At 41.0% G+C, this 198,479-nt stretch carries 178 protein-coding genes, 8 tRNA genes, 1 rRNA gene and 2 pseudogenes (1 of these 189 cut by a window edge); 53 read left to right on the forward strand and 136 right to left on the reverse strand.

Annotated features, from left to right (window positions below):
• From FTU16_RS00720 to FTU16_RS00765, 10 genes are all read right to left on the reverse strand, one after another.
• Nucleotides 1–528: the 5' portion of a LysR substrate-binding domain-containing protein gene (locus FTU16_RS00720; RefSeq protein WP_078191428.1), read on the reverse strand. It extends 366 nt beyond the left edge of the window; the window shows 528 of its 894 coding nt (coding positions 1–528); it begins with the start codon at nucleotides 526–528; the stop codon falls past the left edge of the window.
• A complete protein-coding gene (locus FTU16_RS00725; RefSeq protein ID WP_180162485.1) occupies nucleotides 528–1,733 on the reverse strand; it encodes an MFS transporter in 1,206 nt (401 codons plus the stop codon). Before FTU16_RS00725 ends, FTU16_RS00720 begins: the two co-directional genes overlap by 1 nt.
• Nucleotides 1,730–2,326, reverse strand: a complete 597-nt coding sequence (locus FTU16_RS00730) for a TetR/AcrR family transcriptional regulator (RefSeq protein ID WP_111885574.1) — start codon at nucleotides 2,324–2,326, stop codon at nucleotides 1,730–1,732. The genes FTU16_RS00725 and FTU16_RS00730 overlap by 4 nt, the downstream gene beginning before the upstream one ends.
• Nucleotides 2,327–2,523: 197 nt before the next feature.
• A complete protein-coding gene (locus FTU16_RS00735; RefSeq protein ID WP_078191431.1) occupies nucleotides 2,524–3,045 on the reverse strand; it encodes an acyl-CoA thioesterase in 522 nt (173 codons plus the stop codon).
• 282 nt (nucleotides 3,046–3,327) lie between these two features.
• The gene (locus FTU16_RS00740; protein WP_171262670.1) at nucleotides 3,328–3,504 is read right to left on the reverse strand and encodes a hypothetical protein; all 177 of its coding nucleotides are present in this window, start codon (nucleotides 3,502–3,504) and stop codon (nucleotides 3,328–3,330) included.
• Nucleotides 3,505–3,891: 387 nt separating this feature from the next.
• Nucleotides 3,892–4,884, reverse strand: coding sequence for a patatin-like phospholipase family protein (locus tag FTU16_RS00745; protein ID WP_180025825.1), 993 nt, complete (start codon nucleotides 4,882–4,884; stop codon nucleotides 3,892–3,894).
• Between the two features lie 243 nt (nucleotides 4,885–5,127).
• A complete protein-coding gene (locus tag FTU16_RS00750; RefSeq protein WP_180162486.1) occupies nucleotides 5,128–6,603 on the reverse strand; it encodes a sodium:alanine symporter family protein in 1,476 nt (491 codons plus the stop codon).
• 59 nt (nucleotides 6,604–6,662) lie between these two features.
• Nucleotides 6,663–7,904, reverse strand: coding sequence for a sodium/glutamate symporter (gene gltS / locus FTU16_RS00755; protein WP_180162487.1), 1,242 nt, complete (start codon nucleotides 7,902–7,904; stop codon nucleotides 6,663–6,665).
• A gap of 632 nt (nucleotides 7,905–8,536) precedes the next feature.
• Nucleotides 8,537–9,820 (reverse strand): DcaP family trimeric outer membrane transporter, encoded by a 1,284-nt coding sequence (locus FTU16_RS00760; RefSeq protein WP_180162488.1) that lies wholly within the window; start codon nucleotides 9,818–9,820, stop codon nucleotides 8,537–8,539.
• A 636-nt stretch (nucleotides 9,821–10,456) separates the two neighbouring features.
• Nucleotides 10,457–11,659 carry a multidrug effflux MFS transporter gene (locus tag FTU16_RS00765; RefSeq protein ID WP_180162489.1) on the reverse strand — a complete coding sequence of 401 codons (1,203 nt, stop codon included), beginning with the start codon at nucleotides 11,657–11,659 and terminating at the stop codon, nucleotides 10,457–10,459.
• Between the two features lie 135 nt (nucleotides 11,660–11,794).
• On the opposite strand from FTU16_RS00765, the gene yccS reads away from it, so the two are divergent.
• From yccS to FTU16_RS00785, 4 genes are all read left to right on the forward strand, one after another.
• The gene (gene yccS / locus FTU16_RS00770; protein WP_180162490.1) at nucleotides 11,795–13,963 is read left to right on the forward strand and encodes a YccS family putative transporter; all 2,169 of its coding nucleotides are present in this window, start codon (nucleotides 11,795–11,797) and stop codon (nucleotides 13,961–13,963) included.
• Nucleotides 13,964–14,048: 85 nt separating this feature from the next.
• Nucleotides 14,049–14,609: a YcxB family protein gene (locus tag FTU16_RS00775; protein ID WP_078191438.1), complete on the forward strand. Its 561-nt coding sequence runs from the start codon at nucleotides 14,049–14,051 to the stop codon at nucleotides 14,607–14,609.
• A gap of 188 nt (nucleotides 14,610–14,797) precedes the next feature.
• Nucleotides 14,798–17,500: a sulfite reductase flavoprotein subunit alpha gene (locus FTU16_RS00780; protein WP_180162491.1), complete on the forward strand. Its 2,703-nt coding sequence runs from the start codon at nucleotides 14,798–14,800 to the stop codon at nucleotides 17,498–17,500.
• Nucleotides 17,501–17,604: 104 nt separating this feature from the next.
• Entirely contained in the window at nucleotides 17,605–18,375 is a 771-nt protein-coding gene (locus FTU16_RS00785) for a YdcF family protein (protein WP_180162492.1), read from the forward strand.
• Nucleotides 18,376–18,430: 55 nt separating this feature from the next.
• Here FTU16_RS00785 and FTU16_RS00790 read toward each other — a convergent pair whose 3' ends face one another.
• The 11 genes from FTU16_RS00790 to FTU16_RS00840 all read right to left on the reverse strand — a co-directional run bounded on the left by FTU16_RS00790 (nucleotide 18,431) and on the right by FTU16_RS00840 (nucleotide 21,255).
• Nucleotides 18,431–18,892 (reverse strand): DUF2750 domain-containing protein, encoded by a 462-nt coding sequence (locus tag FTU16_RS00790; protein ID WP_078191441.1) that lies wholly within the window; start codon nucleotides 18,890–18,892, stop codon nucleotides 18,431–18,433.
• Nucleotides 18,893–18,989: 97 nt separating this feature from the next.
• A tRNA-Val gene (locus FTU16_RS00795) sits at nucleotides 18,990–19,065 on the reverse strand.
• Nucleotides 19,066–19,163: 98 nt separating this feature from the next.
• A tRNA-Asp gene (locus FTU16_RS00800) sits at nucleotides 19,164–19,240 on the reverse strand.
• A gap of 43 nt (nucleotides 19,241–19,283) precedes the next feature.
• Nucleotides 19,284–19,359 (reverse strand) — tRNA-Val (locus tag FTU16_RS00805).
• A gap of 31 nt (nucleotides 19,360–19,390) precedes the next feature.
• Nucleotides 19,391–19,467 (reverse strand) — tRNA-Asp (locus FTU16_RS00810).
• A 13-nt stretch (nucleotides 19,468–19,480) separates the two neighbouring features.
• Nucleotides 19,481–19,556: transfer RNA gene (locus tag FTU16_RS00815), tRNA-Val, on the reverse strand.
• A gap of 21 nt (nucleotides 19,557–19,577) precedes the next feature.
• Nucleotides 19,578–19,654, reverse strand: a tRNA-Asp gene (locus tag FTU16_RS00820).
• Between the two features lie 47 nt (nucleotides 19,655–19,701).
• Nucleotides 19,702–19,778 (reverse strand) — tRNA-Asp (locus tag FTU16_RS00825).
• 29 nt (nucleotides 19,779–19,807) lie between these two features.
• Nucleotides 19,808–19,883 (reverse strand) — tRNA-Val (locus FTU16_RS00830).
• Nucleotides 19,884–20,333: 450 nt separating this feature from the next.
• Nucleotides 20,334–20,828, reverse strand: a complete 495-nt coding sequence (elsL, locus tag FTU16_RS00835; protein ID WP_078192250.1) for a cell wall-recycling L,D-carboxypeptidase ElsL — start codon at nucleotides 20,826–20,828, stop codon at nucleotides 20,334–20,336.
• The gene (locus FTU16_RS00840) at nucleotides 20,821–21,255 is read right to left on the reverse strand and encodes a YbaN family protein (protein WP_180039707.1); all 435 of its coding nucleotides are present in this window, start codon (nucleotides 21,253–21,255) and stop codon (nucleotides 20,821–20,823) included. Before FTU16_RS00840 ends, elsL begins: the two co-directional genes overlap by 8 nt.
• An 88-nt stretch (nucleotides 21,256–21,343) precedes the next feature.
• On the opposite strand from FTU16_RS00840, the gene FTU16_RS00845 reads away from it, so the two are divergent.
• The 3 genes from FTU16_RS00845 to dapE all read left to right on the forward strand — a co-directional run bounded on the left by FTU16_RS00845 (nucleotide 21,344) and on the right by dapE (nucleotide 23,775).
• The gene (locus tag FTU16_RS00845; RefSeq protein ID WP_180162493.1) at nucleotides 21,344–22,207 is read left to right on the forward strand and encodes a DUF1853 family protein; all 864 of its coding nucleotides are present in this window, start codon (nucleotides 21,344–21,346) and stop codon (nucleotides 22,205–22,207) included.
• Between the two features lie 163 nt (nucleotides 22,208–22,370).
• Nucleotides 22,371–22,520: an entericidin A/B family lipoprotein gene (locus FTU16_RS00850; protein WP_180004989.1), complete on the forward strand. Its 150-nt coding sequence runs from the start codon at nucleotides 22,371–22,373 to the stop codon at nucleotides 22,518–22,520.
• A 121-nt stretch (nucleotides 22,521–22,641) separates the two neighbouring features.
• On the forward strand, nucleotides 22,642–23,775 hold the full coding sequence (gene dapE / locus FTU16_RS00855; protein WP_180162494.1) for a succinyl-diaminopimelate desuccinylase: 1,134 nt from the start codon (nucleotides 22,642–22,644) through the stop codon (nucleotides 23,773–23,775).
• 66 nt (nucleotides 23,776–23,841) lie between these two features.
• Here the strand turns inward: dapE and FTU16_RS00860 are convergent, their stop codons facing one another.
• The 6 genes from FTU16_RS00860 to pilG form a co-directional block, all read right to left on the reverse strand.
• The gene (locus tag FTU16_RS00860) at nucleotides 23,842–24,309 is read right to left on the reverse strand and encodes a hypothetical protein (RefSeq protein WP_180004987.1); all 468 of its coding nucleotides are present in this window, start codon (nucleotides 24,307–24,309) and stop codon (nucleotides 23,842–23,844) included.
• 3 nt (nucleotides 24,310–24,312) lie between these two features.
• Nucleotides 24,313–28,827, reverse strand: a complete 4,515-nt coding sequence (locus FTU16_RS00865; protein WP_180162495.1) for an Hpt domain-containing protein — start codon at nucleotides 28,825–28,827, stop codon at nucleotides 24,313–24,315.
• 162 nt (nucleotides 28,828–28,989) lie between these two features.
• A complete protein-coding gene (locus FTU16_RS00870) occupies nucleotides 28,990–31,065 on the reverse strand; it encodes a methyl-accepting chemotaxis protein (protein WP_078192256.1) in 2,076 nt (691 codons plus the stop codon).
• 44 nt (nucleotides 31,066–31,109) lie between these two features.
• A complete protein-coding gene (locus FTU16_RS00875) occupies nucleotides 31,110–31,646 on the reverse strand; it encodes a chemotaxis protein CheW (RefSeq protein WP_078191058.1) in 537 nt (178 codons plus the stop codon).
• A 6-nt stretch (nucleotides 31,647–31,652) separates the two neighbouring features.
• Nucleotides 31,653–32,021 carry a response regulator gene (locus FTU16_RS00880; protein ID WP_078191059.1) on the reverse strand — a complete coding sequence of 123 codons (369 nt, stop codon included), beginning with the start codon at nucleotides 32,019–32,021 and terminating at the stop codon, nucleotides 31,653–31,655.
• Between the two features lie 29 nt (nucleotides 32,022–32,050).
• A complete protein-coding gene (gene pilG / locus FTU16_RS00885) occupies nucleotides 32,051–32,434 on the reverse strand; it encodes a twitching motility response regulator PilG (RefSeq protein WP_078191060.1) in 384 nt (127 codons plus the stop codon).
• A gap of 346 nt (nucleotides 32,435–32,780) precedes the next feature.
• On the opposite strand from pilG, the gene FTU16_RS00890 reads away from it, so the two are divergent.
• The 4 genes from FTU16_RS00890 to FTU16_RS00905 all read left to right on the forward strand — a co-directional run bounded on the left by FTU16_RS00890 (nucleotide 32,781) and on the right by FTU16_RS00905 (nucleotide 39,461).
• Complete coding sequence (locus FTU16_RS00890) at nucleotides 32,781–33,371, forward strand: hypothetical protein (protein ID WP_373683877.1); 591 nt, start codon at nucleotides 32,781–32,783, stop codon at nucleotides 33,369–33,371.
• 46 nt (nucleotides 33,372–33,417) lie between these two features.
• Nucleotides 33,418–34,521: an efflux RND transporter periplasmic adaptor subunit gene (locus FTU16_RS00895; RefSeq protein ID WP_180159924.1), complete on the forward strand. Its 1,104-nt coding sequence runs from the start codon at nucleotides 33,418–33,420 to the stop codon at nucleotides 34,519–34,521.
• Between the two features lie 23 nt (nucleotides 34,522–34,544).
• Nucleotides 34,545–37,649, forward strand: a complete 3,105-nt coding sequence (locus tag FTU16_RS00900; protein ID WP_180162497.1) for an efflux RND transporter permease subunit — start codon at nucleotides 34,545–34,547, stop codon at nucleotides 37,647–37,649.
• Between the two features lie 96 nt (nucleotides 37,650–37,745).
• Nucleotides 37,746–39,461, forward strand: coding sequence for a proline--tRNA ligase (locus FTU16_RS00905; RefSeq protein WP_180162498.1), 1,716 nt, complete (start codon nucleotides 37,746–37,748; stop codon nucleotides 39,459–39,461).
• A gap of 64 nt (nucleotides 39,462–39,525) precedes the next feature.
• Here the strand turns inward: FTU16_RS00905 and FTU16_RS00910 are convergent, their stop codons facing one another.
• From FTU16_RS00910 to FTU16_RS00935, 6 genes are all read right to left on the reverse strand, one after another.
• A complete protein-coding gene (locus FTU16_RS00910; protein ID WP_180009837.1) occupies nucleotides 39,526–40,833 on the reverse strand; it encodes a hypothetical protein in 1,308 nt (435 codons plus the stop codon).
• Nucleotides 40,834–40,883: 50 nt separating this feature from the next.
• Entirely contained in the window at nucleotides 40,884–43,064 is a 2,181-nt protein-coding gene (locus FTU16_RS00915; RefSeq protein WP_180162499.1) for a DUF6160 family protein, read from the reverse strand.
• Between the two features lie 30 nt (nucleotides 43,065–43,094).
• Nucleotides 43,095–43,784 (reverse strand): hypothetical protein, encoded by a 690-nt coding sequence (locus FTU16_RS00920; RefSeq protein WP_180162500.1) that lies wholly within the window; start codon nucleotides 43,782–43,784, stop codon nucleotides 43,095–43,097.
• Nucleotides 43,785–43,794: 10 nt separating this feature from the next.
• Entirely contained in the window at nucleotides 43,795–45,855 is a 2,061-nt protein-coding gene (locus FTU16_RS00925; protein ID WP_180162501.1) for a hypothetical protein, read from the reverse strand.
• Nucleotides 45,856–46,100: 245 nt separating this feature from the next.
• Nucleotides 46,101–46,670 carry a dCTP deaminase gene (gene dcd / locus FTU16_RS00930; protein WP_005008040.1) on the reverse strand — a complete coding sequence of 190 codons (570 nt, stop codon included), beginning with the start codon at nucleotides 46,668–46,670 and terminating at the stop codon, nucleotides 46,101–46,103.
• 112 nt (nucleotides 46,671–46,782) lie between these two features.
• Nucleotides 46,783–47,376 carry a LysE family translocator gene (locus FTU16_RS00935; protein WP_180023160.1) on the reverse strand — a complete coding sequence of 198 codons (594 nt, stop codon included), beginning with the start codon at nucleotides 47,374–47,376 and terminating at the stop codon, nucleotides 46,783–46,785.
• A gap of 436 nt (nucleotides 47,377–47,812) precedes the next feature.
• On the opposite strand from FTU16_RS00935, the gene FTU16_RS00940 reads away from it, so the two are divergent.
• Genes FTU16_RS00940 through FTU16_RS00950 form a run of 3 tightly spaced genes read left to right on the forward strand, consistent with a single transcriptional unit; the run spans nucleotide 47,813 to nucleotide 51,301 of the window.
• Nucleotides 47,813–48,820: a TAXI family TRAP transporter solute-binding subunit gene (locus FTU16_RS00940; RefSeq protein ID WP_067764588.1), complete on the forward strand. Its 1,008-nt coding sequence runs from the start codon at nucleotides 47,813–47,815 to the stop codon at nucleotides 48,818–48,820.
• Nucleotides 48,798–49,292 carry a DUF1850 domain-containing protein gene (locus FTU16_RS00945; protein WP_227591861.1) on the forward strand — a complete coding sequence of 165 codons (495 nt, stop codon included), beginning with the start codon at nucleotides 48,798–48,800 and terminating at the stop codon, nucleotides 49,290–49,292. Before FTU16_RS00940 ends, FTU16_RS00945 begins: the two co-directional genes overlap by 23 nt.
• Nucleotides 49,289–51,301 (forward strand): TRAP transporter permease, encoded by a 2,013-nt coding sequence (locus FTU16_RS00950; protein ID WP_067764590.1) that lies wholly within the window; start codon nucleotides 49,289–49,291, stop codon nucleotides 51,299–51,301. Before FTU16_RS00945 ends, FTU16_RS00950 begins: the two co-directional genes overlap by 4 nt.
• Before the next feature lie 501 nt (nucleotides 51,302–51,802).
• On the opposite strand, the gene apbC is transcribed toward FTU16_RS00950, so the two are convergent.
• The gene (gene apbC, locus FTU16_RS00955; protein ID WP_180162502.1) at nucleotides 51,803–53,074 is read right to left on the reverse strand and encodes an iron-sulfur cluster carrier protein ApbC; all 1,272 of its coding nucleotides are present in this window, start codon (nucleotides 53,072–53,074) and stop codon (nucleotides 51,803–51,805) included.
• 346 nt (nucleotides 53,075–53,420) lie between these two features.
• On the opposite strand from apbC, the gene FTU16_RS00960 reads away from it, so the two are divergent.
• Nucleotides 53,421–53,744, forward strand: coding sequence for a hypothetical protein (locus FTU16_RS00960; protein WP_180007519.1), 324 nt, complete (start codon nucleotides 53,421–53,423; stop codon nucleotides 53,742–53,744).
• A 49-nt stretch (nucleotides 53,745–53,793) separates the two neighbouring features.
• On the opposite strand, the gene FTU16_RS00965 is transcribed toward FTU16_RS00960, so the two are convergent.
• The gene (locus FTU16_RS00965) at nucleotides 53,794–54,192 is read right to left on the reverse strand and encodes a hypothetical protein (RefSeq protein ID WP_180162503.1); all 399 of its coding nucleotides are present in this window, start codon (nucleotides 54,190–54,192) and stop codon (nucleotides 53,794–53,796) included.
• 240 nt (nucleotides 54,193–54,432) lie between these two features.
• Nucleotides 54,433–55,227 carry a hypothetical protein gene (locus tag FTU16_RS00970; RefSeq protein WP_180021465.1) on the reverse strand — a complete coding sequence of 265 codons (795 nt, stop codon included), beginning with the start codon at nucleotides 55,225–55,227 and terminating at the stop codon, nucleotides 54,433–54,435.
• Between the two features lie 171 nt (nucleotides 55,228–55,398).
• Between FTU16_RS00970 and metG the strand changes: the two genes are divergently transcribed.
• Complete coding sequence (gene metG / locus FTU16_RS00975; RefSeq protein ID WP_180162504.1) at nucleotides 55,399–57,459, forward strand: methionine--tRNA ligase; 2,061 nt, start codon at nucleotides 55,399–55,401, stop codon at nucleotides 57,457–57,459.
• A 78-nt stretch (nucleotides 57,460–57,537) separates the two neighbouring features.
• Here the strand turns inward: metG and FTU16_RS00980 are convergent, their stop codons facing one another.
• The 3 genes from FTU16_RS00980 to FTU16_RS00990 all read right to left on the reverse strand — a co-directional run bounded on the left by FTU16_RS00980 (nucleotide 57,538) and on the right by FTU16_RS00990 (nucleotide 59,586).
• On the reverse strand, nucleotides 57,538–58,035 hold the full coding sequence (locus FTU16_RS00980) for a hypothetical protein (RefSeq protein WP_180162505.1): 498 nt from the start codon (nucleotides 58,033–58,035) through the stop codon (nucleotides 57,538–57,540).
• Nucleotides 58,036–58,184: 149 nt separating this feature from the next.
• Nucleotides 58,185–58,745, reverse strand: coding sequence for a hypothetical protein (locus tag FTU16_RS00985; RefSeq protein WP_180162506.1), 561 nt, complete (start codon nucleotides 58,743–58,745; stop codon nucleotides 58,185–58,187).
• Between the two features lie 217 nt (nucleotides 58,746–58,962).
• Nucleotides 58,963–59,586, reverse strand: coding sequence for a LysE family translocator (locus tag FTU16_RS00990; RefSeq protein ID WP_078191198.1), 624 nt, complete (start codon nucleotides 59,584–59,586; stop codon nucleotides 58,963–58,965).
• A gap of 171 nt (nucleotides 59,587–59,757) precedes the next feature.
• Here FTU16_RS00990 and FTU16_RS00995 point away from each other — a divergent pair, with 171 nt between their 5' ends.
• Nucleotides 59,758–60,216 (forward strand): DIP1984 family protein, encoded by a 459-nt coding sequence (locus tag FTU16_RS00995; RefSeq protein WP_111884907.1) that lies wholly within the window; start codon nucleotides 59,758–59,760, stop codon nucleotides 60,214–60,216.
• A 236-nt stretch (nucleotides 60,217–60,452) separates the two neighbouring features.
• Here FTU16_RS00995 and FTU16_RS01000 read toward each other — a convergent pair whose 3' ends face one another.
• The gene (locus FTU16_RS01000) at nucleotides 60,453–60,656 is read right to left on the reverse strand and encodes an NF038215 family lipoprotein (RefSeq protein WP_180162507.1); all 204 of its coding nucleotides are present in this window, start codon (nucleotides 60,654–60,656) and stop codon (nucleotides 60,453–60,455) included.
• Between the two features lie 306 nt (nucleotides 60,657–60,962).
• Here FTU16_RS01000 and FTU16_RS01005 point away from each other — a divergent pair, with 306 nt between their 5' ends.
• The 5 genes and pseudogenes from FTU16_RS01005 (at nucleotide 60,963) to FTU16_RS01025 (ending at nucleotide 66,602) form a co-directional block, all read left to right on the forward strand.
• A complete protein-coding gene (locus FTU16_RS01005; RefSeq protein WP_180059305.1) occupies nucleotides 60,963–61,511 on the forward strand; it encodes a TetR/AcrR family transcriptional regulator in 549 nt (182 codons plus the stop codon).
• A 6-nt stretch (nucleotides 61,512–61,517) separates the two neighbouring features.
• Nucleotides 61,518–63,167 (forward strand): annotated as a pseudogene (locus FTU16_RS01010) (MFS transporter).
• A gap of 62 nt (nucleotides 63,168–63,229) precedes the next feature.
• Entirely contained in the window at nucleotides 63,230–64,348 is a 1,119-nt protein-coding gene (locus FTU16_RS01015; protein WP_180162508.1) for an HlyD family secretion protein, read from the forward strand.
• Nucleotides 64,349–64,478: 130 nt separating this feature from the next.
• Nucleotides 64,479–65,369 carry a 1-aminocyclopropane-1-carboxylate deaminase/D-cysteine desulfhydrase gene (locus FTU16_RS01020; protein ID WP_180162509.1) on the forward strand — a complete coding sequence of 297 codons (891 nt, stop codon included), beginning with the start codon at nucleotides 64,479–64,481 and terminating at the stop codon, nucleotides 65,367–65,369.
• 33 nt (nucleotides 65,370–65,402) lie between these two features.
• Nucleotides 65,403–66,602 (forward strand): NAD(P)/FAD-dependent oxidoreductase, encoded by a 1,200-nt coding sequence (locus FTU16_RS01025; protein WP_180064943.1) that lies wholly within the window; start codon nucleotides 65,403–65,405, stop codon nucleotides 66,600–66,602.
• 378 nt (nucleotides 66,603–66,980) lie between these two features.
• Here FTU16_RS01025 and FTU16_RS01030 read toward each other — a convergent pair whose 3' ends face one another.
• The 3 genes from FTU16_RS01030 to FTU16_RS01040 form a co-directional block, all read right to left on the reverse strand.
• Nucleotides 66,981–67,163: a hypothetical protein gene (locus FTU16_RS01030; protein WP_180156306.1), complete on the reverse strand. Its 183-nt coding sequence runs from the start codon at nucleotides 67,161–67,163 to the stop codon at nucleotides 66,981–66,983.
• Between the two features lie 69 nt (nucleotides 67,164–67,232).
• Nucleotides 67,233–69,011, reverse strand: a complete 1,779-nt coding sequence (locus tag FTU16_RS01035) for a mechanosensitive ion channel (RefSeq protein ID WP_180162510.1) — start codon at nucleotides 69,009–69,011, stop codon at nucleotides 67,233–67,235.
• A 284-nt stretch (nucleotides 69,012–69,295) separates the two neighbouring features.
• The gene (locus tag FTU16_RS01040; RefSeq protein ID WP_111884899.1) at nucleotides 69,296–69,574 is read right to left on the reverse strand and encodes a hypothetical protein; all 279 of its coding nucleotides are present in this window, start codon (nucleotides 69,572–69,574) and stop codon (nucleotides 69,296–69,298) included.
• A gap of 348 nt (nucleotides 69,575–69,922) precedes the next feature.
• Between FTU16_RS01040 and FTU16_RS01045 the strand changes: the two genes are divergently transcribed.
• From FTU16_RS01045 to FTU16_RS01065, 5 genes are all read left to right on the forward strand, one after another.
• Nucleotides 69,923–70,345 carry a hypothetical protein gene (locus tag FTU16_RS01045; protein ID WP_078191199.1) on the forward strand — a complete coding sequence of 141 codons (423 nt, stop codon included), beginning with the start codon at nucleotides 69,923–69,925 and terminating at the stop codon, nucleotides 70,343–70,345.
• 337 nt (nucleotides 70,346–70,682) lie between these two features.
• Nucleotides 70,683–71,630: a transporter substrate-binding domain-containing protein gene (locus FTU16_RS01050; RefSeq protein ID WP_180004747.1), complete on the forward strand. Its 948-nt coding sequence runs from the start codon at nucleotides 70,683–70,685 to the stop codon at nucleotides 71,628–71,630.
• Nucleotides 71,631–71,700: 70 nt separating this feature from the next.
• A complete protein-coding gene (locus FTU16_RS01055) occupies nucleotides 71,701–72,444 on the forward strand; it encodes an amino acid ABC transporter permease (protein WP_078191087.1) in 744 nt (247 codons plus the stop codon).
• Nucleotides 72,444–73,127, forward strand: a complete 684-nt coding sequence (locus FTU16_RS01060; protein ID WP_168378570.1) for an ABC transporter permease subunit — start codon at nucleotides 72,444–72,446, stop codon at nucleotides 73,125–73,127. The genes FTU16_RS01055 and FTU16_RS01060 overlap by 1 nt, the downstream gene beginning before the upstream one ends.
• Entirely contained in the window at nucleotides 73,124–73,867 is a 744-nt protein-coding gene (locus FTU16_RS01065) for an amino acid ABC transporter ATP-binding protein (RefSeq protein WP_078191089.1), read from the forward strand. The genes FTU16_RS01060 and FTU16_RS01065 overlap by 4 nt, the downstream gene beginning before the upstream one ends.
• A gap of 68 nt (nucleotides 73,868–73,935) precedes the next feature.
• Here FTU16_RS01065 and FTU16_RS01070 read toward each other — a convergent pair whose 3' ends face one another.
• The gene (locus FTU16_RS01070) at nucleotides 73,936–74,697 is read right to left on the reverse strand and encodes a ferredoxin--NADP reductase (protein WP_180064027.1); all 762 of its coding nucleotides are present in this window, start codon (nucleotides 74,695–74,697) and stop codon (nucleotides 73,936–73,938) included.
• 85 nt (nucleotides 74,698–74,782) lie between these two features.
• Between FTU16_RS01070 and gigC the strand changes: the two genes are divergently transcribed.
• Entirely contained in the window at nucleotides 74,783–75,667 is an 885-nt protein-coding gene (gene gigC, locus FTU16_RS01075; protein ID WP_078191091.1) for a LysR family transcriptional regulator GigC, read from the forward strand.
• 28 nt (nucleotides 75,668–75,695) lie between these two features.
• Here gigC and FTU16_RS01080 read toward each other — a convergent pair whose 3' ends face one another.
• The 16 genes from FTU16_RS01080 to ndhC all read right to left on the reverse strand — a co-directional run bounded on the left by FTU16_RS01080 (nucleotide 75,696) and on the right by ndhC (nucleotide 92,801).
• Complete coding sequence (locus tag FTU16_RS01080; RefSeq protein WP_180162511.1) at nucleotides 75,696–76,448, reverse strand: cold shock domain-containing protein; 753 nt, start codon at nucleotides 76,446–76,448, stop codon at nucleotides 75,696–75,698.
• A 106-nt stretch (nucleotides 76,449–76,554) separates the two neighbouring features.
• Nucleotides 76,555–76,848, reverse strand: coding sequence for a cold shock domain-containing protein (locus FTU16_RS01085; RefSeq protein WP_078192288.1), 294 nt, complete (start codon nucleotides 76,846–76,848; stop codon nucleotides 76,555–76,557).
• A gap of 85 nt (nucleotides 76,849–76,933) precedes the next feature.
• The gene (gene upp / locus FTU16_RS01090; protein WP_180039663.1) at nucleotides 76,934–77,569 is read right to left on the reverse strand and encodes a uracil phosphoribosyltransferase; all 636 of its coding nucleotides are present in this window, start codon (nucleotides 77,567–77,569) and stop codon (nucleotides 76,934–76,936) included.
• Nucleotides 77,570–77,695: 126 nt separating this feature from the next.
• Complete coding sequence (gene nuoN / locus FTU16_RS01095) at nucleotides 77,696–79,240, reverse strand: NADH-quinone oxidoreductase subunit NuoN (protein ID WP_078191095.1); 1,545 nt, start codon at nucleotides 79,238–79,240, stop codon at nucleotides 77,696–77,698.
• Nucleotides 79,241–79,243: 3 nt separating this feature from the next.
• Nucleotides 79,244–80,857, reverse strand: coding sequence for an NADH-quinone oxidoreductase subunit M (nuoM, locus tag FTU16_RS01100; RefSeq protein WP_078191096.1), 1,614 nt, complete (start codon nucleotides 80,855–80,857; stop codon nucleotides 79,244–79,246).
• Nucleotide 80,858: 1 nt separating this feature from the next.
• Complete coding sequence (gene nuoL / locus FTU16_RS01105; RefSeq protein WP_180162512.1) at nucleotides 80,859–82,748, reverse strand: NADH-quinone oxidoreductase subunit L; 1,890 nt, start codon at nucleotides 82,746–82,748, stop codon at nucleotides 80,859–80,861.
• Nucleotides 82,745–83,053 (reverse strand): NADH-quinone oxidoreductase subunit NuoK, encoded by a 309-nt coding sequence (nuoK, locus tag FTU16_RS01110; RefSeq protein WP_067665227.1) that lies wholly within the window; start codon nucleotides 83,051–83,053, stop codon nucleotides 82,745–82,747. The genes nuoL and nuoK overlap by 4 nt, the downstream gene beginning before the upstream one ends.
• Complete coding sequence (nuoJ, locus tag FTU16_RS01115; RefSeq protein WP_171262661.1) at nucleotides 83,053–83,571, reverse strand: NADH-quinone oxidoreductase subunit J; 519 nt, start codon at nucleotides 83,569–83,571, stop codon at nucleotides 83,053–83,055. Before nuoJ ends, nuoK begins: the two co-directional genes overlap by 1 nt.
• Nucleotides 83,571–84,113 carry an NADH-quinone oxidoreductase subunit NuoI gene (nuoI, locus tag FTU16_RS01120; protein WP_078191099.1) on the reverse strand — a complete coding sequence of 181 codons (543 nt, stop codon included), beginning with the start codon at nucleotides 84,111–84,113 and terminating at the stop codon, nucleotides 83,571–83,573. The genes nuoJ and nuoI overlap by 1 nt, the downstream gene beginning before the upstream one ends.
• A gap of 18 nt (nucleotides 84,114–84,131) precedes the next feature.
• Complete coding sequence (nuoH, locus tag FTU16_RS01125) at nucleotides 84,132–85,148, reverse strand: NADH-quinone oxidoreductase subunit NuoH (protein ID WP_078191100.1); 1,017 nt, start codon at nucleotides 85,146–85,148, stop codon at nucleotides 84,132–84,134.
• 3 nt (nucleotides 85,149–85,151) lie between these two features.
• On the reverse strand, nucleotides 85,152–87,830 hold the full coding sequence (gene nuoG, locus FTU16_RS01130; RefSeq protein ID WP_180162513.1) for an NADH-quinone oxidoreductase subunit NuoG: 2,679 nt from the start codon (nucleotides 87,828–87,830) through the stop codon (nucleotides 85,152–85,154).
• A gap of 11 nt (nucleotides 87,831–87,841) precedes the next feature.
• Nucleotides 87,842–89,173 carry an NADH-quinone oxidoreductase subunit NuoF gene (gene nuoF / locus FTU16_RS01135; protein ID WP_111884890.1) on the reverse strand — a complete coding sequence of 444 codons (1,332 nt, stop codon included), beginning with the start codon at nucleotides 89,171–89,173 and terminating at the stop codon, nucleotides 87,842–87,844.
• Nucleotides 89,170–89,679 (reverse strand): NADH-quinone oxidoreductase subunit NuoE, encoded by a 510-nt coding sequence (gene nuoE, locus FTU16_RS01140; protein ID WP_078191103.1) that lies wholly within the window; start codon nucleotides 89,677–89,679, stop codon nucleotides 89,170–89,172. The genes nuoF and nuoE overlap by 4 nt, the downstream gene beginning before the upstream one ends.
• A 14-nt stretch (nucleotides 89,680–89,693) precedes the next feature.
• On the reverse strand, nucleotides 89,694–91,481 hold the full coding sequence (gene nuoC / locus FTU16_RS01145) for an NADH-quinone oxidoreductase subunit C/D (RefSeq protein WP_078191104.1): 1,788 nt from the start codon (nucleotides 91,479–91,481) through the stop codon (nucleotides 89,694–89,696).
• 87 nt (nucleotides 91,482–91,568) lie between these two features.
• A complete protein-coding gene (locus FTU16_RS01150) occupies nucleotides 91,569–92,246 on the reverse strand; it encodes an NADH-quinone oxidoreductase subunit B family protein (RefSeq protein ID WP_078191105.1) in 678 nt (225 codons plus the stop codon).
• A gap of 6 nt (nucleotides 92,247–92,252) precedes the next feature.
• Complete coding sequence (gene ndhC, locus FTU16_RS01155) at nucleotides 92,253–92,801, reverse strand: NADH-quinone oxidoreductase subunit A (protein ID WP_078191106.1); 549 nt, start codon at nucleotides 92,799–92,801, stop codon at nucleotides 92,253–92,255.
• Between the two features lie 567 nt (nucleotides 92,802–93,368).
• Here ndhC and FTU16_RS01160 point away from each other — a divergent pair.
• Complete coding sequence (locus FTU16_RS01160) at nucleotides 93,369–93,725, forward strand: hypothetical protein (protein ID WP_078191107.1); 357 nt, start codon at nucleotides 93,369–93,371, stop codon at nucleotides 93,723–93,725.
• 93 nt (nucleotides 93,726–93,818) lie between these two features.
• On the opposite strand, the gene bfmS is transcribed toward FTU16_RS01160, so the two are convergent.
• Nucleotides 93,819–95,480: a sensor histidine kinase BfmS gene (gene bfmS / locus FTU16_RS01165; protein ID WP_180162514.1), complete on the reverse strand. Its 1,662-nt coding sequence runs from the start codon at nucleotides 95,478–95,480 to the stop codon at nucleotides 93,819–93,821.
• A gap of 44 nt (nucleotides 95,481–95,524) precedes the next feature.
• Entirely contained in the window at nucleotides 95,525–96,241 is a 717-nt protein-coding gene (gene bfmR, locus FTU16_RS01170; RefSeq protein ID WP_067764711.1) for a response regulator transcription factor BfmR, read from the reverse strand.
• A 588-nt stretch (nucleotides 96,242–96,829) separates the two neighbouring features.
• On the opposite strand from bfmR, the gene FTU16_RS01175 reads away from it, so the two are divergent.
• The 4 genes from FTU16_RS01175 to FTU16_RS01190 all read left to right on the forward strand — a co-directional run bounded on the left by FTU16_RS01175 (nucleotide 96,830) and on the right by FTU16_RS01190 (nucleotide 102,800).
• Nucleotides 96,830–99,661 carry a ribonucleoside-diphosphate reductase subunit alpha gene (locus FTU16_RS01175; protein WP_180162515.1) on the forward strand — a complete coding sequence of 944 codons (2,832 nt, stop codon included), beginning with the start codon at nucleotides 96,830–96,832 and terminating at the stop codon, nucleotides 99,659–99,661.
• A 413-nt stretch (nucleotides 99,662–100,074) separates the two neighbouring features.
• Nucleotides 100,075–101,358: a ribonucleotide-diphosphate reductase subunit beta gene (locus tag FTU16_RS01180; RefSeq protein ID WP_180162516.1), complete on the forward strand. Its 1,284-nt coding sequence runs from the start codon at nucleotides 100,075–100,077 to the stop codon at nucleotides 101,356–101,358.
• Between the two features lie 169 nt (nucleotides 101,359–101,527).
• A complete protein-coding gene (locus FTU16_RS01185; protein WP_180004739.1) occupies nucleotides 101,528–102,136 on the forward strand; it encodes a DUF805 domain-containing protein in 609 nt (202 codons plus the stop codon).
• Between the two features lie 64 nt (nucleotides 102,137–102,200).
• Nucleotides 102,201–102,800, forward strand: coding sequence for a DUF805 domain-containing protein (locus tag FTU16_RS01190; RefSeq protein WP_168378560.1), 600 nt, complete (start codon nucleotides 102,201–102,203; stop codon nucleotides 102,798–102,800).
• A 40-nt stretch (nucleotides 102,801–102,840) separates the two neighbouring features.
• Here the strand turns inward: FTU16_RS01190 and FTU16_RS16470 are convergent, their stop codons facing one another.
• Both FTU16_RS16470 and FTU16_RS01200 read right to left on the reverse strand, forming a co-directional pair.
• The gene (locus FTU16_RS16470) at nucleotides 102,841–103,254 is read right to left on the reverse strand and encodes a TM2 domain-containing protein (RefSeq protein ID WP_257220987.1); all 414 of its coding nucleotides are present in this window, start codon (nucleotides 103,252–103,254) and stop codon (nucleotides 102,841–102,843) included.
• Nucleotides 103,255–103,347: 93 nt separating this feature from the next.
• Nucleotides 103,348–104,518, reverse strand: a pseudogene (locus tag FTU16_RS01200) (low temperature requirement protein A).
• A gap of 296 nt (nucleotides 104,519–104,814) precedes the next feature.
• Between FTU16_RS01200 and FTU16_RS01205 the strand changes: the two are divergent.
• Nucleotides 104,815–105,267 (forward strand): hypothetical protein, encoded by a 453-nt coding sequence (locus FTU16_RS01205; RefSeq protein WP_180162517.1) that lies wholly within the window; start codon nucleotides 104,815–104,817, stop codon nucleotides 105,265–105,267.
• Between the two features lie 28 nt (nucleotides 105,268–105,295).
• Here the strand turns inward: FTU16_RS01205 and FTU16_RS01210 are convergent, their stop codons facing one another.
• Nucleotides 105,296–105,967 (reverse strand): HAD-IA family hydrolase, encoded by a 672-nt coding sequence (locus FTU16_RS01210; RefSeq protein ID WP_180162557.1) that lies wholly within the window; start codon nucleotides 105,965–105,967, stop codon nucleotides 105,296–105,298.
• Nucleotides 105,968–106,065: 98 nt separating this feature from the next.
• Here FTU16_RS01210 and FTU16_RS01215 point away from each other — a divergent pair, with 98 nt between their 5' ends.
• Entirely contained in the window at nucleotides 106,066–106,833 is a 768-nt protein-coding gene (locus FTU16_RS01215) for a hydroxymethylpyrimidine/phosphomethylpyrimidine kinase (RefSeq protein WP_180162518.1), read from the forward strand.
• Between the two features lie 79 nt (nucleotides 106,834–106,912).
• On the opposite strand, the gene FTU16_RS01220 is transcribed toward FTU16_RS01215, so the two are convergent.
• The 23 genes from FTU16_RS01220 to acnD form a co-directional block, all read right to left on the reverse strand.
• On the reverse strand, nucleotides 106,913–107,965 hold the full coding sequence (locus FTU16_RS01220) for a DUF1176 domain-containing protein (RefSeq protein WP_180162519.1): 1,053 nt from the start codon (nucleotides 107,963–107,965) through the stop codon (nucleotides 106,913–106,915).
• 89 nt (nucleotides 107,966–108,054) lie between these two features.
• Complete coding sequence (locus tag FTU16_RS01225) at nucleotides 108,055–108,219, reverse strand: hypothetical protein (protein ID WP_180162520.1); 165 nt, start codon at nucleotides 108,217–108,219, stop codon at nucleotides 108,055–108,057.
• A gap of 253 nt (nucleotides 108,220–108,472) precedes the next feature.
• Complete coding sequence (locus FTU16_RS01230) at nucleotides 108,473–108,919, reverse strand: nuclear transport factor 2 family protein (RefSeq protein WP_218946117.1); 447 nt, start codon at nucleotides 108,917–108,919, stop codon at nucleotides 108,473–108,475.
• Nucleotides 108,920–108,944: 25 nt separating this feature from the next.
• Complete coding sequence (locus tag FTU16_RS01235) at nucleotides 108,945–109,628, reverse strand: DUF2939 domain-containing protein (protein WP_180162521.1); 684 nt, start codon at nucleotides 109,626–109,628, stop codon at nucleotides 108,945–108,947.
• A gap of 188 nt (nucleotides 109,629–109,816) precedes the next feature.
• Entirely contained in the window at nucleotides 109,817–110,152 is a 336-nt protein-coding gene (locus FTU16_RS01240; RefSeq protein WP_168378556.1) for a YegP family protein, read from the reverse strand.
• A gap of 273 nt (nucleotides 110,153–110,425) precedes the next feature.
• Nucleotides 110,426–110,788, reverse strand: a complete 363-nt coding sequence (locus FTU16_RS01245; RefSeq protein WP_180021354.1) for a 5-carboxymethyl-2-hydroxymuconate Delta-isomerase — start codon at nucleotides 110,786–110,788, stop codon at nucleotides 110,426–110,428.
• A 162-nt stretch (nucleotides 110,789–110,950) separates the two neighbouring features.
• A complete protein-coding gene (locus FTU16_RS01250; RefSeq protein WP_180144994.1) occupies nucleotides 110,951–111,292 on the reverse strand; it encodes a zinc ribbon domain-containing protein YjdM in 342 nt (113 codons plus the stop codon).
• A 156-nt stretch (nucleotides 111,293–111,448) separates the two neighbouring features.
• Nucleotides 111,449–111,817 (reverse strand): DUF488 domain-containing protein, encoded by a 369-nt coding sequence (locus FTU16_RS01255; protein ID WP_180162522.1) that lies wholly within the window; start codon nucleotides 111,815–111,817, stop codon nucleotides 111,449–111,451.
• A gap of 44 nt (nucleotides 111,818–111,861) precedes the next feature.
• A complete protein-coding gene (locus tag FTU16_RS01260; protein ID WP_180021473.1) occupies nucleotides 111,862–112,308 on the reverse strand; it encodes an SRPBCC family protein in 447 nt (148 codons plus the stop codon).
• Between the two features lie 330 nt (nucleotides 112,309–112,638).
• The gene (locus FTU16_RS01265) at nucleotides 112,639–113,025 is read right to left on the reverse strand and encodes a ribonuclease E inhibitor RraB (RefSeq protein WP_078191123.1); all 387 of its coding nucleotides are present in this window, start codon (nucleotides 113,023–113,025) and stop codon (nucleotides 112,639–112,641) included.
• A 133-nt stretch (nucleotides 113,026–113,158) separates the two neighbouring features.
• Nucleotides 113,159–114,094, reverse strand: coding sequence for a hypothetical protein (locus tag FTU16_RS01270; protein WP_180162523.1), 936 nt, complete (start codon nucleotides 114,092–114,094; stop codon nucleotides 113,159–113,161).
• Between the two features lie 497 nt (nucleotides 114,095–114,591).
• The gene (locus FTU16_RS01275) at nucleotides 114,592–115,257 is read right to left on the reverse strand and encodes a pseudouridine synthase (RefSeq protein WP_180162524.1); all 666 of its coding nucleotides are present in this window, start codon (nucleotides 115,255–115,257) and stop codon (nucleotides 114,592–114,594) included.
• Nucleotides 115,258–115,342: 85 nt separating this feature from the next.
• The gene (locus FTU16_RS01280; protein WP_180064954.1) at nucleotides 115,343–115,801 is read right to left on the reverse strand and encodes a GIY-YIG nuclease family protein; all 459 of its coding nucleotides are present in this window, start codon (nucleotides 115,799–115,801) and stop codon (nucleotides 115,343–115,345) included.
• A 605-nt stretch (nucleotides 115,802–116,406) separates the two neighbouring features.
• Nucleotides 116,407–117,111, reverse strand: a complete 705-nt coding sequence (locus FTU16_RS01285; protein WP_180113814.1) for a DUF1003 domain-containing protein — start codon at nucleotides 117,109–117,111, stop codon at nucleotides 116,407–116,409.
• 107 nt (nucleotides 117,112–117,218) lie between these two features.
• A complete protein-coding gene (locus FTU16_RS01290) occupies nucleotides 117,219–117,461 on the reverse strand; it encodes a DUF6868 family protein (RefSeq protein WP_078191128.1) in 243 nt (80 codons plus the stop codon).
• A gap of 744 nt (nucleotides 117,462–118,205) precedes the next feature.
• Nucleotides 118,206–118,463 (reverse strand): hypothetical protein, encoded by a 258-nt coding sequence (locus FTU16_RS01295; protein ID WP_180027257.1) that lies wholly within the window; start codon nucleotides 118,461–118,463, stop codon nucleotides 118,206–118,208.
• A gap of 105 nt (nucleotides 118,464–118,568) precedes the next feature.
• On the reverse strand, nucleotides 118,569–118,778 hold the full coding sequence (locus tag FTU16_RS01300; RefSeq protein ID WP_078191130.1) for a hypothetical protein: 210 nt from the start codon (nucleotides 118,776–118,778) through the stop codon (nucleotides 118,569–118,571).
• Nucleotides 118,779–118,996: 218 nt separating this feature from the next.
• Nucleotides 118,997–119,137 carry a DUF2569 family protein gene (locus FTU16_RS16660; RefSeq protein WP_180162558.1) on the reverse strand — a complete coding sequence of 47 codons (141 nt, stop codon included), beginning with the start codon at nucleotides 119,135–119,137 and terminating at the stop codon, nucleotides 118,997–118,999.
• Between the two features lie 128 nt (nucleotides 119,138–119,265).
• Complete coding sequence (locus FTU16_RS01310) at nucleotides 119,266–119,841, reverse strand: DUF4126 domain-containing protein (RefSeq protein ID WP_111884815.1); 576 nt, start codon at nucleotides 119,839–119,841, stop codon at nucleotides 119,266–119,268.
• Nucleotides 119,842–119,968: 127 nt separating this feature from the next.
• Nucleotides 119,969–120,205, reverse strand: a complete 237-nt coding sequence (locus FTU16_RS01315; RefSeq protein ID WP_143221616.1) for a hypothetical protein — start codon at nucleotides 120,203–120,205, stop codon at nucleotides 119,969–119,971.
• Between the two features lie 170 nt (nucleotides 120,206–120,375).
• Nucleotides 120,376–120,831, reverse strand: coding sequence for a hypothetical protein (locus tag FTU16_RS01320; RefSeq protein ID WP_180162525.1), 456 nt, complete (start codon nucleotides 120,829–120,831; stop codon nucleotides 120,376–120,378).
• Between the two features lie 503 nt (nucleotides 120,832–121,334).
• Complete coding sequence (locus FTU16_RS01325) at nucleotides 121,335–121,871, reverse strand: hypothetical protein (RefSeq protein ID WP_218948978.1); 537 nt, start codon at nucleotides 121,869–121,871, stop codon at nucleotides 121,335–121,337.
• Between the two features lie 175 nt (nucleotides 121,872–122,046).
• A complete protein-coding gene (gene acnD / locus FTU16_RS01330) occupies nucleotides 122,047–124,665 on the reverse strand; it encodes a Fe/S-dependent 2-methylisocitrate dehydratase AcnD (protein WP_180162526.1) in 2,619 nt (872 codons plus the stop codon).
• A gap of 592 nt (nucleotides 124,666–125,257) precedes the next feature.
• On the opposite strand from acnD, the gene FTU16_RS01335 reads away from it, so the two are divergent.
• The 3 genes from FTU16_RS01335 (at nucleotide 125,258) to FTU16_RS01345 (ending at nucleotide 129,553) form a co-directional block, all read left to right on the forward strand.
• Nucleotides 125,258–127,357: a multicopper oxidase family protein gene (locus FTU16_RS01335; RefSeq protein ID WP_180162527.1), complete on the forward strand. Its 2,100-nt coding sequence runs from the start codon at nucleotides 125,258–125,260 to the stop codon at nucleotides 127,355–127,357.
• A gap of 117 nt (nucleotides 127,358–127,474) precedes the next feature.
• Nucleotides 127,475–128,200 (forward strand): folate-binding protein YgfZ, encoded by a 726-nt coding sequence (locus FTU16_RS01340; RefSeq protein ID WP_257227074.1) that lies wholly within the window; start codon nucleotides 127,475–127,477, stop codon nucleotides 128,198–128,200.
• 99 nt (nucleotides 128,201–128,299) lie between these two features.
• On the forward strand, nucleotides 128,300–129,553 hold the full coding sequence (locus FTU16_RS01345; protein WP_180135992.1) for a YgcG family protein: 1,254 nt from the start codon (nucleotides 128,300–128,302) through the stop codon (nucleotides 129,551–129,553).
• An 86-nt stretch (nucleotides 129,554–129,639) separates the two neighbouring features.
• On the opposite strand, the gene FTU16_RS01350 is transcribed toward FTU16_RS01345, so the two are convergent.
• Entirely contained in the window at nucleotides 129,640–130,815 is a 1,176-nt protein-coding gene (locus FTU16_RS01350) for a sorbosone dehydrogenase family protein (RefSeq protein ID WP_180162528.1), read from the reverse strand.
• Between the two features lie 207 nt (nucleotides 130,816–131,022).
• Nucleotides 131,023–131,268 carry a hypothetical protein gene (locus tag FTU16_RS01355; RefSeq protein ID WP_078191141.1) on the reverse strand — a complete coding sequence of 82 codons (246 nt, stop codon included), beginning with the start codon at nucleotides 131,266–131,268 and terminating at the stop codon, nucleotides 131,023–131,025.
• A 249-nt stretch (nucleotides 131,269–131,517) separates the two neighbouring features.
• Between FTU16_RS01355 and FTU16_RS01360 the strand changes: the two genes are divergently transcribed.
• Nucleotides 131,518–132,339, forward strand: a complete 822-nt coding sequence (locus FTU16_RS01360) for a tetratricopeptide repeat protein (RefSeq protein ID WP_180162529.1) — start codon at nucleotides 131,518–131,520, stop codon at nucleotides 132,337–132,339.
• A gap of 72 nt (nucleotides 132,340–132,411) precedes the next feature.
• Here the strand turns inward: FTU16_RS01360 and FTU16_RS01365 are convergent, their stop codons facing one another.
• From FTU16_RS01365 to FTU16_RS01380, 4 genes are all read right to left on the reverse strand, one after another.
• Nucleotides 132,412–133,341 carry an AEC family transporter gene (locus tag FTU16_RS01365; protein WP_180027265.1) on the reverse strand — a complete coding sequence of 310 codons (930 nt, stop codon included), beginning with the start codon at nucleotides 133,339–133,341 and terminating at the stop codon, nucleotides 132,412–132,414.
• Nucleotides 133,342–133,418: 77 nt separating this feature from the next.
• On the reverse strand, nucleotides 133,419–134,534 hold the full coding sequence (locus tag FTU16_RS01370) for an NADH:flavin oxidoreductase/NADH oxidase (RefSeq protein ID WP_180117059.1): 1,116 nt from the start codon (nucleotides 134,532–134,534) through the stop codon (nucleotides 133,419–133,421).
• A 12-nt stretch (nucleotides 134,535–134,546) separates the two neighbouring features.
• Nucleotides 134,547–136,652 carry a TonB-dependent receptor gene (locus FTU16_RS01375; RefSeq protein ID WP_180162530.1) on the reverse strand — a complete coding sequence of 702 codons (2,106 nt, stop codon included), beginning with the start codon at nucleotides 136,650–136,652 and terminating at the stop codon, nucleotides 134,547–134,549.
• An 18-nt stretch (nucleotides 136,653–136,670) separates the two neighbouring features.
• Nucleotides 136,671–137,933 carry a carbohydrate porin gene (locus tag FTU16_RS01380; RefSeq protein ID WP_180162531.1) on the reverse strand — a complete coding sequence of 421 codons (1,263 nt, stop codon included), beginning with the start codon at nucleotides 137,931–137,933 and terminating at the stop codon, nucleotides 136,671–136,673.
• A 389-nt stretch (nucleotides 137,934–138,322) separates the two neighbouring features.
• Here FTU16_RS01380 and mutM point away from each other — a divergent pair, with 389 nt between their 5' ends.
• From mutM to FTU16_RS01395, 3 genes are all read left to right on the forward strand, one after another.
• Nucleotides 138,323–139,177, forward strand: coding sequence for a bifunctional DNA-formamidopyrimidine glycosylase/DNA-(apurinic or apyrimidinic site) lyase (mutM, locus tag FTU16_RS01385; RefSeq protein ID WP_180042192.1), 855 nt, complete (start codon nucleotides 138,323–138,325; stop codon nucleotides 139,175–139,177).
• Nucleotides 139,174–139,452, forward strand: coding sequence for a peptidylprolyl isomerase (locus tag FTU16_RS01390; protein WP_078192338.1), 279 nt, complete (start codon nucleotides 139,174–139,176; stop codon nucleotides 139,450–139,452). The genes mutM and FTU16_RS01390 overlap by 4 nt, the downstream gene beginning before the upstream one ends.
• 197 nt (nucleotides 139,453–139,649) lie before the next feature.
• Nucleotides 139,650–140,024, forward strand: coding sequence for a hypothetical protein (locus tag FTU16_RS01395; protein WP_005007840.1), 375 nt, complete (start codon nucleotides 139,650–139,652; stop codon nucleotides 140,022–140,024).
• Nucleotides 140,025–140,062: 38 nt separating this feature from the next.
• Here the strand turns inward: FTU16_RS01395 and mscL are convergent, their stop codons facing one another.
• A complete protein-coding gene (gene mscL, locus FTU16_RS01400; protein ID WP_078192339.1) occupies nucleotides 140,063–140,494 on the reverse strand; it encodes a large conductance mechanosensitive channel protein MscL in 432 nt (143 codons plus the stop codon).
• Between the two features lie 290 nt (nucleotides 140,495–140,784).
• The gene (gene typA, locus FTU16_RS01405; protein WP_111884800.1) at nucleotides 140,785–142,620 is read right to left on the reverse strand and encodes a translational GTPase TypA; all 1,836 of its coding nucleotides are present in this window, start codon (nucleotides 142,618–142,620) and stop codon (nucleotides 140,785–140,787) included.
• A gap of 173 nt (nucleotides 142,621–142,793) precedes the next feature.
• Between typA and FTU16_RS01410 the strand changes: the two genes are divergently transcribed.
• The 3 genes from FTU16_RS01410 to FTU16_RS01420 all read left to right on the forward strand — a co-directional run bounded on the left by FTU16_RS01410 (nucleotide 142,794) and on the right by FTU16_RS01420 (nucleotide 146,728).
• Nucleotides 142,794–144,164 (forward strand): uracil-xanthine permease family protein, encoded by a 1,371-nt coding sequence (locus tag FTU16_RS01410; protein ID WP_078191151.1) that lies wholly within the window; start codon nucleotides 142,794–142,796, stop codon nucleotides 144,162–144,164.
• Nucleotides 144,165–144,230: 66 nt separating this feature from the next.
• Nucleotides 144,231–145,265, forward strand: coding sequence for a methyltransferase (locus FTU16_RS01415; RefSeq protein ID WP_180162532.1), 1,035 nt, complete (start codon nucleotides 144,231–144,233; stop codon nucleotides 145,263–145,265).
• Nucleotides 145,265–146,728 carry an amino acid permease gene (locus FTU16_RS01420; RefSeq protein WP_180162533.1) on the forward strand — a complete coding sequence of 488 codons (1,464 nt, stop codon included), beginning with the start codon at nucleotides 145,265–145,267 and terminating at the stop codon, nucleotides 146,726–146,728. The genes FTU16_RS01415 and FTU16_RS01420 overlap by 1 nt, the downstream gene beginning before the upstream one ends.
• Before the next feature lie 241 nt (nucleotides 146,729–146,969).
• Here FTU16_RS01420 and ligA read toward each other — a convergent pair whose 3' ends face one another.
• From ligA to FTU16_RS01445, 5 genes are all read right to left on the reverse strand, one after another.
• Nucleotides 146,970–149,003, reverse strand: coding sequence for an NAD-dependent DNA ligase LigA (gene ligA, locus FTU16_RS01425; RefSeq protein ID WP_180159903.1), 2,034 nt, complete (start codon nucleotides 149,001–149,003; stop codon nucleotides 146,970–146,972).
• Nucleotides 149,004–149,101: 98 nt separating this feature from the next.
• On the reverse strand, nucleotides 149,102–150,154 hold the full coding sequence (locus tag FTU16_RS01430) for a cell division protein ZipA C-terminal FtsZ-binding domain-containing protein (RefSeq protein WP_180040879.1): 1,053 nt from the start codon (nucleotides 150,152–150,154) through the stop codon (nucleotides 149,102–149,104).
• Nucleotide 150,155: 1 nt separating this feature from the next.
• Complete coding sequence (gene smc, locus FTU16_RS01435) at nucleotides 150,156–153,605, reverse strand: chromosome segregation protein SMC (protein ID WP_180162534.1); 3,450 nt, start codon at nucleotides 153,603–153,605, stop codon at nucleotides 150,156–150,158.
• 10 nt (nucleotides 153,606–153,615) lie between these two features.
• Entirely contained in the window at nucleotides 153,616–154,311 is a 696-nt protein-coding gene (locus FTU16_RS01440) for a GntR family transcriptional regulator (protein WP_180021411.1), read from the reverse strand.
• Between the two features lie 147 nt (nucleotides 154,312–154,458).
• Nucleotides 154,459–155,271: a sulfite exporter TauE/SafE family protein gene (locus FTU16_RS01445; protein ID WP_180089173.1), complete on the reverse strand. Its 813-nt coding sequence runs from the start codon at nucleotides 155,269–155,271 to the stop codon at nucleotides 154,459–154,461.
• A gap of 29 nt (nucleotides 155,272–155,300) precedes the next feature.
• Here FTU16_RS01445 and FTU16_RS01450 point away from each other — a divergent pair, with 29 nt between their 5' ends.
• From FTU16_RS01450 to FTU16_RS01460, 3 genes are all read left to right on the forward strand, one after another.
• The gene (locus FTU16_RS01450) at nucleotides 155,301–156,056 is read left to right on the forward strand and encodes a biotin--[acetyl-CoA-carboxylase] ligase (RefSeq protein WP_180089172.1); all 756 of its coding nucleotides are present in this window, start codon (nucleotides 155,301–155,303) and stop codon (nucleotides 156,054–156,056) included.
• A gap of 22 nt (nucleotides 156,057–156,078) precedes the next feature.
• Nucleotides 156,079–156,807: a type III pantothenate kinase gene (locus tag FTU16_RS01455; RefSeq protein WP_168378523.1), complete on the forward strand. Its 729-nt coding sequence runs from the start codon at nucleotides 156,079–156,081 to the stop codon at nucleotides 156,805–156,807.
• Between the two features lie 225 nt (nucleotides 156,808–157,032).
• A complete protein-coding gene (locus FTU16_RS01460; protein WP_168378522.1) occupies nucleotides 157,033–157,710 on the forward strand; it encodes a hypothetical protein in 678 nt (225 codons plus the stop codon).
• 143 nt (nucleotides 157,711–157,853) lie between these two features.
• Here FTU16_RS01460 and FTU16_RS01465 read toward each other — a convergent pair whose 3' ends face one another.
• Together FTU16_RS01465 and ffh are read right to left on the reverse strand one after the other, a co-directional pair.
• Nucleotides 157,854–158,447, reverse strand: coding sequence for an alpha/beta hydrolase (locus FTU16_RS01465; RefSeq protein WP_168378521.1), 594 nt, complete (start codon nucleotides 158,445–158,447; stop codon nucleotides 157,854–157,856).
• Between the two features lie 283 nt (nucleotides 158,448–158,730).
• The gene (gene ffh, locus FTU16_RS01470) at nucleotides 158,731–160,134 is read right to left on the reverse strand and encodes a signal recognition particle protein (RefSeq protein WP_078191163.1); all 1,404 of its coding nucleotides are present in this window, start codon (nucleotides 160,132–160,134) and stop codon (nucleotides 158,731–158,733) included.
• Between the two features lie 138 nt (nucleotides 160,135–160,272).
• Between ffh and FTU16_RS01475 the strand changes: the two genes are divergently transcribed.
• Nucleotides 160,273–161,082 (forward strand): inner membrane protein YpjD, encoded by an 810-nt coding sequence (locus tag FTU16_RS01475; RefSeq protein WP_180059810.1) that lies wholly within the window; start codon nucleotides 160,273–160,275, stop codon nucleotides 161,080–161,082.
• A gap of 152 nt (nucleotides 161,083–161,234) precedes the next feature.
• On the opposite strand, the gene FTU16_RS01480 is transcribed toward FTU16_RS01475, so the two are convergent.
• Nucleotides 161,235–161,444: a cold-shock protein gene (locus FTU16_RS01480; protein ID WP_067761877.1), complete on the reverse strand. Its 210-nt coding sequence runs from the start codon at nucleotides 161,442–161,444 to the stop codon at nucleotides 161,235–161,237.
• A 449-nt stretch (nucleotides 161,445–161,893) separates the two neighbouring features.
• On the opposite strand from FTU16_RS01480, the gene FTU16_RS01485 reads away from it, so the two are divergent.
• Nucleotides 161,894–162,826: a tRNA-dihydrouridine synthase gene (locus FTU16_RS01485; protein ID WP_180162535.1), complete on the forward strand. Its 933-nt coding sequence runs from the start codon at nucleotides 161,894–161,896 to the stop codon at nucleotides 162,824–162,826.
• A 92-nt stretch (nucleotides 162,827–162,918) separates the two neighbouring features.
• Here FTU16_RS01485 and FTU16_RS01490 read toward each other — a convergent pair whose 3' ends face one another.
• From FTU16_RS01490 to rpe, 9 genes are all read right to left on the reverse strand, one after another.
• Nucleotides 162,919–163,287 carry an SseB family protein gene (locus tag FTU16_RS01490; RefSeq protein ID WP_180162536.1) on the reverse strand — a complete coding sequence of 123 codons (369 nt, stop codon included), beginning with the start codon at nucleotides 163,285–163,287 and terminating at the stop codon, nucleotides 162,919–162,921.
• Nucleotides 163,288–163,349: 62 nt separating this feature from the next.
• Entirely contained in the window at nucleotides 163,350–164,003 is a 654-nt protein-coding gene (locus FTU16_RS01495) for a nuclease-related domain-containing protein (RefSeq protein WP_180162537.1), read from the reverse strand.
• 382 nt (nucleotides 164,004–164,385) lie between these two features.
• Entirely contained in the window at nucleotides 164,386–164,868 is a 483-nt protein-coding gene (locus FTU16_RS01500; RefSeq protein ID WP_180162538.1) for a methylated-DNA--[protein]-cysteine S-methyltransferase, read from the reverse strand.
• 37 nt (nucleotides 164,869–164,905) lie between these two features.
• Entirely contained in the window at nucleotides 164,906–165,223 is a 318-nt protein-coding gene (sugE, locus tag FTU16_RS01505) for a quaternary ammonium compound efflux SMR transporter SugE (RefSeq protein ID WP_078191206.1), read from the reverse strand.
• Nucleotides 165,224–165,278: 55 nt separating this feature from the next.
• Nucleotides 165,279–165,596: a multidrug efflux SMR transporter gene (locus tag FTU16_RS01510; protein ID WP_180162539.1), complete on the reverse strand. Its 318-nt coding sequence runs from the start codon at nucleotides 165,594–165,596 to the stop codon at nucleotides 165,279–165,281.
• Nucleotides 165,597–165,896: 300 nt separating this feature from the next.
• A complete protein-coding gene (locus FTU16_RS01515) occupies nucleotides 165,897–166,823 on the reverse strand; it encodes a copper resistance protein B (protein ID WP_180162540.1) in 927 nt (308 codons plus the stop codon).
• Nucleotides 166,810–168,807 (reverse strand): multicopper oxidase domain-containing protein, encoded by a 1,998-nt coding sequence (locus FTU16_RS01520; protein ID WP_180162541.1) that lies wholly within the window; start codon nucleotides 168,805–168,807, stop codon nucleotides 166,810–166,812. Before FTU16_RS01520 ends, FTU16_RS01515 begins: the two co-directional genes overlap by 14 nt.
• 46 nt (nucleotides 168,808–168,853) lie before the next feature.
• The gene (locus tag FTU16_RS01525; RefSeq protein ID WP_180162542.1) at nucleotides 168,854–169,369 is read right to left on the reverse strand and encodes a hypothetical protein; all 516 of its coding nucleotides are present in this window, start codon (nucleotides 169,367–169,369) and stop codon (nucleotides 168,854–168,856) included.
• 612 nt (nucleotides 169,370–169,981) lie between these two features.
• Entirely contained in the window at nucleotides 169,982–170,668 is a 687-nt protein-coding gene (rpe, locus tag FTU16_RS01530) for a ribulose-phosphate 3-epimerase (protein WP_078192356.1), read from the reverse strand.
• Between the two features lie 606 nt (nucleotides 170,669–171,274).
• Between rpe and FTU16_RS01535 the strand changes: the two genes are divergently transcribed.
• The gene (locus tag FTU16_RS01535; protein WP_180008546.1) at nucleotides 171,275–171,571 is read left to right on the forward strand and encodes a DUF2218 domain-containing protein; all 297 of its coding nucleotides are present in this window, start codon (nucleotides 171,275–171,277) and stop codon (nucleotides 171,569–171,571) included.
• Between the two features lie 31 nt (nucleotides 171,572–171,602).
• Here FTU16_RS01535 and FTU16_RS01540 read toward each other — a convergent pair whose 3' ends face one another.
• From FTU16_RS01540 to FTU16_RS01580, 9 genes are all read right to left on the reverse strand, one after another.
• The gene (locus FTU16_RS01540; protein ID WP_180008548.1) at nucleotides 171,603–172,664 is read right to left on the reverse strand and encodes a M48 family metallopeptidase; all 1,062 of its coding nucleotides are present in this window, start codon (nucleotides 172,662–172,664) and stop codon (nucleotides 171,603–171,605) included.
• 14 nt (nucleotides 172,665–172,678) lie between these two features.
• Nucleotides 172,679–173,785 (reverse strand): YjgN family protein, encoded by a 1,107-nt coding sequence (locus FTU16_RS01545; RefSeq protein WP_180021429.1) that lies wholly within the window; start codon nucleotides 173,783–173,785, stop codon nucleotides 172,679–172,681.
• 130 nt (nucleotides 173,786–173,915) lie between these two features.
• Complete coding sequence (gene fghA / locus FTU16_RS01550; protein ID WP_180162543.1) at nucleotides 173,916–174,761, reverse strand: S-formylglutathione hydrolase; 846 nt, start codon at nucleotides 174,759–174,761, stop codon at nucleotides 173,916–173,918.
• A gap of 28 nt (nucleotides 174,762–174,789) precedes the next feature.
• Nucleotides 174,790–176,181, reverse strand: a complete 1,392-nt coding sequence (locus tag FTU16_RS01555; RefSeq protein ID WP_180162544.1) for a C13 family peptidase — start codon at nucleotides 176,179–176,181, stop codon at nucleotides 174,790–174,792.
• Between the two features lie 125 nt (nucleotides 176,182–176,306).
• On the reverse strand, nucleotides 176,307–177,125 hold the full coding sequence (locus FTU16_RS01560) for a class I SAM-dependent methyltransferase (RefSeq protein WP_218948034.1): 819 nt from the start codon (nucleotides 177,123–177,125) through the stop codon (nucleotides 176,307–176,309).
• Nucleotides 177,119–177,943 (reverse strand): undecaprenyl-diphosphate phosphatase, encoded by an 825-nt coding sequence (locus FTU16_RS01565; protein ID WP_078191179.1) that lies wholly within the window; start codon nucleotides 177,941–177,943, stop codon nucleotides 177,119–177,121. Before FTU16_RS01565 ends, FTU16_RS01560 begins: the two co-directional genes overlap by 7 nt.
• A 12-nt stretch (nucleotides 177,944–177,955) precedes the next feature.
• Nucleotides 177,956–178,621 carry a tRNA (adenosine(37)-N6)-threonylcarbamoyltransferase complex dimerization subunit type 1 TsaB gene (tsaB, locus tag FTU16_RS01570; protein WP_180023100.1) on the reverse strand — a complete coding sequence of 222 codons (666 nt, stop codon included), beginning with the start codon at nucleotides 178,619–178,621 and terminating at the stop codon, nucleotides 177,956–177,958.
• A gap of 163 nt (nucleotides 178,622–178,784) precedes the next feature.
• Nucleotides 178,785–179,315: a gamma carbonic anhydrase family protein gene (locus FTU16_RS01575; RefSeq protein WP_078192364.1), complete on the reverse strand. Its 531-nt coding sequence runs from the start codon at nucleotides 179,313–179,315 to the stop codon at nucleotides 178,785–178,787.
• Nucleotides 179,316–179,351: 36 nt separating this feature from the next.
• Entirely contained in the window at nucleotides 179,352–179,960 is a 609-nt protein-coding gene (locus FTU16_RS01580; protein ID WP_078191182.1) for a CoA pyrophosphatase, read from the reverse strand.
• Between the two features lie 126 nt (nucleotides 179,961–180,086).
• Here FTU16_RS01580 and FTU16_RS01585 point away from each other — a divergent pair, with 126 nt between their 5' ends.
• Nucleotides 180,087–180,635: an NUDIX hydrolase gene (locus FTU16_RS01585; protein WP_180109467.1), complete on the forward strand. Its 549-nt coding sequence runs from the start codon at nucleotides 180,087–180,089 to the stop codon at nucleotides 180,633–180,635.
• 68 nt (nucleotides 180,636–180,703) lie between these two features.
• Here FTU16_RS01585 and FTU16_RS01590 read toward each other — a convergent pair whose 3' ends face one another.
• The 6 genes from FTU16_RS01590 to FTU16_RS01615 all read right to left on the reverse strand — a co-directional run bounded on the left by FTU16_RS01590 (nucleotide 180,704) and on the right by FTU16_RS01615 (nucleotide 189,055).
• The gene (locus FTU16_RS01590; protein ID WP_180162545.1) at nucleotides 180,704–182,719 is read right to left on the reverse strand and encodes a hypothetical protein; all 2,016 of its coding nucleotides are present in this window, start codon (nucleotides 182,717–182,719) and stop codon (nucleotides 180,704–180,706) included.
• A gap of 22 nt (nucleotides 182,720–182,741) precedes the next feature.
• Nucleotides 182,742–184,094, reverse strand: coding sequence for a putative pilus assembly protein FilE (gene filE, locus FTU16_RS01595; RefSeq protein ID WP_180162546.1), 1,353 nt, complete (start codon nucleotides 184,092–184,094; stop codon nucleotides 182,742–182,744).
• Nucleotides 184,095–184,108: 14 nt separating this feature from the next.
• Nucleotides 184,109–185,773: an OmpP1/FadL family transporter gene (locus tag FTU16_RS01600; protein ID WP_168378502.1), complete on the reverse strand. Its 1,665-nt coding sequence runs from the start codon at nucleotides 185,771–185,773 to the stop codon at nucleotides 184,109–184,111.
• A 12-nt stretch (nucleotides 185,774–185,785) separates the two neighbouring features.
• Nucleotides 185,786–186,985 carry a hypothetical protein gene (locus FTU16_RS01605; protein ID WP_180162547.1) on the reverse strand — a complete coding sequence of 400 codons (1,200 nt, stop codon included), beginning with the start codon at nucleotides 186,983–186,985 and terminating at the stop codon, nucleotides 185,786–185,788.
• 60 nt (nucleotides 186,986–187,045) lie between these two features.
• Entirely contained in the window at nucleotides 187,046–187,879 is an 834-nt protein-coding gene (locus FTU16_RS01610; protein ID WP_180059832.1) for a C39 family peptidase, read from the reverse strand.
• Between the two features lie 198 nt (nucleotides 187,880–188,077).
• Nucleotides 188,078–189,055 carry a DUF6160 family protein gene (locus tag FTU16_RS01615; protein WP_180059834.1) on the reverse strand — a complete coding sequence of 326 codons (978 nt, stop codon included), beginning with the start codon at nucleotides 189,053–189,055 and terminating at the stop codon, nucleotides 188,078–188,080.
• A 256-nt stretch (nucleotides 189,056–189,311) separates the two neighbouring features.
• On the opposite strand from FTU16_RS01615, the gene FTU16_RS01620 reads away from it, so the two are divergent.
• Nucleotides 189,312–190,652 (forward strand): anthranilate synthase component I family protein, encoded by a 1,341-nt coding sequence (locus FTU16_RS01620; RefSeq protein ID WP_180162548.1) that lies wholly within the window; start codon nucleotides 189,312–189,314, stop codon nucleotides 190,650–190,652.
• Nucleotides 190,653–190,772: 120 nt separating this feature from the next.
• On the opposite strand, the gene hisC is transcribed toward FTU16_RS01620, so the two are convergent.
• The 8 genes from hisC to rrf all read right to left on the reverse strand — a co-directional run bounded on the left by hisC (nucleotide 190,773) and on the right by rrf (nucleotide 198,266).
• Complete coding sequence (gene hisC, locus FTU16_RS01625) at nucleotides 190,773–191,870, reverse strand: histidinol-phosphate transaminase (protein ID WP_180162549.1); 1,098 nt, start codon at nucleotides 191,868–191,870, stop codon at nucleotides 190,773–190,775.
• A gap of 181 nt (nucleotides 191,871–192,051) precedes the next feature.
• Complete coding sequence (hisD, locus tag FTU16_RS01630) at nucleotides 192,052–193,353, reverse strand: histidinol dehydrogenase (RefSeq protein WP_180162550.1); 1,302 nt, start codon at nucleotides 193,351–193,353, stop codon at nucleotides 192,052–192,054.
• 200 nt (nucleotides 193,354–193,553) lie between these two features.
• A complete protein-coding gene (gene hisG, locus FTU16_RS01635) occupies nucleotides 193,554–194,255 on the reverse strand; it encodes an ATP phosphoribosyltransferase (RefSeq protein WP_180049009.1) in 702 nt (233 codons plus the stop codon).
• Nucleotides 194,255–195,511 carry a UDP-N-acetylglucosamine 1-carboxyvinyltransferase gene (gene murA, locus FTU16_RS01640; RefSeq protein ID WP_078191193.1) on the reverse strand — a complete coding sequence of 419 codons (1,257 nt, stop codon included), beginning with the start codon at nucleotides 195,509–195,511 and terminating at the stop codon, nucleotides 194,255–194,257. The genes hisG and murA overlap by 1 nt, the downstream gene beginning before the upstream one ends.
• A 6-nt stretch (nucleotides 195,512–195,517) precedes the next feature.
• On the reverse strand, nucleotides 195,518–195,769 hold the full coding sequence (gene ibaG, locus FTU16_RS01645) for a BolA family iron metabolism protein IbaG (RefSeq protein ID WP_078191194.1): 252 nt from the start codon (nucleotides 195,767–195,769) through the stop codon (nucleotides 195,518–195,520).
• Nucleotides 195,770–195,904: 135 nt separating this feature from the next.
• Nucleotides 195,905–196,237 (reverse strand): ribosome hibernation-promoting factor, HPF/YfiA family, encoded by a 333-nt coding sequence (hpf, locus tag FTU16_RS01650; protein ID WP_078191195.1) that lies wholly within the window; start codon nucleotides 196,235–196,237, stop codon nucleotides 195,905–195,907.
• A 168-nt stretch (nucleotides 196,238–196,405) separates the two neighbouring features.
• Complete coding sequence (locus FTU16_RS01655) at nucleotides 196,406–197,860, reverse strand: RNA polymerase factor sigma-54 (protein ID WP_180113850.1); 1,455 nt, start codon at nucleotides 197,858–197,860, stop codon at nucleotides 196,406–196,408.
• Between the two features lie 291 nt (nucleotides 197,861–198,151).
• Nucleotides 198,152–198,266 (reverse strand): 5S ribosomal RNA (gene rrf, locus FTU16_RS01660).
• Nucleotides 198,267–198,479: the final 213 nt, after the last annotated feature.

Consider the following 198,479-nt stretch of genomic DNA (forward strand, 5'->3'; position numbering starts at 1 on the left):
TGCCACAGGCGAATTTTTCGGTACAATCAGCGCCAAAGGCTCAGTAAAAATCTGAACAGATTCTATATCAGGGCTTTCTTCGACATAACGGGTAAAGGCAATATCAATTTCCCCTTTACGCACTGCACTGATCTGATCGACATCCATTAAACTATGAAAATGAATTTTTAACTCAGGAAACTGAGCACGGATATTCGGCATGATATAAGGAAAGACCTTCATTTCAGCCACAGGAACAAAGCCGATATTCAGTTGTTCTTTACTGAGCTGCGCAATTTGACGCGCATCTATCATGGCTTTTTCAGCATGTTCTAAACTCAAACGCGCTTCTTTTAAAAAGGCCTGACCTTCTGCAGTCAACTCAACTTTTCGGTTGGTTCGCATCAATAATTGCACCCCAACTTCCTGTTCTAAGTCTTTAATTTGCTGACTTAAAGAAGGTTGCACAGTACACATTCGCTGCGCAGCCTTGGTAAAATTTAGCTCTTCGGCAACCGCAACAAAATATCGTAGATGTCGTAATTCCATTATTCAGCTCCTAAAGCACTGCGTTTAAATTGGTTTGCCACGAATAAACGATACATCCACAAAGTGAACAGCACCATCACCGCACAAAATAAATAGGTTGCCTGAAATCCAAAGTATGCAATCAGCACACCCATAATGACCGAACCGACAGCAAGGCCAATATCAAACAAGGCAAAAAAGGTGGATATCGCATGTCCCATTCGGGCTTTTTCTACCGTTTGAATCGCGACCGTTTGCAGGCATGGGAAAACTGAACCGTAGCCGATGCCCATAAAAACTGCCGATATCCAAAGCACCCATTGATTCGTGAGAAAACTCACAACCACCAAACCAATGGCAAAGCAAATAAATGATGGATAGATGACTGCACTCGGGCCTTTACGATCATAGACTTTGCCAACCCAAGGACGGACGAGCAACATCGACACAGCAAAGACAATAAAAAAGATACTGGTATAAGCGAGTAAATGCTTCAACTCTGCATAAGCGGTGATAAAACTCATCACACTCGAATATGCAAATGCAGTCAGCAATGCCACAAAACTGATGGCAAGTACCCGTGTTTCTATCACATCACGCCATTGGATGGCTGCGGATTGGCTCGCTTGATCACTTGACTTATGCTGTACGTGTTCTTGTATTTGAACCAACCACGTAAAAATATAGCCCACTGCAACCAATAAGGCTAATACTGCAAATAAGGTACTAAAACTGCTGGATTGAATCATACTCAGCGCTAAAAATGGCCCGATCACCACTCCTAAGTTGGTCGACATGACAAAGTAACCCATGCCTTCGCCTTTTCGATGATCTGGGATGTAATCATTTACGATGGGAACATTGACCGTGGTTAATATACTGAACCAAAAACCATGTAAAAAACGAATGACCAACAACGACCACATGCTGTCAATCCACAAATAACTCAGCGCAAAAACGACAAAAATAAAGCCTGAAATACGTACAGAATTGGCTTTACCAAAACGCTCAATGATCATGCCGGAAAAGGGACGAATCGCAATGGATGACACCAAAAACAGCGTTAAAGCCATACCCGCTTGCTGAATCGAACCACCCAATTCTTTCATAATATAAATGGGCAATATTGTCAGCAGTGCAAAGTAATAGCTAAATAAAAACAAGTTATTACACAGACAAAAAACGAAAGACTTGTTCCATAGCGATGCCTGATGTTGAGTAATCATGAGGTCATTGTCTCGCTGCTACGCGTGGCTTGGGACTGCATAAAAATCGGGTTTAGCGCCAACTGCACCAGTCGCTTGATATAGTCTTCATCTGGCTGGGTATTAAAGAAAATGATCTGATAATGAATCGGGCCGTACAACATGTCCAACATGAGTTCGAAAGGATAATCTGCGCGAATTTCTCCTCGTTGAATGGCCAATTGAATCAGCTCACGTGTGGCTTCTCGTCGAGGTAATAAATACTGTTTAAAAAACTCACCCGCTGCTTCACGATGCTCCGCCAATACAACCAGCAATGCTCGACCTACGTGCTGATTTAAAGCCCGTGATAGTTTGAGCAATTGTTGATTTAGATTGAACTCTAAACTTTGTGATAAATCGAGTTCAAACACCGACGCGGTGTGCGCTTTAAAAGCATCGAAAACCAGATCGGACTTATGCTTCCACCAACGGTAAATCGTCGATTTTCCCACGCCTGCACGAGCCGCAATGTCTTCAATGGTCATGCTTCGATAATCACTTTCCGCCAAAGCATCTGTGACCGCTTGTAAGATACATTGCTTACGCCGAGAAGTTTTTTCAGTTTCACTCATAATTCAAAAAACGAAACGCTACGTATCGTTTTATATTAAACGGTATTGGACTGAATGACTATCTTTAACTAAGCTTTGAAGAAAAAAACTTTAGTCGCACACTCGGAATTCAAATCCCTACTGCACTCTCCAGACGAATTTCAGCATAAAAAAAGATCGCTTAAGCGATCTTTTCAAATATTCAGCCACCAAAGCGATTAGCTTTGTGTCGACTTTTTATAAATACTGCAAGAAGGATGATGATTTTCCTGTAAACGCGCCACTTTACGATGTTCCGCAGCTTCGAAGCGACAACGTTTCCAGTCATTATCTAGATTTAATGCCGGAATTTGTTTTGGTTTACCTTGATCATCAACAGCGACCATTGTGAAATAGCAACTATTGGTATGACGCACTGTACGTTTTTGAATGTTCTGCGCTTCAACACGAATACCAATTTCCATAGAAGTACGACCTACATGGTTCACACTTGCAAGGAAAGTCACTAACTCACCCACGTGAATTGGTTCTTTAAAATTTACTTTATCGACTGATAGTGTCACCACGTAGCTACCAGAATAGCGACTTGCACAAGCATACGCGACTTGGTCTAACAATTTTAGAATCGTTCCACCATGCACATTACCCGAAAAATTCGCCATGTCAGGAGTCATTAAAACTGACATCGATAATTCTGACTGGTCGTCTAGTGCATTCGCAATTTGATCTAATGGGGACATCTTGTTTCTCTAGACTCGTGATATAACAATGATTAATGTGATTATTATATAGATTTTAATCAAAATTAAATGTTCAAATCGGCAAAAAAACCATCATTATTATTTATAGTGATCATACCATCATTCAGTAAAATATATATTGATAACGATATACACCCGATAAACAAGTAGTTATCGCGCTATCTATCAATTTTTTTTAATCCAAGCTATGCTGTGTTTTATATTTAAAACATATTCATTAAAACGCGTTGTTCATCGATTCAACATAGCACGGCATTAAACTTAATCTTCTAAGACTTTTAACATCTCGAAAGATACGTTGTCATAGCTGGTTTTTTGTCCACCATCATTGGTACTTTCTAGCGTGTAAGAGTTATCTACATGTACATGAGTGACAATAAATACGCTCTCTTCCATCATCGCAAGCTTTACTTTTTGTCCTACATCAAGCGTTTTCATCTACAGCCACCTTTAAAATATTTATTGGTTTTAAGTATTAATAACCTGATGATATTCTAAACACTTCAACAGTATTGGTAAACGTAAACACATGAATAAAAACGCTAATATAGGTATATACTCTTAAAATCTACGTAAAACCAATTAATATGATTTTCTTAATTAATTTCAAATAATTAACTGTATATTTTCTTATTATTACGATTTTTTATATTTGGCAAATCTTTTGATTAAGACCTAAAACCAATCAACATCCAATATATTAATGATTACTAGATACTATTGAGCATGGGAAGAGCTGAGAGCAAAAATTAAAATGCTTAGCTGAAATAAAAATGCACCCTGCTAGGTGAACAGGATGCATGTCAATTTACGGATCGTACCAACCTAGTCTTTGGCTGCTAAATAAGGAATATGATGTCCCTTGCTATATTGATGTTCAGCATAAACCCGAGAAATCTCTCCAAGTTTTTCTAAGGTTGCCTCTTCACCTGCAAGCATCGTCGCTTCACGCCCTTTCACATCAAATATATGTGCTTTTTCACGTAAATCAGGTTGAATCACAATGTCTGCTCGCTTGAGTTCTTCTTGAGCTAAACGATTTTGCATAATATTGATATTTTGGTTAAACAAGCCCCAAACATTAGACGTTTCGGTATGAATAGGTCGTGCCAAAATATCTACTGCAATAATAATATCTGCCCCTAAATCGCGTGCAACATCCACAGGAACAGGGCTGACCAATCCGCCATCAACATATTCTGTGTCTTCAATAATCGTGGGAATGAACATACTTGGAATCGACACCGAAGCACGAACAGCCTGCCCCGTATTGCCATAGTTGAACACGACTTTTTTGCCATCCTTTAACTCGGTTGCCACCACATACATTGGGGTTTTTAGCAACTCTAAAGGCACGTCATCAACTTGCTCATTGATATAATCTTCAACTTTTTTACCGTCAAAAAAGCCTTTTTTGTCCAAGCGTATTTCTCGAACATCATTGGCTTTCATATTTAAGGCGATATCTCTTAACTCATTGGCACTTTTACCTGATGCATAGATTGAACCCACAATGCTACCCGCACTGGTTCCAACAATGAAATCTGGGTGTATTCCCTGCTGTTCAAGTATCTGAATGGCGCCAATGTGTGCATAACCACGTGCCCCACCACTCCCTAAAACCAAAGCAACAATCGGACGCTTTTCCTGCTTTTTCACTTTTTTAAAGTCAATGCGGTTATTCGCCACCTGTGCAGGTGCTGCTGTATAAGTCCGAATTTGTGCGGTTGTTTCAGCGCTGACCGTTTTTGAGCCCACACTTTGACAACCTACAAGGCTGATTGCGAATGCAGTCATCAAAACAGTTATGCTTTTCATTGAGAGATATTCCAAATGCAACTCGAGATTTGAAGAGAAAAAGTAGTCTAATCAGTCCGCATTCACGTCACTGTTATTATTCGTTAATGCCTCTGACCGATGCACATTATATTGAAATACAGACTAGGAAGTCATTGGCTGTCAAAGTTTCAATGTCTTGCAGAATTTCCATATCAGGATTTTAGACTTTATCTAGAAAAAAAAGCCCCAATAACGGAGCTTTTTTTAAGTTAATTTTTGGCTTTACCAAATATCGGAATTAACGCGATCCTTATACTTTGGATGTTCATCCATTTTAAACACTGGCTCTTTTACACCACGTTTTAACTGTGAGGTGTAGTCTTTCATCAACATCAATAAGAATGGAGTCAGCAATAAAATCGCAAAAAGGTTAATACTCGCCATCACGCCCATGAAGAGGTCTGCTAAGTTCCAAATCAGGGGCACACTCATGATTGAACCACAGTACACCATCATGAGGACGAATACGCGGAATATAAACATCACTTTAGGATTGTTATTGATAAACTGTACATTACCTTCAGCATAAGCATAGTTACCGATTACTGAAGAATAAGCGAATAAGAACAAGATAATGGCAAGGAAGTCATCTCCCCAAGCACCAATCTGACTCTCAAGCGCCATTTGCGTCAAAGCAACGCCTTCAAAGCCTGCATTTTCATACAAACCGGACGCCAAAATAATGATGGCCGTACAGGTACACACCACAAATGTATCGACAAATACACCGAGCATCTGAACCAGGCCTTGATTGACTGGGTGTTTAACATCTGATGCTGCTGCGGCATTGGGTGCAGAACCCATACCCGCTTCATTCGAGAATAAACCACGTTTAATTCCCTGCATCATTGCCATAGAAACCATGGCACCGAAAAAACCACCTGCCGCAGCATCAAATTCAAAGGCTTTACTGAAAATTAACTGAAAAATATCTGGGAGCATCGCAAAGTTAGCAAATGCAACATAGAAAGCAACTGCGAGATAAAGCAACGCCATAAAGGGTACAAATCTTTCTGCAACTTTGGCGATTCGTTTAATCCCGCCAAAAATAATCAGCGCAGTAATGAACACCAAGAACAAGCCCACCCAAGAGATTTCGAAACCGAAACCACCTAAGTCTAAAATGATATTGGCTTTATCCCAGCCCCACGCATGTGAGGTCGCACCTGTAATCGCATTGGCTTGCACCGCATTAAAGACAAAACCGTAAGTTGAAATCAGCGCGATGGCAAAAACCACACCCAACCACTTTTGCTTCAAGCCTTGCGTGATGTAGTACGCTGGACCACCACGAAATTGCTGATTTTGCGTATCACGCACTTTGAAGAGCTGTGCAAGTGAAGATTCCACAAATGCTGAACTCATGCCTAAAAAAGCGGTAAACCACATCCAAAACACTGCACCTGGCCCACCAATTGCAATCGCAATTGCAACACCTGCGACATTACCTACGCCGACACGACTGGCCAGTCCCGTCACAAAGGCTTGGAATGGTGTAATCCCATGTTCATCATCGCCTTCTTTACGGCTAGATTTCATCACTTTAATACTATGAAAAAATAGACGAATCTGAACTGCGCCAGTGATTAAGGTATAGAAAATACCAACCGCCACTAAGAATACGACTAAGAAATCCCAAAGCGGATCATTAAAAACTTTGACCCAGCCCATGAGAGTTGCATTTAATTGTTCATCCATAATCAATACCTAAAATGCGAATACAAAAACAAAGGCTCTAAATTAGAGCCTTTGTAGAATTAAGCGAAAAATTTGAGAATTAATTGAATAACCGTCGCATTAATTAAGTCAACAAAGAATGCACCACATAGCGGCACAATTAAGAATGCCTTATGTGAAGGGCCATACATATTTGTAATCGCTTGCATATTTGCCACTGCGGTAGGTGTTGCCCCCATACCAAAACCACAATGACCCGCCGCTAAAACCGCAGCATCATAGTTTTTACCCATGACACGGAAAGTCACAAAAGCAGCATACAAAGCCATCGTCAGCGTTTGTGCACCCAAAATGACTACAAGTGGGCCAGCGAGATCGGATAATTGCCATAACTTTAATGACAACAATGCCATCGCCAAATACAAAGATAGAGATGCATTACCAAATACATCGATAGCGCGGTCGAAAATTTGTACACGGAAAATACCTTCCAGTACATTTCGTAAAATTACGCCGCCAGCCAGTGCCCAAACAAATGTCGGTAATTCAAATACAGTACCTTTACTAAAACCTGTCATGAAGTCCGCAAATGCTAAACACCCTGCAAATAAACCTAATGTGGTAATTGCATTATCTGCTGTAATAAGACGAACTCGATGCGGATATTCAAACGGTACATATTCTGTTGAATTAATATCTGCTAAAGGCGTGTTATCACTTTTTTCAATTTGTTCATGACTACGGGGCGTTGCAAGTTGATAGCGGTTGATTAATAGCTTCGCCAGTGGACCACCGATAATACCGCCAATAATCAAACCAAATGTCGCACTTGCCATACCTAAAGCTAATGCACCTTGTATACCGTGTTCAACTTCAAGAATTTCACCCCATGCACCAGCTGTACCATGACCACCTGTCAACGTAATTGAACCTGCAATCAAACCAATCAGTGGATCAATATCCAATAAAGTGGCAAGACTGATGCCAACGACATCCTGCACAACAATGAAAGAAGCAACGGCTACCAGAAAAATAACAAGACCAATTCCACCTTCTTTCAATTTGGCAAAGTTTGCACTCAAACCAATAGAAGCAAAGAAAATCAGCATGAAACTCGTTTGTAATTCACTACTCGTTGTAATGCTATAGCCCCAAAGACTGTGCACTACTAAAGAAATAATCGCTGCAACTAAACCACCGGCAACAGGCTCTGGAATGTTATATCGGCCTAAAAAACCAATACGATTAACAAGAAACCGTCCCAACAAAAGCACAATTACCGCTGCGATTAAGGTATAAAACGCATTAAAACTAAATTCCATATAATTTGTCCAAAATTATTTGAATATTTTTAAAGCTCTTCTATCAGCATTAGCTGCCTTTATGGTCTGAAATACAACTACATTTTGTAATTTCAAATCAATAATGCAATTCAATGACTCAAGCTAAAGAGTTTGAAAAATATTCATCATCTGATTCAAATAAGTAAGTCTGAGCTTTAAAAATCAACTCAAAATGACTAACAAATCGCTAAAAGTTTTAAACTGAGAAACAGCCTCAAATGAAGCAAATTTAATGACAGAACATTGTGTATGTCTGTACTGTTTCGCACTATTTCTGAAAAGTCGCACATTATGCAGCCTGAAAAATAAAATTTCAGTACTTTTTATTACAAAAAGTTAATTTTTCTATAATTTAAAGTTATATCTAATTGTTTTTATTTAAATGCATTCGCATTTTTTATCTATATAAAATATTAAAGATTTGAACATGATGCTCATGTAGGACGTGGTTCAACGACTGCTTTAACCAGTACAACATCATGACACAGGCGATTTAGTGAATCCATCTACTTAGTGCTGTGGGTTCATTTGCGTTGAAACATCCACCTTTTAAACAAAAAAAGCCTGAACTGAGTCAGGCTTTTTTGATCGATTCTTTTCGATGATTTAGCTTAGAAGCTATATTTAGCCATTAAGCCAACGCGGTTATCGTTATAAGATTCACCCGCAAAGTTTTTACGTTTACCGTTCACATATTCCAAGCCAAGTTCAACTGGTTTTACAGGTGCGTAAATAAAGTTAATCCAAGCTTGCTGTGCTTCTTCGTTTGCATTTAAGTTAGATGCATCTTTCGCATACGCGCTGCCATCATCCGCAAATAATGCACCATAAGCTAAAGTTGAACGCAACTTTTCATTAAACTTATAGGTTGCACCGATTTGTACTGCGGTAAATTTATTCTGCTCAATATCCCCATTAGCATCAACAACATATGCGGTATTTGAGCCATATAAATAGTTGCTGTTGCCTTCTGTATACGAAACATCACCATTCAATTTCAATTGATCAGTCACTGCATAAGATGCACCCGCTGCTACACCCCAAGCTGTTTCAGTATCATCCGCAGCTTTAGATTTGTAGTTTTCAACCAATGCACGAGCTGAAGCTGTACCTTTACCTGCTGCAAAACCTTGAGTCACTTTGGCAGTTAAGTTTGGAAGGCGATATGTCGGATCTGCAGCAACAGTCCCTTTACTATCCCCTTCTTCCGCAGAAACAAATAATTGAGTATCTGGAGCTAATTTGTAGTTATAACGAACTTGAGGAATACGTGTAGTACCACCACCCAAGTTTGTATTGAAATCAATCATTTCTGGTGCATGGCTAGATAAGAAGTTAGATGTCGTTTGACCAAATAACCAGTTGTTAAAGGTTAAATAACCGTGACGTAAGCGAAGTCCATCATTTGAACCACTTGCATCTGCAAAGTCGACTTCAATTTTACCGCCCACTTTATTATCACCACCGACAGGTGCTGTAAAATCTAAACCAAAACGTGTGGTTTTTGCAGTTGCGCGAAGTTTATCTCGTGCTTCTTCTTTAGACGTATGTACGTTGTTGAAGTCGTTATCCGCACCTTCAATAATATAGTTTGCATCACCACGAACAAAACCGTAAAGGCTTACATCTGCACCTGTTTTAGATTTTAAGCTTGCAGCTGGAGTAGCTGGTGGCGGTGGTGGTGCAACAGGACGCGCTTTAACTTGCTGAATCTCTGTTTGTTGCTGTTGTTGAACTTGCTGCTGCGCTTTAATTAAACTTTTCAGTTCTGCAACTTCTGCACGTAATTGTTCAATTTCAGAAGTATTGCTGCCTGCATGAGTCATTGAGACCGTTGCCAAACTCATGGCAACAACAAGGGTTTTCATTGGGTGGAATACAGTTTGAGTTTTCATCCTAAGCTCTCTATTGTCCTGTCATTGTTGTATGCCCTAACTCTGGGCGCTTTGTTATTCGCCTATTTGAGCGGACAAATTTCAAGCTGCCTATCTGTGCTTTAGTCGCATTAAAGCCCCAACTTGCAGCTCCCAAGAACGAAATACTTGAAAGCAAAAAGCAAAAACGCTGAATCCATCACTGAAAATAGACTGAAATATTTAGTTAAAATTCAGACTTAGCCGATACAGATGGCAAAAAAGCTCATTACTCATACCTTAAAGGTAAATATCCATACCCTATAGGTATGTCATAAAAATGATAAAATCCGACATATTACCGATAGAGACATTCACAATGTATTGATTCAGCATAAAGTACTGTGTTTGATGCAAATAATACTTATTTATCAGTTGCTCTATTTCATTCGAGTGGGACAACAGCGATCCACTGTTTCACTTTTTATTTTCAAGTGGATGATTGTTTAGATATAAGTTTCGAGAAAATAGAAACTGACCTCACAATGGGAAAATAGCACAATCATTCATAGTTATGGATGATGAACATTTATAATGAATGACGCGTATGCTTAATACACGTACATTGATGACTGACGTTTAAACAAAAGCAGCTAAACGTCTTCACCCTCATTCAGTTCACCCCATGGCTGAAGCTTTTAAACTACGCATGGTGAACATTGCAATAACCACAAACAGCAACATAATCAGGGCCATATTAATCAGCGCAGACCATACTAAAAAGTTCAAAAACACTCCAGCCATTAGACCACAGGCAAATTGCATACTTCCCATAATGGCACTGGCTGTGCCAGCTCGTGAGCCTTGTTCAGACATCGCCAATGCCATGGCATTTGGCCCAGTGAAGCCGATTGAAGCAACACATAAGAACATGCCCAACATTACAACAACGATAGATGAAAGATAAAATAGCCCCGCCGCCAATAAGATCAGCACACCACACAATTGAAGTGCATTACCCAATTGCAAACGATGGCGAACATCCAGTCGATTTGCAAGTTTCTTGTTGAGGGTCGAAAACACCATAATCCCTAAAGCATTCGCACCAAATACATAAGCAAATTGCTGTTGGCTCAGACCATAACCATCCATTAAAATGGCAGATGAGCCACTGATATAACAAAATAAAATTGCGCCAGAAAAACAGCCTGTGAGCATCGGTTTACGGAAAGTTTCGTCCTGTAAAATCGCACCATATAAACCTAAGACTTGTTTCAAACTTAATTTTAAGCGTCGCTCAACAGGCAGGGTTTCTTGAAAGAAAAAATGTACGCAGAAAAGACAAAAAATACCGACAAGTACCAATACCGCAAATATGTATTGCCATTCAAACACCTGCAATACCCATGCGCCTAAAGTAGGTGCAATGATCGGTGCAATTGTTGTCACGATCATCATACTGGCAAAGGCTTGAGCAGAAGCTTGCATACTTAAGCGATCACGAATTGCTGCACGGGCAATCACCACACCAACACAGCCACCCAAGGCTTGCAAAACGCGAGCCGCGATCAAGCTCCATTCACTTTTGGCAAAGACACACAGAAAACTGGCACAAATATATAAAACCAAACCGAAATATAGCGGTGTTTTACGCCCAATGCGGTCGCTGACCGGCCCGTAAATTAACTGTCCAATCGCCAAACCCAAGAAATACGCTGGAAGACTATTGGCCACTTGTTGCGTTGTCACACCAAAATCGTCGGCCATTTGAGGTAAAGCCGGCAAATACATGTCGATTGAAAGTGGACCTAAAGCAGTCAGCAACGCCAACAAGACGATCCAGCGTTGAGAAAATTCCTTTTGTGATTCGACGCTTTTCATAAGAATAATTCATTTATCGCAAGCAAGTTTTGCAGACAAGTTTACACTGCACATAGTATTATTTCTTGGCTTCAATGTGAAAATTCACACGATACACATTGCTTACTGTCCCATCGCTTTAGCAAAGGAAAAATTTTGAACGCCTGGCTCGCACGACTGAAACAAGCAACCTATAACACGACCTTTATGTATAACTTGCGCATGGTCATTGCCTTCGCAGGAACAGCCTTTGTCCCATATTTTTTAGATCAGCAATTGATGACCATTCCCCTCACCTTGGGGGTGGTTGCCGCGGGTCTAAGTGATATCGATGACCGCTTTTCAGTCCGCGTGCTCAATCAAATTTATACCTATATCGGATTCTTTATTACTGCGGTATCCATTTATCTGTTATTCCCGCATCCGATTTTATTTGCATTAGGCCTAATTGTGTCTTGTATCGGTTGGATTCTTTTGGGTTCATTGGGTCGTCGCTACGCCACCATTTCTTATGGCTGTTTGGTGATCTCCGTGTATTCCATGCTTGGGGTCGAACTTTTTGAAAATTGGTATACACAAGCAGGTTTATTGGTCATCGGTGCGATGTGGTACGGACTGCTTTCGACTTTGAGCTTTCTACTATTTCCAGTGCGTCAAGTTCAGGACAAATTGGCGCAAAGCTATTCGTCCCTTGGTGACTTCTTATTTGCAAAATCTAACTTGTTCGATGTCGATATGACGCCGGAAAGTTATCAGCAAAGTTTGATTGAGCTATCGCTAGAAAATGGCAAATTAATTGGCATTTTCAACGATATGAAAACAGCCTTATTAACGCGTTTAAAAGGCGACCGTGGACAAAAAGATACGCGTCGTAGCCTGCAATATTATTTTGTCGCGCAAGACATTCATGAACGTGCCGATTCCGCGCATATTGATTATCAAAAATTGACCCGTATTTTTGAACATAGTGATATTTTATTTCGCTTTCAACGTGTGCTTTCAATTCAAGGAAAAGCCTGTAAAGATTTGAGTATCAGTATCTTACAGCGAAAGCCATATCATCATAATCAACGTTTTAAACATGCGTTCCATAATCTAAAACTGTCACTCGAAAAGCTGCGTGAGGAGCAAAAATACGATGAAGTTTGGATCAATTCTTTATTTGCTTTGTACCAGAACCTAAAAGGCATAGATGCGCAATTACGTAACGTCGAAACCGAGCGTTATATTGACCAACAAGCCCTGATTGAAAATCGTTTAAAAGATGATGATTTAAAAGGTTGGGACGACATCGTCATTCGATTCAAACAACATTTGAGCCCTGAATCGGTACTGTTCCGTCATGCTGTGCGTTTATCGACCGTGTTATTTATTGGTTATATTTTTGTTCAAGTCACCAATATCAGTTATGGCTATTGGATTTTATTGACTGCCCTGTTTGTCAGCCAGCCGAACTTTAACGCCACCAAGCGCCGCCTCTATTTACGTATCATTGGCACCTTGGTCGGGATTATTTTAGGTTATGCAATTTTATATTTTGTCCCTTCTGTCGAAGGTCAGTTATTACTGCTCATTTTAAGTGGCGTGCTGTTTTTTGAATTACGTAGTAAGCAATATGCACAAGCCACTGCATTTATTACCATTTTGGCGCTGATCAACTTTAACTTAGATGGTATGGGTTTTGCCGCAGCAATGCCGCGTATGATTGACACGCTCATTGGTTGTGCCTTGGCATGGTTTGGTGTGAGTTTCATTTTCCCAGATTGGAAGTTCCGTCGCCTGCCTCGAACCATCAGCCGTTCGATTCAAGCGCAGTGTGATTATTTGGCCGAGGTGGTCGAACAATACAAATCTGGCCGTAATAACGGGTTGAATTATCGTGTAGTACGACGTGCAGCTCATAATACCGATGCAGAAGTAGCATCACTGATTTCCACTTTAGCCACCGAACCCGATACCGATCCGACTCAAAAAGCTTTGGCCTTTGAGTTTTTGTGCCTCAATCACACCTTTATTAGTTATATCGCGGCCTTAGGTGCGCATCGTGAAAAAATTCAAGACCAACAGGTCTTAAATTTACTGGATAAAGCCACGGATGACATTCAAGGTGCATTGCTGCGTGACGAAGTTCCAGACTTATCTGCGCAAAATATGTTGCAAGAAATCCGTCAGCGATTGTCACAAAATAGTGAGGAAGATCAAAAATCCTTGATCGTGCTACAGCAGCTTTCTTTGATGTTTAACGTGTTGAACCAATTTAGCCAATTGAAACAAAATCTAAGTCATGAGCATGATCAGGCATCGACTGAACTGGCTTCGCTATAATTTGGATGATTTTGGAACAATATACTCACTGAATTGGTATAAATAATGCTAAACTTTTTACAGTTTTAAATCTGTTACTTTCACTATGACCGCAAAAAATTTATATGCCTACACGCTAGAGCCAGTGGCTTATGAAATTTCTGAAGAAGAACAACGTTATGCTCAACTTGTTCTGTCTCGCAGTAACTTCAAAATTGGCAAAAAAGCATGGCTAATTATGGGTGCAATTCTTGCACTGGCACTCTTGGGCCTCATCTTTATTAAGAACTATTCAACAGTATTTTGCTGGGTAGCTATTGTCTGTGTTGTGATTTACTTCCTTGTGCGTAAATTCGGTATCGAGTGGTATGCGAAACGCAAACTGAACGAAGTCCCTGTACAAGAAATTAAAGGCATTCGTATGGGTGTTCAGCCGCATGGGATCTCTATGCAGCAACGTATGGGCGCAAACATGGGTACGATGACTGTCGGTTGGAAAGACATTCATGAATGGTATGACACCAAAGACTTCATCCTTTTAAACTTTAAAGTGAAGGGTCAAGACGGTGCATACATCTTGCCTAAACGTATGGATAGTAAGAAGTTTCCATTTTCAACCATTCGTAAGCACTTAAATGAAACTGTAGGCCCTGCTAAAGCTATTTAAGCCAAACAGACATTTGTGTATAAAAAACCTCCGTTTTTTGGAGGTTTTTTTATCTGTTTAATTTTCAAATGATCATTGATAATTACAATAATGAGAATGAATATTACTTACTTTTTCCACATTCTCTACTACATCATCGTTTATAATTCGTCGCAATTCAGCAACCTTTTATCAATATTAAATCCATCATGTTTAAGAAAACCCTTTTCCAGATTCACTGGTTCTTGGGGATTAGTGCCGGCTTAATACTCTCGCTCATGGGGGTTACAGGTGCCATTTATTCCTATGAACAGCAAATACTTAAAGCAATCAATCAGGACAGCTATGTGGTTCAGGCTCAACAGCAGCCCAAACTAACCCCTGCTGAGCTTTATCAGCACTTTAGTCAGTCTGATCCTGACATGAAAATTAACAGCATCTCTATTGCCTCAGATGCTACCGCCTCAAGTACCGTGAATATTGTCAAAGAAGGTGCTCGTCGTGGCTATAACATGATGGTTAACCCCTATACAGCCGAAGTTTTACCTGAAATCAAAGGTCAAAAATTCTTCCAGTTTGTACAGCAACTACACCGTAATTTAACCGTTGGCCCTGTTGGTAAACAAATTACCGGCGCATGTACACTGATGCTGATTTATTTTGTATTGAGTGGTTTATATCTGCGCTGGCCAAAAAGACATTCTGTAAAACAATGGCTTGCAGTTAAACCAAAGCTCAAAGGACGTAATTTCCTATGGGATTTACATGCAGTCGTCGGCACATGGGTGATTATTTTCTATCTCATTTTGGCATGTACAGGTTTGTATTGGTCTTATGATTGGTGGCGTAATGGCATGTTTAAAGTCATGGGCATTGAACGTCCACAGCCCCAGTTACAAGAAGGTCCAAAACCGAATGGACAACCTGCTGAACAGGCGGGTGCAAAGCAAGGTGGTGAAAAACAAGCCACTGAGGCAGAACAAACTCATGGTGAACACCAAGCACGTTCTGAAAGAAACCCTGCAACGTCGAGTCCCTCTGAACACGGCGCTCAAGAAAATAAACATGGTGCTGAAGGTCGCGGAGAAAAACGTGGTCTAAAACCAGAACAAGTGAATATTGCCCTTACGCAAAGTTGGAATCGCTTTAATCAAAATATTGGTCGTGAATACTCAAGTGTCACTTTTAATATTCCGAAAAAAGCCAATGGTGAATTAGAAATTAACTTTGTGGATGCCGTCCCTCAACATGAGCGTGCTCGCAACAAAGCGACTTATAACTACCAAACGTCTGCTCTCACCGATATCGAGTTATACGAAGATAAAAAGTTAAATGAAAAAATCATGACCAGCATGTTACCTGTGCATCGTGGTAGTTTCTTCGGACCGATTTATCAGTTCTTTGCGGTTATTGCATCCCTCATGATGCCGCTGTTCTTTGTCACAGGATGGATGCTCTATCTCAAACGTCGTAAACAGAAAAAACTGACACAGCAAGCCCGTCAAAGCTTAGCACCAGTTACCATCGACCCAAATGCACAGCCTTGGTTAATTTGCTATGCATCACAAACAGGTCAGTCTGAACAATTGGCATGGCGTACAGCAACAAGCTTACAAGAGGCTCATCAGCCTGTAACAGTGAAACCTGTTCAGCAACTTTCAGCAGATGACTTAACTCAAGCCTCTCAGGTTTTATTTGTTGCAAGTACTTATGGCACTGGCGAAGCACCTGACCTCGCTTCAAGCTTTGAACGTAAACTGATGACACAACGCCTCAATTTGAGTCATGTTCAGTTTGCCGTATTAGCTTTAGGTTCTGAAGAATATCCGGATACTTTCTGTAGCTTTGGTCATGCGATTCATCGTTGGATGCAAAATAATGCTGCAAAGCCCCTGTTTGACACGATTGAAGTCAATAATGGCGATACCCAAGCCATTCAAGCATGGAATAGCGCTTTAGCCAAAGCGACTAAACTTGAACTTCAGCACATGCAAATTGAAAAAACTTTTGATGCATGGACATTGAGCAAACGTGATCTACTCAACCCGAATAGTTTAGGTGCACCTGCATTTAATATTGAGTTAAAACCGCAACATGAAGCCAACTGGCAAGCGGGTGATATTGCAGAGATTCAGCCGGGTAATAGTGCTGAACGTATTGCAAACTTCATGCAAAAGTATCAGATTCAAAGTCAGCAAGTGGTTGATTCTACTCAGCAACGCATTGAAGATGCATTATGGGATCGTAACCTAAATACGGATGTTGAACCATTTGCCAACCTTGATCACTTGCTCGAACAGCTTCCACCGCTTCCAACTCGTGAATACTCCATTGCCAGTATTCCAAGTCAGCAAGTATTACGCTTAGTGGTGCGTCAGCAATCCAATGCCGATGGTGAACTTGGCTTAGGCTCAGGTTGGTTAACACAACATGCAGCGATCAATAGCACACTACAACTGCGGATTCGTACCAACGAATCATTCCATCTAATCGCAGATAATCGTCCTGTGATTTGTATTGGTAACGGTACAGGTATTGCTGGTTTACTCAGTCTTTTACATGCACGCGTTCGTCAAGACTATACGCAAAACTGGCTGATTTTTGGTGAGCGTCAACGCGCACATGATTTCTTCTATCAAGACATCATTGAAGCATGGCAAAACACAGGCTTAGTTCAACGCATAGACCTCACCTTCTCTCGTGATCAAGCGGAGAAACGCTATGTGCATCATGAGCTACGTGACCATGCGACCTTACTAAAATCATGGTTAGAACAAGGTGCCGTGATCTACGTTTGCGGTAGTATCAACGGTATGGCAACGGACGTTGACCACGCACTGATTGATATATTAGGTGAAGACGTTGTTGCTGAACTGCGTCAAGCTGGGCGTTACCGTCGTGATGTTTACTAATAAGATGTTTACTCATAAATAGTCCCAACTCAAAACCAGACCTCGTGTCTGGTTTTTTTCACGCTATACTTAGGCCAAATACGAATACTGCTTTAATTTTTTGCATGAAAAGAATACTACTGCTTTGTGTAGGCTTGCTGCTCTGCGTAGATGCCATTTGGTTACTTACATTAGATAAAATTCATTTAGGCATCCTTTTACCCTTAGTCATTGGGTGTATTTTTATTTTATCCGGACTATTTACAACCCAAATCCACAATATTTTAGATCAATACCCTAAACTCAAAAGGCTCTGGCGTGCTACATGGTGGTTGTTTTGGCTTTGGCTATTGAGCCTTTTGCTGTTTTTTGCGTATTTACACTTCAATAGCCAGCAATCCAAGTCTTTCACTTCTGTCCAAGCCATCATCGTTTTAGGCAGTGGTATTGAAAATGGTCAACCTTCTCCGACCTTAAAGGCGCGTCTCGATGCTGCAGCACCGTATGCCTTGAAACAGCCCAATACTATTATGATCATGACGGGTGGTTTAGGCTTTAATGAAAAAATGACCGAATCTTCTGTCATGAAGCGCTATTTACTTCAACACTATGACATTTCAGCCGCACGCATATATGAAGAAAGCAGAAGTACCAGCACAGAACTCAATCTGATCAACAGTAAAATGATTTTAAAACGACATCAGATTTCTCTTGATGCACCCATTGCGATTGCCAGTAGTGACTTTCATCTACCACGTGCAAAAGCAATTGCACAGAAGTTAGGCTATACACGGGTGTATACCATTGCAGCACCTACACCGCTGTACATCCGCTACAATTCTTGGCTACGAGAATATTTTGCCTTTTTGAGCGGTTTTGTACTCAACGAATATTAAAAAAAGCCCTTGTTCGATTAGTGAACAAGGGCTTTTTTATGCTGTAAATAAACCATTAATTTAAACGAATGCTACGTGGCAAAGGAATTTTAAGGTTTTCAAAGATTTCTGGGCGCTGCTGATAGACTTGATATAAATAATTTTTAATATCTAACAGCATCTTTTCAGGTGCAACCAAAATATTTTGCCCTTCCGGGGTCAAATCTAAAGACACCGTAGTACTCTCGCTACGTAAAAACGGAATGACTTTTTCGATAAAGTCTTTTAATGAAATTTCCTGAATTTCATAATTGGACCAATTGTCTTTAATTAATAAACGTGCCAAACCTCGGTTTTGCCAAATGGCAAAGGAACGTTGACCAGTAGGTGTCGCACAAAGTGCCCAACCATCTTGATATAACGCAATCACGCCACCTTGAGCGACCATATTTTCAATAAATTGTTTATAGGTTTCTTGAGGATTGTAATTTGTAGTTTGAGTTTTAGACGCTGCCTTGCGCTGATATGGATTTCTCATAGATCACATACAATATTAAAATTATTATAGAGCGGATTCTATGTAAATCAGAAAATTTAGGCAAGCTTTTGGAGAAAGAAGTTTCTATAGAAGAATATGGTGGGCGCTGACGGGATCGAACCGCCGACATTCTGCTTGTAAGGCAGACGCTCTACCAACTGAGCTAAGCGCCCTGAGCGAAGAGCAACAAAGCGAAGCTTTGTCTGAGCGCAAGAGAAAAATCGAAGATTTTTCTAAAGGCATTCTCTTGAACAGAGATTTTTAAGATAAATGGCGCAGCGGACGGGACTCGAACCCGCGACCCCCGGCGTGACAGGCCGGTATTCTAACCAACTGAACTACCGCTGCATCACGTAGTTTCTTTCGAAACACAACCTATATCTTAAAGATATGGTGGGCGCTGACGGGATCGAACCGCCGACATTCTGCTTGTAAGGCAGACGCTCTACCAACTGAGCTAAGCGCCCTTAAAGGGTACAACAATTATATTCTTTGAAATGGCGCAGCGGACGGGACTCGAACCCGCGACCCCCGGCGTGACAGGCCGGTATTCTAACCAACTGAACTACCGCTGCATCGCAAAAAATATGGTGGGCGCTGACGGGATCGAACCGCCGACATTCTGCTTGTAAGGCAGACGCTCTACCAACTGAGCTAAGCGCCCTCAAAAGGTCTATCATGTAAATGGCGCAGCGGACGGGACTCGAACCCGCGACCCCCGGCGTGACAGGCCGGTATTCTAACCAACTGAACTACCGCTGCACTTACACAATGTCGCTATTGTGGTTCAAACGAATTAAGATTTAAAGTGGCGCAGCGGACGGGACTCGAACCCGCGACCCCCGGCGTGACAGGCCGGTATTCTAACCAACTGAACTACCGCTGCACTCTAAATATCTTAACGCTGAAAAGGCTTGGTGGGCGCTGACGGGATCGAACCGCCGACATTCTGCTTGTAAGGCAGACGCTCTACCAACTGAGCTAAGCGCCCTTTTCAAAACATGTTCATCGTTTGATGAGGTGCATTATAGAGAATCCTCACGGTCTGTCAAACGCTTTTCTAACTCTTTTCCACTTTTTCTGTTTGAGTGATTAAAAAATAAGTTATATTGCGGAAAAATCAGTATTTTTGAACATTTTTTAGCTATAAACCTGTAAATTTATTACTAAAAATAGGACTTATATTCTGCATCATTCACATAAAAAACAGTTTTTCAGATGGACTCATAACTAATCATTCAGCGAACCGACGATTAATTCACCACACTCACGGCATTCTAAAACAACCTAGTGTACAAAATACATTCAAACACGATTTTCTGTTAGTTTGCGAGCATTACTTCTGACAAAAAAACGCCTTTCAAACTCACTTTAATTTTTCAAATCTTTGTTTTGATGCCATGAACTTCGGTTTTCATGGCTTATGCTTATAACGACGTGTTCAATGTTCAGTGATGTAAACCAGCGCATTTAATGGAATCAATTGATAAAGTTCTACAACATCGCTGTTTCGCATGCGAATACAACCATGTGACATCGGTATGCCCATAGGCTCGCGATCTGGTGTGCCATGGATATAAATATAGCGTTGATAAGTATCACAGCCCTCACCTGCATTAAAGCCCGGTTCCAAACCACTGAGCCATAATATTCGAGATAATATCCAATCCCGATCAGGATGTGATGCGGCAAGTTGCTCATCGTAAACCTCTCCGGTCCACTGACGTGCTTTAAAAACTGCATTTTGAGGTTGTTGTCCACCAAACTTTTCAGCGACTTGATGCCAGCCTCGTGGGGTCTTACCACTATTTTCCTGCTCACCAATGCCATTTTTACCCGATGAAATCAGGTAAAACTTATTCAGCTTCGGCAAAGTTAAAGTTTGATCTTTCAAGTTAATCAGGATATCGGCTTGATCTTGGGTATATTCAGACATGCTCTTGCTCTTTCTGCTTATCTTTATCTTCTTGTTTAGTCTGCGGCGATTGTTCAATAGTCCGCATCTGATTTGGCTCAGGTCGTGTCCATAACCAAATACCAACGATCAACATGGTTAAGTCCGTGAAAATCTTGACGGCAATCGGTGCAGAAGTAAAAAGCATAATCAGACCACTCACAAACATCATGATCGATGCAAACCATTTTGCTTTGCGGGGGACGGTGCCATTTTCGCGCCAAGCGCGTAGGGTTGGGCCGTATTTAGGATGATTCAATAACCAAGCATCCATTTGTGGCCAGCCTTTTGAAGCTGCCCATGCTGCTAATATTAAGAAGACTGTCGTGGGCATTCCCGGCAATAAAGCCCCTATAAAGCCTAAAATGACAAAGACAACCACTAAGCTTCGCCAAAACAACGTCTTCATACCGCTACCCTGAACTTTCAATTCAGGTAGTATAAGATGTTTTTAACAATTATCCGTTGTTATTCTGCATTATTCGAAAGGTTTCAATATGGCTGCAACCCCGACAACGTCGTCTTATTTTGAGCCATGGTTGCAATTTAAACAGCCCTTAGTTCGCCAATTGGCTTTCTGTATTGCCAGCCCAAATATTCTGCAGCAAATTCCCTATGAACTCGAAATCCGCTATCCCTTTCATTTTCATCCAAGCGAGCTTTGGCAAAAACATTTTGAAGCCTACCTACCCCGTTTAAAACAACTCGAACAACACCCAAGTACATTAGTAGAATTTTTACAAAAATTAAAAAGTACTCGTCTTGGTTTACGTTTCGAAATGTTTATGTGGTTTTGGCTTCTCGATCACCCATACCATCCATACCAGTTACTCGGACATAGCATTCAAAAAATTGACGGCCCTCGTACAGTAGGTGAACTCGATTTTGTTTTAAAAAATACCGAAAGTGGTGAAGTTGAACATTGGGAAGTTGCTTTAAAATATTATCTAGCCGAGCGTGATTTTCAATTACCCTATTGGTATGGCTTAAATCGTAGTGATACTTTGGCTCGAAAGCTCAATCATTTCACCCAAAAACAATTCCAATTTGATGAAGCACTTGGGCAGCAGATTCAACAACGCTATTGCGTTTTAAAGGGTCAATTATATTTACCTATTCAGCGTACCAGCACATTGCCCCACTGGGTCAATCCTGCACGTAGAATAGGTCAATGGGGACATGTCATTCCATCTACGAGTCAAGGCTATTATCGCCTACAACGACATGAATGGATTTGCGTGAAGCAGCAACCGACAAGTAAAACCGCACATTGGTGGACAGATGGTTTATATAAAAAAGACAGTGAGGAAAGCTATTATATGTATAGACAACCACGCTTGGTTTTACCGCAAATCACTTAAAATAACGGAAGACGAAATTTGTAGTTTAGTAGAAATTACATTAATTTACTTAATCACCATAAAAACCACCTACTGTTTAATACGGCCATTTTTTAATCTAAATCTCACATCAGAATAATTTATTCCTCTAAAAATTATTCTTTCATAATGGAGAATACAGTCAATGAAAAAAATTCTAGCTGCATCACTTATGGTCGCTTTTATACTGACAGGTTGTAATACAGTAAAGGGTATGGGTCAAGACGTATCTAAAGCTGGAGATGCGGTAACCAATACTGCAGAGAAAACTTCAGAAGAAATTCGCCGCAATTAATTTATTTCCCAAGATTTTATAAAAGAGCCCTATTTTTTTAATAGGGTTTTTTACGTCTAAATTTCCCTTCGCTTGTTGATTCGCCTATTATATTGCGACATTTTTGACTTCTGTATTTAGCATGACCTCAACAGCAACTCTTGATCTCAGCCTAGAACTACTTCGCCAACCGTCGGTGACACCGATTGACCATACCTGCCAGAACATTATGGCGGATCGTTTAGCCAAAATTGGCTTTAACATTGAAAATATGCGTTTTGATGATGTAGATAATCTTTGGGCACGTAAAGGGACTGAAGCACCAGTATTTTGCTTTGCAGGTCATACGGATGTAGTACCTACGGGTAACTTGGATGCATGGGGTTCTGACCCATTTCTTCCTGAAATTCGCGACGGTAAACTGTATGGTCGTGGCAGCGCAGATATGAAAACCGCGTTGGCAGCTATGGTTGTTGCTTCAGAACGTTTTGTTGCAAAGCATCCAAATCATAAAGGTTCGATTGCATTTCTTATTACCTCTGACGAAGAGGGTCCTTCGATCAACGGGACTGTCAAAGTTGTTGAAACTTTAGAAGCGCGTAATGAAAAAATGACTTGGTGTTTGGTGGGTGAACCATCTAGCACCAACACACTTGGCGATATTGTTAAAAATGGTCGTCGTGGTTCGCTAAATGCGAATTTAACGGTTAAGGGTAAACAAGGGCACGTTGCTTACCCACATCTAGCGGTCAATCCAATCCATACAGCATCAAAGGCACTGGCTGAACTTTGCGATACCGTGTGGGATAATGGCAACGAATACTTCCCCGCAACATCTTTTCAAATTTCCAATATCAATGCCGGTACAGGCGCAACCAACGTTGTTCCGGGCACGATGAATTTACTCTTTAACTTCCGCTATTCAACAGAAGTGACGGCGGACGAACTCAAAGCACGCACCTTGGAAATTCTAGATCGTCATGGCGTTGAATATGACATCTCTTGGACCTTATCTGGTCTTCCATTCCTCACCCCTGTCGGTGAGTTAGTGAATGCCGCACGTGATGCCATTCGTGATGTTACAGGGACAGAAACTGAACTTTCGACCAGTGGTGGTACTTCTGATGGTCGATTCATTGCGCCTACAGGTGCACAGGTGCTTGAATTGGGTGTTTTGAATGCCACGATTCACCAAATCAATGAACACGTCAATGTGGAAGAGTTGGAGTCACTTTCTGAAATTTACGAAAAGATTTTAGAAAACCTGTTGGCTTAAGTATTCTCTGCAATATAAAAAAGGAACTCCATTGAGTTCCTTTTTTATATCTCGTTTTTGCAAATATTAAGCCGCTTGAAGCCCAATGCTGTTTTGAATATTGGCTAAATTTGGAATATGAAATACCTGATCGGCCATGCGTACATATTGGAAAATATTGGCGTCTTTCACGGCTTTTTCTTCATCAACCACTTCAGAAATACGCAAACGAATGGTTTTCGGCATCTCATTACACATCAGTGCAAAACGCTGTCCAACATCATCCCCTTCAATGACCAAAGCCACACCCTGATTTTTTGCAGGATCATTGACTGAGAAAACAGGCAATTTCAATTCATGCCATTCAACAAAAGGAACATTGGTTGCACTATCGAGCGCTGAAAGAACAATATTTTGTGGTAACAACATTGGCTCTTTACCATGACAATCAATGATATAAGCATCGATAAAACCGGTAGAAACCGTAATGAGATGTTGCAGTTCCTGCTGATCAATTTTATCGCTGACAACCTGAGAAACAGTATTTTGGCTCATAGATTACCCCTGCTTTTCTGCAATTAAAGCTTCAATATTGGCAAGCAATTCAGCTTCTTGGAATGGTTTACCCATATAGTGAGTCACACCTAAGCTAAATGCACGCTCACGATGTTTTTCACCAGTACGCGATGTAATCATAATGATTGGCAAGTCACGGTGAATGTCATGGTGACGGACTAAGTTTGTCACTTCGAAACCATCCATACGTGGCATTTCAATATCGAGTAGCATCAAGTCTGGACGGACATTTTCAAGCTGCTCAATTGCATCTACACCATCTTTCGCGGTCACGATGTCATAACCTTGACGTTCAAGTAAGCGTGAAGTCACCTTACGTACTGTCACCGAGTCATCGACAATCATCACTAAACGACGCGCATTGGCTTGACGGCCCAAATCACGCTGTTCAGCTGAATGTTTAACACGCTGCGTAGTTTGAATTTGACGTGCAATATTTTGCCCATCCAAAATCAAACATACATGACCATCACCCAAAATCGTGGCACCTGCAATCGCGCCGACACTGGTAAATTGTTGACCAATAGGTTTCACCACGATTTGAGAACGTGAACCCACCAGCTGATCGACCAATAAAGCAATGGTTTGACCACTGTTGCCTTTAATTAACAGTACAGGCAATGAATGACCGACATTATTTAAACGTGGAATTGGCTGATTACCCACAAACTCTGATAAATACCGTAGTTTGTAATTGGTGTTGTCAATTTTAAACACGTCATCCTTACTATTGAAGTAAGTTTCGAGTGCCGTAGGTGCAATACGGACAATACGCTCAATTTGCGCTAATGAAATCGCATATTGCTGATCGCCAGCTTTCACCATCAAGGCATCGCTGACCGCTACCGTCGTTGGTACACGAATGGTAAAGGTTGTCCCTTTACCTAACTCAGACTCTACGGAAACATGACCACCCAAGGCTTTAATTTCACTTTGCACCACATCCAGACCAACGCCACGACCCGAAATTTGCGTTACCGCTTGTGCCGTTGAGAAACCTGGATGGAAGATCAATTGCAAGATTTCTTGTTTATCGAGGAACTGATCCGCTTTGATTAAACCAAGTTTTAAGGCTTTGTCTTTAATTTTGGTTTCATCAATCCCTTTACCATCATCACTGAAAGACACCAGTACATCAGTACCCTGACGACTAATGTTCAAGACGATGCTACCTACTTCTGGCTTTTTTAAAGCCAAACGGTCAGCAGTATCTTCTAAACCATGGTCGACCGCATTACGCAGCATATGTTCAAATGGTGTCACCAAACGCTCTAAGATCGTACGGTCCAATTCACCTTCTGTATTTTGAACAATCAATTCTGCAGGACGGTTCAAGGTCGAAGAGGTTTGACGCACAATACGTTGTAAACGTGGTAACAAACGATCAAATGGCACCAAACGGGTACGCATCAGACTTTCTTGAATTTCTGACTGAATACGTGATTGTTGTAATAACAGACCTTCCGCATCACGGATTTTTTCTGCCAAAGTACTCTTGAAGTCAACCAAATCCGACGCAGATTCGGCTAGAGATTTTGACAATTGGTTAATCGATGAATATTGGTCCATCTCCAATGGGTCGAAATCCGCATAGCGTGAATTTTCAGAACCATGTTTGGCAATAATTTGTGACTCAAGCTCACCATCCATTCGACGTAACTGGTCAGCAAGTCGCTTAATTGCTAACTCCATTTCATTCAAGGTATTGCCTAGCTGACCTAAGTCCATCTCAATACGTGAACGGTTAATCGAGTTTTCGCCTGATAAGTCAATCATCTTCTCGACGAGATCAGCCGAGATACGAATCATCTCATTACTGTTATCAGAAGAATTAGCTTCAGACCATTCACCCAACATAGATGGAGGTTCAACACCATCACCTTGAATAAATTCAAAGCCTTTACTGACAATACCTTGTTCTAATTCTGCAACACGGTTTGGCAATTGAACCGTAACATCCACATACTGAATGGATTCTAGGCTCAATTTGATGCTATCAAAATTACTATAGTCGTGGTTGAAGATCGCTTCTTTTAACCATGCCAACGTCGTTTTGAGTAAGCCGTCATATGCATTTGAGTTGAAATGATGAACCGCGAAATGCTCAAACGTCGTCTCAAGTTGATACGCAATTGCGGCAACAGGTTCATTTTCAACCATACGCGCACCACCCTTAATACTGTGGGCAGCACGTTGTAATTGAAGCAATACGTTACGGTCACTACGTTGTTCAGTCCATTGATTTAATAATTGAACGGCTTGTTCAAGAATTTCCTCAGACTCTTCAAGGAAGGTTTCTTCCATGACAGAACGTAGATCGTCATCTGGATGCTCAACATGTTCAGCCACCGCATGTTCAAGATGTTCAACAGCAGACTCAGTGTGAGCAGTCGTTTGAGCTTCAACCACTGCTTCTGCAGTGTCTTCAGCAACATCCATCGGCTCTGACACCGATACATCTGGTTCTACTGCTGTTTGTTCAGTTTCAGCAGAAATAGGGGCCGAAGCCAATGCAACAGCTTCTGAACGCTCTCCTGCCACAATTGACTGAATATTCTTGAGAATATCGATCACATTATTCGCTGGGTAGTCGATCCCTTGGTCACGAATGGTTTGAATACGATCTGAAATATCATCCTGCACTAAACGAATAATTTGAATTAACGCAGGCGTAATCGAAATTTGCTGACGAATAATGCGCTCATAAATCGATTCTAATTCATGCGAAATTAAACCCACATGAGATGCGGCAATCATATTTGCACCACCTTTTAGGGTATGCAAATAACGCATTAAATTATTCAAAGCTGAAGTATTGGTCTGATCACGTGTCCAAGTACTAAGGTCTTGGTCAATCCCCACCAATAACTCTTCTGCCTCTTCAATAAAGATCCCTAAAAGATCTTCATCAAAGTCATTATTCGCATCCACCGCTTGCATCTGTTGATGATCAAGTTGAATACGCTGACTTAATTGTGCAAAGTCTACTGCTGTTGTATTTGCAACAGCGGCTTTATCTTCTACTGTGGCAACAGGTTCAGCAACTACATGGGCTTCTGGTGTTGTCGTCGCTGCAACTGCTTCAATGTCTTGTTGAACAAATGCAGTCAGCTCATTTAAGAAACGCTGAACCTCTTCACTTAACACCACACGCTGACCCGCAGCTAAAGTGTCAAATAAGTGAATAAACTCTTGATGTGCTTGCGCAAATAACTCATAGCCATAATCAGCATGGAGTAATTCAGGCTTTTCAACTAAAGACTGATACGCTGCACGCAGTTGAGTTGTAAAATCATGAATACCAACAGACGCACGATTATCTGTATGTTCGATCAACTCTAAAGCTTGTTGACTGAGCTGTTGAATATAGTCTGGGAATTCAGCAAGGGCACGTTTATCAAACTCAAATTCAGCATCCAATAACTGATCAATATTTAATTCGATTAGTTTAGAAACCAAACCTTGTGGATTATCTTCAGGCGCCAATTGATCTTGGCTAGCAAAACCATAATCATCCCAAGCGGCTTTGAAGGTTTCATAAATAGATGCAAGATTTGCCTTATCTCCTGAACGCAGCACGTGTAAATAATCACGAACAAATTCAGCATATTGAATCAATAAAGCAGTTTCTTTCGAGCTCGATACGATTTCATCTTGCAATAAGGTTTTAAATAAATTTTCAACTTTTGAACTGGCTTCAAAAATCTCTTCGATTTGCGCCATCGACGAACTACCACGTAAGGTGTGTAGCGCGCGAATTAAACCATTATAGTCTTGTGATTTACTGTCATCAGATTGGAGGAACTGATCAATCGTTTGTAGATGTTCTTCAGCTTCTTCAATAAAAATGCTCACGGTCTCTTCGACCAGAGATGCATCTGCATCCACTTGTTCAGGAGCAAGTTCTGATTCAACAACCGCAACGATCGTACTTTCAAGCACTTCTACAGGTGCTGTAGCTTCAACATCAGTCAGTTCTAAACCAGTGACAGCATCCTCAGATTTTAATTGATCTGCCAGTTTTAATAATTCTTCGAGTGCAGGCTCAAGGCTGATATTTTGTTGTAATTGTTGCCCCATTAAAACCAATGGACGTAAGTCAACATCCAATTCGGCAACATTTTTAAACCGTGGATAGAGCTTATATTGATAAACATTTAAAACTGTTTGTGCAAACTTTTGAACGGTCGGCGTTAACTGTACTGAACCTGCAATGACACGGTTCAGCGTATCTTCAACTGCCCATGCAGTTTCACCCGCCGATTTTGCCCCGACCATACGACCTGAACCTTTCAGGGTATGGAAATGACGACGAATCGTCGTTAAAGTGTCTTTATCTTGTGGATTTTCCAACCAAGTTGTAAATAAACCCGCCAGTTCTTCAAAGATTTCTTCTATTTCTTCAACAAAAATCTCTAAAATTTCTGCATCTTGATCAAGATAACTATCTTCAGGAAGCGTAGTTGTTTCAACTAAATTTTTTAATATTTCTTTCATAGCTAAGGCTTCTTATGTTTTGCCACCAAGAAGGTTGCTCAAACTTAATTGTAACCATCACCTAAGACTTAACTGTGACGTTAAGTTCACCTTATCGATGTGTTATCTGTAATCGGTGCAGTACCCTAGCCGCAGCTAAGGTACTCCAGGTTTGCGCCTGACTTACTCTGGGAGTTTAAAGTCAGATACAGATTCACGTAATGATTCAGCCATGTTCGCCAATTCAGATACCGAACGTGCAGTATCAAATGTTGCACTGGTGGTTTGCGAGGTAATTTCTTGTACAACGTTCATCGTTGTCGCAATATGACCTGCTGAAGCAGACTGAAGTTTTGCAGCATCCGAAATGTTTGCAATCAGTTTCGCCAAGTTACCCGATACAGACTGAATTTCATCCAGTGCTACGCCGGCATCCTTAGACAAGTTCGCACCACGTACAACTTCCGAAGTCGTTTGTTCCATTGAAATTACGGCTTCGTTAGTATCCGTTTGAATGGTTTTTACCAAGCCTTCAATCTGTTTGGTTGCAGACGCTGAACGTTCCGCAAGACGCTGTACCTCATCCGCTACCACGGCGAAACCACGACCTGCTTCACCCGCCATCGACGCCTGAATTGCTGCGTTTAATGCCAAGATGTTCGTTTGGTCGGCAATATCGTTAATCAGTGCGACAATGTTACCAATCTCTTGAGAAGACTCACCCAAACGTTTAATACGTTTTGAAGTTTCTTGAATCTGCTCACGAATCGTGTCCATACCTTCAATTGAACGGTTTACAACATCTGCACCGTTTGCAGCAATTTGTACTGAACGTTCTGCTACGACAGCTGATTCTTCAGCGTTCGAAGATACTTGGTCAATCGACATTGCCATTTCGTTAATCGCGGCAGATGCACCAGCAATCTCTTGCGCCTGATGTTCAGATGCTTCTGCAAGCTGGTTGGTAATACCCTGCGTATTCGCCGTATATTGCGCAACTTCTTGAGAAGTTTCTGTAATACGCGATACAAGGTCACGTAATTGGTCGATTGCGAAGTTAATCGAGTCGGCAATCGCACCAGTAAAGTCTTCAGATACCGTCGCATACGAACGTAAGTCACCGTCTGCAAGATCGGCAATTTCATCGAGTAAACGTAAAATCGCGTTCTGGTTACGGTCATATTCTTCTTGAAGACGGGTTACACGGAATTTATCCGATTGACCACGTAAAGAAAGAAGTTTGAACACACAGATCAAGAAGGCTGTTAAAGCAAGAATCAACAGTACCGCAGGTAAAATGGTTTTCAAGCCTGTGCTAGAAGACAATTGATTTAAGTTGTCCAACAATTTGTCTGACTCAGCAAAAATTTGTGAAGATGCTTTACGTACGTTCACAATTTGCGTTGAGTTTTTCAAAATTGTCGCAGCCGCTGATTTTAATACATCGTCATATTCAGCTTTAATGCCTTCAAGTGACTCACGTAATTCAGGGCTTTCAATACGTTGTACACCAAGCTCTGTACTACCATCCAATTGGGCATTTAAGTACAAACCGAAGGTTTCAGTATCGGCACTGAAGTCATCTGCAGACTCACGTGAGCTATCAGAACCTGAAAGCACCGAACTGATCGAACGTAAAATACGTTCTGCAATGAATACCTGGTTTTTCGCAATCACCACCTGGTTCGAAGGCATGTCTTGACGTGCCATTTGGTCGACCATCAAGTTATATTCCGCCTGAATCCCCGGAATGGTTTCACCAATCGCGATGTTCGTGTCATATAACTTATTAATGATTTTTTGTTGCGAAGTAATCAAGTCAATACTTTTTGAAACCTCAGCCCACTGCGTATCTACAGATTTCAGCGCATCTGTATTTGCATGAATGTCTTTTACAGTTTCTAAGTTTTCTTTGAACGAATCTTGAGAGGCAATTAATTTTTTCATTGCATCTTCAGTACCTGAAGCAGTTGCCTCAGTTGCTTGACGCGAAATTGTTTGCGAAAGAAGACGGAGTTCACCCAAACTTTGCGTTAATTGGTTACCGCGAGGAACGCTATAGAATAGGTATAATAAAATAATCGTTGCCAGTACTAATGAACCAATCGCACCATAAATAAATGGTTTGGATTTTTCACTATCACCAAAAACTCGAGATAATTGATCTGTCTGTGATTGCAGTTTTGCCAGAAAAGCATTACCGCCTTTACGACCACTGGTGCTTTCACCCGTATTTTTCTTTTTAAGTTTAAAGCCCATTCAGCTTCTCCCCGATTACGCCTTCTTTCGTTCGTGCGCGACAATTAATTTATAAATTTTATAGATGCGTTCATGTATTTTGGATTTTGCAGTAAACGACTGAAGAGAAATACATTCCACTGCTGGTTATGCTGGTGGAAATACCCCTGACAATATTCCTGTAAATTTCGATCCAACTCATTATGTTTAGAAAAATAACTTTTCTTATTAAAGTGTTGAATACCCAAAACTTGATCGACTACCAAACCGACATAATGGTCATTATGACTAATACATAAAACTTTTTGAGTGGGTGAAAAACTACTTCGATGACCGGTTATATATTGTGCTAGGTCAGACAAAGAAAGTAAGCGTCCCCGAATATTGGCTAATCCCATCACCCAAGGTTGGGTGTTGGGAACTGGCGTATATTTTGGTGGGTAGATCACTTCAGCTACTTCACCTAAAGGAGCAACGTAATATTGCCCCATCATCTCAAAAGCAATGCCTGACCATCGGTTTACTTCATTTTCAGTGGAAACGTAGTTTTTGTTTCCTCGTTTTGCGATTCGAAGTAATTCGATAAATCCATTTGCTGCCATAGAGCTTTATCCTGCATTGAGGTGTTGCTTAATCACATCAATTAATTGTTTTTCGTCTACAGGTTTAGTTAGATAATCAGAAGCACCTTGGCGTTTACCCCAAACACGGTCAGTTGCCTGATCTTTGGTACTTACAATGACAATCGGAATATGTTTGGTGGTCGCACCACGTGCAATTTGACGTGTTGCTTGGAATCCATTCACACCCGGCATTACCACATCCATCAAGACCAAATCAGGTAACTCAGCTTGAGCCATCGTCACCCCATCTGCCCCATTTGAAGCTTCAATCACTTCAAATCCGTGTTTACCTAAAATTTCTTTAAAACGGAATGTTTCTGTTGGTGAATCATCAACGATTAGGATACGTGCCATGCTTTTTCCCCAAAAAATAAAAAATCTAATTAAGCTGTAACGTGATTACGGATTGCATTCAGCAATTCATCTTTACTGAATGGCTTAGTCAAGTATTCATCAGAACCTACAACGCGACCCTTCGCCTGATCAAATAAACCATCTTTACTTGAAAGCATAATCACAGGAATATTTTGATAATTTTGAGAGTTTTTAATCAGGGCACAAGTTTGATAGCCATCTAGACGTGGCATCATTATATCGACAAATACGATATCTGGATTCGCATCTGCAATTTTTGAAAGTGCTTCAAAACCATCTACAGCAGTGACTACTTCACATCCTTCACGCTGAAGCAGCGTTTCGGCCGTACGACGAATGGTTTTTGAATCATCAATTACCATGACTTTTAGATTTTGGAATTTATCGTCCATTTATTGACCCTACCCATTGAGGATGTACAAACAATTAAGTTAGCAGCATTATTATTTACAAGTTGTGAACATTTTTAACATATCTTTACTTGCGTTTTCAATGAACATTTTCTGCGCAAACACACAAGATTTCTTGTTTTTATTAACTGCTTCACACTTTCCGATGACCAACGATTTTTTTTTAACTTGGAATAGTATTTAATTGTCTTAATTAAGCATATTATAGCAAGATTATTACTTTAAAATAAGTAATTTAGTCAACTTTAAACTGGGGAGTACAAGGTTGAGTCCGCTTACAAAAAAAATTCACTTGATTGGCCTTAAACATTTCTCAAAAAAAGTCATCCTGACGACTTGTTTACTGGCTTATACCCCGCTTTTATTTGCTGCACCAAACAATATGCAGCAACCACAAAAGGCGACTTGGTATCGCTACTATGACAATAAAGGTGTAGCAAACATCAGTACCAATGTGACACCAAATCACATCCGCTATGGTTATGAAGCACTTGATCAAAATATGCAAGTGATTAAACGTAACCGCCCCTACAATGCTGAAGCCGATGTTAGACAAGCTCCTCAGCGTGCTGCCCAAGCACGTCAGCAAGCATCAGATATCAAACTTAAAAAAGCCTATACCAATAGCCGAACTGCGGCAATTAAAAAGCGTGATGCACTGACTGGTATACGTAAACAGATCGTGTTTGAACAAGAACAATTAAAACAATTACAAAATGATCGTGTATTATTTGTTCGCCAAGAACGTGAACATTTTCGAAAAGGTGAAACCGTTCCGGCAAAATTAAAAACAATGTTGGATAATAATCAAAAAAATATGGTAGCGAAAAAAGAATACATTCAATCGTTACAAACTCGCTATCGAAATACAGAAGCTGAATACGACAAAATTATTACGCGTTTAAAAGCGATGGAATAAACTTGTTATTCAATTGCTTTTGTAGACCGCTGATATAAGGACCATTATGCACTCTGCACAGCAATCATCCCCATTTTTAAAGCTTAGCCTGCTTTGCATAAGCCTGGCTTTGGCTGCATGTCAAAAAGAAGATCCGCAGCAAAGTGTAAAACCAGAAAATAAGATTGAATTGATTCAACAAGATCTGGTGACGATCGAACAAGGCAACGCCATTTCAAAAACGGCCTTTACTGGTACCATTCGGGCGGTCAATCAGAGCAGTATTCAAGCCCAAGTCACTGCGACTGCAACCAATGTGAATGCAGAGGTCGGACAACGTGTCAGCAAAGGCCAAGTGTTGGTGCGTTTAAATAATCAAGACAATGCCGCACGTCTTGCTCAATCACAAGCAAACCTTGCATCCACACAAGCTCAAGCCAATCAAGCTAAACTGATGATGGACCGTAAACAGCGTTTGCTGAATCAAGGCTTTATTTCCAAAGTAGAGTTTGAACAAAGTCGTGTCGATTACCAAGCTCAAATGGAAAATGTTCGCGCTCAACAAGCCAATGTCGATATTGCACGTAAAGCCAATCAAGACGGCACCATTTATAGCCCTATCCAAGGCGTGATTACCAAACGTGATGTTGAACCGGGACAAACGGTTGCTGCGGGACAAACCCTTTTTGAAATCGTCAATCCAGACCAATTAGAAATTCAAGCCAAATTACCAAGTGATCAGCAAGCTGCACTGAAAATTGGACAAAAGATTGAATATAGCATCCAAGGTAATAGCAATTTACTCACAGCACAAATCAGCCGGATTTCACCAATTGCCGATCAGGCTAGTCGTCAAATTGAATTTTTTGCAGCCCCAAATGAAACTATTACTTCATTAAGTATTGGTGCTTTTGTCGAAGGCCACATCTTAGGCACGGATAATATTTCAGGCCAAAAAATTCCACTCGACACCATTCAAAGTCTAAAAGATAAACCTTACGTCTGGGTCATTCGTCAAAATAAAATTGCCAAAGTACCTGTACAAATTTTGAATCAGAGTTATAGCAATAACACCGCGATTGTTCAGGGCTTACAAAATAGTGATCTGATCAGCCGAATTAAATTTAATGATTCAGATATCAAACAAGATGTAAGTATCAGCCAAAATTAAAAGAATAAGGCAGGACAGTTGTTATGTGGTTAACCCGAATTAGTGTGAAATATCCTGTTTTCACTATCATGATGATGTTCTGTCTGATGGTACTAGGACTCGCATCTTGGCAACGTATGGGTGTTGAAGAGTTTCCTGATATCGACTTCCCTTTTGTTGTTGTCTACACCAACTATCCGGGTGCTTCTCCTGAGTCTGTCGAATCTGAGATCACCAAGAAACTTGAAGATCAGATCAATACCATTTCAGGCCTTAAGCAAGTCATTTCACAGTCCAGTGAAGGTTTATCCACGGTCATTGTCGAATTTAATCTAGACGTCTCATCCTCTGTAGCTGCACAGGATATTCGAGATAAAATTGCACCGGTAACCGCACAATTTCGTGATGAAATTGATGACCCCATTGTAGAACGCTACGACCCTACTGCCAGTGCGATTATGTCGATTGTTTTTGAATCAAAGGACATGTCTTTACGTGATTTGAGTTCCTATCTCAATCAACGGATTGTGCCACAGCTCAGAACAGTTCCCGGTGTAGGTACGGTCAATTTATTGGGCGATGCGCAGCGACAAATTCGAATACAAGTAAATCCGCAAAAATTACAAAGTTTCGGGATTGGGATCGATCAAGTTATAAACACCCTAAAATCTGAAAATATTGAAGTTCCGGGAGGAACCTTAAAACAAAAGAACTCAGAATTGGTGGTCGAAATTAAATCTCGGGTTATTCACCCAAATTCTTTTGGAGATTTAGTGGTTGCCAATAAAAATGGCGCGCCGATTTATCTCAAACAAATTGCCGAGATAGAAGATAGCCAAGCCGAAATGGAGTCGAGTGCCTATCTGAATGGTAAAACAGCCGTTGCTGTCGACATTCTGCGAAGTTCGGACTCTAATGTGATTGAGGTGGTTGATAATACCCGTAAAACTTTAAGTAAAATTCAACAGCAATTACCACAAGGCACGACGGCAGAAATTGTGGTTGATTCATCTAAAGGTATTCGTGGCAGCATTAAAGATGTGGCACGTACCATTATTGAAGGTGCTGTACTTGCGGTATTCATTGTATTGTTATTTCTCGGTTCATTTCGTTCGACAGCTATTACAGGTTTAACCCTACCGATTTCGCTACTGGGCACCCTCACCTTTGTTTGGATTTTTGGTTTTACCATCAACATGATGACCCTACTGGCTCTCTCGCTGAGTATCGGTCTACTCATTGATGATGCCATTGTGGTTCGTGAAAATATTGTCCGCCATGCCGATATGGGCAAAGACCATGTCACCGCCGCACTCGACGGCACGAAAGAAATTGGTTTAGCTGTATTGGCCACGACCTTGACCATTGTCGCGGTATTTTTACCTGTGGCATTTATGGGCGGTATTATTGGGCGTTTCTTCTATCAATTCGGTGTAACCGTTAGTACCGCTGTACTGATTTCGATGTTTGTGAGTTTCACCCTTGACCCGATGTTGTCTGCTCACTGGGCAGAACGCCACGATCCAAATAAAAAGCCCGGCAAAATCAAACGCTTTTTTAACTGGATTTCGGGCAAGCTCGATAACTTAAGCCATCATTATGAAAAATTACTCAAGCTTGCTTTAAAGTTCCGTCTCATCACCCTTTTAATCGCCGTCGCATCATTATTTGGTGCATTGGGTTTATCCAAACTGATCGGAACCGAATTTGTACCGGTACCAGACAAAGGTGAAATTCGGATCAAATTTGAAACACCCGTTGATGCAACCCTTGAATATTCACAGGCGAAGCTTAAGCAAGTCGATCGTATCATTCGCCAGCATCCAGAAGTCAAAGCCACTTATGGTGCCATTAATAGTGCCACTGATCGCGGTAAAAACCATGCCAGCATTCGTGTCACCGTTTCACCACGTACAGAGCGTAGTCAAACCTTAACGGATCTCAACAATGAATTCCGTACCCGTTTAAAACATGTGGCAGGAATTACTATTACCTCGATTGCCTCAGCTGATGAAACAGTTTCGGCAGGTCAAAAGCCGGTCATGATCTCGATTAAAGGCCCAGACTTAGATGAGTTACAACGCATTTCTGACCGTTTCTTGGTTGAAGTTTCCAAAGTCGAAGGCATTGTCGACTTAGAAAGCTCACTCAAAGAACCTAAACCGACCTTAGGTGTACATATCAATCGTGTTTTAGCCAGTGATTTAGGTTTATCCGTCAATCAAATCGCCAATGTATTACGCCCTCTACTTGCGGGGGATAATGTAACAACGTGGAAGGATGATAAAGGCGAAACCTATGATGTAAATTTACGACTCACTGAAGATCAGCGTCGACTGCCAACAGACATTCAAAGCATGTACATCACATCACAAAAAACCGATGCCACAGGCTTACCTATCTTGGTTCCATTGGCAAGTGTGGCTAGCTTTGAAGAAACACTCGGTGCTTCACAAATTAACCGTCGTGATCTGGCACGTGAAGTGATGGTTGAAGCCAACACAGCAGGTCGCCCTGCGGGTGATATTGGTGCCGAAATCAATGAGATCGAGAAAAACTTTGACTTGCCACCGGGTTATAGTTTTGTCACGCAAGGTGCCAATAAAGATATGGCTGAATCTGCAGGTTATGCAATGACAGCGATTACGCTCTCCATTGTGTTTATTTACATTGTTTTGGGTTCACAATTTAATAGCTTCATTCACCCTGCAGCCATTATGGCTTCATTACCCCTATCATTGATTGGGGTGTTCTTGGCCCTGTTCTTATTTAATTCAACCATGAACCTCTTTTCCATTATCGGGATTATTATGCTCATGGGCTTGGTGACAAAGAACGCAATTCTACTCATCGACTTTATTAAAAAAGCCATGGATCATGGGGTAGATCGTTATGAAGCGATTATTGAAGCAGGAAAAACCCGTTTACGCCCCATTTTAATGACCACCAGTGCAATGGTAATGGGTATGGTTCCGCTTGCACTTGGTCTGGGTGAAGGCGGTGAACAAAGCGCGCCAATGGCACACGCTGTAATTGGCGGGGTGATTACCTCTACCCTACTGACACTCGTGGTAGTCCCAGTGATTTTTACTTATTTGGATGATTTCCGAAACTTCCTTGCACGTCAGGCCAAAAAAATCATGTCATAATGACAAAATCTAAAATGAGGTGACTTTGGAAAATGTTCACCTCATTTTTTATTGTATACTCTCTACTTTAACGCTTAATTTTTTAGGACAGTTTCCATGCGCGCGAGTCGCTTTTTATTTGCAACGTTAAGAGAAACCCCAAACGATGCTGAAGTTATTTCACATCAGCTTATGCTTCGTGCCGGGATGATTCGTAAATTGGCTTCAGGTTTATACACTTGGCTGCCGATGGGCGTTCGCGTATTAAATAAAGTTGAAGCGATTATCCGCGAAGAGATGGATCGTGCTGGTTCACTTCAAGTCCTGATGCCTGTCACTCAACCTGCATCTTTATGGGAAGAATCAGGTCGTTTCGTACAATATGGTCCAGAACTTTTACGTTTTAAAGACCGTCATAACAATGACTTTGTACTTGGCCCTACACATGAAGAAGTAATTACAGATCTTGCTCGCAATGAGTTGAAAAGCTATAAGCAATTACCTGCAAACTTCTACCAAGTACAAACCAAATTCCGTGACGAAATTCGCCCTCGTTTCGGTGTGATGCGTTCACGTGAATTCATCATGAAAGATGCTTATTCTTTCCATGTAGACCAAGCCTCGTTACAAGAAACCTATGACAACATGTATGCAGCTTACTGCAAAATTTTCACTCGTTTAGGTTTAAATTTCCGTCCAGTTCAAGCGGATACAGGTTCAATTGGTGGTTCGGGTTCACATGAATTCCACGTACTTGCTTCTAGCGGTGAAGATGACATCGCATTCTCTACAGAGTCAGATTATGCTGCTAACGTAGAAATGGCTGAAGCCGTACTAGTTGGTGAACGTGCTGCTCCGACTAAAGCACTTGAAATTATTGATACACCAAATCAAAAAACCATTGCTGATGTTTCTGAATTTCTTAAATCAGACCCTGCTCAATCTGTAAAAGCATTGTTGGTTCAAGGTGTTGCTGAAGAAGGTAAAGCTGCGCCAGTGGTTGCTTTATTCCTACGTGGCGACCATGAACTAAATGAAATTAAAGCTGAAAAACACCCGTTAATTGCTGCTCCATTGGCCTTTGCAACTGAAGCACAATTGGCTGACTTAGGTTTAACTGCTGGTTTCTGTGGCCCTCAAGGCTTAACCGAAAAAGGCATTACAGTTATTGTTGACCGTGCAGCGTCTGTACTTTCAGACTTTGTTGCTGGTGCAAACCAAGTTGATAAACATGCTGTAGGTGTAAACTGGGAACGTGATGCACAATACACCGAAGTTTATGACCTTCGTAATGTTGTTGAAGGTGACCCTTCTCCAGACGGTCAAGGTACAATCTTGATTAAACGTGGTATCGAAGTTGGTCATATCTTCCAGTTGGGTCAAAAATACTCTGAAGCGCTTGGCTGTAAAGTTTTAGGTGAAGATGGCAAACCTCTCGTTGTGACTATGGGTTGCTACGGTATTGGTGTAACCCGTGTTGTTGCTTCTGCAATTGAACAAAACTTCGATGACAAAGGGATTATTTGGCCGTCTGCAATTGCTCCTTTCGAAGTTGCTATTGTGCCAATGAATGCGCATAAATCACCGCGCACGTTAGAAGCAGCTGAAGCACTGTATGCAGAATTAACTGCTGCTGGTTATGATGTTCTTCTAGATGATCGTAATGAACGTCCAGGTGTTAAATTCTCTGATATCGAGTTAACAGGTATTCCACACCGTATCGTTATTGGTGAGAAAGGTTTGGATGCTGGTACATTTGAGTACAAAGGTCGCCGTGATGAAGAATCAAGCAACCTCAGTAAAGAAGACCTTTTAGCGAAAATTGCAAAATAATTTGCGCTAAATATAAAAAAATCCCGCTAAGTGCGGGATTTTTTTATATTAAATACTTTAAGCCTTAACAGAATTTCAGCCCGCCGAAGCAGTTAGAACGAAACTCCTGTCCAGAAAGTTTTAAATTGTTTAATGGGAAATCAATTAATGACGGGTTTTTAATTTCTTTAACATCTAAAGCCGAACCTGCAACACAACCAAAGATTAAATCTCCACAATTACGAACATTGGTACTTAAGTCATGGTTAATTCCAGCGATCGTTTGTTTCAACACTTCATCCGTAATCGCCACTTTATCTGAAGGTGTAATACTCCCCAAATCGACCTCATCTTCCATCGCCAACCACCAACCTCTTTCTGCTGCAACTGCAGCACCAGGCCAGAGTATTTTTTGAGCTTGTAAGGATAACGAAGCAGGGTTATTTAGATAAAGTGCATGGATCAAACCTAAACTTTGATTTACCGTAATATCGGTTTGTAGTCCAGTAAGATAGCCTGTTACGTCTTTATTCAAATTAATATTTAACCCAAGTAGAGAGATCTGAGCTTCTAATGGACCACTAAAATCTAGACGATCAACTGTACCTGTGCCTTTTAATACCGCAATATTATCCTTAATTCTATTCCCGCTCACGACAGTGGCTGGAATTGTAAAAGGTGCTGTGGTTGATTTTAAATTAAAAGAATAATTATCTGATTTGTAGTGAAGCGGTAGATCAACTTCAGCACCAAATAATGTCCCCTTAACTGCCCCTTCAATGTATTGCTGCGTAGAAGCATAGTCCATCACACGCTCGGCAGTTGTTGCAACACCCGCAGACGCTTTGGTTTTCATATACCCACTAAAGGTGTTGATACCATTGGGTGTATTACTATTTTCTGTACCTAATGTCATTAACCCAGAAATTTTTTCAGCGCTCAGACGAAAGCCCATCACTTCACGAGTTGCAGCTGATTTGGGATCTTTAATTGCAATTTCGATAAAAGGATTGGTCAACAAAGCAGAAGTTGCCGCACGTTCATCAGACGTATAATTGCTATTTACAGGCAATCCACTCAATGAAATATGATCGATATCAATATCACAAGCACCTGAGCCATTTGCACCACCACAACCCAATTGCAGCTTTTTAATATTGGCATTGAGCTCCATTTCAGCTTCTAAACCAAGCTTATAAAAGCCGACATTGGATTGGTCTACGGCTTGTCCACTCTCATCCACAGAATTATACCCCTGCGTATATTCCATGGAGAGTAATGCTTGACCATCAACTTTTGATAAGCTTTCATCATCTAAAGCCATCATTGCATGAGATAAGCTACTCATCGCAAATGTCGAGAAGATCAAACCTCTGATTAACTTCTTTTTCATAACAAATTCCCTGTTCGTTATTTTATTTATTTGTTATTGATTTAATATTATTAGCGTGGAGTAATCCCCATGGTGCTTCGCATTGTTCCACCGGTTAGGGCTATATCCGCCATCTTTTGCATATTGCCATTTGTTAACATCGATACTTCTGCACGAAACGCTTTAGACATATTATTGGTTGGATTGAATTTCACCTGATTATCAAACTCTACCGAATCTTGTTTCATTTTAATTCGAGCATCAAAACCTAGATCGCCCTGCATTTTATTAATATTGATACTTGAAGCTGAAACGACACCGCTGGCATTTACATCTTCATTCATCAAACTTAAATAGCTTCCCATAACTTTTTGATCTTTCTTTTCAGCATCTGTTAATGCTTTAAATTCAAAGCTTCCACGAAAAGATAAATAATTATTTTCTGCACTGTCATTTAGGCCCGGTACTATAAATAGCTCACCTTTACCATCAAGTTTAAACGCAATATTCGTCAACACATCATCACGTTTAGAGAAATTATCTAAAGGTACTGTAGTCCCACATTTGGCAGAAGCTGTAGTCGCACAGTTATAGGTTGAACCCGGAAGTTGACCAATCGCTAACTCGGCATTAGCTGCAATCAATAAATTATCTGCACGTACATAGATGCCATCATTTTCATAACCAATCACACCATCAGATTGAATAAGGGCATTGATGTTTCGTAAGCCTGCATAATAATTGACTTCTTGACCATTAATACCTTTTTTACCATCAATCAAAATAATGGAAGTTGTACTTGGTGTTCCTGTTTTTTTATCAACACCATAACCATCTGTGCTCATTACAAGGTTATAGCCAATACCTGATTTTTCAGCCGCATTTTTATAACTGTATTTTTTCTCTGATAATGCAACATTGGCATTCATATTATAAATCGGGATACCAATCCCCCAACTATTGTCATTACTTGCAATTGCAGCAATTGAGTTATCAGAAATAAATCGTGCGGTACGCGCGATGGACTGAAAATCCATACCACGAATCGCCACTAGTGCAAAATTTCCGCCCGCCGTTTGATTTGACAAGTTTTGGGTTAAAACATTATTGGTTAAACCTAATGTCGCTTTTAATTTCTCATTTACCAGAAAATCAAGGCTTTTTGCTTGAATGGTATTGATATAAATATCGCCAAAATCAATATAGGCATTTTTATCAGCGACTAAAGACGTTAAGTTAGAAAACTCAATGGCATAACTACCTATGCCCGTATGGCCAATTTCTAAGGTTGTCGGTGCTTGACCTGCAACAAGGCTAGGATCATCCTTTGAAGTGAAATCTGCGCGCACACCTAAATGTAAACCACCTGAGCCAACGGACTCATATCCTGAAGCTTTCGTTGCTAGACCAAAATCTTTAATTCCGTCTTGATTAGCATTTAAGGCAACTCGTGCATTGGTGACAGCACCCGATGCTCCCATACGAATTAAATTCCGCTGCGCACCACCATCAGTACCATAGCGTAGATCAATATTCACTCCAGGGTTTGTTGCATCACTACGTGAACTATGAACATCTGATGTATCTTTTACTCGTCCAAGGTTAATCGTATGGTCTTTGCTTCCCGTTGATTTTGTGGTGAGGACAATACCTTCATCTGCTGCGATATACATATAACCTGAACCCGCAAAGTTAAAGTTAAAATCCTTTAACGTTACGCTATGTCCATTCATCCCATGACTAATACTGGCATTTTGCAATTGAAATTCCATATAAGCCGCATCATTACGGTTAAATAGACCATTGCTGGTTTCAAGTAATACTTTTAAAGGTGAAGTTGTTGCAATCGTAAGCGAACCTAAGTTTTGCGCAGGCGTTTGGCACGTCGTACCTTGACAGAGCAGCATAATATTTTGTGCAACAGCCGTAAATGGGCTGACACTGGCTGCAATACGCATACCTACACCTGCATCCGTCGTCCCCACATCAAAATCTAATTTTGATCTAATGGTACTTTGTCCAACGCCATCTATTTGTACATTGTGCAAACCCATTTTCATCTTATTTTGGTCGGTTGGGTCAACCCAATTTAATTGATCGACTTTGACTCTAGAAACTTCATGGGTAATCGAAATACCATCTTGGCCAGTAACTGCACCCAAGCTTTCGTCGGTCATTGCTTCAAAAGCATAGGTGTGTTGAGCAAGTAAAATACTGGTTGCGAGTGCCGTCAAAGTTGTTATTTTTTTCATCACTATATCCTTATATTCAGTCACAGCTGATTAACAGCGACCTGCACCATTTCCAGAGCAGTTAAAACTGAAGATGTTTAACTTTCCACTCATGTGCATGTTGCCATGCACATTAACACCCATAAATCCTTGTTCTGAACCACGATCAAAATCAGGCACAGCTAAAGTTGAAGTTGTTCCATCAGCTTTCTTTTCGGTATAGGTCGTATAAGTACTGGTATTCTCATAACCTTCCTTACCTGTCGTACCTGTTTCCACCGCCAACGTAGAAAAGCCTAAATTCCTGATTTTTAATGGCTTGTCATCATAAAATGTTAACTGCATAGCCGTTTGCGGATTACCTTCACGATTGATAATCGTCACACCATCTAGTGAAAATTGATCGATCTGTAACGTTCCTTGAAACTGTTTAAACACCAACCATTTCTTATTACCATTTGCATCCACATGATTATTGGGTGCAAGTGCTAAGCGACAAAACTCATTGGATGAACATTGATATCCATAAAAAGCTTGAGTCGTTTTACCATTCGCATCCATGATAGAAATGTTGTTTTTCGACATATCATTGGCGTATTGATGGTTTAATGAAAGCGTCCAACTCAAATCTGCTCCCCCTTGACCGGTTGCAGCAGTAAGTTCGCTATTATCCATCGACACTAAACCTGCATGAGTTTGTGTCAGTGCAGCACAAACAACAGCGCATAAAATTTTATACATGTAATTTCTCCTACAGCCCTGTTGTTCTTATTTTTAAGTGCTGAATCAAGACGCCATCTATGGCAACAGATCCTAAGTTCGTGCTTTGTCCATTGACACCTTTAAAAACCACACCTGTCGCCGTATCCGTACTTTTTGCATTCAACAGATTACCAGGCAAGCGCTCTACTGTACCGATCGCAATGCTACTGTGTGTTGCATTACGTCCTTGATATAGTGCTGTCGCATCTGAAGAGTTTGCTTTTAACTCCGTGCCACAACTATAGACGTTACAGGTTGATCCTTTAAAGTCTGAGGCATTTAAACCCGATGTACCTGTGGTATTACCAGCGATATCCGTATAGTAAGTATAAATTTTACTGTAAATAGAAGGTACATTTGGAATACGTGTCACTTCCAAAATAATATTTCGACCTTCTGAACCCACAATAAAGGGCTGATACATATTTCCTAAAACTAAATTGATATTTGGGCTATATAAATATAGACCTTCAGTTTCATGAAAGATTGGAGCTGCAGATCGATCCATCGCTGGTGTCGCTGCTGTTCCATCATCCAATTCAGGGCGTGCAGCTGTACTGATACGCATGCCGCGAGCATCCAAATCTCCATCATTGATACTCAGTGACTCAGCACGATCATTGGTATTAATACGAATTAAACTGGCTAAACCTAAGGTTTGGTTGTAATTTGTATTTGTAGATTTTAGGGTTTGAAAAATTCGAACTTGTGATCCATTAAAACTCAGGCCATTCGCAACAATTTGAGTACGTAAACGATAGTCTTTATCTAAGCCGCTAGTCGGCGCACCGGTAATCGGATCAACAACATTGCTTGAATTCAACGACCGTGAAAATACATCCATCCACAAACCAAGCTTGATGTTGTTAGATGCATCATCTGCCGCAATTTTCTTTAATGGTGCCTCAATCGCTAAGTAACCAACATTCCCCTTATTATCTTTCGCAAATTGTTCAACATCTTGATTACCCGCATGGAAAAGCCATGGGTTTTCTGCTGTACCCCAATTAAATCCTTGGTCTGTATAGCGCGTTGCTAATGAACTTTTTCCATTTTTATCTTTGCTATTGGACAGGGCTAAGCCATATATAAATACATCTGCTTTCGATCTGAGGCTCGATACGGTCGCAGTCGAGGCAATTTGTTTTGCTGTAATTTCAGCATTTTTCTTCACCGTTGCTAATGCTGAATCACTCGCCTTTTGAGCTTCAAGCTTGGCATAGTCCGTTGCCAACTGATTGAGGGTTTCTGCAGCTTTGGCATTTAACTGAGCATCTTTTGTTGGATCAATAAGATTTGAACGTGTAATTTTTCCTGAGACATAATTTTTATAAAACGTAGACCCAGTAGGTAAATTACCCGTACTATTGTTACCGTATAGTAACTCAATCATTTCATAGGTATTTTTTAAAGCAGCAGCTTGAGACTTTTCTTTTAACCACGGTGTAATTGATTCTTTCGTTGTACCATCATCTTCTAATTTCAAACCAGACGATGAACCATCATAATAATCTGCATAACGCTGATCGTAATATGCCTTCATCGTTGGTGATTCAAGATAAGACTGTACTAATCGGCCACGATATTCTGTTGAATATGTTGCTATGGTTTCATTGGTAATACGTGTAGCATTATTGGTCTCATAGGTGCTTTTAGAACTTAAGAAAGTGGAGTCATAAACACCGTTATAGCCCGTAACTCGGCCTTGCTGATAGGCATCAACATATGCAGCTTTATAGATTTTATCGTAAGCACGCTGGCCTAATTGTTCATAGTTTTCACCTGTAGGAATAATCCGAATAAAACCTGTATCGCTTTTCCCTGGATCAACCATACCAGACGCATAACTAGAAGCCGTAGAACGGTCATTTGGCCCTTGAAAGACCATTTTGAAATTTTCTAAAGTGAGTGCAACACCTTCACCTGTTGTGGCTGAAAGTGCTTCATCTGATAAATCTTGAAGCGCATAAACAGATGGTGCAGCAAACATGCTGACTGCGGCTGCTAAGCAACTCTGGCGGAATAACTTAGCCTGGGTGAATTGAGTCATCTCGACCTTCCTTTTATCAGATGCTCTGCATCTCTCTTATATTTATTCCTGAGAACTGGCTTTGATGTTATTGTCCATTTATTCCTTAAATGGAGACTTGTGATAGACCAGTCACTTAACTTTTTATTATGCTGAATAATTACTCAATTGCAAAAACTTCCCCACCGAATGGTCTATTTTCCGATGAATGACCCAACAAAAAAGCGGGCTAATTCGCCCGCTTTTTTTAAACTAAATCCGAAGGATTAAGCTTTCGGTAAAGTCACACCGGTTTGACCTTGGTATTTACCACCACGGTCTTTATAAGAGGTTTCACACACTTCGTCTGATTCAAAGAACAACATTTGTGCGACACCTTCACCCGCGTAAATACGTGCAGGCAAGTTGGTTGTATTCGAAAATTCTAAAGTCACGTGACCTTCCCACTCTGGTTCAAGAGGCGTCACATTGACAATAATACCGCAGCGAGCATAGGTTGATTTACCCAAACAAACGGTTAACACATTACGTGGAATACGGAAATATTCGACTGTACGTGCTAGTGCAAACGAGTTTGGCGGAATGATACAAACGTCTGATTCGATATCAATAAAGCTTTTATCGTCAAAGTTTTTAGGGTCAACAATTGCTGAATGAACATTGGTAAAGACTTTAAATTCACGAGCACAGCGCACGTCATAACCATAGCTCGACACGCCATACGAAATAAGCTTTTCGCCATTTTCATCATAACGGACTTGGTTTTCTGCATACGGTTCAATCATGCCGTGTTTTTCGCTCATTTCGCGAATCCAACGATCAGACTTAATAGCCATTTATCTCTATCCAAAAACTTAAATCAATTATTGCGTGGTACTTTAACTGAAATCCAACTTAATGAAAATAAGCTTTGCCGAACTAAGCGGATTTAGTCATTTTCAAATCAATTTAAAGTTTTAAAATCGCAGAATAACTCAGTGGTATCGAAAAACTAACCAAGACCAATGACGCTGTTCGTTGTAAATTGGCTTGATTGAGCCAACTAATTTTATTCGATGCCAAAACTGAACCAAGAAAGGTCCAAAAGAATGCTATTGGAACGATCAACAACAAAAAAATTAGCATGTGAGCTACATAATACTGCGCATTTTGCCAAGCCAATGCAGGAAAAATCGCAGATGCGAATAATAATGCTTTGGGGTTTAATAACGTCGCAACAAAAAGTTCGCGTGCACGAATGCCCTTTTGATTAAAATTTTCAGCAACAGTTGCTGTACGCCATAATCGCATAGCCAAAAATAGAATATAGCCAGCACTAAACAATTTCAAAATGGTCGGCAATAAAGGTAGATATACGGAAATTTTACCGATGAGAAAACCCCATAGGCTAATCGAAATAAGATAACCAAAGGCTTCCGCTGGAATGAGTCGGAATGATTTACGTAGCCCAACTTGAATACCCGAAGATGCGAGTAGCGTATTGGTTGGTCCCGGCGTTAACAAAATACTGATAACTAGACCAATAAAAAACCATGAAATCATACTTTGACCTCAAACTTAATCCGCGAAGATTAATTCAGTTGTTTCGTATTAGCAAAATAAAAAATAGAAATGCTTATAAAAAACTCCTTATTTAATTATAAATTCAGTAACTTAAATAGAAAAACAAAACCTTAGCTGAACAGTCATTCAGAGCACCTTACAATTCAAAGAAATATCTTGAACTTATATTTATAAAAGAAATTTCACATGATTCCATGTATACCCTACAGTTTTTACACGTAACAAAATATTATTAAAATAAACGATATAGCTCCATGCCATTCTTACGCATAACCATTATTTATTGGAGACTAAAAAATAAAAAAAAAATACTTTTCAAAAATAATTGATTAAGTTATGTTCAATTGAGTAGTGGAAATTAAAATTAAAACTCATCAAATCAATATTCAAAATTTATGTGTAAAAGGACGTTTCTATGAACCAATGGACAAAACTCACGTTACTCTCGGTTACTTTGGCGTGTATTACTGCTTGCTCAAATGATCAATCTACTTCAAAAAATACCACGGAAGGAAAAAGCGCAGAAACTGCTACATCTGACAAACTTCAAACCAAGTTCGTAACCATTGCAACTGGCGGAGCATCAGGACCTTACAATGTGATTGGGACGAGTCTTGCAGAAATTTATAACAAAACTTTTGGTGTAAATTCTAAGACTCAGACTACAGGTGCATCAGTCGAAAACTTAAACCTTCTCAAACAGAATAAAGTTGAAATGGCATTTGTTATGAGTGACAGCTTAACAGAAGCACTGAACGGAGCAGGAAGTTTCGCAAATGGTAAAGTTGAGAATGTCAGCCAAGTCGCAGCGCTTTATCCCAACTACGTACAAATCGTAACCTCTAAAAAATCAGGGATCAAAAATATCGAAGATTTGAAAGGTAAACGTATCGCTGTAGGTGCACAAAATTCAGGTGTAGAAGTAAATGCACGTACACTGTTGAATGGTTTTGGAATCACCTATAAAGATATTAAAGTTGATTATTTAGGCTATGCTGAAGCCGCTGATGCTTTAAAAGGTGGCAAGCTTGATGCAGCATTCCTGACTAGTGGCATTCCAAATTCATCACTCATGGAACTTCAACAAAGCTTTGATCTACAGTTAGTTTCAATCAATGCAGATAAAGTCAAAGAAATAGCTAAAGATCAAAGTTATTTCTTACCGATGATTATTCCAAAAGGCACATATGGCAATACTGCGGACATTCAAACTGCCGCAATTAAAAATGCATTAGTTGTTCGCACAGATATATCGGATGATGATGTCTACAAACTAACAAAAACTTTCTTTGACAGTTTGCCTCAATTGGCAACTTCACACCAAGCAGCAACAGAAATCACGCTTGAAGGTGCTCAACAAGGCCTTGTAGCGCCTCTACATCCAGGCGCGAAACGCTACTATGATGAAGTGGCTAAAAAATAATAAGCTTCAAAAAAATGCAGTTTATACTGCATTTTTTATATTGTTCTTCTTAATCTATGCTAGCTATCCAACACTGTATACGCAGGTTAGAGTTGAAACTGATATATGCAAAATTTCAACTGATCAATTTGATTTACAGTGGAAGCATTCAGTAGAAAAGACGGCTTGGTCTGAACAATATCAGCGTCAAAAGAATAAGTTTTTACTGCGCCACACCGATTTGATTTCATTTGGTGCAGGTACACCCTCAAATTATCCCATTGAGTTTCAAAAAAATGGTGTGATTAGAATGCGGGTCAATCAAAATATAGATGAAATCAACTGGGTGATTTCTAGAAATATGCAAGGCACGATCCTCGCTGACCAAAAAATTTGGTCTATTTTTCAAAGTTACCCAGACTATAGTTTGGTCAACATCTCGGTTCAATATCAACCCAAATGGAAGTCTTGGTGGATTGGAGAATGCCTATGAATTCCAAAGAAGATAAAGTTGTATTAGAACAACTCGATGAGAAACAACAACAAGCCATATTAGAAAAATTTGATCGGGAATCTGTTACTCGAATCAATATGAGCAAATCTGTTACCTACTTTGTTGCATTTGTAGCGATCTTTTATTCATTATTTCATTTATTTATTACGTTTAATCCTTTACCTGAGTTAATACAGCGTGCAGCCCATGTCGCTATTGGCCTAGCACTCATTTTCTTACTCTATCCAGCTCGTCAAGCAAGCTCCCGGCAGCATATTTCACTTCTCGATTGGTTCTTGGCTTTGCTTTCCATCTTCAGTTTTTTATATTTATGGAAAGAATATCAATCTATTATGACCACTCGAGGTGGTATTCCAAATACCTTAGATATCGCGTTTGCAATTATGAGTGTGGTATTAGTCATAGAAGCAACTCGCCGGGTCATGGGGTGGATGCTGCCCATTTTAAGTTTAATTTTCCTGACCTATACATTTATCAGTCACTTTGATTGGTTGCCAGATCGATTAATTACTCGCCCTTATACCATCAGCGACATTTTCGGACATATGTATTTAAAAACCGAAGGCTTATATTCTTCGGCAATTGGTGCATCCGTCACTTTTATTTTCTTATTTATCCTTTTTGGTGCTTTTCTTGCAAAATCAGGTATGGGGAAATTGTTCAATGATCTTGCCATGGCATTGGCGGGTCATAAACAAGGTGGTCCTGCCAAAGTTGCTGTAATTTCAAGTGGATTTATGGGCAGTATTAATGGAACTGCTGTTGCCAATGTTGTTGGCACAGGCTCATTTACCATTCCATTGATGAAAAAAATTGGTTATCACAAGAATTTTGCTGGTGCCGTTGAAGCCAGTGCATCCGTCGGTGGACAAATTTTGCCGCCAGTCATGGGTGCGAGTGCCTTCATTATGGCCGAAACAACTGGCGTGAGTTATGGCACGATTGCACTAGCCGCATTATTACCTGCCTTATTGTATTACCTTGGCGTCATGGCTCAAGTTCATTTCCGTGCGGGTAAAGATGATCTGAAAGGCGTACCTAAAGCTGATTTACCTAAAGTAAAAGAAGTTCTAAAAGAGCGTGGACATTTACTTATTCCAATTTTGGCACTGGTCTTTTTCTTATTTCAAAATATTCCTGTGAGCTATGCTGCTGTCTACACCATCGTCCTGACCATCTTTGTAGCAGCTTTAAGAAAATCAACACGAATGGGTGTAAAAGATATTTTAGATGCGCTCGTTGATGGAGCCAAACAATCATTATCTGTGATGGCTGCTTGTGCTGTCGTTGGTATTATTATCGGCGTAGTAAGTCTGACAAGTTTTGGTTCAGTAATGACTTCTTCAATTATGAGTTTAGGTGCAGGTAGTCTCTTTCTCACTTTATTTTTAACCATGATTGCATCGATGATTTTAGGCATGGGGCTTCCATCTATTCCGGCCTATATCATTACTGCCACCATGGCAGCACCAGCACTCGCAAACTTTGATATCCCTGTATTAGTCGCGCATATGTTTGTGTTCTATTTTGGTTTATTTGCAAACATCACCCCACCAGTTGCCCTTGCCGCCTTTGCGGGCGCAGGAATTGCAGGCGGTGATCCAATGCGCACTGGGTTTCAGGCCTTAAAACTATCTCTTGCTGGTTTTATTGTTCCATTTTTATTCGTTTATAACCCTGCCATGCTGATGATTGATACCACCAATGTTGCAGTCAATGCTCGAGAATTTGCCTTTCCTGCATGGACAACTATAGTGAGTATTACTGTCACTTCAGTGATAGGAATTCTCGCTTTAGGCTCCGCAGTTGAAGGTTATTTCAAGACTTATCTCAACTGGTTCTGGCGTATTTTTTTAGGTGTGGGTGCGCTGTGTATGATTATTCCAGAAACCATTACAGATATTGTAGGCATTATCATGGTCATCATCGCAATTACGGTGAATATTATCACTGCTAAACGTAAAGCAAACCCGTCTCTTTCCTCCTAAAAAACCAATTAAAAAGCCCGGTAATTACCGGGCTTTTTAATTTCTTAGACTAAGGCGTACCCTCATTTGATGGGTGGGTTTTAATGACTTCAAATAATATTTAAAATTATTTGTTCCTCTATATTTTTTCAATGCTAAGCCCCTTGTAACAGAGGACATTTGGCAAAAAATCTAAGACACAATGCGTTTGTACAGTTACTGCCGTTCAAAGAATTGATCCTAGCCAAAATAATAGAAATATCGTGAAAGCTATTTTGTAAAAACTAAGTACAAACGCGACATCCTTTGATATGCCTCAAGAATTTTATCCTTGGCAGACGGCTTATAATCGCAGGAAAAATAAGAAATTGTGCAAATCGTTTTTTAGATGTGTAATTCATAGACATCGTTGAATGTCTAAAGTTCAGTACTCATAATTTTCAAACACTCCCAATACCACGTTATAAAAAATCTGGCACGAGGCCAGATTTTAATACGATCAACTTAAATTTCAGTTCACCCTTAGAAAATACGGTTTTTATCTTTTTCAGCCTGAGGTAATGCATCTGCAACTTTTTGTGCAATCGCCATGTAGCTTTCAGCAGCATCATCACCTGCTATCACAGATGGTTTCCCTGCATCGGCATTTTCACGAATTTGTACATTCAGCGGTAAACGACCTAAGAGCGGAATGTCGTATTGGGCTGAAAGTTGGTCGCCACCACCTGTACCAAAGATTTGCTCTTCATGCCCACAGTTCGAACAGATGTGAGTCGACATATTTTCAACCACGCCCATCACGGGAATATGTACACGATTAAACAACTCAATGCCTTTGGTCGCATCCATTAATGCAACGTTTTGTGGTGTCGTCACAATCACAGCACCTGTCACCGGTATACGCTGTGCAAGCGTCAACTGAATATCACCTGTGCCTGGTGGCATATCAATGACCAATACATCCAGATCAGGCCATAAAGTTTGGTTAAAGAGCTGCATTAACGCCCCTGTCGCTTTCGGCCCACGCCAAGCCACTGGCTTATTGTTATCCCCAGTTAAGTGACCAATTGAAAGCACAGCCATACCATATGCTTCAATAGGAACAAATTGCTCAGCTTCAATCATCGGCGTGCGGCCTGCATTGCCGAGCATCGTTGGAATACTTGGACCATAGATGTCTGCATCTAATACCCCAACCTTTAAACCCAGCTGTTGTAATGCGAGCGCCAAGTTCACAGTGGTGGTCGATTTACCCACACCGCCTTTACCAGATGACACCAAAATGACATTTTTAATGCGTGGATGTTTCGGTACATCACGTTGTTGTGGAGCGGCTTTTTGAATCGGTGGGTTATTCGGATCAACTTCAGCAGGTACTTCAGGTGTTTTCGCAGACGCATCCACAACTGGAGGTAACTGACTTTTTGCTGTTGAACTATCAGCTTTTTCTTGGCTAGAACAGCTTTCGCCTTCTGCATGATGATGACCACAACCACCTTCAGATTTATGCCCTGTTTTTTGTTGAATCACATGCATATTCAGTTCGTTAATGCCGCATTTTTCCAACGCATCAGCCAAATCATCATGGATTTTTTGTAAGTCATCGGCTTCTGAAGGAAAGGTATTAATCGTGATCTGTAAGATCTGACCTTGCACATTCACCTGAGTAATACGGTCTTTTAAGGCATTATTCGAATTGGGAAGTACATAGTTTTGTAAAACCTGTTGGATTTCCTCCTCTTTCACCTCTTGGGAGGGTGAAAACACAGATTTTAGAGAAGAAAGCCACGACATTATGTTGTCTCCAAACAGGAACATCAAAAGATAATAGCGATAGTTTACCTGTTCATCTGCCACAGAGTAAGAGGGAGATGAATGACTTATCCCTATAAGCTTATAAAGTTGAGTAATTTAGTCAGCTTTCAAACAAGTTTTCAAACGTGCGACACTTAAAATGCCCTTGTAGTTGATCTATGCGGTTAAACCAATGCAATTAAATTTTAAATTGATTACATTTCAACCATACATTTACAGCGTAATTTCAGTCTATATTTCAATCGTTTCAACAAAATAATCATAGCGATGGATGTGCCATTCAACGGCACATTTTGTGCTTTTAATTTTAAAAATGGGGAAGACTATGTATAAGAAGTCTGTGTATAAAACGACTTTATGTGCCTTGATGCTCCTGACTTCAGCAGCCTATGCAGAAATTGCGACTGAAGCCATTCAAACACCTGACCGACAAACTGTGGCGATTGGTGATAGCCTCGATCTCATGCGCTCGCGTATGCAAGCTTCTCCGATGAAAATGCTGTCTTATCCGCTGCAAGAGAAAAATCAACCTGCAAAACTAGCAGTAGATTACACCTATGAAATTGCTAATATGCGCTACGTGATTACCGTAGTCGATGATCAAGTCAAAAATATTAAGACTGAAAATTTAGATGGATTAAAACAATGAATCCTAAAAAAGCCGCTCAAGATAGAGCGGCTTTTTTCATCAGACCCAATTAAGCTTGATCATCTTTTTTAAACTTATGCAGTGTGTCAGTGGCTTTCTTTTTTAACTCATCAAATTTCTCTGTAGCCTGCACTTTTAGTTCATCAAATTTTTCCACAGCCTCATGTTTAAGTTCGGCTGCTTTGACTTTGGCTTCATCAAACTTATGACTCGCTTCTGCTTTTAACTGCTCTAGACGGTCTTTGGTTTCTGCATGCTGTTCTGCATGTTCATGTTTGGCCTCATTTAAGGCTTTTTCACCCTCAAGCTTGAGTTCTTCAACTTTATGCTTTGCACCATCGAGTGCTTTTTCGCCTTCTAGTTGCGCCTCTTTGGCCTTGAGTTGTATGTCATCACCGAGTTCTGATGCTTTATTTTTTAAATCATTTAATGTGTTTTCTGTTGTCATCTCGCTCACCCTGTTCGCAGTTATTGTCTAACAATAGTTATAACGCGATTTGAAGCAGATACCTGAAATAGATGCATTTAGAAACAAATCAACCACAGGAAAACGCCATGTGATTGCCTATTTTCACAATGGTTTAATGAAAATTTGTATGGTTATTTTTTCTAAGCTTTTAATTTTAAAGGATGATGTTATGAAAAGAGACCAACGCCATTCCGATGCATTGATCTCTTGAAATTAAACTTATTTGCTGACCGTACTCATAAAGCTCACTGCGGAAAACAGCCAAATAAACAGGATGAAACTCCGTCCCTGATTAAAATGCGCGACATCGGTACCATGCAAAATATTATGGCGGGTCATCGCTACGGTAGAGCTGCTATCCATTTGATAGGCCGCCAATTCGGCAAAATACGGATTCAACTCATTGGCAATTTTAGATTTGTGCCAAAGGCTTTTAATTTCACTGCCTTTAAGTCCCGGTACAATTTTATAGACATCGACAAATTTAGTGCCGTTTTGATTTAAGAAACCGGTTTGAATCAAGACGTCCGTCAAAATACCTTCAAGCTGTGCATATAACACAGGGATACAGCCTGCATGAATATTTAATTTATACAGTTTAAACGCATCTAAAAGTACCTGACGGCGCGCTGCTTTATGTTCACCAATATTCAAAGCATCAAAGGCTTTCAACATTTCAGTTTGGAAAAACTCGCTATTGATGACATTCAGAAAATCAAAGTCTGCATCATTTTCATGTTGATGAAGCAGTTGCCAAAAATACAATAAATTTAAAGCATCATTCGCTACTTTCATTTCTACCGGCTGATCTAATTCATCGGCCAAAATATCGAAGTAAGGCTCATCTTGTGCCAAATGACGCAGGGTTTGAATCAGTAAGGCATGTTCATCTGCTGAAATCTGTTCTAAATATTGCTGCGCATCTTTGATAATGTGATGCCCCAATTTATGACGCTGTTCATTTTGAGGAATACGAGTGATTGGCTGATCGTCTTCATAGTCATCTTCATACATGGGCTTGTTACTCTTAGGCATCACAGTTATGCCCTATTATCACTGTAATTGTGTCAGCAATATAGATTTTTTTACTTTTGCAAAGATTTCACCTATTCCCTTGTGCAAGTACTGGCTATCTCATGTAAAATTACAGCCCATTGCATAAATACGAATGAGAGAGTCATATCCGTGCGTAATATTTTAGTTACTAACGCCCTTCCATACGCGAATGGCCCAATTCATATGGGTCATTTACTCGGTTATATCCAAGCTGATATTTGGGTTCGTGCCATGCGTGCAATGGGTCATAACGTGACTTATGTATGTGCGGATGATGCTCACGGCACAGCGATTATGCTACGTGCGGAAGCCAATGGTATTTCGCCTGAACAGCAAATTGCCAATGTGCAAAAAGAACATGAACGTGACTTTGCTGGCTTTAGAGTTGACTTTGACCATTACGACTCAACTAATAGCCCTGAAAACCAAGCACGCGCTTCAGAGATTTACATTAAGAACCGTGAAGCGGACAACATTGCTGTACGCCCTGTGACGCAATTGTTTGACCCTGAAAAAGCAATGTTCTTGTCGGATCGTTTCATTAAAGGTACATGCCCGAAATGTAAAGCGGAAGACCAATACGGCGACTCATGTGAAGTGTGTGGTACAACATACAACGCAACTGAATTGTTGAATCCAAAATCGACTTTAAGCGGTGCGACACCTGTAGAGAAATCTTCAGATCACTACTTCTTTAAGCTACCGAATTTTGGTGATTACCTACAAAAATGGACACGTGACGAAGGTCGTCTGCCTGTGTCGATTGCCAACAAACTCGATGAATGGTTTGAAGCAGGTCTGTCTGATTGGGACATCTCACGTGATGCGCCTTACTTCGGTTTTGAAATTCCAGATGCGCCAAACAAATACTTCTACGTTTGGGTTGATGCGCCAATTGGCTATATGTCGAGCTTTGAAAACTACATCAAGACTAAACGTCCTGACCTAAGCTTTGAAGACTACTGGAAAAAAGATTCTAAAAATGAGGTGTATCACTTCATTGGTAAAGACATCGTTTACTTCCACGCGTTGTTCTGGCCTGCAATGCTTGAAGGTGCAAACTACCGCACCCCAACAAGCTTATTCGTCAACGGTTTCTTGACTGTAAACGGTCAAAAGATGTCTAAATCTCGCGGTACGTTCATTAAAGCGGAAACGTATCTTGAGCATTTGAACCCTGAATACTTACGTTACTACTTCGCATCTAAACTTTCTGACAAAGTTGAAGATTCTGACTTGAACCTTGATGATTTCGTTCAAAAAGTGAATTCAGACCTTGTTGGTAAAGTGGTAAACATCGCTAGCCGTTGTGCGAAATTCATCAATACTAAGTTTGATAACAAACTTTCTGCAACGTGTGCTGAGCCTGAATTGGTACAAAGCTTTATTGATGCAGGTGCTTCAATCGCAGCGCAATACGAAGCACGTGAATTCTCTGCAGCCATCCGTGAAATCATGGCGCTTGCAGATAAAGCCAACCAATACATCGACGAGAAAAAGCCTTGGGCACTTGCGAAAATTGAAGGCGAGGAACAGCAAGTTCATGATGTATGTTCTGTTGGTATTAACTTGTTCCGTCAATTGGCGGTTTACCTTGCACCAGTACTTCCTACATTGGCAGCAGAAGTTCAGAGCTTCTTAAAATTAGAATCTTTCGACTTTGCTTCTGGTAAAACGATTTTGGTGGATCATGAAATTGCTCAATTCCAACCATTGATGCAACGTGTAGATCCAAAAGCTGTTGCTGCAATGGTCGATGCATCTAAAGATTCTTTAGCGGCACCTGCGGAAGCACCAAAAGCGGAAAAGAAAAAAGAGAAAAAAGCTGTCGAGAAGAAGCCTGAGCCTAAAGTAGGTGAAGCTGAAATTATTGGCATTGAAGACTTTATGAAAGTTGACTTACGTGTAGCGGAAGTTTTAGAAGCTGCTCACGTTGAAGGTTCTGACAAACTGCTTCAATTGACTTTAAATGTCGGCGAAGCTGAGCCACGTAACGTGTTTAGCGGTATTCGTGAGTTCTACCAACCTGAAGACTTAAAAGGCAAATTAGTGGTGATGGTGGCTAACCTTGCACCACGTAAGATGCGTTTTGGTATTTCTAACGGTATGGTTTTAGCTGCGGGTAATGGCGAAGGTGTTTGGGTTATTTCACCTGAAACTGGTGCTAAAGCTGGTGATAAAGTTTCTTAATTTTTTAGATTAAGATAAGAAAAGCCTCTACGTTGTAGGGGCTTTTTCTTATTAAACTTAAATATAATCTATATTATTTTAGCGTATTATTTTTCCATTTTCTTTAAGTACTTGACCGTCATAAATATAGGTAATTTTATACTTTGCACCTGCAATTTGTTGAGCTTCATTGTCAGGTACACCCATAAAATCAGGCATTTTCACTACAATTTTACTGGCCGAAGCATTGACTTTAATTAAATCAGAACATGATCCAAAGGCAGGTGAAACTGTCAATTTCTTAGTTGAAGAAATTTTTACGAAATACAATGTAACAGGGCAACCGCTTCCACCAATCTCCTCAACAAGTAGGATATCATCACTATTTAACTGGTATATCCCTCTAACATCTAAACTAGTATTTCCTTCTACCATAGGGTTAACCAGTTTGTTATTAAAATACAACGCACCACGTGGATAATCATCTGATTCTTTTATTTGAAACTTACCATAACGTGTTTTATGAAAATGCTCATGTGCGTATGCTTGACATACAAATCCACTTAGTAAACTTAAGAATAAAGCTTTATAAATCATTATTAGTACTCTTGAACTTCTACGATACAATATTATTTTACTGACATTTCTTGAATATTAATGCTAAATATTAAAAAAAGGATCATGTCATTACTATTCTCTTTTAAACTTAGAATTAAAATATAATGAGGTTAGCCCCTATTATCCCCCTATGTCACTAAAGTTACCTTTGGTTTCTCACTACACGGATTCATAATTTTAATTTCTTTATAGTAACTCTCATCATCTTCGATTAATTCATAATTAAAATGAAAAGAACCATCTTCCTCAAATCTATAATATGTTGCAAGCCTAGTAAAATCTTCTAAACCTTTTGTTTTATGACTTATAACAAAATACGTTTTTAAACTCGGTATTCGGTAAAATTTAATCTCGTACTGGCCTTTTTTAACTTTTTCATGGGTAATGAAACATTTGTTTTTATTATCTACCATTAAAGCTTCAAAAAAATCTTGCTTATGATTTGATTCATTATAGACCATAAGTAAGTGTGGAATATTTGTCGCACCAATTTTAAACCCAATCAGATCAGGACTAAATTGATAAGCAATTGCAGTTTTACTCCATTCGCTTATCAATTTCTCAGTTTTATTCTGATAGGTTTTAATATAGTCACATTGATAAGTTTTATCATTACAATTTGTTTGAATAATTTTAACATCTCCGGCCTGTGCCAATACTGTTGGCTTTGAATAGACAATACAGCTCAAAAATATAATTCCCATAAATATTATTGATTTTATTATCATTTTAAACTTTACCTATATTTTAATAAGATTTATTTTTTGTTTTAACAAATGAAATTTACATAAAGACCTATTTAATTTGCTCAAATAAAAACCATCTTAAACAGTGAGCAACTTTTAAGAATTCTACATGAGTCCTAAACTATATAGGATTTTTAAAAAACATACTTGCTTATTATAATCACTTCATCCCAAAAATCAGCTTTAACCCAAGCACTGTCATCACTGCCCCTGCTGCCCGATCAAAACCCGCTTTAAACTTCAAATAGACTTTACGTGGTTTTTCTGCTGACAAAGCCACAGCGACCAATGAACACCACCCTGCATCGATAAAGAAACACAAAACTGGCAGTACAAAGTAAAAATACGTCGGAATCTCTTTCGGTAGAAGTGCCGTAAAAATACTGGCTAACACAATTGCAATTTTAGGATTCGACAACTGGGTAATTAAACCAGTGGTAAATGCACGACGGAGTGACATTTGCGAGCTGCTCGCATCGCCTGCTTCAATCGGTTCTTTGGCATGTTTAATAATTTTAAATGCCATCCACAGCAAATATAAACCACCACAAATTTTTAAAGCCAAATAAGCAGAAGGTACAGCCAATAAAAATGCCTGCAAACCCAATACCGCTAATAGGCCAAATATTGCAGCGCCCAAACCTGTACCAAGAGCGGTAAATAAACCGTGTTTACGTGAAATCGCAATGGAATTCTTCGCCACATAAATTGACGTTGGCCCCGGGCTCATTGCACCAAGTAATAGTGCTGCCGCAATCGAGCCTAATATCCAAAATGATTCCACTGTCACACCGTTTTCACTTAAATTCGTGGCAATTTTACAGATAGAATCTCTGAATTTCTCCCTATAATTTGCAGTGTTTATTTTAATTGACCAAATTTTTCACTATAAATAACTTGAATACCGCATTAATCCATCGCATGATCGCTAAAAGTACAAATTAATATCAAGACAATGAAATTAGCTGAAGCCCTACTTTTACGCAGTGACTTACAAACAAAATTGGCCTCGCTGCAACAAAGAATCAATAACAACGTGCTCATTCAAGAAGGTGATGCACCTAGCGAAGAACCAAATGCTTTAATTCAAGAAGCATTTGCTGTAAATACAGAACTTTATGGTTTAATTGAAAAGATTCACGCCACCAATGCACAAGCTAAAACCGGTTCAGGACGCTGCATGCTTTCAGTGCTCAATGAACGTGATTTATTGACCCAACAGCATCGAATCTTGCAACAAGCAATTGACAGCTCACGCCGTGAAAATGGTCGTTATAGCTCGAGTGAAATCCGTTGGATTAAAACCATTGCAGTGGCAGATTTACAGAAACAGGCTGATAGCATTAGTCAGCAACTTAGACAAAATAATTTAGAAATTCAGGCATCCAATTGGCAAATTGACCTGATAGATTGACCTGATTTAGTCATTTGAACCACGGTTCATTCCAGTTCGGGCATACTGGGCGAGTACAGAGCCTTTTTAAATGTTTGTAAGGCTTTAATCCAACAAACTAAACTGCAGAAGTAAGACGTCTACTTCAAAATGTTCACACATCTGATGTAGCACACTGCATCTGTGACTCTTTACATGTCACGTCTCACTACCGTGTACTGACAGTATGTCCACCCTATTTTTGATGCATCTATCTGCTAATCGTCATCTGCGGCGGCTTCATTGAGTGCAACATCTTCACGGGGCAATTTATAGTCATGGTCATTTACAGGGACACCGCCAATGATCATGGTGCGATGTTCATTTTGAGGACGATGCAATTCGTCTGTCGTATCACAACCCACCATCCAAAAACTGCACAGGCACAGCATAGGCAGCACAGCCTGACTTACTTTGCTCATTGGATGCCCTCCATTTTTATAATTATCTTGTTTATAAATTCAGCATAGCATTTTTATGCAGATATTCACCTTATTTATCTGCCGATTTAGGGTCAATTGTCAGGAATTATGTCTCAAAGATCTTACCAATGCGGATGAAAATTCATGTAGATATGAATATTTTTCCTTTAAAAATAAATCATTTATTTATTTTATTAAAACTACATAGCAGACAAGTTACAAAACTGCTATCGAATACGATTTTACTTCGGACACTTTTGTCCGTTTAATAGCAAGATAAATTTAAAATGATGATGCCAAAGAATAATGTCCACACGTCAACAACTCGCTGCACAAAATCGTGAAATCCTTTTAGAAGCTGCGATTGAGGTATTCCGTATTCACGGGATCAATGCGCCTTTACAACTCATCATGGATCAGGCTCAAGTTGGACGTGCGACGTTTTATCGTAATTTTAATGACCGTCGTGAGTTGGTACTCGCCTTAATGCAAGCTGCCTTGAACCGACTTGAACAGCGTGCGCTTAATTATGCACAGTTCGATGATGGATTTATTCGCCTCATTCAAGACCATATTTATAATATTCCCTATCTCACGGCTTTAATGGAATATTGGCGTGTGATCGATCGGGATGATCCAGCCATGGTTGAAATATACCAACGACGTGATGCCATATTGCAACCGATGATTGATCAGGCCATTCAAAATGGTCGCTGCCGAGCAGACTTTAAACCGGCGGACTATGCCATGGTCACCTCCATTTTACGTGCAGCTTTGCAAGGCCATACCGAAGCAGATCAGGAAAAACTCGCCAAACGTGCCGTGGAATTTTTACTACATGGTATTTGCGGGTAACACGTCATGTCCAAATCACCGCGTTTATTAGAAACTGCTCCGGATTGGACACCCGAAGAAAAACCGACTTTGCCCGGATCTCCCGCTGCCATTGCACATCCCACCTATAAGCGTTTCTTATACTTCTTTATCGGTTTATTTGTTGCGATCTCGGGGAGTTTAAGTAATGGATTTATCACGGCAAATCTTCCCCTTCTACAAGGTGAATATGGCTTAACGCCTTCAGAAGCGGCTTGGATTCCTGCGGCATTTGTTATGGCAAATGTCAGCTCTAACCTGATCTTATTTAAAGCCCGTCAACAATATGGACTTAGGCTATTTTCAGAAATTGGTTTGGTTTTATTTATCGCGGTGATGGTGCTGCATTTATTCGTCCATACCTATGAAATGGCAATTTTTGCACGGGTGATTAGCGGCTTACTTGCAGCTCCCCTCAGTTCGCTTGGGATGTATTACATCATGCAAGCCTTTAAACGTGCTCATTTTGGTCGTGGGCTATATCTGGCTTTAGGCTTTCAGCAGTTGGGGATTCCGTTGGCATGGATCATGTCTCCCTATCTGGTCGATGTCAACGATTGGTCTATTTTTTACACCTTTGAATTAGGTTTAGCCTTATGTTGTTTGGCGATGGTGGTCTCTCTTAAATTGCCACGAAGTCTACGTATCGAAGTGTTTGAAAAGCAGGATTTATTCACCTTTACATTATTGACACCCGGCTTTGCTTTGCTATGTATCGTGCTAACTCAAGGCCCGATTCTTTGGTGGTTTGAGGCTGAATGGTTGGCCTATTTACTCATCGCCGCTTTGATTCTTTTAGTTGTCGGTCTGACCTATGAACATTTTCGGGTCAATCCCCTGATTGTCACACGCTGGCTCGGAACATCGTCGACCGTAAGTTTTATTATCGGTGCCTTTGCCATTCGCTTTCTCATGTCAGAACAAAGCTATGCAGCCGTGAATTTTTTGAAAACCATGGGCATGGGACCCGACCAATTTGTTTCCTTTTATACCGTCGTGCTGATCGGGATTGTCTTAGGAACAGTGTTTAGTGCCCTGACCTTTTCCAAAGAAAAAATTGTGCTTCATCTACTCGGTGCAGCAGGTCTCGTGCTCTTTGCCTGTGCCCTGGATTACCACCTGACCAGTGATGTACGACCGCATGATTTTTATTGGAGTCAGTTTTTGGTGGGCTTTGCCAGTGGCATGTTTATTGGCCCACTTTTGCTTACAGGCATTGTCAGTGCTTTGTAAAAAGGCCCATCGCACATGGTGACGTTTATCGTGCTGTTTTCTGCAACGCAAACCTTTGGGGGATTGGTCGGATCCTCGTTCTTTTCGACCTACCAGCAAATGCGTACCCAAACCTATCAGGCACAGATTTATAATGATTTATCGCAAACCTCACCTATAGTGGAACAGCGCCTACAACTATTGGCTCAAATTGCGCATCAATATTCTTTAGACCCTAATTTAGATCAACAACAAGCCATACGTAGCCTTAATCAAACCATCACTCGAGAAGCCCAAGTTCGAGCCTATAACGATGTGATTTTTTTAAATGGCATATTCGCCGTTTTATTGTTGCTTTGGGGTTTATTGCTGATGGGCAAAAATAAATATCAATTACGCCAACAGCAACGCACGGATAGTAGTTAAAATTTTCCCGACTTAAACAACATAAGCAACCGCCAAATGACCTAATTGATATTGAGAACAACATGACCGAAGACCATAAACCCACTGAGCAAGCAGCACCACAGCAACCACAAACAGCAACCGCTATGCCTGCGCCATCGAGCAAGCTTATTTCTACGCCGCAGCGTACCCTGGTTTTCATGTTGATCATCCTCTTGTTGGGAATTGCACTGATCTTATGGGTGTGGCGGATTGGTCCATTTCATAACAGTATCGAGTCGACTGAAAATAGCTATGTCAAAGGCAAAACCACGGTGCTTTCATCACAAATTAATGGTTATGTGAAAGATGTTTTGGTGACGGATTTTGATCATGTGAAAAAAGGTCAAGTGCTTATGCATATCGATGCAACGACCTATGATCAAAAAGTCACACAGGCTGAATCTGGGGTGGAACAAGCACAGAACTCACTTGCCAATCAAAGCCAGGCCATTGAACAACGCAGAGCAGATATTACGGCAGCCGAAGCGAAAGTGGACCAATCACGTGCGGCTTATGAATTAGCTCTTGCACAAATGACGCGCTACCAACAACTCGGCAATACTGGCGCTGCATCGAAATCAGAACAAGATAAAGCCACTGCAGACGCTAAAAATAGTTTGGCCCAACTTCATCAAGCAGAAGCCAATTTGCTGGTTGCCAAAGAATCATTCAAAACTGCACAAGTTGCAGCGACAGGGCTTAAAGCGCAAGTGAATAGTGCCAAAGCACAATTTGATCAGGCAGTGACCACTAAAGACTACAGCACGATTGTGGCACCTATGGATGGTCAGCTTGGCGAAGTCAGCCCGCGTATTGGTCAATATGTTGCGGCAGGCTCTCAACTGATGTATTTAATTCCACAGCAGCGCTGGGTGACTGCTAACTTTAAAGAAACGCAAATTGCAGATATGCATATTGGTCAAAAAGCGTGGTTCAGCGTCGATGGCATGAAACATCAAAAATTTTACGGCAAAGTTGAGCAAATCTCCCCTGCGGCTGGTTCTGAATTTAGTGTATTGAAACCTGACAATGCCACAGGAAATTTCACTAAAGTCGTGCAACGCATTGCCGTGAAAATTGCAATTGATCCCAATCAACAAGGTTTGGAAAACTTAAGACCCGGCATGTCTGTCGTCACCTCCGTTGATGTTGCTAGTTAGCAGATATCAGCAGTGAAGTGCTATAAGCAGAGTTGAACTGACCAAGATGCAAAGGATTTTATCTTCTGCACCTCCCGTTTTACAATGCCTACCTATTTGAACTCTAACCACCAAGATAACGATTACCAACATGTTTGAATCTATCGCCCACGCCATTCCTGAGCAGACTATTCAATATCAAGGGGTTGATTTGTGTATTAAGCGTTTGGACTTGGTACACCCACAAATATCAGGCAATAAATTTTATAAACTTAAATACAATTTTATTGAGGCACAGAAATTAGGGTTTAAACAGGTGCTTAGCTTTGGCGGTGCTTATTCAAATCACATTGCAGCCACTGCATTTGCTGCACAATTATTTGGATTCGGCAGTCTAGGCATCATCCGTGGAGAAGAATTACAACATCAAGCCCGAAATCCTACTTTAGCCACCGCCGAACAGTTTGGTATGCAGCTCAGTTTTGTCACACGCCAAAAGTATCGTGAACAGAAACAAGCTGACGCTTTAGCGCAATTACGACAGGAATTTCCCGAACATTATGTCATTCCTGAAGGTGGAAGCAATGCATTGGCTATCCGTGGCTGTAGAGAAATCTTAAGCCATGAAAATCAAAAAAATTTTGATCTCATCTGCTGTGCAGTCGGTACAGGTGGAACCATAACGGGCTTGATTGAAGCCAGTGCTGAACATCAACATGTTCTTGGCTTTTCAGCGCTCAAAGGCAATTTTCTTTGCGACGATGTTGCTCAGCTGACGCAGAAAACCAATTGGAGCATCAGTGATGAATTTTGCTGTGGCGGCTATGCCAAAACAACGCCGGAACTTTTACAGTTTATGCATGACTTTGAACAACGCTTTGCGATTCCATTAGAACAGGTTTATACGGCTAAAATGTTGCGAGGTATTTTCAGCATGATTGAGCGGGGTCAGATTAAAAACCATCAGCGTGTTTTAGTGATCCATACTGGTGGCCTACAAGGTCGCTTGAAAGGTTCAACCGAAGCGCTAAAAAGCGTATAATCCTGCGTCCTTTCTTCCACGCGGAAACTTACCATGTCGCAAAATCAATATGATGTCCTTGTTTTAGGTGCTGGTGCATCAGGCTTAATGACGGCATATAAAGCGGCACAGCGTGGACGCAAAGTTTTAGTAGTTGAAAAAGCCAATAAAGTTGGCAAAAAAATCCTAATGTCTGGCGGCGGTAAATGCAATTTCACCAATTTATATGTCGAACCAGAAAATTATATTTCACATAATCCGCACTTTGTTATTTCAGCATTAACTCGCTATACCAACTGGGACTTCATTGGTATGGTCTGCGAATATGGCATTGAGTACGAAGAGCGCAAACATGGGCAGTTATTTACCCAAAATGGTGCAAAAGAAATTCTCGCCATGCTATTGGCAGAATGTGACAAAACAGGCTTGGTGGATATTAAAACCAACTGTGAAGTAAAAGCAGTCAATGCCTTGCCAGAACAAGGCTTTCAAGTGGCAACCAATCTAGGCTATTTTGAAGCAGAATCGGTGGTTATTGCCAGTGGCGGTCTTTCTATTCCTACTTTAGGTGGTTCAGGAATTGGCTATGAGATTGCCAAACAATTTGGTCATTCTGTCTACCCCACTCGCGCTGGCTTAGTACCCTTCACTTTCTCCGATAGTTTTAAAGAAGTCACCACACGCTTGAGCGGCAATGCTGTTGAAGCCACGTTATCGAATGAGTTAAACAGTTTTACTGAGGCTCTACTCTTTACTCACCGTGGTTTAAGTGGCCCAAGCTCATTGCAGCTTTCAAACTACTGGGATGTCGGCCAACGCTTTAATATCAATTTCCTTCCAGCTTTAGATGTTTTAGATTTCCTCAAATCTAAGAAATCTAGTCAACCCAAAGTGTTACTGCGTACACTGTTCAATGAACACTTACCGAAAAGTGTAGTTATAGAATTACAAAATCTGATTTGGCCTGAACAAGCTGAATTAGCCATTGGCAATATTAGTGATGAAAAACTAGAACTTATTGCAAGCCGTTTAGAAAGCTTTGAAGTGAAGCCATCAGGCACTGAAGGTTACCGTACTGCTGAAGTTACACTCGGTGGTGTGGATACCACTGAAGTCTCATCAAAAACCATGGAAAGTAAAAAACAGAAAGGCTTGTACTTTATTGGCGAAGTGCTCGATGTAACGGGTCATTTAGGTGGATACAATTTCCAATGGGCATGGGCTTCTGCACATGCAGCTTCTGAATACGTCTGATCTCGACATAGAATGAATTAATCATAATCTGCAGATGATCTCTGCATAAAAAAGGCTGATTCATTCAGCCCTTTTTTTATGCCCGATCTGACTTATTCAAGATAGTCGGTTTTAAATAATGATACTGACGACGACGAAGTTCGTTGAATTGTCAGATCCATTTTTTCAACGGCAACTGAAATATGTTGTGGTTGCACGCTTGCGGTTTGTTTGAGTGTCGATACTAAAGTATTGAGCATTGAAATTACCCCCATTTTGCCATTCCTTTGCACGGATCATAAGTGTCATTCATGACAGCAATATGAATCCTAAGTTTTTATATTTTAAGTAATATTCCATATATCACTATTACTTAAAATACCAATTTTCGAGTAAATTTCAATCATTATTTTTGGACTGATTGGTATAATTTTTTTCACTGTTTGGCGGTGATTGTTCTGCCTGCTCCAAATTAGTGCGTTTTGGTTTTGCAAAAATAAAGCGTCGTGCGCTTGCCAAAAAACCCACCGTGATCCCTGCAATAATCACTGGGGCTAAAAATTTATTCGGTGCTTTTGCCATACAATATTCCTTATAAAGCATTAAAATCGACCACTTAAGCGTGGCCGATTTTTTTAAAGACAGAATAGTTTAATTTGGATCATCTGGTTTTGGCGGGGTTAAAGGTTCCGAAGGTGCATCGACCTGTTTTTCAGCCTCGCCTGTCGATCCAAATGGATTATTTTGTGGTTGATCACTTGGGTTTACATCCAACTGATCTGGCGTCGCAGTTTCTTTTTCACTGACGCCGGGAGCAGCCTGTTGAATGTTTGGATAGCCATCATCGGTTTTCACTTCAGAAGTCATCACAGATGTTGATGGCGTTGGACTCGCTACAGACGATGTAGGCGTATTAAAGGTGGTTTTTGCCTTCGCCTGTTCCTGTACTGGATTCGGTTCGTTGGCTTCACGTTTCGCTTTATCGATAAGATCTGATAACAATCGTTCCGCCGGATTGCGACCACCTAAACCAAAGGCCAAAGCGAAAGCAACTGCAACCGCACCGAGAGTTAAACCAAAGGCCAAATTCACGATCGAGTCGGCAATACCCATGGCACGCAAACCCATGGCAACAACCAAGCCCATAATCAGCACACGAACCAAATTACCTAACCAACGTGAACTGTTATATTCCCCTCGTTGCACCACATTTGCCACAATATTGGCAAGCCAGAAACCCACCACCAAGATTACAGCACCAAGTAAAATACTTGCACCGAACTGGATAAACATAGCAATAAGGGCACTGATTTGCTCAAAGCCTAAACGGTTAGCAGCTTCAGATACCGCAAACAACATGGTGAAAAATACAATGAGGCAACCGACCACATCCGACACTTTGGTTTTGCCCAAAAAGCGTTGAATGTCTAATTTTTCTGGCACAGTATCAACACCTGTACCCGAGATCACATCCACCACTAGACGCGCTACAAAGCGTGACACCACATAGGCCAAGATTAAGATTAAACCTGCGGCAATGATGTTCGGTATCGCATACATGATCTCATGTAACATGGCTGTTGCAGGCTGAGAAATCGCCTCGATACCAAGTGCTTCGAAAGCCACAATTAAAGCCGTGATAATAACTATAGCAAAGACAAAATTACCCAAAACTTGAGCAAGTTTTGCATTTTTGAACATGCCCACTTTTTCGACTTGCTGCTGCAAACTCAAACTGTTTACCAAGCCTTCCACAATGCCTCGCACAATCTTCGCCAAGATGTACCCCACAAAGACGATGACACCGGCAATAAAGATATTGGGAAGATAAGAAACAACTTCAGTGACCATATTTTGGATTGGGAACAAGAGACCATTCAAACCCAAGATCGATAAAACAATCGGTAGGAAAAGTAACAAGATTAGCCAATAAACTATTTCACTGATATTTTGACTGATTGGGCTGACGCCAACCTCAGAACTAAGTTTTTCATCGAGTTGGGTTTTATCAAGCAGTTTCTTTGAACCGACTTTGACCAAACTCGCCACGATCCAACCAATAAAACCTACAGCTACCGCAGCCAAGAGCTGTGGAATAAATAACAAGAACTGCTGAATCATATTACTGAATGGGCCACTGACACTGGTCAAATTCAGCACATTGAGCGCACCAATGACGGCAATGATCAAAATAATCCAGAACACTACTCTGGAGACTATATTTTCAACATTGGAACGGTGCCCAGTTGCATTTGAAAGTTTTTGATTTGTACCTAATTGTTGCAGAACTTTTTTGACGCCAGCAGCAATCAATAAAGCAATGACCCAACCAATCAGGAGAATTGCTACTGCACTTAAAATGGGGTGAAACTGTTCCCAATAATACATGGCATCAAAACGGCCACGCGGACCACCCAGATAATCATTCATACGTTCGCCCTCATTGTTATACATGATCTGTTGTTATGTGCATTTTTACGTATGCCGCGATATCACACAGCATTGGTGCTTTAAACTTGAGCTTTCTTTTCCACCTTAGTTTTTGCGTATTTTTTAATCAACCAAAGTATGCATAACTCCAACAAAAGCTCACAATTGAATGTAAAAAAGCCTTGGCATAACCAAGGCTTTATTTGTGTCATTCTGATGAGATGCTTAAGGTTCAGATCTTGCAATCATGTAAATCTGACTCATGTATTTATCATCAATTATTATCAACGATCTGTCGCAGTTGCAGTATTTGAATCATTAGCAACAGCTTCATCCCCCGCTGTACCGCTAGTCGTATCATTGGCAGTTGCAGTTTGTGCATTCGGTGCAGGATGATCAGGTGGTGCATCCGAAGCAGACGGTTTCATATCTGCAAACATATAAAACAATAACGCGATTAAGAAGATACCCACTAAGATCAGTATGTACACAGGGATACGTTTTTTTTGTGTTGTTTCTTCCGTACTGGTGGTATGGGGTGGTTTATTAAAATCGTGTGTCATATTCCCCTCGCTATTTTGTTGTTCGTCGTTCACTTTTTATACTAGCAATACAATATCCATTGTTGTGTGAAGAACAATTACAATCCGTGAAAACATGTAACTTAAAAGATCAGTTCAATTTACATCCGTTTTTCTGTTTAGATAGTTCCCTTAATTTTAGATTTAAAATCAATCGCTAAGGTAAAAATATCGGAGCATGAAATGAATGTACCATTTCAATCGTATTCATTTTCAGAGTATCAAGTGTTGCAAAAATAAATGCTTTTTTGAGCTAGATGGAATTCTCTGCTTTTGATGAATGAAATGAGCTATAATCATGCACCTTATTTTTCACCTGTTATCAAATCTATGGCGTACCATCAACAAGGTGTAACGCTTGATCTTGACACTGACGTCACTCATCAATGTTCCCTTCATTACACTCGTGATCAGCATCTTATTGGCATTATTGAATTTAGTAAGCCAAGTTATGTGTTGAAATGGGGTGATTTGGAATATTTCCGCCGACGTACTGAAGAGTTTTCAGTGATGCCATTCCCTGAATGCATCAATGCGATGGTGATTGATATTCGAAATATTGCGGCTTTTTTAGATAATGAAGTGCCTATTATTCCTTGGCGCTTGCTCGAAGAAGAATGCCCGATTCGCTTAGTTGTTCCCCAAGATCGACTGGAGCATTATGCTGGCTTTTTTGAACCGACTTGGTTGACTTCCGACGTAGACACAGCGATTCAAGAAATTCGTGAATTTATGGATATGTTTGTGCATTAACACGGAGATTAAACTAAAGTTTAATCCCGAAAACCTCCATTTGGAGGTTTTTTTATGCCCTTTTATTTTCATTATCTATTTCACAATAAATATAATTCATTTAATATTCAATCACTTATAACAAATTTACTTATAAAAAATCTTCATAACTTATCCCATTTCTTAGTAACAATTCGGCAATAAATTTTGCTTGAGCCTTGTTCGATTTATCACCTAAGATGTAGAAAATGATCTCTTTTTTATTGTTGAAACATTCTTAAAAACAAAGCAATAAAACTAAATACGTAACAAGATCATAAAAAGTGGATATTAAATCAGGGTAAAAGGAGTTTTAACGATGACGTCAAAAAAACATTTAGCAACTTTGTTCTGTGCAAGTGCGCTCACTTTAGGGCTTAGCGCATGTAGTGACAATAAAGCACCTACAACGGATAAAGCTGCAGGAAGTGAAGCTGCTGTTTCTGACTCAGGGACTTTAGATAAGATCAAAAAATCGGGCACGATTGTTTTAGGCTATCGCGATTCATCGATTCCATTTTCATATATCGCAGATAATCCAAACCAACCTGTGGGTTATGCGCATGATCTTCAATTAAAAGTAGTTGAAGCAGTAAAAAAACAATTAAATCTTCCCGATTTAAAAATCCGTTATAACTTAGTGACCAGCCAAAACCGAATTCCATTAGTTTCTAATGGCACCGTCGACTTAGAGTGTGGTTCAACCACCAACAATAAAGAACGCCAACAACAAGTTGATTTCTCAACAGGTTTCTTTGAAGTGGGTTCACGCTTACTTACTGCAAAAGACTCTGGGATTAAAGACTTCGCTGACCTTAAAGGTAAAAAATTAGTCACCACGGCAGGAACTACATCTGAGCGTTATATTCGTCAACATGAAAAAGAGTTAGGTATTGGTGAAGTCATTTCTGCCAAAGACCACGCTGAGTCTTTCCTCATGCTACAAAATGGTCGTGCAGCGGCATTTATGATGGATGATATTTTGCTGGCGGGTGAAAAATCGAAAGCCAAAGATCCAAACAAATGGGAAATCGTGGGTACAGCACCGATTCAAGAAATTTATGGTTGTATGCTACGTAAAGGCGATACTGGCTTTAAACAAGTGGTTGATGATGCAATCAAAGCGACCTATAGCTCTGGTGAAATCAATGACATGTATAAAAAATGGTTCCAAACGCCAATTCCACCAAAAAATATCAATTTGAATTTCCCGATGTCTGATCAATTAAAAGCATTGATTAGCAATCCACATGACCGTGACGAATAACTTTCCCTAAACATTCTAAAGATGCTTAAGCCAAACGGATTTTGGCTTAAGCTCATTATAGGGAGTTCCTATGAATTATAGCTGGAATTGGGGTGTGCTGTTCCAATCTACTGGTGTAGGTGATTCGACCTACCTGAATTGGATTTTAATTGGAATCGGCTGGTTGTTTGTCATCGCTTTGGTGGCATGGAGCATTGCGATGGTGCTCGGCAGCATCTTGGGTATTATGCGTACCCTACCGAGTCCTGTAGCACGAGGTATTGGTACTGCCTACGTGACTATTTTCCGAAATGTACCCTTATTGATTCAACTGTTTATTTGGTTCTATGTTGTACCTAACTTCCTTCCTGCTGCGATTAAAAGCTGGTGGATGAATGACCTTGGGGCAAATACGACCGCCCTAATTTCTGCAAGTGTCGGCTTGGGTCTATTTACAGCTGCACGGGTCTGTGAGCAAGTCAGGACAGGTATTGAAGCGCTTCCTTTGGGGCAAACCAATGCAGGTTATGCCATGGGATTTAGCACGGCTCAACTTTACCGCTATGTGATCTTACCGCAGTCATTCCGCACGATTTTGCCACCCCTCAGCTCTGAGTTGACCAACTGTGTCAAAAACACCTCAGTTGCGTCTTTGGTCGGTGTTGCAGAAATCATTTCACAGATGAAAACCATCAGTGAATACACGCAAAACACCATCGAAATTTATACCTACGTCACCATTATTTTCATCGTGATCAACATCTGTTTAATTGGTTTCATGAATTTTCTGGAAAAACGCCTACGCGTTCCTGGCTTAATTGCAGGAGATAAATAATGGAATGGCTCAGTTCTTTTATTCAAGACCTCCAAGCGTCTGGCCCTGCACTATGGCATGGTTTCAGCATCACGCTAAAAGTGGTGATCACGGCAACCATTGGTGGTGTCTTTATTGGGACTTTATTGGCGTTGATGCGCCTGTCCTCGATTAAAGTATTTAATATTTTTGCTAAAGGCTATGTGAACCTTTTTCGTTCTATTCCTTTGCTCTTGGTGCTGATGTGGTTCTACTTTGCCGTACCCTTTATCTACACAGGGATCACCGGTAACTATCTGACGATTGATACTGCCCTCGTTTCGAGTATCGTGGCCTTCATGCTATTTGAAGCGGCTTACTTTTCAGAGATTGTCCGTGCCGGGATTCAATCAATTCCTAAAGGTCAAACTTCTGCAGCTTATGCTCTCGGTATGAGTTATAGCCAAGCAATGCGCTTAATTATTTTGCCGCAATCTTTTCGCAAAATGACGCCACTTCTCTTACAACAAACCATCATTCTGTTCCAAGATTCAACCATGGTTTATGCCATCGGACTGTTAGACTTTTTCCGCACCAACTATGTTCGAGGCGACCTTATGTCATTGTTAACTCAATACATTCTGTTTGCTGGTTTGGTGTATTTCACTATTAGTATGATCGCTACCTATGCAGTTAAAAAATTACAACGGAGGTTAAGTGTATGACCGATCAAAAAACGATGATTGACCTCCAAAATGTCAGTAAATGGTATAAAGATTTTCAAGTGCTTACCGATTGCACGACTCAAATTAAACAAGGTGAAGTGGTTGTGGTGTGTGGGCCTTCTGGCTCAGGTAAATCAACGCTCATTAAAACCGTTAATGGACTTGAGCCTTTTCAGGCCGGTACGATTTTAGTCGACGGTATTTCCATTAATGACCCAAAAACCGATTTAAATAAATTGCGTAGTCGTGTCGGCATGGTATTCCAGCACTTTGAATTGTTTCCACATTTATCCATTACCGAAAACCTGACTATTGCGCAGGTTAAAGTCTTGGGTCGATCAGAAGCCGAAGCCAAGAAAAAAGGTTTGGCTTATTTAGACCGTGTGGGTTTAAGTGCGCATGCCGCTAAATTCCCTGCACAATTATCAGGTGGACAGCAACAACGTGTTGCCATTGCACGTGCGCTCAGTATGGACCCGATTGCCATGTTGTTTGATGAGCCGACTTCGGCACTTGATCCAGAGATGATTAACGAAGTGCTTGATGTCATGGTGGGTCTTGCAAAAGAAGGTATGACCATGATGTGTGTAACCCATGAGATGGGCTTCGCGCGTCAGGTTGCGGACCGTGTGATCTTTATGGATCAAGGAAAAATTGTGGAAGACTGCAGCAAAGATGATTTCTTTAATGCCCCTCGTGGTGAACGAGCGCAGCAGTTCTTAAATAAAATTCTGCATTAACATCAAAACGTATTTAGTTTTCAAAAATAAAAAAAGCTCATCCATCGATGAGCTTTTTTCATGGCACCTTACCAATAATTTTCTACCGCAATATTGCCTTCACCACGACGGTTCATAGTCAAACCACGCGCCTTTAATGCTGCCTTGGTGTCATCAACCATTTGTGGATTACCACACAGCATGACATGCGTCGTTTCCACATTAAACGCTAAGCCTGCCGCCTGTTCTAACTCGCCATTTTCAATTAAAACTGGTAAACGATCATGCAGCAGTGCATTTGGATCACGTGTCACAATAGGTATAAATTTAAAACCCGTATGCCCTTCGCCAAAGGTCTCAGCGATTTCTTGAATCCGCTCTACATAAGCCAGTTCTGATACGGTGCGCACACTGTAGACTAAATTAATTTTTTCGTATTTAGACCACGTTTCAAAGTCTTGTAGCATCGATAAAAATGGTGCTAGACCCGTTCCTGTTCCCAACAGCCATAAGTCCTTTGGCAATGGCAACTGATAACGCGCCAAGGTAAGGAAACCATATGGAACTTTTTCTAAATACAGCTCATCGCCCACTTGTAGATGCTGCAAATTTGAAGTAAACGCACCATCAGGAACGACGATAGAGAAAAACTCTAAAGTTTCATCAAAGGGGGACGACACCACAGAATAGGCACGAACCACCAATTCATCGCCCACTTTCAAACCAATTCGTGCGAACTGACCAGCGGTAAATTTAAAATGCGCAGGACGTGTCATGGTAAAACTGAACAAAGTATTGGTCCAACGGTGTACAGATAAAACCTTTTCTAAGCTAAATTTTTCAATTGACATGATTTGAACGTGGCGTGACAGACTGTGCTCATGTTAGCATGACAGCATAATTTATTAATATTTTTTAAATGTTAAGGCCTGATTCATGCGCATGACTTTACGCCAGTTGGCTGTTTTTGTAGCAGTCGCTCAAGAAGGTACCGTTACCAAAGCCAGTGATGCTGTCAAACTTACTCAAAGTGCAGCAAGTATGGCATTGGCAGACCTCGAAGATGGTCTCGGTGCTCCACTGTTTGACCGACTTGGTAAACGCTTGCAATTGAATGACTTGGGTCGTTTTTTATTGCCACAAGCTTTGGAAATTTTAGGGCGCTGTGAAGCTTTTGAACAAGCAGCGAAAGGCGAACTACAAAGTATTGATCTGCGTTTGGGTGCGACCCTAACCATCAGTGACTACTTGATGCCAGACCTCATGGCAGATTTCTTACAAATTCAGCCTCAAGCACATTTACAACTTCAAGTCGGCAATACCCGCCAAATGATTGAAGCGGTAAACCAATTTCAGTTGGATTTGGCCTTAATTGAAGGTTCATGTCATCTGCCACAGCTGCAATGTATTCACTGGCGTGACGATGAACTTGCTGTGTGCTGTTCACCTGAGCACCCTTTAGCGAAGTTGGATCGTGCACTCACTGCAGCTGACTTTGATAACGTAGAATGGATCTTACGTGAAGAAGGTTCAGGCACACGTGAAGTATTTGATAACGCAATTTTAAAAGACCTGCCAGATGCCAATATTCGTTTAACCTTGGGTCATAACGAAGCCATTCTAAAAATCGTGGCAGGTGGTCTTGGTATGTCATGTATTTCTAAACTTGCGATTGAGCCTTTACGTGAAAAAGGTCAATTGGTGGTTTTAGATACGCCGTTTTGGCAACTTGCCCGTCCATTATTTATGTTGGTACATCGTCAGAAATACCAAGGACCGGGTCTCAAAGCCTTTATGCAATTTTGTGAAAAATCTGTTTAAACTAAAAAGCGCCTAATGGCGCTTTTTTTTATTTATTAAATTGTCGTTCGCAAGGTATTCCGTCGTTGTTTCCGTCCATTTTCGTACCTGGACAATGTTGTAGAAAATAGACCGCTTCTTCATAAGATTTCATCTGACTACAATGCGTACGCCCATCACAACTAAACTGTACTTTCTCTACTGCCCTTGGCGTATCACTTGAAGAAGGTGCCTGCGCAGTGTCTTGAACAACAGACTGAGCCTGCGTTGAAGCTGTGCCGTATAGGTTTTTTTCACCTTGCTCAGACAGCACCCGATCGGGTAAATCCCCCTGTGCTTTTCGTTGTTCTTTTACAATATTTTCATTTTCTTGCATGAGCTGTTGTAAATGTAGCTGCTTCTGTTCTTGATACTGCTGATATTTCCCATAGATTGCCACAGCTAATACCACAATTACAATGAGTCCAATCATGCTGATGATTTTACTGCCCCAAACTGTGCCTTTACCTACATCGTGAGGTATAACTTGCTCATTCACTCGATCTGTCATTGATTCAAATGACGGATTTATCTGTTCATGAGTGGACTGCTCTTTTTTCAAATCTAAACGGATGATATTTACCGCTTTAAATTTACCTTGATCTGCTTCAATCCTGTATTTGAGATTTTCTCCAACACGTGGCTCGATGTGTCGGCTAGGAAAATCACGAATATGAAAAAATAAATCCTTTGCTTGATCTTGTTGTATAAATCCAAAGCCGCGCTCAACGTTATAGCTTTTGATTTTCCCCTCTTTAAACATAAAAATTGTCTCTCACATTTTCTTTTAATGCTCTTATGATAATAAAAAAGAGGTCCTATAGACCTCTTTTTTATTTCAAAGATTTCATGGAAATCTCAAAATCACATTATTTACGCAAATTCGAAAGCAAAGCTGAAGTAATTGACTGGTTATTTGCCACTACTTTAGATTTTTTAGCTTTTGCAGATTTGTCTTCTTCACGCTCAATGTTTATGGCTTTATAACGATCACCATTTTTCACCACATTAAATTTCACACGATCATTACGTTTTGGCTCGACACCATCTGCGGGAAAGTCAGAGATATGGAAAAATACATCACCTTCTTCACATGAAAGAAAGCCAAAGCCCTTTTCAGGATTGTACTGCTTCACCTTACCTTTATATTGTTCGGACTTCATAAAGTACCCTATTCCATTTATGCCAATGTCTTTAGTATATAAAAAAGAGGCTATAAAAGCCCCTTTTCTGTTCATGTTGCAAAAATTAATCTTTTTGAACTGAACCGAAAATTTTATCGCCTGCATCGCCAAGACCAGGAACGATATAACCGTTTTCATTTAAACCTTGGTCTACAGATGCTGTATAAATGATCACATCTGGGTGAGCTTCATTTACACGTTTAATGCCTTCTGGAGCGGCAACAAGCACCATGACACGAATATCTTTACAACCACTGGCTTTTAGAACGTCAATAGCAGCAACGAGCGATGAACCTGTTGCAAGCATTGGGTCAATAATCATCGCTAAACGGTTTTGTACGTCTGGTACTAATTTTTTGTAGTAAGTACGCGCTTCTAAAGTTTCTTCATCACGCTCTAAACCCAATACAGATACTTTCGCACTTGGAATCAGGTTTAAGAAACCATCCAACATACCAATACCTGCACGTAAAATCGGTACGACTGTTATTTTTTTACCGGCAATACGATCTACAATTACTTTACCATTCCAACCATCAATTTCATGATCGACCATTGGTAAATCTTTCGTTGCTTCATAAGTCAGAAGCATAGTCACTTCTTGAGCAAGCTCACGGAAGTTTTTAGTACTAATATCTGCACGACGAAGTAAGCCGAGTTTATGTCGGATTAAAGGATGACGGATTTCATGGATAGCCACGGGAGAACACCTAAAAGGTTAAGATAAAATTTCAACCATTATAAAGCTATTTAACAAATGATAAAAATAAAAAAGCCCCCTTTACAGGAGGCTTTTTTGTAATAAGCAAATTAATTGCTTAATTCATTAGTTAAATCCACTTTGAATTAAGCTAAAAATGAACTGTTGTAATTCAGGTGAGATCGCAAAGTATGCCACTTGAGATACTGCAATGATTGGATCTGGATATACACCGATCAACAACACAAGTGCAGCTGCGCCAAGCACCATAATACCACCCACTTTTTGACCCCAATGATCAACAGCGTCGATACGTGGGTTTTCTGGTGGAGTCATGTACATCACAATCATCACACGTAGGTAGTAGTACAAACCGATACCTGAACCAAGGATCACCATCGCAGCTAAGAACCATGAACCACCAGCAACCGCTGTTTTGATCACAAGGAACTTACCAATAAAGCCAGCTGTTAATGGGATACCTGCAAGAGATAACATCATGACAGTCAGTGTTGCAGTCAACACTGGACGACGCCAGAACAAACCACGGTACTCCGCAAGGCTACCTGCTTCGTCTTTGTTGTTGTAAGGGCTAGACATCAGTGTCACAACACCGAACGCACCAATCGTTGTTAATACATAAGTAATCACATAGACGTTGACGCTGCTGAATGTTGCAAAGCCTTGTACTTGAACAAAGTCAGTATTACGTGCACTGACAATCGCAACAAGTAAGTAACCAAAGTGAGCGATTGAAGAGTATGCAAGGATACGTTTCAAGTTCACTTGACGTACTGCTAGTAAGTTACCCGCAAGGATAGACAATACTGCAATGATGGTCACGATCGTGATGAAGCTGTCAGAAAGGATTAAGCCAGAAGCCAAGAAGTAACGAACGAATAGACCGATCATTGCCACTTTAGCCACAGTCGCTAAGAATGTCGCGATTGGCGCTGGCGCACCTGCATACACGTCTGGTGTCCATTTGTGGAATGGCGCAAGAGACAATTTAAATGCAACAGCAAAAACAATCAGTGCAAGACCAAGGACTACACCCGGTTGGCTGAATGTTGTGAACATTTTGCCTGGTTCAGCAACGAATGCCATTGTACCTGTGTACGCATATACATAAGCCATACCCATCAACAACATCGCAGAAGCAGTTGCTGAAAGCACCAAGTATTTCACACCCGCTTCAAGCGACTGTGAACGTTGGTGTGTATAAGCCAATAGGCCGTATACAGGAATCGACATTAACTCAAGACTGATAAAGAAAGACGCATAGTGCGAACTTGCAACCATTAACAATGCACCTGTTACAGAGCACAGCATCAAGATATAAAGTTCTTCACGGTTATCTTTATAGGTTTCGATATACGCATGTGACAATGTGCAGCAAGCAAGTGCTGCAATCAAAATCACGAATTGGTACAACATCGTAAATGGATCTACGATGAACAAATTCATTACGTTTGCAGGTGCATACTGCCCTGCAACGAAAACAAAAATAATATAAAAGGCTGCAAGGTTCAGACCGATAACGGAAGTCGTTGCAACTAAATTGTGGTTACGCTTGATTGCAATTAGCAACATCACGACGATCGCAGTTAAAGCCACGATCATCACAGGAGCTAATGGCATAAGCTCAGAAAATGACATTGTGAAGTCCATGGCTTATTGCATCTCCACATTTTCAGGTTGTACAGCAATCTGCTGCACAACATCAACGACTTCTTGAACTGGGATATAGCTATTTGCAATCCACGCCATGCTTGAATTTGAAATATCAAGGAAGGTTTGTGGGAATAGACCAAGCCATACTAGACCAAGAGCACAGATTAAAAGAATCACAACTTCACGCGCATTTAAGTCTTTCAACGGATTTGCGTAATGCTGTTTTTGTTCTTCGTTTGGTGTACCAAACAACGCTTTGTGGATCAGGATTAAACCGTAAAGACCGGCAAATACTAAGCTTACTGCAGCAAGGATTGTGTACACAGGGAACTTGTCATAAGAACCCATCAAGATCAGGAATTCACCGATGAAGTTACCTAGACCCGGAATACCTACAAGTGCCGCAACAAAGAACATTAAGAAGAATGAAAGGTATTGGAACTGACCACGGATACCGCCCATTAAACGCATGTCACGTGTATGCAGACGTTCGTAAACCTGACCACACATAATGAACAATGCAGCAGAAGATAGACCGTGAGCCAGCATCATAATCATCAAGCCTTGGAATGTCAGGATGTTACCTGCATACAAAGCAAGAAGTACGAAGCCCATGTGCGAAATAGATGTGTACGCAAGCAGACGTTTCATGTCTGTTTGTTGGAATGCACACCATGCACCGTAGAAAATACCGATTAGACCAAGAATGATCGCGATGTCAGCAAACTGAGCAGATGCTACCGGGAAGAATGGAATAACGAAACGTAAAAGACCATAAGCCGCAGTTTTAATCAAGATACCTGCAAGGTCGACAGAACCCGCTGTAGGTGCTTGCGCATGTGCATCTGGTAACCAGCCGTGTAATGGGAAAACTGGAAGTTTTACCGCAAAACCAATAAACATACAGATCATGAATGCATACGCAAGTGCTGGAGCTTTCGCCTCAACAGTGTGTGCAACACTCATCAAGAAGTCATAGTTAAAGCTGATTTGACCGTGAAGTTGGAAGCCAACAACCACTAGACCCAAGATACCGATCAACATGATCAGACCTGCCACCTGAGTATAGATAAAGAATTTAGTTGCAGCGTAAACGCGTGACTTACCTTCTGCCCCTTTATGACCCCAAAGTGCGATCAAGAAGTAGATTGGTACCAGCATCATCTCCCAGAAGAAGAAGAATAGGAACATGTCAATCGCTAAGAATACACCGATCACACCACCTAAAGACCACAGTAGGTTTAAGTGGAAGAAACCAACGTTCTTTTGAATCTCACCCCATGAACAGCCAACTGCAAGTACACCCAGTAATGCAGTTAAACCTACCATAAGCAGTGAAAGACCATCCACCGCAAGGTGAATGTTAATCCCTAAAGTGGTAATCCACGGTAGGTTAAATTGAGCAGCCCACTGTGGAGCTTGTGTACCCAACTCGTAGTTATAAGTACCGCTTTGCCATAAAACGACGGTTAACACCAACGTTAATAGCATACCAATTAAGGCAATATAGCGTGGTAAGTGCTTGTCGAGTTTATCGACAAGCCAGCATACAAAACCTGCAATGAACGGAATAAGGATCAGAGCGGGTAGAATTAAATTGTTTGGAGTTTCCATTTTATTTCCCCACGACCTGAATCACGACCAGGATCAATAGTAATGCAAACGTACCGAATGCCATACTAGATGCGTATTCACGCAATGAACCTGTTTGACGTGAACTTGTAAAGCTATTACCGCCTTTAACAAGTGCAGGCAATACAAGCCATAAGCCGTCAATTGGATCACGACCAAAGATTTTAGCCAGTAGCAAATAAGGCTTAACGAAAACAATGTTGTACAAAGCATCGAAACCAAGTGCATTACGACAGATATTTGCAAGACCCGCGCCCAGTGAAGTTTTCGCGAACGATTTCACTGCACCATAAGCAAAGGCAAATAACACCACACCCACTGCAAGACCTGCAAGTGCAATACCAACAGCTGTGTATTCAGCGCTATGCATACCATGTTCTAGCGCTTTTGGAATATTAAATGCTGGGATTTGTGCAGCATTTAAAATATTCGTTACTGGTGCTTTTAATACATAAGCTAAACCAGTTGAAAGCACTGCAAGAATCGCCAATGGACCCCAGTAAGTAACACCTTTGATTTCATGGTAAGGCGTGTTTTCTTTACCAAAGAATACAACCCAAATAAGACGGAATGTATAAATTGAAGTTAAGAACGCACCTGCTACACCAGTCCAGTACAAGCAGTCATAAACTGCAATCGCTTGACCTTTCACCCATACCGCACCAAGAATCGCATCTTTCGAGAAGAAGCCGATAGTGATGAATGGAATCGCTGCCAATGCACCGCCACCAATCGCGAAACAAGCAAACAAGAATTTGTTTTTGTGGAATAGACCACCCATCTTGAAGATGTTTTGTTCGTGATGGTAAGCCAAAATCACAGCACCAGAAGACAAGAATAATAATGCCTTGAAGAATGCGTGAGTCAGCATGTGGAATAGACCAGCTTGGTAAGCTTCAGCACCTACAGCCATAAACATATAACCCAACTGACTCATAGTTGAGTAAGCAAGAATACGTTTGATGTCTGTTTGTACCAATGCAGCAAAGCCTGCAACCAACAATGTCACTGCACCCGTGATTGAGATGAACATCATCACTTCTGGCGCTTGTTCAAATACGCTGAACATACGGCTACATAGGTAAACACCTGCTGTTACCATTGTTGCTGCGTGGATCAATGCAGATACTGGTGTAGGACCAGCCATCGCATCTGCCAACCATGTTTGTAATGGGATCTGAGCAGATTTACCTGCAGCACCCAAGAACAACATCAATGCAGTCCAAATCGTAATCGAAGAACTCTGAGCCAAAACTGTTGGCGCAGCAGCTACAACTTCTGCAATGTTTAAAGTGCCGAATTGTTGGTAGATCAAGAACAATGCGATCAGTAAGAATACGTCACCCACACGTGTCACAGTGAATGCTTTAATTGCAGCAAAACCGTTTGCAGGTGTTTGGTAGTAGTAACCAATCAATAGGTATGAACATAGACCTACACCTTCCCAACCGAGGAATAACAACGCTAAGTTGTCACCCAACACTAAAAGCAGCATGCTTGCCACGAATAGGTTGAAGTATGAGAAGAAACGTGCAAAGTCTTCTTCGCCACGCATGTACCACGTTGCAAAGATGTGAATTAAGAAACCCACACCTGTGATCATGCCCATCATCAATAATGATAAGCCATCTAAATGAAGCGTGAAGCCCGGTGCTAAGTTACCTGCACTGAACCAAGTCCAAAGATGCTGAGTTGTTGCAACTGAACCATTATTAACAAAGTCGATACCGGCAATTAATGCAAATAAAGCTGAAAGACCAACTGAACCTGCACCAATAATTGCAGCAACTGATTCAGGAAGATTTTTACGACCTGCCGCCAACAGGATAAAACCAATTAGCGGGAAAAGTACTGTTAAATATAAATAACTCATCCGCGCATCTCACTAGCAGCATCCACATCCAGATGATGGAAGCGATGATAGAACTGAAGGACGATCGCAAGACCGATACAAGCCTCTGCTGCAGCAAGCGTTAAGATCAAGATAAACATCACTTGACCATCTGGCTGTGCCCATGCGCTTCCTGCCAAAACGAACGCTAAAGCAGCAGCGTTCATCATGATTTCAAGGCTCATTAAAATAAATAGTAGGTTGCGTCGAACCATCACACCGTAAAAACCCAGTGCAAAAAGAATGGTTGCAACGATCAAACCATGTTCTAAAGGGATGTTGCCCATTATTCTTTGTCCTCTTCTGCACCTGGCTCACGTTTGCCAAGATGGAATGCAGCGACAAGTGCGCCAAGCAATAACATCGCAGCAACTTCAACCAGCAATAAGTACTGAGTAAAGAGTGAAGTACCCACTTCTTTCGGACCGACAACTTGAGCACCCATGACAGTGCCAGCAGTTGTGTAGTCTGACTTCAACATCCAAACAAGGATTAGACCCATCAGGAAGCTCATCAACGCAGGATATGCCCACGCTGAAGAAGTCAGCCATTTGCTTTCTTGTTCAACAGTATTTTGACCAAGATTCAGCATCATCACGACGAATACGAATAGCACCATGATTGCGCCAGCGTAAACGATAATTTCGAGGGCACCGGCAAACGGCGCACCCACGATCATGAAGATACCTGCAACTGCAAGTAAAGAGATAATCAAGCTTAATAAAGCGTGTACTGGGTTCGTGTTAGTTACAACACGAACGGTAGAGACGATGGCCACAAGCGCCATCAAATAAAATGGCCACATCATGGTAATAGACTCCGTACATCAACTGGTGTGCTTTCGCGTTGAGCCTGACCTTTATCTTTACCAGCAACAGCCATACCTGTTACGCGGTAGAAGTTATAGTCTGGGTATTTACCAGGACCTGAGATAAGAAGGTTTTCTTTCTCATAAACTAAGTCCTGACGAACATACTCACCTAACTCAAAGTCAGGTGTCATTTGAATCGCAGTTGTAGGACATGCTTCTTCACACATACCGCAGAAAATACAACGTGAGAAGTTGATACGGAAAAATTCCGGATACCAACGACCATCTTCTTTTTCAGCTTTTTGTAGTGAAATACAGCCGACTGGACATGCAACCGCACAAAGGTTACATGCTACACAGCGCTCTTCGCCATCAGGGTCACGCGTTAACACGATACGACCACGGAAACGTGGTGGTACGATGTCTTCCGCTTTAACCTCTGGATATAAAATGGTGTCACGTTTACGTGTCGCGTGTGAGAAAACCATCCACAACGAACGTACAATTGACCCAAATCCAGCTAGAAATTTAAACATTTTATTCTCCCTGCTGTCTTAGGCCTGATTCATCAGAATCACAGCACCAGTTACCAGAAGGTTAACCAACGCCAATGGCAAGCAAATTTTCCAACCAAAGTTCATGACTTGGTCATAACGTGGACGCATTAAAGAACCACGAGCCAAGACAAACATCATTACAAAGAATGCTGTTTTAATAATGAACCAGAACGCAGCTGGAATGAATGGAATATCTAGGTTGAAAGGCGCTAACCAACCACCGAAGAATAAAGTCACGATTAATGCAGAGATCAGTACGACGTTGACGTATTCCGCAACGAAGAACATACCCCATTTCATACCGCCGTATTCGACATGGTAACCTTCCGCCAATTCTTGTTCTGCTTCTGGTTGGTCAAATGGATGACGGTGAGTTACCGCAACACCCGCAACCACAAAGATCAAGAAACCTAAGAACTGAGGAATAACAAACCAAACATCACGTTGAGCTTCAACAATTTCACGCATGTTGAATGAGCCTGCAATCGCAACCACACCCATCAGTGAAATACCCAAGAACACTTCATAAGAAATGGTTTGAGCAGCAGAACGTAAACCACCTAGTAATGCGTATTTGTTATTTGAAGACCAACCACCGAACAATACTGCGTATACCGCAATACCAGCCATTGCCATAAAGAACAATAGACCGATGCTCATGTCTGAAACACCTAGATAAGGTGAAACAGGAATAACCATGAACGATAGCACCGCAGTTGCCATCGCAACTGCTGGAGCCATACGGAAAGTCAATTTGTCAGCAAATTTTGGTGTCCAGTCTTCTTTGAACATGATTTTCAGCATGTCGGCAACAATCTGGAACATACCGCCCGGACCTACACGGTTCGGACCGTAACGGTCTTGCCACAAGCCGAGTAAACGACGTTCAATAAAAGACATCAACGCAGCGATCAATACCACAACCAGTAAGATCACAATTGCTTGAAGAACTGAATAGGCGATTGGCCAGTTTTCAGCCCACAGCGGCGTTTGACGGATTAATTCTTGTTCCATGAATTACACTCCTACCGCGACTGAAACAGGTTCTGCAAGCGATACTGTAGGTGCTAGACCCACTGGGTAACCGATATAACCTGTAGGTAAGTATTCAATCACTTGAACTGGAAGGACGATTTCAGCATCCCCTGCTTTCACAGCGATACGTTGACCATCTTGAACATTTAAGCGTGCTGCATCTTGTTCACCCACAGCAAACATTGCTTCAGGAATACGTGATTCCATCGCAGGTGTTTTCACTGTAAATTCACCAGAAGCGAAGATGTGATGCATCGGTACAAGACGGAAGCTTTCACCATTAACCGCAACTGGTGCAGGTGCAACGAATGTACGTGCTGGACGTTTCGCTAAACGATCGAATAAACGAACGCCTGCATCGCCACCTTTTAAGTGACCACCCACGTTGTCTTGGAATTTGTTCCAAGCTTGTGGAGAGTTCCAACCTGCAGACCAAGCAAATGGTACAAGTGAAGCTGGAGTTTGGTTACCTACATAACCTTCCATAGAGAACGTCAACGCAGAGTCTTTATCGACTGGTTGTTTTGGTTCATGAATAGAAAGTGGTGCGCGCATCGCAGTACGACCTGAGTAACGACGTGGTTCACGTGCCACTTTCAGACCATGTACACGGAAGCCAGCATCTGGTGCGACATCTTGAATTGCTTCAAGTGCAGGAACGTTTTTCGCTACTGACTCGATCACATCATCAAGAACTGTCCAAGAAATCGCTTTGCCTTTCACGCCAGTTTCAATGGCATGTAACCAGCGCCAAGATTCTTTGATCGCAAGTTCTGGTTTGTAGTAGCTTGGGTCATACACTTGGTAGAAACGTTGTGCACGGCCTTCTTGAGAGACCACAGTACCATCACCTTCAGCAAATGAAGCAGCAGAAAGTACGATGTTGGCTTTTTTCACAGTTTCAGTTTCAGAATGATCAAGTACGATCACTTCTTTACCAGAAAGTGCAGCATTCACCTGCGCGGCTGGTAAGCGACGATAAAGGTCATTTTCCACCACGATCACGGTATCGTAATCTTGTGCGAATGCTTGTTCTAAGCTTTGACCACCAAAGATCGCTAAGCCCATTGAGTTCACTTCAGGAACAGTCAATGTTAAGCCCGCATTACCAAGGTTCTGTGCAACTTGTGCAGCAGCCTCCATGATTGATGCGTCTTGCAAGCTTGTACCAGAGATGATTAATGGTTTTTTCGCAGCTTTTAAAGTGTCGGCAATCGTTTGTGCAAATGCTTTTGCATCGTCATCCAAACCTAAGATCACTTCACCTTTGACAGCAGCAGCGACCGCAAAACCTAAACGTGCAATGTCGTTAGGTGATGCAACAACTTCACCGGTAGCAACATCAGCTAAACGTGTTTGAGTGGCAGCAAGGATGTAAATCGGAGATTTGGCATCTTGAGCAATACGTTGTACAGGTTCAGCCAACCACTCTTGCGTACGGCGCTCTGCAGCCATTTCTTTAGCTTTATTTTTCGCAGCTTGGCGAACGGATAGAGCCATACGTGGTGCAGTTTGAGTTAAGTCTTCACCCAAAATCAACACAGCATCGTAGCATTCGATTTCACGCATACCAGGGTTATAAACACCTTCGGTTTGCATAATAGAAGCTGCAAGTTCAACAAGTTTTTGCTCTTTTTGAGACATACCCGTTGAGAAGTTGTCTTGACCTACAAGTTCGCGAAGCGCGAAGTTTGATTCAAGTGACGCACGTGGTGAACCGATACCCAATACTTTTTTGCCTTGGATATTTTCAATTACGGTATCCAATGCTTGGTCTACAGAAACTGTAGTCACATTTGCACCAGAGCGGAATTGTGGTTGACGTGGACGATCTTCACGGTTCACATAACCTGTACCGAAACGACCTTTATCGCAAAGGAAGTATTGGTTCACGTCACCGTTAAAGCGGTTTTCTACACGACGTAGTTCGCCATAACGTTCACCCGGAGAGATGTTACAACCTGAAGAACAGCCTTGGCATACGCTTGGCGCATACTGCATGTCCCATTTACGGTTATAGCGTTCAGAGTGAGTTTTATCTGTGAATACACCTGTTGGGCACACTTCAGTCAAGTTACCAGAGAATTCAGATTCTAAAGTACCTGATTCTGGACGACCAAAGTAAACACGCGAAGCGTTTGCATACACACCAAAGTCCGTACCACCTGCATAATCTTTGTAGTAACGCACACAACGGTAGCACGCGATACAACGGTTCATTTCATGAGAAATGAAAGAGCCTAGCTCTTGGTTGTAATGCGTACGTTTTGTGAAGCGGTAACGACGACGGTCATGCTGAGTCATTACAGTCATATCTTGTAAATGACAGTGACCACCCTCTTCACAGACTGGACAGTCGTGTGGGTGGTTGGTCATCAAGAATTCAACAACAGAAGCACGGAAATTCTTTGCTTCGTTATCTTCAATCGAGATGTAGGTATTGTCAGATGCAGGCGTCATACATGACATAACTAAACGACCGCGAGTATCTTCAGGATTCGCGTATTGAGTCACAGCACATTGACGGCAAGAACCGACAGAACCTAAGGATGGATGCCAACAAAAGTATGGGATGTCGATGCCAAGGCTAAGACATGCTTGTAGCAAGTTCTCTGAGCCGTTGACTTCATACGATTTTCCATCGACATGAATTGTAGCCATAGTCGAATTCCTTAAGCTTGTTCTACGTTGCTAGTTTGAGCTGCCGCATTTACGACTTTAGCTTCAAACTCGCCACGGAAATGTTTGAGTGCGCCCATTAACGGTTCCATCGCACCTGGAGCATGCGCACAGAAAGTTTTACCAATCCAAAGCTTACGAGTAAGTTCTTGTAAGTGATCGATATCTTCTTTCTTACCTGTGCCATCTTCCAAGGCTTTAAGCGCTTTAACCGCCCAAGGTAAACCATCACGGCATGGTGTACACCAACCACATGATTCACGCGCAAAGAATTCTTCTAGGTTACGGGTTGCTGAAACCATACATTGAGTTTCATCGACCACCATGAGCAAACACGTACCTAAACGTGAACCTGCTTTCATGATGCTTTCCGCATCCATAGGAAGGTCAATATGCTCAGCTGCCAAGAAGTCAGTTGATGCACCACCTGGTAACCATGCTTTTAGCTTTAAGCCATCACGCATACCACCAGCATGGTCTTCAATAACTTCACGTGCAGTCGTACCAAATGGAAGCTCCCATAGACCTGGGAATTTCACTTTACCTGATGCACCGTAGATTTTTGTGCCTGGATCTTTCGACTTACCTTCAGATAAACCGATATACCATTCAGGGCCACGAAGCATAATTGCGGGTAAGTTGTTGTAAGTCTCTACGTTGTTAACAATCGTAGGACGACCCCAAGCACCTGCCACTTGTGGGAATGGCGGTTTAGTACGAGGGTTCGCACGGCGACCTTCAAGCGAGTTAATCAATGCAGTTTCTTCACCACAGATATAACGACCCGCACCGGTATGCACGTGTAACTCGAAGTTCCAACCTGTACCTAAGATGTTTTCACCCAAGTAACCTTTGGCACGAATTTGGTCCAATGCTTCATTTAAGTATTGAGCCGCTTCGATGTATTCACCACGGATGAAGATATAACCCTGTGTTGCTTCTAATGTATAAGCAGCAATCAACATACCTTCAATCAACTGATGAGGAAGTTTTTCCATCAACAGACGGTCTTTAAAGGTACCTGGTTCCATTTCATCGGCATTACAGATGAGGTAACGAGGACCTGAGTTATCATTTGGTGCCATAAGCGACCATTTGATCCCTGCTGGGAAGCCCGCACCACCACGACCTTTTACAGTCGCAGCTTTGATTACTTCAAGAACTTCTTTCGGTTGCATGCCAACAGCTTTCTTAAAGCCAGCATAACCTTCAAGTGCTTCGTAATCATCTGCACTGCGAACGTGTTCCTGTTTGCTCAAACGCCAAGTTAATGGGTGAGTTTCTGGGTTACCGTCGCCATAAATTGGTTTTGGTTCAGTATTCATACATACTTCTCCAATAACTGTTTAATTGAAGTCACTTCAACTAGACCGTGAGTGTCTTCGTCAATCATTAACGTCGGACCTTTGTCACAGTTACCTAGGCAGCAAATTGGCAATAAAGTAAAGCGACCATCTGCAGTCGTTTGACCAAATGAAATGCCTAATTCACGCTGGAATGCTTCAGCAAGTGTTTCCGCGCCCATCAAGAAGCAAGCAATCGAGTCACATAATAAAATTACGTGGCGACCAACTGGTTGACGGTAAATACGGTTATAGAAAGTTGCTACACCTTCTAAGTCTGCAAGGCTCATGCTAAGCAATTGAGCAATAGCATTCATCTGTGCATCATCTACCCAGCCATTACGGCGTTGTACACACTTCAGCGCATCAAGACATGCTGCGCGTGGGTACGGATAGTGACCAATGTGATGTTCGATATCGTGGATTTCTTCCGCAGTTAAAATCCCTTCAACGTTCACACGTGGTTTTTTGTCAGTCAAAATCATCATAATGCGATTACCCCTTAGCGATCCACGTCAGCCATTACGACGTCAATTGTCGCTAAATAAATGATTAAGTCAGACATTAAGCTGCCGTTAATCACAGAAGGCATTTGCTGTAAGTGCGTGAAGGTTGGTGTACGGATTCGTGTACGGTAACTCATCGTTGACTTATCTGAAGTCAAGTAGTAGTTCGACGCACCTTTTACCACTTCCGCCATTACAGAGCTTTCGCCTGCTGGCATTACAGGACCCCATGACACGCTCAAGAAGTGCGTAATCAATGTTTCGATGTCTTGTAAAGTTTTATCTTTTGGTGGTGGAACAGCCAATGGATGGTCTGCTTTGTATGCACCAGAAGGCATGTTGTCTAAACATTGTTTGATGATTTTCAGTGATTCTTCAATTTCACGGAAGTGAACAAGAACACGTGCATAAGCATCGCCTTCGTACTCTAAAGGCACATCGAAGTCGTAGTTTTCGTAGCCGCTATAAGGACGGTATTTACGAACATCGAAATCAATACCTGTAGCACGTAGACCAGTACCCGTTACACCCCAAGCCAATGCTGATTTTGCATCATACTGAGCAACATTACGGGTACGACCGATAAACACTGAGTTTTTCAGTGCCGCAGTGTAGTACTCGTTCATACGCTTCGGCATCCAATCTAGGATTTCGCGAATGAGGTGCTGCCAGTTGTTTGGCAAGTCGTGCGCTGTACCACCGATACGGAACCATGCTGGGTGCATACGGTAACCCGTGATCGCTTCGATCGCGTCATAGATTTTTTGACGGTCAGCGAACATATAGAATACAGGGGTCATACCGCCGGCATCCTGAATCGCAGTACCAATGAACAATAAGTGGTTATTGATACGGAACAATTCAGACATCATGACACGGATACATTGTGCACGGTCAGGAACGGTAATCCCTGCCATTTGCTCTACGCCAAGAACGTAAGGCATGTTTTGCGCACAACCACCTAAGTAGTCAACACGGTCTGTATACGGAATGAATGAGTGCCATGTTTGACGCTCAGCCATTTTTTCCACACCACGGTGGTGATAGCCGATGTCAGGTACACAGTCTTTCACTTCTTCACCGTCCAACTGCAAGATCACACGGAAGGCACCGTGCGCAGATGGATGGTTAGGACCCAAGTTTAGGAACATGAAGTCTTCATCATCGTTCCCACGCTTCATACCCCAATCTTCAGGTACGAAACGAAGATGTTCTTGTTCGTAATCCTGTTTCGCTTGGTTTTGGCGATAAGGCGTGTATTCGGTCGCACGTGCAGAATATTCTTTACGTAACGGGTGACCTTCCCAATAGGTTGGCAACAAAATACGACGGAGCATTGGATGCCCTTCGAAGTTGATACCAAACATGTCGTAAGCTTCACGTTCGTACCAGTTGGCATTCGGCCAAATGTTGGTTGCCGTTGGAATGTTTACATCATTCTCAGCTAATGCAACTTTGATACGAATATCACTGTTACGCTCTAACGATAACAAGTGATAGAACACAGTGAAGTCAGATGCAGGCAGACCATCGCGGTGTGTACGTAAACGCTCATCAACCGCAGACAAGTCAAACAGCATCACGTATGGACGTGACACCGTACGCAAGAACATTAAAACTTCTTGTACACGTGCGCGCTCAACCCAGACTGTTGGAAAGTCTTCAAAAGTCGTTTGCACGTAGAAGTTCTCACCAAATTTGGTTTTGAGCTCTTCTACAATTGCAAATGCAGGGCGGGAATCAACTGGAGTTGATTCTGGCATAGCAATGTCAGTTTCAGCCATTGGCTTGGCTTCCTATTTAATACAAATTCAGTCAATCAAAACGACAATTACACCCAGTCCGGGTGTATCAATATTTCGTCGCAGTGATTATTTAATTTCATCCATTGAGCGTAAGTTTTTCACTGCAATACGCTGTGCGTTCTTACGGTCACGTTCTGGCATCATCTTTGGCTTATACACTGGCTTAAGATCATCACCAATCACGGCCGATAAAGGACGGCGCTCAAGTTGAATCTGGTCTTGCAATAACATCAATGCCTGAATTAAAGCTTCAGGACGTGGTGGGCAACCCGGGATATACACATCGACAGGGATGATTTTATCCACACCTTGTACAACTGAATAAATGTCGTACATACCACCAGAGTTTGCACATGCGCCCATTGAGATTACCCATTTAGGCTCAAGCATTTGCTCGTACAAACGTTGAATTACAGGCGCCATTTTCATGAAGCATGTACCTGCAACAATCATCAAGTCAGCCTGACGTGGTGAAGCACGAATAACCTCGGCACCGAAACGTGACAAGTCATGCACGCCTGTTAAAGTCGTTGCATACTCTACGTAGCAGCAAGATGTACCAAAGTTAAACGGCCAAACTGAGTTTTTACGACCCCAGTTTACTGCTGTATGTGCAACATCCTCTAAACGAGTCATGAACACATTTTTATTCACTTCTTCTTCAAGCGGATCGGTAACGATTTGACGCTCTTGAAGTGGATATTGATCAGCATCCGGATTCGCACGGGTTAATGTATATTTCATCCCGTCTTACTCCTTGTCAGATGATGCAGTCGGTGACTTAGATTTCACACGACCAGATGATTGCGCTGGAATTTGACCTGTAGGGTCCATAACCAACTCTTCAATAGAGTTAAAGCGTGTGATTTCTGCGATGTCCATATTTGGTGAACCAATTTTCAACGCTTTACCTGCAGCTTTACGCTTATCAGAAGGCGCCCAATCTAATGCACCTACTTTTACCGCGTAAATTAAAGCAATCAATAAATCGACCACAAAAATAACCACGGTAGTAAAACCAAACCAGCCTGCTTCACGAACAGAAGTAGACCATGCATATAGATAAAGTGCTTCGATATCAAACACGACGAAGAAAATTGCAACTAAATAGAATTTCGCAGACAAGCGAATACGTGCACCACCAGCACCTACTACACCTGACTCAAACTGCTCTTGCTTAGCACGACCCCATGATTTACCCCCAAGGAGTAAAGGGACGGTCAGCATAAAGACGCAAAGGAATGTAACGCCGATCACGAAGGCAATAATTGCCCAATCGTATGGAGTAATGGCACTCATGCGGGGATAACTCCTGGCAGGCCTATTTATTAACAAAGAATGTATGTATTGGCCTTCAAATACACCAAACACAAAATTAATCCCGCCAATTGTACCTGATTGAGGAGGCTTCTTGCTAGCTTATCGGTATTCGTCTTTAGGATGATTTTTTAATCATTTCAGCATTTAAATTGGGTTTACTCCCTTAAAATTAGGATTAATCGCTTAATTAGATTAGATTGCATTTTTTTATTAATTATTACATTTATGTGATTTTATCAGAAAATTATGACTGTTCAGTTTCATCAACAAACCCTTCATTTCTCAGCATACACGTTCAAATTGGCGTATTTTTATCAACTGTGTCATTTATTAAATAAATACTCCCCCACCTCAACTTTGTTGTTTCTTTATTCACTTCTTTTGCTTTTGATCTTTTCTTCAAATGAAAAGCCAGCTGTATTGGTTCTATGTAAAAAGACATTTTTTTAGCTTCTTGTGGCTTTTTTGCAATTCTTTGACACGACCTATAAAGAGTGTGATATTTGTAGTTAAAACACAAAAAGCAATCACAACGGAGAGACAATAATGACTTTAGAATTTACGCATAAACCTGATTATTTTCTATCTGCGCAATTGGTGATTCACCATATTAAAAACTACTTAGATAAGCACCCTGATGCTCAAAATGCCATTTTTGATTTACGTGATATCTATGAGTTATTACGTCAAGATTTAGCTTCTGCAACCACCAACCTTAACGGGATTATGAATATTGCAGATGAATATAAACTTGAAACCCTAAACGGCGACCAAAAACTCATTAGCAATTATTCTATCGATGCAAAAAACAACTCTTTACTCATCGATTTCAATACAGATGCCCTTTCTGCTCTGAAAAATGGCAAACCCATTATTGAACCTGATGCAACGATTACCGAATAAGTAAAAACCTGATATAAAAAAGCCATTCATATTGAATGGCTTTTTTATATGTATCATTCGCTAAATGCAGCTGAGCTAGATTTCTTAGCTCGCTTAGCTGTCATTGGCACTAAGCTCTTTACCATCTAGCTTCGGTTTATTTTTCTTAAAACGTGTCGCAGGCCATGTCATGGTAAAACGCGCCCCACCTAAAGTTGGACTTTCATCAATACCAACTGTTCCACCAAACCAGTAAGCAATACGGCTGACAATCGATAAACCTAAACCATAGCCCCCTGAAACACGGGTACGACTATCATCTAAGCGTGCAAAGGCATCAAAAATACGCTTACGATCTTCTTCTGGAATGCCGGGGCCATCATCTTCAACACAGATATAGGCCATGCCTTCATCATTCACACCACCACTGATCAGCACTTTATCATCACAATAACGCACTGCATTGCCCACTAAGTTTTGTACAACGCGATGCAAGTAACGACGCTCAGTTTCCACAATCACCCCAATTGGTGGTGCTTGCAATTCCAAGGTTTTCCCAGTCTTTAAGGCTTCGGTTTCAATCAAGACCTGATCTAAAACTTCAAACAAGCTGACATCTTCAAACTCTAAAGATGGCATGCCCTGTTCGAGCTTGGCATAAGTCATGATCTCATCAATCAAGGTATTAAGCGCTTCGATATCTTTGTCGATTTGTTCAACTTGCTGCTGACGGTAGTCGTAGTCGTCTTCATCCGCCATCATTTCTACACCAAAGCGAATCCGCGCCACAGGTGTTCGCAGTTCATGCGATACCGCGCGCATCAACTCACGCTGTGCTTCAATTAAACGTTCAATATGATCTGACATTGAGTTATAGCTCGATGCCAAGGTACCAAATTCATCGGTACTTTCGACAGGCAGACGTACAGATAAGTCCCCGCCCTTCATTTTATTTAACGCATAATTTACAGCACGCAGCTTACGTTGCATCGGCACCAATAGACCATAAACACCCAAGCTCAAGACAAACAAGCTCAGTAGCGTAATACCGGCTGCCAACTGAAAAGGCATCCAATTGAATAGCGGTACCGGCCCCATAACCAAGACTTCTGAAGTTGAGCTTGGAATTGGCGATACGATCGAAATGGTCGTGCCGCGTTCCGTCGCACTGTCACGATACAAAATAATACTGTGATCTAAACGTAGCCGGCCGATTTGCTCAGAATCTAAAGGCAAACTCTGAACATTTTGAATTGAAATTGGATATGAAAAATGATGCTGAATTTTTTCAAGATATTGTTTTTCTTGACCTGGGTAATAAACCAAATAATCCAGTATAAAGACAGGCAACGCCTTCATTTGGCGTTCTGAAATATTATCAGCTTTTATATACAGTAGATGTGCAGGATCATCTTTTAAACCAATAATAATATAAGCTGCTGTGGTTTGTGCGTCCCAACGCACTACAGCTTTACGCTCTTCTATACGTTTTGTTTCCGCTCGGGTTAAATCAACCTGATTAGCTTTTACATAATAAATAGGCAACTCAAGTAGATCAGATGCATCTGACACCCAATCTGACTTTTGTTGTTCATTTGGCTGACGTGCAATACCTTCACTTATAATGAAAGCCAAACCGTCAGTAAGCGATTCACGATATTCTTGCGCGCGCTGGTAGTTTATGATTTGCACCAGCAAATAGCCAAATGTAGCGACTAAAAAGACTAAAATCAGTAGCCCCGCATAAACGCGCAAAAATATACTGTGTTTAAACACGTAAAAGTGTCCTACTTTGCCAAACTAAGGGACGGTATTTTACATTAAATGCCGTTGGTTTCTTTTACGAATAAATAACCTTTACTACGTACGGTCTTAATGCGTTTCGGGTTTTCTGGATCATCACCAATTTTTGGACGAATTCGCGAGATACGCACGTCAATTGAACGGTCTTGACCATCGTATTCAATACCACGCAGACGCTCAAAAATATCTTCACGAGAAAGAATGCGACCCGCATTAGATGCCAACAACCATAAAAGGTCATATTCTGCACTGGTAAAGTCAACCAACTCATTATTGAGTGTGACAGAACGACCACCATTATCAATTACAAGATCATCAAATTCGATGCGCTGTGCAACTTCATCTTCTGGTGCTTTGTCTGTACGACGTAATAATGCACGAATACGCGCAAGTAAAACGCGAGGTTGAACAGGTTTTGCAACATAATCATCTGCACCCATTTCTAGACCCAACACTTGGTCCATGTCTTCGGTACGTGCAGTCAACATTAAAATTGGTTGATGGTAGTGTGGACGAACTTCACGACAAATGGTTAAACCATCGGCACCCGGAAGCATCACGTCGAGTAATACCATATCTGGTTGTTCAGCGATAATACGGCGAATCGCACGATTACCGTCTGGTTCTACCCCAACTTCAAGTCCGTTACGGATTAAGTATTCTTGAGTTAAACGAGCAAGACGCTCATCGTCTTCAACAATTAAAATTTTAGGTAACTTTTCTTCTTGGCTCATTGATTGCCCCTTATTTGATTGGGCGTATCCTATTTGAAATCCGATAGATACGCTTAAACATAGTTTGCAATATACACACGTTTACATTGTAAACAAGATGGCATTCACCAAACTGATACATCAATATCGTATTTTGTAATAAATTTTAACCTGCTACATTTTTGCAGCCGTATTTACCAATCATTTCCATGCCCTATTGCTCACAATACCAACAATTATAAATTTGGATACATTTTCATCGAATAAAAACTGACTGATTAATTCACAACTTTTTAGGCTTTCTGAAGTTATCCACAATGTTATCTATAAGCACTCTTTTTCGACTTTGCTATGCTATGCCCTTGTCGGATAAGGCATATATAACAAAGATAAAAAATAGGGATTTTTTGAGATGGATTTCTGGCAGAAAAGTTCAAAGCATTTAGTAAAATGTCAATATTGATATACCCTGAATTTTCCCGTATCTTGTGTTCAATAAATTTTTAAACCACTAGGTCTTGTGTTTAAACCTCAAACACTGTGGCATAAAAATTGCCCAGTTCAAACGGTCCTAACATAAAAATAGATGACAAATGGAGCTATGCTAGCATGAGCGTAACGAATTCAACCCCTGGTCAAATTCAGGTGATTAAACGCACCGGTGACGTTGCACCTTTTGATGCAGAAAAAATCTCTGTGGCGATTGGTAAAGCGTTCTTGGCCGTTGAAGGCCAGCAAAGCGCTGACTCCAGCCGTATTCATGACCGTATCTCTCAATTAACTGAGATGGTATTGAATACCTTTAACCGTCGCTTACCTTCTGGCGGTACCATTCATATTGAAGAAATTCAGGATCAGGTTGAACTTGCGCTTATGCGTACAGGTGAGCAAAAAGTTGCTCGCTCTTACGTGATTTACCGCGAACAACGTGCCGAAGCTCGTAAACAAACTGGTGCTCACCACCACCCTACTTTACAAGTGACAGGTTCAAACGGTCAGCTTAAACCGCTTGATCTTGGCGCACTTGAGGCAAATATTGTTAAAGCAGCTGAAGGTTTAGAAGGCATCGATGTTCGAGCGATTATCGATGAGACTGTAAAAAACCTTTATAACGGCGTAAAAGAGTCAGACATCTCAACGACCATGATGATGGCTACTCGTACACGTATCGAACAAGAACCAAACTATACATATGTGACTGCGCGTTTATTGCGTAATGACCTTGTTGCTACAGGTTTAGAGTTCTTAGGTTTAGATACTGACACGAATGAAGGCGACGCTTTAGAAACTTTCTTGAAGAAAGGTATCGAGCTTGATCTTCTTTCTCCAGAACTACTTAACTTTGACCTTGCAAAATTGGCTGCTGCGATTCAACCAGAACGCTCAAACCAATTTACTTATTTAGGTCTACAAACCTTATTTGACCGTTACTTCATCCACTCAGATGGCGTACGTTTCGAATTACCACAATTATTCTTCATGCGTGTTTCAATGGGTCTTTCATTGAACGAAGAAAATCGTGAAGAACGTGCAATCGAATTCTATAACTTATTGTCTAGCTTCGATTACATGGCATCTACGCCTACTCTATTTAACTCTGGTACTTTACGTCCACAGTTATCTAGCTGTTACTTAACAACGATTTCAGATGACCTTTACAACATTTATGGCGCAATGCGTGATAACGCAATGTTGTCTAAATGGGCGGGTGGTTTAGGTAATGACTGGACGCCAGTTCGTGCGCTTAACTCGTACATCAAAGGTACAAATGGTAAGTCACAAGGTGTTGTACCGTTCCTTAAAGTTGCCAACGATACTGCTGTTGCAGTCAACCAAGGTGGTAAACGTAAAGGTGCAGTATGTGCATACCTTGAAACTTGGCACTTGGACATCGAAGAATTCCTAGAACTTCGTAAGAACACAGGTGATGACCGTCGTCGTACCCATGACATGAACACAGCAAACTGGGTTCCTGATTTGTTTATGCAACGTGTATTCGAAGATGCTGAATGGACTCTGTTCACACCATCTGAAACACCTGATTTGCATGACCTAACAGGTGCAGAATTTGCTGAACGCTATGCTTACTACGAAGGCATTGCGAAAGAAACCAACATGCTACATAAGAAAGTCCGTGCGAAAGACTTATGGCGCAAAATGTTGTCTATGTTGTTTGAAACTGGTCACCCTTGGATCACATTCAAAGACGTATGTAACTTACGTTCACCACAACAACACGTTGGTGTAGTTCACTCTTCTAACTTGTGTACAGAAATTACGCTGAACACTAACGAAGATGAAATCGCAGTATGTAACTTAGGTTCAATCAACCTTGTACAACACGTTCAAGGCGGTGTGTTAGATCGTGAAAAACTTGCTCGTACAGTTAAAACTGCTGTTCGAATGCTCGATAACGTAATTGACATCAACTACTACGCTGTTCCACAAGCTCGTAACTCGAACTTGAAACACCGTCCAGTGGGTATGGGTATCATGGGCTTCCAAGATGCTTTATACGAAATGAAATTGGCTTATGGTTCTGATGCTGCGGTTGAGTTCGCTGACGAATCTATGGAAGTGATTTCTTACTACGCAATCCAAACGTCTAGCGACTTGGCACTTGAACGTGGTACTTACGAGACATTTAAAGGTTCACTTTGGGATCAAGGTATCTTGCCAATTGACTCTTTAGATATCGTACAAAAAGCACGTCCTGACCGTATGTTCGAAGTTGACCGTACAACACGTTTGGACTGGGATAGTTTACGTACTAAAGTTCAAAAAGACGGTATGCGCAACTCAAACGTGATGGCAATTGCACCGACTGCAACCATTTCGAACATTTGTGGCGTGTCTCAATCAATCGAACCAACTTTCCAAAACTTGTATGTGAAATCTAACCTTTCTGGTGAATTCACAGTGATCAACCCGTACCTAGTACGTGCGTTAAAAGATCGCGGTCTTTGGGATTCTGTAATGGTGAACGACCTGAAACACTTCGAAGGTTCGGTTCAAAAAATTGCACGTATTCCTGAAGAGCTTAAAGCAATCTTCGCGACTGCGTTCGAAGTTGAGCCACGTTGGATTGTTGATGCTGCATCACGTCGTCAAAAATGGATCGACCAAGCTCAGTCTCTTAACCTTTACATCTCTGGTGCAAACGGTAAGAAACTCGACATGACGTACAAAATGGCATGGTTACGTGGTCTAAAAACTACTTATTACCTACGTGCATTGGGTGCGACTTCTGCTGAGAAATCAACCATTAACACTGGTGCGTTAAATGCAGTTAAACCTGCTACTGTTGCTGCACCTGTAACTGCTGTTGCGAAAGAAGAACCTAAAGCTGAAGTTGCTGCTGAAGAAGAAGGTTTTGGTCAAGCAGCTCCAGTGCCTATGGCATGTTCAATTGATAATCCTGATTGTGAGGCTTGTCAGTAATCTGACAGGTTTTAAATCCTCCCCACCCCTCCTTTAATAAAGGAGGGAGATTCCTCGAAGCAAATGGCGGGATGCAAGTCCCCCTTTGCAAAAGGGGGATTTAGGGGGATTAAAAAATTAAAAATAAATAAAGGAATCCACCATGCCACATATGACGCATAACTATCAGTTAGGGTTAATTGCCTTGGTGGTTTCCTTTATTTTGACTTTTTATGTCCCGATCGCCTATTTCTGGTTCAAGGCATATAAATCGCGTAATCAAAATAAGTAGTGGGGATATTTGCTCTACCGAACACTTTTAGAGCAGTGATCGACAAAACTTAATTTTGCTTACACAAATTGAGCGTATAGTAGGACATCTCAGCGACGCTGGATGTCTATAAAAGATATAAAGCAACGAAGAGAGAACTGTTATGTCTATCCTAAGTTGGGACGATTTCGAAGATGATGAACCGAAACAAGCTGCACAAGCTCACCAGTCTGCGCCCGTCGAACCGCAAAAAACGACTGATTCGCAAGTGGTATCTAATGCACAGCACTCATCGCCGAATTTGGCAGCTGCACAACCCGCTCGAACCAGTACAAATCGACCAACAGATCCAACCGATCCGTTGGCAAGAGCATCTAACGCTCTAGAAAATCTAGACGTTGCACCTGGCTTAGAAGAGCTAGAAATGGGTGCTCAGCGTGTTCAAGTTGACGATAAAGCGATGATCAACTGCCGCGCTGACTTAAACCAACTTGTACCGTTCAAATACGAATGGGCTTGGCAGAAATATCTAGACGGTTGTGCAAACCACTGGATGCCGCAAGAAGTGAACATGAACCATGACATCGCACTTTGGAAGTCTGAAAATGGCTTAACCGAAGATGAACGTACCATTGTTATGCGTTCTTTAGGTTTCTTCTCGACTGCGGATTCTTTGGTTGCAAACAACTTGGTTCTTGCAATCTACCGTCACATTACCAACCCTGAATGCCGTCAGTACATCTTACGTCAATCATTTGAAGAAGCGATTCACACGCACGCTTACCAATACTGTATCGAATCTTTAGGCATGGACGAAGGCGAAGTCTTCAACATGTACCGTGAGATTCCTTCAGTGGCTCGTAAAGCAGCTTGGGGTCTGAAATATACACAATCTTTAAGTGATCCTACGTTCAAAACAGGTACACCTGAAAACGACCAAATCTTGCTTCGCAACTTGATCGCGTTCTACTGCGTACTTGAAGGTATCTTCTTCTACTGTGGTTTCAGCCAAATCTTGTCTATGGGTCGTCGTAACAAGATGAATGGTGTTGCTGAGCAATTCCAATACATCTTACGTGATGAATCTATGCACTTGAACTTTGGTATCGACATGATCAACCAAATCAAGATCGAGAACCCTCACCTATGGACTGCTGAGTTCCAAGAAGAAATCATTCAAATGATTCTTGAAGGCACAATGCTTGAAATCGAATATGCACGTGACACGATGCCACGCGGTGTATTGGGTATGAATGCAGGCATGATGGAAGAATACTTGAAGTTCATCTGTAACCGTCGTTTGAGCCAATTGGGCTTGCCTGAACAATTTGCTGGTGTTAATAACCCATTCCAGTGGATGTCAGAAATGATGGACTTACGTAAAGAGAAGAACTTCTTTGAAACTCGCGTAACGGATTACCAAACTGGTGGTGCGTTAAGCTGGTAATAAATTTTTCAGCGAAATATCAAAAGCGGAACCAAGTGTTCCGCTTTTTTTATGAAGAATTTCATTCACCCAAGCAAATCTATGCATTTAATTTAATTTATATTCTGCTAATATAAAACGGTATAAAAATACATTAATTAATAAAAATCACATAATAAAAGAGGACAGAATGAAAGGTCAGATATTAGATTATTCAGTACAAACCAATTCAGGCATCATCAGTGGAGATGATCAAAACCGTTATGAGTTTACAGGTGCAGAATGGCGTGGCCAAAACTCACCTAAACGTGGCGATCATGTAGATTTCGATATCAGTCCCGAAGGTCAAGCGGTTCAAGTATTCAATGCACTTGGCAGCAGTAATCCTATTCAACAAATTTCACAGCACCTCGATAAAATTTCAAACCAAGACCAAGCTGAATCAAAATTCAACATGATTGATTGGTTTGTCAAATGTCTAAAAAATTATGCCAACTTTACTGGACGTGCACGCCGTAAAGAATATTGGTTTTTTGTTTTGGTCTATCTTATCGCAATGATTATTACTCTGATTGTCGATTCAGTGCTTAGAACCAGAGGAATATTCACAGGTATTTTCATCTTAGCAATGGTTATTCCGTCCCTTTCTGTTGCAGTACGTCGTTTACATGATATTAATAAATCTGGTTGGTATTGGTTAATACAAATGATTCCGCTCGTTGGACCAATTCTGGTTCTAATTTGGCTTGCAACGGAAACAAAACCTGAAGTAAACCAATGGGGACAACCTGCCAAATAAATAAAAAATCGTGGCTACTATTTATGTAGCCACCCTATCTACAGCACATTAACTCAGGAAAAATATGAAAGGACAAATACTAGATTTTTCGATTCAAACTAATACTGGGGTGATTAGTGCGGAAGATGGAAAACACTATCAATTTGCTGGTCATGAATGGCGAGGTCAAAGACCACCTACACGTGGAGAACAGGTTGATTTTGCTTTGGATGAAAGTGGGCAAGCGATTCAAGTCTATATTGCATTACACCAACAAAGTTTTTCCACGAATACGCGAGCAAACTACAGTGAAGAAGAGGAAAACTATGACTTTTTCGCGTGGTCATTCAAACCACTGAAAAAGTTTGCTGAATTTGAAGGACGTGCTCGACGTAAAGAGTTCTGGTTCTTTTGGCTATTTTGTATATTGGTCACTATACTTGCCTCTATTTGCGATTTCGTTATTGGCAGTGAACCTTGGCTAGAAAATATTACCAATATCGTTTTACTTATTCCTAGCTTAGCTGTTGGCGCACGTCGACTACATGACACGGGACGTTCAGGTTGGTGGCAACTTTTAATGCTCACAATCATTGGGATCATCCCACTGATTATATGGTGGGCTACAGACACCAAAGCCGAGAACAACCAATGGGGTCAACCCGCTAGAGATCTGCAACAATAAAATAAGGCGCACAATGCGCCTTATCTTTTAACAAAAAACTTTAGCCATATTTACGCGCAAAATCTTCATCTGAAGTGCATAGATAAATAATAAATTCAATAAAAGCAACAATGGATGGAATAAAGGTCCAACAGAATAGCAGATACACAATCCCCCATCCAATACGACCCAAATAGAATTTATGTATACCAAATCCACCAAGGAAGAATGCTAAGAGTGCAGCAACAATACGACTCTTTTGACCGTATTGCGTGCCTAAAGCATTCGGCACAGCGACTAAGTAAATATCGGTTGCGTAACCCAATCCACTTGTCTCAAAATCAACAAATTGTCCACGAGCAGGAACAGTTTGTCCTTTCCAATCGCTTCCAGAAAATTGATAACGATTCTGATCATCTCCACTGATGATGCCTGTATTATTTTGAACAGAAAAATCGAGTATTTGCCCTTTCATATAATCCTCTATGTTTTATCTTTATTTGATGATTCTTGGACGTTATTTTCATCAGCAATATAACGAATTATTGATGAATATCATATCATTAACTTATCTTGCCAAATAGCATTTTGTAAACATCAATCTCAATGCATATACCACTGCCATCGCAAATATTGCATAACCCGCAGGAGTAATAAACAACGGAATACACAAAACAATCACCACGGTTAAAGGATATAAAAGTTTTCTAAAACCACTTTGATGATGCAATTCATGAAGTAAATATAAACTTGTCGTATAAATCACGAGGCTGATCGCCACAAAGTAGCTTTCTTTCTCAGAACTAATCAGCGCCTCATGCGAAACCACATCAACTGCGGCAGCTAAACCTGCACCAATCGCCGCGATACTAATAAAGACAAAGAAATGTCCATAACCCCAAGTAAATGCCATTTTTCGGCTATTTAAACGCTCTGCAATACTGGTATCAAAATAAGACCATCACATGGTGAACATCATCATCAGACCGCCCACCATCAGAAAAATCAGTTCAGTACTAAAACGCTGATTTGTTAATGCATCGGTTATGGCAATCGAGCATCCGACAATAGATTCGCCTAAAACGATAATGGTAAGCAGTGAATATCGCTCTGCAATATGATGCGCATGCCAAGGTGTACGGCTTGCAGCTTCTGCAAAAACTGGGATAGACAGTTCAGCAATTGCGAGCAAAATGAAAAGATAAACGGTGAAATGCAGCGGTGAAAAATGAAAGAACAGCCACCCCACTTGCACCAGTATGATGCCAAAAGCATAGCGTAATGCTGTTTTCCGACGGGACAGATCATGCTTTGCAACGCGAAACCACTGCTGTAACTAAGCCCAGACGCATAATGGCATAACCAATCACAATTACGTCAAAATCCTGCTTTTGAAAAGCGCTTGGAATACCTGCAGCAATGACCAAAGAACCAATGATCTGTACGAAAGTTAAGATTCGATAGAGCGCATCATCATTATCATATGCCGAGGCAAACCAACTAAAGTTCATCCACGCCCACCACAAAGCAAAAAACACCATGCCATACAGCGTTAAACCCTGAGCCAAATGATTTTCAACAATGGCATGATGCAGTTGCTGCCCTGCGGTTGCGATCGCGACCACAAAGATCAAGTCAAAAAGCAATTCTAAAGAGGTCGCGACACGATGATGCTCATGTGGATCACGTGGGTGCAAAGGTTTGAGCCACTGACTAGGGAATAAAAATGATTTGGACATAGCATTCAGCTTTATTGTTTTCTGTCTGAATTTTTTCAAAAGCCTGAAACAGTTACAAGATCGATTACATAAATCAGATGAGAAACAGTTTTCTAGAAAAAGGATAATGGCTTTAAAAACCTACTTAAGCGTTAGATATTTCAATTATGGAAGTAAAAATTTAAAGTAATAAAACTGCGAAAGACGTTTAAGATAAAAACTCGATAGATCGTTGTGTTTTTTTATATCTCAGCTATATTTTTCTCTAAATTTTAATGACATACTGCTAGTAATTAAAAAAATAATGAAATCTAAAAGTGATGTTAAAAGAAAAATTAGCGTCTTTTCCTGACGCAGTTTGGGTACAGATCCATTATGATCAAATGCAAGTTTTAACGCATGATCATCAAATTGTAGCTGAACAAAACTGCCCACTAGCTTTTATAGAACGCGGAAGTTTTGTCCGAAACTATCATGTTGCAGAACAGTGCTTCAACCAACTCATACAACAGATCCACTTCAAGTGGTATGAGTTTGGACAGCCGGTTATTTTTATTCAGTTAAAAGAACGCTTAAGTGAAGAAGTCAGCGCACTCGAGCTACGAGCCATTCAAGAAATGGCACTAAGCGCAAATGCACATTTTGTATTTGTTTACGACAAACATGGCATCGCACTCGAAGCAGAATCCATCAAAAATGATGAGTCACCTTTGCTCAAATGGTTTCTCTGTGGGCTGATCTTGCTCATTTTGCTGATTATCTTTAAATAATCAGCATCATTCATTAGGTTCGGTGCAACTACGACACTTTGTGCTGCTGCAATTGCTCAATACTCGAAATCAAATCGTTAAAACAGTCAATTACTAGCGCTGGTGCAGCCGTTTGAATTTCTTCTGCGCTACCATAACCATAGCTCACAGCAATACTCGGCACAGCATTACGGCGTGCGCCTAAAATATCGTACTCACGGTCTCCCACCATTACACATTCTTTTGCATCTAACTGTTCTTGCTGCAAAATGTATTCAATTAAATCGCCTTTGTTGGTTCGCTCACCGTTCAGTTCACTGCCATAGATCACAGTAAAATATTGTGCCAAATCAAAATGTTCTAAAATTTGGCGAGCATAGACCGTCGGCTTTGCTGTAGCAACATACAAGCGAAAACCTTGCTGTTGTAAAGTTGCTAAAGTTTCGGCAACGGCAGGATACACTTTATTTTCAAATAAACCGGTAACGGCAAAGCGCTCGCGATAGCCAAGTAAAGCCTGATCTGCAAGTACATTATGTACATCGACATTGAGGATTTTGGCCAAAGAGGCTTTCAAAGGCGGCCCAATGATCCAGTCGATATTGGTCTCATCCGAAATGGGATGTCCAATTTTCGCCAGTCCATAGCGTGCTGAAGTGGTAATGCCAACTTTTGGATCTGTTAATGTTCCATCGAGATCGATCAATATATTCTTAATCACAGCTTTTACCTTATCCATTCACTTCTGCAAAAATACTATCGAGTGTTCGCTCAAAGTTGCCTATACTATCGTAAATTTTGTGTAATAAGGACATCATTGTGCGCCCTACTGTACTGTGCTTTTCAGGTCTTGACCCTTCAGGTGGTGCAGGACTGCAAGCGGACATTGAAGCCATTGGTCAAAGTGGTGCACATGCTGCCATTGCGTGTACAGCATTAACCGTTCAAAACTCACAACAAGTGTATTCGTTTGAAGCAACCTCTCGCGAGTTATTGTTGGCTCAAGCACATGCTGTCGTCGGCGACCTCCCTATTCGCTGTGTAAAATCAGGAATGCTAGGAACGACTGAAAATATCGCGGCTCTCGCTGAGTTTTTACGTGAACATCCCGAATATCATTATGTTCTCGACCCCGTTTTAGTTGCCAATAGTGGTGGTTCTTTGGGCGATCAAGCAACGTTGGTCAAAGCCTTTGCAGAATTGATTCCGCTTGCCACTGTGCTTACACCTAATACCGTAGAATTACGCGCACTCACAGGTGAAGACGACATATCTAAAGCAACTGCGCAACTTTTTGCGATGGGCGCTCAAGCGGTATTAGTAAAAGGTGGCCATGAAAATACGCCAGACTATATCCAAAACTCGTTGTACATTCAGGGTGAATTAGTTTCTGAAACCCGTTGTCCACGACTAGATGGGGAATATCACGGCTCAGGCTGCTCATTGGCGAGTTTTATAGCTGGGCGTTTAGCCTTAGGTGATGAGCTCAAAGCGGCTGTTCATCATGCCGAAACATGGCTATTTGGTGTGTTGAAAATCGCTGAATCACCGGTTATCGGCGGACAAAAAATTCCGAAACGTTTTTAGTATTGTTGGTTATTCATGTTAAGCCGATAAAAACTACTTTATATGATTTAAAAGCCCTGTATATCAGGGCTTTTTGTAATTAAGAGTCGAGTTGAACCCAATATACTAAGGTTGGAATTTCCCATGCACCGCCAGCAAATCCTTTGCACTGTGTAGTTTTTGCCATATAAGTTTGGATAAAGCGCTCACCGTTCCACGACCATTCCCCTTTACTTTGACAATCGCCAATGCCTCTTCCACGTTGGTTGGAGAAAATTTGTCCTTCACTAAACCCACTTCCAGAAAAGGTCACGGATTGTTTGATTTGCTTTAAATTTCGATCCATTAACCAATAGCCATTACCACTGTTATATGCCCCACGCCAACATGGCACTTCGACCAAGGCATTTTTTCCATTGATTGGAAACACCACGACTCGATCATCCTCTAAGAAATTTGCATCAAAGAGTTGAGGACAATCTTCCACTATGGTTTTTTTCTTAATCAATCCAAATAATTGTTTGGCTGTGGGCGCATTGACGGCATACCGTGTTTGTAAGCCCTTACTATAATTTTGAATATACACTTTCGGAATACTTTTCGGTTTGAGTACATTGGCCGAACTGCTATTGGCTTTACGCAATAATGCCGAATTTGTCCCTATGCGCTTTTGAAAATCATCCATACGGAGTAAAACTGCACTAGCGCCCTGCACAGACAATAACCATGTTTTGTTGTTGCCTTTCCACACAATCGGTTGATTGGCTTGTAAGGCTTGAATCAGTTTTTGAGTTTGAGCTGCACTTAACTGACCTTCCGCAGTTTTGGCATCAAGCTGCACAGTTCCCTGATTTTTACCTAAAGTGTAAAGTTGAAGTGGTTTATTTGCCGCACTTAAGGTTTCAGGATCGAGTTTCACTCGTGCGCTGACTTGCGCTTGTGCGCCCGCAGCACGTTGTAATAACACAGAAATAGCGGGTTGATTGCCCTCCGCTTGATAACCTGCAATGCGACACGTCCCCGTATTATCACAAGCGATTTCCCAATCTTTATGTGAAAAATAGTTTCCTTGAATTTGAGCAAAGCTCACACTACAACCCAATGCAGCAACATAGCCCAATAGAAGTTGCCAGATGACATTATTTTTGTTCATGTCTTTGGCTCGAATAATTATATTAGAGCCATCTTAGAATGCTTTTCACTGAAACTCCAGTTTAAATGAATCTGCTACATGATTTAAATTTATAGAGATGAATCATTCAGTTGCTGTATCTCTTCACATTTTTTTCGTTTCGCATTTTCATCACTGAGCGTATTCATCAAATCTGCCGCTAGGCCTTTTAACAGACTCATATCATCATCGGTCATTTGATTCGGCTGCCGATCTAAAACACAGAAACTTCCCAATGCCACCCCATTACGGTCTCTAAGTGCAACGCCTGTATAAAAGCGAATGCGGTTACCCGAGTTGTGACTTAAATTTTAGTAAATTGAGGAAGTATTCATTTTAAATATTTGTGCAACAAAGCCCTTCTGAACGATGGTCATTATTTTTAATTTAGGCTGAAGTTTTAGGGCTGCATACGCATTTCATGTAATGATTTGCAAAGAAAAAAACAGAGCTTTATAGCTCTGTTTTCATACTGCGTTTCGAGAGGAATTAAAAGGTAATCACTTTACTTTGATGAGTCACAATATCCACGGGAACAGAAATATGTTGATGAACGATCTTCCATTGAGACTGCGTTTTTTTCATCCCAATGGTATTACGACACCACGAGATCCCCGGCGTCGGTATCCCGCTCTGATCATCAATTTTGGAATAACAGTGCAGAAAGGCAATATCAGGATCTGCATGGATGACCAATTCCCGCCTAAATACCTTTAAGCCTTCACGAAAATACTCCCGATAAAATTCCCACATTTTTTGATATGCCATTAAGCCACGCATTTCACAACTGGCATCAAAAAAGTACACATCTGCTGCGCAGGATTCAGCAATATTTTCAATTTTCAATTGGCAGATGACCTCATCCCAATTGGCTAAAAATTGCAGAATTTCGTCAGCGGCCTGTTGGTCACCAACTATTTTGATTTTATCTTGCATCTCTGGCACCTATTTATTTTATTTTTTATGAAGCATTGTTCTGGGCGGCGTTTGGAAGTTGAATTGCAACGATCTTCCAGCTCCAACCGCGGCGTTGCATACTAAATACGGTATATTTTTCTTCGCTTAGGCCTTGGAGCGGCACATACAGATCAAATCGATTCCAAGCGCTATAGCTGGCTTTGGGTTCAAGTGGCTGGCTTTGCTTTAAAGCAACAGCGGTTGCAGTTTCGTCATTTTTGGATAGTGTTGACGCATAAGGTTGTTCTGCGACCTTATTTTCAGCATGCGTGAATAGTTCAATCCCTGGGCTAATCATGCTCGGATTGGTCAGTTTGGTTATTTCTGGTAGTTGGATCGACTCTTTTAATGCTTTGCCTTGTAAAAGCAGCATGATACTGGTTGGAGTGACCAGACTGTCGACTAGCGTTGCACTGAGGACTGTGCTGAGCTGCCCACCCCAAGACTGGGCAAATTCGGGTAAATGCTGTAGCCCAGTTTTCTGTTGAATGAGGTCTTCAACTTGTGGTTTTAGACTCGATTTGACTGCCGCAAAATCGATATATTGAGCAATTTTTTCAGGTTGATTGTGCTCATAGGCTTGACGTATTTGATACAACACCCAATACGGAGACGCAATCATCCACCCCATGACGATGATCAAAATCGTAATGAGCCCATAATACAAAATATGATTCTGCTTATTCATCGTTCACCACTCTAGCCAGTGAAGTTGTGGTACTTCCTTGTACCGTCAAATAAGCCTGATCTAGATTGAAGAGCATCCAACCCAACAGCGCTTATTTGAGAACCATATTGCTTTTGATCTTGTGATTTTGACGAGCCTTCAGGTTTTGTTTATCCCGCGTTGACTGTCTCGATCAGGTTATTGCAAATTTAAGCAGTTAGATCTTTAATTTGGGTACTTGCACCATTGGTTTTAACTGATTCAATGCCTTTATCGCGTGATTGCTCACTGGCATAAAATTGGCTGGTCCCAATAATTTGATGGTTTGCCGCTTTCAAATTAAAATATGGTTTGCCATTTTTGGCCGTCAGTCGTTCAAAACGACTGTCATCTGAACTGTTCTTTTGTACAGACTCAATCCCGTTTTGGGCTGATGCTTTCGCTTTATATAATTCACTCGTTAAAATGATTTCACCGTTCCCTGCTTTTAATACAAAACGAAACTGCTGATCATTAGAATGACTGATCTCGTACCATCCCGACATATGTTACCCCTTCATTTTCATTGTTTTATCTATTATTCGATCAGGATTTGTTGTTGGAAATTCAACCTGATCTACAGAATATAAATGAACTCGGTCACATTTTTCAATGTCTTTTTTGATCAGTGTAAAGGCTTAAAATTTAATCACTAAGAAAATGATTTTTAATAAATAATTCCAATAAAAAAGAATCCGACCGAAGTCGGATTTCATCATTCTTTCATCATGCTGTATTTGTGAATAGCGGTACATTGCTCAACGCATTGAATAAAGGCCTTAAGGACTCACGATCTGCTTCGAATAGGTTGCTTTATTCATTTCTAAAATTTCTACACAAAGTTGCACTTCTATTGCTGAAGCTGTGACATGTTGTTTCAACACGTCCAATAACAACAATGAAATTTGCTTTTGAACTTCAACCGTTCGACCCGTCAATAATGAAACTTTGGCATGCATATACGCATGTTGAGCGTGTTCATCCAAACCCACAACGAAATCTTGTTGAGCGACAGCACGGCTCTTAATATCATTGATGGCACTGACATGACCCGATTCAAATAAGGCCTTGTTTAGCGATTTAAGTAAAGGACGAGCCTCCAGCTCAAGGTTATTGGAATATTCCAAATGAATATGCGGCATAGTAAAGACATTTCAAACCTGTAATGCGTCTATTATGCAGGCTGAAAAATAAAATCTATAGCGGATTAGTTATCTATTTCATCTTTAAGTAGACATCCTAAGCCAAGTGTGGCCTTCGCTTAGGATGATTGAAAGTTGCTTTGGAGCGAACAAAAACGAAACTTAAACTTTTTTCACGTATTCAGATTTGAGCTTCATTGCCCCGATACCATCAATTTTACAATCAATGTCATGACCATCTGTTGCATCGACTAAAAGACGGATATTTTTAACTTTGGTGCCAACTTTCACCACTGAAGATGAACCTTTAATTTTAAGATCTTTCACCACAGTAACCGTGTCACCATCGTTCAATACATTGCCATTGGCATCTTTAATCAGCACCTGTTCATCTGCAGCGCTTTCGCCTTCACGCCATTCGTGTGAACATTCAGGACAAATCAGTAAATCGCCATCATTATAGGTATATTCAGAATTACATTGGGGACAATTGGGTAAAGACATAAAAGACCTCAAAAAAAGATGGATGCAAAAATCCATAAAATCTTAATATAACATTTTTATGTATTTCATAAACTTAAAAACCATAAATATCGTATGGTTTAGTGAAGTTATGACGATGTAAATAACACAACGCCACAGCACTTAGCGGTTTAAATTTTAGATCTCTAATGAGGTGTTTAATATCAACGCTTTTAAAATATGCGCATGATTTTTATCCATATGTTTGGTCGCTGTGAGTAAGGTCAGTGGCTCCTCTTTTTCCCATGCGCGCAGTTGTTCTAACTCGGCTTGATTGGGTTGTATTTCTTGCAAATAGCGCTGTTTAAATTCGCCCCAACGAGAAGCCATTGCCTCGTCTTGATGATACCAACGACGTAAATCTGTCGATGGCGTCAATGCCTTCGGCCACAAATCTAGCTCTGCGCTCACTTTACTGATACCACGCGGCCACAAGCGATCGACTAATATGCGTTTACCGTCGTCTGGGCTTATCTCATCATAAATACGTTTAATGTGTACAGTCATTAAGCCCTCCTTCGCCTATTTATAGTTTTCGATCATTCTTCAAATTATTCATCGGGGATCGCTGGATTCACTAAAAAAGCCAGTAACTGTAAAGACTCCTGCCAACCCAAATAACAGGCATCAGGTGGAATAACGCTCGGCAACCCTGCCTGTACAATCGTCACTTCGGTTCCTACTGATACCGCTTTAAACTCAACAGTGACTTCGATTTCACCGGCCAACTTAGGCATATCAAATTGGTCTGTATAGCGCAGTAAATGATTGGGCACGACTTCATGATAATCACCATGGAAAGCGTGTGTGGTTCCCGTTGAAAAATTTTGAAACGACATGCGGTACGAGCCACCTACACGCACATCCGAATGTTCCACATGGGCAGTAAATCCATGCGGTGCCATCCATTTCACTAAAGCATCTGGCTCCACAAAGGCACGATAAACACGCTCTACAGGCGCACTAAAAACACGATGTAATCGAACAGTATTGCTTATGATGATGTCCTTTTGTCATTGTTTTCACTGAATCATCCACATGCATTCACCCTCGCTTTATCGTCCATTTTTATCACACTGAAACGTTCTAAATGAGACAGCCTTGAGACGTGCGAGAAAGGTCATTGCTGTTCAATACTATAGCGAATCCTACAGATTGATCCCATCACTTTAACGCAATGCCGTGTTATGTTTTGTGAGCTGCATTCATATTGATTTTGATTAAAAATATTGAAAAATCAAAATTTTACACAATTTTTATAAAATTTAAATAATAAAAAACCCAGTTAAATCACTGGGTTCTTATTGCTAACGATACAATAGTTAGACTTAGCTCAATTGTGCTTCATCTTCATCCAGATCATCATCTTCATAGATATAAGCCATACAACCCCAACCGTCATATTCGCCCGAATGTTGTTCCGCAATTTTAATAAACCACTGCTCTAAATCAACGATATCTTCATAATCAGGTTCCATATAAACATAGACCGTGATAATCCATTCCACGCGATCTGATTCTTCATCTTGGAACAATGAAATTTTTTGCTCTTCTTTCAATAAGTACAATGCACACTGTTCAGCCTGCTCTTGAGTCGAAAAGGCAATTGAATATTCGATTTCGTGCGGCACAGATAGATCGTCACCATCTTGCTGCATCTGCCACAGCACATTGCCATTATCATCATCTGGAAATTGTTTAAAATCACGAGTCATTGTACTTTCCCTTATCGTTTATGAATTTTATTCTGTTGACTTAGATTAACGGATAATTGTTGCAATTTGCATTAGCTAAATCTCTTTAATCAGAAATAGACCGCCGAAGTGATCTTTCTGATAACAATTCAAATTAAACCACAACATCCATGTGGGCCTGAGTTTCTTTAAGATGTAAAACCAAAGCTGCCATTTTCAATTCTTCTAAGCGTAACTGAAGATAACTGTCGAGTACCCGTGCCTGACTAAAATGTAAACCATGCGCATTGAGCAAGGTGAAATCATCCGCCAAAGCCTGCAATAACTCACCTAAGTTTTTGGTATTTAATTGGGCTAAATATAAATCAGCACGACTATTAAACACCAATGTAAATAATTGCATCGCAGCCAAACGACGTTCTTCATCAACATAATTACATTTTGCAGTCGATTGCTGCTCCATCGCATCAATCATTTTGCAACGTACCGCAGTCAAATTTTGCTTTGCCGCAGATTCATTCATGCCATCCATCAGCTGATCTAAAATACTCTGTAAAGGCAAAAAGAACGCTGACTGATAGCCCCGTATTTTGTTGTCCAAAGCACGGTTGATGTTTTCCAAATGCTGCTGATCCAGCGCTTGGCTATATAAACCTTTTAACTCGGCACGGGCTTGTTCCTGCGTTTGTAATTTGGCTTTTTCTTGATATTTGCTCAAATACTGACGCACTTGTTCGATCTTGGCGCGAATATCATTCAACATGATATCTGCATTGGCTTTGGTGACTTCTAACAAGCCATCTGCCTGTAAAGTTCGATACTCAACATATTGTTCAATATCCACAATATGTTGATATTTCGCTACTTTATCGACTTGGATTTTTAAGCCACTGTTTTGAATGCGTAATTGACTGATTTCATAATTCAGTTCATCTTGTTGCGACTCTGTTTCAGCCAGTTTTAACCGCGCACGATCGAAGTTTTCCTGCAGTGAACGTAGGGTTTTATCATTTTTCAATTTGCGGTTATAAACAAAAAGGAGAGCCACAATTAATAGGATGATAAGGACGATTAAAGCAATATTGATCATTTGCCAATCCTCAAAATAAGCTTCAATAATTTAAGTTTATTCCCCAAAACAAACCTAAGTTACAAAAGTTAAAATCAATAATTTATTTCATATTAGCAGAATAAATGCAAAAAACTGTATTTATCTGACCAAATACACACTTGCACACAATTTAACTAAAATGCTGTTTTAAATCATTTTAATAAAATATTTTTATATTAAAAAAGTAATCATTCAATATTCATTAGAAAATATAATAAAACCTTAAAAATGGCGTTTATTTACTAAAAGCTACAAAGAAATTTAATATCAATCTTTCTAAATTTTTCACATACTTTATAGAGATATTTAAATTATTTATATATCCCCAGAATTGGGGATATAGTGTATATCATGAATCATTTTTAAGCAGAAAAACCTATTTAAAGCTGTAGATATTCTGCGCTTTTTACGAGTCCCAAAGGTTTTAATTCAATGCAGCAGTTTTTATGAACAATGAGCATTCACATGAATATGCTTTAAAATTCTGCCGCACAATGAATATGAACAGCTTGTTGAGTTAAAGGCTGGGTAAATGCCAGATCGCAAGCATGTAACGCCATCCGTCCGAGTGAGCTCTGTTTTGCATTCGGGTGATACAGTTGATCCCCTGTAATGGGGTGCCCAATATGCATCATGTGTACACGTAGCTGATGAGAACGCCCTGTCACTGGTGTTAATAATACTCGGCTAATGTCCTTGCTTGCGTCATAGCTAATGGCTTGATACAAGGTTTTTGAGGGTTTGCCCAATTCAAAATGCACCATCTGACGTGGGCGATTTTCCCAGTCCGTAATGAGGGGCACTTCAACACTGCCCTCACCTTCAAGTTTGCCCTGAACTAAAGCCACATATTGCTTTTGAACCGTCCGCGCTTGGAACATTTTACTCATTGCCACTTCTGCATCGCGGTGTTTCGCAAACATCAAAATGCCTGATGTTGCCATGTCTAAACGATGGGTAATTTTTGCAGCAGGATACTGCTCCAAAACACGAAGGTAGGCACTGTCATGATGCTCAGGCAAACGTCCCGGAACCGACAACAATTCCGCCGGTTTTTCGATAACAACCAAGTCTGCATCTTCATACAAAATACGTAGAGGACCTTGAGGCGGCGCATAGACAAAGTTGGGATCTAAAGGCATGGATAGACTGTGTACTGGGAGAATGTCGGCAAAATAACAACTGACTAATTCGCTGTCAATCGACTTTGACCGATCAGGTTCTACCCTAACGATTATTGGTCCCCAATTTACCAAAGGCAGGTGCTAATGAATGAGATAAATCATCCTCCAGTAATTGTAAGATGCTTGAACTCGTGGTTGATGGATACTGATGTAGTGTGATGCGATATTCGCCCTGAAACCACTGCGACAAATGCAAGGCATAGGTTTGTTTAGGCCCAAGACCTAAATGTTGTTTTAAACGGCTCTTTATCCCTGTCCGTGATGATCCGACATACAAAATGTGATTGGGTTGATTTAACTTGGCACAGGCATGGGTTTTCAATGCCTTAAATGCGGCATAGTCCTGATATGTCTGCTGTATATCGCCACCGACTAGCTCTATCACGTAAATATAAAGTGCATGTTGAGCAAGATCATCAAAGCTTGAAAACTCAAATATACGCTCAGCTTTAGTCTGCTGTGCCTGCAGACAATCCTGTATCAATTGATCCAGATAACCCATAACAAAATTATTTAAAATTTAGATAGTTAAGCATAACAACTTTGTGGCAAAGGACAATCTAAAGGTTTGCTTAATTTTGCTATCTTCTGCGTGATATTTATTACATCAGCAATGATCAAAGTTTGTTGGGAATACATGCGAAGTCTGGAATTTTGAAAAAGATGGAAGGATTTATTATTCGATTGAATTCTTAAAAAAATTTTTAGGGTGTAAGAGAAAACAATGTTGTTTACTTCAACTATCATCACTTTGTAAGTCATGATCTTATAGCCTATAAACTTCTGGTTTATAGCGTCCTAAGCTGAATCGAGACCTTTTGGGTGAGTACTGTACGCGTGTTTTGCACCACTGACAGCATGCTACTCTTTTCAATCTCTGTAACACCCTTGAGATATATAGTAGTGCTATCGATGAGGGATTGTTTCCCTGAAAATTACTGTTTTCAGCTTATTTTAAAAATATTTTTCACATTTAAAGATATATTGAAAATATTTTCTCCATGTATCATTTTTTAGCCTTTTTTCCATCTCATAAATGACTTTTTCCGAGAATTTCCGCCAAGACTTAGTACTCAAATAACAATTATTTATGCTGTTCAAAGCACACTATTGCTTCTTTTTACTCATTTCAGACAGCAAATCCAGCTGAATTTCCTGAATCTTGGCAAGACGATCCCATTGATGCATCAACAAATGATCTATCTTTTCATGTAAATGGCGAATTTCTAATTCAGCTTTTAAATTCACCTGATAATCATTCTCCGAACGCATGCGGTCTTTAGCTTCTTGACGGTTCTGGCTCATCATAATAATGGGCGCTTGTATGGCAGCGAGGCAAGACAACATCAAATTCAGCAAAATAAAAGGATAAGGATCAGCAGGATGCTTCACCATCACCACCGTATTGACTAAAATCCACACCGCTAAAAACAATGTAAAACAAATAAGAAATGCCCAGCTACCGCCGAATGTTGCAATTTTATCCGCTAGCCTTTCGCCAAAACTCCACTGCTGATCCAGCTTTTCTTCAACATTTTTGCTAATCAGATCATGCTGCTGCATGCTGTTCAGCACTTCATATTCTAAATTGGAGACTTCGCCTTGTTCGGAGTTCAGAATTGACTGTACATATTGCATACGGTATTTGGTCAAATCAGTTTGGCATATATAGTCCTGAGCACCAGATTCAGGAAAATCCTGTGCAATTTCTTCTGTAATGACTTTACGCACGGTTCCCATTGGAATCATATTTTTCAGAGGGAAACTTTTTTTGCACACCAAACAAGTACGGCATTCTACTTTCCCGTTCATTCTTGCCTTGCCCAATTGAATTTTATGTTCTTTTGAGCATACTGTTTTGCCTAAATTTAATGCAAGCAGCTTGTGCTTATACACCAATATTTTTTTATGATTTAAAGCTATTTTAGATAGTGCAGTGCAATGTAGGGGGTTAAATTCAAAAGTAAAATACCAATTTTATAGACAGCCATTCCACCATAATGAATAGCGTCAAACTGCTGATCGCTCAGCTTAAACCACTGCCCATGCAGGCGTTTCATCCAATCTTTAGCAAAGACAAATACCACAAACCAAATGATTAAAATCAGATAGTTAATCACTAAGCTATACAGCAAGAAATCGCTTAAATGACTCAAGTTCATGGCAAATCTCCTAAGCGTATTTTTATCCTTAGTTTATGCCCCTTTCGAGCAATTGAATATTGCTTTTAAATTTCTGCTTAGATTTGGACTATTTTATGAGAGATGCCTGACGATCTTTGAGCTTGTGCTGATTTCACTGGTGTGGTTTGTTTTGTGCGGATTAAAGGAGTAATTATTGTTTTTTATTTTGGCTTAAATTTTTGGGGTGGTATAAGAGAAAACAATGTTGTTTACTTCAACTATCATCACTTTGTAAGTCATGATCTTATAGCCTATAAACTTCTGGTTTATAGCGTCCTAAGCTGAATCGAGACCTTTTGGGTGAGTACTGTACGCGTGTTTTGCACCACTGACAGCATGCTACTCTTTTCAATCTCTATCACACCCTTGAGATATACTTTAACCAAAGGGCATCGGGATTAATTTCCTAAGTTTTTCTAATTTTCCACAAATTCAGCAAATTTTTTCAGCCATTTTAGATTTAGCAGGATATTTTATCTTTTCAGCTCATTTCAGCGTTTTTTATCTGCAGATTTGTCCAATTATAAGAAAATTTTCTTTTACAACAGCTCAAACGTGCAAATACAGCGTCAAACTTAAAATGTATAGCCACTGAGCATTCATCCCCCTTAACTTCATACATCTAGGTTGAACACGACTCACAAAGTATCGTCCTCTGAGTAGAGATCTAAGCCTATCCGTGTTCTGCCGATATTAGGGTTGATCTATTCAACGAGGTATTGGTCAATGAGCTAAATAGCTTTGTACCCAGTGTGCGCTAAACCACCAACCACTACATGCCGCCATGCCACAGAGTAAATTGGCCAAAATTTTATTCATTCGACTGAGGTCTGATGCATATATTTTGAGATTGATCAGATATGCAATCACGGCATATACCAGTCCAATCGCACCACCAATGATGATCAGGATCAAAGGCCATGCTGCATAGGCATGCGCCTCTGCTGGATATTTTGTAGAACGGATGGTTTCTGTGGTCATGCTGTATATCCTATTCATAACGCGATTACCTTTTTTAGTTAGCAATTTCTGCGCCATTTTTCTTGGATATACAGCTTTATTTCAAGGTTAATGCATGTTGAATTTCTAGCTTTGACTACAGCATTTATCGCAACCGACAACTTTTTCTGTTGGCCAGCTCATTCGTGCACGCTTATAAGCGAGTTCGAAATTGGCAAAATAACCAATCAATATTTGCTGGTCAAATTGCGGCATGTCTACGCATCCTTGCGTACCATTGTGAATTAAATGCGAGCCATTGGTTAAGGCATTTTCATCGACTATAAATTTAATCATCTACCATTCCCCTCATTATTTTTTATAAAATTCAAAGATTAAATAAATCCATATAAAAAGTATGTGATTTATAATCACATACTAAAATTATGCCTTTATTGTTTAAAAATCAACCGAATTTTAAAGATTTTTTTAGCCGTCTCTTGGATGACTTAAACGCAGAATGATCTGCTCTTTTAGGACGGATAGGTGAAATTGCTCGATAGTATTTTTTGCGCTTAAGCCAAGTGCTTTGAATGTTGAGTAAAGGAATTTTTCACTCGAGCTGACATCAACAAATATGGCATCCAAATCAGACAACCCATAGTACTCGTCGCTAACTGTATGATGCTTTCTGTATCAGTAGCACTTCTTATAATTTTTTATAATCTTTATCAAACGCTGCCAAAAACTCAGTTTCGGATTTTTATTTCTATATTTATTAAGCAAACACGCAGATCACTCACTCTAAAAGATGGATTCATTTTAGAGTGAAATCTTGACTGGTTTATAAAGGGGTATCGACCTGTACAGTTCGTTTTTGGCGAATACGGCGAACCAACCAGATCACGATCGCAATCACTAAGATCACCACAAAAAATGGGACTAAAAAGGCCAATACTGACAAGACAGCCGCGCCAATCCATTCCCCTGTAGATAAGATCGGATTTGCAACGCCACCTGTGGTTGCGGTAGATACACCACGCGCAGCGACGGTACTCATTTGCACTGCTGTTGCTGTACCACCACCGACAATAATTGCTGCCGCCCAACTGGCAAACTGTGACATTTCACCTGAGCTTACTGCCATTGTGGCAATCGTCCCTGCAATCATAGCTGCGGGTGTTGAAATAGTGTCGAGGGCATTGTCTACCCAAGGGATATAGTACGCGGCGATTTCACAGACAGTCGCAATTGCTAAGCCAATACAAACCGCAGGCATAGACAACCATTCGAATCCTTTCATCGGTTCGAATAATCCTAAAATGGAAGCAACACTCATCACCAATAAAGGTACAAAGACACGGAAGCCACAAGCAGCACTTAAGCCAATACCAATACACAGTCCTAATATTGTTTCCATGGGCTTCTCCGAACAGTTAAATGTGCAATTTGTTTTTATATATGCAGTGTTATACGTTAGCAAAAAGCCCTATCGAGTGATAGGGCTTTTCTTTCTAAACAGCGGATAACTGTTAGTGTTTTGCAGCTTAGGCATTCTTATTGTTAAATTGATTGCCTTGGCATTTGGTACACGGTGGTAAACGATCAGTACCAATTTCTAAGTAGACGCGGTGTCCGCATTGAACACAAAAATAGAAGCCTGTTCCGGGTTTTTGACCAGCAGTAACCATTTTTGTTCTCCATGTGTTTTTAGAAATGGTAGATTCAGTATAACCCTCTTGTGATGAATGTCTATTGGTCATTTCGACAATTGATAATGGCATTTAGGCAAAGCATAATTTCGCTTGGAAATTTTGGTGGGTTTACAGCGATTTGCTGAGCCAATTATCCATTTGCAATAAAGTCATCTGGCATCTGCACCAAAACCTTAAAATAGCTGATCAAATGAGACTGGTTTTCCAAACATTTTAATCAATGCTAATTTATCCTAATTTCATCCAATTTTATGACTATAAAATTCTGTAATTATCACTAAACCCAAAAATATGACGGTAAAGAAGAAACAATAATTTTTATAAAAAATACTCAAACCCTTTTTTCTAAAATTAAAATACTGATTTTCTATGTTATCCAACTTAGATAACGCTCTATCCTTTTTAAATTTAGACAAACTGTTTGTTTGAATTTCACGTCTATATTGCAAAATCAAATTTTTAAAAGACTTTTTCCCAGCAAGTATCCAAGCTTTAGATTTAGAAAGTAATGAAAAAAAGAAAATGATGATACCAGCTAAAGCCAATATTTTTATATTTCCATATTGTTCAGGAATGCCAAGCCATCCAATTATTGCTAGAAAAAGCCAAATACTGTGTTCATTTAGTTTTAAAAAATAATCATTTATAGCAACTTCTAACTCTAAAACTTTTTTAAAAATTTCCTTATTTCCCATATTACCTTCTATAATATTTTTAATAAATTATTTATACATTTTTTGTATGTTTCATAATATATAAGTGTAAACCCCTTATATTCCTGGCTATTCACTAAATTTTGTCTAGTCGATTAGCTCCTGTACTACGATTACTATAAATATAAATTTTAAATATGCTATCGAATTTACTCTTATACCTATGTATCACATATCCGATAAGCAAATAAGCCTGAGTTACCCCATCAACATCTAGATATTTTTCCATTTTCAACCACAAAATAAAAACGCCCCAATTTACACTAGAGCGTTTTAAACAACATCAACAAGTTTCATCTCCCTCCCCCCTTCTTTTAAAAGAATTGCAAACTTCCTCCTTTTTCAAAGATAAGATGCATTGTATCGCAAGGGTGTAGATTAAAAGAATCACATCAAGCTATTCCCCTTCCAAGAAGTCCTGTGTATAGCGTTGCAGTAACCACCCACTTCATTCACAGATACTTCTTTTCCAATAAACAATGCCATCAAATTAAAGTAAAACTAAAATCAGTACCCTCAATATTTTTTGAAAAAATATAATCAGAATTTATATCTCTAAATTTATTTTCATTAATTAATTTATTTAAATATTCCTCTTCCACAGTTGGATGCACACCTAAACACCAAAGTGAACGACCAGTTGTGGTACTAGATCCTCTAACTTTTTCATATTTTTCGATATCTTTTAACATATACCTAATGCAATGTGACGCATTTTCATGTTGTTTAATTTCTAGAGGTATTGAACTTTGCTTTCGTTTCTGTCTGATCATAAAGTCAATAGAGCAAATATCCTTATCTTTAGACATCCGCTTATCTAACTCATATCGTTTTTCTCTTTCAACTTCAGACACATCCGTATGATTAAATAAAAACAAAGCAAATTCAACCTGAAGCCATATTTCCCACCCTTTAATCTGATTCTCTACAAACCCATTTAATTTGTTAACAATATCTTCTTGCATAAAAAATTCTTCAGATATGTTTATTAAAAAATTTAAATCATCTTTAAGTATTTTCATTGTAATTAATCTATTAAAAAAACCCACATAAATGTAGGGTCTTTTTTAAACAATATCAATGACTTTAATCTCCCCCTTGCGAAGTAATACTTCTCATCTTTTAAAAGAGGGGAACTCCCTCCTTTTTCAAAGGTGAGGAATATATTCCGTAAGGGGGAGGATTTAAAGAATTACATCAAGCCACATTCCCTTCCAAGAAATCCTGTGCAAAGCGTTGTAACACACCACCGGCTTCATACACATGCACTTCTTCTTCGGTATCCAAACGGCAAGTCACAGGCACTTTAATCATTTCATTTTTACCATCAGCAGTTGAACGCTCAACCACCAAAGTCAGGTCAGAACGCGGTGCAATATTACCAATCACGCTATACAGCTCAGTACCATCCAGCTTCAAAGTTTTACGGTCAGTCCCTGCTTTAAACTCAAGCGGTAACACACCCATACCCACCAAGTTAGTACGGTGAATACGCTCAAAACCTTCCGCCACAATCACTTCTACACCTGCAAGGCGCACACCTTTGGCAGCCCAGTCACGGCTCGAACCTTGACCGTAGTCCTTACCTGCAATAATGATCAGCGGTTGCTTACGGTTCATGTAAGTTTCAATTGCTTCCCACATACGCATCACTTCGCCTTCAGGCTCTACACGCGCTTTTGAACCTTGCTTGATCGTACCGTCAGAGCGAACCACCATTTCATTAAACAATTTCGGGTTGGCAAATGTCGCACGCTGTGCAGTCAAATGGTCACCACGGTGGGTTGCGTATGAGTTAAAGTCTTCTTCAGGCACGCCCATTTTATGTAAGTACTCACCTGCAGCCGAATCCATCATGATCGCATTTGAAGGCGATAAATGGTCTGTGGTGATATTGTCAGGCAAGATCGCAAGCGGACGCATATTTGCAAGTGTACGCGGTGCAGCCAATGCCCCTTCCCAATACGGCGGACGGCGGATATAAGTACTTTGCGGACGCCAGTCGTATAACGGGCTTGCCGCTTTTTCACGCTCACCCAAATCAAACATTGGGATATACACTTTCTTAAACTGTTCAGGTTTAACCGCTTCTTTCACCAATGCATCAATTTCAGCATCAGACGGCCAAATGTCTTTCAGGTAAATTGGATTACCGTCTTTGTCATTGCCCAGTGAATCGGTTTCGATATCAAAACGAATCGTCCCTGCAATGGCATACGCCACAACGAGTGGAGGCGAAGCCAAGAACGCTTGTTTTGCATAAGGATGGATACGGCCGTCAAAGTTACGGTTACCTGAAAGTACCGCAGTTGCGTACAAATCACGATCAATAATTTCTTGTTGAATTTTTGGATCTAAAGCACCTGACATACCATTACACGTGGTACATGCATATGCCACGATACCAAAACCCAGCTTTTCTAAATCACCGAGTACACCTGCTTCTTCTAGGTATAAAGCTGCTGCTTTAGAACCTGGTGCAAATGATGATTTCACCCAAGGTTTACGCACAAGTCCTAACTCATTAGCTTTACGTGCAAGTAAGCCTGCTGCCACGGTATTACGTGGGTTAGAAGTGTTTGTACATGAGGTGATTGCTGCAATGATGATTGCGCCATCAGGCATTAAACCTTCAGCTTCCTGAGCTTTAGCCGCTTCTAAGTTACCTGCAATGCCTTTCGCTTTTAAATCAGCGGTTGATACACGTGCATGTGGATTCGATGGACCTGCAATATTACGAGTGACTTGTGATAAATCAAAACGTAGTACACGCGGGTATTCTGCCGCTGTCATATCCGACGCCCAAAGACCAATTTCTTTGGCATAGCCTTCAACCAATTTCACTTGATCCGCTTCACGGCCTGTCAATGTCAGGTAATCAATGGTGTTTTGGTCAATGTAGAACATCGCAGCCGTTGCGCCATATTCAGGGGTCATGTTCGAGATCGTTGCACGGTCGCCTACAGACATACTGTCTGCACCTTCACCGAAGAACTCTAAATAAGCACCGACTACACGTTCTTTACGCAAGAATTCAGTTAAAGCCAATACGATGTCAGTTGCGGTGATGCCTGCTTTACGCTGACCGACAAGCTCTACACCAATGATGTCTGGCAGACGCATCCAAGATGCACGTCCCAGCATCACGTTTTCAGCTTCTAGACCGCCGACACCTACAGAAATCACACCCAATGCATCAGTATGCGGTGTATGTGAGTCTGTACCCACACAGGTATCAGGGAATGCTAAACCATCACGGTTTTGAATCACTGGAGACATTTTCTCCAAGTTGATTTGATGCATGATGCCGTTGCCCGCAGGGATCACATCGACATTTTCAAATGCTGTTTTGGTCCATTCAATGAAATGGAAACGGTCTTCGTTGCGACGGTCTTCAATTGCGCGGTTTTTCTCAAAAGCGTCTGGGTCAAAACCACCAAACTCTACAGCAAGAGAATGGTCAACGATGAGCTGCGTTGGAACAACAGGGTTCACTTTAGATGGGTCGCCGCCTTGGTCTGCAATCGCATCACGTAAACCTGCAAGGTCAACCAATGCGGTTTGGCCTAAGATGTCATGGCACACCACACGTGCAGGGTACCAAGGGAAATCGTGGTCTTGTTTACGGTTAATCAGTTCTTTTAAAGACTGTTCTAAGATTGCAGGGTCGCATTTACGAACCAACTGCTCTGCAAGGACTTTAGATGTATATGGGAGTTTTGCGTATGCGCCTGGCTGAATATCTTCTACGGCTTGGCGTACATCGAAGTATTCTAGCTGGGTGCCTTGCAGCGGTTTACGGTAGTTGTTGTTCATAGCGTTCCTGCCCTCGGTCTTTCATTTTTTTGCGTTGTCTTTTTCATAGACAATTCATCTTTGTTCGATAGGCATACTACACTGCCGAAAACCCATTTCCCAAATCTCATATATTTCATATAGTTAAATATAAAAATAGGGGTTTTTGAAATATTTAGTTACACTAACTTTGGAATATTCGCTCTAAATATGAATTTTTTTGAAAAATAGCTGCAAATCCGCCTCATTCTTTAGTCTAAGGTAAATTGCACTGCATAATATTTAATCTAAATATCAACCAAATTGATTAAAAATCAGTCTTATCAATTTTAGTATTTAATAATCAAGGCATTAAATTATTTTATTAGCTCATTGCGCCTCAAAGTCATAATGTGAATCAAAACACGGTTTTATTATTTATTTTATCTTAATTCTCAATTTATCCCTATTTGCAGGGATAGCGTCGAATCCCCCCCTCTCTCAGATAATAAAAGCACGACATACAAGCACAGTAATGCGCTGTACTCGCCAAAATAATCACAATATTTACAAAACCTTAGCTAAATAAATCAGCGACTACTGTTCTACCGTCATTATGCTTTGGGGAAAGATCATGACAAAATTTAAAACCATCATTGGGGCTGGCTGCCTCTTAAGCTGTCTCAGCTTCATTGCCTGTGGCGACAACGACCAATCGACAACGGATTCGACGATTCAAGAAGAGGAAGCGGACTCACCGACTGTCGTCTCGAATCCACCACGTTTGAAAGCCAATGCACAAGGTGAACATGAACTGCTGATAGCGTATAAACGCCAAGCCTTATACGACCCTGAAACCGGTGAAAATGACCTATTACAGGTCAGAGGCTATCTGACTAAACCTGAACTCTGGAACTCAAAAAATACCGATGGCAGTGTTTCTGATGTACTGGTTGGCCCACAAATTCGTGCGAAACAAGGTGACAATTTAAAAATTCATCTGGTCAATCATCTCCCTGTTGAATCGACAGAGACCTGTCCAAGTCCAGTGACCAATATTAACCAAGGGAACTGTTTTAACACCACAAATTTACATACACATGGTCTTTGGGTTAGCCCGCAAGGAAATAGTGACAACGTATTTTTGAGCTTAAAGCCTCAACAAGATTTTCATTACGAATTTAAGATCGAACCGAATCATCCTGCGGGAACATTTTGGTATCACTCTCATGTGCATGGTTCAACCGCGATTCAGGTCTCAAGCGGCATGGCTGGCCCTTTGATTATTGAGGGAGAGCGAAAACCCGTCATTCGACAGGGGCAAATTCAGCAGACTGGAGATTTGGACATCTTATGGAAAAATCAAAAAACCCAGCAGTATGACCATGAAAAAATCATGCTGTTCCAGCAGATTCAATACAATGAAGATTGCGACAGCAATTTAAGCCAAGTGAATGGTACACCCTGCATCTATAGCTTAGAAGATTATTCAAAACTCGATATACCCACCTCATGGGCGGATGAAAATCGTTTTACCAGTATCAATGGCAAAATGTTTGGTGAAATTAAGGTAGATCAAAACCAATACCACCGCTGGCGCATGATTCACGGCGGTATCCGTGACACCATTGGTTTGACCATCAAAGAACTACCTGATTCTGCGCTCTTTACCGCAGAGCAAACCCTGAGTGAATGTCAAAAATATCAAAGTAAGTCGATGTCTTCACAGTTTAAAACGCTGAAAACATTACCGTTGTATACCCTTGCACAAGACGGCTTGACCATGGGAAAAATCCAAAAGCAAGGGATTGAAATTTTTCAGCCGGGTTATCGCTTTGATGCCATGCTCTCTTTCCCGACCACCAATAAATACTGTGTATACGATGCCAAGCTCAATCTGGAAGATGAAATTAATGCGCCTGAATCAAGTCCATTACTTCGTCGCGCACCAGAAGAAAAACTCAATACACAGCTCCTCGGTTGGGTCAATGTGCAAGCAACTCAACTACCGCAGCAAACGCCGTTTAACTTCTTAAAAATTCAGGCCACCCAACTAAAACTGGCACCAGAAGTGATTGCACAGCTCGAACAGGGTGATTTATCAGCCTTTATCTCTCATGCGAGTTTAATGACTGCTGAAGTCGATGAAATGCTCAAAACGATGGCGAAGCAAATCACCAACTTTGACATTCTGTTCAATGCAGATGGCAGCTTTAAATTTGGTATTCGTCATGCCGAAGAAGGTACCTTGATCAGCTTTGGCGATGCCTACCACGATGAAGACCATACCCACCATAGCTATGTCCGCAAGCTTCCAATCGGGCAAACCCAAGAGTGGGAGTTGAGCAGTAATGTTGCAAGTCATCCCTTCCATATTCATGTCAATCCATTCCAAGTCGTGAAAATATTGAATGAAAATGGTGTCGATGTCAGTGCCATCGGCAGCTCAGATAAAGATGGTGCAGGAAATATTGACTCGCAATATCATGGAATGAAAGGCGTTTGGAAAGATACGCTCTTCGTCAAACAGGGCTATAAAATCTTTGTGCGCAGCAAGTACGAAAAATTTGAAGGCGACTTCGTGCTGCACTGCCATATTTTAGACCATGAAGATCAAGGCATGATGGAAACCGTGCGTATTTGTGGCGACCAATATGATTGTAATAGTGAACCGCCTTCACATCATTCCACTATAGATATGACTGCAAGCGATATGCCGACACACAGTCACTAAGACCGATCTATGCTGTACAAAAGCCCATATCAATATGGGCTTTTTGTTTGCCTAACACTGCGGCTTGCTGCAAAATAACATGATTAATGATATCTAAAATTTATACTGAGGCTGGTCATGACAACGTCTATGGCATTCACATCTTTTTCTCTCAACGGTGTCGATGCACAAAAATTTCTACAAGGGCAAGTGACTTTGCATGTTAAACGCCTTGAAGAAAATGCAACACGTTATACTGCAATCTGCGACCTCAAAGGCCGTATTCACTTTGGTTTATGGCTCACCAAACACAGTGCTGAAAGTTTTTCTATTGTCACTACGGCAGATCAAGCCGAAGAATTTGCCAAACATATTAAAAAATTTGGTGCATTTTCTAAGATGAAACTTGAAGAAACTGGTACAGTTTTTCCAAGTTTAGTCAGTGATGAAACGACATTTTCTTCGGAACCGACGGATGTTGCAGCATGGGAAATTCAAGCGATTCAAGCGGGTCAGGCCTATATCGACCAAGCCATTGAACATGTGTTCCAACCACAAGAGTTACGTCTACATCAGCGTGAAGGTGTCCACTATGACAAAGGCTGTTATTTGGGTCAGGAAGTGATTGCACGTTTATGGTTTAAAGCCAAACCAAAAGCTTGGTTGCATGCAATTCAAGGCACGGGTACTGCTCCTGCACAAGGCGAACAGCTGAATAAAGGCGTACAAGTCGTCAATAGCGCGGCTGTAGATAATGGTTATGTAGCATTGGTTGTTGCTCGTCCAGAAGCTTTAGAAGAGTTAGATGTAACTGTTTTAGCCTTGCCTGAAGCATTGAATGGTGATGTGGCGCGTCCTGCTTAAGCATCTTAATTTTGAAAATAAGAGCCAAATTACAAAAGTTGTTTGGCTCTTATTCTGATTACTATTTAAAATTACAACAAAATATAAAGATTTATAAAAATGCTCATCCCTTTCCCATTTCGCTTTTTCTTATTGAATTGCCTCATTCTCTTCAGTTGTTTTATATCACCAAATATTTATGCCGAGATAGATTCAGCAGTATTGGAAGAGCTAAAAAATAGCAATGTGGTCGATCAAACCAACTCGCTTTCCCGCGATGAAATTGTCCAATTGAAAAAGCAAAACGAGCAGCTTTATCAGCAAAAGCATATCGACTTTAAAATTTTGATGATTCCCTCGACCAATGGAAAACCTATTGATCAATATGCACTTGAGATATTCAATAAACTTAAAATTGGCAATGAGAAGCTCGATAACGGCTTACTACTTTTGGTTGCAAAAGATGATCGTAAAATGCGGTTCGAGGTAGGTTATGGTTTAGAGGGAGATTTCACTGATCTAGAAGCTGGGCGCATAATTCGACACACACTCGCTCCAAATTTCCAAAATAATGACTATTTTAATGGCTTTAAAGAAACACAAAAAAAGTTACTAGATAAATCAATTACTCTTGGTAAACCTAAAAACGAAGATCAAAAAATAGATCACATTCTAAAAACAATAGCTGGAATATTTCTATCATTCTTATTGTGTATCCCACTCTATTGGTGTTACACAAAAGTGATTATTAAATTTGGTACTAATGGTGCCTTAGGTGCTTTTATTGGACTCCTTATCTTTGAAATTTTTATTCATCTTTTGATTTTTGGTTATTTAAATTTTGGAAAAATTGCATTTTTACTTTGCGCATCTATTCCTCTTTATGCCCCTTTTATGTTGACTATATTTCTTCCCTTCAATGAACCATACAGATTACTTAAAACTATTTTATACAGCTTACCACTTCAGATTTTTGCTTTATTTGGCTTCGGCATTTTTTACTTCATCGAATTCTATCCTCAAATATCATTCATTATATTAACATCTATAACCACTTGTTTTATTTTACTTTTATTAAGATATGCAGTGTTTTTATATCGATTCAGAGCAGGGACTGAAAATACCTATCTCACCGCTTTTTATAATCAATATTTACAAGAAAAAGCACGTCAAAAAATGTTGGATGAACAATATGAGCGTTTAAATCCTTTCAATAAAACGAGCAAATCAAGTCAGTCTTCTTCCTCTAGTTACAGCTCTTCATCGTCAAGCAGCAGTTCTTCATCAGGAAGCAGCTTAAGTAGTTCTTCCTCATCTTCCTCACGAGATTCAGGAGGAAGCTCAGGCGGCGGCGGCGCATCGGGTTCATGGTAATACCTAAAACGAAGTTGCGATTAAAGATTAATTTTTTAAAATCCAATCACTCAAAGCCAAAGCCTAAAACTTTGGCTTTTTATCACTCATTTTTCTCTCACATAGTAAATCACCCCTGCCCGATCATCCGAAAAATAAAAAGATTTTTCATCGATCTTATAAATATCAGCAGGTCGCCCAATTACCGTTTTCCCGACTAAAAAGCCATTCATAAAGGTTTCAAGTTTTTGTCCTTTACGCATAATTGCAATTTGATAGCCATGGCCAATCGCTTCTTCGGTAGAGCCATGCAAGGCCACTAAAAAAGAATTTTTGATGGTGTCATCTGTGTCTGGATGATCAAAATAATCAAAACCCAGTGCTGAGGAATGCGAAGGGAAATAAGCATAGGGCGATGGAACATTTTTACAGCCAGATGCACGTTTAAATTTAGAGTCCACCAAGACTTTTCCCTGCCATGCATAACATGCGGGCCAACCATAATCGACATCCTGTTTTAGCGCATAAAAAGTTTCATCTGGTTTTTTACTTCCCAAATGATCAGAACCTTGATTGGTCGCAAATAGAAATCTACCGATCCATTTTAGCCCAACAGCATTACGCAAACCTGCCGCATACACCCGTTGCTCTGAACCATCAGGATTCATCTCGATGACGGATGCTCGCACTTTTTCTTTTTCTACACAGGCGTTACAACTCGAACCAACCGACACATAAACTTTTCCATTCCCACCAATAGCAATCGTCCGAGTCAGGTGCCAACCGCCGTATTTATAACTCAAACCATAATCTGGAAATGTCGCTAAAACCTCAGCCTTACCCGAAGGCTGAGTTTCACCTCTGTTGAATTTTTGCCGTGTCAGTTGGTGCGTTTCTGCCAAATAAAGCCAATCCTGTCCTTGAGCATCGGTATAAAACTGAACTGAATTTGGATTTCTCAAACCGGTCAGATAAGGAATGATTTTGCCAAATTTACCTGTGTCAGCATTCCAATCATCCAATATATAGACAGTACCTTTTTTATTATCTGTTAGATCATACATATCCGTGACAAACATTCTGCTATCAGGTGCTTGCGCAAAAAAACGAACACGTTTGAGACCTTCGGCAGCAGGAATAATTTCATACTGCGCAGGCAAATTTAATGAAAACTGCTTGCCATTTTTTAAATGGATTGGATGCGGTACAAGTTTGGGTTGTTGCGCCCAACTGGTCATTGAACAGGCGAAACCAAGGATCAAGATGGCGCTTATTTTTTTCATATTTAAATACATCTCAATGAATCATGTATATCTGTATTCATCATAGATGTCTTGTATCTATTTTATTCAATTTATATTTTTAGAAAATATTATACTTTTGAAAATTAAAGTTTTTTTAAATCACATACGCTGTTGCAGTACACAACAGTCAAAATAAGGAGGAACTGTATTCCCCCTCACGTCTTTGTTTTTAAATCATGATTTTAATCAAAATCCATGAAACAACTTATTCATATCTTTGCATACATATTCTTTAAAATGATAGGCGCGCGCATGTTTGGCATCAAATTTAGCTTCTAAATCACCTTTTTTGAAAATATAAACACGATCCTCTTTACTGACTAAAAACTCTGCACCCAGTTTCATCAAAAGCGCATCGATTTTATCTTCATCTGCAATCGATTCATCTGCATTAATTTTATCGTAATTGCGTTTAATGCCTTTAATAAACATCGCGCTGCCTCAGAGAAAATAACAATGCGCGATTAAATCAGAGTCCTGCTTTTTTGCAAAGGCTTTTGATGCAATAAAGTCATGGCTTTTAAAGCGCTAAGGGCAATCAACATTATTTTATAAAAACGCTTTAAATCACAATTCCTCACTTTACATTTACGTAAATCTACCTATGATGTAAAAACCGACAAAAATAACCACCAAAACACATAAACGGAATTATGTGTATGATTTACAAAAGGTTTCAAGATGAAAAAAATCCTACTCGCAAGCATTTTGGCAATGAGCACTCAACTCGCTTTTGCTGAAACTAAAACAAATGCCGTCGATCCTGAATTTGCTAAAGTGGAAGCTATGGTCAAGGCCAAAGATATGAATGGCGCCTACCAAACACTGAGCAAGCTTGCAGCAAAAGGTAATGCTCAGGCTATTTATAATTTGGGCTATCTTACTCAAACAGGTCAAGGCGTAGCGAAGGATGAGAAAAAAGCCATCCAACTCTATGAACAGGCTGCAGCCAAAGGTTACCCAGTTGCTAACTATGTTTTAGGTAAAAATTATGCAACGGGCACACTGGGCTTAAAACAAGACACCAATAAGGCCAAACAATATTTAGAACGCGCATCTTCGGCTGGTTTTGATGATGCCTCCATCGACTATGCCATTTTACTTTTTGCAGAAAATAAACCTGAGTCAGATAAATTGGCACTCAGCAAACTTGATCCGCTGATTAAAAAAGGCAACTACCCTGCGATTCATGCCAAAGCACTTTATGACATCAGTGCGGGCTTTAAAGCTAAAAATGAAAAGCCTATTCAGCAAGGTCTAAATAGCATTCAAGAGTTAGCAAAAAAAGGCTATGTCCCTGCATTGATGGCGGTGGGCAATATGTTTGTAAATGGCAATATCATCCCGCAAAATTTGCCTGAAGCTAAAAAAATATTCAGTGCATTAGCCAAAGAAAATATTCCACAAGCCAAAGAATCTTTGGCAACCGTGGATAAAATGATTGCTGAACAAGCCAAAGCACCTAAAGCCAAAGCACCTAAAGCCAATGCGAAAAAGAGTTAATTGAGCATTAAAAAAAGCCCTGCACATGCAGGGCTTTTTCATGGGTTTAAGCAAATCTTGAGCTGATCAAAATCACGCCCACCACAGACTGATTAATACACCTGTTACGACAAAGCCCAAGATAGTACTCATCAACAAAGGCGTTAAGGTCTTTTCATTTAAGCCATAAACTTGTCCAAGCATGGCAAAAATCGTCGGCATCGGTAATGCGGCAATAATCGTCCCTGCATATAACATCTCTTGGCTGACATCGGTCAAATAACGTAAGCCTAAATAAGTCAGTAAAGGCATCACCAAGTTGCTTGAAATCACCAAATAGAAGCTCTGAGCATTCACATACTTTAAGCTCATACCGACAATCCCACCACCAATTGCAAACAGCGCCAGTGGTGAAGCCGTTTGACCTAACATCGCCAGTACATCATTGATTTGATGAGGCAAACGGATTTGGAAAATTGCAAACCCAATCCCTAGCATTACCCCTGCAAAGAGTGGATTTTTTAACAGGGTCATTAAGGTATTTTTGATGATGTCGCCAATATTGGCTTTTTGCTGTGAACTTCCTAATTGTGCAAGGACCAGCACCGTTGGAATCAGTAGCACACTTTCAATGATGACGATTAATGAGGTATAGGTCATCGCATTTTGACCGACCAACAAGCTTAGCACTGCAGTGCCAATTAAGCCTGTATTTGACATGCCAGCGCCTAGTGACAGTACCGCTGTTTGCGACATATTATTTTTAAAATGTGTCGACAATAGCCAATAGGCCATGCCATACAGTAAAAACGTGACTCCGGTATAAACAAAGAAATAGCCGGGATACCAAATTTGATGCAAATCTTTAGAAGCTAATGACTGAAAAAACAAAGCCGGCAGTGCAATCTTAATCACAAATGCACCAATGGTTCCGACCTGTTCTTTACTCAATAAACTGCATTTTACAGACAGATATCCCAAGGCCAAAAGAAAAAAGATTGGACCAATCACCTCAAAGACCATACGAAATATCCTGTGTAATAGACTCTTCCATCCACACCCTCAACCTGAGAGTGTGGATCGGACCTCTATTTTGAAAATTAGAAAGCCGTAAATTGACTTCTTTGTGCATGCGGCTGACAGCGTAAGTACTGCGGAGAAATTTTTAAATTTTCACCGAGTTCTGCAGCAGCATGCCATGGCCAACGCGGGTCATATTGAATTGCACGAGCAAGACCAATCGCATCTGCCATGCCATATTGTAAGATGCCTTCGGCTTGCATTGCTTCGGTAATTAAACCCACAGCAATTACGGGAACCTGAACGGCTTGCTTTATGGCTTCAGCAAAAGGCACTTGATAACTGGCTTGTAATTGAATTTTTTGCGCAACATCTAAGCCGCCACTAGAAACATGAATATAGGCTGTGCCTAGTTGTGCAAGCGCTTTTGACAAACCAACAGCCGAGTCTAGATCCCAACTCGGTGCTTCAGTATATTCCATCCAATCAGTTGCGGAAATACGTACCCCTATTGGATAATCTTCAGGAACGGTATTTTTCATGGCTTGGAACACTTCAAGCGTCAGCCGAATGCGATTTTCCAGACTGCCACCATATTCATCGCTACGCTGATTCGACAATGGTGACATAAATTGATGCAGCAAATAACCATGTGCAGCATGTAGCTCAATTAAGTCAAAGCCCGCATCTACTGCACGTTTTGCTGAATCGGCAAAGTCTTGAATGATCTGCTGGATTTCATCTCGGCTTAAAGCATGGGGGGCATGATCTGTGGCATTAAAGGGCAAATCACTTGCTGAAACAGTTTGCCATCCTTGAGGATGATCTGGGGGTAATTGTCCACGTCCTGCCCATGGTTTATCTGTCGATGCCTTACGACCCGCATGTGCCAGTTGGATAGCAAATGGCATAGGTGAAAGTGATTTCACCTTGGCCAATAGTGCCTTCATCTGTGCGCGTTGCATATCATTCCAAAGACCGAGGTCTGCATAGCTAATGCGTCCCTCTGCCTGTACAGCCGTTGCCTCGACGATACAAAGTCCGGCACCTGACAAGGCATAATTCGCCCATTGTTGTTCATGCCAATAGCTTAACTCCCCTTGCTCATTGGCAGAATATTGACACATGGGTGCAATCACGATTCGATTACTCAGCCCCAATGTTCCAAACTGAATTGGTTGAAATAACAACGCCACATCACTCTCCTTTTAGAAGACTTTGGTCACACTTAATCCTGCACTCCAATTCACCCCATCCGCGGGTTCAAAGAAGCGTCCATTTCCATCATTGACGATCACTGAACCGACATAGTTTTCATCAAACAAATTATCTACACGTACATAGGTTTTAACTTTCCAATCTGCTTGTTTCCACACATAACCAGCGTTGGCAGAAACCACGGTATAGCTCGACGCAGCATCACTGTTGGCATCATCGACATAGACTTTATCCATATAGCGAACATCTAGGCCGGCATTAAAGCCAATATCTGGCAGCCAATTCAGTGCGGCAAACGCTTGGTTTTTGGCAATACCCGGAATATAGGTGCCTTTGACGACATCACTGTCAGGAATAGCGGCATCAAAAGTGGCATCGATATAACTGTAACTTGCTTGCGCGCTTAAATCTCGCCATAGTTGTTTATTCCACGAAAGCTCCACACCTTCACGTAAGGTTTTATCGGCATTTTTATAGGTTGCACGACCATTGATACTTCCTGCAGAGACGATGTCATCTTGAGTTTTGCTTTGGAACACCGCTGCAGTGAAATTCCCCAATGCATTTTGTGATTTAAGCCCAAGCTCGTAGTTATCGCTACTGGCCGGTTTTAAATCAAAATTCATACCGTCATCTTTAGAATAGGCCATTTCTGTAAAGGTCGGTGTTTCAAAACCTTTGGCATAACTGGCATAGGCATTCAGTTGAGGCGCAATATTCCAACTTAATGCTGCTGAAGGTAAAACTTTGTCATAGTCGGTTTTACCGCTGTCATCCTTATTTAAACCCACGACATATTTATCGTCAGATTCATAATGAACATTGCTATATCGTAGCCCTGTATCTAAAGTCCAATTGGGTAAAAAATTCCACGAAGCTTGGACATAGGGATCTAAATTCCACAAGGTGTTATTTTCATTTCGACGAATATTGCCATTCTTGCCAAAATTTCCATTGGCATCAAAATTTTCATAGCCCTTACGGTCTTCATCCATATAATCAAAGGCAAGGCCTGCAGTAAAACGCGTATTCGGCAAAAGGTCTTTGCCTGTCCAGCGAATATCTGTTCCATAATAATCACGGCTAAAATCAATCACACCACCTGCATGGCGCGCATTATTTTGTGGATTTTTGGGGATGGACTGATACTGCACCACATCACGTTGCCCCATATACACCATTGCATTGAGTTCATGCTGCTCATTCAATGGTTTTTTCCACGTCAACCCAGTTTGAGTTTGGCTAATTTCCTTACGTACATCATAGGTATTATTGGCATCATTAACTTGTTTCGGATTTTGACGCAATTGCTCCCGATTCAGACCTTGTGGATCATCGGCATTGATATCCACATGATTCACAATCCAATTGACCTTGGAACCATCATCCAAATCCCACGTCAGTTTTGCATTGCTGAGTACCTTATTTGCAGCACTATGATCACGGTAGCCATCGGTTTCAAAATAAGAAGAACTGACAACATAGCTAGGTTCATTGGCCTGTTCTGAGCCACCTTGCAGCACAATATCAGCACGGCTTTTATTATGACTGCCGCCTGAATAGCCGAGTTCGATGGAGTCTTTTCCAGTACCTTGCTTGGTCGTTGTTAAAATCGCCCCACCCGAAGAGTTACCATATAAAGAGGAAAATGGCCCGCCCAATACCTCGATATGATTTAAGCTACTCATATCGATATTTGACGTCTGTCCCTGACCATCCGGCATGGTCGCAGGGATTCCATCAACATATAAACGGATACCACGCACACCAAATGTTGAACGTGCGCCAAAGCCTCGCATAGACAGTTGCAAGTCTTGTGCGTAGTTTTCACGGTTATTCAGTTGCAGGCCGGGCACACCTTTTAAGGTTTCGGACAGATTTACACCCGTATTGTTATTATTTTCAGCCTGCTGTACACGGTATACCGATGCAGGTGTTTTTAACCACGTGGTATTGGTTCGTGGTGCTTCAATGATAATCTCAGGAAGTAAAACAGGTTCCGTAGAACCTGTTTCTGCATACAGCTGTTGGCTAATACATGCCGTCAGGCAAAGTAAATGTGTCTTAAATGATGTGACGTTAAATTTACTTTGCATAGAGCACCTATTTTGACATTAGAAGATTACCTTAGAGCTTAAACCAATTAGGAAAGCATCATCAACTCGATTTGTTGAGCCTGGGTTAATCACATATTGTAAACTAGGGCGAATCATCAACCATTTCGTAGGGTTATGGCTATAGTTCAACTCGACGTTATATTCTGCACTTGCATCAAATTTCTCAGCAGAAAGTCGATCATTGACATGCACACGGTTCACGCCCAAGCCAACCATATCGTTAGGCAAACGATCGGCCAATCCAATGTATTTCAAACCCAACTGCTGTGAGTTATCAACTTTTGTGGTGACACGATCATGCCAAGTAAAATTAGCAAAGCTATGCAAGCCACGTTTGCCTTCACCAGTAGACGTTAACTGTTGCTCAATCGCTACCCAACCACCAAAGGTACGATCTTCAGCTTCACCCGAAATAATGTCTTTCTGATTTTTTACATTATCCGCAGTGTTGTACATCGCACCAAAGCGGTAGCTCCCCGGTAAACCATTGACCAATGATTTTGGTGTCCAAACCAATTCTACGGGAATGGTTACGCCATCAGCATGATCTGTATCTAGACTCCAACCTTGACCTTCTGCTTTGGCATTACCATTGTCAGGGTTAAATTCATAAACACCGACTTGTGCCGCAATTTCTGGCGTTGCTTGGTATTTCACACGTCCACCCCATTGTGAAACTGGGGTATTCATCCACATAGAACCTTGCCATTTACCCATTTGTGCAGCACAAAAGGCATTGCTGGCAAAATCACAAGCCATTACGTTAAAGTCCATACCGACACCAAGACGACCGGCTTTAACACTAATACCTTGTTCTTTAAAATTCTTTTCAATCGATAATTCAGTTAAGCGACTGTCCTGATTACCACGACCAAAATTGGCTTGTGCATTTGCCAATTGAGGAACATCTCCTTGCAAATCACGAACTGAGGTACTTTGACCTTGACGAGCAGTCATCACGGCACGCACAGTCACGCCATCCCAACCTGCGAGTTTTTCCATATCCAGCTGTGTTCCTAACCACAATTGGCTGGCTACCGTTGCTGAATGTCCTGGATTACGACCGCCATCGGCAAGATAGGCAGCATCAGCAGCAATATTGGCCTCAAACTTCACACCTTGTTGTGCAAGTTCGGTACGTTTACCATCCCAATCCCCGAGCATGTACTGACCTTTAGTATCGAATGCTTCTGCGGCGTGAACATGTGTCATGGCTGCTGCAACAAATGCAGGTAGAAGAGCTAGACTGTATTTTTTCATGGTAAAACCTAAATCTGGAGAGAGTCCCTAGACAAGCCTTAAGGCTTGAAATCTAATGTCACAAAAATTACATAATTTTTCACGTTCTATCTCAGCATTATTTTTATCATTCACAAAACTTTAATTTATTAATAAATGAATTTAAATAAATCTATTGTTATGGAATATTTTTAGTTTTTATTTTTCAATATCTTATATTTTTTAAAAAATTAAATTTTAAAATTCTGATCGCTTGCTTAAACTCATCATCGTGACTTATTGGTTTATTATTCTCACAATTAATAATCAATAACCTGTTCATGCATTCCTCAGACCGCGATGAAACTTGCATTCTGTAGGGCTAGACCCAATAGTATGCATAACTTGAATGACCCATTGCTTCGACCTTTATGCCTGAATTACCAGAAGTAGAAACCACTAAAACCAGTTTATTGCCATTATTGAATGAAAAGGTTCTCAAAGTTGAGGTTTTTCAGTCGAGTCTGCGTTGGCCAATTCCTGACGACATTCAAAAACTCGCCGGACAAAAGCTGCTTCAGCTCAGCCGTCGATCAAAATATATTTTGGCTGAATTTGAACAGGACAGCATGTTGTGGCATTTGGGCATGTCTGGCAGTTTTCGGATTTGTGAAGGTCATGAAGCATTACGCAAGCATGATCATCTGGTGATTCATTTTGAAGATATGCAATTGCGCTATCACGATCCACGCCGTTTTGGCTGTATTTTATGGTTAGATGCATCGTCTCGAAGCAAACTGATTGACACGCTTGGCCCTGAACCGCTGAGTGATGCGTTTAATGCTGAATACTTATTCCAAAAATTTAAAAATAAGCAGACCGGTATCAAAGTATCGATCATGGACAATCATATCGTGGTCGGAGTCGGCAATATTTATGCAACGGAAAGCTTATTTAACCTCGGCATACACCCTGCGCAGCCTGCATCGAGTTTGAGTTTTGAACAAGTTGAAAAAATGGTCATCGAAATCAAACGCATTTTAAAACAGGCGATTGATTTAGGCGGTTCAACTTTACGCGATTACAGCAATGCGATGGGTGAAAATGGTTATTTCCAGCAAACCCTGCTCGCCTACGGACGTGCCGGTGAAATGTGCATCAACTGTGAAACCACGTTGCAAAATATCAAACTGGGACAACGTGCATCGGTGTTTTGCCCTGAGTGCCAGCCTTTAAAAAAGGTTAAAATGCAGACTAAGAAAACTCTGAAAGGAAATAAAGCATGAAGTCTGCGATTGTTCGCCACATATTAGTCAAAGATAAAGAACTATGTGAGCAACTGAAAAAGAAAATCAAAGGCGGTGCGGACTTTGCCAAAATTGCGAAGCAGCATTCGACATGTCCTTCGGGTAAAAAAGGCGGCGAGCTTGGCGACATTAAAAAAGGCCAGTTGGTTGGCCCAATTGATAAAGCGGTATTTACCCTACCTGAACGTGAACTGCATGGTCCGATCAAAAGCCAATTTGGCTGGCATTTATTAGAAATTAAGTTTCGGATGTAACATAGCACCCACATTGAACATGCTATAACGAGTATATCGCGAATATGTGCTTTTCATCTTAAAGCACATAATCCCAGTATTTTTTTCAATCGTTCAGAACATTGGCTGGCGGTTTTCAATCATATAATATAAATCATAGCAACCAGATAACATTGCACTAAATCAATTCTACTTAATAATAAACAAAGGACATTCCATTGGGCTATTACAACTATTTTCGTCTTGGCACTGTCGATACAACAGATTTTACAATCATTCGAGGTGAACGAAAGCATGCACTTATCCAAGCATTATATGATGATCAAGATATGAACCCTCATGGTGAAGTCCAGTTGGCACTAGATTTAGATGGGAATCGTAACGATGAATCAAAATGGTATGATGCGATACAGCAAATTAGCAAATTATCCAAAAATCACCCTTTAGTCTTATTTATATTAGGTCAACAAGCCTGCGCACCCGAATCACCTGAAGAAGCAAATGAAGTATTTACAGGCATTCGAAATGGCATTGTTTTTTCGACATCAGAACCTAAGTTTATGAAAATGACGCCTCAACAAAATTCACAATAAAAAACGGCGCTTTAAGCGCCGTTTTCACTGCTAAAGGATTAACCTTTACGTTTTAATTCATCACGAATTTCACGAAGTAATTCGATATCTTCTGGAGTCGCCTCTGGAGCTGGCTCTTCAACTTTTTGACGGCGCAATTTGTTCATCAATTTCACTAACCAGAATACGACCCATGCCAAAAGCAAGAAGTTGATTAAGATAGTTAAGAAGTTACCGTAAGCCAGCACATTAAGGCCTGCATCTTGTGCAGCTTTTAGCGTGGTTAAATTGTTTGGGTTATCGCCCAATACTAAGAACCAATTTGAATAATCAACGTCACCACCAAGGATCCAAGAAATAAAAGGCATGATAATGTCTTTTACCATGGAATCGATGATTTTACCGAAAGCACCACCAATGATGACACCTACAGCCAAGTCCATCACGTTGCCTTTTACGGCAAATTCTCTAAATTCTTGAATAATACTCATGTGATCTCCAGAAATTTTTTCAGCTTTAATTTTGTGACGAAGTATACATTATATCTATATAACTATTTCCACCTAATTTACTTGGTTTTTATTCGATTCTAAATGCCATGTATAAAAATTCACACAAAAAATTTTTGATTTTGGTAATACATTCTATTAAAAAGGATTTATCAAAATTATACATGTCGAATTAAATGAATAAAGTCATTCAATTTTTGCATTTTTATTCAAAACACCCATGCATAAAAAAACCGCTAACCTAAGTCAGCGGTTTTTTTGAAACTGTAAAATTAACCGTTACGGTTACGTTTACGTTCGTTTTCAGTCAACCAGCGTTTACGGATACGAATTGACTTAGGCGTTACTTCAACTAATTCGTCATCTTCAATGAATTCAAGCGCTTGTTCAAGCGTAAATTCAATGTGCGGAACAAGAGTCAACGCATCATCAGTACCTGAAGCACGTACGTTAGTTAACTGTTTCGCTTTAGTTGGGTTAACAGTCATGTCGTCTGAACGTGAGTTAATACCTACGATCATACCTTCGTAAACTTCTAACTGAGGTTTAGCGAATAGACGACCACGGTCTTGTAAGCTGAACAATGCATAGCCCAAGCAAGTACCTTGAACCATAGAAATCAACACACCGTTTTGACGTTTCGCAACAGTACCTTGTTTCATTGGACCGTAGTGCGAGAAGCTTGAAGTCATGATACCTGTACCTGAAGTCATAGTTAAGAATTCAGAACGGAAACCAATCAAACCACGTGAAGGAACTGTTGCTTCAATACGGATACGGCCTTTACCGTCAACTTCCATATTGGTCATTTCACCTTTACGGTGACCCATTTGTTCCATTACAGCGCCTTGGTGCTGCTCTTCAACGTCAAACGTTACGTTTTCGTATGGCTCTTGTTTTTCACCATCAATTTCTTTGATGATTACTTGTGGACGTGATACGCCCATTTCGAAGCCTTCACGACGCATGTTTTCAATAAGAACTGAAAGGTGAAGCTCACCACGACCAGATACTTTGAAACGGTCAGGACTGTCAGTATCTTCAACACGTAATGCTACGTTGTGAATCAATTCGCGATCTAGACGTTCACGGATATTACGTGAAGTTACGAATTTACCTTCTTTACCAGCAAACGGTGAGTTGTTTACTTGGAAAGTCATCGATACTGTAGGTTCGTCTACAGAAAGTGCAGGTAAAGCTTCAACTGCTTTTGGATCACAGATTGTGTCAGAGATATGAAGTTCATCAATACCCGTTACACAAACAATGTCACCAGCAGAAGCTGATTCAACATCGATACGCTCTAAGCCATGGTAACCCATGATTTTTAAGATACGACCGTTACGTGTTTTACCGTCTTTGTCGATTACAGTTACAGGAGTGTTTAATTTCACTGAACCACGTTGAATACGACCAACACCGATAACACCTACGAAGCTGTTATAGTCAAGTGAAGACACTTGCATTTGGAATGGACCGTCAACGTCAACTGCTGGTGGTTCAACGATGTCTACAATTGTTTCGAACAATGGAGTCATGTCTTCAGCAAGTTCTTCTGGAGATGGACCAGCTACACCACGAAGACCTGAAGCATATACAACTGGGAAGTCTAACTGTTCGTCAGAACCACCAAGGTTGTCGAACAAATCGAATACTTGGTCAATTACCCAGTCTGGACGAGCGTTTGGCTTGTCGACTTTGTTAATAATTACGATTGGTTTCAAACCACGTGCGAACGCTTTTTGCGTTACGAAACGAGTTTGTGGCATTGGGCCTTCTTGAGAATCAACAAGAAGAAGTACGCAGTCAACCATTGACATTACACGTTCTACTTCACCACCGAAGTCGGCGTGTCCCGGGGTATCCACGATATTGATACGGTATTCAGTGTTAGTACGCTTGTCTAACCATTTGATTGCAGTGTTTTTTGCAAGAATGGTAATACCACGTTCACTTTCAATAGCGCCAGAATCCATTACACGTTCGATCTCGCCTGCGCGATCGCCAAGAGCACCTGATTGCTGTAAAAGTTTGTCTACAAGAGTAGTTTTACCATGGTCGACGTGCGCGATGATGGCAATGTTACGGAGAGTTTTAATATCTGACATGTGAATTCGATACGCCTAAAGTTTGAGGGCAAATTATACAGAAAAAATATAGATTTTAGTAGTGACAGTTTATTGACAATCGCATTTTTTTTGACGACTGGTACGCTTTTGGTTTTGTAAAGCTGTGTAAACAGATTAGAATAGCGCCACCTAGCCTTAATTTTCAGTGCCGCATGTCTGATTTAAACCAATCTCCCGAAGCAAAAGATCAACTCGATTTAGTCTATGGATTGAATGATCGACCAAAACCTTTTATTGCTTTTCTCGCTGCGTTCCAACATTTATTGGCCATTATTGTCCCAATTGTGACGCCGGGTCTGCTGATCTGTTTGGCACTTGGTGTGTCAAAAGAAGACACCAATATGATTCTGTCGATGTCGTTGGTGATCTCTGGTATCGCAACCTTTTTACAATGTAAAAAAGTCGGCCCATTTGGTGCAGGTCTCCTGATTGTACAAGGAACCAGCTTTAACTTTATTGGTCCTATTATCGGTATTGGTTCTGCAATGGTTGCGGCAGGTACACCTGTAGAAGCAGTAATGGCATCTATCTTTGGTGTGGTGATCGCGGGTTCATTCATTGAAATGGGTGTGTCACGAATTTTACCGTGGGTGAAAAAACTGATCACTCCATTGGTAACAGGTATCGTTGTGTTATTGATTGGTCTGACTTTAATTAAAGAAGGCCTGATCAGCATGGGTGGTGGTTATCAAGCCATGGGCGATAAAACATTTGCCAATGCAGACAACCTCATCATGTCTTGTACCGTTTTGGCACTGATCATTTTACTGAATCGTGTGCGTATTACATGGGTAAAAAGTTCTGCCATCCTGATTGCCTTAGTCGTGGGTTACATCCTTGCAGGCTTTATGGGTCATTTAAACTTTGATGGTTTAAAAGATGCGCCACTGGTTCAAATTCCAACACCGATGCACTTTGGCCTGAGCTTCTCTTGGAGCTTATTCATTCCAATGGCATTTATCTACCTTGTGACATCTTTGGAAGCAATTGGCGATATTACCGCGACTTCTAAGCTTTCAAATCAAGCAGTCGATGGTCCTGAATGGATGAAGCGTATTAAAGGTGGTGTATTGGTGAATGGTGCAAACTCATTCCTTGCCGGTATCTTTAACACGTTCCCAAGTTCTGTATTTGCGCAAAACAACGGTGTTATTCAGTTAACAGGTGTTGCAAGCCGCTATGTGGGCATTTGGATTGCTGCCCTTTTGGTTATTTTAGGCTTACTTCCTGCTGTAGCAGGTGTCATTCAAGCGGTTCCACAAGCGGTACTCGGTGGTGCTGTGATGGTGATGTTCGGTGCTGTGGCTGCCTCTGGTATTAATATTTTGTCAGGCATTCATTTAGATCGCCGCGCACTATTAATCATTGCGATTTCATTGGCATTGGGTCTAGGTGTTGCACAAGTACCACAAATCCTTGAACATCTTCCTGAATTGTTCCGTAATATCTTCAGTTCAGGCGTTGCCACTGGTGGTATCGCTGCCCTTATTTTGAATATTGTTCTTCCTGAAGTGAAGAAGTAAGTTCATTTGTCAAAGAACACTGCCTAGGTTCCGCCCTAGGCAGTGTTTTTTATGATGGAGAAATCTATGGATCTCACAAGTGAAGTCGTTATACGACAGATCGATTTATTACAAGATCGCGTGCTTTTCGTAAATGCACCGACAGATGACTTACTCAGTCAATTGAATGACAATATTAAGCCATCGATTTGGTGCTGGAATTTTAATGATTTTCAGTACTTTCAAAATCAACAGTCAAACGTCCATTTTGGTGTCGATTTTCCTGAAGGTCAGTTTGATCAAGCGGTTATTTTTGTTCCGAAATCAAAAGAGCTGCTGAATTATTTATTACACAATGTCGCAAGTCATCTTGCTCAAGGTGCATCTATTTTCCTCGTGGGTGAGAAAAAAGGCGGTGTTGAACGCGCTGCAAAACAATTACAGCCCTTTGGTAAAACACTAAAAATTGATAGCGCGCGTCACTGTCAAATGTGGCAAACCCTATTGGAAAAAACTGTATCACTGAAGCCACTGCAAGATTGGGTGCAAAAATATCCAGTTGAGACCCCAAATGGTGAACTTACGATTTGCGCACTGCCGGGCGTATTTAGCCAGAACCGTTTAGATGTGGGTACGGCTACGTTATTGCCTTATTTATCACAAGTCACTTCGGGCAAAATTGCAGATTTTGGCTGTGGTGCGGGTGTTATCAGTGCTTATTTAGCCAAACTAAATCCTAAAAATCGTATCTTTGCCATGGATGTAGATGCCTTTGCACTGGCGTCTACACAAATGACATTTGAACAAAATTTGCTTGAACCTGAACAACTTGAGATTAAAGCGGTCACAGGAATCGAGGATGCACCACTATTTTTACATGCCATAGTCAGCAATCCACCCTTCCATCAAGGGATTCAAACCGACTACAATGCCAGTGAAAATCTATGCAAAACTTCGCGCAGACATTTGAAGTCTGGGGGTGAGCTTTGGATTGTTGCCAACCGATTCCTCAATTATCCGACTTTAATTGAGCAGCATTATGGTCAATGTACAATCAAAGCCGACCAACAAGGATTTAAAGTCTTGTTTGCGAGCACGCAAAAAAATCTTAAGGAACAATGATGAGCGAAACTCAAAAACCAGCTCAGCTTCAGCGTAAGTTGGGTGCTCGCCATCTCAACATGATTGCAATTGGTGGTTCAATTGGTACAGGTTTATTTCTTGCCTCTGGAGCAACCATTGCCAATGCAGGCCCGGGTGGCGCCCTGCTCGCATACTGCTTAATTGGTATCATGATTTACTTCTTGATGACCAGTCTAGGTGAGCTTGCAACACATAATCCAACTTCGGGTGCATTCTTTACCTACGGCACAAAATATGTCGAGGGTGGTTTCGGCTTCGCTTTGGGTTGGAACTATTGGTACAACTGGGCGATTACCGTGGCATTTGAATTGGTCGCAGTCCAATTCATTATGAAATTCTGGTTTCCAGATATTCCGGGCTTTTACTGGAGTGCGATTTTCCTCGCAATCGTCTTTGCTATTAATGCGCTGACCGTAAAAGGCTTTGGTGAATCAGAATTCTTCTTCTCGCTTGTTAAAGTGCTCGCAATTGTTGCCTTTATCATTATCGGTCTGTTTATGATTGGCAAAATCATGCTGACACCGGGCGTAGAAACATTTGCCAACTGGACCAAGGGTGAAGCCCCATTTGTCGGCGGTTTATCTGCCTTGATTGGTGTGGCCATGATTGCCGGTTTCTCTTTCCAAGGGACTGAAATGGTTGGTGTGGCTGCAGGTGAATCGAAAGATCCTGAAAAGACCATTCCTATTGCCATCAAGCAAATTTTCTGGCGGATCTTGTTGTTTTATATCGTGTGTATCTTCATTATCGGCACTCTCATTGCCTATGATGACCCACGTTTATTACAAGCAGCATCTACTGAAAATATTGCACTTTCACCATTTACCTTACTGTATGAAAAAGCAGGTTTTGCATTTGCTGCATCGGTGATGAATGCGGTGATCTTGACTGCGATTTTATCAGCGGGTAACTCTGGTATGTACTCCTCTACTCGTATGCTGTTTGATATGGCACGTAAAGGCAGTGCGCCGAAAGTCTTTGGTCGCTTAGATGCACGTGGCGTACCAATGAATGCACTTTATGCAACGACGGCGATTGCGGCACTGTGCTTCTTAACCACATTTATCGGTGAACAAGCGGTATTTAACTGGTTACTGAACATGTCAGGTATGTGTGGCTTTATTGTGTGGCTCGGTATTGCAGTTTCACATTATCGCTTCCGTAAAGGATACTTGGCTCAAGGCAATAAATTGGAAGATCTTGCTTACCGTGCAAAATTCTTCCCATTTGCACCGTGGTTTGCCTTTGTTTTGTGTGCCATCGTAGTCCTTGGTCAGAACTATCAAGCCGTTTTAGATGGTGAATGGTTGGCCGTTGTTTCTACCTATATTGGTATTTTCTTATTCCTTGCCATTTGGTTCGGTTATAAGTGGAAACACAAAACCAAGTTGGTTCAATATCAAGAAATGGATGTAAAACCAATGAAAGTTGATCAAGAATAATGTGATCACTGAATAAAAATAAGCAGCCTAAGGGCTGCTTTTTTATGGCTAAAATTGTATCTCAATACATTCACGCTTTAACAAAATATTTCGTGAGTGATGTTGAGGAATGATGTCTGATCTATCATCAACAACTGATAGGCTGACGCAATCATGTTAAGCAGCAAAATAAAAACGCCCAATGCAATGCATCAGGCGTTTGTTCAAAAGTAACTACGTTTTCAGGTTTGATTTTCAATACTTAAGAAGCATTATGCTGTTGTACAAAGGCAATAAACTCGTCTTCGCTCATCACAGGTACACCCAGCTTTTCAGCCTTTTCTAATTTAGAACCTGCCTTTTCACCTGCAACTACACATTTGGTTTTACCCGAAACACTACCACTGACACGTGCGCCTAAGGCTTGAAGCATTTGCGTCGCTTCATCACGCCCCATGGTACTCAATGTTCCAGTAATCACCCAACTCTCGCCATTCAGCGGCTGACGACTTGGTGCAACAGGTGCATCCCAATGAATCCCAGCTGCCAACAAACGATCAACCACTTCGAGGTTATGCGGCGCTTGAAAAAAGTCGACAATCCATTCAGCGGTAATATCACCAACGTCTGGCGTTTTTTTCAAGGATTCGAGATCTGCATGACGAATCGCATCAAAGGTTTGGAAGGTATTGGCGAGCATGCGTGCCGTGGTTTCACCCACGCCTCGAATGCCGAGTGCATAAATAAATGCACCTAGTGTCGTTTTCTTACTATTTTCAATAGAATCGATGAGGTTTTGAACCGACTTCTCACCCATTTTTTCAATGGTCAGTAATTTTTCACGATGCTCTGGCAAGCTATAAATATCAGCAACATCTTTGAGCAAATCCAAATGTAAAAGTGATTCCGCCCAACGGTCGCCTAAGCCCTCAATGTCCATAGCTTTACGTGATACAAAGTGACGAATCGCCTCAATACGCTGTGCAGCACAGTACAAACCACCTGAACAACGTGCCAAGGCTTCACCTTCGGGCATCACCACAGGTGAAGAACAGACAGGACAACATTCGGGCAATTGAACTTCAACTGTTTCTACAGGTCGAAATTCAGGCCAAACTTTTTCCACTTTGGGAATCACATCACCACTACGGTAAACACTCACGGTATCGCCTACACGGACATCTAGGCGGTGAATTTCACCAATATTATGAAGAGTGACATTGGAAACCGTTACCCCTCCGACTGCCACAGGGTTTAAACGTGCGACTGGGGTCAAAGTGCCTGTACGCCCCACTTGCCAATCAATATTTTCAATCGTCGTCAGCGCTGCGACTGCAGGGAATTTATATGCCGTTGCCCAGCGTGGCTCACGGCTTAAAAAACCTAAAGTTTGCTGCTGTTTCAAACTATTCACTTTAATCACCATGCCATCAATTTCAACACTCAGGCTTGGTCGATCAATGATCATTTGCTCATACGCAGCTTGTACGTCCTGAATGCTGTCACATATAAAGTGACGTTCACCGACAGCAAAACCAAACTGTGTCAGCCACTCAAGACTTGCAGACATGGTGGTTTGACCATGATGTGGTTCGCACTGTGCAATGCCATAGGCATAAAAAGCCAAAGGACGCGAAGCCGCAATTGCAGGATCGAGTTGACGTAAGCTTCCTGCTGCTGCATTTCGTGGATTGGCAAAGGTTTTTTCACCTTTGGCTTCATTTTCAGCATTAAGCTTTTCAAAGCCTGACTTTGGCATCAGGACTTCACCACGGACTTCAAGCAGACTTGGAATTTCAGTCTGTGTAGAAGTCAGTACTTTAGGTAAATTACGAATGGTTTTTACATTTTGGGTAATGTCTTCCCCTGTTTCACCATCACCCCGTGTCACACCACGGACTAAAATGCCATTTTCATACCAAAGAGAAATGGCCAGCCCATCAAATTTTAATTCGACATCATATTCAATTTTTTGATTCGGTAAGCGCTCTTCCGCACGACGGGCAAAGGCAAATAAATCTTCTGCATTAAATACATTACCCAATGACAACATGGGTACTGCATGGGTTACAGATTCAAACTTAGACAAGGCCTTTCCACCCACTTTTGTGGTTGGTGTATCAGGTTGCACTAAATCAGGGTATTGCTCTTCTAAGGCTTTTAATTGGTGAAAAAGTTGATCATATTCACTGTCCTCAATTTCTGGCGTGTCCATGACATAGTAGGCATGGTTATGTTTCGCCAAGAGTTGAATCAGTTGTCGCATCTGTGCAACGACAGTGGATTGTTGTGTCATACATTCACCATAAAAAAGGGCGGTTCATGCTCCGCCCTCAAATTTCATTATCTGTTGCTATTATAGAAACCCACTCGGTGAGTTTCAATCAAAGACGCTTAGACTTCGATGGCTTGACCTTGACGATAATCAATCGCTTGATGACGCCAATGTTCACGCATCTGCGGTGTAAATTCTTGGTTATTTTGATCATACACAGTACCGTCAATTTCACGTGCAATCAGACGTGAAATGCTGTCCATGGTATCAAAGGCATTTTGCACATCGCTGTGTGGCAGCGCCAAGAAGAAGGCCAAACCTTTTACTTCTTCCGTCGATAAAGTTTCAAGATCAAAACCTTGCGCAGCGCCATCATTATTCATTTGTAATACAGAGAATAATAACTTTGTCCCTTCTTCATCATAGCGATGGAAACAGGCCATTTCGCCAAAACGCAGACCGTACTTCAGCAACACTTTTAATGCTTTTTCACCCGACAAGGCACGGCTATCCGGGAACACATTTAAGGCGATATAGGTTTCCGCAGTCGCTAAAGCACTTTCTTCATCAACAATTTTTTGTTCATGTAAATGCGCATCCAAAATACTGCTTTCTTCATCAAAATCGCTGATTTCAGCTTTTTCAATTGCGCTATTTACACTAAACTCTGGCGCTTTTTCCGCAGGAACAGCGTCAGCCTGAACGTGTGTCGCAGCAGTCGCTGCGTCATTGGCATCGGCGGCTACAGATGCAACAGTTGTAGATTCAGTTGCTTCTGTAGACAATGTACTGTCTTCTGTTGCAGTTTGAGCGTTTTCAACTGAAACGGGATCCGTCGTTGTCGTCTCAGTCTTTGCCGTAGCCTCAACGCTCTGCTCTGCTTGTTCCGTTGCCGTTGCTTCTGGCGTTACATTTGCTTGAACAGCTTCAGTCGTTTCAACCGCTGTGACTTTTTCCTCAGCCAAAGTCGGCTCTACACGTTGCGTGGTTTCAGGTGTATTTAACTGATTGCGTACATGGCGCGGAATAACAGGTTGCTGACTATCAGGATCAATATGTAATTCGGTGTCAAGTGATGGCGCTGCATCTGCAGGTTTACGAAACATCATTCGAATGCCCACAACCATGATAATTACAGCGATTACAATCCCAGCTATAGTGGTGATTTCCATGTTATGCCTCCGCAGCTAAACCGTATTCTTTGGCTTGCTCTATATTCACAGTCACTAATTTTGAAGTTCCTGGTTCTGGCATGGTCACACCAAGTAAGTCAGTTGCCATTGTCATAGCCAGTTTATTGTGTGTAATGTAGATAAATTGCACTTGTTCTGAAAGCTCTTTTACAAGATTACAAAATCTTCCTACATTTGCATCGTCTAAAGGTGCATCGACTTCGTCTAAAACGCAAAATGGTGCAGGATTTAGGCGGAAAATCGCAAAAACCAAAGCCAATGCGGTCAGTGCCTTTTCACCACCTGACAATAATGCCAAAGAGCTGTTTCGTTTACCCGGTGGTCGTGCCATCAGTTTTACACCCGATTGCCAACCATCTTCAAGGCTTAAACTTGCTTCACCACCATTAAATACTTTCGGAAATAACGCTTGAAGCTCTGCATTGACCTTATCAAAGGTGGTCATAAACAGCTTTCGCGTTTCCTGATCAATGCTTTTCATCGCGGCTTGCAGTTGTTCAACGGTCTTTTGCAAGTCATCAATTTGGTGGCTTAAATCATCAAAGCGTTTAGAAACTTCAATATATTCTTCTGCCGCAGCCAAGTTGACTGCACCCAATTTATCAAACTGCTGCTGTGCTTTTTCTAGTTTTTGCTGATGGGATACCACATCAATGCTTAAACCTGTCAGCATTTCGCTGTTCATTTCTTTCAGCTGTTCAGAATAATGCTGCAAATCAGACTGCGCGGATTGCCAAGCCAAACGCTTTTCTTCCAATTGCGTACGCAATTTTTCATCTTGCTGTTGATGTGAATGGCGTTGTTCCGTCAATGTCTGTTGTTTGCTCTGCACGTTATTCAGTTCAAGCTGCCAGTCATTCCAAGTTTTTTGTAAACGTTCAGTGACTTGAGCCTGCTCTGAATACTGTGACTCAAGCGCAGGCAATTCTAACTGTACCGGATCGACAAATTTCTTTGCCTGCTCCATCTGTCCAATAATTTGCTGAGTTTGCGCTTTCAAAAAGACCGTGTCTTTTTCTAATAATTCAATCTGTTGTTTCGTCTGTACAGACTGACGACGCACGATTTCCAATTCTTGCTGACTGTGTAATGCCACTTGCTGAGCACTTTCCAGCGCTAGACTCAATTCCTCAACTTGGAATTGCAAGGTTTTATAATTGGGCAAGGCTTGCTCAAGCTTCATCGTCAGCGCATGCAGATCTATTTCCAAATCATCTTTTTGCATGGCATCTTCTTCAAGCTGTGCTTCAAGTTGCTGCAATTGATCTTGTAACTGCTGCTTTTGTAATGCAAAAGCCTGATTGGAACTTTGTACCTTCGCAATCGCAACATCAGCATTTTGAATATCTTTTTGCCAAGTTTTTAATTGGCTATGTTGCTGTTGTAGATTTTGCTGTAAAGCCTGTACGACATTTTGCAACTCAGGCAATTGCCCTTCTAGTTTTGTCAGCTTTGGCTGCTGCCCTGCAAGTAATTCAGTCAATTCATCCAAACGAATACGGTGGCTCAATGCACCTTGCCCTGCTTGGCTGTCCTCATCATAGTCCAGACCAATCACCCAATCTGCACCGACATGATAACCATCGAGCGTGAGTATCGACTGACCAGCAGCCAGTTTAGCCTGATGACTCAATGCCACCGTCAATGTTTCAGCAATCGCGACCTGCTGCCAGATCGAAAGTTGTGGTGCTTCAATCCACGTCGCCAAAGCATCTAATCCAACGATTTGTGCTGCGGTGTGGTTACTGCCTTTGACCTGACGTGCAATACTGTCTTGAAAATTATCACTGTGTCCTAAAACTTGAGCACTCAGCCATTTAGACAAAAATTTCTCGACCAGTTGCGCATGCTGTTTACCTTGCGTGCTCAACTGCAACTGCTGCATTAAATGTTGACGCTGGCTTTGCTGCTTTGGACTGGCTTTAATCATCAATTGATTTAGGTTTTTCTGCTCGGACAACAGCACCTGTATTTCTGACTTTAACTGCAGCACCGTATTTTTGTGCTGTGCCTGCTGTTCTTGTGCAGCTGCAAGCTGTGTCTGCGTTTCGGCAATCACCTGCTCTTGTTGCGTAATTTGTTGTTCGAGCTGTTGCTTATCTTGCTGATACTGCTCCAACTCATCTTGCTGCGCCTGATGCTGAATTTGACCTCTTTGCTGTTGCAGGGTCTCACGTTGTTGCTCAATACGACCAATATTTTTGGTCAATTGTTCACTCTGCGCCAACATCTGTAGCTTTTGCTGTTGCTGCTTTTCGACTTGCCCACGGCATTGTTCAAATTGTTGAACCGCTTGTTGATGCTGAGCTTTTAAATCGGCTAATTGTTGAGTCTGATCTTGACTACTGCTTTCTTGGCGCTGTAACTGCTCAACAAATCCATCTTGCTGTTCTTGCAGCGTTTCCAGTTGTAACTCTAATAGCTGTAAACGTTCTTTGGTTTGGGCTTTTTGCTTTTCAAGCTCCACCAAACTTGCCGAATTTTGTGCAAATAAACCCTGCTTTTGCTCCAGCGTCATTTTCAACTCAGACAGTTTCTTTTCCGCCTGTTGCCATTCACTTTGTAATGGGGTGGACTGTTGAATAAGCCGTTGAAATAAAGCACTGGTGGAAGATAAGTCATGCTCTAGAGTATTCAGCTCAGAACGCACCAGTTTGAAGGTTTCCCCGAGCTCATTCATCTGAAGCGTGTATTCTTGCTGTAAACGCGTGCTTTGTTCACATTGGAAAGACAGCACTTCGATCTTAATAGTACGAATTTGGGTTTCTAATTCTTTATATTGCACCGCCGTTTCAGACTGACGCTTTAAGGTTTTCAACTGAGACTTCAGTTCTGATGCAATGTCTTCGAGACGTTCTAAATTTTGAGTGGTGTGTTCTAGATGCTGTAAAGTTTCACGACGACGAGCTTGATAGCGAGAAACCCCAGCGGCTTCTTCAATATACACACGCATTTCTTCAGGTTTGGCATCGACCAAACGGTTGATCATGCCCTGTTCAATAATCGCATACGAACGCGGACCTAAACCGGTACCTAAGAAAATATCAGTAATATCACGACGGCGGCATTTGGTGCCGTTGAGGAAATATTCGGATTTACCATCACGATTGACCTGACGGCGAACTGCCAGTTCAGTATAGGCATTATAAGCACCACCTAACTTGCCATAGGTGTTATCAAAACGCAGTTCAACACTCGCCATTCCGACTGGTTTACGCTTTGCCGTTCCGGTAAAAATAACATCTTGCATGGTGCCACCACGCAATTGACGGGCACTGGATTCACCCATAACCCAACGAATGGCATCAATCACATTGGATTTACCACAGCCGTTCGGTCCAACAACCGCACTACGGTTGCCTTCAAATTTTAGAGTTGTGCTATCGGCAAAAGATTTGAAGCCGGAAAGTTTTAAACTGCTTAAACGCATAATGTCCTGATCAGCGGCGTGAACGTCTCGCCCACGCTAATTCGATTTGTTTCATCCGTGTTAGTGATTCCAACACAAGGTTGCGTAAGTGTCGACAAAAATCTTCCATAAATAAAGTGGCTTGATGTGATTTTCTGATTAAAACTGCATCAGTCACCAATTTGAACAAATCAAAAGATTCTTGTATTTCACGTCGTGAAATATTCAGTGTCAGGAAATAACTACGTCTGAGTGATGGCAACAATTCTTGGTAATAACGCATCAGGTAGGTATTTCCCACCATTTCATGCTGACGAGCCATGCCCTGAAAAATCAGATCATAAAACTTTTCGGTATTGCCTTGGCGAGTTTCCACGTCTAATTGTTCAAGTAATAACTGAATACGCTCAGCTTCATGGCTGCGCCACGTTTCCGCCATACGATGCACAATTTGACCCAACAATAATGCTGCAATATCAAATAATGAGCGCACTTGTAAAGCCGACATTTCAGAGACTAAGGCGCCACGTCGCGGGTAGATTTCAATGAGCTGGGTCCGTTCTAAAATCAATAAAGCTTCACGAACAGAGCCACGGCTCACATCCAATTCGGCCGCAATTCTGAGTTCCTGAATACGCTCGCCTTCGACCAACTCACCGCGAATGATTTGTTCACCGATGTGTTTGGCAATTTGTTCTGACAAACTGTCCGCTTCTTGTTGTTGCATACTGTTCCTATCTTTTTTTTATAAGATGCAATGTTCAGATTTACACTCAATCTATTTGCATTAGAAACGATAAGCAACCTAATTGAACATGACATTGTCTGACAATCTTGTGTCAACAAAGCCAATTTTTTCAGTCAAAACGGACAATCATGCGCCAAAGGCTTGCACACCTTGGTAAATAAAATAGCAGCCGACTGTTGTTAATAGACATGCAAAACAACGCTTTAGCATAAATGGCGACAACATATGAGCCACTTTCGCACCCAATTTCGCAGTGATGAAGCTCATTACACTAATCCCGATAAATGCATAAATATGGATATAACCAATGGTATTGGGAACCACGATATCGGCTTGATGACCAAACCACATAAAGCCGAGGGCCCCAGCAATCGCAATCGGTAAACCACATGCAGCAGATGTCGCGACCGCTTTTTGCATAATGACGCCGTTTTTATTCAAATACGGGACGGTTAAGCTACCACCACCAATACCGAAGATCGCAGAAGCAACCCCAATACCACCGCCTGCTGCCATTTGCATGGTTTGTGAGGGTAAATGTTTATTCGGATCGACTGGTGTCGCTGCACCGCGAAACATTTTAAAGGCCACCCAGACCGCAAAAAAGCCAATTAACAGTTGCAAACCCTGCCCTGATAAATAATCTGCAATGCCTGCACCGAGAAATGAACCGATCACCAAACCCGGTGCCAAATTCCGAAAGACATTCCACAGCACGGCACCTTTTTTATGATGCGCCGAAACCGAGCTAAGTGAAGTCACAATAATCGTGGCTAAAGATGTGCCCACCGCCATGTGCATAATCACACTGGGATCATACTGAAGTTGGGTAAAGACGATGAATAAAATCGGTACAATAATCAGGCCACCGCCCACACCAAATAGCCCCGCAGCAAAACCAGCGATTGCACCAATCAGTAAATATATGATTAACTCCATCAATATTATTCCACAACTCTCAGATTCAAATGGATTTAGAGACCAGACACTTACAGCAATTGCTGAGCACAGTACCTCAACCGCCTGAAGTTTTATTACTGAAGCCCATTACTACATCGACCAATGACGATGTCCGTGAGATTGCCAAAAAAGGCATTCAACATGTTTTGGTATGCAGTGAAGAGCAAACTCAGGGGCGTGGGCAACGCGATCATCAATGGGTCTCACCCGTTGGTAATATCTATTTAAGCACATTGCTGAATTTACAGACAGCGATAGATGGACGGCTTGCACTCGAAATTGCCTTAAATATCTTGCAAATGCCAAGTTTGCAAAATCTCGCATTAGAAGTGAAATGGCCCAATGACCTATATAGCCCACAAGGCAAATGGGGCGGGATTTTGATTGAACCAATTTCGCCACATCAAGCGATTGTCGGCGTGGGCATGAACTTATTTCCGATTCCATCCACAGGAATTGAGCAACGTGCAACCTCGTTATCTGAACTCGGACTTCACTCGCCAAACCGTTTACAGTTAATCGCTGAACTCTATGCAGCGATTCAACTTGCAGGTGAATGGTTCGATCATAACTGCTATAACCTCGCTGCACGATTCAACCATTATGCTGCATTTATGCAACAGCCCGTTGAGCTTGAACATCTGCGAGGCAAAAGCCAAGGCCGCTTTCTCGGTATTGAAAATGATGGTTCGATCAACATCCAAACTTCGCAGCGCTTAGAAAATCATTTCCAAGGTCGCTTACGTTTAGCAGATCAATCATAAACAGGATTGCAAAGGCCTACTGATGAAAAAATTATGGCTCGATGTCGGTAATACACGGCTGAAATACTGGATTACCGAATACGATCAAATCATAGAGCATGCTGCGGAACTGCATTTACAGTCGCCTGCCGAACTACTTCTCGGTTTGATCCAACACTTTAAAAGTTTGGACTTAGATCAGGTGGGGATATCTTCGGTACTCGACAAAAAAAATAATGATCGGATTCAAAAAATTCTTAAATTTTTAGCCGTTCCTGTCACTATTGCCAAAGTACATGCCGAATATGCGGGTTTACGCTGTGCATATGAAGACACCAGTAAATTCGGGATCGACCGTTGGCTGCAAATGCTGGCTGTGGTCAAAGACCCTACACAAAAATACTGTGTCATTAGCTGTGGCACGGCACTCACCATTGACTTAACGGATGGCTTACAACATTTAGGCGGCTATATTTTGCCAAATTTGTATTTGCAACGTGATTCGCTCATCCAAAACACCAAAGGCATTAAAATTCCAGATGCCACCTTTGATGAGCTGTCTCCTGGTAAAAACACCATAGACGCTGTTCATCATGGCATCTTGCTCAGCTTGGTCAGCACCATTGAAAAGGTTCTCGACAAATATCCAAGTCAGTTGATTTTAACCGGTGGCGATGCTGCGCTATTTGCACGCTATTTAGAACAATATCAGCCAGCTGTCGAAGCAGATTTGCTGCTTCGAGGCCTACAAAGTTATGTAAATGGCGTGTAATTTAGCCATTTTTTGATAGCAAACTGTGAAAGCGTGATGACCAATGGTGATCACGCTTTTTTATTGATGGTCATTTCATATAAGCGTGGTTACAAATTGTATCGCGATTCATGACCTTTTTTCGTCCAAGGAATTACAATAGCCTGCGATGATCGACAGATACATCAGCAACTTTATAATTTAAAAATGTCTTTCAAGATAGAATATAAGACGAAGAGTATAGATATGAAATTTAAAAATTTACTGGGTTTAAGCCTGCTCGCCTCTACATTATTCTTCGGCGGTTGTACCACGACACAAAATCTAGCCAACTCTAAAATCCCTGCCGAAATCAAATCACAGCTCAGCACCTCTGAAGCAGTTTTGGGCTATTTTGGAGATGAAGATAATCCTGATTACTGCGGCTGCGTATCATATATTGACTCAAGCTATTACATGACTCCAGTCAAAGACGGCTATTACCGTGTACTTTTAGGTCGTAATGCGACAGGTGATTTTTTAGTCCAAGATTTTTACCAAGAAACCAAAACCCCTCAATCCTCACCTGCTTGGGTCAAAGATCCGATGAAACTATTTAGTTTCAGTGGCAGTGACATTGAAGGCCCAGTAACGCTTTATCGCAAAAACGGCAAAGTAGAATCAACCTTTGTGAACCAAGATGGCGTGAGCATCCACGGCGAAGAGTTTTATCCAACAGGACAACGTGGCGCAGCGTATAAAGTCGATGAAAATGGCAATGATGCCTATCGCTTATGGTATGCCTCAGGAAAAATTGCGGCTGAATATGTCGTCGATACCGATGGTGAATATGTTGGTGCTTATAAAGCATGGCAGGAAGATGGTCGCGAAGCCAATGACAACATTGACGACATTCGTGAACGTGTTGCTTTAGAACTCGACTGATCTATCAACAAATCGAACAAACAAAAGGCGCAGATTGCGCCTTTTTTTATCTTCAATTGCACCTATTGCATGATCAATTTTAGTTTTCACTATTACCTTATCTACAAAACACGCGATCTATTAAACACGCGCACAAAACCTATCTAAGCCGTTAAAATTGGCTCTAACACGTGCCACAGTTGTGGAATCTCAGAAAAGCCATCTTTTGCTGTGAAATGCCCGGCTTCTTTCACTTCATAAATTTGTGCATTTATAAAATTGCCCAATTGGATCGCAACCGGTGGCGGCACGATAGGATCATTGGATGAAATCAAGCTGATACAAATCGGCATATAGGTCTGTAAAACACCGCTATCCATTTTTGCACGTTGAATAAATGCGGTTAATTCAGGTTGTGTCGGTAAACTACTTTTAAAACCTGACACAAAAACGCCCGCTTTAATCCGTGTGCCATGCTGTTCAAAATATTGATTGAGATAATGCAGCGTAGTTAAGCACCCCAAACCATGGGCAATCACAATGGTATTTTCATCCAAATCAGGCATTTGCAACGCTAGAAATTTCTGCCAATGGTCAAAATCAGGTTGTGCTGCATTTGCCATAACGATGCGTCGAGAATAATGTCCTGCTTCTTGCAGCTTTCGTCCTAACCAAGGAAACCAATGATCATTCGGCGAAGTATCATGACCATGAACAATATAGATCTTTTGGCTTTCTGGCGTATGCGGTGTATTCATGATTTGATTCTTATTCTAGGTGATTATTTTTAGTGAAGCTTTCAATTTGCAGTTCGGCAAATTTTCACCTCTGTTTTAAACCTGCCACCTACACGCTCTCAATGTCAATTTGGCATCTTTTTGTAATGATTTAGCTCAGTTCGGTATCTATCGGCTCGTATAGCCAGATTCCCTCATCCAGTACTTGCTATCAAATGCACTCGATCACTTTGCTTGAGCGTACAGTCTCGTTAAATTTCAGCCATAAAAAAAGGCGCTGAATGCGCCTTTTTTTAAGTCCAAATTACTTCGGATCTTTACTGCCGAACAATGGACCCATGCCACCGCCGCCAAATTGTTTTTGCATATTGCCCAATGATTTCATCATTTTTGCCATACCTGTTGGGTTGGCAAACTTCTTCATCATTTTCGCCATTTGCGCATGTTGCTTAATGAGTTTATTCACTTCCGCAACATCCATACCACAGCCTGCTGCAATACGTTTTTTACGGCTTGGATTCATCAAGTCTGGGTTACGACGTTCTTTAATGGTCATCGATTGAATAATCGCTTCCATTTTCTTCACTTGCTTTTCAGGATTTGCTTGTGCAATTGCATCTTGAATCCCTGAGTTGCTCATGCCTGGAAGTTTATCCAGGAAGCCCATCATGCCGCCCATTTTGTTCATTTGTTCAAACTGCATCAGCATATCTTCAAAGTTGAAGCTACCGCCTTTTTGCAGTTTTTTCGCCATTTTTTCGGCTTTTTCTTTGTCGATTTTACGTTCAACTTCTTCGACCAAAGAAAGTACGTCACCCATACCCAAAATACGCTGTGCGATACGTTCAGGATGGAATGGCTCTAGGGCATCGAGTTTTTCACCCATACCCAAGAATTTAATCGGCTTGCCAGTAATAGCACGAACAGAAAGTGCTGCACCACCACGTGCATCACCATCCGTTTTTGTCAGGATCACACCCGTCAAAGGCAAGGCATCATTAAAGGCTTTTGCCGTATTCGCCGCATCCTGACCGGTCATGGCATCAACCACGAACAATGTTTCAGTCGGCTTAATCGCTGCATGAAGCTCTTTAATTTCATCCATCATTTCGTCGTCTACATGTAAACGACCTGCTGTATCGACAATCAAGACATCAGCAAATTGAATTTTTGCTTGCTCAATCGCACGATTTGCGATGGTAATCGGTTTTTCGTCTGCGCTAGATTCAAAGAAAATCGCGCCAACTTCACCCGCAACTGTTTGTAGCTGTTTAATCGCTGCTGGACGATAAACGTCGGCAGACACCATTGCTACTTTTTTCTTTTGACGTTCTTGTAAGAAACGTGCAAGTTTTGCCGCAGTGGTTGTTTTACCCGCACCTTGTAAACCTGCAAGAAGCACAACAACTGGTGGTTTTGCCGCTAGGTCTAGGCTTTCATTCGCCTCACCCATCATTTTGGTCAATTCGTCATGAACGATTTTGACGAAAGCCTGCCCCGGTGATAACTGAGTCATCACTTCTTGGCCCAATGCTTCTTCCTTAACTTTCGCGATGAATTCACGAGTTACAGGTAACGCAACATCGGCTTCAAGAAGTGCCATACGTACTTCGCGTAACGTATCTTTAATATTGTCTTCGGTTAGCTGCCCTGAGCCAGTAACATTTCTTAAACTCTGCGTGAGTCGTTCTGTTAAGGTATCAAACATTGCAAAATCCGCTTAAAATAGCCATGAGCAAAAAATTGTTTCTTAAAATAGAAAATTTATGCATAGAATGCTATAGGATACTTTAGTTCTTGCAGAATTTATATAAATGAATATTCAACATCCTGAAAAAGGTTTGACATGATCAGTCTCCCCTTGGTTTACACGATCCTAGCATTAATCGCTTATACCACGTCTTTTTGGTATTTATTCAGCCATTTAATGTCTAAACGTGCGCCGAACCATTGGTTTATTGGTGTTGTACTTGGTTTAGGCATGTTATTGCATGCAGGTGTTTTATATAACGAAATGTTGACGCCTATGGGTGTGAACTATGACGTGTTCAACCTGATGTCATTTACTTCAGGTCTCATGCTATTGCTCAGTGTGTTATTTAGTACCTATCGACCTGTGCTGGCAATGAACCTGTTGGGTATTCCTGTGGCAGCGACGGGGTTGATTTTAGGCTTTGCATTTAGTCGACAAAATCAATTTATAGAACAACATTCACTGGGTTTAGACATCCATATCATCTTGTCACTTTCCGCGTATGCCGTCCTGCTGATGGCAACTATTCAAGCGGTTATTTTGCGTTTACAAGACCGTGAACTGAAAAACAAACAGAAAAAACGTGTATGGGTGAGCCTTCTTCCATCCTTCCAAGCCATGGAATCTTTACTATTTGACTTATTGATTGCTGGTTTTGCACTACTGACCGTGGCACTTGGGTTTGGTTTCTTCACCATCGATAACTTCTTTGCACAGCATTTGGCGCATAAAACTGCCTTTAGCATCATTTCATGGTTCGTCTATGGTGCCTTGCTCATTGGGCATTATCGATTCGGCTGGCGTGGTCAAAAAGCCATTCGCTTTACCATCATTGGTTTTTGTCTCTTGGCAGTCGGCTTTATTGGTTCTAAGTTTATTTTAGAAATGGTTTTAGGCCGCTAAGTCGACGATGAAACGATTTTAAGTTTTATAAAGAAGTAAGTTTTATTACGAAGGGAGCTAAGGCTCTCTTTTTTTTATAGCTTGATTATTCACACAGAAATAACAGGCATAAAAAAAGCGCTGTACAGCGCTTTTTTTTCATTACGTCTAAATTATAGAGCAACGATGTTTACAGCATTCGGGCCTTTTTGACCTTGAGCGATGCTGAAAGAAACCTTTTGGCCTTCTTGCAAAGTTTTGAAGCCAGAACCAGTGATTTCGCTGAAGTGAGCAAAAACGTCAGGACCGTTGTCTTGTGCAATAAAACCGAAACCTTTAGTTTCGTTGAACCATTTAACTGTACCAGTAACTGTATTAGACATAATAATACCTATTAATTTGTTGATTTAGCCATTGGATGATGACTGACTATAACTTGGAAAATAATAAAGAATTGAACTTCATTTCTGTAAAAAACGAAGGATTATGACTAACACTGCGATACTTAAAGAAAATTTACGAAACAATACTTTTTTTCTAGTTGCAGCCATCATACATGAAATCTTAAAAGATTCAAGCACAGTATATGTTGTTGATTCCATTAAAAAACAACAGTAAAAGCCATCTTCTTATTATTACTATCCATCTGTATTTACTCATTTTATTGTTTAAGTTTTATGTCAGTCAATACTTTACGACTTTGGTCCTAATTTCACCAAATAGTTACATAAAATCTTGTCATTTCGTATTCCGCGTCACCATAAGCACAAAACCTAGACATCCCTTTCAAAACCACGTATAACTCCGTTTTTCAATTTTTGGCTGTGTGACCGTGAAACTTGTTCTTGCGCCGATGGAAGGCTTAACCGATCCAATTATGCGAGATGTGTTGACGCATGTGGGGAGTTTTGACTGGTGTGTAACCGAGTTTGTCCGTGTCACGGACTCTGTCCTGCCCGATCATATTTATCATAGCTATTGTCCTGAACTAAACAATGAAGGCAAAACTGCAGCAGGAACACCGGTTCATGTGCAGTTCTTAGGTAACAATCCCACTATGCTCGCGGCAAATGCTGTACGCGCGGTAGAACTTGGTGCCCCTGCGATTGATATGAACTTTGGTTGTCCTGCAAAAACCGTCAACCGCCACCGTGGTGGTTCAGTTCTGCTAGATGAACCTGAAGTGGTGTATGAGTTAGTCAAAGCTGTGCGTGATGCTGTTCCGAGTCATATTCCTGTATCGGCAAAAATGCGTTTGGGCTATATGGACCGTAACTTCACTATGGAAAATGCGCATGCCATCGAAGATGCCGGAGCTGCATGGGTTACAGTCCATGCGCGAACCAAAGCCGATGGTTATACCCCGCCTGCCTTTTGGGATCAGTTGCAACCCATTCGTGAAGCATTGAAAATCAATGTGATTGCCAACGGTGAAATTTGGAATAATGCCGATGCCAAACAGTGCCAACTCGAATCTGGTTGTGAAGACCTAATGATTGGTCGTGCTGCGGTGACCACTCCTGACATTACACAGTGTATCCGTCGTAATACGGATGAACCGCTGATTACATGGCATGAACTACTTGGATTACAAATTCGTTTCTTAAATGGCACGTATAAAAAAGAAATGAATATGGTCGGTCGTTATAAACAATGGCTCGGCATGATGTCTAAGCACTATCCAGAAGCCAAAGTCCTTTGGGATGAAGTAAAACGTGTCAAACCACTTGATGAAATCGTGCAAAAACTCAAAGCCGGTATGTAAGTTTTAAAGCACATCGCCCAATATGAAAACGAAAAAGTGTGAAAACACCTATCTAAGCGTAGCCGCAGAGCCTTTGATTATACCTACAGTGTTCAAAGGCTTTGTTGTTTGGCAAACTCTAAAATTGCGTCGATCTCATCTGCCAAGAACTCTTTAGGATGTTCCGAAGTCGGGTTCATCACCAAGCTTGCGCCTTTGGTAATCGCAAATAATTTTTCAGCACTGATCATGACAAACTCTGCATCTGCACCAACATCCTGTTGTAGCATCTCAAGACTCAGAAAGAATGGAATGGCTTGCTCGCCCTGCTCCGTTTCCATCAATTGAAAATGCAGATGCTGCTCAGCATCACGCTCACCCAAACAATACACTTGGCTAGCTAAAAGTTTCTGATAAAAGTCTTGGTATTGCTCAGGATGATCTAAAGTCGATTCATAAAGATGTTGAAGCGTGTCGTTCATTGTTATTGTCCGTCTATTTTTATCAGTCAGATACTGTTCACAATCCACAGCATACAGGAAGTTTATGAATTATGCCGTTGATTTAAATCTTCAACATGCTGTCGATTTGTTTTCCACGATTTTTCTAAAATTTCTTTTTCTAAACGCAACTGAATTCGTTTAAGTTTCATTTCAGAGAGCACGGGTTGCTGAAAAGTTTGAACATAGTCCCCCCAAGCTGTACCCCGAAAAACATTCGACGGCATCTCTGTTTTAAACACCGCTTCAGGCATAAAAACAATCACAGAATGCATATTGTCTTTATCCACAATATCGCTCAACACCTGTTCTAACACTTTCATATGTTTATAATTTTGGTGAATTGGATTTTGAAATTTAAAACTTTTTTTATAAATCTTTTGCGTCCATTGTTTTTGTCTCTCACTCCCAAAAATCCAGCCCTTATAGTTTTTAGTTTCAATCACAAACACACCAAATGGGCCTAACAGAAGATGATCAATTTGTGTCGTAGCTCCCTCGCCATCTGGTAAGGTCAAATCATTTAACAATATATAATGGTCTTTCAAATAAAGTTTGACATGAACGGCGACAGCAAACTCCCCCATTTTCCCCTTTAAATAAGGTTTAAATGCTTTGATTGCCCCCACAATCAGTAACAATGGAATTAGCCACCAAAACGTCGAAATGAGGGGGGCAAAAATTTGAGAAAGATTCATTGATTTGATTCATTACTTTAAATTACTGATGTTACCCACATAAAAGTAATTTCGCATTTTTAAAATGATTTTTAAGCCTATTCGCCGGAGTCTTACATCTAGGGTTTAAATAAAGGGATTAGCCTTCGGCTGGAGGTACTTTTGTTTCGGCAAAATGAGAAGCGAAGCTTCGCAAGGAAACCATCTTGCGGAGCAATGCTCCTCACCGCAAAACTCGTTCACCACCGTCAAATTATTCAAAGCATCGCAAAAACATTTTTGATTATGCGGCATCCTGTCTCAAACACTTGCGGATGACGTTAACGCGTATCATTCTTTCTTTGAAGCGAATTGTGCTTTGATGTTACTGCGTAACATCAATTAAATAAGTATATTTTCTATTTTATTGTAATTTATCAATTTTTAACAATATTTCTTTATTTTCTAGACCGCCCGCAAAACCCACTAATTTTCCATTTGCGCCCACGACACGATGACAGGGTGCAATAATTGAAATTGGATTTTTACCATTGGCTGCACCGACAGCACGTACGGCTTTGACATTGCCGATCTGCTCTGCAATTTGTTTATAGCTGCGAGTTTCTCCAAAAGGAATCGTCAGTAAAGCTTGCCAAACTTGTTGCTGAAATGCAGTACCTTCAAAGTCAAGCGGCAGGTCAAATTGCTGTCTTTTACCTGCAAAATATTCATTTAATTGCTGTGCAGTTTTAAGCAAAATCGGATGTTTCAGATCTTCAACCAAAGCCGCCAATCGCACACGATTTGGATTTTCATTTTCCCAAAGGACAGCCACCAATGCGGTTTCATGTGCAACAAGTTTTAATTGTCCAACGGGTGAATCTAAAAACTGATAAGAAAGTTGCATGAGATACTCCAAGCTCAAAAGCGCAGCACTTCATTATTCAGGAGGACGATAATTTCATCAAGACCAGTCCTGAAATAATCAGTACTGCAGCTAGCATGCGCATGGCATTGGCAGGCTCACCCAATACAACGATGCCGAGGATAAATGAACCCACTGCACCGATGCCTGTCCACACCGTATAGGCTGTACCCAGCGGTAAGGATTTCATTGCATAAGACAATAAAGCGAAACTTGCGATCATGAAAACGATGGTCAAAATACTTGGCGTCAGTTTGCTAAAGCCTTCAGAGACTTTCATACAATAGGCCCAAACCACCTCAAGCAATCCCGCTACAATTAATAAAACCCAAGCCATATTTTTACCCATAAAAAAAGCACAGAGGTCAATGACCGCTGTGCTTTAAAACATATTAACTTGAAGATAATTTCATCAAGATTAGACCAGAAATGATCAGTACTGTGGTTAACATCCGCATAGCAGTTGCAGGCTCACCGAGTATAAACACCCCCACGAGGAAAGAGCCAATCGCGCCGATTCCAGTCCAAATGGTATAAGCCGTTCCTAGAGGCAACGTTTTCATGGCATAGGCCAATAAACCAAAGCTCAGGATCATAAAAAATAAAGTGACTAAACTTGGGCCAAGTTTTGTAAAGCCTTCTGAGAGCTTCATCGAATAGGCCCAAACGATTTCAAAAATACCAGCGAATACCAGAACAACCCAGGCCATGATGCCTTCCTCCATATTAGTAGAGTCAGGTCGTCCTGACGATTTTTCTTACTGGCTTTGAACAAAGATGTAAGGGAGGTCGTTCCTCCGAATATTGTCTCAGTATAGCAAATATGCTGACTTTTAGTGCAGTCTTTACATTTTTTGACCAAATTCAGGGCGTTATTCAGTTGAGTAAAACTCTAGTGCAGATGATTTGCGCCAAAACATAGCATGTCTGTTCAAAGGACAGATTCAGAAATAAAAAAGGCATCACCAAAACCTGTTGATGATGCCCTCTTTATTTGGTCTATTCGCCGATTAGAACTTCAGACGTACACCTGCGCCATACCACCATTGCTTTTCACTTCCATTTTCAGCTTGCCATGCCGTATGCTGATTTCCTTTTTCATAGCTGTAAGCAACATCAATAAAGGGCATCAGCTTTTTATTGATTTCATAGCGTGTTTCTAGCCCTAGCCATACAGAACTGAGTCCTGTTTTTTGTGCATAGGCAGAATCATCACTCAGCACCACATCTAGGTTCAGATACGGTTTTAAAATCAATTTTTGCGTCAGCAGCAGATCACGTTCGGTTTCTAAAGAAAAACTGACCTGTTTATCTGCACCAAGATATAAATAAGCATCGGTTTCAAAGAAATAAGGTGCCAGACCATGCAAACCCACCACAGCATCTAACTGTTCTTTGTCCGTCACTTGATGTTCATCGACCCGATAACGTGCGCCAATTTGCGCATCCCAAAAGTCGGAGATCATACGGCTATACATCACTTGAGCCGCATAATCTGCATCTTGAGATTCGGCTTTATCGGCATGTAGTTTGATGAAGAGCTTATTTTCATCGGTCCCGATTCGACTCTCAATTTCGGTCTTTAAACGTCCACGACCATCGGCATTATTGAGCCATCGATTGTCGATCTCAGTCGCTTGATAAATCTGTCCACCATGTTCACGCTTATGATCAACAGGATGCTGCGCAGAAGTAGTACGTGACGCAATAGATGATGCATTTGCATGTTCTGCATGTTCTGCATGTTCTGCATGTTCTATCTGGCTCGATTCAATCCCTGTTTGCATCTCTTGATGCGACGAATCAAGTGAGGAATGCGACTCATGTTGAGCTGACATCGGCATGCTGTGATTTGCATCTTGCGCCATGGTCATTTGAGTGACCGATGCCAAAGCTAAACTTAGAACCGTATATGTGCATGGTTTAATGATGTGCATGAGACACCTCCTTTTGCGGTGCAGATGCCGTTTTCGTATTCTCTGCGACATTTGCGACCACAAGTTTATTCATCATCCCTGCAGACATGTGATACAGCAAGTGACAATGAATCGCCCACTCCCCTAATTCATTGGCCGTTAACAGAGCCGTCACTGTTTTCCCTGGCGGCACAATCACCGTATGTTTATTTGGCATTTCAGAAGACATTTGCCCATTTTCCAATTGCATAAACATGCCATGTAAATGCATCGGATGCGCCATCATGCTGTCATTGACAAATTTCAGGCGAATTCGCTCACCATATTTCACTTGTAGTGGTTCGGCTTCGCTAAATTTTTTGCCATTCATGGTCCACATATAGCGTTCCATTGTTCCACCCAAATGAATGACCAAATCTTGCGTCGGTTCACGTGTATCAGGCTGCGGGGTTAATGCTTTTAAGTCACTATATTGCAGTGCCTTATCACCGACAGGAGTAGAAGCATTGGCCCAACCCATAACCATTGCTGAATTTTCAACTGCACGCGTCTCCTCTTTAGACTGTGCATGATCCATCGCTGCATGCGTATCATGTTTCATGGATGAATCCATTGAAGAGTGGTTCATTGAAGAGTGGTTCATTGATGAATGATCCATCACACTATGATCCATATTGGCATGCGCCGTATCTGACATGTTCTGTTTATGAATGTCTGGATGTTGCATAGCAATATGTGCAGTCACTGGGGAATGGTCCATGTCATGTCCCATAGCGGCATGATCATGTGCTTGATTCAGCTGAATATTTGACGGATTGACAGTATGTGCGTTGTGCTCATGAGCATTCGCTTGCTGGATTGCTGAAGTTTGGGTTGAGCCTGTAGTAGTATGTCCCATATTGCTATGATCCATACCTGACATTGAACCATGGCCCATATCTTCCATGGTCAACAAAGCGCGTGGTCGTGCTTTTGGCATACGAATGCCTGAGTGCTGAGGCTGTGTTTCATCATGTAAAGTGCCAATCGCAAATCCTGTCCGATCAATCGATTCAGCTTCAATCTGATAATGCGCAGACTTAGGCTCTACGATCACATCATAGGTTTCCGCAGCACCAATGCGGAATTCATCAACATCGACTGGTTTGACCGCTTGGCCGTCTGCACTGACCACCGTCATTTTGAGCTGAGGAATGCGCACATCAAAAAACGACATAGCCGCAGCATTTACAAAACGAAGTCTGACTTTTTCATTGGGCTTAAACATCCCCGTCCAGTTCTGCTGTGGTGTTTTGCCATTCACTAAAAACGTATAACCCGTGACATCAGACAAATCCGTTTTCAGCATACGCATCTGATTCCACATCGAACGATCTTGCCAAGTGTTTTTTAAGCCCGTTCGTTTAATTTGCGTCCATACATCTGAAACTGTTTCACGTTGATTTTGATAGTATTCGGCAGACTTTTTCAAATTTGCCATGATCTGAGCGCTAGATGATTCATGAAAATCCGACAGCATGACCACATAATCACGTTGCGTCTGTTCATGTACGGCAAGTGCTTGTTTACCTTTCGGATAAATTACCAAAGCGCCATACAATCCGTCTTGTTCTTGGCCTTTGGAATGAGCGTGGTACCAATAGGTTCCGCTTTGACGGACTTTAAATTTGTAAGTAAAGCTACCGTCAGGCTGAATTTCATTGAAACCATTAAAGCCGGGTACACCATCCATTAAACCGGGCAGCAATAGACCATGCCAATGCACTGAGGTATTTTGTTTTTTGAGCTGATTATGCACATGGATGACCGCATCATCGCCTTCTTCAAACTCCAGTAATGGTGCTGGAAACTGACCATTGACGCTGATTTTCTTGACCGCTTTACCAGTCAAATTGATGGTCTTTTCATCAATATTCAGATGATATTCTTTAATGGCTGCAAACGCCCACGTTGGTGACAGCAGACATACCCCGAACACGAGGCCTGATTTAAATAAATTAGACATGACTTAACCTTTATAAAATAACGAAAAAACGTATTTAATACTCAGGTTAAGCTTGCGGAGGTCTTAGAATTTCTTGCCAAAAGCCTTTTAAATGCTGTCCAGCAAAAATGAAACGAGGAGGTTCTGCATAGTGATGCACATGGAAGGTCTGCAATGCGACCAAGGCGCTATCGACATAAGAGGTACTGATTTGGCAATGTGCGAGTGTACAGTCCTGACAGTCTGTACTTTGTGTTGTTGAATGATGCACCTGACCATCTTGCAGTGCAGGTGTCGCATCTAAAGATTGATGACAATCCATCATTGAAATGACTTCAGGTGTCGTCTGCTTACCATGATGTGCTGCATGCTCAGGAGCAGCTTGCCGCTGATTTTGATGGCAATTTGCCATATTTGAATGTGAAGGATCAGTATGTGCTGCATGAACTGATGCCTGATGGGCATTCGTAGTCATCATTTGTTGATGTTGAAAATTTTGCTGTGCACTGACCACACTGCTCCACCCCATGACAAACGCCATGAGCCAAGCAAAGCCAAGATGCTTACGCAAAAAATTGAACAATTTAGTATCCTAATTCAACCCAATGATGCACTGTGACAACATGTCCCTATTAACACATCTTTAGAAACATCACGCGATCAGCTCAGCTGAAATCCGCGAAACACCACGATGATGTTATTTACGATTCAAATGCAATTACATGACATTCGTATCAACATGACATGCAGCTCGACCGATTTATCCATCATGAACGATACTTTCAGAAATATCTAAAAGCACTATCTAGTGCGATCGATGATGTGTTTTGCCAGTCGCAGCTTATCTCAATTGTTGCTAACAGCATAATTAATTGTGCAGTTATTCACAACAGTTTTAAATTTATTGCGCTGTCATAAAAATCAGCGCATAACGTCCTGTTAAAACATAAAAGTTATTTTTTAAACTGATTAATTATTTACCACAGATTAATAAACATACAGTATTTCAAACACTTTTCCCCATAAAAAAAGGACTCAATTGAGTCCTTTTTATACTTAATACGTCTAATTATTAAACCATTGATGCACAATCGTTTATAATTTATTCAAGTTATCCATATAGTTATCTACACAGATATCCATACGGTTATCCATATAGTTATCCACAAGCCATGAATAACTTATACCCAAAGGCTTAAGCCTCTTGAGCATGCACTTTTGCCAACTCAGAACGCATGTCATCAATCACAGCTTTATAATCAGGCTTACCAAAAATCGCTGAACCTGCAACAAACATGTCTGCACCGGCTTCAGCAATGTCACGAATATTGGCTGGAGTAACACCACCATCCACTTCTAAGCGAATATCACGACCTGAAGCATCAATAATTTTTCGTGCTTGACGCAGCTTTTCCAAAGTCATTGGAATGAACTTTTGACCGCCAAAACCAGGGTTCACACTCATCAACAAGACTTGGTCAACTTTATCTAAAACATAGTCTAAATAATGCAGAGGTGTCGCAGGGTTAAATACCAAGCCCGCTTGCGCACCACCAGATTTGATTAACTGTAAAGAGCGGTCAATATGGTCAGTCGCTTCTGGGTGGAAAGTGATGATATCTGCGCCAGCTTCCAAGAAATCACCAATCATACGGTCTACCGGTGAAACCATTAGATGCACATCAATTGGCGCCTTAATGCCGTATTTTTTCAATGCCTTACAAACGCCCGCACCAAAAGTTAAGTTCGGTACATAATGATTATCCATGACATCGAAATGAACAACATCTGCACCGGCTTCTAGAACGTTTTCAACTTCTTCACCTAAGCGCGCAAAGTCTGCTGACAAAATTGAAGGTGCGATTAAGAATGGCTTGGACATGAAAAACCTAGCTTTGAAAAGGGAGTGATTGACGCATTATAGCAAATTGTCCCCCTATTCGCTGCCCACGCCCTCAGTCGTTTTTTCGATACTGATGATTGAGATCTCTATAATAAAAAAACCTAGGATTAACTGATGTTACGCAGTAATATCAGAAGCGAAATTTGATTCAAATAAAAAAACGATACGCGGTAACGTCATCCGCATTTGTTTGAGATAGCACGACTTCTCATCAAATTTTTTTTTTGCAATACTCTAAATAAATAGACGCTAGAGAGCGAGTTTTGCGGTGAGGAGCATTGCTCCGCAAGATGGTTTCCTTGCGAAGCTTCGCATCTCATTTTGCCTAATGAGAAACATCGTTTCGTAAGAGTACCTCCAGCCGAAGGCTAATCCCTTTATTTAAGCCCTAGATGTAAGACTCCGTCGAATTGACTTAAATATCATTTTAAAAATGCAAAATTATTTTTTGCGTGCGTAACATCAGTGATTAATATGGATAAAGATCTCAGGGATAGAAACACAGCGTTGCATATTTAGACTTAACGAGCATCTATGTACTTTGCTAAGTTAAAGGACTGACGGCTTAATAATAAAATTGCATTTATGAAAAGTTCAACACAAATCACCACCGCCCAAGCAGCGCGTGTTGCTAAACGCCTAGTCAATCATTGGAAACATAAATTTGAAGTCAATGAACAGCTCATTGGAGAAAATACTGCATTCAAGATTCAACTACCCTCTGCAGAGGTCAGTCTTTTACCACAAGCTGCTTTTTTAGATGTAGTAATTTCAGCCCAAGATCCAAGTGCAAATCTAGATCAATTGGAACATGTGGTTTTAGATCATTTGATCCGCATGGGACAAGAAGAACTCAGTGCAACATGGCAACGCGAACCGTAGTCTACGTCGCCATATTGTCAAAGCCTTTCACTCAATGCTGATGTGATTGATAATTTCTAACTGCATCAATACGGGCTTTCGTCGCTGGATGTGACTCAAAGAAATCTGTCCAAGATCTCTGATCTTTGGCAGTTTCATCCTTTGCACCTTTCTCTTTTGCTATTTCACCGTCAGCTTCATCTTCCATACGTTGTAAGAAGTTTGCAAAATGTGCCGTTGGAATTTGATGTTTTGAAAGTTGTTTTAAGGCATATAAATCTGCTTCAGATTCAAAGTCTCGTGAGTAACTCGCACCCACCGCAGCCACCGGCAAACTGGTGAGAATGTCAGAGCCATCCCCTGTTATCATCAACAAAATAATACTGATGCCTAAACCTGACAAACTTTGCTGCAAACTATGGCGTTGGACTAAATGCCCCTGCTCATGTGCAAGCACACCTATGAGCTCATAATCATTTTTCGCTAGTTTAACCAACTCATCTGTCACGATAATGGTGTTATTGGGTATCGCCAATGCATTTGCACCGATGCTACCACCACCACGGAATAACAACTTCGCAGGTCGATTTTCAGCCACCAATTGTTGATATTCTTGTTTCAGTTTGTCTTGCCTTGCTTGTGGTAATTTTGTGGGTTCAGTCATATCGATAATATATTTTTCCGCCTGATCCCCCCAACTCTTTAAAGCTGTCTCAGGAAGTTGGTTGGCCACCACATGTGACGCCGCAGGTATGCCCCATTTAATCAATACAAAAGCAAACGCCACCACGAAAATCACACTAAAAATGATTAGAGAAGGTGAACGCTCTAACTTCCAAATCGAATGCAAACGCGACTTTACGTCGAGATTAAACCACTCCGGCAAGGGTTGATGAAACTCTAAACGAGCATCGTCCTTTAACTCGATCACTGGCTGAATATCACCTAACGCTCCAATCAGCGTCATATCTTGATAGGTGTAATGCTGCGTTTGTTCTAGGTCTTGACCATAACGCACAATCACGGCATGTTCCCCATCTGCGCTGATTTGAGCAACAAAGGGTTTTGACACTTTCCCATCATAATAGGTTGCATTCACTACTGATGTTTTCATGTAATTCACCTGTGTTATAAGGAAATATCTAGGTCAAAAATATCGGATAATTCTTCAGCAATTGCATTGTGATCTTGCTGCATTTGATTTTGTAATTGGTCTGGATCATCGACCAACATTAAATGCAAAGATTCCGTCTGATATTTATATAGTCGCACAACTGCCCATGGTGTCAGTAAACCGAGGCTAATCACTTTAGCCAACCAATTACTCAAGACAATCCATGCATAGCGCCATTGATTACAGTCCGTATGAAACTGACTGCGGCTCAACGTGGTGTTATTCCAAGTGGTAATAAAAATACGTGCAGCTGTGAGTGGCCAAATAAACATATAGCCAATCAAATACATACCAAAAATAATGAAGACATAAGATGCGTCATTTAAACCATCTGAACTACCAAACAGTATTGCAAAGATTACTGCCAGCAATGCACCAAAGCCCATAAACAGAAATAAAGGCACATACATGGCACGCATATAATCGCCCCACGTATTATTCAGATTAAATTTCAACTGCCCCAGATACAAATGATTCAGACATTCACGTTTATATAGCCAGACCGCAACTGGTGTAAACAATCCAAGGGTAAAGACAACCACCGCAAGACATTTGACAAAACACCAATACGCGCTTTTATTCGTCCCAGAAAAAAAGAATCGGCTATTACTAAACTTACTGTTACGGGCACGGAAGCGAATCGTAGATCGAATGAGCCAAGGAACCGCAAAGAAGATTAGGACAAAGCCCGCTAAGAAAGCTTCCCAAGAATAATTTATAGCAAAAGAGAAACCACCATAGACCACTAGCGCAATGATTCGCCCGACTAAAATTTTTGTAGGCAAACCGGTAAAGTCAAAACAACGCTGAAACACCCAAGTATTACCGTAAAAATACCGTAAACGGCGGACCTTTGCCCAAGGCGCATAAAGTCCAAGCGTGACAATCGTCAGTAAGATATTCACAATCCAAATACCGAAATATTCAGACGCATTACCTTTAAACCTAAAATGATAATTTCTTCCCAAAACATCAGCCTGTTCTGTCTCACCAAATAGACTCGGTGGATTCATCACGGGCAGCTCTGGCGGAAGCGGCGTTTCCATTTGTGAATTTTGCATAAGTACCCTAAATTATTTTTTTTGGTATGTCGAATTTATTCATTTGCATGGCAATGCTCATCACCATGCTTTATTTATACGTATATCAAAGCAAGCTATGCCTCAATATTTTTAACTACTGGCTTTTAGATTAATGAACTACTGTTTGCAATTGGACAGCGTGAAATTGCAAATGATCATCCATAAAACTTTGAATAAAATAATAACCATGATCATAGCCTGCATGTTCACGCAGTTCGAGTGGCTGCCCAACTTGCTCACACGCTTGCTGAAACAACGCCGGATTTAACTGGCTATAAAATTGATCATCAATGCCTTGGTCAATCAAAATGGCTTTAAACAAAGCCCCTTTGGATTGCACTAAAGCTGTAGCATCATGCTGAAGCCACTGCTGACGGTCTGAACCTAGATATTGACTAAAGGCTTTTTCGCCCCAAGGACACTGACTCGGCGCACAAATCGGTGCAAAAGCAGAAACCGATTTAAACAGGTCAGGATGCTTCAACGCTAAAGTTAATGCACCATGACCGCCCATACTATGTCCGAATATGCCAATCGCACCCTTTTGTACCGGAAATTCAGTCTGTACCAGCGAATACAATTCTTCAGTAAGAAAACGTTCCATTTGATAATGCTCGGCCCACGGTTGTTCCGTTGCATTAATATAAAAGCCCGCACCCTGCCCAATATCCCAATGATCGCCTTGCGCTACCTGTTCCCCACGTGGAGAAGTATCAGGGCTGATTAAAATCAGGCCGAGCTGCGCAGCTAAACGCTGTGCATGCGCTTTAATGGCAAAGGTTTCTTCGGTACAGGTTAATCCAGCCAAATAAAACAATGCAGGACACGCTTGGCCTTGTAAGGCTGCTTCTGGCAGAAAAATACCAAACTTTGTCGTGGTCTTTAGACTTGAAGAATTCAATTGATAAATGCGCTGCTCACCCGCAAAACAGGTATTTCGTTGTACTAATTCCATGATCTTTATCCTAAACTTTTTTGATCTTTTAAGGCGTAACCGTCGTAGCCGGTGCAGTAGTTGTCGGCGGGAACAATCGTTGTTCTAATTGAGGCAACATTAATGCCATGTTTTTCCCCATCGACCACTGCGGTTCAGAAGGTTCGAAACCTTGCGCTGCTTCCCATTTTGCTACAGTCGCTTTGGTTTCATTAAATGCCGCTTGAATACTGGTCTGCTCACGCATCGCCTGATCAAAGAACGCACGACCAAAATAGGTGTATTCAGCTTCATTCGAACAGCCAAAAGACTGTCGATCAGCTGCCGATGCAGTAATGATTAAAGTATTATCATTTTGCAATGCTGGAATAAAACTGCCTGAATAACATGAAGAAATCACGATCACTCGCCAACGAATTCCGGATGCATCCAAGGCTTCTTTTAACCATTTAGGATCGACTTGCGCCAAATCCAAAGGTGCATTTTCCATTTCAAAGACATTCGGTAAACCATGTGAGGTCATATATAAAAATAAGACATCACTTTCTCGGTTCATCTGTTGACCAATACGACGCAGCGCCAACCCCATACTGGTTTTAGATGCCAGCGGAATTTCAGTACGCGTTGCGGGGTTATTGATAAGCTCAACCGAACGCCCATAGGTGCCAAAACGTGTATCAAACTGTTCTTTAATCCGTTCAATTTCCAGTTTAAAGACATCTTGATAACTCGCACCTGCCACCCCTAAGAAGTACCAATGGGATTGGGCAAATTCACCATATTCCACTGCGTCTAAAGATTTATTGAGTAAACGGCTTTGTGCATAAAATGCATCTTCAGCAAAGCTTGGAGGAACTTCTTCAACTTTCCAAATCGGCTGATCTTTGACTGAGACTTGCCACACGACCAAAGTAAATAGCGTCGCACCCATAATCAGTGCACGCTCCCACCATGGCCATTTCAGCTCACGTGAAAACACCCAAACGACAGCCAGACTTTGCCAAACAAATAGAATAATGAATAACGTGGGAATGTAGTCATACAGGAAGTATGGGAGAAAATCGAGATCTCCCAAATATTGAATCAAACATTGAAACAGCATGATGTGCGTATCAAGCACCAACCAGAGCAATGCTGGGACCAACATTAACCGTGGATTATTCACACGTTGTGACAGGAAAATCCCCACGATTAAAGCAATAAATGGCCACAATGCGTAGCTAATGAGACCTTGTGCATTAAATTCGCCAATACGCCCAGTGCTGAGCCAACTAAATAAACTGTTGGCACAACCACCTAAAATCCCCCAAAACACCAATTGTAAAATCGATGGTCGAACGATTTGTAAAGAACGACGAGACCCCAAAAATAACCACATCCCCGCAGTTTGGTTGCTTTTAAAATCATGCCAAAAATTGATGGAGGGTTTGAAATCAATCATAGAGTTCTGATGGTGGCCTTGGCTTGCTTAATTGCACAAATAATTTTATGCCTGATGTCGTTTTTAGCAATGCTATTTTTTAACTATATAACAAATCTTTGAACAATATTGAAGCAAATATCATTTTAAGTCACAAGATCATGTTGGAAATATGCATCAAAGCGACAAGCATCGCCTTGCCACTGATGTTGTGGCTCTTGATTCGCTAAAAAAACCGCCAATCGTGGACGTTTAACCACGACACGTTTAGCAATTTTTTGTGCTAAATCCAGTAAATTATCACCTAAATCCATTTCGCCATCTTCAGGTAACAGCAAATGCAACAATTGCATTTGTTTTTTGACCTGAGCTTGCTTTTTGACGGCTTGCTGGTTTTGGTCTCGCTGCGGAAACATCGGATCGAGATAAACCACATCAAAGATTTGATTGGTCGTCGATAAATTTTTCAAATAGTCTGCCGAATCTGAAAAGACCAATTCAATTCGAGCCACAACCGAACTTAAAAACGCATCTTGCTGCGCACGTTGATGTGAGTCTTCCAATAGGGTAAATAAAATCGGATGACGTTCCACAAGGGTCACATGCGCACCCAAATGGGCCATCAATAGACTGTCGTGCCCTAGCCCTGCGGTTGCATCTACAAGCTGTGGTTTTTCAGCCAAATTACACGCACGTGCAATCATCTCAGACTTTAAGGATGCTCGCTTTAAACGTCCCACTTCTGCTTTCCAATCGGGTTGCATCTTCATGCCATTGGCCGCTAACCACAAACCATCTGCATCGACACACAAACTAAGTTCAGGGTTTAAACGTAAAAAACGCGCGTTTAATTTTTCAATCAATTCAATATTTACAGATACACCACGTGAAGAAAGCACAGCAGAATACTGCTGTGCTTTCTCATGAAACTCTTGTTCTGTGTATAAGCGGATTTCGCTTACCATAATTTCCAGCCTGTAAATGCGAACAATAAAATCAATAAACCTGAAACAATTCGATACCACGCAAAAATCATGAAATCACGTTTTGCCACATAAGCGACAAGCGCACGAATTAAAATCAATGCAGAGACAAATGAAACGATTAAACCAACGGCGATCACAGTCCAATCTTGAGTGCCTTGAAATACATCATAGCTTTGATATAAATCCAGTAAACCTGCACCGACAATAACAGGAATACCCAAAAAGAATGAAAACTCAGTGGCTGCTTTACGAGAAACACCCAAGAACATAGCACCAATAATAGTTGCACCTGAACGTGAAGTCCCAGGAATTAAAGATAAAACTTGAATTAAACCAATCCAAATCGCATCTTTAATGGTTAAATCTTCTACTTCTTTGGCACGCACCTGCGGTGGATTTTTTTCGATCCAAATAATGATCAAACCACCGATAATCAACCCCATAGCAATCGCAATGTTATTGAACAGCAGCTCTTTCACCGTCTGACCAAACGTCAAACCAATCAACACGATTGGAATCGAAGCGAGAATTAAGCCAAAACCTAAACGGCGACCTTTTTCTTCACCCGTCACCATACCGGTTGCTGCGCCCCACAGGCGGCCCCAGTATTCATAAATTACCGCAGCAATCGCACCCATTTGAATCGCGATCACGAAAACATCACTTTTTTCTTTGGTCCAAAAGTTCATTAATTCTGAAGCCAGAATTAAATGCCCTGTACTTGAAATCGGTAAAAATTCGGTAATACCTTCAACAATACCCATGATTGCCGCTTTGAGCAGCAGTAGAAGATCCATATATAACCCTAATTATGGCTTGCCTTGTTCTGAAATTTTCTTCCAGGCGTTATCTCGTAAATATACGGGCAATGCAAGTTCAGCACTCACCCATGCTTTTCTTTGCGCCGCTTCGCGGGCAATAGTAGCAATATCTTGTGCTGTTGCACTTAAGTCTTTGTATTGTGTTTGTTCTGATTGAATGAGCTCACTACCAGAACCCACGACAGTAAATTTGATCTGTGGTGTGGCATCTGCGTAACTTAATAGTTGTTCTTCATCTACAGCCTGCATAATGCCATTGGCATCGAGTTGATAGCTTGCGATATACACTTCTTGCATGCGAGCATCAAGGACTGCTGTTACTTCAGTCAAACCATGTAGACGATGCGCCGCTTGAGCCAAAGCTTGCAAAGTCGAGACTGGAACAACAGGTACGTCATTGGCCCATGCCAAAGCCTGTGTTACCGCTGCATTAATACGAACACCACTAAATGAGCCAGGCCCACGACTAAATGCAATTGCATTTAAATCCGCTAACTCAATAGCAGTTTGATTAAGCCCTTGCTCAATCATTGGGAGAATGGTTTGCGTCTGCGCTTTTGCCCGTAAATCGAGTTGAAAATAAAGCTCTTGAGTTTCATCTACAATCGAGACGGAACACTGCTCATTGGCAGTTTCCAATGCCAGTAATTTCATGCGCAACCTTAATTAAATTTAATCTTAAAAAACGTTGAATATGATACTCCACTCCATCGCAGTTCGCGAGATGTTCCACCTCAGACACAGCGCTTTCTGTATTTAATCTATAAAAAAAGCCTCGACAAACGTCGAGGCTCTTTTGCTTGCCATATATAGCGCTCTAAAGTTCAGCGACTTCGAGTTGAGTAAAATGTTTAAAATGAGCGGCATAGTGCATGGCACTCATTTTTAGACGTGCTTCCGCTTGTTCATCTAAAGTCTTAACAACTTTACCCGGTGACCCCATCACAACAGAGTTATCCGGAATCACCTTCCCTTCTGGAATTAAAGCATTTGCACCAATGATGCAATTTTTACCAATCACAGCATGATTTAGAACCACGGCATTGATTCCGATCAGACTATTATCACCTACGGTACATCCGTGTAGCATGGCTTGATGCCCAATCGTGACATAATCACCAATGATCATTTCAATGCCCGCATCGGTATGCAGCACCGCATTTTCTTGTACATTGGTAAAATCACCCAGTTTGATACGACTATTATCCCCTCGGATGACGGCTCCGAACCAGACACTCACTTCTCGGCCTAATTCAACTTGGCCAATGACCGTTGCATTTTCTGCAACCCAACCATCCCAAGGTTGATGCGTGGCTTTCGGGCTATATCCTTGAAATTTGTACAACATGATCAAACATCCTATTTTGACTTTCTAAATAAAGGTTTATGGCTCACGGCCCAAATGAAATGAAGGAGAATTTAATAAAAAAGGCCATTCTTTTTGATAATTCAGACCATATTGAAATAAGGAAATCAACATCCGTGCAGTCAAACCCCAAACGATTTCGTTTTCGACTCTTAAACTGGGGAAATATAGTGATTGCTGGGCAAAACGAACTTCATACGGCGTTGGTGGCGTTTCTAAAAGCTGTCTTAATGATGCAAAAAAAATACGGTCAATTTCAGTGGGTTGAGGTATCAAATTCACATCAGGCGGGATCAACCCCACGATCGGCTTAACCAACATTCCATTCCGTGCTTTTTGCATCGGTAAATCACCCAAAAGCTGCACATCAAATGGATTTAGAGCAGTTTCTTCTTGAGCTTCTCTTAAAGCCACCACGATATTACTGGTGTCTTGGGCATCACGTTTGCCACCGGGAAAGGACACTTCACCTGCATGATTATTCATATAGAGTGAGCGACGGGTCAATAAAATACGTGGATTATCTTCTTGGGTAATCGCAATCAATACAGCAGCATGCGCAGGTTGAATACGCTTAGAAAAACGTAAACTTTGCTGCAATCGCTGAGTCAATAAACCCTCATCCATCCACATTACATCCTTATAATTATCTTGTTTTCATCATAGCTGAATTTCGGCCAAGCTGGTTAGAAATGATGCCAAAGTTTTATTTTTAAGTTATTCTGACGGTTCACACAATCCATGACGATGAATATGAACTTTTGCTCAAACTGCGGACAAAAAACAAAAGAAGCGATCCCGCTTGGAGATCATCAGATACGCCGTATTTGTACCGTATGTGGGTTTATTCATTATGTGAATCCTAAAGTCATTTGTGGTGCTTTAGCTGTTTGGGACAATCAAGTTTTACTTTGCCGTCGTGCAATTGAGCCACGTTATGGACTGTGGACATTACCCGCTGGCTATATGGAACTCTATGAGACAATGGAGCAAGGTGCAGCGCGTGAAACTCGCGAAGAAGCCGAAGCAGAAGTCAACATTGAGCAACTGTATTGCATGTATAACATTCCCCGTATTGGGCAAATTTATGCCTTGTTCAAATCTGAATTAATCAATGGAGAATTTGGTGCGGGTGATGAAACCATTGAATCTCGATTGTTTAGTGAAGAAGAAATTCCATGGGATGATTTAGCCTTTCCAAGTGTGGAAAGAACGCTGCGGCATTATTTTGCTGACCGTAAAACAGGTCAGTTTGAGATGCATCTCGAAACCCTCGGTACGCGACTCGATCACACAGGTTAATTTGCAGATATCTTAAATAAAAAAGCCCATCATAGGATGGGCTTTTTTATTTAACTTATATTTGACGATTATTTTGCCTTGATGGTGTAACAAGGGGCTAAATCTAAAGAAATATCACCACCGCTTAGCTTCGCCGTTTGAGCAGCAGCGGTATCATTTGGATTTTTTAAACTATAAATATAACTAAAGCTGGCCAAACTATTCCCCCATTTCACCACTTTATTATCCGAATCCGTCAAAGCAACGCCAGAGGGACGCGTGCCTGCATTGGCATTGATCATATTGTGTAACTGCACTAAAGCACCGCCCACAACCATTGAGGTGTCCGCAGATGTTTTCACACTTGAGTTCATTCCAATCAGCGCGCCATCAAGCGTATGGAAATATGGGTCAGCTAAAATCATACGAATCGAAATGGTATTTGGATTGATATTTCCTTCAGGTGTAAAAGTACGGGTTGTCGTTCCGATACGATATTGCTGTACACCTTTTTCATCTTTCATTAGCAGTGGATCGAGCACATCTTTTCCGCTACAGCCTTCCGTCGCGTGTGTAGACAAATCGACAATTTGGCTATCTTGACGAGTAAATACATCGTCTGGAACGCCAGATTTTATATTTGTGCGAATATCACCATTACGGTCAATCACCACACCCAATTTCACTGTTTTAATCGAAGTATCGGTAAATTTAAAGGTTAGATCTGCATACAACGGGAAGATATAATTTTGTCCAGTAGCAACATTTTCAACAGACTTAAAGACTTTTTTGTCTAAATACGATAACGGATAAAGCTTGTATAAATCCATCGTGCCTTTAAATTGCACTTGGTTAATGTTTTGCTCCCATAGGCCTAATTTTTTCTTATCATCGGCCGTCAGAACATAATCATCTTTTTTAGCCATTAACGTTTTATATAAACTTCCACCCGTACCGACCACCATTTTGTCGGCAAGTAGCGTCCCTTGTTTAATAATCAGCGGGCCAGAGTTGGCTTCTTCTGCATCAAAACGGAAACCCAGAATGCCAGGTTTATCAATTTGCTTGGTAAGCGGATCAATCCAATTGTCCTGTGGCGTTGCTGTTAAACGTGTTGGTCGTACCTGCGTCAAGAGCAAGACATTCACACCACCAATAGTACTCAACTGTTGATCAACTTTGCCCTTCCACTGTAAACCACTACCAAATGTCATGCCTTGGCGGTCCGTCATTAACATGAAATGACCGAATAAATTGACTTTTGAACTATCGGTCGGCAAACATTCATTTTTGTCACAGCCCACCAATCCATTTGAACCACTGGCATTGGTAATCACGCCATCAGTTGAAAACAAAGCAAACTCAGGCTGATATACCGCAGCCGTTGAGATATTCATGAGTTTTGAAACTAAGGTAAATGCGTTTTCATTGCTGACTTCTGACAAGTCTAGCCAAGGCGTAAACAGGTTATTAAATTCCGTATCTGAACTGATACTGAAGTCAGCAGTCGCGACATTTCGAGTGATTTGATCAATCAGTACTTTATCTGCATTGTTGATATAAACCGCTTGGATATCTGTAGCTGTAATTGCGCTATTATTTTTCAAAGCCAAGGCTTGAATAATTTTGGCTAAACGCATTGCCACTTTAACCGTTGCGTCGCTATTTGAAATTGTTGCAGCAGGTTTACCTGCGATGCCGGCAGCCAAATCCAATAAGGTCAAACGAGGTGGTGTCGTGCCACTGGCTACATTTGAAATTTGCTTCAAATCCACTTTACCCAAATCAATTCGACGTGATTTTTCACCTTGGACAAAGAAAGTCACCTTATCGCCAATCTTACAAGCACCTGTCGAAACACCTTCTTTTAGATCAAACAAGGTAATGTAGGTATTTTTAACGTCGCTTGAACAATTAAAGTTTAGACCTTCAATTGGATAATCTAAAACGAACTCAACACAGCCTTCGGTATTACTTTTACAAGTACCATTAGTCGTACTGGTATCATAAATTTCAGGATTCACATTTGCACTTTCACCGCCACAGCCACTGAGCGCTGCAACCAATGCTGTTAAGGCAAACGGTAATAAAATTTTATTTTTCATCCTAATTCTCTTTCTTATGTCCTTAACGGATTGCTGTTAATTTAAGTTGGCCTTGATTGGTTAATACACGACCATCGACGTCAATTGCTGTTGCTAAAGGCGTTAAGAATAAATACTGGCTACCTTTAGGCACTTGAATCACGCCTTCTATTTTTTCATGATAAAGATGATCCGCTTCACCTTGGTTATTTTTAAATCCACCTGCGCCTTCCATGACACAGCCATTTCTGTCTAAAAATACCGCAAATGGCCAATAAAATGTAGGACTTTGTACTTTGGATGCAAATGAATGTATACGAATATTTTGTAATGGTGATTTTAGTTTTACGACTTCATAGTCAAATTCGTCCGACAACGGTGCTCGAGGCCATAAATTAATATCTTGAGCTAAGTCGAGCTCTTTGGCTTTCTTCATTTTTTTATTCGAAAAACATTGCTGACCTAAACCTTGAATGGTGTCAGCTTGTGAGACCCGATAATACGATGTGGCTAAAGTGATTGGGCCTGTATCTTCGGGTTGATTGCGTTTAAATAAATTATCAATGACGGAGCGACTGACACCTTTTTCACGTTCAATCGTTTGCATCCGCGTTTGCCCCATCTTGCTGTCAATAACGCCTTCGGGCATGGTGTAAAAGCGCTTTTTGCCTTCTAAGTTAAACTCTTTATCTTCCAGATATTCATTATTGACATACTTTTCACCGGCCATGGTCGAAAAACCTTGCTCTTGTTTTACCTGAGTCGATTGTTTTGAAGGATTATTTTCTAAGTTTTCACCTGAAGATTGTACGGATTGATCAGTGCTGACTACTTTCTCAGCAAGGATCTTTTTCTCGACGACAGGTTTATCTTTTTCAGCTAGAACTTTGGACTGATACGCATCACGAGGTTGGGTTAGCTCTGATTGCTGTAACTTCTCTGTCCATGTTGTTGAAGGTAAGACTTTTGCTGAAGTATCTGACGCTTGTACTGACTTTTCAGATTTGGGAACGTTATCACCTGAGACGTTTTTAATTTTATCTACTGTGACAGCTTTAATTTCATCCCGTTTTTCCGGCTCACGTACACTTAAACGTTGAGACTTCAGTGATTCAACAGTCTGTGCTGTTGGACTCGTTTGACGCGTCATCGGTGTCTTGGTTTGAGACGGACTAATGCTTACAGATGGTTGAGTAACGTGTTGCTGTACAGATGGTGAATCAATCATTTTAGCTATAGAACTTTCTTTGGGTTTCTTTACAGCTTTTTCTTGTATTTGTACCACCATTGGGCGCCCATCCGGCCCAATAATGGTATGAAACGCCCCGGCATAGGCATACGACACTTGCACCACAGACAGTACAAGTAACGCGTTTATGAATAAAATCCTTTTCATTCTGTTTGCTTATCCTACCAACGAGTTCTGTAATTTAATCCTAGGATGGTGATTTTCGTATCGGTTTTTACATTCATTCCAGCATATGGGTTTAAAAGTATGTTATTCACACCGGTTAAGTTTGCCAGACTACTACCATTCGCTGGAATATTATCTTTACTGCGTAAAAAGCCGATTGATAAATCTAGATCCGTATCTGCATCAAAACGATATCCAATCCCCATACCAAAGAGTTGCGCACCATTAATTGGTACCATGGTATTTCGCTTACCGTCAGGAATAGAGGTACTCCGTGGTTCATAGCCTGCACGCAATTTCAAACGATCTGTTGCTGAATATTCAATACCGATGCCCCAGTTCCAAGGCGACGTAAATTTCAAAGGTAAGGCCAAAGAATTATCGGTCACATTTTCAGATAATAATTTTGCAATTTTCAGCGCTGAAATTTGACGGTCGAATTCAAAACGGAATTTGTCCCAAGCACGATAATCGGTCCAGCCCACATCAAAATTGATTTGTAAATCAGGCATAACCTTATATTTGATCCCCGCCTGTACATGCTGTGGATATTCAAAATCCATCGAAACCAAACCCGACTCCGAGTTTGGCACAGCATTTGGGAAACCTAAAATTGCAGCTAAAATTTGACCTGTTGGTGATGACATTAATCCCTTAATCATCTCCTGAGGTGCTTTCGCATTTTGTATGCGATAACGACCTTTCATGCGCATTTTCGCTGCACTTTGGTACACCATACCAAAACTAAAATCTTCGCGTGGCTCCCACAAAACCCCTAAGTTGTAACTTGGGCTCAGTGACTGCTCTAAAGCCAATTCCATCTGACCAAATTTGCCAAATGGATTCATCCCTTCTTCGGTATTACACATCCCCAATAGCAAGATGTCGGTAATAATGTCCGAATTTTCCTTAAATGGTGTACAGACGACTTCATCTATCATCCTTAACATGCCGATCAATTCATTGGGAAATCGCAGGTCAGATTTCAATCCAATGGCTTGATAGGACATCCCCACACCACCACCAATCGATAGCTCATCACTGACTTGATAGCCTACTGTTGGCGATAGATAAGTAATACGCTCTAGAGCAACTTGTTGCCCCATGAAATTACCTGGGTTACCATTTTCAGCACCAAAACCCGCAATCAAAGGTGCATAAACAGCTGATGCGAATGTTGCTTTAGAACCCGGTGGATTGTAGGCAATCCCCATCGTTGGCGCGGCAATGGGTTGTCCAGCACCAAAATCCACCATCTTTTTTAAGACAGGTACATATAAGGATGCATATTCAACATCACCAGAAACCTTATCTTTAAAGTCCGTACAAATATCAGCCGTCACTTCAGGACCATCATTACAGACTAATGGATCATCTGAATAACCAAAAACGTTATAACCCGCAGGAACGGTAAATTCACGTTGAATATCAAAGTTTGCAATGATGCCCTGCATATCTGTTTGCAAACCTTCAATTTTGGTTAATGCTGCAGGGTTAAAATGCACGGCACTAATCCCCGGAGGATCAGCAGTTACTGCATTACCTAATGCAAGTGACCTTACATCAACTGAAAGGTTGGTACCCAATTGTGCAAAAGCAGCACTAGAACAGCCCGTTAAAACGATCGCACTAACAAGTGGGCTGAGTCGAATTTTACGCATACGACAGCCCTCTTAACGAAGTTTTTTTCCAAAACCTAGGATATCTAACGGGAAAGACAGTCCTAAAGACACATCTGGTGCATCTTCAGTTAAACCTAGTCCCACCGTACCGTTCACAATCGTATCTGGAGATACACGCACACCTAAAGAAATCGCGAGAGTTGAGCTGGTTTGGTCTGCAGGTGAATAGGATTCGCCACTGCTATACGTAAATTCTGCGCCGGTGTTGAAACTTTGTTGATATGACATGGTGAGGGAAACATCGTAGTTAAACGAGTATGCAAAACCGAATGCAAAACCGCCACTAATGCCCGGCTCAAACTCTTCAATGACTCGCGAACCACGACGTTGGTTTAAGTCAGTTTCTTTGAAACCATAGTTTGCCGAGACGGATGCAAACAACACAACGGGATCAATATATTTACGTGTGCTGGCACCGATACCTGCAGAATAGTAACCTTTACCTGTTGCTAGATCATTTACAGCATTAATTTCGTATGGACTATCACCAGTTTTCGTGGACAAATTACCAAATAAAATCAGTGGCAAACGACCTTGCTTCAGTGGGAATGGTTCCCAGCGTGCGCCTAAAGAAATATCCCCTAAACCAGCAGTTGAAGTATCTTTTAATAAATCAGTTTTTGCTACTAAAGGCACAGATGCAGAGAATGTCAAATTGTCCATTACACCGTATTGCACGGTAAATGTATTGGTCATTGAGTGTGTGGCATTCTCTTGTACACGGAGTTGATAAAGTTGGCCTTGTGCCATTTCCATATCAAGTTGAGTATCACGGTAATAGGTATAATCGATATCGTAAAAAGATGATATTTCACCTTTTTTAATCAATGAATACTGACGTTCATTCGAGCTAAATACTTCCTGTAAGTTAGCTTCTTGACTCGCATCACCCTCTTGCTGTTGAAGTGCTGTCGATGCCTTTTCAGTGGCAGTCGCACTTTCTACTGGTGGTACCTCAGCTTGTACTGGCTCTTCAACAGATTCATACTGTCCAATTTCTGGCTCGGCAGCAGCTTCTTGTACAGTATCAGCCTGGGTTACAGCAGTAGGAGATACAGATTCTTCTACTGCTGTCTCTTGTTCAACCGGATCATATTCTCCAAGGCTTGGCTCTTCAGCTGCATAGGCAACCCCCATCACCACCTGAATACTCATGGCTAGTAGTGTTTTGTTCATCCATTTACGATTCATGTTCCTTCCCACCGTTTTTATTTTTTTAATCCTGACGCTTTGTTATACGCATTCATCTAATTATTTACTCTTATAGTAAAGCCTTAGAAAGTTGTAATTCGATTTACCATATGATTCCGACTCTTCATTCATATTTTTATCAAGTCGTATCGTAGATGCCTTGTCTGCAATTTTTTCCATGTAAAACTGCGGATATTGAATATCAACCAATGCATAACGGTTCACGGTTGCATCTTCAACATGTCGCAAGTCTGAATCTTGCAAAGCCAATAAATTTTTACGTTGCTCAGGCGCAACATTGATTAAAAATAATGTGTTGTTTTCCCATATTTCTTGGAATCGAACTTCATCGAAACTGATATTGCCCAGTGCTGGATCTGCAACATAAACACGCCCATCTTTATAGGCTTTAAACACCACAAAATGTTTAAAACCAGCATATGAAATGGGAACAATCGCAGGTTGGCCTTGCTTAACTAGATCTGAAAACTCCCCTTTGTAGCCCCCACTTTCTAGCCCGACAGCAGCGACAAAACGTTTCATGTCTAATAAGGAGAAACTTCGACGTTCGATAATTTTTTCAGTTTCACCAAATTTCAGCAAACCATTCATGGTCTGTTGCTCAGTCAGCTGTGTACCTACATAACCATTTAATAAAGTAGTTAAGGCCGCCGAACCACAACTGTAGTCGTAGGCTTGCCGAACGATGCCTCGAAATTGATCTTCTATGGCAGGTTTAATTTTTACAGATTCACGGTGCATCCGAGTAAAGGAATCATTTCGTGAATCCAATGTTTCGGTATAGTGAACTGTTCCGACTGGCTTTTCTTTTAATTCGAAGGACTCTTTGGCAAAGTAATACATCAATGCCGAGCCCACAGCTATCTCTAACATATCTTCTAACTTTTAGTTATCGGCAATGATGTGCCTTTTTTCATTATTTTTTTAGAGCTAATGCTCTACATCCATGTATTATGCAAGATACCTTTTTTTTTATAAAAAAACAGCATTTTTTTATGCTTTATTGGGTCATTCCGCACTTTTTTGTAAAAAAAAGCGCGTGATCAACACGCGCCTTATTTTTATTCTAGATTACTTACTAGAAATCGTAATTACAGAACCTTGGTTATATACACCCATAGCTGGGCTGTAGAATGTTTGTAAGCCTTGAACTTCGATATCACCAATTGAACCAGCGTCTTTACTGCCTAAATGAACACCTTTCACATAGTTATCAATTGGACCAGAGTTGCTTACCATTTGAATATAACCATTGTTTGTGCCTTCTTTACCATAAACACGGACATCTTGGTTAATGGTTAAATCAGATTTACCCGCATCAGCAACCTTGATGCTTTCGATAAAGATTTCACCTGCTTCACGTGTAGCCGTTTTAGTTGATGCATCAAGGATACCTAGATCTTTAATTTCTAAGCCGCCAACCATAGTTGTGCTTAGTTTGATCATGGCACCTTGTGGAGCAGCACCCAACTGAACATTAGCAGTCATTGGTCCAGTTTTTAGAGAAAGACCAGATAAAATTGCATTGTAGTTACTATCATCACCACCACGGCGAATACCTGTAGTACCAGCTGTACCAGATGCTGTTACACCAATTTCACCAATTTTGATATCTAAACCAGACACATCCGCTGCGATGTTAATGAATGCACCATTTGCACCAGTACCCGCATCAGTATCGATACGTAAATCAGCTAAATTACGAGAAGCTAGAAGATAAGCACCACCGTTATCATAGTTTGCACCAATGATGATACCTTTGTTTTCTAATGCATCACCAGCAATTCCGTTACCTTGAATAACGATCGCACCAGCAGTGCTTGTACCGCCCGAACCAGCATTAACACCTGCTGTTCCTTTTGCAGCTAAACCATCGTTATCGTGAATGAAAAGCTTTTCAATTTCAATTTTAGAAATACCAATCCCGATGTTAATACCATCTTGACCAGTGGTTGAACTAAGTGCAGCATCGTCCATTGCTTGCATAGCCATAGCATTCGCACTAAATGCGATTGAAGAAACTAGAGCTAATTTAGTGAAATTTTTCATACGGTACTCTCCCAAGAGTATTTATTTTTTTTTGATTTTCAACCACTCGATTTATTCAGCTGTAATATTATTTTGTGACAACTGTTAAATCTTTCCTTGAGTTGTTTGCTCGCTCGATTAAATTATATCCAAGCTGAAATTTGTTCAACTGTCGTTGGTCGCAATCTAATTCTTACCGATAAACGGTATTTGCAAACCAAATGAATTAGGAATGGTATAAAATCCATTTTATTCTTTAAAGTTAATTTTTCTGTTGATGCAAAAGCCAATTTCTTTTAAAAAATTTATTCTCAAACAAACTGTTAGTGCTCAAAAAATTTTGCAAGCGCTTGCACCCTTGTCACATGTGATTTTTTTAGAAGATCAAAACCAACCTGTTATTTGCTTTTTGGCAAATCAATATCAGCAATTTAAGAATGATGAACTTAAAGCTTATGTCCGTACCAATTTAGATCAATATGAGGAATGTGATACTCAGCCCTTGCAAAATATTGCCTTCCAAGATTTATGTTCAAACTTAGGCAGTGGGTTTTCTGGGGGCTGGGCTGGCTTTATTAGCTATGATTATGCAGCGCAGCAACAGATTTCCTTGCACGCCAAAGCGCAACCTCGCTTGTTTTTAGGACAATTTTCCAGTTTTTTAAAATTAGAGAATGATGGTTGGTATTTTTATAGTTCAGATCATTCTGCAGCTAAGATTTACGACTACATTGATCACATAATTCAAACCGAGATCACTCAGAATCAATTTAAATTAAGACAAAAATGTACTGCAAGATGGTCTAAGTCAGACTACACGAAAGCCTTTGATCAAGTGCAGGAATATATTAAAGCGGGTGATTGCTATCAAATTAATTTAACCCAAGAGTTCACAGCTCAAGCAAACGGTTCACTCTTAGATACCGCTCAAGAATTTTGGTCACTGACTGATGCACCATATTCAGGCTACTTACGTATTAATGATTTTGAAATTTTAAGTTGTTCGCCTGAACTTTTTATAGATTTTAAGCCTAAACGCAAGATTATTACTAAACCAATCAAAGGCACGATGCCTCGCTATGAAGATCCAGTGTTAGATGCGCAGTCAAAACAACGGTTAAAATCATCTGAAAAAGACATGGCTGAGAATGTCATGATTGTCGACTTACTGCGTAATGATTTGAGTGTTTATGCAGAAATAGGTTCTGTAAAAACACCTAAACTTTTTGATATTGAAAGTTTTAATCAAGTGCATCACATGCTCAGTGAAGTTGAGGCCGTGCTGAAAACAGATGTACACCCTTTTGAGGTTCTGATGTCTGCCCTGCCAGGCGGTTCGATTACCGGCGCGCCTAAAATTCGCGCGATGCAAATTATTGATGAACTTGAAGGCTCCCCGCGCGGCGCCTATTGCGGCTCGATGGGTTATTTTAATCACGATGGCACGGGCACTTGGAATATTTTGATCCGCTCTATTCAAAAATACCAAGATCAGGTTTCGCTGTGGGCGGGCGGTGGAATCACCATCGCGTCAGATTGCGATGCTGAATATCAAGAATGCTTTGATAAAGTCGAAGCCATGCTGGATTTGTTAAATACCTGGTATAAGCCAGATTAAACAAAAAAAAAGCGATTCAATTGAATCGCTTTTTTATAACCCTCCCCTTGCGAAGCAGTGCTTCTCACCTTTTCAAAAGGAGGGTTCGGCTAGATTTACATTTCGCGGAGCTTGCTGAAATCAAGCCAAAATATCGTTTTTAAGCGTATCCACAAGGCGCTGATTTTGTTCATCTGTACCAATGGTGATCCGCAGGAACTGATTAATCCGCGGCTTATTGAAGTAACGCACAATAATTCCGCGTTCGCGCAATTCAGCAGCTAATTCACCCGCGTCTTTCGTTGGCAATGATGCAAAAATAAAGTTTGCCGCAGAGGGTAATACTTTAAAGCCCAGCTCAGAAAGCTGCTCTACAAGTTTTTCACGGCTCACAATCACCTTGGCATTTTGTGCTTCAAAATACGCTTGATCCTCAAATGACGCCACGGCTGCTGCAATCGCAAAACGGTCCATCGGATAGGAGTTAAAGCTGTTTTTTACTGCCTCAAGCGCTGCGATTAAATGCGGCTGCGCAATCGCGAAACCCACACGCAAACCAGCAAGTGAACGCGACTTAGACGTCGTTTGACAAACCACAAGGTTTTCATATTTCGCAACCAAAGCCACAGCAGATTCTGCACCGAAATCGACATACGCTTCATCAATCACAACCACTGAATTCGGATTGGCTTGCAACACTTCCTCAATTGCAGACAAACCTAAAGCAATACTCGTAGGCGCATTCGGATTGGTAATGATGATACCGCCATTCGGCTGTTTATAGTCATCAATAACAATTTCAAAATCATCGTTCAGCGGCATAATTTTAGTATTGGCAGCTATACCAAAAAATTGGCTATATACCGGATAAAAACTGTAGGTAATATCTGGATACAAAACCGGCAGCTCTTGCACAAAAAAGGCTTTAAAAATGTGCGCCAGAACTTCGTCCGAGCCATTGCCGACAAAGACCTGCTCAACAGGTACATGCTGCTGTTTTGCAATCGCTTGCTTTAACTCAGACGCATCTGGATCTGGATATAAACGTAAAACGTCAGCAGAATTTGCCAACACTTTTTGAACTGCTTCCACCACTTTTGGCGATGGCGGATACGGGTTTTCATTGGTATTGAGTTTTAAAATATTTTGGATTTTAGGCTGTTCACCCGGTGTGTACGGCTCTAATTCACGTACATCAGGACTCCAAAAACGCATTTGTTCAGCGGTAATATTTGGCATTTTATTTTGCTCTTTCTCACCCTCCCCTAACCTCTCTTGCACTTCGCTTTAAAGGAATCCTTAAAGCTCGTTCAGGGAGAGGAATATTCATTTTATGAGATTTCCCCTCTCCTGAAAGGAGAGGGTTAGGGAAAGGTTTATATTTTTGGAAAACTAAGTTTTTCACCTAGTCTATATTTTCTTACTGATAACGATAACGTGCTGAACGCGCATGCGCATCTAAGTTTTCCTGCTCCGCTAATGTATCAGCCGTTTTCGCTAAACTTTTCACACCATCTTCAGAGCACATAATTAAACTTGAGCGCTTTTGGAAATCATAAACACCGAGCGGTGATGAAAAACGCGCTGTGCCCGAAGTAGGCAACACGTGGTTTGGACCTGCACAGTAATCACCAATCGCTTCAGGCGTATATCGACCCATAAAAATTGCACCGGCATGGCGGATATCTTCAGCCATTTCCTGCGCTTGATCTAAGCACAGCATCAAATGTTCAGGCGCAACCTGGTTAATCAATTCAGCGCCTTCAGCACGGTCTTTGACTAAAACTAATGCACCACGGTTTTCAATTGAAGTGCGCGCGATATTCGCTTTAGGCAATGCTTCTAAATGCTTTTCAATCCATTGTTCCACTTGATCTAAAAGATCCGCATCTGGCGTGATGAACACCGCTTGAGCCACAGTGTCATGTTCCGCTTGAGACAACAAATCCATCGCCAGCCATTCAGCATTGTTTTGACCTTCTGCATAGACCAAAATTTCGGATGGCCCTGCAATCATATCAATGCCAACTTGACCAAATACTGCACGTTTTGCTGCCGCAACAAAACGGTTGCCCGGGCCAGTGATTTTATCTACAGATGGGATGGTTTCTGTGCCGTAAGCCAATGCTGCAACCGCTTGCGCGCCGCCAATGGTAAATACACGGTGTACGCCGGCTAAGTAAGCTGCTGCCAAAACCAATGGATTTAAATCACCATTCGGCGCAGGCACCACCATAATAATTTCAGGCACGCCAGCGACATGCGCAGGCACAGCATTCATCAATACAGAAGACGGATAAGAAGCCAAGCCGCCCGGAACATAGATCCCCACGCGGTCCAGCGGTGTGACTTTTTGACCAAGCGTATTGCCTAAAGCATCGACATAAGTCCAGCCGTCTTGCTTTTGCGCTTGGTGAAATTCACGAACACGGTTCGCAGCAAGTTCTAAGGCTTCACGCACTTCTGAACTTAAACCCTCAAATGCTGCTTTCAGTTGTGCTTGCGTCAGCTCTAATTCTGAGAATTGATGCGCTGGATGTCGATCGAACTGCTGTGTCAATTTAAGAACATGAGCATCACCATACTGACGAACATCAGCAATGATTTGGTCAACGGTTTTTAAAAGTTCTGGATCATTCACAGTTTCAAAAGCCAACAAGTCAGCAAAAGCTTGCTTGAAGTTTTGATCTTGAGTCGATAAACGTCGCATCAATTTACCCACAAGGTAATCTATTGGAAAAGATTAGTTTACCTGTTTTAGCGCAGCTTGTGGATATCTATCGCATGTGTTCATGTGGAGTTTTATTGAAAATAACTTTCGTTAAAATTGGTGAAAATACAGTTTTATCATTATTTTTCAGTTTTCATAAAAAACCGCCCAAATTTGAGCGGTTTGATCAGCATAGTTAGCAACTCAACAAATTATGCTTTCTTTACTTGCTCGCGTTCTTCCACGGCTTTTTCTAGCTGTGCAAGAATCGGATTCAACAAAGTTTGTTTACGTTTAAAGCTTGCTTTGTTCACGATTAAACGTGAAGACACTTTACAGATTTCTTCCAAAGGCTCTAAACCATTGGCACGTAAAGTATTCCCGGTATCCACAACATCGACAATGTAATCGCCTAAACCAACCAATGGTGCAAGTTCCATAGAACCATAAAGTTTGATCACATCCACTTGCTCGCCCAAGCTTGCATAATATTGACGGGTCAAATTGACATACTTGGTTGCAATCTTTAAACGACCGTTCGGACGAACCATGCCAACTTTACCTGCGGTCATTAACTTACAGTTGGCAATTTTTAAGTCCAATGGTTCATACACATTTTGTGCACCATGTTCCATCAGCACATCTTTACCTGCCACCCCAATATCTGCAGCACCATTTTCAACATAAGTTGGTACATCAGAAGCACGTAAAATTAAAATACGTACGTGCTTATGGGTCGTTGGAAAAATTAACTTACGAGATTTATCCGGATCTTCCAATAAGTTAATGCCAGCTGTTTCCAACAATGGCAAAGTTTCTTTTAAGATACGTCCCTTACTTAATGCTAAAGTTAAACCATGATCAAAATTGCCCATTACGTCAAAATTGGGATCATCGTTTCTCATATCGCTCATTAACTTACTCGCTTAATTTGGGCACCTAAACCTTGTAACTTCGCTTCAACATCTTCATAACCACGGTCAATATGATAGATACGGTCAATCAACGTTTCCCCATCAGCGGCAAGTGCTGCTAAAACCAATGAGAAAGAAGCTCGTAAATCAGTTGCCATCACGGGTGCAGCAGATAATTTCTCTACACCTGTAACAACAGCATCATTACCTTCAACCTGAATATTGGCACCCATACGTGCTAATTCAGGTACATGCATGAAACGGTTTTCGAAAATCGTTTCAGAAATTGTGGCAAAACCACGACCAATTGCATTCACAGCCATCAGCTGTGCTTGCATATCGGTTGGAAATTCTGGATGTGGTAAAGTCTGGAAACTAACTGCTTTCGGGCGTTTACCCATCATATCCAGTTCAATCCAATCTTCACCGCGCGTAACTTCCGCGCCCATTTCTTCAAATTTATCTAGCACAGACTCCAACAAGTTTGGATCAGTATGTGTGGTTTTGATTTTACCGCCAGTGATCGCTGCTGCAGCGAGATAAGAACCTGTCTCAATACGATCAGCAACAACGGCATATTCACAGCCATGTAGGCTTTCAACACCTGTAACAACCAAAGTATCTGTGTCCAAACCTTCAATTTTTGCACCCATCTTGATCAACATATTAGCAAGATCGGTAATTTCAGGTTCACGAGCCGCGTTACGAATGGTCGTTACACCGTCTGCAAGAACCGCAGCAGTTAGAATATTTTCAGTACCACCAACTGTGACCATATCAAAGACAACTTCGCCACCTTTTAGACGACCATCCACTTTGGCATGCACATAACCTGCTTCAACTTCGATCTCAGCACCAAGTGCTTCTAAAGCTTTTAAATGTTGATCTACAGGGCGTGAACCAATTGCACATCCACCCGGCAAAGACACTTTTGCACTACCATAGCGCGCCAATAACGGGCCAAGCACCAAAATAGATGCACGCATGGTTTTCACGAGTTCATATGGTGCAAATTGATTATCTAAGCTAGAAGTATCAGCCTTAACCGTATCACCTTCATAACTGATTTGAACACCTAAACCTGCGATCAATTTCACTAAGGTGTTCACATCTTTTAGATTTGGCACATTAGTTAATGTAATAGGTGTATCCGCAAGGATAGTTGCAGCGAGTAATGGCAATGCAGCATTTTTCGCACCAGAAATACGAACTTCACCTTCGAGCTTAGTACCGCCCTGAATCAGAAATTTATCCATTAATTATTAAGCTCCGAATAAGCTTGCTTTGCGCCATTCTTCTTTGGTCATTGCACGAATTGTTACTGCATGTACTTCACCGCTGGCAATGTAGGAGTTCAAAGGTGCATAAACAGATTGTTGACGAGCAACAGGACGTTTGCCTTCAAATTGATCATCGACAATGCGTAGATCAAATTTGCCGCCTTGCCCACTAACTGCAACCTCAGCTTCTGGAAAAGCAGCTTTTAAAATTTCAGTGAGCTGTTCACTATTCATCACAAGACCCCATATAGGACTAACGGTGTAAAACCCGTCATTTTACTATAAATCTAAAAAATAATTCATTAGTCACATACATTATATATATAAAAAAAGAGGTTATAAAAAACCTCTTTTTGTACAATTTACAATCTAAACCGTTAAAGGCATATAAATGAGCTGCATTTTTCGATGTTTATGTAATTGTTTTTTTAATTTTTCAGACAATTTTTTGATCGAGGTATACATATCATCAGCGCACGCTTGTGCAAAAAGTTCTGTCCCAGGTAATCGTATAATCGCTTCCGCAATATGATTATCACTACCTTTTTTTGAACGTTTATCAACCTGATGATCTTTAGTCAGTTTGACTTGCATACTATTGACCTGATCTAAATGTTTGGTCATTTCCGCAAATTTAAGACGAATATTTTCTTCTATTGCTGGCGTAATTGTTAAATGATGGCCACGAATTGTAATCTGCATAATTCTATCCCTCACCTTCTTTCAGGACTGGAAAAGTTCAAGCCGAATCATCCAACTCAATATGCGAAGCATACATTTACACAATCAGATCATTTCGGCCATTCCTTATAAAAAAAGAGATTCATTATTTCGTCATAATGAACCTCTAGAATAGTCAGATTTTCAAATTTAGATCAACACTTTTCGCTCTGAAGATGATGGAATATGTAACGATTCACGATACTTCGCAACTGTACGACGAGCAACATCAATACCTTCTGCATTAAGCAAAACTGCAATTGCATTATCAGACAAAGGCTTACGTGTATTTTCTTCTGCAATCAACTTTTTAATTTTTGCACGAATTGCCGTCGAAGACGCTTCCCCACCAGACGATGTTCCAACATGACTTGAGAAGAAATATTTCAACTCAAATAATCCACGTGGTGTGAGCATATATTTATTTGTGGTTACACGGGAAACTGTGGATTCATGGAGTTCAACTTCTTCCGCAATATCTCGCAGGACCAAAGGCTTCATTGCCTCAGGCCCTTGTTCAAAGAACGCTCGTTGATGCTCCACAATACAGGTTGCCACTTTTAATAAAGTTTTATGTCGTTCATCAATGCTTTTAATGAAATTCTTAGCTTCAAGCATTTGATTACGTAAATATTGATTATCGTCACTTTGATCTGCACGCTTGATCATATTGGCATAGAAAGAATTCACTCGTAGCTTTGGCATTACATCAGGATTTAACTGTACCAACCAATGTTCATTCTTTTTTAGCACCACTACATCTGGAATTTGATAGTCTGAATCTTTATCTTCAAACTCTTGCCCTGGATGTGCCTTTAATGTTTTTAACAAAGAAATGGCTAGTTTAAGCTGTTCCGTATTTAAACCGGTTTGCTTAATCAACTTGGGTAATTCATTACTAATCAGCAATTCATAATTTTTCAATAATAAAATAGCTTCATATCGATATTCGATATGCTCAGGAAGATTTTCAACTTGTACCATTAAACATTCAGCGAGATTACGTGAACCTACCCCTAAAGGATCTAGACGCTGAATATGCTTTAAAACCACCAAAACTTCGTCATCTTCGACTTCTTCTTCATAATCCATAGAATCTAAAAGATGCTGAACAGATTGGGTAATTTCATTTAAGTCACAATCTAAAAAACCTTTGTTATCTAAAGCATCGATAATACAGTGTGCAATTAGTTTATCGATCACAGAAAAGTGTAAAAGATTAACTTGCTCAAGCATATGTGCTTGTAAACTTTGATGCCCCTGCCGATTATCTTCGCGCTCTTCAAATTCAGCAGCACCTAAACTTGTAGGTTGATGCGTATAAACATCATCCCACTCCGTATCTACCGGTAACTCATCAGGCAAATGATCGGCATTTAATTCATTGGTTAAGTCTTTATTTTCCCTTTCTTGTTCTTGTAAGCTATTTAAACTTTCAACGGTATTTTGTTCTTCAACTTTCTCTAATAGAGGATTACTGTCGAGTTGGATTTGAATTTCTTGTTCCAATTCCAAACTTGAAAGCTGTAATAAACGAATGGCTTGTTGTAATTGAGGTGTTAATGATAAGGAATTGGCAACCTTTAACCCCATCGCTAATTTCATTAATAACTCCCCCTATAATTAACCGCACTTTATAAGCAATTTTTATGCCGTTTTATTTTTTATAGCATAATTTCGAAGAGAACGCCCGATTTTTTGTCTTTTTTAGACACATTATTCAGCTAATTTATTCTTTTATTAGGAACAATTCGCCTTATAAATTAACTATATAATTAGATTTCTTATTCATTTTACTCCGGCTGTCACTGTATTTTTTGTTTTCCATTGTTCTTGTTATTTTTCCCGACATAAAAAAACACCCCCTGCACGAGTCAGGGGGTGTTTCGAATAATGAGCTGGCGATGACTTACTCTCACATGGGTAACCCCACACTACCATCAGCGCTAAGAGGTTTCACTTCTGAGTTCGGGAAGGGATCAGGTGGTTCACTCTTGCTATTGTCGCCAGCACAACTGTTATGGATACTTGCTTAGTCTAATCTCAGAGCAGTGCTCTTCGTGCTAAGTTTTCTACCAAATGAGTTATTAACAGATCATATCTGAGTTTCGTATTTTGTTCTTAAGCGTTAACTAAATCAAGTTATTTTGCTTAATATCGAATCAATTGATGCTTTACATACAACTGTTTGGGTGTTGTATAGTCAAGCCTCACGAGCAATTAG

The organism is Acinetobacter sp. YH12069, assembly GCF_013419675.1.
GTDB classification, from domain to species: Bacteria; Pseudomonadota; Gammaproteobacteria; order Pseudomonadales; family Moraxellaceae; genus Acinetobacter; species Acinetobacter amyesii.

Bases quoted from the DNA above. Each gene is read 5' to 3' on its own strand.
- FTU16_RS00725 (WP_180162485.1), bottom strand. From the start codon at position 1,733: ATGATTACTCAACATCAGGCATCGCTATGGAACAAGTCTTTCGTTTTT.
- FTU16_RS00730 (WP_111885574.1), bottom strand. From the start codon at position 2,326: ATGAGTGAAACTGAAAAAACTTCTCGGCGTAAGCAATGTATCTTACAA.
- FTU16_RS00735 (WP_078191431.1), bottom strand. From the start codon at position 3,045: ATGTCCCCATTAGATCAAATTGCGAATGCACTAGACGACCAGTCAGAA.
- FTU16_RS00740 (WP_171262670.1), bottom strand. From the start codon at position 3,504: ATGAAAACGCTTGATGTAGGACAAAAAGTAAAGCTTGCGATGATGGAA.
- FTU16_RS00745 (WP_180025825.1), bottom strand. From the start codon at position 4,884: ATGAAAAGCATAACTGTTTTGATGACTGCATTCGCAATCAGCCTTGTA.
- FTU16_RS00750 (WP_180162486.1), bottom strand. From the start codon at position 6,603: ATGGATGAACAATTAAATGCAACTCTCATGGGCTGGGTCAAAGTTTTT.
- gltS (WP_180162487.1), bottom strand. From the start codon at position 7,904: ATGGAATTTAGTTTTAATGCGTTTTATACCTTAATCGCAGCGGTAATT.
- FTU16_RS00760 (WP_180162488.1), bottom strand. From the start codon at position 9,820: ATGAAAACTCAAACTGTATTCCACCCAATGAAAACCCTTGTTGTTGCC.
- FTU16_RS00765 (WP_180162489.1), bottom strand. From the start codon at position 11,659: ATGAAAAGCGTCGAATCACAAAAGGAATTTTCTCAACGCTGGATCGTC.
- FTU16_RS00775 (WP_078191438.1), top strand. From the start codon at position 14,049: ATGACCGCAAAAAATTTATATGCCTACACGCTAGAGCCAGTGGCTTAT.
- FTU16_RS00780 (WP_180162491.1), top strand. From the start codon at position 14,798: ATGTTTAAGAAAACCCTTTTCCAGATTCACTGGTTCTTGGGGATTAGT.
- FTU16_RS00785 (WP_180162492.1), top strand. From the start codon at position 17,605: ATGAAAAGAATACTACTGCTTTGTGTAGGCTTGCTGCTCTGCGTAGAT.
- FTU16_RS00790 (WP_078191441.1), bottom strand. From the start codon at position 18,892: ATGAGAAATCCATATCAGCGCAAGGCAGCGTCTAAAACTCAAACTACA.
- elsL (WP_078192250.1), bottom strand. From the start codon at position 20,828: ATGTCTGAATATACCCAAGATCAAGCCGATATCCTGATTAACTTGAAA.
- FTU16_RS00840 (WP_180039707.1), bottom strand. From the start codon at position 21,255: ATGAAGACGTTGTTTTGGCGAAGCTTAGTGGTTGTCTTTGTCATTTTA.
- FTU16_RS00845 (WP_180162493.1), top strand. From the start codon at position 21,344: ATGGCTGCAACCCCGACAACGTCGTCTTATTTTGAGCCATGGTTGCAA.
- FTU16_RS00850 (WP_180004989.1), top strand. From the start codon at position 22,371: ATGAAAAAAATTCTAGCTGCATCACTTATGGTCGCTTTTATACTGACA.
- dapE (WP_180162494.1), top strand. From the start codon at position 22,642: ATGACCTCAACAGCAACTCTTGATCTCAGCCTAGAACTACTTCGCCAA.
- FTU16_RS00860 (WP_180004987.1), bottom strand. From the start codon at position 24,309: ATGAGCCAAAATACTGTTTCTCAGGTTGTCAGCGATAAAATTGATCAG.
- FTU16_RS00865 (WP_180162495.1), bottom strand. From the start codon at position 28,827: ATGAAAGAAATATTAAAAAATTTAGTTGAAACAACTACGCTTCCTGAA.
- FTU16_RS00870 (WP_078192256.1), bottom strand. From the start codon at position 31,065: ATGGGCTTTAAACTTAAAAAGAAAAATACGGGTGAAAGCACCAGTGGT.
- FTU16_RS00875 (WP_078191058.1), bottom strand. From the start codon at position 31,646: ATGGCAGCAAATGGATTTATCGAATTACTTCGAATCGCAAAACGAGGA.
- FTU16_RS00880 (WP_078191059.1), bottom strand. From the start codon at position 32,021: ATGGCACGTATCCTAATCGTTGATGATTCACCAACAGAAACATTCCGT.
- pilG (WP_078191060.1), bottom strand. From the start codon at position 32,434: ATGGACGATAAATTCCAAAATCTAAAAGTCATGGTAATTGATGATTCA.
- FTU16_RS00895 (WP_180159924.1), top strand. From the start codon at position 33,418: ATGCACTCTGCACAGCAATCATCCCCATTTTTAAAGCTTAGCCTGCTT.
- FTU16_RS00900 (WP_180162497.1), top strand. From the start codon at position 34,545: ATGTGGTTAACCCGAATTAGTGTGAAATATCCTGTTTTCACTATCATG.
- FTU16_RS00905 (WP_180162498.1), top strand. From the start codon at position 37,746: ATGCGCGCGAGTCGCTTTTTATTTGCAACGTTAAGAGAAACCCCAAAC.
- FTU16_RS00910 (WP_180009837.1), bottom strand. From the start codon at position 40,833: ATGAAAAAGAAGTTAATCAGAGGTTTGATCTTCTCGACATTTGCGATG.
- FTU16_RS00915 (WP_180162499.1), bottom strand. From the start codon at position 43,064: ATGAAAAAAATAACAACTTTGACGGCACTCGCAACCAGTATTTTACTT.
- FTU16_RS00920 (WP_180162500.1), bottom strand. From the start codon at position 43,784: ATGTATAAAATTTTATGCGCTGTTGTTTGTGCTGCACTGACACAAACT.
- FTU16_RS00925 (WP_180162501.1), bottom strand. From the start codon at position 45,855: ATGACTCAATTCACCCAGGCTAAGTTATTCCGCCAGAGTTGCTTAGCA.
- dcd (WP_005008040.1), bottom strand. From the start codon at position 46,670: ATGGCTATTAAGTCTGATCGTTGGATTCGCGAAATGAGCGAAAAACAC.
- FTU16_RS00935 (WP_180023160.1), bottom strand. From the start codon at position 47,376: ATGATTTCATGGTTTTTTATTGGTCTAGTTATCAGTATTTTGTTAACG.
- FTU16_RS00940 (WP_067764588.1), top strand. From the start codon at position 47,813: ATGAACCAATGGACAAAACTCACGTTACTCTCGGTTACTTTGGCGTGT.
- FTU16_RS00945 (WP_227591861.1), top strand. From the start codon at position 48,798: ATGATGAAGTGGCTAAAAAATAATAAGCTTCAAAAAAATGCAGTTTAT.
- FTU16_RS00950 (WP_067764590.1), top strand. From the start codon at position 49,289: ATGAATTCCAAAGAAGATAAAGTTGTATTAGAACAACTCGATGAGAAA.
- apbC (WP_180162502.1), bottom strand. From the start codon at position 53,074: ATGTCGTGGCTTTCTTCTCTAAAATCTGTGTTTTCACCCTCCCAAGAG.
- FTU16_RS00960 (WP_180007519.1), top strand. From the start codon at position 53,421: ATGTATAAGAAGTCTGTGTATAAAACGACTTTATGTGCCTTGATGCTC.
- FTU16_RS00965 (WP_180162503.1), bottom strand. From the start codon at position 54,192: ATGACAACAGAAAACACATTAAATGATTTAAAAAATAAAGCATCAGAA.
- FTU16_RS00970 (WP_180021465.1), bottom strand. From the start codon at position 55,227: ATGTATGAAGATGACTATGAAGACGATCAGCCAATCACTCGTATTCCT.
- FTU16_RS00980 (WP_180162505.1), bottom strand. From the start codon at position 58,035: ATGATTTATAAAGCTTTATTCTTAAGTTTACTAAGTGGATTTGTATGT.
- FTU16_RS00995 (WP_111884907.1), top strand. From the start codon at position 59,758: ATGAAATTAGCTGAAGCCCTACTTTTACGCAGTGACTTACAAACAAAA.
- FTU16_RS01000 (WP_180162507.1), bottom strand. From the start codon at position 60,656: ATGAGCAAAGTAAGTCAGGCTGTGCTGCCTATGCTGTGCCTGTGCAGT.
- FTU16_RS01005 (WP_180059305.1), top strand. From the start codon at position 60,963: ATGTCCACACGTCAACAACTCGCTGCACAAAATCGTGAAATCCTTTTA.
- FTU16_RS01015 (WP_180162508.1), top strand. From the start codon at position 63,230: ATGACCGAAGACCATAAACCCACTGAGCAAGCAGCACCACAGCAACCA.
- FTU16_RS01020 (WP_180162509.1), top strand. From the start codon at position 64,479: ATGTTTGAATCTATCGCCCACGCCATTCCTGAGCAGACTATTCAATAT.
- FTU16_RS01025 (WP_180064943.1), top strand. From the start codon at position 65,403: ATGTCGCAAAATCAATATGATGTCCTTGTTTTAGGTGCTGGTGCATCA.
- FTU16_RS01030 (WP_180156306.1), bottom strand. From the start codon at position 67,163: ATGGCAAAAGCACCGAATAAATTTTTAGCCCCAGTGATTATTGCAGGG.
- FTU16_RS01035 (WP_180162510.1), bottom strand. From the start codon at position 69,011: ATGAATGATTATCTGGGTGGTCCGCGTGGCCGTTTTGATGCCATGTAT.
- FTU16_RS01040 (WP_111884899.1), bottom strand. From the start codon at position 69,574: ATGACACACGATTTTAATAAACCACCCCATACCACCAGTACGGAAGAA.
- FTU16_RS01045 (WP_078191199.1), top strand. From the start codon at position 69,923: ATGGCGTACCATCAACAAGGTGTAACGCTTGATCTTGACACTGACGTC.
- FTU16_RS01050 (WP_180004747.1), top strand. From the start codon at position 70,683: ATGACGTCAAAAAAACATTTAGCAACTTTGTTCTGTGCAAGTGCGCTC.
- FTU16_RS01055 (WP_078191087.1), top strand. From the start codon at position 71,701: ATGAATTATAGCTGGAATTGGGGTGTGCTGTTCCAATCTACTGGTGTA.
- FTU16_RS01060 (WP_168378570.1), top strand. From the start codon at position 72,444: ATGGAATGGCTCAGTTCTTTTATTCAAGACCTCCAAGCGTCTGGCCCT.
- FTU16_RS01065 (WP_078191089.1), top strand. From the start codon at position 73,124: ATGACCGATCAAAAAACGATGATTGACCTCCAAAATGTCAGTAAATGG.
- FTU16_RS01070 (WP_180064027.1), bottom strand. From the start codon at position 74,697: ATGTCAATTGAAAAATTTAGCTTAGAAAAGGTTTTATCTGTACACCGT.
- gigC (WP_078191091.1), top strand. From the start codon at position 74,783: ATGCGCATGACTTTACGCCAGTTGGCTGTTTTTGTAGCAGTCGCTCAA.
- FTU16_RS01080 (WP_180162511.1), bottom strand. From the start codon at position 76,448: ATGTTTAAAGAGGGGAAAATCAAAAGCTATAACGTTGAGCGCGGCTTT.
- FTU16_RS01085 (WP_078192288.1), bottom strand. From the start codon at position 76,848: ATGAAGTCCGAACAATATAAAGGTAAGGTGAAGCAGTACAATCCTGAA.
- nuoN (WP_078191095.1), bottom strand. From the start codon at position 79,240: ATGGACTTCACAATGTCATTTTCTGAGCTTATGCCATTAGCTCCTGTG.
- nuoM (WP_078191096.1), bottom strand. From the start codon at position 80,857: ATGGAAACTCCAAACAATTTAATTCTACCCGCTCTGATCCTTATTCCG.
- nuoL (WP_180162512.1), bottom strand. From the start codon at position 82,748: ATGAGTTATTTATATTTAACAGTACTTTTCCCGCTAATTGGTTTTATC.
- nuoK (WP_067665227.1), bottom strand. From the start codon at position 83,053: ATGGGCAACATCCCTTTAGAACATGGTTTGATCGTTGCAACCATTCTT.
- nuoJ (WP_171262661.1), bottom strand. From the start codon at position 83,571: ATGTGGCCATTTTATTTGATGGCGCTTGTGGCCATCGTCTCTACCGTT.
- nuoI (WP_078191099.1), bottom strand. From the start codon at position 84,113: ATGTTTAAATTTCTAGCTGGATTTGGGTCAATTGTACGTTCGTTGTGG.
- nuoH (WP_078191100.1), bottom strand. From the start codon at position 85,148: ATGGAACAAGAATTAATCCGTCAAACGCCGCTGTGGGCTGAAAACTGG.
- nuoG (WP_180162513.1), bottom strand. From the start codon at position 87,830: ATGGCTACAATTCATGTCGATGGAAAATCGTATGAAGTCAACGGCTCA.
- nuoF (WP_111884890.1), bottom strand. From the start codon at position 89,173: ATGAATACTGAACCAAAACCAATTTATGGCGACGGTAACCCAGAAACT.
- nuoE (WP_078191103.1), bottom strand. From the start codon at position 89,679: ATGATGATTTTGACTGACAAAAAACCACGTGTGAACGTTGAAGGGATT.
- nuoC (WP_078191104.1), bottom strand. From the start codon at position 91,481: ATGGCTGAAACTGACATTGCTATGCCAGAATCAACTCCAGTTGATTCC.
- FTU16_RS01150 (WP_078191105.1), bottom strand. From the start codon at position 92,246: ATGAAATATACATTAACCCGTGCGAATCCGGATGCTGATCAATATCCA.
- ndhC (WP_078191106.1), bottom strand. From the start codon at position 92,801: ATGAGTGCCATTACTCCATACGATTGGGCAATTATTGCCTTCGTGATC.
- FTU16_RS01160 (WP_078191107.1), top strand. From the start codon at position 93,369: ATGACTTTAGAATTTACGCATAAACCTGATTATTTTCTATCTGCGCAA.
- bfmR (WP_067764711.1), bottom strand. From the start codon at position 96,241: ATGAGCCAAGAAGAAAAGTTACCTAAAATTTTAATTGTTGAAGACGAT.
- FTU16_RS01175 (WP_180162515.1), top strand. From the start codon at position 96,830: ATGAGCGTAACGAATTCAACCCCTGGTCAAATTCAGGTGATTAAACGC.
- FTU16_RS01180 (WP_180162516.1), top strand. From the start codon at position 100,075: ATGTCTATCCTAAGTTGGGACGATTTCGAAGATGATGAACCGAAACAA.
- FTU16_RS01185 (WP_180004739.1), top strand. From the start codon at position 101,528: ATGAAAGGTCAGATATTAGATTATTCAGTACAAACCAATTCAGGCATC.
- FTU16_RS01190 (WP_168378560.1), top strand. From the start codon at position 102,201: ATGAAAGGACAAATACTAGATTTTTCGATTCAAACTAATACTGGGGTG.
- FTU16_RS16470 (WP_257220987.1), bottom strand. From the start codon at position 103,254: ATGAAAGGGCAAATACTCGATTTTTCTGTTCAAAATAATACAGGCATC.
- FTU16_RS01220 (WP_180162519.1), bottom strand. From the start codon at position 107,965: ATGAACAAAAATAATGTCATCTGGCAACTTCTATTGGGCTATGTTGCT.
- FTU16_RS01230 (WP_218946117.1), bottom strand. From the start codon at position 108,919: ATGCAAGATAAAATCAAAATAGTTGGTGACCAACAGGCCGCTGACGAA.
- FTU16_RS01235 (WP_180162521.1), bottom strand. From the start codon at position 109,628: ATGAATAAGCAGAATCATATTTTGTATTATGGGCTCATTACGATTTTG.
- FTU16_RS01240 (WP_168378556.1), bottom strand. From the start codon at position 110,152: ATGTCGGGATGGTACGAGATCAGTCATTCTAATGATCAGCAGTTTCGT.
- FTU16_RS01245 (WP_180021354.1), bottom strand. From the start codon at position 110,788: ATGCCGCATATTCATTTGGAATATTCCAATAACCTTGAGCTGGAGGCT.
- FTU16_RS01250 (WP_180144994.1), bottom strand. From the start codon at position 111,292: ATGTCTTTACCCAATTGTCCCCAATGTAATTCTGAATATACCTATAAT.
- FTU16_RS01255 (WP_180162522.1), bottom strand. From the start codon at position 111,817: ATGACTGTACACATTAAACGTATTTATGATGAGATAAGCCCAGACGAC.
- FTU16_RS01265 (WP_078191123.1), bottom strand. From the start codon at position 113,025: ATGACTCGTGATTTTAAACAATTTCCAGATGATGATAATGGCAATGTG.
- FTU16_RS01270 (WP_180162523.1), bottom strand. From the start codon at position 114,094: ATGATCAATATTGCTTTAATCGTCCTTATCATCCTATTAATTGTGGCT.
- FTU16_RS01275 (WP_180162524.1), bottom strand. From the start codon at position 115,257: ATGCCTTTAGATCCCAACTTTGTCTATGCGCCGCCTCAAGGTCCTCTA.
- FTU16_RS01280 (WP_180064954.1), bottom strand. From the start codon at position 115,801: ATGGGTTATCTGGATCAATTGATACAGGATTGTCTGCAGGCACAGCAG.
- FTU16_RS01285 (WP_180113814.1), bottom strand. From the start codon at position 117,111: ATGAACGGGAAAGTAGAATGCCGTACTTGTTTGGTGTGCAAAAAAAGT.
- FTU16_RS01290 (WP_078191128.1), bottom strand. From the start codon at position 117,461: ATGAACTTGAGTCATTTAAGCGATTTCTTGCTGTATAGCTTAGTGATT.
- FTU16_RS01295 (WP_180027257.1), bottom strand. From the start codon at position 118,463: ATGACCACAGAAACCATCCGTTCTACAAAATATCCAGCAGAGGCGCAT.
- FTU16_RS01300 (WP_078191130.1), bottom strand. From the start codon at position 118,778: ATGATTAAATTTATAGTCGATGAAAATGCCTTAACCAATGGCTCGCAT.
- FTU16_RS01310 (WP_111884815.1), bottom strand. From the start codon at position 119,841: ATGGAAACAATATTAGGACTGTGTATTGGTATTGGCTTAAGTGCTGCT.
- FTU16_RS01315 (WP_143221616.1), bottom strand. From the start codon at position 120,205: ATGCCATTATCAATTGTCGAAATGACCAATAGACATTCATCACAAGAG.
- FTU16_RS01320 (WP_180162525.1), bottom strand. From the start codon at position 120,831: ATGGGAAATAAGGAAATTTTTAAAAAAGTTTTAGAGTTAGAAGTTGCT.
- FTU16_RS01325 (WP_218948978.1), bottom strand. From the start codon at position 121,871: ATGAAAATACTTAAAGATGATTTAAATTTTTTAATAAACATATCTGAA.
- acnD (WP_180162526.1), bottom strand. From the start codon at position 124,665: ATGAACAACAACTACCGTAAACCGCTGCAAGGCACCCAGCTAGAATAC.
- FTU16_RS01335 (WP_180162527.1), top strand. From the start codon at position 125,258: ATGACAAAATTTAAAACCATCATTGGGGCTGGCTGCCTCTTAAGCTGT.
- FTU16_RS01340 (WP_257227074.1), top strand. From the start codon at position 127,475: ATGACAACGTCTATGGCATTCACATCTTTTTCTCTCAACGGTGTCGAT.
- FTU16_RS01345 (WP_180135992.1), top strand. From the start codon at position 128,300: ATGCTCATCCCTTTCCCATTTCGCTTTTTCTTATTGAATTGCCTCATT.
- FTU16_RS01350 (WP_180162528.1), bottom strand. From the start codon at position 130,815: ATGAAAAAAATAAGCGCCATCTTGATCCTTGGTTTCGCCTGTTCAATG.
- FTU16_RS01355 (WP_078191141.1), bottom strand. From the start codon at position 131,268: ATGTTTATTAAAGGCATTAAACGCAATTACGATAAAATTAATGCAGAT.
- FTU16_RS01360 (WP_180162529.1), top strand. From the start codon at position 131,518: ATGAAAAAAATCCTACTCGCAAGCATTTTGGCAATGAGCACTCAACTC.
- FTU16_RS01365 (WP_180027265.1), bottom strand. From the start codon at position 133,341: ATGGTCTTTGAGGTGATTGGTCCAATCTTTTTTCTTTTGGCCTTGGGA.
- FTU16_RS01375 (WP_180162530.1), bottom strand. From the start codon at position 136,652: ATGCAAAGTAAATTTAACGTCACATCATTTAAGACACATTTACTTTGC.
- FTU16_RS01380 (WP_180162531.1), bottom strand. From the start codon at position 137,933: ATGAAAAAATACAGTCTAGCTCTTCTACCTGCATTTGTTGCAGCAGCC.
- mutM (WP_180042192.1), top strand. From the start codon at position 138,323: ATGCCTGAATTACCAGAAGTAGAAACCACTAAAACCAGTTTATTGCCA.
- FTU16_RS01390 (WP_078192338.1), top strand. From the start codon at position 139,174: ATGAAGTCTGCGATTGTTCGCCACATATTAGTCAAAGATAAAGAACTA.
- mscL (WP_078192339.1), bottom strand. From the start codon at position 140,494: ATGAGTATTATTCAAGAATTTAGAGAATTTGCCGTAAAAGGCAACGTG.
- typA (WP_111884800.1), bottom strand. From the start codon at position 142,620: ATGTCAGATATTAAAACTCTCCGTAACATTGCCATCATCGCGCACGTC.
- FTU16_RS01410 (WP_078191151.1), top strand. From the start codon at position 142,794: ATGTCTGATTTAAACCAATCTCCCGAAGCAAAAGATCAACTCGATTTA.
- FTU16_RS01415 (WP_180162532.1), top strand. From the start codon at position 144,231: ATGGATCTCACAAGTGAAGTCGTTATACGACAGATCGATTTATTACAA.
- FTU16_RS01420 (WP_180162533.1), top strand. From the start codon at position 145,265: ATGAGCGAAACTCAAAAACCAGCTCAGCTTCAGCGTAAGTTGGGTGCT.
- ligA (WP_180159903.1), bottom strand. From the start codon at position 149,003: ATGACACAACAATCCACTGTCGTTGCACAGATGCGACAACTGATTCAA.
- FTU16_RS01430 (WP_180040879.1), bottom strand. From the start codon at position 150,154: ATGGAAATCACCACTATAGCTGGGATTGTAATCGCTGTAATTATCATG.
- smc (WP_180162534.1), bottom strand. From the start codon at position 153,605: ATGCGTTTAAGCAGTTTAAAACTTTCCGGCTTCAAATCTTTTGCCGAT.
- FTU16_RS01440 (WP_180021411.1), bottom strand. From the start codon at position 154,311: ATGCAACAACAAGAAGCGGACAGTTTGTCAGAACAAATTGCCAAACAC.
- FTU16_RS01445 (WP_180089173.1), bottom strand. From the start codon at position 155,271: ATGGAGTTAATCATATATTTACTGATTGGTGCAATCGCTGGTTTTGCT.
- FTU16_RS01450 (WP_180089172.1), top strand. From the start codon at position 155,301: ATGGATTTAGAGACCAGACACTTACAGCAATTGCTGAGCACAGTACCT.
- FTU16_RS01455 (WP_168378523.1), top strand. From the start codon at position 156,079: ATGAAAAAATTATGGCTCGATGTCGGTAATACACGGCTGAAATACTGG.
- FTU16_RS01460 (WP_168378522.1), top strand. From the start codon at position 157,033: ATGAAATTTAAAAATTTACTGGGTTTAAGCCTGCTCGCCTCTACATTA.
- FTU16_RS01465 (WP_168378521.1), bottom strand. From the start codon at position 158,447: ATGAATACACCGCATACGCCAGAAAGCCAAAAGATCTATATTGTTCAT.
- ffh (WP_078191163.1), bottom strand. From the start codon at position 160,134: ATGTTTGATACCTTAACAGAACGACTCACGCAGAGTTTAAGAAATGTT.
- FTU16_RS01475 (WP_180059810.1), top strand. From the start codon at position 160,273: ATGATCAGTCTCCCCTTGGTTTACACGATCCTAGCATTAATCGCTTAT.
- FTU16_RS01480 (WP_067761877.1), bottom strand. From the start codon at position 161,444: ATGTCTAATACAGTTACTGGTACAGTTAAATGGTTCAACGAAACTAAA.
- FTU16_RS01490 (WP_180162536.1), bottom strand. From the start codon at position 163,287: ATGAACGACACGCTTCAACATCTTTATGAATCGACTTTAGATCATCCT.
- FTU16_RS01495 (WP_180162537.1), bottom strand. From the start codon at position 164,003: ATGAATCTTTCTCAAATTTTTGCCCCCCTCATTTCGACGTTTTGGTGG.
- FTU16_RS01500 (WP_180162538.1), bottom strand. From the start codon at position 164,868: ATGCAACTTTCTTATCAGTTTTTAGATTCACCCGTTGGACAATTAAAA.
- sugE (WP_078191206.1), bottom strand. From the start codon at position 165,223: ATGGCTTGGGTTTTATTAATTGTAGCGGGATTGCTTGAGGTGGTTTGG.
- FTU16_RS01510 (WP_180162539.1), bottom strand. From the start codon at position 165,596: ATGGCCTGGGTTGTTCTGGTATTCGCTGGTATTTTTGAAATCGTTTGG.
- FTU16_RS01515 (WP_180162540.1), bottom strand. From the start codon at position 166,823: ATGCACATCATTAAACCATGCACATATACGGTTCTAAGTTTAGCTTTG.
- FTU16_RS01520 (WP_180162541.1), bottom strand. From the start codon at position 168,807: ATGTCTAATTTATTTAAATCAGGCCTCGTGTTCGGGGTATGTCTGCTG.
- rpe (WP_078192356.1), bottom strand. From the start codon at position 170,668: ATGTCCAAGCCATTCTTAATCGCACCTTCAATTTTGTCAGCAGACTTT.
- FTU16_RS01535 (WP_180008546.1), top strand. From the start codon at position 171,275: ATGAAAAGTTCAACACAAATCACCACCGCCCAAGCAGCGCGTGTTGCT.
- FTU16_RS01540 (WP_180008548.1), bottom strand. From the start codon at position 172,664: ATGAAAACATCAGTAGTGAATGCAACCTATTATGATGGGAAAGTGTCA.
- FTU16_RS01545 (WP_180021429.1), bottom strand. From the start codon at position 173,785: ATGCAAAATTCACAAATGGAAACGCCGCTTCCGCCAGAGCTGCCCGTG.
- fghA (WP_180162543.1), bottom strand. From the start codon at position 174,761: ATGGAATTAGTACAACGAAATACCTGTTTTGCGGGTGAGCAGCGCATT.
- FTU16_RS01555 (WP_180162544.1), bottom strand. From the start codon at position 176,181: ATGATTGATTTCAAACCCTCCATCAATTTTTGGCATGATTTTAAAAGC.
- FTU16_RS01560 (WP_218948034.1), bottom strand. From the start codon at position 177,125: ATGGTAAGCGAAATCCGCTTATACACAGAACAAGAGTTTCATGAGAAA.
- FTU16_RS01565 (WP_078191179.1), bottom strand. From the start codon at position 177,943: ATGGATCTTCTACTGCTGCTCAAAGCGGCAATCATGGGTATTGTTGAA.
- tsaB (WP_180023100.1), bottom strand. From the start codon at position 178,621: ATGAAATTACTGGCATTGGAAACTGCCAATGAGCAGTGTTCCGTCTCG.
- FTU16_RS01575 (WP_078192364.1), bottom strand. From the start codon at position 179,315: ATGTTGTACAAATTTCAAGGATATAGCCCGAAAGCCACGCATCAACCT.
- FTU16_RS01580 (WP_078191182.1), bottom strand. From the start codon at position 179,960: ATGGATGAGGGTTTATTGACTCAGCGATTGCAGCAAAGTTTACGTTTT.
- FTU16_RS01585 (WP_180109467.1), top strand. From the start codon at position 180,087: ATGAACTTTTGCTCAAACTGCGGACAAAAAACAAAAGAAGCGATCCCG.
- FTU16_RS01590 (WP_180162545.1), bottom strand. From the start codon at position 182,719: ATGAAAAATAAAATTTTATTACCGTTTGCCTTAACAGCATTGGTTGCA.
- filE (WP_180162546.1), bottom strand. From the start codon at position 184,094: ATGAAAAGGATTTTATTCATAAACGCGTTACTTGTACTGTCTGTGGTG.
- FTU16_RS01600 (WP_168378502.1), bottom strand. From the start codon at position 185,773: ATGCGTAAAATTCGACTCAGCCCACTTGTTAGTGCGATCGTTTTAACG.
- FTU16_RS01605 (WP_180162547.1), bottom strand. From the start codon at position 186,985: ATGAATCGTAAATGGATGAACAAAACACTACTAGCCATGAGTATTCAG.
- FTU16_RS01610 (WP_180059832.1), bottom strand. From the start codon at position 187,879: ATGTTAGAGATAGCTGTGGGCTCGGCATTGATGTATTACTTTGCCAAA.
- FTU16_RS01615 (WP_180059834.1), bottom strand. From the start codon at position 189,055: ATGAAAAATTTCACTAAATTAGCTCTAGTTTCTTCAATCGCATTTAGT.
- FTU16_RS01620 (WP_180162548.1), top strand. From the start codon at position 189,312: ATGCAAAAGCCAATTTCTTTTAAAAAATTTATTCTCAAACAAACTGTT.
- hisC (WP_180162549.1), bottom strand. From the start codon at position 191,870: ATGCCAAATATTACCGCTGAACAAATGCGTTTTTGGAGTCCTGATGTA.
- hisG (WP_180049009.1), bottom strand. From the start codon at position 194,255: ATGAGCGATATGAGAAACGATGATCCCAATTTTGACGTAATGGGCAAT.
- murA (WP_078191193.1), bottom strand. From the start codon at position 195,511: ATGGATAAATTTCTGATTCAGGGCGGTACTAAGCTCGAAGGTGAAGTT.
- ibaG (WP_078191194.1), bottom strand. From the start codon at position 195,769: ATGAATAGTGAACAGCTCACTGAAATTTTAAAAGCTGCTTTTCCAGAA.
- hpf (WP_078191195.1), bottom strand. From the start codon at position 196,237: ATGCAGATTACAATTCGTGGCCATCATTTAACAATTACGCCAGCAATA.
- FTU16_RS01655 (WP_180113850.1), bottom strand. From the start codon at position 197,860: ATGAAATTAGCGATGGGGTTAAAGGTTGCCAATTCCTTATCATTAACA.